This is a genomic window from Streptomyces violaceusniger Tu 4113 (genome assembly GCF_000147815.2).
Taxonomy (GTDB): domain Bacteria; phylum Actinomycetota; class Actinomycetes; order Streptomycetales; family Streptomycetaceae; genus Streptomyces; species Streptomyces violaceusniger_A.
This window is the reverse complement of sequence record NC_015957.1, coordinates 5,837,542-6,068,227: the sequence shown is the minus strand read 5'-3', so window position 1 is coordinate 6,068,227 and position 230,686 is coordinate 5,837,542. Positions and strand designations below refer to the sequence as shown.

At 71.5% G+C, this 230,686-nt stretch carries 161 protein-coding genes and 5 pseudogenes (2 of these 166 running past the window's edge); 85 read left to right on the top strand and 81 right to left on the bottom strand.

The annotated features are described in order from the left end of the window. The 9 genes from STRVI_RS54765 to STRVI_RS24895 form a co-directional block, all read left to right on the top strand. Positions 1-6,431, top strand: the end of a protein-coding gene (locus STRVI_RS54765; RefSeq protein WP_014058404.1) for a type I polyketide synthase. Its footprint begins 10,009 nt before the window's first position; only the last 6,431 of its 16,440 coding nucleotides appear in the window; the start codon falls outside the window, past its left edge; the stop codon is at positions 6,429-6,431. 28 nt (positions 6,432-6,459) lie between these two features. After that, the gene (locus STRVI_RS24925; protein WP_014058403.1) at positions 6,460-13,083 is read left to right on the top strand and encodes a type I polyketide synthase; all 6,624 of its coding nucleotides are present in this window, start codon (positions 6,460-6,462) and stop codon (positions 13,081-13,083) included. Between the two features lie 120 nt (positions 13,084-13,203). Beyond that, positions 13,204-18,741 carry a type I polyketide synthase gene (locus STRVI_RS24920; protein WP_435532623.1) on the top strand — a complete coding sequence of 1,846 codons (5,538 nt, stop codon included), beginning with the start codon at positions 13,204-13,206 and terminating at the stop codon, positions 18,739-18,741. Positions 18,742-18,759: 18 nt separating this feature from the next. Continuing rightward, entirely contained in the window at positions 18,760-21,021 is a 2,262-nt protein-coding gene (locus STRVI_RS56445) for a type I polyketide synthase (protein ID WP_014058401.1), read from the top strand. Position 21,022: 1 nt separating this feature from the next. After that, positions 21,023-25,321, top strand: a complete 4,299-nt coding sequence (locus tag STRVI_RS24915; protein WP_435532589.1) for an SDR family NAD(P)-dependent oxidoreductase — start codon at positions 21,023-21,025, stop codon at positions 25,319-25,321. Between the two features lie 26 nt (positions 25,322-25,347). Then, positions 25,348-33,804, top strand: coding sequence for a type I polyketide synthase (locus tag STRVI_RS24910; RefSeq protein ID WP_014058399.1), 8,457 nt, complete (start codon positions 25,348-25,350; stop codon positions 33,802-33,804). Positions 33,805-33,901: 97 nt separating this feature from the next. Then, on the top strand, positions 33,902-34,657 hold the full coding sequence (locus STRVI_RS24905) for an arylamine N-acetyltransferase family protein (RefSeq protein ID WP_014058398.1): 756 nt from the start codon (positions 33,902-33,904) through the stop codon (positions 34,655-34,657). Positions 34,658-34,723: 66 nt separating this feature from the next. Next, the gene (locus STRVI_RS24900) at positions 34,724-35,950 is read left to right on the top strand and encodes an LLM class flavin-dependent oxidoreductase (protein ID WP_014058397.1); all 1,227 of its coding nucleotides are present in this window, start codon (positions 34,724-34,726) and stop codon (positions 35,948-35,950) included. A gap of 29 nt (positions 35,951-35,979) precedes the next feature. Then, positions 35,980-37,176 (top strand): cytochrome P450, encoded by a 1,197-nt coding sequence (locus tag STRVI_RS24895; RefSeq protein ID WP_014058396.1) that lies wholly within the window; start codon positions 35,980-35,982, stop codon positions 37,174-37,176. Here the strand turns inward: STRVI_RS24895 and STRVI_RS24890 are convergent. From STRVI_RS24890 to STRVI_RS24865, 6 genes are all read right to left on the bottom strand, one after another. Then, entirely contained in the window at positions 37,158-37,850 is a 693-nt protein-coding gene (locus tag STRVI_RS24890; RefSeq protein ID WP_014058395.1) for an alpha-ketoglutarate-dependent dioxygenase AlkB family protein, read from the bottom strand. The two genes, STRVI_RS24895 and STRVI_RS24890, sit on opposite strands and share 19 nt — an antisense overlap. Positions 37,851-37,957: 107 nt before the next feature. Beyond that, positions 37,958-38,686 carry a 2OG-Fe(II) oxygenase gene (locus STRVI_RS24885; RefSeq protein ID WP_014058394.1) on the bottom strand — a complete coding sequence of 243 codons (729 nt, stop codon included), beginning with the start codon at positions 38,684-38,686 and terminating at the stop codon, positions 37,958-37,960. 93 nt (positions 38,687-38,779) lie between these two features. Continuing rightward, positions 38,780-39,286, bottom strand: coding sequence for a methylated-DNA--[protein]-cysteine S-methyltransferase (locus STRVI_RS24880; RefSeq protein ID WP_014058393.1), 507 nt, complete (start codon positions 39,284-39,286; stop codon positions 38,780-38,782). Positions 39,287-39,453: 167 nt separating this feature from the next. Next, positions 39,454-43,095: an ATP-binding protein gene (locus STRVI_RS24875; protein WP_014058392.1), complete on the bottom strand. Its 3,642-nt coding sequence runs from the start codon at positions 43,093-43,095 to the stop codon at positions 39,454-39,456. A 135-nt stretch (positions 43,096-43,230) separates the two neighbouring features. Continuing rightward, positions 43,231-43,851, bottom strand: coding sequence for a hypothetical protein (locus STRVI_RS46535; protein ID WP_150112914.1), 621 nt, complete (start codon positions 43,849-43,851; stop codon positions 43,231-43,233). Between the two features lie 96 nt (positions 43,852-43,947). After that, the gene (locus tag STRVI_RS24865; RefSeq protein ID WP_014058390.1) at positions 43,948-46,629 is read right to left on the bottom strand and encodes a SpoIIE family protein phosphatase; all 2,682 of its coding nucleotides are present in this window, start codon (positions 46,627-46,629) and stop codon (positions 43,948-43,950) included. 181 nt (positions 46,630-46,810) lie between these two features. Between STRVI_RS24865 and STRVI_RS24860 the strand changes: the two genes are divergently transcribed. After that, a complete protein-coding gene (locus STRVI_RS24860; protein WP_014058389.1) occupies positions 46,811-47,734 on the top strand; it encodes a S1 family peptidase in 924 nt (307 codons plus the stop codon). A gap of 137 nt (positions 47,735-47,871) precedes the next feature. On the opposite strand, the gene STRVI_RS24855 is transcribed toward STRVI_RS24860, so the two are convergent. Both STRVI_RS24855 and STRVI_RS24850 read right to left on the bottom strand, forming a co-directional pair. Continuing rightward, positions 47,872-48,924: an NAD(P)/FAD-dependent oxidoreductase gene (locus STRVI_RS24855; RefSeq protein WP_014058388.1), complete on the bottom strand. Its 1,053-nt coding sequence runs from the start codon at positions 48,922-48,924 to the stop codon at positions 47,872-47,874. Positions 48,925-48,975: 51 nt separating this feature from the next. Further along, positions 48,976-50,511 (bottom strand): PepSY-associated TM helix domain-containing protein, encoded by a 1,536-nt coding sequence (locus STRVI_RS24850; RefSeq protein ID WP_014058387.1) that lies wholly within the window; start codon positions 50,509-50,511, stop codon positions 48,976-48,978. A 215-nt stretch (positions 50,512-50,726) separates the two neighbouring features. Here STRVI_RS24850 and STRVI_RS24845 point away from each other — a divergent pair, with 215 nt between their 5' ends. Both STRVI_RS24845 and STRVI_RS24840 read left to right on the top strand, forming a co-directional pair. After that, positions 50,727-51,422 (top strand): hypothetical protein, encoded by a 696-nt coding sequence (locus STRVI_RS24845; RefSeq protein ID WP_063644408.1) that lies wholly within the window; start codon positions 50,727-50,729, stop codon positions 51,420-51,422. A gap of 183 nt (positions 51,423-51,605) precedes the next feature. After that, entirely contained in the window at positions 51,606-52,238 is a 633-nt protein-coding gene (locus STRVI_RS24840; protein WP_014058385.1) for a sigma-70 family RNA polymerase sigma factor, read from the top strand. Between the two features lie 301 nt (positions 52,239-52,539). On the opposite strand, the gene STRVI_RS24835 is transcribed toward STRVI_RS24840, so the two are convergent. The 3 genes from STRVI_RS24835 to STRVI_RS24825 all read right to left on the bottom strand — a co-directional run bounded on the left by STRVI_RS24835 (position 52,540) and on the right by STRVI_RS24825 (position 55,719). Next, entirely contained in the window at positions 52,540-53,235 is a 696-nt protein-coding gene (locus STRVI_RS24835) for an HAD-IA family hydrolase (protein WP_014058384.1), read from the bottom strand. Positions 53,236-53,431: 196 nt separating this feature from the next. Then, positions 53,432-54,556, bottom strand: coding sequence for a Gfo/Idh/MocA family protein (locus tag STRVI_RS24830; protein WP_014058383.1), 1,125 nt, complete (start codon positions 54,554-54,556; stop codon positions 53,432-53,434). Next, a complete protein-coding gene (locus STRVI_RS24825; protein WP_014058382.1) occupies positions 54,553-55,719 on the bottom strand; it encodes a DegT/DnrJ/EryC1/StrS family aminotransferase in 1,167 nt (388 codons plus the stop codon). The genes STRVI_RS24830 and STRVI_RS24825 overlap by 4 nt, the downstream gene beginning before the upstream one ends. 211 nt (positions 55,720-55,930) lie before the next feature. Between STRVI_RS24825 and STRVI_RS24820 the strand changes: the two genes are divergently transcribed. Continuing rightward, entirely contained in the window at positions 55,931-56,380 is a 450-nt protein-coding gene (locus STRVI_RS24820; RefSeq protein ID WP_014058381.1) for a type II 3-dehydroquinate dehydratase, read from the top strand. Positions 56,381-56,435: 55 nt separating this feature from the next. Continuing rightward, on the top strand, positions 56,436-57,350 hold the full coding sequence (locus STRVI_RS24815) for an ROK family protein (RefSeq protein WP_050993744.1): 915 nt from the start codon (positions 56,436-56,438) through the stop codon (positions 57,348-57,350). 13 nt (positions 57,351-57,363) lie between these two features. Here the strand turns inward: STRVI_RS24815 and STRVI_RS24810 are convergent, their stop codons facing one another. From STRVI_RS24810 to STRVI_RS24790, 5 genes are all read right to left on the bottom strand, one after another. Next, positions 57,364-58,413, bottom strand: a complete 1,050-nt coding sequence (locus tag STRVI_RS24810; protein ID WP_014058379.1) for a 3-dehydroquinate synthase family protein — start codon at positions 58,411-58,413, stop codon at positions 57,364-57,366. 154 nt (positions 58,414-58,567) lie between these two features. Then, positions 58,568-59,983 (bottom strand): hypothetical protein, encoded by a 1,416-nt coding sequence (locus STRVI_RS24805; protein WP_014058378.1) that lies wholly within the window; start codon positions 59,981-59,983, stop codon positions 58,568-58,570. Between the two features lie 46 nt (positions 59,984-60,029). Beyond that, a complete protein-coding gene (locus tag STRVI_RS24800; RefSeq protein WP_014058377.1) occupies positions 60,030-61,556 on the bottom strand; it encodes a hypothetical protein in 1,527 nt (508 codons plus the stop codon). After that, a complete protein-coding gene (locus STRVI_RS24795; RefSeq protein WP_014058376.1) occupies positions 61,531-62,313 on the bottom strand; it encodes a hypothetical protein in 783 nt (260 codons plus the stop codon). Before STRVI_RS24795 ends, STRVI_RS24800 begins: the two co-directional genes overlap by 26 nt. After that, a complete protein-coding gene (locus STRVI_RS24790; RefSeq protein ID WP_014058375.1) occupies positions 62,310-62,993 on the bottom strand; it encodes a hypothetical protein in 684 nt (227 codons plus the stop codon). Before STRVI_RS24790 ends, STRVI_RS24795 begins: the two co-directional genes overlap by 4 nt. 322 nt (positions 62,994-63,315) lie before the next feature. Between STRVI_RS24790 and STRVI_RS24785 the strand changes: the two genes are divergently transcribed. Beyond that, the gene (locus tag STRVI_RS24785) at positions 63,316-64,023 is read left to right on the top strand and encodes a 4Fe-4S single cluster domain-containing protein (RefSeq protein ID WP_014058374.1); all 708 of its coding nucleotides are present in this window, start codon (positions 63,316-63,318) and stop codon (positions 64,021-64,023) included. Positions 64,024-64,338: 315 nt separating this feature from the next. On the opposite strand, the gene STRVI_RS24780 is transcribed toward STRVI_RS24785, so the two are convergent. Then, positions 64,339-65,532, bottom strand: a complete 1,194-nt coding sequence (locus STRVI_RS24780; protein WP_050993996.1) for an Appr-1-p processing protein — start codon at positions 65,530-65,532, stop codon at positions 64,339-64,341. Positions 65,533-65,746: 214 nt separating this feature from the next. Between STRVI_RS24780 and STRVI_RS24775 the strand changes: the two genes are divergently transcribed. From STRVI_RS24775 to STRVI_RS24760, 4 genes are read left to right on the top strand one after another with little or no spacing between them, the layout of a single operon-like run. Beyond that, the gene (locus tag STRVI_RS24775) at positions 65,747-68,377 is read left to right on the top strand and encodes a protein kinase domain-containing protein (RefSeq protein ID WP_014058373.1); all 2,631 of its coding nucleotides are present in this window, start codon (positions 65,747-65,749) and stop codon (positions 68,375-68,377) included. Beyond that, positions 68,374-70,035, top strand: a complete 1,662-nt coding sequence (locus STRVI_RS24770) for a hypothetical protein (protein ID WP_014058372.1) — start codon at positions 68,374-68,376, stop codon at positions 70,033-70,035. Before STRVI_RS24775 ends, STRVI_RS24770 begins: the two co-directional genes overlap by 4 nt. Further along, positions 70,032-72,107, top strand: a complete 2,076-nt coding sequence (locus tag STRVI_RS24765) for an AAA family ATPase (protein WP_014058371.1) — start codon at positions 70,032-70,034, stop codon at positions 72,105-72,107. The genes STRVI_RS24770 and STRVI_RS24765 overlap by 4 nt, the downstream gene beginning before the upstream one ends. Positions 72,108-72,139: 32 nt before the next feature. After that, positions 72,140-72,688: an FHA domain-containing protein gene (locus STRVI_RS24760; protein ID WP_050993743.1), complete on the top strand. Its 549-nt coding sequence runs from the start codon at positions 72,140-72,142 to the stop codon at positions 72,686-72,688. A gap of 52 nt (positions 72,689-72,740) precedes the next feature. On the opposite strand, the gene STRVI_RS24755 is transcribed toward STRVI_RS24760, so the two are convergent. Genes STRVI_RS24755 through STRVI_RS55630 form a run of 3 tightly spaced genes read right to left on the bottom strand, consistent with a single transcriptional unit; the run spans position 72,741 to position 77,799 of the window. After that, a complete protein-coding gene (locus STRVI_RS24755; protein ID WP_043239691.1) occupies positions 72,741-73,367 on the bottom strand; it encodes an RES family NAD+ phosphorylase in 627 nt (208 codons plus the stop codon). A gap of 26 nt (positions 73,368-73,393) precedes the next feature. Continuing rightward, positions 73,394-74,074, bottom strand: coding sequence for a hypothetical protein (locus STRVI_RS24750; protein WP_014058368.1), 681 nt, complete (start codon positions 74,072-74,074; stop codon positions 73,394-73,396). Then, positions 74,071-77,799, bottom strand: coding sequence for a CHAT domain-containing protein (locus STRVI_RS55630; protein ID WP_014058367.1), 3,729 nt, complete (start codon positions 77,797-77,799; stop codon positions 74,071-74,073). Before STRVI_RS55630 ends, STRVI_RS24750 begins: the two co-directional genes overlap by 4 nt. A 330-nt stretch (positions 77,800-78,129) precedes the next feature. Between STRVI_RS55630 and STRVI_RS24740 the strand changes: the two genes are divergently transcribed. Further along, the gene (locus STRVI_RS24740; RefSeq protein ID WP_014058366.1) at positions 78,130-79,020 is read left to right on the top strand and encodes an MHYT domain-containing protein; all 891 of its coding nucleotides are present in this window, start codon (positions 78,130-78,132) and stop codon (positions 79,018-79,020) included. A 106-nt stretch (positions 79,021-79,126) separates the two neighbouring features. On the opposite strand, the gene STRVI_RS24735 is transcribed toward STRVI_RS24740, so the two are convergent. Both STRVI_RS24735 and STRVI_RS24730 read right to left on the bottom strand, forming a co-directional pair. Next, entirely contained in the window at positions 79,127-80,263 is a 1,137-nt protein-coding gene (locus STRVI_RS24735) for a carboxylesterase family protein (RefSeq protein ID WP_014058365.1), read from the bottom strand. After that, positions 80,254-81,150, bottom strand: a complete 897-nt coding sequence (locus STRVI_RS24730; RefSeq protein ID WP_014058364.1) for an MBL fold metallo-hydrolase — start codon at positions 81,148-81,150, stop codon at positions 80,254-80,256. Before STRVI_RS24730 ends, STRVI_RS24735 begins: the two co-directional genes overlap by 10 nt. A 93-nt stretch (positions 81,151-81,243) precedes the next feature. On the opposite strand from STRVI_RS24730, the gene STRVI_RS24725 reads away from it, so the two are divergent. Next, the gene (locus tag STRVI_RS24725; protein WP_014058363.1) at positions 81,244-83,970 is read left to right on the top strand and encodes a helix-turn-helix transcriptional regulator; all 2,727 of its coding nucleotides are present in this window, start codon (positions 81,244-81,246) and stop codon (positions 83,968-83,970) included. Here the strand turns inward: STRVI_RS24725 and STRVI_RS24720 are convergent. Further along, complete coding sequence (locus STRVI_RS24720; protein ID WP_435532588.1) at positions 83,918-84,859, bottom strand: sensor histidine kinase; 942 nt, start codon at positions 84,857-84,859, stop codon at positions 83,918-83,920. The genes STRVI_RS24725 and STRVI_RS24720 overlap by 53 nt on opposite strands. Before the next feature lie 204 nt (positions 84,860-85,063). Between STRVI_RS24720 and STRVI_RS24715 the strand changes: the two genes are divergently transcribed. Together STRVI_RS24715 and ligD are read left to right on the top strand one after the other, a co-directional pair. Next, positions 85,064-85,501 (top strand): TIGR03618 family F420-dependent PPOX class oxidoreductase, encoded by a 438-nt coding sequence (locus tag STRVI_RS24715; RefSeq protein ID WP_043236487.1) that lies wholly within the window; start codon positions 85,064-85,066, stop codon positions 85,499-85,501. Positions 85,502-85,591: 90 nt separating this feature from the next. After that, on the top strand, positions 85,592-86,605 hold the full coding sequence (ligD, locus tag STRVI_RS24710) for a non-homologous end-joining DNA ligase (protein ID WP_014058361.1): 1,014 nt from the start codon (positions 85,592-85,594) through the stop codon (positions 86,603-86,605). 127 nt (positions 86,606-86,732) lie between these two features. Here the strand turns inward: ligD and STRVI_RS24705 are convergent, their stop codons facing one another. From STRVI_RS24705 to STRVI_RS24690, 4 genes are all read right to left on the bottom strand, one after another. After that, positions 86,733-87,788, bottom strand: coding sequence for a lipoate--protein ligase family protein (locus tag STRVI_RS24705; RefSeq protein ID WP_014058360.1), 1,056 nt, complete (start codon positions 87,786-87,788; stop codon positions 86,733-86,735). A 90-nt stretch (positions 87,789-87,878) separates the two neighbouring features. Further along, on the bottom strand, positions 87,879-88,352 hold the full coding sequence (locus STRVI_RS24700; protein WP_014058359.1) for a membrane protein: 474 nt from the start codon (positions 88,350-88,352) through the stop codon (positions 87,879-87,881). A 190-nt stretch (positions 88,353-88,542) separates the two neighbouring features. After that, positions 88,543-88,929, bottom strand: coding sequence for a tautomerase family protein (locus STRVI_RS24695; protein WP_014058358.1), 387 nt, complete (start codon positions 88,927-88,929; stop codon positions 88,543-88,545). Positions 88,930-88,990: 61 nt separating this feature from the next. After that, on the bottom strand, positions 88,991-89,554 hold the full coding sequence (locus STRVI_RS24690) for a TetR/AcrR family transcriptional regulator (RefSeq protein WP_014058357.1): 564 nt from the start codon (positions 89,552-89,554) through the stop codon (positions 88,991-88,993). A gap of 109 nt (positions 89,555-89,663) precedes the next feature. On the opposite strand from STRVI_RS24690, the gene STRVI_RS24685 reads away from it, so the two are divergent. Continuing rightward, positions 89,664-90,224: a GNAT family N-acetyltransferase gene (locus tag STRVI_RS24685; protein WP_043239685.1), complete on the top strand. Its 561-nt coding sequence runs from the start codon at positions 89,664-89,666 to the stop codon at positions 90,222-90,224. A 66-nt stretch (positions 90,225-90,290) separates the two neighbouring features. Here the strand turns inward: STRVI_RS24685 and STRVI_RS24680 are convergent, their stop codons facing one another. Then, the gene (locus tag STRVI_RS24680; protein ID WP_043239684.1) at positions 90,291-91,049 is read right to left on the bottom strand and encodes a class I SAM-dependent methyltransferase; all 759 of its coding nucleotides are present in this window, start codon (positions 91,047-91,049) and stop codon (positions 90,291-90,293) included. Positions 91,050-91,164: 115 nt separating this feature from the next. On the opposite strand from STRVI_RS24680, the gene STRVI_RS24675 reads away from it, so the two are divergent. Beyond that, complete coding sequence (locus tag STRVI_RS24675) at positions 91,165-91,608, top strand: DUF4186 domain-containing protein (RefSeq protein WP_014058354.1); 444 nt, start codon at positions 91,165-91,167, stop codon at positions 91,606-91,608. A 4-nt stretch (positions 91,609-91,612) separates the two neighbouring features. On the opposite strand, the gene hglS is transcribed toward STRVI_RS24675, so the two are convergent. After that, positions 91,613-93,004 (bottom strand): 2-oxoadipate dioxygenase/decarboxylase, encoded by a 1,392-nt coding sequence (gene hglS, locus STRVI_RS24670; RefSeq protein WP_014058353.1) that lies wholly within the window; start codon positions 93,002-93,004, stop codon positions 91,613-91,615. 280 nt (positions 93,005-93,284) lie between these two features. Here hglS and STRVI_RS24665 point away from each other — a divergent pair, with 280 nt between their 5' ends. The 3 genes from STRVI_RS24665 (at position 93,285) to STRVI_RS24655 (ending at position 96,699) form a co-directional block, all read left to right on the top strand. Further along, a complete protein-coding gene (locus tag STRVI_RS24665) occupies positions 93,285-94,331 on the top strand; it encodes a tetratricopeptide repeat protein (protein WP_014058352.1) in 1,047 nt (348 codons plus the stop codon). Continuing rightward, positions 94,328-95,464 (top strand): polyprenyl synthetase family protein, encoded by a 1,137-nt coding sequence (locus STRVI_RS24660; RefSeq protein ID WP_014058351.1) that lies wholly within the window; start codon positions 94,328-94,330, stop codon positions 95,462-95,464. The genes STRVI_RS24665 and STRVI_RS24660 overlap by 4 nt, the downstream gene beginning before the upstream one ends. Before the next feature lie 299 nt (positions 95,465-95,763). Further along, complete coding sequence (locus tag STRVI_RS24655; RefSeq protein WP_014058350.1) at positions 95,764-96,699, top strand: fumarylacetoacetate hydrolase family protein; 936 nt, start codon at positions 95,764-95,766, stop codon at positions 96,697-96,699. Positions 96,700-96,758: 59 nt separating this feature from the next. Here the strand turns inward: STRVI_RS24655 and STRVI_RS54745 are convergent. After that, positions 96,759-97,405 (bottom strand): annotated as a pseudogene (locus STRVI_RS54745) (hypothetical protein); the annotation flags it as partial. 197 nt (positions 97,406-97,602) lie between these two features. On the opposite strand from STRVI_RS54745, the gene STRVI_RS24650 reads away from it, so the two are divergent. From STRVI_RS24650 to STRVI_RS24620, 7 genes are all read left to right on the top strand, one after another. Further along, positions 97,603-98,229 carry an alpha-ketoglutarate-dependent dioxygenase AlkB gene (locus STRVI_RS24650; protein ID WP_014058348.1) on the top strand — a complete coding sequence of 209 codons (627 nt, stop codon included), beginning with the start codon at positions 97,603-97,605 and terminating at the stop codon, positions 98,227-98,229. Positions 98,230-98,290: 61 nt separating this feature from the next. After that, on the top strand, positions 98,291-98,887 hold the full coding sequence (locus STRVI_RS24645) for an HD domain-containing protein (protein WP_014058347.1): 597 nt from the start codon (positions 98,291-98,293) through the stop codon (positions 98,885-98,887). Between the two features lie 209 nt (positions 98,888-99,096). Then, entirely contained in the window at positions 99,097-99,891 is a 795-nt protein-coding gene (locus tag STRVI_RS24640) for a thaumatin family protein (protein WP_014058346.1), read from the top strand. A 61-nt stretch (positions 99,892-99,952) separates the two neighbouring features. Then, a complete protein-coding gene (locus tag STRVI_RS24635) occupies positions 99,953-100,777 on the top strand; it encodes a glycoside hydrolase family protein (protein ID WP_043236484.1) in 825 nt (274 codons plus the stop codon). 58 nt (positions 100,778-100,835) lie between these two features. Continuing rightward, positions 100,836-101,270 carry a septal ring lytic transglycosylase RlpA family protein gene (locus tag STRVI_RS24630; RefSeq protein ID WP_014058344.1) on the top strand — a complete coding sequence of 145 codons (435 nt, stop codon included), beginning with the start codon at positions 100,836-100,838 and terminating at the stop codon, positions 101,268-101,270. A gap of 187 nt (positions 101,271-101,457) precedes the next feature. Next, a complete protein-coding gene (locus tag STRVI_RS24625) occupies positions 101,458-103,401 on the top strand; it encodes a serine/threonine-protein kinase (RefSeq protein ID WP_014058343.1) in 1,944 nt (647 codons plus the stop codon). After that, positions 103,398-104,249, top strand: a complete 852-nt coding sequence (locus STRVI_RS24620) for a hypothetical protein (RefSeq protein ID WP_014058342.1) — start codon at positions 103,398-103,400, stop codon at positions 104,247-104,249. Before STRVI_RS24625 ends, STRVI_RS24620 begins: the two co-directional genes overlap by 4 nt. 102 nt (positions 104,250-104,351) lie before the next feature. On the opposite strand, the gene STRVI_RS24615 is transcribed toward STRVI_RS24620, so the two are convergent. After that, a complete protein-coding gene (locus STRVI_RS24615) occupies positions 104,352-106,877 on the bottom strand; it encodes an ABC transporter permease (protein WP_014058341.1) in 2,526 nt (841 codons plus the stop codon). Between the two features lie 203 nt (positions 106,878-107,080). Between STRVI_RS24615 and STRVI_RS24610 the strand changes: the two genes are divergently transcribed. Continuing rightward, a complete protein-coding gene (locus STRVI_RS24610) occupies positions 107,081-108,394 on the top strand; it encodes a sensor histidine kinase (RefSeq protein ID WP_014058340.1) in 1,314 nt (437 codons plus the stop codon). Positions 108,395-108,415: 21 nt separating this feature from the next. Beyond that, positions 108,416-109,141, top strand: coding sequence for a response regulator transcription factor (locus STRVI_RS24605; RefSeq protein ID WP_014058339.1), 726 nt, complete (start codon positions 108,416-108,418; stop codon positions 109,139-109,141). A gap of 32 nt (positions 109,142-109,173) precedes the next feature. On the opposite strand, the gene STRVI_RS24600 is transcribed toward STRVI_RS24605, so the two are convergent. Further along, positions 109,174-110,130: a LysR family transcriptional regulator gene (locus STRVI_RS24600; protein ID WP_251982730.1), complete on the bottom strand. Its 957-nt coding sequence runs from the start codon at positions 110,128-110,130 to the stop codon at positions 109,174-109,176. A 203-nt stretch (positions 110,131-110,333) separates the two neighbouring features. Here STRVI_RS24600 and STRVI_RS24595 point away from each other — a divergent pair, with 203 nt between their 5' ends. Continuing rightward, positions 110,334-111,029, top strand: a complete 696-nt coding sequence (locus tag STRVI_RS24595; protein ID WP_014058337.1) for a type 1 glutamine amidotransferase domain-containing protein — start codon at positions 110,334-110,336, stop codon at positions 111,027-111,029. Between the two features lie 107 nt (positions 111,030-111,136). Here the strand turns inward: STRVI_RS24595 and STRVI_RS24590 are convergent, their stop codons facing one another. Then, a complete protein-coding gene (locus tag STRVI_RS24590) occupies positions 111,137-111,739 on the bottom strand; it encodes a TetR/AcrR family transcriptional regulator (protein WP_014058336.1) in 603 nt (200 codons plus the stop codon). A 151-nt stretch (positions 111,740-111,890) separates the two neighbouring features. On the opposite strand from STRVI_RS24590, the gene STRVI_RS24585 reads away from it, so the two are divergent. Then, complete coding sequence (locus STRVI_RS24585) at positions 111,891-113,036, top strand: FAD-dependent oxidoreductase (RefSeq protein ID WP_014058335.1); 1,146 nt, start codon at positions 111,891-111,893, stop codon at positions 113,034-113,036. Positions 113,037-113,109: 73 nt separating this feature from the next. On the opposite strand, the gene STRVI_RS24580 is transcribed toward STRVI_RS24585, so the two are convergent. Then, positions 113,110-114,135: a LacI family DNA-binding transcriptional regulator gene (locus STRVI_RS24580; RefSeq protein WP_014058334.1), complete on the bottom strand. Its 1,026-nt coding sequence runs from the start codon at positions 114,133-114,135 to the stop codon at positions 113,110-113,112. Between the two features lie 245 nt (positions 114,136-114,380). Between STRVI_RS24580 and STRVI_RS24575 the strand changes: the two genes are divergently transcribed. Together STRVI_RS24575 and STRVI_RS24570 are read left to right on the top strand one after the other, a co-directional pair. Continuing rightward, positions 114,381-115,163: a TIM barrel protein gene (locus STRVI_RS24575; RefSeq protein WP_014058333.1), complete on the top strand. Its 783-nt coding sequence runs from the start codon at positions 114,381-114,383 to the stop codon at positions 115,161-115,163. Positions 115,164-115,363: 200 nt separating this feature from the next. Continuing rightward, positions 115,364-116,386 carry a Gfo/Idh/MocA family oxidoreductase gene (locus tag STRVI_RS24570; protein WP_014058332.1) on the top strand — a complete coding sequence of 341 codons (1,023 nt, stop codon included), beginning with the start codon at positions 115,364-115,366 and terminating at the stop codon, positions 116,384-116,386. 3 nt (positions 116,387-116,389) lie between these two features. Here the strand turns inward: STRVI_RS24570 and STRVI_RS24565 are convergent, their stop codons facing one another. From STRVI_RS24565 to STRVI_RS24540, 7 genes and pseudogenes are all read right to left on the bottom strand, one after another. Continuing rightward, positions 116,390-117,133: a class I SAM-dependent methyltransferase gene (locus tag STRVI_RS24565; protein WP_014058331.1), complete on the bottom strand. Its 744-nt coding sequence runs from the start codon at positions 117,131-117,133 to the stop codon at positions 116,390-116,392. Between the two features lie 16 nt (positions 117,134-117,149). After that, the gene (locus tag STRVI_RS24560) at positions 117,150-118,403 is read right to left on the bottom strand and encodes an MFS transporter (RefSeq protein WP_014058330.1); all 1,254 of its coding nucleotides are present in this window, start codon (positions 118,401-118,403) and stop codon (positions 117,150-117,152) included. Continuing rightward, positions 118,400-118,891: a pyridoxamine 5'-phosphate oxidase family protein gene (locus STRVI_RS24555; RefSeq protein WP_014058329.1), complete on the bottom strand. Its 492-nt coding sequence runs from the start codon at positions 118,889-118,891 to the stop codon at positions 118,400-118,402. The genes STRVI_RS24560 and STRVI_RS24555 overlap by 4 nt, the downstream gene beginning before the upstream one ends. Beyond that, positions 118,888-120,108: a PLP-dependent aminotransferase family protein gene (locus STRVI_RS24550; protein ID WP_014058328.1), complete on the bottom strand. Its 1,221-nt coding sequence runs from the start codon at positions 120,106-120,108 to the stop codon at positions 118,888-118,890. Before STRVI_RS24550 ends, STRVI_RS24555 begins: the two co-directional genes overlap by 4 nt. After that, positions 120,105-120,368: an acyl carrier protein gene (locus STRVI_RS54740; RefSeq protein WP_286012081.1), complete on the bottom strand. Its 264-nt coding sequence runs from the start codon at positions 120,366-120,368 to the stop codon at positions 120,105-120,107. Before STRVI_RS54740 ends, STRVI_RS24550 begins: the two co-directional genes overlap by 4 nt. Positions 120,369-120,419: 51 nt before the next feature. Then, a pseudogene (locus STRVI_RS54735) lies at positions 120,420-121,861 on the bottom strand (amino acid adenylation domain-containing protein); the annotation flags it as partial. Continuing rightward, complete coding sequence (locus STRVI_RS24540) at positions 121,845-122,273, bottom strand: hypothetical protein (protein WP_167543185.1); 429 nt, start codon at positions 122,271-122,273, stop codon at positions 121,845-121,847. The pseudogene STRVI_RS54735 and the gene STRVI_RS24540, both read right to left, overlap by 17 nt. Positions 122,274-122,977: 704 nt before the next feature. Between STRVI_RS24540 and STRVI_RS24535 the strand changes: the two genes are divergently transcribed. Next, on the top strand, positions 122,978-124,075 hold the full coding sequence (locus tag STRVI_RS24535; protein WP_014058325.1) for a LacI family DNA-binding transcriptional regulator: 1,098 nt from the start codon (positions 122,978-122,980) through the stop codon (positions 124,073-124,075). On the opposite strand, the gene STRVI_RS24530 is transcribed toward STRVI_RS24535, so the two are convergent. From STRVI_RS24530 to STRVI_RS24480, 10 genes are all read right to left on the bottom strand, one after another. Continuing rightward, on the bottom strand, positions 124,069-125,010 hold the full coding sequence (locus STRVI_RS24530; RefSeq protein WP_014058324.1) for a carbohydrate ABC transporter permease: 942 nt from the start codon (positions 125,008-125,010) through the stop codon (positions 124,069-124,071). The two genes, STRVI_RS24535 and STRVI_RS24530, sit on opposite strands and share 7 nt — an antisense overlap. A 7-nt stretch (positions 125,011-125,017) precedes the next feature. Continuing rightward, positions 125,018-125,968, bottom strand: coding sequence for a carbohydrate ABC transporter permease (locus tag STRVI_RS24525; protein ID WP_014058323.1), 951 nt, complete (start codon positions 125,966-125,968; stop codon positions 125,018-125,020). A 31-nt stretch (positions 125,969-125,999) separates the two neighbouring features. Then, positions 126,000-127,307: an extracellular solute-binding protein gene (locus STRVI_RS24520; RefSeq protein WP_014058322.1), complete on the bottom strand. Its 1,308-nt coding sequence runs from the start codon at positions 127,305-127,307 to the stop codon at positions 126,000-126,002. Then, on the bottom strand, positions 127,304-129,199 hold the full coding sequence (locus STRVI_RS24515; RefSeq protein ID WP_014058321.1) for a glycoside hydrolase family 2 protein: 1,896 nt from the start codon (positions 129,197-129,199) through the stop codon (positions 127,304-127,306). Before STRVI_RS24515 ends, STRVI_RS24520 begins: the two co-directional genes overlap by 4 nt. 161 nt (positions 129,200-129,360) lie before the next feature. Then, positions 129,361-132,003, bottom strand: coding sequence for a family 43 glycosylhydrolase (locus STRVI_RS24505; RefSeq protein ID WP_014058320.1), 2,643 nt, complete (start codon positions 132,001-132,003; stop codon positions 129,361-129,363). Next, entirely contained in the window at positions 132,004-133,470 is a 1,467-nt protein-coding gene (locus STRVI_RS24500; RefSeq protein ID WP_014058319.1) for a sulfatase-like hydrolase/transferase, read from the bottom strand. Continuing rightward, positions 133,467-134,447 (bottom strand): aliphatic sulfonate ABC transporter substrate-binding protein, encoded by a 981-nt coding sequence (locus STRVI_RS24495; protein ID WP_014058318.1) that lies wholly within the window; start codon positions 134,445-134,447, stop codon positions 133,467-133,469. Before STRVI_RS24495 ends, STRVI_RS24500 begins: the two co-directional genes overlap by 4 nt. A 56-nt stretch (positions 134,448-134,503) precedes the next feature. Beyond that, positions 134,504-135,283, bottom strand: coding sequence for an ABC transporter ATP-binding protein (locus STRVI_RS24490; protein ID WP_014058317.1), 780 nt, complete (start codon positions 135,281-135,283; stop codon positions 134,504-134,506). Further along, positions 135,280-136,089: an ABC transporter permease gene (locus STRVI_RS24485; RefSeq protein ID WP_014058316.1), complete on the bottom strand. Its 810-nt coding sequence runs from the start codon at positions 136,087-136,089 to the stop codon at positions 135,280-135,282. Before STRVI_RS24485 ends, STRVI_RS24490 begins: the two co-directional genes overlap by 4 nt. 52 nt (positions 136,090-136,141) lie before the next feature. After that, on the bottom strand, positions 136,142-137,332 hold the full coding sequence (locus STRVI_RS24480; RefSeq protein WP_014058315.1) for an ROK family transcriptional regulator: 1,191 nt from the start codon (positions 137,330-137,332) through the stop codon (positions 136,142-136,144). Positions 137,333-137,659: 327 nt separating this feature from the next. On the opposite strand from STRVI_RS24480, the gene STRVI_RS24475 reads away from it, so the two are divergent. Beyond that, a complete protein-coding gene (locus tag STRVI_RS24475; RefSeq protein WP_014058314.1) occupies positions 137,660-138,427 on the top strand; it encodes an NPP1 family protein in 768 nt (255 codons plus the stop codon). A gap of 70 nt (positions 138,428-138,497) precedes the next feature. On the opposite strand, the gene STRVI_RS24470 is transcribed toward STRVI_RS24475, so the two are convergent. The 4 genes from STRVI_RS24470 to STRVI_RS24455 all read right to left on the bottom strand — a co-directional run bounded on the left by STRVI_RS24470 (position 138,498) and on the right by STRVI_RS24455 (position 141,665). Beyond that, the gene (locus tag STRVI_RS24470; RefSeq protein WP_014058313.1) at positions 138,498-138,968 is read right to left on the bottom strand and encodes a hypothetical protein; all 471 of its coding nucleotides are present in this window, start codon (positions 138,966-138,968) and stop codon (positions 138,498-138,500) included. Positions 138,969-139,014: 46 nt separating this feature from the next. After that, complete coding sequence (locus tag STRVI_RS24465; RefSeq protein ID WP_014058312.1) at positions 139,015-140,067, bottom strand: alpha/beta fold hydrolase; 1,053 nt, start codon at positions 140,065-140,067, stop codon at positions 139,015-139,017. 128 nt (positions 140,068-140,195) lie between these two features. Beyond that, the gene (locus tag STRVI_RS24460; protein WP_014058311.1) at positions 140,196-140,750 is read right to left on the bottom strand and encodes a DoxX family protein; all 555 of its coding nucleotides are present in this window, start codon (positions 140,748-140,750) and stop codon (positions 140,196-140,198) included. Positions 140,751-140,801: 51 nt separating this feature from the next. After that, positions 140,802-141,665 (bottom strand): polysaccharide deacetylase family protein, encoded by an 864-nt coding sequence (locus STRVI_RS24455; RefSeq protein ID WP_050993742.1) that lies wholly within the window; start codon positions 141,663-141,665, stop codon positions 140,802-140,804. 150 nt (positions 141,666-141,815) lie between these two features. Between STRVI_RS24455 and STRVI_RS24450 the strand changes: the two genes are divergently transcribed. Beyond that, the gene (locus STRVI_RS24450; RefSeq protein WP_078505369.1) at positions 141,816-143,477 is read left to right on the top strand and encodes an APC family permease; all 1,662 of its coding nucleotides are present in this window, start codon (positions 141,816-141,818) and stop codon (positions 143,475-143,477) included. Here STRVI_RS24450 and STRVI_RS24445 read toward each other — a convergent pair. Beyond that, positions 143,458-146,034 carry a polysaccharide lyase family 8 super-sandwich domain-containing protein gene (locus tag STRVI_RS24445; RefSeq protein WP_014058308.1) on the bottom strand — a complete coding sequence of 859 codons (2,577 nt, stop codon included), beginning with the start codon at positions 146,032-146,034 and terminating at the stop codon, positions 143,458-143,460. The two genes, STRVI_RS24450 and STRVI_RS24445, sit on opposite strands and share 20 nt — an antisense overlap. Before the next feature lie 195 nt (positions 146,035-146,229). Here STRVI_RS24445 and STRVI_RS24440 point away from each other — a divergent pair, with 195 nt between their 5' ends. The 6 genes from STRVI_RS24440 to STRVI_RS24415 all read left to right on the top strand — a co-directional run bounded on the left by STRVI_RS24440 (position 146,230) and on the right by STRVI_RS24415 (position 152,323). Beyond that, positions 146,230-146,898, top strand: coding sequence for a GntR family transcriptional regulator (locus STRVI_RS24440; protein ID WP_014058307.1), 669 nt, complete (start codon positions 146,230-146,232; stop codon positions 146,896-146,898). Between the two features lie 65 nt (positions 146,899-146,963). After that, entirely contained in the window at positions 146,964-147,725 is a 762-nt protein-coding gene (locus STRVI_RS24435) for a 4-carboxy-4-hydroxy-2-oxoadipate aldolase/oxaloacetate decarboxylase (RefSeq protein WP_014058306.1), read from the top strand. Then, positions 147,722-148,783: a 4-oxalomesaconate tautomerase gene (locus STRVI_RS24430; RefSeq protein WP_014058305.1), complete on the top strand. Its 1,062-nt coding sequence runs from the start codon at positions 147,722-147,724 to the stop codon at positions 148,781-148,783. The genes STRVI_RS24435 and STRVI_RS24430 overlap by 4 nt, the downstream gene beginning before the upstream one ends. Positions 148,784-148,934: 151 nt before the next feature. Further along, positions 148,935-149,885 (top strand): catechol 2,3-dioxygenase, encoded by a 951-nt coding sequence (locus STRVI_RS24425; RefSeq protein ID WP_014058304.1) that lies wholly within the window; start codon positions 148,935-148,937, stop codon positions 149,883-149,885. An 81-nt stretch (positions 149,886-149,966) separates the two neighbouring features. Further along, entirely contained in the window at positions 149,967-151,376 is a 1,410-nt protein-coding gene (locus tag STRVI_RS24420) for an MFS transporter (protein WP_014058303.1), read from the top strand. A gap of 74 nt (positions 151,377-151,450) precedes the next feature. Then, a complete protein-coding gene (locus STRVI_RS24415) occupies positions 151,451-152,323 on the top strand; it encodes a triphosphoribosyl-dephospho-CoA synthase (RefSeq protein WP_014058302.1) in 873 nt (290 codons plus the stop codon). A gap of 27 nt (positions 152,324-152,350) precedes the next feature. On the opposite strand, the gene STRVI_RS24410 is transcribed toward STRVI_RS24415, so the two are convergent. Together STRVI_RS24410 and STRVI_RS52850 are read right to left on the bottom strand one after the other, a co-directional pair. Then, positions 152,351-153,001, bottom strand: coding sequence for a TetR/AcrR family transcriptional regulator (locus STRVI_RS24410; RefSeq protein ID WP_014058301.1), 651 nt, complete (start codon positions 152,999-153,001; stop codon positions 152,351-152,353). Between the two features lie 119 nt (positions 153,002-153,120). Then, positions 153,121-153,294: a hypothetical protein gene (locus STRVI_RS52850; RefSeq protein ID WP_014058300.1), complete on the bottom strand. Its 174-nt coding sequence runs from the start codon at positions 153,292-153,294 to the stop codon at positions 153,121-153,123. Between the two features lie 249 nt (positions 153,295-153,543). Between STRVI_RS52850 and STRVI_RS24405 the strand changes: the two genes are divergently transcribed. Further along, positions 153,544-154,752, top strand: coding sequence for a glycoside hydrolase family 64 protein (locus STRVI_RS24405; protein ID WP_014058299.1), 1,209 nt, complete (start codon positions 153,544-153,546; stop codon positions 154,750-154,752). Positions 154,753-154,770: 18 nt separating this feature from the next. Then, positions 154,771-156,237 carry a glycoside hydrolase family 76 protein gene (locus STRVI_RS24400; RefSeq protein ID WP_014058298.1) on the top strand — a complete coding sequence of 489 codons (1,467 nt, stop codon included), beginning with the start codon at positions 154,771-154,773 and terminating at the stop codon, positions 156,235-156,237. Positions 156,238-156,253: 16 nt separating this feature from the next. Here STRVI_RS24400 and STRVI_RS24395 read toward each other — a convergent pair whose 3' ends face one another. Continuing rightward, on the bottom strand, positions 156,254-157,162 hold the full coding sequence (locus tag STRVI_RS24395; protein ID WP_014058297.1) for an NADP-dependent oxidoreductase: 909 nt from the start codon (positions 157,160-157,162) through the stop codon (positions 156,254-156,256). Between the two features lie 154 nt (positions 157,163-157,316). Between STRVI_RS24395 and STRVI_RS55625 the strand changes: the two genes are divergently transcribed. The 3 genes from STRVI_RS55625 (at position 157,317) to STRVI_RS24380 (ending at position 161,051) form a co-directional block, all read left to right on the top strand. Next, the gene (locus STRVI_RS55625) at positions 157,317-158,609 is read left to right on the top strand and encodes a helix-turn-helix transcriptional regulator (protein WP_014058296.1); all 1,293 of its coding nucleotides are present in this window, start codon (positions 157,317-157,319) and stop codon (positions 158,607-158,609) included. Between the two features lie 95 nt (positions 158,610-158,704). After that, the gene (locus tag STRVI_RS24385) at positions 158,705-159,310 is read left to right on the top strand and encodes a GOLPH3/VPS74 family protein (protein WP_014058295.1); all 606 of its coding nucleotides are present in this window, start codon (positions 158,705-158,707) and stop codon (positions 159,308-159,310) included. Positions 159,311-159,473: 163 nt separating this feature from the next. Beyond that, positions 159,474-161,051, top strand: a complete 1,578-nt coding sequence (locus STRVI_RS24380; protein ID WP_014058294.1) for a class I adenylate-forming enzyme family protein — start codon at positions 159,474-159,476, stop codon at positions 161,049-161,051. Between the two features lie 136 nt (positions 161,052-161,187). Here STRVI_RS24380 and STRVI_RS24375 read toward each other — a convergent pair whose 3' ends face one another. From STRVI_RS24375 to STRVI_RS24335, 9 genes are all read right to left on the bottom strand, one after another. Beyond that, positions 161,188-162,465 carry a cation:proton antiporter gene (locus STRVI_RS24375; RefSeq protein WP_014058293.1) on the bottom strand — a complete coding sequence of 426 codons (1,278 nt, stop codon included), beginning with the start codon at positions 162,463-162,465 and terminating at the stop codon, positions 161,188-161,190. Positions 162,466-162,469: 4 nt separating this feature from the next. After that, a complete protein-coding gene (locus STRVI_RS24370; RefSeq protein ID WP_014058292.1) occupies positions 162,470-163,912 on the bottom strand; it encodes a cytochrome P450 in 1,443 nt (480 codons plus the stop codon). Next, positions 163,909-165,042, bottom strand: coding sequence for an alpha-hydroxy acid oxidase (locus STRVI_RS24365; RefSeq protein WP_014058291.1), 1,134 nt, complete (start codon positions 165,040-165,042; stop codon positions 163,909-163,911). Before STRVI_RS24365 ends, STRVI_RS24370 begins: the two co-directional genes overlap by 4 nt. 9 nt (positions 165,043-165,051) lie before the next feature. Beyond that, a complete protein-coding gene (locus tag STRVI_RS24360; RefSeq protein ID WP_014058290.1) occupies positions 165,052-166,656 on the bottom strand; it encodes an NAD(P)-binding domain-containing protein in 1,605 nt (534 codons plus the stop codon). Positions 166,657-166,838: 182 nt separating this feature from the next. Beyond that, positions 166,839-167,033, bottom strand: a complete 195-nt coding sequence (locus STRVI_RS24355) for a ferredoxin (protein ID WP_014058289.1) — start codon at positions 167,031-167,033, stop codon at positions 166,839-166,841. Positions 167,034-167,047: 14 nt separating this feature from the next. Continuing rightward, a complete protein-coding gene (locus tag STRVI_RS24350) occupies positions 167,048-168,277 on the bottom strand; it encodes a cytochrome P450 (RefSeq protein WP_014058288.1) in 1,230 nt (409 codons plus the stop codon). Between the two features lie 89 nt (positions 168,278-168,366). Beyond that, positions 168,367-169,011, bottom strand: a complete 645-nt coding sequence (locus STRVI_RS24345; RefSeq protein ID WP_014058287.1) for a TetR family transcriptional regulator — start codon at positions 169,009-169,011, stop codon at positions 168,367-168,369. A gap of 192 nt (positions 169,012-169,203) precedes the next feature. Further along, on the bottom strand, positions 169,204-169,863 hold the full coding sequence (locus STRVI_RS24340; RefSeq protein ID WP_014058286.1) for a response regulator transcription factor: 660 nt from the start codon (positions 169,861-169,863) through the stop codon (positions 169,204-169,206). Between the two features lie 15 nt (positions 169,864-169,878). Then, the gene (locus STRVI_RS24335) at positions 169,879-171,063 is read right to left on the bottom strand and encodes a sensor histidine kinase (protein ID WP_014058285.1); all 1,185 of its coding nucleotides are present in this window, start codon (positions 171,061-171,063) and stop codon (positions 169,879-169,881) included. 158 nt (positions 171,064-171,221) lie between these two features. Between STRVI_RS24335 and STRVI_RS24330 the strand changes: the two genes are divergently transcribed. Then, a complete protein-coding gene (locus STRVI_RS24330; RefSeq protein ID WP_014058284.1) occupies positions 171,222-171,461 on the top strand; it encodes a hypothetical protein in 240 nt (79 codons plus the stop codon). Positions 171,462-171,645: 184 nt separating this feature from the next. Here STRVI_RS24330 and STRVI_RS24325 read toward each other — a convergent pair whose 3' ends face one another. Both STRVI_RS24325 and STRVI_RS24320 read right to left on the bottom strand, forming a co-directional pair. After that, a complete protein-coding gene (locus STRVI_RS24325) occupies positions 171,646-174,225 on the bottom strand; it encodes an alpha-L-arabinofuranosidase C-terminal domain-containing protein (RefSeq protein ID WP_014058283.1) in 2,580 nt (859 codons plus the stop codon). A 106-nt stretch (positions 174,226-174,331) separates the two neighbouring features. Further along, entirely contained in the window at positions 174,332-175,339 is a 1,008-nt protein-coding gene (locus STRVI_RS24320) for a LacI family DNA-binding transcriptional regulator (RefSeq protein WP_014058282.1), read from the bottom strand. A gap of 112 nt (positions 175,340-175,451) precedes the next feature. Here STRVI_RS24320 and STRVI_RS24315 point away from each other — a divergent pair, with 112 nt between their 5' ends. The 4 genes from STRVI_RS24315 (at position 175,452) to STRVI_RS24300 (ending at position 179,642) form a co-directional block, all read left to right on the top strand. After that, a complete protein-coding gene (locus tag STRVI_RS24315; RefSeq protein ID WP_014058281.1) occupies positions 175,452-176,606 on the top strand; it encodes a Gfo/Idh/MocA family protein in 1,155 nt (384 codons plus the stop codon). Between the two features lie 146 nt (positions 176,607-176,752). Then, complete coding sequence (locus STRVI_RS24310) at positions 176,753-177,766, top strand: permease (protein ID WP_014058280.1); 1,014 nt, start codon at positions 176,753-176,755, stop codon at positions 177,764-177,766. Continuing rightward, positions 177,763-178,497, top strand: a complete 735-nt coding sequence (locus tag STRVI_RS24305; protein WP_014058279.1) for a TIGR03943 family putative permease subunit — start codon at positions 177,763-177,765, stop codon at positions 178,495-178,497. Before STRVI_RS24310 ends, STRVI_RS24305 begins: the two co-directional genes overlap by 4 nt. Before the next feature lie 134 nt (positions 178,498-178,631). Then, complete coding sequence (locus STRVI_RS24300; protein ID WP_014058278.1) at positions 178,632-179,642, top strand: alpha/beta hydrolase; 1,011 nt, start codon at positions 178,632-178,634, stop codon at positions 179,640-179,642. Between the two features lie 103 nt (positions 179,643-179,745). On the opposite strand, the gene STRVI_RS24295 is transcribed toward STRVI_RS24300, so the two are convergent. Beyond that, positions 179,746-181,479 (bottom strand): IlvD/Edd family dehydratase, encoded by a 1,734-nt coding sequence (locus STRVI_RS24295; protein WP_014058277.1) that lies wholly within the window; start codon positions 181,477-181,479, stop codon positions 179,746-179,748. 66 nt (positions 181,480-181,545) lie between these two features. Next, positions 181,546-182,361 carry an SDR family oxidoreductase gene (locus tag STRVI_RS24290; RefSeq protein WP_043236474.1) on the bottom strand — a complete coding sequence of 272 codons (816 nt, stop codon included), beginning with the start codon at positions 182,359-182,361 and terminating at the stop codon, positions 181,546-181,548. A gap of 232 nt (positions 182,362-182,593) precedes the next feature. Here STRVI_RS24290 and STRVI_RS24285 point away from each other — a divergent pair, with 232 nt between their 5' ends. From STRVI_RS24285 to STRVI_RS24275, 3 genes are all read left to right on the top strand, one after another. Beyond that, entirely contained in the window at positions 182,594-183,334 is a 741-nt protein-coding gene (locus STRVI_RS24285; protein WP_014058275.1) for an SDR family NAD(P)-dependent oxidoreductase, read from the top strand. Between the two features lie 798 nt (positions 183,335-184,132). Next, positions 184,133-185,329 (top strand): acyl-CoA dehydrogenase family protein, encoded by a 1,197-nt coding sequence (locus tag STRVI_RS24280; RefSeq protein WP_014058274.1) that lies wholly within the window; start codon positions 184,133-184,135, stop codon positions 185,327-185,329. Positions 185,330-185,362: 33 nt separating this feature from the next. Then, the gene (locus STRVI_RS24275) at positions 185,363-185,821 is read left to right on the top strand and encodes an RrF2 family transcriptional regulator (RefSeq protein WP_014058273.1); all 459 of its coding nucleotides are present in this window, start codon (positions 185,363-185,365) and stop codon (positions 185,819-185,821) included. An 18-nt stretch (positions 185,822-185,839) separates the two neighbouring features. Here the strand turns inward: STRVI_RS24275 and STRVI_RS24270 are convergent, their stop codons facing one another. Then, the gene (locus STRVI_RS24270; protein ID WP_014058272.1) at positions 185,840-186,562 is read right to left on the bottom strand and encodes a TetR/AcrR family transcriptional regulator C-terminal domain-containing protein; all 723 of its coding nucleotides are present in this window, start codon (positions 186,560-186,562) and stop codon (positions 185,840-185,842) included. A 200-nt stretch (positions 186,563-186,762) separates the two neighbouring features. On the opposite strand from STRVI_RS24270, the gene STRVI_RS24265 reads away from it, so the two are divergent. The 3 genes and pseudogenes from STRVI_RS24265 to STRVI_RS24260 all read left to right on the top strand — a co-directional run bounded on the left by STRVI_RS24265 (position 186,763) and on the right by STRVI_RS24260 (position 190,166). Continuing rightward, entirely contained in the window at positions 186,763-188,367 is a 1,605-nt protein-coding gene (locus STRVI_RS24265; RefSeq protein WP_106685950.1) for a CocE/NonD family hydrolase, read from the top strand. A 185-nt stretch (positions 188,368-188,552) separates the two neighbouring features. Then, positions 188,553-189,272: pseudogene (locus STRVI_RS48425) on the top strand (RNA-guided endonuclease InsQ/TnpB family protein); the annotation flags it as partial. A gap of 87 nt (positions 189,273-189,359) precedes the next feature. Beyond that, positions 189,360-190,166, top strand: coding sequence for a class I SAM-dependent methyltransferase (locus tag STRVI_RS24260; RefSeq protein WP_043239654.1), 807 nt, complete (start codon positions 189,360-189,362; stop codon positions 190,164-190,166). 50 nt (positions 190,167-190,216) lie between these two features. On the opposite strand, the gene STRVI_RS24255 is transcribed toward STRVI_RS24260, so the two are convergent. Then, the gene (locus tag STRVI_RS24255) at positions 190,217-191,677 is read right to left on the bottom strand and encodes a PucR family transcriptional regulator (protein WP_014058269.1); all 1,461 of its coding nucleotides are present in this window, start codon (positions 191,675-191,677) and stop codon (positions 190,217-190,219) included. 111 nt (positions 191,678-191,788) lie between these two features. Between STRVI_RS24255 and speB the strand changes: the two genes are divergently transcribed. The 9 genes and pseudogenes from speB to STRVI_RS24210 all read left to right on the top strand — a co-directional run bounded on the left by speB (position 191,789) and on the right by STRVI_RS24210 (position 200,492). Next, a complete protein-coding gene (speB, locus tag STRVI_RS24250; protein ID WP_014058268.1) occupies positions 191,789-192,751 on the top strand; it encodes an agmatinase in 963 nt (320 codons plus the stop codon). Then, a complete protein-coding gene (locus tag STRVI_RS24245) occupies positions 192,744-194,285 on the top strand; it encodes a purine-cytosine permease family protein (RefSeq protein ID WP_014058267.1) in 1,542 nt (513 codons plus the stop codon). The genes speB and STRVI_RS24245 overlap by 8 nt, the downstream gene beginning before the upstream one ends. A gap of 7 nt (positions 194,286-194,292) precedes the next feature. Next, entirely contained in the window at positions 194,293-194,952 is a 660-nt protein-coding gene (locus tag STRVI_RS24240; RefSeq protein ID WP_014058266.1) for a cyclase family protein, read from the top strand. A gap of 26 nt (positions 194,953-194,978) precedes the next feature. Beyond that, the gene (locus tag STRVI_RS24235; RefSeq protein ID WP_014058265.1) at positions 194,979-195,386 is read left to right on the top strand and encodes a YybH family protein; all 408 of its coding nucleotides are present in this window, start codon (positions 194,979-194,981) and stop codon (positions 195,384-195,386) included. Beyond that, the gene (locus STRVI_RS24230; protein WP_014058264.1) at positions 195,383-196,831 is read left to right on the top strand and encodes a gamma-aminobutyraldehyde dehydrogenase; all 1,449 of its coding nucleotides are present in this window, start codon (positions 195,383-195,385) and stop codon (positions 196,829-196,831) included. The genes STRVI_RS24235 and STRVI_RS24230 overlap by 4 nt, the downstream gene beginning before the upstream one ends. A gap of 148 nt (positions 196,832-196,979) precedes the next feature. Further along, positions 196,980-197,492 carry a GNAT family N-acetyltransferase gene (locus tag STRVI_RS24225; protein WP_014058263.1) on the top strand — a complete coding sequence of 171 codons (513 nt, stop codon included), beginning with the start codon at positions 196,980-196,982 and terminating at the stop codon, positions 197,490-197,492. Between the two features lie 138 nt (positions 197,493-197,630). Next, positions 197,631-198,443 carry an SGNH/GDSL hydrolase family protein gene (locus STRVI_RS24220; RefSeq protein WP_014058262.1) on the top strand — a complete coding sequence of 271 codons (813 nt, stop codon included), beginning with the start codon at positions 197,631-197,633 and terminating at the stop codon, positions 198,441-198,443. 154 nt (positions 198,444-198,597) lie between these two features. Further along, positions 198,598-199,509, top strand: a pseudogene (locus STRVI_RS24215) (extracellular catalytic domain type 1 short-chain-length polyhydroxyalkanoate depolymerase); the annotation flags it as partial. A 233-nt stretch (positions 199,510-199,742) separates the two neighbouring features. Then, positions 199,743-200,492, top strand: coding sequence for a class I SAM-dependent methyltransferase (locus STRVI_RS24210; RefSeq protein ID WP_014058260.1), 750 nt, complete (start codon positions 199,743-199,745; stop codon positions 200,490-200,492). A gap of 49 nt (positions 200,493-200,541) precedes the next feature. On the opposite strand, the gene STRVI_RS46520 is transcribed toward STRVI_RS24210, so the two are convergent. Both STRVI_RS46520 and STRVI_RS54725 read right to left on the bottom strand, forming a co-directional pair. Further along, the gene (locus tag STRVI_RS46520) at positions 200,542-202,398 is read right to left on the bottom strand and encodes an RICIN domain-containing protein (RefSeq protein WP_014058259.1); all 1,857 of its coding nucleotides are present in this window, start codon (positions 202,396-202,398) and stop codon (positions 200,542-200,544) included. Positions 202,399-202,645: 247 nt separating this feature from the next. After that, positions 202,646-203,428 carry a hypothetical protein gene (locus tag STRVI_RS54725; RefSeq protein ID WP_014058258.1) on the bottom strand — a complete coding sequence of 261 codons (783 nt, stop codon included), beginning with the start codon at positions 203,426-203,428 and terminating at the stop codon, positions 202,646-202,648. 222 nt (positions 203,429-203,650) lie between these two features. Between STRVI_RS54725 and STRVI_RS24195 the strand changes: the two genes are divergently transcribed. Further along, positions 203,651-204,496, top strand: a complete 846-nt coding sequence (locus STRVI_RS24195) for an aldo/keto reductase (RefSeq protein ID WP_014058257.1) — start codon at positions 203,651-203,653, stop codon at positions 204,494-204,496. A gap of 86 nt (positions 204,497-204,582) precedes the next feature. Here the strand turns inward: STRVI_RS24195 and STRVI_RS24190 are convergent, their stop codons facing one another. After that, complete coding sequence (locus STRVI_RS24190) at positions 204,583-205,686, bottom strand: hypothetical protein (RefSeq protein ID WP_014058256.1); 1,104 nt, start codon at positions 205,684-205,686, stop codon at positions 204,583-204,585. A gap of 327 nt (positions 205,687-206,013) precedes the next feature. Between STRVI_RS24190 and STRVI_RS24185 the strand changes: the two genes are divergently transcribed. Continuing rightward, positions 206,014-206,715: an alpha/beta fold hydrolase gene (locus STRVI_RS24185; RefSeq protein ID WP_014058255.1), complete on the top strand. Its 702-nt coding sequence runs from the start codon at positions 206,014-206,016 to the stop codon at positions 206,713-206,715. Positions 206,716-206,822: 107 nt separating this feature from the next. Here the strand turns inward: STRVI_RS24185 and STRVI_RS24180 are convergent, their stop codons facing one another. After that, complete coding sequence (locus tag STRVI_RS24180) at positions 206,823-207,467, bottom strand: hypothetical protein (RefSeq protein WP_251982728.1); 645 nt, start codon at positions 207,465-207,467, stop codon at positions 206,823-206,825. A gap of 336 nt (positions 207,468-207,803) precedes the next feature. On the opposite strand from STRVI_RS24180, the pseudogene STRVI_RS56440 reads away from it, so the two are divergent. Both STRVI_RS56440 and STRVI_RS56435 read left to right on the top strand, forming a co-directional pair. After that, positions 207,804-208,547: pseudogene (locus STRVI_RS56440) on the top strand (ATP-binding cassette domain-containing protein); the annotation flags it as partial. A 123-nt stretch (positions 208,548-208,670) separates the two neighbouring features. Beyond that, positions 208,671-209,618, top strand: coding sequence for an ATP-binding cassette domain-containing protein (locus STRVI_RS56435; RefSeq protein ID WP_435532622.1), 948 nt, complete (start codon positions 208,671-208,673; stop codon positions 209,616-209,618). 100 nt (positions 209,619-209,718) lie between these two features. On the opposite strand, the gene STRVI_RS24170 is transcribed toward STRVI_RS56435, so the two are convergent. Beyond that, positions 209,719-211,725: an erythromycin esterase family protein gene (locus tag STRVI_RS24170; RefSeq protein WP_014058252.1), complete on the bottom strand. Its 2,007-nt coding sequence runs from the start codon at positions 211,723-211,725 to the stop codon at positions 209,719-209,721. A 482-nt stretch (positions 211,726-212,207) separates the two neighbouring features. Between STRVI_RS24170 and STRVI_RS24165 the strand changes: the two genes are divergently transcribed. The 6 genes from STRVI_RS24165 to STRVI_RS24140 are packed head-to-tail and all read left to right on the top strand — an operon-like array spanning position 212,208 to position 227,884. Then, complete coding sequence (locus STRVI_RS24165; RefSeq protein WP_014058251.1) at positions 212,208-219,602, top strand: type I polyketide synthase; 7,395 nt, start codon at positions 212,208-212,210, stop codon at positions 219,600-219,602. Further along, positions 219,599-224,242, top strand: coding sequence for a type I polyketide synthase (locus STRVI_RS24160; RefSeq protein ID WP_014058250.1), 4,644 nt, complete (start codon positions 219,599-219,601; stop codon positions 224,240-224,242). The genes STRVI_RS24165 and STRVI_RS24160 overlap by 4 nt, the downstream gene beginning before the upstream one ends. Beyond that, complete coding sequence (locus STRVI_RS24155; RefSeq protein WP_014058249.1) at positions 224,239-224,565, top strand: acyl carrier protein; 327 nt, start codon at positions 224,239-224,241, stop codon at positions 224,563-224,565. Before STRVI_RS24160 ends, STRVI_RS24155 begins: the two co-directional genes overlap by 4 nt. Before the next feature lie 3 nt (positions 224,566-224,568). Continuing rightward, a complete protein-coding gene (locus tag STRVI_RS24150; protein ID WP_014058248.1) occupies positions 224,569-225,519 on the top strand; it encodes an alpha/beta fold hydrolase in 951 nt (316 codons plus the stop codon). Continuing rightward, complete coding sequence (locus STRVI_RS24145; protein ID WP_014058247.1) at positions 225,516-226,781, top strand: glycosyltransferase; 1,266 nt, start codon at positions 225,516-225,518, stop codon at positions 226,779-226,781. Before STRVI_RS24150 ends, STRVI_RS24145 begins: the two co-directional genes overlap by 4 nt. Beyond that, positions 226,778-227,884 (top strand): class I SAM-dependent methyltransferase, encoded by a 1,107-nt coding sequence (locus tag STRVI_RS24140; RefSeq protein WP_014058246.1) that lies wholly within the window; start codon positions 226,778-226,780, stop codon positions 227,882-227,884. The genes STRVI_RS24145 and STRVI_RS24140 overlap by 4 nt, the downstream gene beginning before the upstream one ends. A gap of 95 nt (positions 227,885-227,979) precedes the next feature. On the opposite strand, the gene STRVI_RS24135 is transcribed toward STRVI_RS24140, so the two are convergent. After that, a complete protein-coding gene (locus tag STRVI_RS24135) occupies positions 227,980-228,774 on the bottom strand; it encodes an SDR family NAD(P)-dependent oxidoreductase (RefSeq protein ID WP_014058245.1) in 795 nt (264 codons plus the stop codon). A gap of 141 nt (positions 228,775-228,915) precedes the next feature. After that, positions 228,916-230,686: the 3' portion of a beta-glucosidase gene (locus tag STRVI_RS24130; protein ID WP_043236464.1), read on the bottom strand. The gene runs 737 nt beyond the window's last position; only the last 1,771 of its 2,508 coding nucleotides appear in the window; the start codon falls outside the window, past its right edge — the gene reads right to left on this strand; it ends in the stop codon at positions 228,916-228,918.

Genomic DNA, 230,686 nt, shown 5'->3' with positions numbered 1-230,686 from the left:
GGCCGAGCGATGGCCCGGTCGCGCGAGGTGTGCGGAGCCCCGGCAGGCTCGCGGTGCTGTTCACCGGACAGGGCAGCCAGCACGCGGGCATGGGCCGGGAACTGCATGCGCGCTATCCCGCGTTCCGCGATGCCTTCGACGCGGCCTGTGCGCAATTGGACCGGCATCTGGTCGACGCCGGGCATGTCGCGCACCCCGTCCGGGACGTCGTGTTCGCCCGGCCCGGATCCCCCGAAGCGGAACTGCTCGACCGGACGGTGTACGCCCAGGCGGGGCTGTTCGCACTGGGGACCGCGCTGTTCCGGCTGTACGAGTCCTGGGGAGTGCGCCCCGACGCCCTCGCCGGCCACTCCGTAGGCGAGCTGACCGCGGCCCATGTGGCGGGCGTGCTGTCCCTCGAGGACGCCGCCGCGCTGCTGGCCGCGCGCGGGCGGCTGATGCAGGCCCTGCCCGGTGGCGCGATGGTCGCGCTCAACGTCCCCGAGTCCGTGGTGCGGTCTCTGCTGGCCGATCAACCGGGCACCGTGGATATCGCCGCGGTCAACGGACCCGCCTCCGTCGTCGTCTCCGGCGACCAGGACGCCGTGGTGGCCGTCGAGCGGAAATGCGCGGCCGAGGGGTACCGGACCAAGCGGCTGCGGGTCAGCCATGCCTTCCACTCCGCGCATATGGACCGCATGCTGGAGGCGTTCCGCGCTGTCGCCGCCGGGCTGTCGTACGCGCCTCCCACGGTGCCCATCGTCTCCAACGTCACGGGCGAGTGGGCCACCTCCGACCAGCAGTGCTCCCCGGACTACTGGGTCGAGCACGCCCGCAGGACCGTCCGTTTCCTCGATGCCGTCAGCACACTCCACGCCGGGGACGTCACGACCTTCCTGGAACTGGGACCCGATGGTGTCCTCACCGCCATGGCGCAGGAAGCGCTGGGCGACGGCGCCGACCCGGCCATGTTCGTGGCCACGGTGCACGGTGAACAGGCCGATCCCGTCGCCGCCGTGGCCGCGCTCGCCCGGCTGCACGTCCGTGGCATACCGGTCGACTGGACCGCGCTGCTCTCAGGGTCCTCGCGGCGCAGGGTCGACCTGCCGACCTACGCCTTCCAGCACCGGCGGTACTGGCCGGACGCCGTCCCCGTATCGGACCGGCCCGCAACGGACGCCACTACGGCAGGTGAGCTGCGTCCCGCACGCCGGTTGCCGCCGGAGGCGGCAGCGCTCGCGGGCGGCGGCACCACGGACTTCGCCGAGCGGCTGATGGCCGGTACGGAGGCCGAGCGCCACCGGCTGGTCCTGGATGTGGTGTTGAGCAGCGCGGCCGCGGTGCTTGGACACGACGATGCGTCGGCGATCGACGGCGAACGGGCCTTTCAGGACCTCGGCTTCGACTCCTTGAACGTGGTCCGGCTCCGTAACCGCCTGCGCGAGCTGACCGGCGCCGAGCTGCCGACCACGCTCGCCTTCGACTATCCGACACCAGCCGCGCTCGCGTCGTTCCTGCACGCCCGGCTTCTCGGACGGGACATCGGATGGACCGGATCGGCGTGGGCGGCGGCCGATCCGACGGAGCCGATCGCGATCGTGGGAATGGCATGCCGATTGCCGGGCGGCGTGGCCTCGCCGGAGGACCTGTGGGAGCTGGTCACGGCAGGGGGCGAGGGCATCGGGGATTTCCCCGTGGACCGTGGCTGGGATCTGGAGAACCTGTTCGACCCGGACCCGGACCATCCCGGGACCAGTTACACGCGGCGAGGTGGTTTCCTCTACGACGCGGGCGAGTTCGACGCCGACTTCTTCGGGATCTCGCCGCGTGAGGCGCTGGCGATGGATCCGCAGCAGAGGTTGCTGCTGGAGACGTCGTGGGAGGCGTTGGAGCGGGCCGGAATCGACCCGGCCTCGCTCCGCGGCCAGGACATCGGTGTCTTCGCCGGAATGGTCAACCACGACTACGCCAGCCGCCTCGACACGGCTCCCGACGGCTCCGAGGGCTACCTCATGACCGGCGGTGCGGGCAGTGTGCTGTCGGGTCGGGTGTCGTATGTGTTGGGGTTCGAGGGGCCTGCGGTGACGGTGGATACGGCGTGTTCGTCGTCGTTGGTGGCGTTGCATTTGGCGGCGCAGGCGTTGCGGTCGGGGGAGTGCTCGATGGCGCTGGCCGGTGGGGTGACGGTGATGGCCGGGCCGGACGCCTTCGTGGAGTTCTCCCGTCAGCGCGGGCTCGCCCCGGACGGCCGATCCAAGTCGTTCGCGGCGTCGGCGGATGGTACAGGGTGGGCCGAGGGCGCGGGCGTGGTGCTGGTGGAACGGCTGTCGGATGCGGAGCGGCGTGGTCATCGGGTGTTGGCGGTGGTGCGTGGCAGTGCGGTGAATCAGGATGGTGCGTCGAATGGGTTGACGGCGCCGAATGGTCCGTCGCAGCAGCGGGTAATTCGGCGGGCGTTGGCCGGGGCGGGGCTGGTGGCGTCGGATGTGGATGCGGTCGAGGCCCATGGGACAGGCACGCCGTTGGGAGATCCGATCGAGGCGCAGGCGGTGTTGGCCACGTATGGCCAGGATCGTGATCGGCCTTTGTGGATGGGGTCGTTGAAGTCGAATATCGGTCATGCTCAGGCGGCCGCGGGTGTGGCTGGTGTGATCAAGATGGTGTTGGCGTTGCGGTATGGGGTGTTGCCGAGGACGTTGCATGTGGATGAGCCGACGCCGCAGGTGGATTGGTCGGCGGGTGCGGTGGAGCTGTTGACCGAGGAGCGGGTGTGGCCGGAGGTGGGGCGTCCGCGTCGGGCCGGGGTGTCGGCGTTCGGTGTCAGCGGCACCAACGCCCACGTCATCCTGGAACAGCCCACGGACGTACCTGAGCCCGCCCCACCTACTCCGCAGTTGCCGGGCGGTCTGGCGCTTCTTGCGGTGTCCGCGCGAGGCGAGGGCGCGCTGCGCGCTCAGGCGCAGCGGCTGCTGTCCTTCCTGGATCAGCGACCGGACCAGGATCTTGGTGAGTTCGCCCTCGCGTTGGGTTGTGGTCGGGCGGGGTTGTCGGATCGTGCGGTGGTGGTGGCGGGGGATCGGGAGGAGGTGTTGGCGGGGCTGGCAACGGTGTCGCGGGGTGAGTCGGTGGGGGGTGTGGTGTCGGGTTCGGTGGTGCGTGGTCGGTTGGGGGTGTTGTTCGCTGGTCAGGGGTGTCAGCGGGTGGGGATGGGTCGTGGGTTGTATGAGGTGTTCCCGGTGTTCCGGGAGGCTTTTGACGTGGTGTGTGAGGCGTTGGACCGGGAGTTGGGTGCGGGTGGGGTGGTGGGTTCGGTGCGGGAGGTGGTGTTCGGGGATGGGGGGTTGTTGGAGCGGACGGTGTTTGCTCAGGCGGGGTTGTTCGCGGTGGAGACGGCGTTGTTCCGGTTGGTGGAGTCGTGGGGTGTGGTGGTGGATGTGGTGGGTGGGCATTCGGTGGGTGAGGTGGCGGCGGCGCATGTGGCGGGTGTGTTGTCGTTGGAGGATGCGGTGGTGTTGGTGGCGGCGCGGGGTCGGTTGATGGAGGCGTTGCCGGAGGGTGGGGTGATGGTGGCGGTGGCCGCGGGTGAGGAGGAGGTGCGGTCGTTGCTGGTTGCGGGGGTGGGTATCGCTGCGGTGAATGGTCCTGCGGCGGTGGTGCTGTCGGGTGATGAGGAGCCGGTGTTGCGGGTGGCGGAGGAGTTGTCGGGGCGGGGGTGTCGGACGAGGCGGTTGGCGGTTTCGCATGCGTTTCATTCTGTGCGGATGGAGCCGATGCTGGAGGAGTTCCGGGAGGCGATTGCCGATGTGTCGTTCGCGGCGCCGGTGATCCCCCTGGTGTCGAACGTGACCGGGGGGTTGGCGGACGCGGCCATGGTGTGTTCGCCGGAGTACTGGGTGGAGCATGTGCGCTCCGCCGTGCGGTTTGCGGATGGTGTGCGGGCGTTTGCGGAGTACGGGGTGGGCACCTACCTCGAGTTGGCGCCGGATGCGGTGTTGTCGGCGATGGTCGGTGACTGTCTTTCGGAGGAGTCGGCCGAAGAGTCCGTGGTGGTGCCGTCCTTGCGGCGGGAGGGCGACGAGGTCCGTGCGCTGTTGTCCGCCGTGGCGCGACTGCATGTGGCAGGCGTACGCGTCGACTTCGGCGCCCTGTTCGGCGGCGCCGTTCCGCCCGTTCACCTCCCTGATCTGCCCACATACGCCTTCCAGCGCGCGCACTACTGGCTCCATGACACCCGGCCCGCCGCTCACCAGAGCCCCGGCGGCGCCTCCGACGACACCGACGACGCCCGGTTCTGGGCCGCCGTGGAACGTGAAGACCTGGGCTCGGTGGCCGAGGCGCTGGACCTGGCCGACGGCGAGGACGACCGTGCCGCTCTGGACGCCGTGGGCGGCGCGCTGGGCGTGCTCTCGGACTGGCGACGCAAGCGCGGTGAGAAGTCCGCGGCCGACCGGCTGCGCTACCAGGTCACCTGGAAGCCGCTTCCCGGTGCCGCCTCCGGCGTGCCCACCGGCACCTGGCTGGTCGTCCTGCCATACGGCTGCCGGGACGAGGAGTACGCGGCCCAGGTGGTCCCGGCGCTGAATCGCCAGGGTCTGCGCACCACGACCCTGCGGCTCGACGGAGCCGAATCGGCGGACCGCGCCGCTCTCGCCGAGACGCTGCGCGGCGCGCTGGCGGACCATGAGGACATCGGCGGAATACTGTCCCTGCTCGCGCTCGACCAGCGCATCCGTCCCGGCTCCGCGACGCTCACCGAGGGTGCCGCGGCCACGTTGGCCCTGGTGCAGGCCCTGGGTGATCTGGGCTCCGGCCACCGTCTGTACTGCGCCACCAGGGGTGCGGTGAGCGTTGGCGCGGCGGACCGGCTCAGCGCCCCGGAACAGGCGGCGGTGTGGGGACTCGGCCTGGCCGTGGCGCTGGAGCAGCCGGACCGATGGGGATCGCTGGTGGACCTCCCGGACGTGTTCGACGACCGGGCCGCCCGGACCCTGCTCGGCGCGCTGGCCGATCCGGGCGATGAGGACCAGCTCGCGATCCGCGCCACCGGCGCGTTCCTGCGCAGGATGCGGAGCCGACCACTGCCCACCGCCGTGGCGAAGCCGGAGTGGCGGCCGCGTGGCACCGTCCTGGTCACCGGCGGTACGGAGGGTCTCGGCCGGCACGCCGCGCGCTGGCTGGCCGGTGCCGGTGCCGAACATCTGGTGCTGACCGTCGGGACGGATCCGGGGGCGCCGGATGTGGAGGCGCCGGATGTGGTGGCCTTGCGGGACGAGCTGAGCGGTCAGGGCGCGAAGGTGACGGTGTGCCCGGCGGACCTTACCGACCGGGACGCGGTCGAGCGGCTGCTCACCGGGCCCGCCGCGTATCCCGAGCTCACCGGCGTCGTGCACACCGCCGACCTCGCACGGATCGCCCAGACCGATGCCACCAGCGCCGATGAACTGGCCCGGACGCTGGCGGCCAAGGTGGACGGTCTGCTCCATCTCGACACGCTCCTGGCCGATCGGGAACTGGACCTGTTCGTGGTCTTCTCCTCGGTCGCCAGCGTCTGGGGCGGTGGCGGCCAGGGACTGATCGGCGCGGCGAACGCACAGCTCGACGCCCTGATCGAGCGTCGCCGCGCCCGGGGGCTGGTGGCCACCTCGGTGGCCTGGGGTGTGATCGACGGCTTCGGTGTGGCCGCCGACGCCACGGCCCAGGAGCAGTTGCGCCGCCGTGGTGTGCTGCCCATGGCGCCCGAGACGGCCATGGCGGCACTGACACACGCAGTCCGCCATGACGACACGCTCGTGGCCGTGGCGGACATCGACTGGTCGGCGTTCGTCCCGGCGTTCACCTCGCTGCGGCCCAGCCCGTTGATCGGTGACCTGCCGGGCGTTCAGGAGATCGTCGACAGCCTTCGGCCGGACGAGGCCACCGACGAGTCCGCCTCGGAGTTCCTGCGCGAACTGGCCGCGGGCTCCGACGCCGAGCGGGAACGCGCGCTGATGAAGGTGGTGCGCGAGAACGCGGCCATCGCGTTGGGGCACAGCGGCGTCGAGGCCGTCAAACCGCAACGCGCCTTCCAGGAGATGGGGTTCGACTCCCTCGCGGCGGTGAACCTGCGCAACACCCTCGGCGCCGCTCTGGGCACCCGGCTGCCGGCCACCCTCGTCTTCGACTACCCCACGCCCACCGCGCTGGTGGAGTACCTGCGCACCGAACTCCTGGGAGACCAGGGCGACGAGGAGGTCACCGAGGCCGATGAGGAGGAGATCCGCCGCGTCCTGGCCTCCCTACCGTTCAGCCGGTTCCGCGAGGCCGGAGTGCTCGACGCGCTGCGGTCGCTGGCCAGGACGGATGCGACCGCGGGGAACGGGAGTCGGCCGTCCGCCGACGAAGAGCTCGACCTGATCGATGGAATGGATATCGCCGGACTCGTCCAACGGGCATTCGACGGAACCCAGTTGTGATCGCGCACTCGAAGCGGTGGGAGCAGCCATGAGCAGCAGCAGCCAGAGTGAACAGATCGTCGAAGCCCTGCGCGCCTCGCTGAAGGACAACGCCCGGCTGAAGCACGAGTACGACAAGGCGGTCGCGGCCACCTCCGCTCCCATCGCCATCGTCGGGATGGCCTGCCGGCTGCCGGGCGGGGTGAGCACACCGGAGGAGCTGTGGGAGCTGGTGTCCACCGGCGGTGACGGCATCTCCGGCTTTCCGGTGAACCGCGGCTGGGACCTGGACAACCTCTTCCACCCCGATCCGGACCACCCCGGCACCAGCTATGCCACGGAAGGGGGTTTCCTGCACGACGCCGGTGAGTTCGACGCGGGCTTCTTCGGCATCTCGCCCCGGGAGGCCATCGCGATGGACCCCCAGCAGCGGATCATGCTGGAGCTGTCCTGGGAGGTGTTCGAGCGCGCCGGGATCGACCCGACCACCAAGCGGGGCAAGGACGTCGGTGTCTACTCCGGTATCGCGTTCCACGACTACGGCGCCGGTCTCGCCGAGGTCCCCGAAGGGCTGGAGGGCTTCATCCTCACCGGTGGCGCGGGAAGCGTGCTGTCGGGACGGGTCTCCTACGCCCTCGGCCTCGAAGGCCCCGCCGTGACCATCGACACGGCGTGCTCCTCGTCGCTGGTGGCGTTGCATCTCGCGGCGCAGGCGCTGCGCGCGGGGGAGTGCTCGATGGCGCTGGCCGGTGGGGTCACCGTGATGGCCGCCTCCGACGCCTTCGTGGGCTTCTCCCGGCAGCGCGGACTGGCCCCCGACGGCCGGTGCAAGGCATTCGCGGCCTCGGCGGACGGCACCGGGTTCTCCGAGGGCGCCGGTGTGCTTCTGCTGGAGCGCCTGTCCGACGCCGTCAGCGCGGGACACCCGGTGCTGGCGGTGGTGCGCGGCTCGGCGGTGAACCAGGACGGTGCGTCCAACGGTCTCACGGCACCGAACGGCCCCTCACAGCGGCGCGTCATCCGCCGGGCGCTGACCAGCGCGCGGTTGTCGGCCTGCGAGGTGGACGTGGTGGAGGCACACGGCACGGGTACGGCGCTGGGCGACCCCATCGAGGCACAGGCCCTGCTCGCCACGTACGGCCGGGACCGCGACCGCCCGCTGTGGCTGGGATCGGTGAAGTCGAACATCGGCCACACCCAGGCCGCCGCCGGTGCGGCGGGTGTGATCAAGATGGTGATGGCGATGCGGCACGGCCTGCTTCCGCGCACCCTGCATGTGGACGCGCCCACGCCGCAGGTGGACTGGTCGGCCGGCGCCGTGGAGCTCCTGACCAGCGAACGGCCATGGCCGGAGACGGAACGGCCGCGCCGGGCCGCCGTATCGGGCTTCGGCATCAGCGGCACCAACGCCCATGTGATCCTCGAAGAGGCCCCGGCTGCCCAGCCCACCGAGCCCGGCTCGGCTGCCGAAAACGTCACGGCCACCGCCGCCACCGATTCGGTGCCGTCCTCGCCGACACCGCCGGTGTTCGACGATGGCCACGATGCCCCGGTCCCGCTTCTGGTGTCCGGGCGGGGCGAGTCGGGACTGCGCGCTCAGGCCCAGCGCCTGCTGTCGTTCCTGGACGTACGCCCCGCGGTGGCCCTGCCGGACCTCGGCTGGTCGCTTGCCTCCGGGCGCGCGGCCCTGGAGCAGCGTGGCGTGGTGCTGGCCGCGGACCGGGACGGCGCGCTGCGCGGCCTGACCGCGCTGGCCCAGAACACCCCCGCATCCGATGTGATCCGCGGTACCGGACCGGCCACCGGACACATCGCCTTCGTCTTCCCCGGCCAGGGCTCGCAGTGGCAGGGCATGGCGGCCGAACTGCTCTCCTCCTCACCGGCGTTCGCCGCCCGGTTCGCCGAATGCGACGACGCGTTGGGCCGCCACCTGGATTGGTCCGTCACCGATGTGATCCGGGGGGCCGACGGAGCGCCCTCCCTGGACCGGATCGAGATCCTGCAACCCGCGCTGTTCGCGGTGCATGTGTCCTTGGCGGCGACGTGGGCGGCGGCCGGGGCCGAACCTGCGGCGGTGGTCGGCCACAGCCAAGGCGAGATCGCGGCGGCGTATGTGGCCGGGGCGCTGTCGCTGGAGGACGCGGCCGGGATCGTGGTCCTGCGCAGCGCCCTGTTCGCCGAGGAACTGGTGGGCAAGGGCGCGGTGGCCTCCGTGGCGCTGTCGGCCGACGCCGTGGAGAAGCGGCTGGCGGCCTGGGGCGAGCGGCTGGTGATATCGGGACGCAACGGGCCCTCGGCGGTGACCGTCGCGGGCGAGGTGGCCGCGCTGGAGGAATTCGTGGCCGGCTGCAAGGCCGACGGGATCCGGGCGCAGGTCGTGGGCTCGACGGTGGCCTCGCACTGCGCCCAGGTCGACCCGTTGCGGGACCGCATCCTCGCCATGTTCGCCGACATCACCCCGCGCCGCGGACACATCCCGTTCTACTCGACGGTCACCGGCGGTGTGCTCGACACCGGCGAACTGGATGCCGAGTACTGGTTCCGCAACGCACGCCGGCCGGTGAACTTCGAGGGCGCCGTCCGTGAACTGCTCGCCGACGGATTCGGCTTCTTCGTCGAGTCCAGCGCCCATCCCGTGCTGGTGACGGCGCTGCAGCAGATGTTCGAGGACGCCGGGGCCGACGCGGTGGCCGTGGGCTCCCTGCGGCGCGACGAAGGCGGTGCGCGGCGGTTCCTGGCCTCCCTCGCCGAGGGCCATGTGGGTGGGCTGCCGGTGGATTGGTCGACGGTGTTCGCCGGTTCGGACCCGCGCCGGGTCGATCTGCCCACGTACGCCTTCCAACACCAGCACTACTGGCTGGAGTCGACCGAGACCTTCGGCGACGCGGCCGGGCTCGGCCTCGAACCGGCCCAGCACCCCCTGCTGGGCGCGGTCACCGAATTCCCCGAGTCCGGCGGTGTGCTGTTCACCTCCCGGCTGTCGCCGCGGTCGCATCCGTGGCTCGCCGACCACGCGGCGGCGGGCACCGTGCTGCTGCCCGGGGCGGCGTTCGTGGAGCTGGCGGTGCGCGCCGGTGACGAGGTCGGCTGTGGTGTGGTGGAAGAGCTCGTCATCGAGGCACCGCTCACCCTGGGCGAGGGCGACGGCGTCCGCCTGCAGGTGTTCGTGGGCGAGGCGGGCGACGCCGGGCGGCGCCCGCTCTCCGTGCGCTCCCGCCCGGAGGGAAGCGGACCGGGGGCGGCCTGGACGCGCCACGCCACCGGTGTCCTGGCCCCGGCCGCCGTCACCACCCCGCCGGACACCGGCCTCACCCAGTGGCCACCGGCCGGAGCGGCCCCGGTGGACCCGGAGCGGGTGTCGGAGGCGTACGAGGACATGGCCGCCGCCGGGTACGGCTACGGACCGGCCTTCCGGGGACTGCGCGCGGTGTGGACCCGGGGCGAGGAGGTGTTCGCCGAGGTCGCACTGGCCGAGGACCAGGGGCTCTCGGCGGACGGCTTCGGTCTGCACCCGGTGCTGCTCGACTCCGCCATGCACGCCATCGCCTTCCGCGACCTCGGCGCCGAGCAGGCCACGCTGGCGCTGCCCTTCGCCTACCGTGACGTCGCCCTGCACGCCGCCGGAGCGTCGGCCCTGCGCGTCCGCATCACGCCGAACGGCCCCGAAGAGGTGGCGCTTCAACTGGCGGACTCCGGCGGCGCGGCCGTCGCCGCCGTGGGATCGGTGGTGTCCCGGCCGGTGGCCACCGAACTGCTGGACACCGGCGCCTCCCCCACCCGGGAGCGGATGTTCCGCGTCGGCTGGGACGAGCTTCCGGCGGCCGTGGCCGACACCACAGCGGACACACCGCACCCCGTACCGGTGGCGACCGCCGAGGACATCCGGGAACTGGCCGAGACCGCCGACCTGGGCGTGCCCGAGGCACTGCTCCTGGACCTGACACGCGAGGCGCTACTCCTGGACATGACGCCCGAGGCGTTGCTCCCGGACCTGGCCGACGACGACCAGGAGCCGAGCGCGAGCGGCGTACGAGAGGCCACCGGCCGGGTGCTGGAACTGCTGCAGACCTGGCTGGCCGCACCCGAACTGGAGGACACCCGGCTGCTCGTGCTCACCCACGGCGCGGTGGCCGTGCACCACGACCGGGAGCTGACCGACCCCACCGCCGCCGCCGTATGCGGTCTGCTCAGGTCCGCCCAGGCCGAGAACCCCGGACGCATCACCCTGGTCGACACCGACCGGGCCCAGGCGTCCCTGGCCCTGCTGTCCAGCGTGTTCACCGTGGAAGAGCCGCAACTGGCCCTGCGCGACGGCATCCGCTACGCCCGTCGGCTGACCCGCGCGGACACCACCGGCGCGCCGGCCGTACCCGCCGGCACGGCGGCCTGGCGGCTGGAGCCCGGCACCGACGGCACCCTCGAAGGTCTGGCCCTGCGCCCCGCACCAGCCGCGCTGGAGCCGCTGGCAGCCGGTCAGGTCCGGATCGAGGTCCGGGCGGCGGGGCTGAACTTCCTGGACGTGCTGGTCGCCCTCGACATGAGCAGGGTCGACGCCACCATCGGCAACGAGGGTTCCGGAGTGGTCACCGAAATCGGCCCCGGGGTGGACGGACTCAGCGTCGGCGACCGGGTGATGGGGCTGTTCCCCGACGCCGTCGGTCCGCTGGCCGTGGCCGACCACCGCACCGTGGCCAGGATCCCGCACGGCTGGTCCTTCCAGCAGGCCGCCACCGTGCCGATGGCGTTCCTCACCGCCTACTACGGGCTCCGGGACCTCGCCGGTCTCCGATCCGGTGAGTCCGTACTGATCCACGCCGCCGCCGGCGGGGTCGGCATGGCCGCCGTACAGCTCGCCCGGCACTGGGGCGCCGAGGTGTTCGCCACCGCCGCTCCCGCCAAATGGGACGCCGTACGCGCCACCGGAATCGGCGAACACCGGCTCGGCAACTCGCGCACGGTGGACTTCGCACCGCGCTTCCTGGACGCCACCCAGGGCCGGGGCGTCGATGTGGTGTTGGACAGCCTGGCCGGGGAGTTCGTGGACGCCTCGCTGCGGCTGCTGCCCCGAGGAGGCCGGTTCCTGGAGATGGGCAAAGCCGATCTGCGGCGCCCCGAGGAGGTGGCAGCCACCCATCCCGGCGTCTCCTACCAGGCGTTCTCCCTCTACGAGGCGGGTAACGACCGCATCGGGGAGATGCTCCGCGAACTGGCCGAGCTGTTCGACCGGGGAGCGCTGCGCCCACTGCCGCTGAACACCTGGGACGTACGAAACGCCCCGGCCGCCTTCCGGTACATGAGCCAGGGACGGCATATCGGCAAGAACGTGTTCACCTTGCCCCGCGCTCTCGACACCACCGGCACCGTCCTGGTCACCGGCGGCACCGGCTCCCTCGGCCGCCTGGTGGCCCGGCGCATGGTCGCCGAGCACGGGATGCGCAACGTCGTCCTGGCCGGACGGCGCGGCAGGGCCGCCGCGGGGATGCCGGAGCTGGAGGACGAGCTCAGCGCGCTGGGGGCCACCGTGCACACGGTGGCCTGCGACCTCGCAGACCGGGAAGCGGTGGCCGCACTGCTCGGCTCGATCCCCCAGGACGCCCCGCTGACCGCCGTGGTGCACACCGCCGGGCTGCTGGACGACGGCGTGATCACCACCTTGACCCCGGAACGGCTGGACGCCGTGTTCCGGCCCAAGGTGGACGCGGTGCTCAACCTGCACGAGCTGACCCGCGACCTCGACCTCGCCACGTTCCTCCTCTTCTCCTCCGGCGCGGGCACCTTCGACTCTCCCGGCCAGGGCAACTACTCCGCCGCCAACGCCTTCCTCGACGCACTGGCCCGCTACCGCCTCGCCAGGGGGCTGCCCGCCACCTCGCTCGCCTGGGGCCTGTGGGGGGAGGTCACCGACATGAGCGCACACCTGGACGACTCCGACCAGCGGCGCATGGCCAAGGGCGGCATGCTCGGCCTCTCCGTACCCGAGGGCATGGAGCTGTTCGACACCGCGCTGCGCGGCCCCGACACCGTGCTGGTTCCCGCCCACATGGACTTCGCCGCACTGCGCGCCCTGGCCGAATCCGGCTCGCTGCCCGCACTGCTGCGCGCCCTCGTCCGCGCCCCGCGCCGGGCCGTCGACAACGCGGCGGCGGACACGGACGACCTGGTGAGCAGGCTGGCCCGGGCAACCGCCGGCCAGCAGGAGAAGATCCTGCTCGACCTGGTCCAGCAGGAGGCCGCCGCCGTCCTCGGCCACGCCTCGGCCGACCTCATCGAACCGAACCAGCCCTTCAAGGAGATCGGCTTCGACTCGCTCACCGCCGTCGAACTGCGCAACCGGCTCTCCCACCGCGCCGGGGTACGACTGCCCGCCACGCTCATCTTCGACCACCCCGCCCCCGCGCCACTCGCCCGCTATCTGCTGGCCGAACTGGGCCAGGAGGTCGACACCTCCGAGGTGCTGATGGCCGAGCTCGACACCGTGGCCGCGACCCTGGCCGAGGTGACCCCCGACGCCACGACCCACGCCACGGTGCTGGCCCGCCTCCAACTGCTGGTCGAGCAGTGGGAAACCACGGAAGGCGCCACAACCGCCGATGAAGACGAGGAGTTCGACGTGGACACCGCGACCGACGAAGCCATGTTCGAGCTCATCGACCGGGAATTCGGCACATCGTGACCGCCCGGCCCCCCGCGACCGCACCCCGCACCCCGCCGACCCTCCAGCACACGCCACCGTTTCCTTCAGGAGTGACCACTCATGGCAGATGACGGGAAGCTGCGCGAATACCTCAAGCGCGTGCTGGCGGACGCCCGACGTTCCCAGAAGCGGGTCCGCGAGCTGGAGGCCGAGAAGTCGGAACCGATCGCGATCGTCGCGATGGCCTGCCGGCTTCCGGGCGGAGTGTCCTCGCCGGAGGAGCTGTGGGACCTGGTGCAGCACGGACGGGACGGAATCACCGGCTTCCCGGTGAACCGCGGCTGGGATCTGGCGCATCTGTTCCATCCGGACCCCGACCACCGGGGCACCAGCTACGTACACGAGGGCGGATTTCTGCACGACGCCGGGGAGTTCGACGCGGGCTTCTTCGGGATCTCCCCGCGCGAGGCGGTCACGATGGATCCGCAGCAGCGCATCATGCTCGAGCTCTCCTGGGAGGCGTTCGAACGGGCCGGAATCGACCCGACCGCGTGGCGCGGCAAGGACGTCGGTGTCTTCTCCGGGTTCGCGGGCAGCGACTACGGCGCCGGGCTGCCGGAGCTGCCCGAGGCCCTGGAGAGCTATCTGATGACCTCCGACGCCGGAAGTGTGCTGTCCGGCCGGATCTCCTACACCTTCGGGTTCGAGGGCCCGGCTGTCACGGTCGACACCGCGTGCTCCGCGTCCCTGGTGGCCCTCCATCTGGCGGCGCGGGCCCTGCGGGCGGGAGACTGCTCGATGGCGCTGGCCGGTGGCGTCACCGTCCTGGGCACCCCCCGGGCGTTCATCGGCTTCTCGCGCCAGCGCGGGCTCGCCGCCGACGCGCGCTGCAAGGCATTTGCCGCGGCCGCGGACGGCACCGGCTTCTCCGAGGGCGCCGGCGTGCTGCTGCTGGAGCGGCTGTCGGACGCGGAGCGGAATGGTCACCAGGTGCTGGCGGTGGTGCGGGGCAGCGCGGTGAACCAGGACGGTGCGTCGAACGGTCTGACGGCGCCGAACGGCCCCTCGCAGCAGCGTGTCATCCGTCAGGCGCTGGCCCATGCGCGCCTCACCGCCGCCGAGGTGGACGCGGTGGAGGCCCATGGGACGGGTACGGCGCTGGGCGACCCGATCGAGGCGCAGGCGCTGCTGGCCACATACGGCCAGGGGCGGCCGGAGGACCGTCCGCTGTGGCTCGGCTCGCTCAAGTCCAACATCGGCCACACGCAGGGAGCGGCGGGCGTGGCCGGTGTCATCAAGATGGTGATGGCACTGCGGCAAGGGGTGTTGCCGAGGACTTTGCATGTGGATGAGCCGTCGCCGCAGGTGGATTGGTCGGCGGGTGCGGTGGAGCTGTTGACCGAGCGGCGGGTGTGGCCGGAGGTGGGGCGTCCGCGTCGGGCCGGGGTATCGGGGTTCGGGGTGAGCGGGACAAACGCCCACGTGATTCTGGAGCAGGCTCCGGAAGCGGCGATCGAGGCGGCGATCGAGGTGGCGCCGGAGGTGGAGATGTCTGTGGCGGAGGTGCCTGTGGTGGAGGCGCCGGGTGGAGTGGTGCCGTTGGTGGTGTCCGGGCGGGGTGAGGCGGCGTTGCGGGCCCAGGCGCGGCGGCTGCTGGACTTCGTCGATGCCCACCCGGAGGTGGGGGTGGCGGAGCTGGGTGTCGCGTTGGGTTGTGGTCGGGCGGGGTTGTCGGATCGTGCGGTGGTGGTGGCGGGGGATCGGGGTGAGGTGTTGTCGGGGTTGGGTGCGGTGGTGCGGGGTGAGTCGGTGGGAGGTGTGGTGTCGGGTTCGGTGGTGCGTGGTCGGTTGGGGGTGTTGTTCGCTGGTCAGGGGTGTCAGCGGGTGGGGATGGGTCGTGGGTTGTATGGGGTGTTCCCGGTGTTCCGGGAGGCTTTTGACGTGGTGTGTGTGGCGTTGGATCGGGAGTTGGGTGCGGGTGGGGTGGTGGGTTCGGTGCGGGAGGTGGTGTTCGGGGATGGGGGGTTGTTGGAGCGGACGGTGTTTGCTCAGGCGGGGTTGTTCGCGGTGGAGACGGCGTTGTTCCGGTTGGTGGAGTCCTGGGGTGTGGTGGTGGATGTGGTGGGTGGGCATTCGGTGGGTGAGGTGACGGCGGCGCATGTGGCGGGTGTGTTGTCGTTGGAGGATGCGGTGGTGTTGGTGGCGGCGCGGGGTCGGTTGATGGAGGCGTTGCCGGAGGGTGGGGTGATGGTGGCGGTGGCCGCGGGTGAGGAGGAGGTGCGGTCGTTGTTGGTTGCGGGGGTGTGTATCGCTGCGGTGAATGGTCCTGCGGCGGTGGTGCTCTCGGGTGATGAGGAGCCGGTGTTGCGGGTGGCGGAGGAGTTGTCGGGGCGGGGGTGTCGGACGAGGCGGTTGGCGGTTTCGCATGCGTTTCATTCTGTGCGGATGGAGCCGATGCTGGAGGAGTTCCGGGAGGCGATTGCCGATGTGTCGTTCGCGGCGCCGGTGATCCCCCTGGTGTCGAACGTGACCGGGCAGTTGGCGGAGGCGGAGGTGGTGTGTTCGCCGGAGTATTGGGTGGAGCATGTGCGTTCGGCGGTGCGGTTCGCGGATGGTGTGCGGGCGATGGCGGAGTACGGGGTGAGTACGTATCTGGAGCTGGGTCCCGATGGCACGCTGTCCGCGATGGGCCGCGAGTGCTTGGACGACGGGCACGCCGCTTTCGTACCGGCCCTCCGTCGGGAGGGGGACGAGACCCGTTCCCTGGTCACGGCTCTGGCCACTTGCTACACGCGTGGTGTGCACGTGGACTGGGCGACCGTGCTGGGCGGATCGCGTACCGCTTCAGTTGACCTGCCGACGTATGCGTTCCAGCGGGAGCATTACTGGTTGGTGGGGGAGCGGCGGGGCGTGGGCGATGTGGCGTCCGCGGGGTTGGTGGGTGTCGGCCATCCGTTGTTGGGGGCGGTGACGGAGGTGCCGGGGTCGGGTGAGGTGTTGTTCGCCTCGCGGTTGTCGTTGGGGTCGCATCGGTGGCTGGCTGATCATGTGGCTGCGGGTGCGGTGCTGTTGCCGGGGGCGGCGTTCGTGGAGTTGGTGGTGCGGGCTGGGGATGAGATCGGGTCCGGTGGGGTGGAGGAGTTGGTGATGGAGTCTCCGCTGGTGTTGGCGGAGGACGAAGCGGTGCAGGTGCGGGTGAGTGTGGGGGAGGCCGACGAGGATGGTCGGCGCGGGGTGCGGGTGTATTCGCGTGTGGAGGACGCGGGTGTAGGTGCTGCGTGGGTGCGGCATGCCACGGGGACGTTGCGTTCTGTGGAGGGGATCACCGCCCCCGATGTGGGGTTGTCGGTGTGGCCTCCGGTGGGTGCGGTGGCGGTGGACCCGGTGGAGGTGGAGGGCTTGTACGAGGGTTTGGAGCGGGCTGGGTATCGGTATGGGCCGGTGTTTCAGGGGGTGCGGGCGGCGTGGCGGTTGGAGGGTGCGGTGTATGCGGAGGTGGCGCTGCCGGAGGAGCATCGGGTCCAGGCGGCGGGGTTCGGACTGCATCCGGCACTGCTCGACGCGGCCATGCACGCGGCCGCGTTCCAGCACCGTGCGGAACGCGCCGACCGGCGGACAGCCCTTCCGTTCGTCTGGCGCGATGTGGCGCTGTACGCCACGGGCGCCACGGCCTTGCGGGTACGGGTGGTCCCCACCGGAGAGGACACCCTGACCCTGGACCTGGCCGATGAGTCGGGTGCCCCGGTGGCTTCGGTGGGCTCGATGGTGTCCCGCCCGGTCGAGCCCGGGCAGTTCAAGACCGCCTCGACACACGACCGTCTGCTCCGCCCGACATGGGAGGAGACGGCGTTGACGCCGGATGGCACCCCCCTGAACACGGCGCGGGTCGCCACGGCCGAGGACGTACGCGCACTGGCCGAGCGAGGCGGACCGTTCGACGCCGTGACGGTCGAGGTGACCGAGGCCGGAAGCGTACGTGAGCTGACCAGCCGCGTACTGGAGGTCGTCCAGGCGTGGGCGACCGAACCCGCGCTGGACAGCACGCGGATGGTCGTGCTGACCACGGGCGCGGTCACCGTCGACCCGGGTGAGCCCGTCGACCCTGCCATCGCCGCCGTATGGGGGCTGATCGGCACCGCGCAGTCGGAGAACACCGGACGCATCCTGCTGGTGGACGTCGACAACGAGCCGTCCTCGTACGCGACGCTGAGCGCCCTCGTCCCCGCCCTGTTCGCCGCCGATGAGACCCAGGCAGCGGTCCGCTCGGGAGCGTGTTTCCTGCGGCGGCTCAACCGTGTTGTGGAGGTGCCCGAGGCCGGGCCGGTCGGTGTGGGTTCTGGTGGGACGGTGTTGGTGACGGGTGGTACGGGCGCGTTGGGTGGGGTGGTGGCGCGGCATCTGGTGGCGGTGCATGGGGTGCGGAGTTTGGTGTTGGCGAGTCGGAGTGGGCCTGGGGCCGCTGGTGCCGCCGAGTTGGAGGCGGAGCTGGTGAAGGCGGGTGCGTGCGTACGTATCGTGGCGTGTGATGTGGCGGATCGGGACGCGGTGGCCGGGCTGCTGGATGTGGTTCCGGGGGATGCTCCGTTGTCGGCGGTGGTGCATACGGCCGGTGTTCTGGACGACGGTGTGCTGACGGCGTTGACGCCGGAGCGTATGGACGCGGTCTTCCGGTCGAAGGTGGACGGGGCGCTCCATCTGCATGAGCTGACCCGGCACCTGGACCTGTCGGCCTTCGTTCTGTTCTCCTCCGCCGCCGGCACCTTCGGCAGTTCGGGGCAGGGCAACTACGCCGCCGCCAACGCCTATCTCGACGCGCTGGCACAGCACCGGGCCGCCCAAGGGCTTCCCGCGATCTCCCTCGGCTGGGGTATGTGGGCCCAGGACGAGGGCATGACCGCCCAACTGGGCGACACCGACCACCGTCGAATGGCACGCGACGGACTCGCCGCGCTGTCCCCGGCCGAGGGCATGGAACTGTTCGACACCGCGCTGCGTACGGCCGAACCCACGGTCCTCCCCATCAAGCTGGACCTCGGTGCACTCCGGGCTCAGGCCGCCACCGGGGCGGTGCCGCCGCTGCTGCGCGGGCTGGTCCCCCAGCCTCGGCGGATCCGGCAGAAGGCCCAGTCGGCGCATGCGCACGACGCCGACGCGCTCACCGTACGACTGGCCGGGGCGGGCTCCACGGACCGGCAGGCGATCCTTCTCGACCTGGTCCGGCAGGAGGCGGCGTATGTGCTCGGCTACGCCTCGGTCGGTCGCATCGGCCCCGATGCCGCCTTCACCGACGTCGGCTTCGACTCGCTCACGGTGATAGAGCTACGGGACCGGCTCCTCGCTCGTACCGGGCTGCGACTCCCCGCCACGTTCGCCTTCGACTTCCCCACCCCCCTGACCCTGGCGGACCACCTGACCACCCGCCTGGTCGCCGACACCACCCAGGACCCGATGCTGGCCGAAGTGGCGAGGCTCGAAGAGCTGGTGGCCGCCCGGCCACCGGGCGGCGCCAAGGACACCGGCGCCGCAGCCCGGCTCCGGGCTCTGGCGGCCAAGCTCAGCACCGATGCCCCCGGTCCGGCCGGAGGCACCGACATCGAAGCGACGCTCGAAGCGGCGTCGGTCGACGACGTACTGGCCTTCATCGACGACGAGTTCGGAATCGTGGACCCGTCGGATTCCGACCGCGCCTACGAGTGAAGGGGAAGGTGACCTCCGATGGACAACGACGAGAAGTTGGTCCGGTACCTCAAGCGGGTGACCGCCGACCTGCACCAGGCGCGGCATCGGCTCACCGAGATCGAGGCCGGCCTGTCGGAGCCGATCGCGATCGTGGGGATGGCGTGCCGGTTGCCGGGTGGAGTGACCACGCCGGAGGAGCTGTGGGACCTGGTGGCGTCCGGCGGTGACGCGGTCGGTGGGTTTCCGGAGGACCGTGGCTGGGATCTGGAGAACCTTTTCGACCCGGATCCGGATCACCCGGGCACCAGTTATGTCCGCGAGGGTGGCTTTCTGCGCGACGCGGGGGAGTTCGACGCTGGCTTCTTCGGGATCTCGCCGCGTGAGGCGCTGGCGATGGATCCGCAGCAGCGGTTGCTGCTGGAGACGTCGTGGGAGGCGTTGGAGCGCGCCGGAATCGACCCGACGGGCCTGCGCGGTAAGGACGTCGGTGTCTACTTCGGCACTCTCAATCAGGACTACGCCACGGATGTGGACACGGTCCCCGAGGGTGTCGAGGGCTACTTGATGACGGGCAGCTCGGCGAGCGTGCTCACCGGCCGGGTCGCCTATGAGCTGGGGTTCGAAGGCCCGGCGATGACGATCGACACGGCATGCTCCTCCTCACTGGTGGGCTTGCATCTGGCCGCGCAGGCGCTGCGGTCGGGGGAGTGCTCGATGGCGCTGGCCGGAGGCGCCACCGTCATGTCCACCCCCAGCGCCTTCGTCGGCTTCTCGCGGCAGCGCGGCATGGCCCAAGACGGCCGCTGCAAGTCCTTCGCGGCGTCGGCGGATGGTACGGGGTGGGCCGAGGGTGTGGGTGTGTTGGTGGTGGAGCGGTTGTCGGATGCGGAGCGGTGTGGTCATCGGGTGTTGGCGGTGGTGCGGGGCAGCGCGGTGAATCAGGATGGTGCGTCGAATGGGTTGACGGCGCCGAACGGTCCTTCGCAGCAGCGTGTCATCCGGCAGGCGTTGGCCGGGGCGGGGCTGGTGGCGACGGATGTGGATGCGGTCGAGGGGCACGGCACGGGCACCACGCTGGGTGATCCGATCGAGGTTCAGGCATTGATGGCGACCTATGGCCAGGATCGGGCTGAGGGGCGTCCGTTGTGGTTGGGGTCGTTGAAGTCGAATATTGGTCATGCGCAGGCGGCTGCGGGTGTGGCTGGTGTGATCAAGATGGTGTTGGCGTTGCGGCGTGGGGTGTTGCCGAGGACGTTGCATGTGGATGAGCCGTCGTCGCAGGTGGATTGGTCGGCGGGTGCGGTGGAGTTGTTGGCTGAGGGGCGGGTGTGGCCGGAGGTGGGGCGTCCGCGTCGGGCTGGGGTGTCGGGGTTCGGGGTGAGTGGGACGAATGCGCATGTGATTTTGGAGCAGGCTCCGGACCGGTCGGGGGATGGTGTTCCGACGCCGGAGGTGCCGGGTGGTGTGGTGCCGTTGGTGGTGTCGGGGCGTGGCGATGCGGGGTTGCGGGCCCAGGCTCGGCGGTTGCTGGACATCGTCGAGCAACGGCCGGAGGCGGATCTGGACCATCTGGCACGGTCATTGGCGGCGTCGAGGGCGGCGTTGTCGGAACGCGCGGTGGTGCTGGCGGGGGACAGGAATGAGGCCATGGCGGGGTTGGAGGCCGTGGCGGGGGGTGAGGTGGCCGGTGGTGATGTAGTGGGAAGGGTGGATGTTCTGGGTCGGGTGGTGTTTGTTTTTCCTGGTCAGGGGGCGCAGTGGGTGGGTATGGGTGCGGAGTTGTTGGAGTCGTGTGGGGTGTTTGCGGAGGCTTTGGGGGAGTGTGCGGGGGTGTTGGATCCGTTGACGGGGTGGTCGTTGGTGGATGTGGTGCGGGGTGTGGGGGGTGGGGTGTCGTTGGGGCGGGTGGATGTGGTGCAGCCGGTGTCGTTTGCGGTGATGGTGTCGTTGGCGCGGGTGTGGCGGTCTTTTGGGGTGGAGCCTGCGGCGGTGGTGGGTCATTCGCAGGGGGAGATTGCGGCGGTGTGTGTGGCGGGTGGGTTGTCGTTGGAGGATGCGGCGCGGGTGGTGGTGTTGCGGAGTCGGGTGGTTGCGGCGGGGTTGTCGGGTCGGGGTGGGATGGTGTCGCTGGGTGTGGGGGTGGAGGAGGCTGGGCGGCTGGTTGAGGGCTGGTCGGGTCGGGTGGAGGTGGCGGCGGTGAATGGGCCGTTGTCGGTGTTGGTGGCCGGTGAGGTGGGGGCGCTGCGGGGGCTGGTGGAGGAGTGCGGGGGTGTGGGGGTGCGGGGCGCGGTGGGTTGATGTGGATTACGCGTCGCATTCGGCGCAGGTGGAGGCGGTGGAGGAGGAGCTTGCCTGCTCGTTGTCGCAGATCCGACCGGTGTCGTCCCGTATTCCGTTTTTCTCGACCGTGGAGGCGGGGTGGGTGGATACGGTGGAGTTGGATGCCGGGTACTGGTACCGGAATCTGCGGAGCATGGTGCGGTTCGCCCCGTCGATCGATCGGTTGATTGAGGAAGGCTTTGCGGCGTTTGTTGAGGTGAGTGCGCATCCGGTGCTGACGATGAGCATTGAGGCGGCGGCCGAGCAGGCGGACGCCGGACCGGTTGTGGTGACCGGGACCCTCCGCCGGGACGAGGGTGGCATGCGCCGCGTGCTCACCTCCCTGGGCGAGGCGTACGTACGTGGTGTCCCCGTCGACTGGACAGCGCTGCTCGGCGATATCCCGGCGCATGCCGCGTTGGATCTGCCCACCTACGCCTTCCAACACCAGCACTACTGGCTGGGACGGCGAGGCGAAACGGTGGACGCGACCGCGCTGGGACTCGCGCGGGCCGACCACCCGCTGTTGGGCGCCGTCACCGAGCTGCCGGAGTCGGGGGGCCTGCTGTTCACCTCTCGACTGTCGCTGCGTACGCATCCATGGCTGGCGGACCATGCGGCGGCGGGCACCGTGCTGCTGCCCGGGGCGGCGTTCGTGGAGCTGGCGGTGCGCGCCGGTGACGAGGTCGGCTGTGGTGTCGTGGAAGAGCTGGTCGTCGAAGCGCCGCTCACCCTGCCCGAGCGCGACGGTGTGCAGGTGCGGGTGAGCGTCGGCGCACCGGACGATGCCGGCCGTCGCCCGGTGACGGTGCACTCACGTGGCCAGGACGATGCCGCAGACACGCCCTGGACCCGCCACATCAGTGGCACGCTTGCCCAGGACACCCCCGATGAGCTGGACGCGGACCTGACGCAATGGCCCCCCACCGGGGCGATGGCGGTCCCGGAGGAGCGGGTGCGCGGCGTCTATGAGGAGCTGGAGGCCGGCGGTTACGGATACGGCCCGGCCTTCCGTGGTCTGCGGGCCGCGTGGACGCGGGGCGACGAGATCTACGCCGAGGTCACCCTGCCCGAGGAGCTGTCGGCAGACGCCACCGCGTTCGGGCTGCATCCCGCCCTGCTCGACGCGGCCCTGCATGCCACCGCGTTCCGCGACCGTGCCGAGGCCCAGGCAGGGCCCACACTGCCGTTCGCCTATCGCGGAGTCTCCCTATACGCCTCCGGCGCTTCGGCACTGCGCGTACGTATCACGCCCAACGGCAAGGAAGGGGTGGGCCTTCGACTGGCCGATCCGAGCGGGGCTGCGGTCGCGGTGGTCGAGTCGTTGGTGTCACGGCCCATGCCGACGGCACTGCTGGACCCCGCCACACGGAGGTCGACGGACCAGATGTTCCTCGTGGGGTGGGAGGAGCTGCGGGTCGCCGCCGCCGACGCACCACTGGAAACCGTCTCCGTGCACACCGCGCAGGATGTACGGCAGTTGGCCTCGCGAGCCGACGCACCGTCTGCATCTGACGAGACTGAGTCGGCCGAGGCGCCGCCAGTCCTGCTGTACGGGATCGGTCCCGGCGATGCCGTACGTGACGACACCGGCGCGGCCCGCACGCGTGAGCTGACCGGCCAGGTGCTTGACGTGTTGCAGACGTGGCTGACCGAGCCCTCGCTGGAGGACTCTCGCCTGGTGGTGCTGACGCGGGGCGCCGTAGGGGTGCGGGACGCCGATCCGGTGGACCCTGCGGTCGCCGCGGCCTGGGGGCTGGTCGGCACCGCGCAGTCGGAGAACCCCGGGCGGATTCTGCTGCTCGACCTGGACGACGCACCGGCCTCCACGAAGGCCCTGCCCACGCTGCTGCCCGCCCTGCTCACCGGAGACGAACCACAGCTCGCGCTGCGCGGAGGCGTCTGTCATCTGCGCCGCCTGACCCGGGCGACGGCCGACGAGGCACTCGTGGCGCCGGAGGGAGAGCCCGCGTGGCAACTGGGCACCCGCGGTCCGGGAACGCTGGAGGGCCTGGCGCTGCTGCCGTCGCCGCAGGCGCTGACGCCACTTCCCCTGGGCCATGTCCGGATCGAGACACGTGCCGCGGGACTCAACTTCCGCGATGTGCTGATGGCGCTGGGCATGTACCCCGGCGAGATCAGCATCGGCAACGAGGGCGCCGGTGTGGTGACGGAGGTCGGCCCTGGCGTCACCCGCTTCGCTCCGGGTGACTGGGTCATGGGGCTCTTCGAGGGGGCGGGCGGACCCATCGCCGTCGCCGACTGCCTCACCCTCGTCCACATCCCAGAGGGGTGGTCCTTCGAGCAGGCCGCCGCGGTCCCGTGTGTGTTCCTCACCGCCTACTTCGGGCTGCGGGACCTGGCCCGGCTGGAGCCCGGGGAGTCGGTCCTGATCCATGCCGCCGCCGGTGGCGTCGGCATGGCCGCGGTGCAGCTCGCCCGGCACTGGGGCGCTGAGGTCTACGGCACGGCCGGGCCGGCCAAATGGGACGCGGCACACGCCGCCGGTGTCCCGGAGGGACGACTGGCCAACTCCCGGACGCTGGCATTCGAGCAGGCGTTTCTCGAGATGACCGGGGGCCGTGGCTTCGATGTGGTGCTGGACGCCCTCGCCGGCGACTTCGTCGATGCCTCACTCCGACTGCTGCCCAAGGGCGGCCGGTTCATCGAGATGGGCAAGAGCGATATCCGGGACGCCGAAGAGGTGGGCACCCAGCACCCCGGCGTGGCCTATCGGGCGTTCGACCTGGCCGAAGCGGGTGGCGAGCGTATCCAGCGGATGCTGACCGAGCTGGTCGACCTCTTCGAGAAGGGGGTGCTGACCCCGCCGCCGGTGACCGTATGGGACATCCGGCGCGCTCCGGCCGCCTTCCGCTTCATGAGCCAGGCACAGCACATCGGCAAGAACGTGTTCACCCTGCCGCGCCGACTGGATCCGGCGGGCACCGTGCTCATCACGGGTGGCACCGGATCGCTGGGCAAGGTGGCCGCCCGGCGCCTCGTGACCGAGCATGGTGTACGGAATCTGGTGCTGACCAGCCGGAGCGGACCCCAGGCCACCGGCGCGGCCGAGCTGCAGCGGGAACTGACCTCACGCGGCGCACGGGTACGGATCGCCGCCTGCGATGTGGCAGACCGCGACGCCCTGGCCGAGCTGCTGTCGTCGCTGCCGAGCGACGCGCCGCTGACCGCCGTGGTGCACAGCGCCGGCGCGCTGGACGACGGTGTGATCACCGCATTGACCAGGGAGCGACTGGACACGGTCTTCGCCCCGAAGGCGGATGCCGCACACCACCTGCATGAGCTGACCCGGCACCTGGACCTGGCGGCCTTCGTCTTGTTCTCCTCGGCCGCGGGCACGCTGGGCAGCTCGGGGCAGGGCAGCTATGCGGCGGCCAACGCCTTCCTGGATGCGCTGGCACATCGGCGCCGCGCCCAGGGTCTCCCGGCCATCTCCCTGGCCTGGGGGCTGTGGGCACAGGGTGCGGGGGTCGGGCTGACCGGCCACCTCACCGATGCCGACCAGCAGCGGATGGTGCGCGGGGGAGTGGCCGGACTGTCGGAGAGCGAAGGCGGGGAACTGTTCGACATCGCACTGCACATGCCCCAGCCGGTGGTGCTCCCCATGAAACTGGACCCCGGCGCACTGCGGGCCCAGGCCGCCACCGGACCGGTGCCGCCGTTGCTCCGTGGCCTCGTCCGGCAGCATCGCCGCACGGCTCGGACCGCCGCCGACATGGACGCCTTCACCCAGCGCCTGACCAGGGCGGAGCCCGAGGAGCAGGAGCAGATCCTGCTCGGTCTGGTCTGCCGGGAAGCCGCTCGGGTACTGGGCCACGCCTCCGCTCACGCCATCGGGCCGGACCTGGCGTTCAACGAAATCGGCTTCGACTCCCTCACAGCGGTGGAACTGCGCAACCGTCTGGCCAACCACACCGGGATACGTCTCCCGGCCACGCTGGTCTTCGACTATCCGACGCCCACCGCCCTGATGCGCCACCTGCGGATGAAGCTCTGCCCGGACGCTCCACCCGCGCAAACCCACACCGGCAGCGAGGACGACCTGCGCCGCGCGCTGGCCAGTACACCGCTGAGCCGCTTCCAGGAGCTGGGCATCCTGGACACCCTCATGACGCTGGTCCGGGAATCGGAAGCGGAGCAGCCGGCGGACGGGCAGCGGGTGGAAGAGCAATCGGCGGACGGGGAGTCGGCCGCCACGATCGCCGATATGGACGTCGCCAGTCTGGTGCAACGAGCCATGAACAAGGCCGGGAAGTAATGTCGGGTCGGAATGCGGAGGCCGGGATGACCACTCCCGAAGCGCAGGTCGTCGAAGCGCTGCGTGTCACGCTCATGGAGAACGAGCGGCTCGAGCAGGAGAACGCCGACATACGCCGCGGCCTGTCGGAACCGATCGCGATCGTGGGGATGGCGTGCCGGTTGCCGGGTGGGGTGACCACGCCGGAGGAGCTGTGGGACCTGGTGGTGTCCGGCGGTGACGCGATCGGCGGGTTTCCGGAGGACCGTGGGTGGGATCTGGAGAACCTCTTCGATCCCGATCCGGATCACCCGGGTACCAGCTATGTCCGCGAGGGTGGCTTTCTCCATGACGCGGGGGAGTTCGATGCGGGCTTCTTCGGGATCTCGCCGCGCGAAGCGCTGGCGATGGATCCACAGCAGCGCATCATGCTCGAGACCTCCTGGGAGGCATTTGAGCGCGCCGGGATCGACCCGACCGCGCTGCGTGGCAAGGACATCGGTGTCTTCTCCGGGGTGACGTATCACAGCTACGGCTCCGGAGCGCGGGTCCCCGAGGAGCTCGAGGCGGTCATGGGCACGGGCACCTCGGCGAGCGTGCTGTCGGGGCGGGTGTCCTATGCGCTGGGCTTCGAGGGTCCGTCGGTCGCGGTGGACACGGCGTGCTCGTCGTCGCTGGTTGCCTTGCATCTGGCCGTACAGGCGCTGCGGTTGGGCGAGTGCTCGATGGCGCTGGCCGGAGGGGTGACCGTCATGGCCAACCCCGGTATCTTCGTCGGCTTCTCGCGTCAGCGCGGGATGTCCAAGGACGGCCGTTGCAGGGCGTTCGCGGCTGCGGCGGACGGCACCGGCTTCTCCGAGGGCGCGGGCGTGCTGTTGGTGGAGCGGCTGTCGGACGCGGAGCGGTGTGGTCATCGGGTGTTGGCGGTGGTGCGGGGCAGTGCGGTGAATCAGGATGGTGCGTCGAATGGGTTGACGGCGCCGAACGGTCCGTCGCAACAGCGTGTCATCCGGCAGGCATTGACCAGTGCCGGGCTGGTGGCGTCGGATGTGGATGCGGTGGAGGCCCATGGGACGGGCACGGCCCTGGGCGACCCCATCGAAGCGCAGGCGGTGTTGGCCACGTATGGCCAGGATCGGGCTGAGGGGCGTCCGTTGTGGTTGGGGTCGTTGAAGTCGAATATTGGTCATGCGCAGGCGGCTGCGGGTGTGGCTGGTGTGATCAAGATGGTGTTGGCGTTGGGGCGTGGGGTGTTGCCGAGGACGTTGCATGTGGATGAGCCGTCGCCGCAGGTGGATTGGTCGGCGGGTGCGGTGGAGTTGTTGGCTGAGGGGCGGGTGTGGCCGGAGGTGGGGCGTCCGCGTCGGGCTGGGGTGTCGGGGTTCGGGGTGAGTGGGACGAATGCGCATGTGATCTTGGAGCAGGCTCCGGAGGTGGCCATTGAGGTGGCGCCGGTGGTGGGGGCTCCGGGTGGTGTGGTGCCGTTGGTGGTGTCGGGGCGTGGTGGTGCGGGGTTGCGGGGGCAGGCACGACGGTTGCTGGAGTACGTGCAGGCTCATCCGCATGTGAACGTCGGGGAGTTGGGCGCGGGGTTGGCTGTTGGCAGGGCGGCCTTGTCGGACCGTGCGGTGGTGGTGGCTGGGGATCGGGTTGAGGCGTTGGCGGGGCTGGCGGCGGTTGCGGAGGGTGGCGGGGTGGGAAGGGCGGATGTTCTGGGTCGGGTGGTGTTTGTTTTTCCTGGTCAGGGGGCGCAGTGGGTGGGTATGGGTGCGGAGTTGTTGGAGTCGTGTGGGGTGTTTGCGGAGGCTTTGGGGGAGTGTGCGGGGGTGTTGGATCCGTTGACGGGGTGGTCGTTGGTGGATGTGGTGCGGGGTGTGGGGGGTGGGGTGTCGTTGGGGCGGGTGGATGTGGTGCAGCCGGTGTCGTTTGCGGTGATGGTGTCGTTGGCGCGGGTGTGGCGGTCTTTTGGGGTGGAGCCTGCGGCGGTGGTGGGTCATTCGCAGGGGGAGATTGCGGCGGCGTGTGTGGCGGGTGGGTTGTCGTTGGAGGATGCGGCGCGGGTGGTGGTGTTGCGGAGTCGGGCGGTTGCGGCGGGGTTGTCGGGTCGGGGTGGGATGGTGTCGCTGGGTGTGGGGGTGGAGGAGGCTGGGCGGCTGGTTGAGGGCTGGTCGGGTCGGGTGGAGGTGGCGGCGGTGAATGGGCCGTCGTCGGTGGTGGTGGCCGGTGAGGTGGGGGCGCTGCGGGGGCTGGTGGAGGAGTGCGGGGGTGTGGGGGTGCGGGCGCGGTGGGTTGATGTGGATTACGCGTCGCATTCGGCGCAGGTGGAGGCGGTGGAGGAGGAGCTTGCCTGCTCGTTGTCGCAGATCCGACCGGTGTCGTCCCGTATTCCGTTTTTCTCGACGGTGGAGGCGGGGTGGGTGGATACGGTGGAGTTGGATGCCGGGTACTGGTACCGGAATCTGCGGAGCACCGTACGGTTCGCGTCGTCCGTCGAGCGTCTGCTGGAGGAGGACTTCCGGGCGTTTGTTGAGGTGAGTGCGCATCCGGTGCTGACGATGAGCATTGAGGCGTTGGCAGAGCAGGCGGACGCCGGACCGGTTGTGGTGACCGGGACCCTCCGCCGGGACGAGGGTGGCATGCGCCGCGTGCTCACCTCCCTGGGCGAGGCGTACGTACGTGGTGTCCCCATCGACTGGACCACGCTGCTCGGCGATATCCCGGCGCATGCCGCGTTGGATCTGCCCACCTACGCCTTCCAACACCAGCACTACTGGCTTAAGAACGCCGCTCCCGCCGACACGGGATCCATCGACGATCAGCTCCCGGGCTTGGCCGAACTGCCCACCGAAATAGGCACATTGACCGCTCGCCTTCTTGGGGAGTCCGCGCCGGAGCAGGAACGCATCCTGCTGGAGACCGTCCGTCAGGAGACCGCAAGCGTCTTGGGGCACCCCTCGCTGGATGCCATTGAACCGGACATGGTGTTCAACCAGATCGGGTTCGACTCGGCCACCGCCGTGCAGTTGCGAAACCGCCTGAACGCACTCACCGACCGGACTCTGCCGACCACCCTGCTCTTTGACTACCCCACGCCCCTGATTCTGGCCGCCTTTCTCCGTGACGAGCTCATCGGGGACACGACGGCCCCGGAGGAGGTACCGGCTCCGCCACCAGCGCCCGCGGCCGTGTCGACTGAGCCGGTGGCGATCGTGGGCATGGCGTGTCGGCTGCCGGGTGGAGTCTCCACTCCGGAAGAGCTATGGGACCTGGTGCTTCATGGGCGGGACGGGGTCAGCGACTTCCCGGTGAACCGTGGCTGGGATCTGGAGAATCTGTTCCATCCGGACCCCGACCACCCCGGCACCAGCTATGCGCACCAGGGCGGGTTTCTGCACGATGCCGGGGAGTTCGATGCGGGCTTCTTCGGGATCTCGCCACGTGAGGCGCTGGCCGTGGACCCGCAACAGCGCCTGATGCTGGAGACCTCGTGGGAAGCGCTGGAACGGGCCGGGATCGACCCGACCACCCTGCGGGGTAAGGACGTCGGTGTCTTCTCCGGTGTGACGTACCACAACTACGGGTCGGGCGTAGAGCCGGTGCCCGCCGAGTTGGAGGGCATGCTGGGCCTCGGTGCATCGGCGAGCGTGCTCTCAGGGCGGGTGTCCTATGCGCTGGGCTTCGAGGGTCCGTCGGTCGCGGTGGACACGGCGTGCTCCTCGTCCCTGGTGGCGTTGCATCTGGCGGCCCAGGCGTTGCGAGCGGGCGAGTGTTCGATCGCGCTGGCCGGCGGCGTCACGGTGATGCCCACTCCCGGCATCTTCATCGCCTTCTCGCGGCAGCGCGGTATGTCGGTCGATGGCCGGTGCAAGTCCTTCGCCGCTTCGGCCGACGGCACCGGGTGGGCCGAGGGTGTGGGTGTGCTGGCGCTGGAGCGGCTGTCGGACGCGGAGCGGAATGGTCACCAGGTGCTGGCGGTGGTGCGGGGCAGCGCGGTGAACCAGGATGGTGCGTCGAACGGTCTGACGGCGCCGAACGGCCCCTCGCAGCAGCGTGTCATCCGTCAGGCGCTGGCCAGCGCGGGTGTGTCGGCCGTCGAGGTGGATGTGGTCGAGGCGCATGGCACGGGAACGGCGCTGGGTGATCCGATCGAGGCGCAGGCGGTGTTGGCCACGTACGGTCAGGATCGTGATCGGCCTTTGCTGATGGGGTCGTTGAAGTCGAATATCGGTCATGCTCAGGCGGCCGCGGGTGTGGCTGGTGTGATCAAGATGGTGTTGGCGTTGCGGCACGGCATCGCCCCTCGGACATTGCATGTGGATGAGCCGACGCCGCAGGTGGATTGGTCGGCGGGTGCGGTGGAGCTGTTGACCGAGGAGCGGGTGTGGCCGGAGGTGGGGCGTCCGCGCCGGGCCGGGGTGTCGGCGTTCGGGGTCAGCGGCACCAACGCCCACGTCATCCTGGAACAGGCGGCTCCGACGGCGACCGAGCCGACCGATCCGGTGATGTCCTGGCCGAAGGGCGTCCCTGTGCCACTGGTGGTATCCGGCCGAGGTGCCGCGGGGCTTGCCGCCCAGGCCCGACGGCTACGGTCCTTCGTCGCGGCTGAGCCGCAGCTGGACTTGAGTGAACTCGGCTTCGCGTTGGGTTGTGGTCGGGCGGGGTTGTCGGATCGTGCGGTGGTGGTGGCGGGGGATCGGGAGGAGGTGTTGGCGGGGCTGGCAACGGTGTCGCGGGGTGAGTCGGTGGGGGGTGTGGTGTCGGGTTCGGTGGTGCGTGGTCGGTTGGGGGTGTTGTTCGCTGGTCAGGGGTGTCAGCGGGTGGGGATGGGTCGTGGGTTGTATGAGGTGTTCCCGGTGTTCCGGGAGGCTTTTGACGTGGTGTGTGAGGCGTTGGACCGGGAGTTGGGTGCGGGTGGGGTGGTGGGTTCGGTGCGGGAGGTGGTGTTCGGGGATGGGGGGTTGTTGGAGCGGACGGTGTTTGCTCAGGCGGGGTTGTTCGCGGTGGAGACGGCGTTGTTCCGGTTGGTGGAGTCCTGGGGTGTGGTGGTGGATGTGGTGGGTGGGCATTCGGTGGGTGAGGTGACGGCGGCGCATGTGGCGGGTGTGTTGTCGTTGGAGGATGCGGTGGTGTTGGTGGCGGCGCGGGGTCGGTTGATGGAGGCGTTGCCGGAGGGTGGGGTGATGGTGGCGGTGGCCGCGGGTGAGGAGGAGGTGCGGTCGTTGCTGGTATCTGGGGTGGATATCGCTGCGGTGAATGGTCCTGCGGCGGTGGTGCTCTCGGGTGATGAGGAGCCGGTGTTACGGGTGGCGGAGGAGTTGTCGGGGCGGGGGTGTCGGACGAGGCGGTTGGCGGTTTCGCATGCGTTTCATTCTGTGCGGATGGAGCCGATGCTGGAGGAGTTCCGGGAGGCGATTGCCGATGTGTCGTTCGCGGCGCCGGTGATCCCCCTGGTGTCGAACGTGACCGGGGGGTTGGCGGACGCGGCCATGGTGTGTTCGCCGGAGTACTGGGTGGAGCATGTGCGCTCCGCCGTGCGGTTTGCGGATGGTGTGCGGGCGTTTGCGGAGTACGGGGTGGGCACCTACCTCGAGTTGGCGCCGGATGCGGTGTTGTCGGCGATGGTCGGTGACTGTCTTTCGGAGGAGTCGGCCGAAGAGTCCGTGGTGGTGCCGTCCTTGCGGCGGGAGGGCGACGAGGTCCGTGCGCTGTTGTCCGCCGTGGCGCAACTGCACGTGACAGGCGTACGCGTCGACTTCGGCGCCCTGTTCGGTGCCACGGCTCTGCCCTCCCACGTTTCGGATCTGCCGACGTATGCGTTCCAGCGGGAGCATTACTGGTTGGTCGGGGACGGCCGTGGCGTCGGTGACGTGGCGTCTGCCGGGTTGACGGGCGTCGGCCATCCGCTATTGGGCGCGGTGACGGAGGTCCCGGGCTCGGGTGAGGTGTTGTTCACGTCGCGGTTGTCGTTGGGGTCGCATCCGTGGCTGGCTGATCATGTGGCTGCGGGCGCGGTGCTGTTGCCGGGGGCGGCGTTTGTGGAGTTGGTGGTGCGGGCTGGAGATGAGATCGGGTCCGGTGGGCTGGAGGAGTTGGTGATGGAGTCTCCGCTGGTCTTGGCGGAGGACGAAGCGGTGCAGGTGCGGGTGAGTGTGGGGGAGGCCGACGAGGATGGTCGGCGCGGGGTGCGGGTGTATTCGCGGGCGGAGGACGCGGCTGTAGGCGCTGCGTGGGTGCGGCATGCCACCGGGACGATGCGTTCTGCGGAGGGGATCTCCGCACCTGACGTGGGGTTGTCGGTGTGGCCCCCGGCGGGTGCGGTGGCGGTGGATCGGGCGGAGGTGGAGGGCTTGTACGAGGGTTTGGAGCGGGCTGGGTATCGGTATGGGCCGGTGTTTCAGGGGGTGCGGGCGGCGTGGCGGTTGGAGGGTGCGGTGTATGCGGAGGTGGCGCTGCCGGAGGAGCATCGGGTCCAGGCGGCGGGGTTCGGACTCCATCCGGCACTCCTCGACGCTGCCATGCACACCATCGCCTTCCACGACCGTGACGAAGCCGATGCGGAGCTTGTGCTGCCGTTCGCCTATCGAGAGGTGGCGCTGCATGCCTCCGGGGCTTCAGCGCTGCGGGTACGTGTGACACCGTCCGGCCCGAACACCATGACCCTCGATCTGGCCGATGAGTCCGGTGCCCCGGTGGCTTCGGTGGGCTCGGTGGTGTCCCGTCCGGTCAGCCCCGAGCAGTTCGGCACGGCGGCGACGGCGGACCGGATGTTCCGCGCCGCCTGGGAGGAACTGCCGGTTCGGCCGGACGGCACGACCGTGGAACCCGTACCGGTGGGGGACGCCGAGGACGTACACCGCCTGGCCACCACGCCGAAGGCTTCGCTACCCGAGGTGCTGTTGCTGGACCTCGGCGGTGGCGTCGACAGTGGCACCGGCGACGATCCGGCCGAGGTGCGGGAGCTGACCGGGCGGGCGCTGCGGGTCGTACAGGCGTGGCTGGCCGAGCCCTCGTTGGCGTCGAGCCGGCTGGTCGTGGTGACGCGTGGTGCCGTCGCCGTCCGGGAGGCCGAGCCGGTCGATCCGGTGATGGCCGCGGTATGGGGCCTGATGGGGTCCGCACAAGCGGAGAACCCCGGGCGGATCCTCCTCCTCGACATTGAACAAGGGACGATCCCCACCGCGCTCCTGCCCGCGATGCTTGCCGGTGACCAGCGCCAACTGGCCTTACGCGACGCCATCTGCTTCACCCGGCACCTCACCCGTGTCGTGGAGGTGCCCGAGGCCGGGCCGGTCGGTGTGGGTTCTGGCGGGACGGTGTTGGTGACAGGTGGTACGGGCGCGTTGGGTGGGGTGGTGGCGCGGCATCTGGTGGCGGTGCATGGGGTGCGGAGTTTGGTGTTGGCGAGTCGGAGTGGGCCTGGGGCCGCTGGTGCCGCCGAGTTGGAGGCGGAGCTGGTGAAGGCGGGTGCGTGCGTACGTATCGTGGCGTGTGATGTGGCGGATCGGGACGCGGTGGCCGGGCTGCTGGATGTGGTTCCGGGGGATGCTCCGTTGTCGGCGGTGGTGCATACGGCCGGTGTTCTGGACGACGGTGTGCTGACGGCGTTGACGCCGGAGCGTATGGACGCGGTCTTCCGGCCGAAGGTGGACGGGGCGCTCCATCTGCATGAGCTGACCCGGCACCTGGACCTGTCGGCCTTCGTTCTGTTCTCCTCCGCCGCCGGTACCCTGGGCAACGCGGGGCAGGGCAACTACGCCGCCGCCAACGCCTACCTCGACGCGCTCGCCCGTCAGCGCCGGGCGGAGGGACTTCCCGCCGTGTCCCTGGCCTGGGGCATGTGGCAGCAGGCCGCGGGAACGGGCATGACCGGCCGTCTCGGCGATGCCGACCAGCGCCGGATGACACGCGGCGGTGTGGCTCCCTTGTCCCCTGCCGAGGGCATGGAACTCTTCGACGCCGCGCTGCGTACGGCCGAACCCACGGTCCTCCCCATCAAGCTGGACCTCGGCGCGCTCCGGACCCAGGCCGCCGACGGGGCCGTTCAGCCACTGCTGCACAAACTGGTGCCACCGGCCCGGCGAGCCGCTCGGGCCACTACGGACGAGGAACTGGTGACCGGCAGGCTGGCCGGGGCCACCCCCGAGGAGCAGGAGCGGATTCTCCTCGACATGGTCCAGCAGGAGGCCGCCCGGGTCCTGGGCCACTCGGCGGCCGCCACGCTCGACCCCGATGTGCTGTTCACCGAGATCGGCCTGGACTCCCTGATGGCGGTGGAACTCCGCGACCGCCTGGCCAAGCGCACCGCGCTGCGGCTGCCTCCCAGCTTTGTCTTCGACCACCCGACTCTCCGGATGCTGGCCCGGCAACTGCGGGATGAGCTGGAGAAAGCCGATGCGGACGCTTCTCCCGAGGCCACCCCCGCCCCCGAGGCTGCCCGCGCACCCGGAGTCGCCCGGGACCCCGCCCCCGCCCTCGAATCCGCCCCCGCCCCCGCCCGGGAGTGAGTCCGACACACCCCGCCCGGTTCAGCCGAGCCCGCACTGACCGAAGCGGCAAGCAGCGGCAAAAAGCGGCAAGCAGCGGCAAGAAAGGGATCGCAACATGTTCAGCACGGACAGATACCTGGCGCGTCTGGGGTTTCCCCAGCCGCCCGCCCCCACCCTGCCGAACCTGCGGCAGTTGCACCGCAGCCATCTGATGGCGGTCCCCTACGACACCAACCACACGCACCGCCTCAGCGCGGAGAACATGGCCGACATCGATATCGACAAGGCATTCGAGGCCATCGTGCCGACCGGCGCCGGTGGCATGTGCCTGGAGCTGAACACCCTGTTCGCCCGGCTGCTCCGCGAGCTGGGCTATGACCTGGACGTCATCAGCGGTGGCACGTATCTGCCCGGTGACATCTTCGCCCCCGACCCCGAGCACATGCTGATGCTCGTCCGTATCGACGGGCAGGAGTGGCTGGCCGACGTGGGGCATGCCGGTCTCTGCTTCATCGAGCCGCTGCGCCTGTCCGAGGAGGTGCAGTGGCAGTACGGCTGCGCGTTCCGGCTGATCCGGCGGGACGGCTATCTCGTACTGCAGGCCAAGACCCTGGAGCACGACTGGCGCACCACCTACCGCTTCACCACCGAGCCCAGGACGTATGACGCCTGGGCCGGGGTCGGTGACGGCGACGGCCCGGCCATCCTGGCGTCGATGCGCAGGCGCCGACGCGTCATCGACAAGGGGCAGGTCTTTCTCACCAACAACATGTTCACGATCGTGGAGGACGGCCATGAGAAGGTCACCCTCCTCGTCGATCCGGAACAGCGCGCCCAGGTGCTCGACACGTACTGGGACGGTCGCGACTGACCGAGCCGGTGCCGCCATCCCCGTCCCGGCCCGCGGCCGACGACCAGCAGATGAGAGTGATGCGCCATGAAATTCGGTTTGCTGTACGGGGCGCAGCTGCCCCGACCCTGGGCCCAGGACTCCGAACACCGCCTGTTCAACGACATGTTGGACGAGATCGAGCTGGCCGACCGGCTGGGCTTCGACCAGGTGTGGTGTCCTGAGCACCACTTCCTGGAGGAGTACTCGCACATGTCCGCGCCCGAGGTGTTTCTCGGCGCGGTCAGCCAGCGCACCAGCCGCATCCGCATCGGCCACGCGGTCGCTCTGATGCCCCCGGCCTTCAACCCGACGGCCCGGGTCGCCGAGCGGATCGCCACGCTGGACCTGCTCTCCGACGGGCGGGTGGATTTCGGCACGGGCGAGTCCACCACCCCCACCGAGCTGGGCGGGTTCGGTGTGGAGCGCTCCGGCAAACGGGACCAGTGGGCGGAGGCGGTGGACGCCGTGGCCCGCATGTTCGTCGAGGAGCCCTTCGCCGGATGCGAGGGCAAGTACGTTTCCGCTCCGGTCCGCAATGTGCTGCCCAAGTCCCGGCAGAAGCCACATCCGCCGATGTGGATGGCCTGCGGAAACCGGGACGCGATCCGCATCGCGGCCGCCAAGGGGCTCGGCGCGCTGAACTTCTCCTTCTTCGGACCGGCCGAGACCAAGACGTGGGTCGACGCCTACTACTCGGGCATCGAGTCGGCGGACTGCGTACCCGCGGGGTTCGCGGTCAACGCGCAGATCGCCGCGACCATTCCGATGTTCTGCCACCAGGACGAGACCACCGCGGTCGAACGCGCCGTCGACGGCGTCCAGTTCTTCAACTTCGGCCTCGGCTTCTACGCGGGCTTCGGCACCGCCGCACCGGGCCGCACCCGGCTGTGGGAGGAGTTCCAGCGCGACCGTGACAAGCACGGCATGGGCCGCTCCTCCTTCGGCAGGCCCGGCATGCCGCTGGGCAATCCGGCCCGGGGCGCGGTGGGCACTCCGCGCCAGATACGCGACTTCCTGCGGCTGCACGAGGAGGCCGGACTGGACCAGGCGATCTTCCTCGTCCAGGGCGGTGGCACCCGGCACGAGCACATCTGCGAGTCGCTGGAGCTCTTCGCCAACGAGGTGATGCCCGAGTTCAAGGAGCGCGATGAGACCGCCGAACGGCTGAAGGCGGCCCGGCTCCGGCCCGCCATCGATGCCGCCATGGCCCGGCGCGAGCCGCCACGGACGGCCGACCCCGACTACATCATCCCCGCCCGTAGCCAGAGCTGACACCCACAGAAGGAGAACGCGATACCGCCATGGCTGACACCTCCGAAGAAGAACTTCGCATCCTCGACCCGAAGACCGTCGCGGACGAACTGCGCAAGCACGGCCCGCCGCGGCAGATCACGATGCACGGCACCACGGCATGGCTCGTCTCCCGATACGACGAGGTCCGGGACTGTCTCGGACACCCCGGCATGAGCCCGGCCGCCGCCTACGCCGCCTCCCAGGGCCAGACCACTCCGGTAAGCGGGCTGTTCGAGGACACGCTGCCCGGCACCAATCCGCCCCAGCACACCCGGCTGCGCAGGCTGCTGGCCAAGGCGTTCACCACCCGCAGGGTGGAGAGCCTGCGGCCACGGGTGCAGGAGATCACCGACACCCTGCTGGACCGGATCGCCGTCGACGGCCAGGCCGATCTCGTCACCGCGCTGGCCATCCCGCTGCCCATGCAGGTGATCTGTGAACTCCTCGGCGTGCCCATCGCCGACCGCACCGAATTCCACCAGTGGGCCGACCTGATGCTCACGCCCCCACTGGACCCGGACACCGCCGCACGCTCCCAGGACGCCGCCACCAAGCTGTGGACGTATATGGAGGACCTCGCCGAGGCCAGGCGGAAGGCCCCGGAGGACGACCTGATCAGCGATCTGATGTCCGCACACGAGGACGACCGGCTCAGCCACCGCGAAGTGGTCGCCACCGCCCGGATGATGCTGATCGCCGGATACGAGCTGACCGGCAGCTTCATCAGCAACGCGGTCCTCTCCCTGCTGTCCCAGCCGGATCAGCTTGAGCTGCTGCGCAAGGACCCCGAACTGGCCGGGCGCGGCCTGGAGGAACTGCTCCGGCACGCCGGGCCGGGCATCCTCGTCGTGCGCTTCGCCAACGAGGACGTGGAGATCGGCCCCGTACAGATCCGCGCCGGCGACCAGGTGCTTCTGGACATGGACGCGGCACACTCCGACCCGGCACACTTCACCGACGGCGAGCGGCTGGACCTGACGAGGGACTCCGGCATGCATCTCCAGTTCGGCCACGGCATCCACTACTGCATCGGTGCGCCACTGGCCAGGGCGGAGGGGCAGATCGCCCTGGAGAGCCTCGTCCGGCGGTTCCCCGGCCTGCGGCTGAGCGTTCCCGCCTCCGAGATCAGCCACAGCAAGAACCCGTTCATCCGCTCGCTGACCGCGCTCCCCGTCGAGTTCGAGGCTCAGCGGCCCGCGGGCTGATCGCTGGACGACGTCGGATCGGCCAGGCCGGTGACCCGCATGGTGATGTTCAGCCGTCCGGACTTCAGTCCGGTGGCCGGGTCGCCGGTTCCGGGCAGGATCTTGGGCACGGCATGGTAGGCGTAGCGGGAGGGGCCTCCGAAGACGAACAGATCCCCGGAGCCGAGTTCGAGATCGGTGTACGGCTTGGTACGGGTCTCGGTGTTGCCGAAGCGGAAGACGCAGCCGTCGCCGATGGTGAGCGAGACCACCGGGGCGGATGACCTCTCGTCCTTGTCCTGGTGCATGCCGAGTTTCGCCTGGGCGTCGTAGAAGTTGATGAGCGCGGTGTCGGGGGCGTACCCCTCACCGGCCGTCTCGTCGTCGTAGGCGTCGGCCAGGGCACGACGGCCCAACTCGACCATCCAGTGCGGGAATTCGGCGACCCGGGCGCCGTTCACATCGTCGGCGGTGCGGGTGTACGCATAGGGCTGCCAGTGCCAGCCGATGCACACCGTCCGCACCGACATGACGCCCCCGCGCGGCAGCTTCGTGTGCCGGATCGGGACCGGGCCGGTGGCCCAGCCCCGGCAGGCGATGACCAGCTCCCGCTGCTGTTCGAGGGTGAGCCAGCCCGGCACATGGACGGCGCCGGGGGCCACCTCGAGGCGTGGGCGGGGGATCAGGGCGTTCATACGGGGTTCTCCGCGGGCGGGTTGGCGATGTCGGGCCGCGATATGGGGCAGTCGTGTCGGGCGGTGGGTTCGGCCGCGATAGCGGCGGCGGTGTTCCGGTCGCGGCGTCAGGACGCGTCATGGAAGACCAGGCCCAGTGCGTGGCGGCGCCCGGAGCGCACCGTGCTGACCCCGTGCCGCATGACACCGGCCGACCAGCCGCGCTTGGTGGCCACGGGGCGGTCACGGGTGGTGAAGATCAGCCCGTGGCCCTGCTGGAGTACGGCCGTGGTGCCCCGGGACTGGGCGCGGGGCCGCTGCTCGACCAGCAGGAACTCCCCGCCCGTGTAGTCCGTGCCGTACGCGTCCAGCCCGATCACCACCTGAAGCGGAAAGAGCATGTCGCCGAACACGTCCCGGTGCAGGGCGTTCCAGTCGCCGGGGCCGTATCGCAGCAGGATCTGGGCGGAGCGGTCCTGTCCGGCCTCATGGCACATGGCCAGCCACTTCTCCAGGCTGTCCGGCCAGGGCGCCGGACGGCCGAGCCGCTCCGCCCAGTCACGGGCGACGGTCAGCAGCCGCGGGTAGAGCGCGGCGCGCAGCTCGGCGACCGGCTCGGGCAGGTCATGGGTGAAGTAGCGGTACTGACCCGAGCCGAAGCGGTGGCGGGCCATGTCGATCGTGCTCCTGAACCGCTCCTCCCGCTCATAGAGCCCGGCGATACGGGCGCACTGGGCGGGGGTCAGCAGCCGTGGAGTGAGCGCGCACCCGTGGGTGTCCAGCTCTTCGGCCAACTGCGTCCAGTCGGCCGCGGCCACGCGCTGGTGGAGGCGTGCGGTGTCGGTCGTGGTGCTCATCGGTGTGTCTCTCCGGGATCGTGCTCGTCGGTGTTCTCCGGGATCCGGGAAGGGTGCGGTGCGGGCCCCGACCGGTGGGTGCGAGGCCCGCGCTCAGGCGCTCTGGAGGGCGCCTTCGTGGACGAGGAGTCGCTGCTTGCGCTCCAGCCCGCCCGCGTAGCCGGTCAGTGCCCCAGTGGCGCCGATGACACGGTGGCAGGGCCGTACGACCAGCAGCGGATTGCGGCCGATCGCGGTGCCGACGGAGCGAACCGCGGTGCGCGGGGCGCCGATCTGCCGGGCGATGTCGCCGTAGCTGACCGTCGTGCCGTACGGAATGGTCTCCAGCGCCTGCCACACCCTGCGCTGGAAGTCCGTACCGCCCTCGACGCACTGGATGTCGAACCGGATGCGCTCGCCGTCGAAGTACGCGCGCAACTGGGAGATGATCTCGGTGAATGCCTCGGCATCCTCGTTCCAGCCGTCCTGGACGACGGCCCCGCCCTTCTGGCCGGGCACGGACAGGGAAACCAGCGCGGTGCCCCCGGGCGCGGTGGCGGAGCTCTCGCCCACCAGCAGCAGCTCGCCGAGCGGGCTGTCGATCGTCGTGTGGACCGTCATGGCTGTGGTCCCTCTCTTCTTCTTCTCGCTGTTCTGTCGTGCGCTGCTCCCAGCTTGCGTCTTTGGACAGCGGAAAGCTGGCGGGATTCGGACATGGTGTTTCCGGCGCCCCTCCGTGGGCTCCCGCCGGCCGGGCGACGCGGGCGGCCGCCTCGATCAGCCGGCGCTCAGAAGACGTGTGGTTCCTGACCAGCGGACTTGCGGTTGCGGTTGGCCATTTTTTCCCAGAAACCGTGCAGCTCTCTGATGGGAATGCTCACCCACGGAGCTGTGTGGCGGCTGACAGCTGGGGGGCGCCAGCGGAAGCGGCTGTGGAGTAGCGCCTGCTGCTGTCGGCAGAAGGGCTCCTCCATCTCCGTTTGGGTCCTACCGCCCTTGGGAGGGTAGGGGCACAGGCGGAAGTGGCAGGTGGGCAGGCAGGTGGCCCCGGGCTCGGTTCCATCCGCCCGGCCGATGCTGTGCTCGGGGTGGAGAGGGCTGCGATCATGCGTGAGACAGGGCGGGAGCGTTTCCTTGGTGGCCCGCCTCAGACGTTCTTCGACCTCGTCCGGGTTACCGTTGCGCTCCGTGAGATTGAGCATGACGAGGACATCGGCGACGAGTCGCTGGGCTCGCGGATGCAGGGTGCTCCAGCCCACCGATGGGGCGATCCACAGGTTGTGCTTGCGGTAGCGCTCGGGGTCGGCCGGGGTGGAACCGACGTTGTAGATGGCCCGGTTCTCATCGATCCACAGGAATCGCTCGGGATGTCCGGTCTCGAGGGCCAGTGTCACCAGGTCACCGGCCTCGGCGACGAACGGGTGCAGAAGCCTGTCGGCATGGTGTTCGTAGTGGGCACTGGTGGGAGTGGGCGTGTCGTATGCGGTGCCCGCTGTGGAAAGCCAACGGGTCACCGATCGCACGGGGTCGTCCCCTTGGGACTGTGACCTCGTATCGCCGTCCAGGACATGATCTGTGGGCGCTGTCCGCACATGGCCCCGCCGACGCCGCTCGGGCGTGCCTGGCCCGGGTGGGCGTCCGATGGTGTCGGGAAGCGCCCATAGGCACAAGGCATGCAACAAGGTGACTTGTGCGTACCAGCAGCGGCTGTACGTCAACATCTTCTCGGCCTGCTTGACGAGATAGGGCAGGGTCTCATCGCAGACGTCGGGGTGCCGTCGCCTGCGGTTGGCGGCGTTCTTGAAGCCCCGGGCGAGAGCGTTCTCCAGCGAGAGGGGCAGGTCCGGCTCTCCGTGCGGAGCACGAGGCATCAACGGGTTGCGGAGGTGGGTCCTGGGCGCGAGGTGCTGCAACCAGATTTCCAGCCGTTCCTTCGCCTCGTCGCGGTACTTCTCGGAGACTGAACCGACCATCATGGGAAGGAGCCAGGCTCTCAGGGCGAAGTGCCGCCACGATGTGGCCCTGTCGTTCTCGTAGCCCGCCACGAATCGGGCGTGCTCCTGTTCTCGTCTTCCCGCTTCATCGGGGCCGGCGGCGTCGTGAGCTCCCCTTTCCAGCCACTTTGTGTATTCGTCGTTCAATGTCCGTTTGGCCTGGCGTGTTTTCCTCAGGTACTGCAGTACGGGATCGGCCCCCAAGGGGAAGTGTTTCCGCAGGGCGCTGAAGGCTGAGTCGCCGCCCGAGCTTATCTCCTGCGTGATGGCGATCCGGACCGGATGGGAGGGCTCGTGAGTGCCGATGTCGAAGAATTGACTGTACGGCAAAGATGGGAGTGCACCCGGCCTTTGGGTGGAGCGTCGGGCCGACCTGCGGCGGTCCACTTCGCGGAGAGCCGCTCCGAAGTGGCGCACCAACGTGAGCTTCGCCTCCTCGACGGTTCGCTGGTCACCTCTGATGGCCAGTTGGGGCCATGCGGAAGCGAGCTCATCGGCGATGTGGGTCTGCTCGGATTCGGGATCCACACTGTCGATGTCCAGGGCCGCGGAATAGAGATCGAAGAACTTGGAATCCTGTCGCCCTTTGGCGGCTTCGCGAAGAACAGCCGAAAGTTTCGTTTGCCTTTCGGGTGAGTTCGGGGAGGCGGGGGCGGGTCGCGATGCGGCAGTCGGCTGGGTGCGGCCGGTCGCCGCCCGATGACGAGAAAGCAGTACCAGTGCGATAAGCAATTCGCGGGCAGGACCCGGGCTGCTGAGGGCGGACTCGACGACCTGACGTAGCTGACCGTCGTTCATATGATGCAGCAGGCGATATCCTAGATATGCCTGGATGATGCTGTGCGGGAAACGCACCTTGTTCTCGTGGGCCATCACCAGCCCGAGCAGCTGTCCATTATTGGCGTAGCGGGAAAATTCGGTCTTGCAAGCGTTCGGATGCTCTGCGGGCTTCAGCCAATGTGCCGTTTCATCGAACTCGTTGACGAGAGCTTCCCAGATGGAGGCACGCTGCCTCTCGGAGACCGCCAGACGCTCATCCGTCGGCTCCTCACCACCGTCGAGGTCATCCGTGTCCGTCTCGACCAAGTCGTCGAACGTCACCTCCAGGCTGTCCCGCACTAGCCCTAGGCAGGCGAGGGCCGAGATCACGCATATCGTCTCCTGGCGCTCCTGGCGGTCCATCGCCAACTTGTCGAACAAAAGGCCGTTTTCGATTGCCTTCCGGTAGGTGTCCAGGAGCCACAGTCTGAGGGTGGCGCAGTCATGGCTGCGGGTGTCCAGGCGGTCGGGTTCCTCGCGCAGGGCCATGTGTTCCAGCAGACCGCGTTCCTGAAGGAGGCGGGCGATCTGCAGATAGCTCGGCGAGTCGGAGACATTGGCCGTCTCCACGATCCAGTCCAGACGGCGTTCATCGACCCCGGAGGAGTCCCTCACCAGGTACTCCAGTGCCGCTTCCTCGCTCAGCGGTTCCAGGTCGGCGATCACCGCCCGCGTGCCCTCCAGGGGCGGATGCGGGCGGGAGGCGATGACCAGGGGCAGCTTCTGGCGGGCCGCCCGGTCTATGGCCCGGCGGATGATGTTGTCGCGGTCGTCCTGGTGTTCCTTGTCGAGAAGGGCCTCCTCCAGCCCGTCCGCGATGACGACGGCCTTGTCATCGAGACGCAATTGCCGCCAGGTCTTGTCGAACTGGCCGCTGGCCAGTACCCCCTGGTCCGCTTCCTCCGCCAAGCGGCGCCGGGCCATTTTCTCGAAGTCCAGATCTCCGTCTTCGTCCATGTCGCGAAGGCGTATGGGCACGGGAACGGCGGCCTGCTGGGCCAGCATGTGAGTGAGCTCGACCAGTACCGCGGTCTTGCCCACCCCCACCCCGCCGACCAGTAGATATGGCCGACGCGTTCTACGGTTGCGGAGTGTCTGGGCGATGACCTGGGAGAGCTCCCGGCGCCCGACGATCCGGTCGATGAGCGTTCCCGCGGTAGGGACCAGATCGTGCGGTGTCGATCTCGCCTTGTCGACGATCGGCTTCTTGGTCTTGTGATACCAGTAGATCAGGAAGAGCGTCAGGACGAAGGACGCCGCCAGTGGCGGTCCGACGATGCGGGTGGTGGTGGCGAACCACGTGCTCCGCTGCATGGTCTGGAACCACGTTTTCTCCCCGTTGACCGAGTCGTAGATGACCGCTGCCAGCCACAGGGCGAGGAGGGCCGTCCCGGCATAGGCGTAGACGCGCACGAGACGGCCGAAGGAGGGCCGCCATCCGCGCCAACTTCGGTTCGGAAGGATACTGCGGCTCGCCTCGCGGTTGGTCCTGAAGGTTCGCCAGCGTCTGCCCAGTGCCCCTCCGACGTGAGAGAAGGCCCGTCGGGGATACAGCGTGTACCAAGGAGCGTTGCGCGGACGTTTCTTCCCTTCGAGGTTTCGGACGACCTTGGTCATGAGGTTGAGGTCCGTTCCCAGGTCAGGAGGTTGAGGTCCGTTCCCAGCAGATACTCGCCGTACGGATCTCTCTCATTCCATGAAACCACCCCCGGAACAGCACGCAACGTGGCCCCGTGTGCCCAGAGCCCCGCGTCAGCGGATACCGATCCGTCCGTTCGAGAAGTGGCCGAGCGCCTGGTCGATTTCGCTGATCGGCTGGCGGAGGGCGTAGACGGCGAAGCGCAGCCGCGCCCCACCCTTCCAGGTGCGCCGCATGCGCATCCGGGCCTCGGGCTGGTGCAGTCCGCTGACTCCGGGGGTGGTGGCGGATACGCCGGGGGTGAGATCCACCCGCACCGCGCTGAGGCCCTGGCCCGTCACCCGCACCCGGGCGATCGCGGACCAGGGGAGGAAGACGGGTTCGGGGGCGGAGTCGATGGCGCAGAGCAGGCCCTCGGCGGAAAGGTGCATCGCCACCGGGGACACCTCCTTCACCGCCCAAGTCCTCTTCAGCCGCCGTATGGCGGCGAACCGGCACCTGGCGTCGTAGAAGAGGAAGGCCGCCGGCCAGGCGAACGCCAGGACCCACAGCTGGGAGGCGCTGGAACCGAGGGACAAGAGGAGGAGAACCACGACCGAGGCGATGAGCACGGCGCCGGCCACTCCGGCCCATGCGGCCACCGGCAGAGTGCGCAGCAAGGAGGCCCGCACGCGGGCCACCGCCTCGGGGTCGGACGTCACGATGTACTCCCGGCGGCCCTGTCCTTCGTGCATGATCACAGTCTCGATCACCCGGCCGGGAAAGCCAAGCCATGCCGCATACCGGCCCAGGCCCCGCGACGTCAACGGGCTGTGCACGGTGTGCATCGCTCAGCGGCCGTCCAGGGCCGTCTCGGCCCAGATGACCTTGCCGTCCGGGGTGTGGCGGGTACCCCATCGTCGGGCGAACTGGGCGATGAGGAACAGCCCGCGCCCGCCCTCGTCGGTGGTCGCGGCCCGCCGCAGATGGGGTGAGGTGCTGCTGCCGTCGGAGACCTCGCAGATCAGGTCGCGGTCGCGCAGCAGGCGTATGCGCACGGGAGGTGTGCCGTACCGCAGGGCATTGGTGATCAGTTCACTGATGACCAGCTCGGCCGGGTACACGGCGTCCTCCAGGCCCCACGCCCGTAGTGTCCGGGCGCAGGTGGCGCGGGCCGGGGCGACCGCCGCCGGGTCGAACGGCACATCCCACTCGGCCACGTTCTCCGGGTCCAGCAGGCGGGTGCGGGCCACCAGCAGTGCGACATCATCGCTCGGACGGTCCGGAAGCACGGTGTGGAACAGGCTGCGGCAGGTCTCGTCCGGGCCGAGGTCCGGCTCGGCCTTGAGGGTGTGGCGCAGCAGGTCCAGGCCGGTGCCGGCGGTTCGGCCGTGGCTTTGGAGGAGACCGTTGGTGTACAGCACCAGGCGGCTCGCGATGGGCAGCGAGAGGCTGACCGCATCGAAGGGCTCTCCGCTCCGGCCCAGGGGTGGGGAGGCGGGCATCGCGGGGATGTCCACGGTGCCGTCCGGGCGGGTCAGGACGATGCCCGGATCGCCGGCCCTTGCCATGGTGCAACGACCCGACACCGAGTCATGGATCGCGTACAGGCACCCGGCGCCGGTGATCCGGCCGCCGTGCGAGTCGGCGTCATGCTCCAGGTCGAGACGGGTGACCAGCTCGTCCAAATGGGAGATGAGCTCGTCCGGGGGGAGGTCCAGGGCCGAGAAGTTCTGCACGGCGGTGCGCAGTCGGCCCATGGTGGCCGCGGCGTGCACGCCCTGCCCGGGCACCTTCCCGACGACCAGCGCGACCCGCGCGCCGGGGAGGGGGATCACATCGAACCAGCTTCCGCCCACCGCGCCCTGCGCGGGCAGATAGCGGGACGCCACCTCCACGGCGTCCTGATCGGGCAGACCGCTGGGCAGCAGGGTGCGCTGCAGGGCGGCGACCATGGCATGTTCGTGGGCGTAGCGGCGGGCGTTGTCGACACACACGGCCGTGCGCACGGCCAGCTCCCCGGCGATCGCCAGATCCGCTTCGTCGAACGGCTCGGCGCGCCGGGCCCGCCAGAAGGTGGCCAGGCCGAGGGTGACGCCGCGGAAACGCAGCGGGACGGTGATCAGCGAGTGGACCCCGCGGTCGAGGAGGTGCCGGGCCTCGGCACCGTATCCGGCCGGCCACTCGGGGGTGCCGGTCAGATCGGCCTGGAGGACGGCGGCTCCGGCCTGCACGGCGCGGCTCTGCGGTGTGGCGGATGCGTAGACGGCCCGCTCGCCCACGCGGAAGGCGGCGGCTTCGGGGGGAACCCCGCCGACGGCGGTCCGGTGCGGTGCCAGGGGCTCGTACGGCGGCTCGGGCTCCTCGCCGCGCAGGACGGGCTCCAGCAGCTCCACGGTGACGATGTCCGCGAACCGCGGGACGGCCACGTCCACCAGCTGCTCGGCGGTGCCCGTCAGCTCCAGGGAGGAGCTGATCCGCACCCCGGCGTCGGACAGCAGCTTCAGCCGCTCACGGGCCTCCTCGGCCCGGCCGGACAGCACCCGCAGGGCGGTGGTGTCCCTCAGCGTCACCACGCTTCCGGCGGGATCGCCCGCACGGTCCGTGGACCGCATATTGACCACCAGTAGCCGGTCCGCACAGGGGTGCACCTCGTCCGTGACGCGCCGTCCCGACGTCAGCAGCTCGGTCAGGTGTGGTTCCAGGCCGAGCTCGCCGATGTGCCGCCCCTCCGCGTCCGGAGCCAGCCGGAGCAGCCCCCGGGCCTCGTCATTGACCAGCAGCAGCCGCCCGTCCTCCGCCAGGACCAGCACCCCTTCGCGGACCGAGTGCAACACCGCGTCATGGTGCTCGTACATCCGCCGCATTTCCACCGTGCCCAGGCCATGGGTCTGCCGCCGCACCCGCCCGCTCATCAGCGCCGTCCCGCCCGTGGCCAGGGCCAGCGCCCCGGCGCCACTGCCGAGCAGCAGCGGCAGCCGGTGGTCCACCGCGCTGTTCACGCTCTGGACCCTGACCCCGACCGACACTCCGCCGATGAAGGTCCCGTCGGCCCTGGTGACGGGGACCGCCGAAACGACGGACGGGCCCTGGCTGGCCCGGAAGGTCGCCGAGATCGTCTTTCCGCTCAGCTCGTCCCGCACCAGCCCGGCCGGTCCGACGATCCGCTTGCCGATCATGGGCGTCTCGGGGTGGGTGAGGCGGATGCCATGAGTGTTGAACACCACGACGCTGTCGACGCCGGAGCCCTTACGTGTCGCCTCCGCATGGGACTCGAGCTGCGCCGTCGGCTTGTCGTTGCTGATGGTCCGCGCCATTCCGGGGGAGTGCGCGAGCGTCTCGGCCACCGCGAGGGATCGTCGGCGAGCATCGACTGAGCTGTGTTTATGGGCATCCGCCGCGACGGCCACCACTGCGGCGGCCACCAGAACCAGGGTCAGCAGAAGCTGCAGGATGAACGCCTGCCCGGCGACGCTCCGCACCTTCGACCGGGGCCCCAGCCGACTCCGGGTCGCACGAGCGTATCGGCTCATATCGGCATTTATAACATCCTCCTCATCGTAGGCGAGAAGCAGAGCGCGACATCGTTTTGATCGATCAATGCGCTGATCAAGGGCGGTTTTCGACGACCCGGGAAGGTGGGTTACGCGTCCGCCCGGACGCGGGCACAATGAGGCGGCTGGACCAACTGACGGCCCTTTCAAGGAGGTTCGGGTGAGAACAGCACGCCGTACCAGGAGACGTGGTCGGCTGATCGCCGCGATGTCCGGTCTGTTCACCACGGCAGCCCTCGCGACAGTCGGCACGAGTGCGGCCGCTTCCTCCGCGTCCACCGCCCCGTCCACGCCCCCACCCCCGTCCACTTCTGTGTCGACGACCGCGTCCGCTGCCGCCTCGGCCGTGGAAGCCCTGGATGTCCCGGGCACGGCCTGGACCGTGGACGAGCGCACGGCAACGCTGCGTGTCCTCGTCGGCTCCACGGTCCCGGGAGCCGACCTGGCCAGGCTCGACCGCACCGCCGAGCGTTTCCGCGGCGCCGTCACCGTCGAGCGGCTCGACGGTCCGCTGCGGACCCTCCTCTCGGGCGGCGACGGGATCTACTCCTCCATGGGGATCCGCTGCTCCGCGGGGGTCAACGTGCAGAGTGGCGCCACGTATTACCTCATCACGGCCGGCCACTGCACCGATGGCAACCCCACTTGGTACGCCGACTCCGGTGCGACCACTCCGGTCGGCCCGACGACCGGGACCAGCTTCCCGGGCAATGACTACGGTGTCGTCCGGTACACCAACACGGCCGTTCCGCACCCCGGGACCGTGGGAACGGTCGATGTCACCGGGACCGCCACCGCCCACGTCGGCCAGCAGGTCTGCCGCCGGGGGGCCACGACCGGTGTCCGCTGCGGTCAGGTCACCGCCCTCAACGCGACCGTCAACTACGGCGGCGGTGACATCGTCTCCGGCCTGATCCAGACCAATATCTGCGCCGAGCCGGGCGACAGCGGCGGTCCGCTCTACGCGGGCGACAAGATCATCGGCATTCTCTCGGGCGGCTCCGGGGACTGCTCCTCCGGTGGCACCACCTTCTATCAGCCGATTCAGGAAGTGCTGAGCGCCTACGGCCTCACCGTCTACTGACACCGCCTACCGGCCACCGCCTCCCGCCACCGTCTCCCGGCCGCGGCGGCCCTGTGGCGCGTCGATGGGCCGGGACCGCCCGCCGAAGGCCCCGGCCCGGGCGACGGAGGTAGCCGGTGGCCCGTGCGGAGCCGCCGTCACAGGCCGTGGCGGCGGTCACCCAACACCGCTTCGCAGACCCGCGATTCCATCTCCGGAGAGAACGGCACCTCGCCGCGCGCCCGTGCGGCGACGGCCTGCCGGGTCTCCTCGGCGATCAGCTCCGCGTTGATCTGGGCCGCCGCGACCGCGCCCGCCGCCGCGGCGCCACCGACCTGGGCGGCCAGATCGGTGACATTGCCCGCGACCCACACCCCGGGCACCTCGGTGCGGCCGGTCGCGTCGGACGGGATGTGCTCACCGCCACCACTCGGATGTTCCACCGCCCGCAGCCCGAGCGCCGACAGGAGGCCGGTGCGCGCCACCATCCGCGACGCGACGGCCACTGCCTCGCGCTTGACCACGCTGCCGTCGGTCAGCCGCACGCCGACGAGGCGGTCATCGACGATCTCCAGGGACGCCACCTCACCGTCCACCACACGAATGCCACGGGCGGCCAGTTGCTCGGCCTCCTCACCGGCCGGCGACGGCAGGGTGTGGGAGAAGAAGGTGACATCGTCGCTCCACTGACGGAACAGCAGCGCCTGGTGCACGGACAGCGGCCCACTCCCCAGGACGCCGATGGCCTGGTCACGGATCTCCCAGCCGTGGCAGTACGGACAGTGCACGACGTCCCGGCCCCACCGGGACCGCAGCCCCGGGACGTCCGGCAACTCGTCGACCAGCCCGGTGGCCAGCAGCAGCCGGCGCGCACGGACGCTCCGGCCGTCGGCCAGGGCCACCTGGAACCCGGTCTCCTCCCGGGCGACGGTGCCGACCTCGCCGGACACCACGTGACCGCCATAGCCGCGGACCTCGGCCCGGCCCCGCTCCACCAGCTCGGCCGGCCCGATCCCTTCCCGGGCCAGCAGCCCGTGCACCCCCGAAGCCGGGGCGTTGCGCGGGGCGCCCGCGTCGATCACCACGACCGACCGCCGCGCCCGGGCCAGCATCAGCGCCCCGCTCAGCCCCGCGGCGCCACCGCCGATCACCACCACGTCATAGGTGTTCTTCAGCTCATCGGTCACGTCGACCACCTCCACGGCAACCATGCGACCCCGTCCGCCATGGACGCAAAGGTTGTTGCCGAGGTGGCAAACCAGTCAGATGGCGGGCGTGGCGCCGCGCCTGCGGGCGATCTCGCCCGCGACGATGTCGACGGCCAGGAAGGTGGCGAGCGGGATGCCGAGGAGGGGCAGGTAGTAGCCGATCACGGCGGTGGCCGCGGCCAGGGGGACGAGGATGTACAGCGGTACCCGCCGCCACGCGCCGCGGGGGATCGGGCGGCCGAAGGCGGAGGCGCGGCCGCGCTGCCACCACATGCGGTAGCCCCAGACGATCAGAAGGATCAGCGCGAGCGCGAGAGCGGCCAGGGCGATCTGGTTGACGAGGCCGAAGAGGTTTCCGGTGTGGAGGTCGATGCCCCAGCGGGTGAGCTTGGCGAGCACCGGGTAGTCGGCGAACCGCTGGACGTCGGTCACCTCGCCCGTGGCCGGGTCGACGGCCACCGAGTCCTGCTTCTCGGGCCAGCTCCGCTGGATCTGGCTGAGGACATACGCACTGCCCGGCTCGGCGGGCGGGACGATCTCGACGGGGTTGTCCAGGTCCTTGGCGCGGGCGGCCGCCAGCACGGTGTCCAGGCCCACATCGGCGCTGTGCCCGGCCGCCTCGTCCGTACCGCCCATGTCCATGCCCGGCATGGAACCGGAGCCCGTATGGTGTCCGGCGTGTTCGCCGCCGCCGACGGTGGCCGAGACGGTCGGGGTGGTCTGGCCGAGTGCGGTGCGCAGGTCCTCCACGTTGGCCCCCGCGTAGGTGGACCAGGTCAAGCCGGTGGCGGACAGAAACAGCAGCCCCAGCGCCACCCACAGCCCCACCGCGCCATGGAAGGACATGGTGCGCTTACGGCCGGTGGCGGCGCGGTCGGGCAGCGCGACCGCCCGCAGCGTGCGCTTCTTACGGCGACGGCTGAGCCAGAGCACCACACCGCCGAGGGCGATGACCCACAGCCAGCTGGCGGCGAGTTCGCTGTAGAGGCGGCCGGTCTGCCCGAGGTGCAGATCGCGGTGGAACTCATCGATCCAGGTGCGCAGCGGGAGAGCGCCGGTGGAGCCGTACTGCTCCAGCGCCCCGCGCACTTTCCCGGTGTACGGGTCGACGAACACGGCCAACGTGTGGTCGGGATCGACGCCCCTGACGCCGGAGAGCAGCACCCGGGTGGTGGCGCCGTCCTCGGGGGAGGGCCGTACGGCGCTGATCTCACCCTCGGGGTGGGCCTTGCGCGCGGCTGCCACTTGCTGGGAGATCGGCAGTTCACGGTCGCCGACCGGGACGCGCAGCTCGTGGGCGTAGACCAGCTTCTCGGCCTGGAACGATCCGGCGTACAGCAGTCCGGTCACGGCCGCGACCAGCAGAAACGGCGCGACCAAGACCCCCGCGTAGAAGTGCAGCCGCAGCACCAGCGGCCGCAGGCCCGCCCATACGGACCCGCCGGGCCCCGACCCCCCGGACCCGGCGCCGCCGGACGTGGACCCGGCCCCGGCGCCGCCGGACTCGGCCTCGGCGGGGGAGTGTGGCTGCCTGTCGGCGGCATCATCCGGGGAATCGCCCGTGGCCGGGGCGAGCGGTTCAGCGGACATGGACGACTCCTGGCTCGCGGCAACGGCGGGAGGCGGACGCGTATCGGGCCGCCGGTTGAGTTGTCGGCCGCACACACGGCTGAGTTCCGGGCATCATCTGTGAACTGGCTCACATGGGTTCATTCAGGGGCGGCCCACCCGCCACGCTTGTCACCGGCGTGATGAAGATTGAGCCGTCGTCACGCACTCCGGCGACGGCTGGCACCATGGCTGCCATGTCCGCCGGGCCACCCTTCCGTCTCGCACGAGCCGCCGTGTTCGCGGCGGTGTGCGTCGTGGTGACCGCGCTCGGGCACACGCTGATGTCCAGCGACGCCCTGCCGGTGTGGGCCGTGGCCGCCGCGTTCGCCGGGACGACGGCCGCCGCGTGGTGGGTCGCCGGGCGCGAACGCGGAGCGCTGGTCGTGACCGGTGCGACGGTGGTCGCGCAACTCGGCCTGCACATGGCGTTCCGATTCGCGGAGATGACCGTCGCTCCCGCCGCGGGCAGCGCCATGGGCGACCGGATGCCCGGTATGCGGGACATGGGCGCCGCCCCGATGAGCGGTGGCGCCATGGGCCATATGCACCATGGCACGGACGCGATGTCCTCCGCCGCGCCGTCGATGAGCCATCTGCCGTGGCCCTGGGCGGGCCCCGGCGGGGCGGGCATGGCCACGGCCCACCTGCTCGCCGCGCTGATCTGCGGACTGTGGCTGTGGCGCGGCGAGCGCGCCGCCTTCCGGCTCGGCCGCGCGCTCGCGGCCCTGCTGTTCGTCCCGCTCGTCCTCGCCCTGCGCATCCTGGGCGCGGGCGCCACTCCGCTGCCCGCATGGCCGTCCGCACCGGCCTTCGCCCGTCGGTCGCGCGAAGTCCTGCTACGGCACGCCATTCTCCGCAGAGGGCCACCGAGGCGGTTCGCCGTCCGCTGAACCGTCCGTCCTTCCCCCGCCCCGACCTGGGGTGAGTGCCGGTTGACGGGCGGAGTACCGGCGCCTGCCCGGCGTCGGCCCCATCCGTCGGCACCGCCGGCTCCTCGCCGCCCCGCCGCGCTCACGCGCGGCCGGTGGCGCATGCCGGTGTGCCGTTCACCGCCACCCGAAGGACGTGTGACGATGCCTTCCGCCACGCTGCCCGCCGCACCGATGAGAGCCGTGCACGGCTTCACCACCGCGGCGAACGACCGTCAGGTCACCGCATGGGCGCTGGCCGCCCGTGACGGCGACCGCGACGCGGTCGACCACTTCATCCGCGCCACCTACCGCGATGTGCGCCGCTTCGTACTCCATCTCAGCGCCGACCCCCACGGCTGTGAGGACCTCGCGCAGGAGACGTATCTGCGGGCGCTGACCGGGCTCTCGCGCTTCGCCGGCCGCTCATCGGCCCGGACGTGGCTGCTGTCGATCGCCCGCCGGGTGGTCGTCGACCGCTACCGCATGGCCGCCGCCCGCCCCCGCACCCTGGAGGCGGACGACTGGCAGGAGGTGGCCGAACGGGCGCAGCCCGTCGGGCTTCCCGGGTTCGACGAGGGGGTGGCGCTGATGGACCTGCTGGCGGCGCTCGCCCCGGCGCGCCGCGAGATGTTCCTCCTCACCACGGTGCTCGGCCTGCCGTACGCGGACGTCGCCACCGCGACCGGTTGCCCCATCGGCACCGTGCGCTCCCGTGTGGCCCGCGCCCGTGAGGAGATCACCGCACTGCTGGCCGCGGCCGAGAAGGCCGCGGAACCCGTGCGGTTGGCGGGCTGAGCCCAACGACGATGCGGGACGCGGCGGGTGGCGGGCCATCGGCGACCGCCACCTGCTGCGTCCCGTACGTCACCACCGTCACCCCCGCCGGGGTCTTCAACCTCCTCTGGGCGATCGTCGTCGTGCTGATGACCGTCCGGCCCGGCTCGACCACCGGAGCACGACGTTCGCCCTCGCCCGACGCACACCAGGCAGTCGTTCCCGAAAGCAGCCCGATTTCCGGCACAAAGGCGGCCTCGGGCCCGGGTCCGGTGCGGACCCGGGCCCGGGCGGAGTATCGGTACGGACGTGGCGCGCGGACCTACGGAGCCGTCACCTCGGGGCAGAGCGCCAGCAGTTCGGCGGGCTTGTGCAGGATCACATCGGGCTCCGCCGCGAGCAGGGTCTTCTCGTCGGTCTCACCCCACATCGCCGCCACGGCGGTGATCCCGGCCCCCCGCGCGCTGGCCAGGTCGGTCACCGCGTCCCCGACCATCACGGTCCGGTAGGGGTCGGCGTCCATCAGGTCCATCGCCTTCAGCACGATGTCCGGCGCGGGCTTGGGCCGCGCCACTTCGTCGGAGCCGAGGACCACGTGGAACTGGCCACGGATGCCCAGCGTGTCGAGCAGCGAACGCGCCCGGGGGCCGCTCTTCCCGGTGGCCACGGCGAGTCGCAGCCCGCGGTGGCGCAACTCCGACAGCAGCTCGGGCACACCGTCGAACATCTCCACCAGGTGGGCGAGACGGTAGCTCTCTCGGACGAACGGGGCTTCCATCTCCAGCGGAAGACCCATGATCCGCATGATGTCGGGGAAGTAGCGGCCCAGATGCCGGTTGTACTCCTCGAAGGGTGGCTCACCCTCGCCGACGACCTCGGCGTAGGCGAGCGTGAACGCCTCGCGCATCACCGCGAAGCTGTTGACGAGGACACCGTCGAGGTCGAAGACCACCGAGGTGACCGGGGCGGTACCCGCGCCGGAGAGCGGGTCGCCGTGACTGATCGGATGGCTGGTCATTGAAGACTCCCGTGGTACGGGCCGGTTCGGCGGACCGCCGGTCCGGGTCTCGGGGGCGGTCCGGGTCTCAAGGGCGGTCCGGAGAAGGGGTTGACGACGGCGAGCAGAGTGAGGCGGCAGGGGATAACGACGACGAGCGGGTGAGGTGACAGCGGATGCCGACGGCGGCGGGTGAGGCGGCAGCCGCCCGGTGCGGTCACACCGGCGCCGACACCGACTCCCGGACCTCCTGGGGGATCCGGGCCGAGGTGTAGACCCGTTCGATGGCGCCGATGGTCCGTCGGACCTCCTCGATCACCCGGCCCCGCCCCGCCGGGTCGCGCAACTGCGCGGGAACCATGTCGAGCTGCCGGTCGTACTCGGTGCCGATCGGTTCGGTGGGTACGGCCACCGGACGGGTCGTACCGTCGACGGTGCGGGTCAGGGTGGACTTCTCGAGGCGGTTCGGGCTGAATCCGAAGGTGCAGCGCAAGGTCGCGCTGCCCGCGCTGCCGTCGATCGTGACCCGCGTCGTGTCCAGCGCCTCGTGCGAGGCCCAACTCGCGTGCAGCACGACCGAACGGCCGTCGTCGGTGATGAGGAATCCGCGCGCGGTGTCCTCCACATCGGTGCCGCCCGAGAGCGCCGGGCCGCCGTCGTCGCCCCGCCACGCGGCCCGCGAGGACCGCTGGGTGATGAAGTCGGACGACACCGTTCCGATGGCGTGCCGGAACGCGGCGGTGCCCAGCAGCGGAACCGCGATGTCGAACAGATGCCAGCCCAGGTCGACCAGCGCCCCGCCGCCCGCGAGCGACCGCTGGGTGAACCAGCCGCCCCGGTCGGGTACGCCGCGCGCCCGCACCCAGGCGAGTTCGACATGGCGGATACGGCCCAGCCGGGCGGCGATCCGGTACAGCCCGCGCACATCGGCGCGGTAGCGCGCCGCGCTTCCGGCCAGCAGCACCGCGCCACCGGAGCGCTCCGCGGCGGCCAGCCGCTCGGCCTCCTCGGAGGTCAGGCACACCGGTTTCTCCAGGAATACCGGAATGCCCTTGGCCAGCAGCTCGGTGGCGACCGCGCAGTGCAGATGGTTGGGCACCGCGACCACCGCCAGGTCCACCTCCACGGGATCGAGGTCGTGGACCGCCGCCAGCACCGGCAGCCGGTTCGCGCCCGCCGTCTCGGTGACGGCCGCGCGGCCGCGCTCGTCGGGATCCACCGCGGCGATCACGGTGAAGGCGGGGTTGCGGAGGAGCCGGGGCAGCCAGATCGAGCGGGCCGCCCACCCCAGCCCCACCACGGCGGTCCGGATCGGCGTCCCGCCGGCGGACGGGGTGCTCATGAGCTCGCGAGCACGTCGGCGACGACGGCGGCCACTTCGTGCATCTGCTCCTCGCTGCCCAGCAGCACCCGGTGGTGCAGCCATACGCAGTCGCGGGTGAGCGCCTCGGAGTGCGGGCAGCGGCGGGCGAGCTCGTCCACCGTCAGATCCGGCGCCGCGATCTCCCAGAAGGCGTCCGTACGGTAGACCGCGCGGAAGGCGACGAACGCCGGCACCCCGCGTTCGATGAGCACGTCGACGATCTTCGCCCGGCGCTCCTCGGTGAGGCCCGGCACCCGGAACATCGCCATGTAGTGCGGGTTGCGGTCACCGCGGTCGTCGCGCGACTGCGGTACGACACCGGGGATCTCGGCGAGCAGTCGGCTCAGCACCGGCCAGCGCTGCTCACGCGTGGTGATCTGGTCCTCCAGACGCCCGAGTTGGGCGCGCAGCACCGAGGCGGAGAACTCGTTCAGCCGGAAGTTGGAGCCCGAGGTGCGGTGGAAGTAGCCGCGGTCGGTGGGCGGACGTCCGCAGCTGTGCCGGACGAAGCCCCGCTCGTACATCTCGGCGTCGGGGAAGAGCACGGCGCCGCCCTCACCGGCGGTCATCAGCTTCCCGTTCTGAAAACTGAACGCGGCGACCGAGCCCAGCTCACCGACCTTCTTGCCGCGCCACTGCGCTCCGTGGGCGTGGGCCGCGTCCTGGATCAGCGGCACCCCGGAGTCGGCGGACAGCTTGTCCAGCGCGTCCATGTCGCACATCTGACCCGCCATGTGCACCGGCATGATGGCGCGGGTCCTCGGGCCGATGGCCGCCTCGACCGCCGACGGATCGATGCAGTAGGTGTCCGGGTCGACGTCCACGGGAACGGCCACCGCGCCCAGTCGCTGCGCGGCCTGCGAGGACGAGATGAAGGTGAACGCGGGAACGATCACCTCGGTGCCGGCGCCGATGCCGAGCACCTCGAGGGCGAGTTCCAGCGCGTGCGTTCCGTTGGTGACGGCGAGGGCGTGCTCGCTGCCATGGGCCGCGGCGAACTCCGCCTCGAAGGCGTCGACCTCACCGCCCCCGATGCGCCACCACTGCCCCTGATCCAGGGCCCGAATGAGGCCCTCGCGCTCCTCGTCACCATACTGAGGCCATGCGGGCAGCTCGGATCCCAGGCGCACATCATTGCTCATGATTTCCCTACTCCCTTAATGCGTTATGGAGGCAGGTCCGCGGCGGACGCATTAGCACGCTAACCGGCCGACGGGGCAAACGTCATTCCCCCTCAGGGCCCCCCTATAGCCCCCTTAAAAACGGAGTTGACCATGCTCTCGGGCCGAGGCCAAGGGCGCCGTGCTATAAATGCACTTCCGTGATGAGCCGCTGTAATTCAGCCGACCCCACATGGCGAGGTGCGCATTGAGCAGGCTGTTGTTGGTGAACGGACCGAATCTCGGCATACTCGGGAAGCGACAGCCCGAGATCTACGGCACGGATACGCTGCAGGACATCGAGCGCTGGGTCGGAGAAGAGGTCGCGGAGCGCGGCTGGAAAGTGGATTCCTACCAGTTCGACGGCGAAGCGGAGATCATCCGCACCATTCAGGGGAACTACGACACGGTCGGCGCCATCATCAATCCGGCCGCGCTCATGATGGCCGGCTGGGGTCTTCGGGACGCACTGGCCAACTATCCGCGGCCCTGGATAGAAGTGCATCTGTCGAATGTCTGGGCCCGTGAGCAGTTCCGCCATGAGTCGGTGACGGGGCCGCTGGCCGCGGGCGTCATCTTCGGGCTCGGCGCCCTGGGGTACCGGCTCGCCGCACGCGCCCTGCTCGAGAAGGTGCCGGACTGAGCGGCCACCCCGCCGTCACTCCACACCGCCAAGGCCGACGAGCCGGGAGGCGACCATCAGTCATCTGGGAATCGACGTCGGCGGCACCAAAGTGGCGCTGCGCCTCGAACACGACGACCTGAGCATCAGCGAATCCTCCTTCCGCTGGGCCGAGCCGGACGGTACGGACGTCATGACGTCCGGCGACCCCACCCGCGACCTGGACCTGCTGGCGCATCACGTCACGGAGTTATGCACCGGCGCCCCCGAGCGGCTCACCGGTGTCGGGGTCGCGATGCCCGCCACCCTCGACGCCACCGGCACGGTCACCGCCTGGCCCGGCCGCCCCGGCTGGGCCGGAGTGGACCTGGGCCGCGCGCTGTCCGCGCTCTTCGGCGACGCCGAGGTGCGCTGCGCCGACGACGGCGATCTGGCCGCCCTCGCCGAAGCACACGAGGCCGGCTGCCCCGATCTGCTCTACCTCGGCGTCGGCACCGGGATCGGCGGTGGCATCGTGCTGAACGGAATACCCGTCCCCGGCGTGGGCCGCGGCTCCTGCGAAGTCGGCCACCTGGTCGTGGACCGCGACGGACCGCTGTGCGACTGCGGTCGGCGCGGCTGCGTCCAGGCGGCGGCCTCGGGCCCGGCGACCCTGCGCCGGGCGGCGCGGCGGCGGGGCGAGGAGGTGACCTTCGCCGCGCTGCGCCAGGCCGTGGCCGACGGGAAGCCATGGGCCGTGGCGTCGCTGCGGGAGAGCGGCAGGGCCCTGGCCGCTGCCGTGACCGGCGTATGCGAACTGGTCCATCCCGCGCTCGTGTTGATCGGCGGAGGGTTCGCCGCGGCGATGCCGGAGCTCGGGGCGATGGTGGCCGAGCGGACGGCGGCGCTGGGGCGCCCGGGGCATCCGCTGCCACCGGTCCGGCCCGCGCAACTGGGCGGGCTGTCCTCACTGCACGGCGCCGTTCTGCTGGCCAGGGGGCTGCCGGACTGAGCCGCGTCCGGTTCTACGGGCGGTTGTACGGGGCGGCCCGGTCCATCCCGGCCAGCGCCGTGGCGACCGTCTCCTCCGCGAGGCCCGAGACCAGCTCGGGACCGCCGGGACCGTCAAGGACGAAGGTGAGCCCGTCCGTCGCCTTCTTGTCCAGCCGCATCACCTCGATCAGACGGCCCGGGTCGGCATCGGCGGGCAGCGCGAACGGCAGCCCGTAACCCCGCACCACCTCCAGATGCTCCGCCGCCCGCGCCTCGTCGATCCGGCCCAGGGCCAGCGCCAGACGGCCGGCGAAAACCGTGCCGATCGCCACCCCTTCACCATGCCGCAGCCGGAAATCGGTCACGATTTCCAGCGCATGGCCCAAGGTGTGGCCGTAATTGAGCACATGACGCAGCCCGGAGTCCCGCTCATCCGCGGAAACCACCGACGCCTTCAGGGCCACGCTCGCCGCGATCTGCTCCGGCAGCGGCAGCCCGCGCAGATCACCGGCGCCGATGAAGTGGCAGCGGGCGATCTCCCCGTATCCATTGAGCATTTCCGCCGCGGGCAGCGTCTGCAGATAGTCGGTGTCGCACAACACGGCGGACGGCTGCCAGAAAGCACCCACCAGATTCTTCCCCTCGGGGAGATTCACCGCCGTCTTCCCGCCCACGCTGGCGTCCACCTGGGCCAGCAGCGAGGTCGGCAGATGCACCACGGGCACACCCCGGTGATACAGCGCCGCCGCGAGACCCACGACATCGGTGGTGGTCCCGCCGCCGCAGGAGACGACCACGTCCGACCGGGTCAGCCCGAAACGGACGAACTCCCGGCACAGCTCCTCCACCGTGGCCAGCGACTTGTCCGCCTCCCCGTCACGGGCCCGCAGCACCACGGAGGGCACGCCCGGGTCGGGCAGCCAGCCGTCCGGCCGGGCGGAGACCATCGCCACCCGCTGAGCACCGAGCCCCGCGATGACCCCCGACAGCGCATGCCGGACACCCGGCCCGATGTCGACGGGATAGGAACGGTCGCCGAGTTCCACCATGACCCGGGTATGCGGATGAGCCGACGCCGTCATGCGCTGTCCGTCCCTCCATGGGCGATGACCGGGAATTCTCTCTCGTCGAATGTAGTGCCTGAATCGGGGGTCGACGGGACGGCGAGCCCCCCTCGCGCGGCAGGGGGCCACCCGGCGGCCACCCCGCAGGTGGCCGCTCGGCAGCACCAGGTGTTCAGGGAGCCTGCGCGCGGCTCCTTCTGGGGGACCGGCCGGACCCGGGTGGTTCAACGCGCGGGGTCACCCCCAGTTGTTTGAGCCGTTCGAAGTCGGCTGTGTCGATCTTCTCCAGGATCTCCAACTGCCGTGCCAGCGCGTCGGATTGCCCGTCGACATCGTCATGCCGCCGGAGCGAGGTCGCCGTGGTGATGTGGAATCGGGCCAGCGCCACCTTCAGACTGCGGCTCTCCAGGATCATCCGGTAGATGGTCTCCTCCGCCAGCGCGTCCTGCACGGATCTGACCGGCCGGGTGAAGAACAACGTGACGATCTGCCCCACACCGAGTGCGCCGAGCACGGCGGGGCTCTGCCACCCGATACGGCCCGGGAGGAAGACACCGACGAGCGACAGCACAAGCGCGGTGAGCAGCAGACACGTGCCCAACCCCAGCAGGAACTTGCTGGCGAAGCCGACCGTGTGCTGCGCCCGCCGGAGGCGTTCGGAGGTCTGGATGCGGTAGTCCCGCAGCCTGGCGTCCTCGTACGACAGGATGCCCTGCTTGTCCTGGATGTACGAGGAATAGCCCGCGAACTCCGCGTCCCCGCCACGGGACAGCCGCCGGTCGTCGTCCGGCCGGGAACCCAGGAAACGGGCCAGCTCCGCCAGACCGGTCATCACCTCGGTACGCAGCACACGCTGGCAGAAGTCCAGGGCCGTCAGATGGCGCTCCAGGGTTCTGCTGGCGGTGAGCGCGTCGGAGACCATGAGCTGCCGGACGTCGTAGCGGGAGCGGATACCGGTCAGCAGCAGTTGGACCTTGATGTCGGTGAGGATACCGATCACCACGACATGCGCCGTCTCCTGCCGTCCCTCGCCCAGCAGACCGTCCAGCAGCGTCGTCAGCGGCGCCGGTTCGCCGAGGTCGGGACGTCCGCCGGAGCTGTGCTGGAAGTCGAAGAGGGTGTTGGACCGCACATGGTGGACACGGAGTCTGCCGCCCCAGCCGTCCTCGCCGTCCGCCGGGGCGGACCGATCCGGAGCCAGCAGATCCGTGAGCCCGTCGACGTACGCCGCTCCCCAGGTGCCGGCCTCGCAGTGTGCCCCGTACTGCCTGCGCTCCAGGTCGTATGCCTCTCCCGGGACATGCCAGTCACGGATGTTGATCAGATGCAGGACCCCGTCCCCGTGTCCGCGCGTCCGGGAGCCGACGGTGGCGTCCAGGAAACGGGCCAGCGGCGAACGGTGCAGCTCCGCCTCGGGCAGGACCCTGCGGTGGCCCTCCGTGCGGAGGGCCGCACCGCTCTCGCTGTCCAGCAGCAGCTTGGAGACCGCGCTGTCCGGCAGGGACAACTGGCAGTCCAGGTTGAGGAAGAAGTCGTTCTGCAGACACTGCGTGATGAGTATGTACTGCGCCGGTGCCGTCGGATCCATCGCCACCCCCGTGGGTTTCCACCTGCCTTGGGTATGCCGTACGCGCTCAGTGCGGCAGCAGCGGCCACTGCCGGGACAGCCGCATGGCGGCCTCGGTCACCGCCGGATCGCCGGACTCCATGGCCACCCCGTCCAGATAGGCGTGTGCCGCGGCTTCGTACAGGTCGTCGACCGCGTACAGCCGCGCCTCATGGGCCGCGCGGCGGGCGCCCCCGCGGGCGCCCATGGTGGCCTCGGCCTCCTTGGCGCGCTCGGAGCCGGCCAGATCCGTCTCGATCTCCTGCTCCAGCTCCCGCAGCCGCTCGGCCGTGGTCCGGTACGCCGCGAGATACGGGTGCTCCTCGCCCAGCCCGATGAGGAAGGCGATACCGCCGGAGAGCAGCAGCAGCGCGACGAACATCCAGGTCACGCTCTGCGGGTCCAGATGCAGCGACTCGATGAGGCTCGGCGGATTGCGCACGCTTTCCCCCACGTCCGCGGCCACATCGGGCGGCAGATCCAGCGGAGGCTCCTCCCGGAACGCCACCTTGGCCCGCAGATCGCCCAACGCCCAGGCGCCGTACGCCCACACGCCCAGCAGGGCGAGGGCGGGCACGGCCGACAGCCGGACCGCGCCGGTGGCGGAGCGCCGCCGCAGTATCCAGCCCGCGATGTGCGGGGCGAGGATCATCGCCACCGCCACGGCCACCATGAGGCTGTAGGAGAGCAGATCGGCGAAGCGCCCGACGCCGTGCAGATTCTCGAACACCGAGTAGTAGACGGGCAGTTCCACCACGATCAGCGCGGCCAGCACTCCGAGCTTCATCCAGCGCGGCATACCGGGGCGCGCCGCCGCGCCCTCCCACGCCGCTCTGGTGGACAGCGCCCGGTCGGCCGCGTCCGCCTCCGCCACCGGATCGTGCTCGGACACCGCCTGCCAGCCGGCGTGGCCGCCGGCGGTCTCCGGCTCGTCCTCGCGCCGCGTGGCGCCCGGCCGCCCGGGGTCGGCACCGTCGCTCCAGCCGGCGGGCATACGGGCGCGCAGCCACCGGCGCTCGAAACCGCCCCGTACCGTGTCGCGGAAGGTCTGCCACCGGTCGGCCCGTCGCGCCAGCCGGTCCAACTGGGCGGTGGTGACCATCTGCTGCTGCTCCAGGACGGCCCGCCGTCGGCCCGCCCGCTCCAGCCGCTCACCGGCGGCGGTGGCGGCCGCCCTGACCCGGCTCGCCTCCAGCGCGCCGTCCTCCTCGGCCCGCGCCTGTTCCTCGGCGAGCCGGTGCCTGACCTGGTCGCGCAGGCTGGCCAGCTCGGCGAAGTAGGACACCCGGTCAGGGGTGGCCAGGACCCAGGGGTCGAAGACCTTCCGGCCGGCCGCCGACGCGCCGTGCTTGCGCGCCCGGTCCAGGAGCCAGGCGCTGTCCCCGGCCCGGATGAGATCCGATGCGACGGGGTCGGGCTGGGGCAGCGCGCCGTCGGGGAACCGCCGTGCGGTTGCCCGCCCTCCCCGGCGCCCGCGGTCGGCGTCGGCCCTGCGGCGGCGCAGCCTCAGCCGACGCGGCGCCTGGTCGTCACCGGCGGTAGGTGGTGTCGACATGTGCCTTCACCCTCCCCTCCAGAAGCTCCGTCCAGAAGGCGTTGAACTGCTCGTAGTGGGAGGTGTCGGTGTGGTACTTCATGCCGTAGCCCACCGGGTAGATGTCGGCGCCGGACAGCTTCGGCGCACCGTGCGACTTGAGGAAACCGTCGATGACGGTCCGGCGGCTCGCCGCGGTGGACAGGTCCTGCCGCCCCAGCCGGAAGTCGGTGTCGCCCTGGTCGAAGTCGCTCACCACGAGGACGTCGAACGACGCGTCGTCGCCGGACGGCTTGGACAGCGCGATGCGCGACAGCCCCCCGAGCACATCGGAGCCGGGCTCCTCCTTCTGGGCGCAGCGCAGCAGCTTCAGGGCGTTGGAGAGGGCGACCGCCCGCATGGCGGTGCGGGCCCGCTCGCGGTCGGCGGTCTTCGAGGTGTCCGGGTCCAGGTCGAGCGGGCTGACCTGGCACTTGGACGCCTCGGACACCTTGGTGATGGGGGCGAAGGACGTCCTGCGGCACTTGTGGTCCGACAGGAACTTCTCCAGGGTCGCCTTGAGCTTGGCCTCCGCGTCGAAGCCGGTCCGGGAGGCGGCGGCCGAGCCCGAGCCGTCGACCACGACGCCGCATGTCCGGGAGTAGCGTGACGGTTCGTCGGAGCCGCAGGCCGTGATGGCGGCCGCCAGGGCGAGCACCAGCGCGGCGGGCAGCGCGCGCCGTCGGTTCCGGCGCCGCCGGGCGCCCGGGTGCTCCGGAGCGGGACTGTGGACGGTCATCGCGCGGTCCTCCCGTCGACGCGGTCGGTGTTCTGCCGTTCGAGTATCTGCAGCGCCCGGGAGGTGGCCGTCCGGGCGCTGTCGTCGTCGGCCAGCAGCCAGACGTCGGGCTGCTGCCAGGACCGGTCCAGCTCCACCCGGCCCGGCAGCCAGTCCCCGGGCGGGCGCCGGGGGAGGCGGGAGAGCTGGGGGTGGGTCTCGCGCACCGCGTCCCAGTAGCAGGCGAGTCGCTGATTGGCCTGGTCGACGACGGCCTGGGCATGCGACCGGCAGCGGTCCACGCTGGTGCGCCACTGGCCCACCCAGTGGCCGTACCGCGCGAGCGCGGCGGGCCGGGGGTCCTCGCGGACGTCGTACTGGGTGACGACGCGCACCGACTCGGCGCGCACCCGGCTGAGCAGGGCGTGCTCCCGTCCGATGAGGGCGGAGCGCATCTGCTCGGTGGCCCGGCGGACGCCGGTCCGCACCTCCATCACATACGGCGTGATGAGCAGCTCGGGAGCCGGTGGCTCGATGGGCGGCGGTAGCTCGGCCCGCTGCTCCTCGGGCGGCTCCGGGAGCGGGATGCGCGGTACGCCGCGGGCGCCGTCGCGCTTGCCTCGCAGGCGGGCCGCGAAGCGGGCGGTACGGCCGAGCCGGCCCCGGCGCACCACCCCGTTGACACTGTCAGATGTGATCATGGAAATGGATCCCCCGTTTTCCCCGGTGCGCAATTCCCGCACCGGACAGCCGCATTGCGGACAGTGGAATTCCGCTTTCTCCCGCAAACGGCTCGCAGTCGCTGCCGATGACGTTGTCGATTCGATTCCTTGTCAGACCGTATCGGTGAGGTCGTACCCGGGAATGCTCCCCATAGGGCCCGCTCCCGAAAACGCCCGGAAGTCGACCGGAGAACGCCCTCGTCGATGCCTGACGCCGGGTCATACTGGAACGGTTCCGGGGCCACGCCTTTTTGATCATGGGTCTCGGAAACACGACCTCGGGGGAATAGGAGACGGGTCGGTGGAGAACGTCCCAGAGTGCGCGGAGCCCACGCTCCGGATCAGTCAGACCCACTTCCCGGTGGAGACCCTGGGCCCGGGGCGGCGCCTGGGCATCTGGACCCAGGGCTGCGGCCTGGCCTGCGCCGGCTGTATGTCACGGCACACCTGGGATCCGCTGGGTGGCGCCTTCCGTACGGTGTCGTCCCTGCTCGGGCTGTGGCGCGAGGCGTTGGCGCGGGGCGCCGACGGGCTGACGGTCAGCGGTGGCGAGCCGCTCGACCAGCCCGCCGCGCTGGAGGCCCTGCTGGCCGGGGCGGTGCGGACCCGTGCGGAGGCGACGGCACCGGGCGGCCCGGCGGCGGGCCGCGAGATCGACATCCTCCTCTACACGGGATACGAGCAGGAGGAAGTGGACGGGGACGCGGCGCGCTCAGCCGCCGTCCGCCATGCCGATGTGCTGGTGACCGGGCGCTTCCGGGCGGCCGAGCCCACCGCCCTGGTGTGGCGCGGCTCGGCGAACCAGCGCATGCGGCCGCGTACGGCGCGGGGGTGGGCGCGCTACCAGGAACATCTGGCCCGGACGGAGAGCGGGCCGCGTCTGCAGATGGTCGAGGGGGAGGGCGATGTGCGGCTCTACGGAGTGCCGGGGCGGGGCGAACTGGCCGCGCTGGAGCGTCGGTTGCGGCGGGCGGGGATCGCCCTCACCGGTGCGAGCTGGCGCCCCTGAGCGGGCGCGCCCGCCCGGACGGCACGGCGCGCCGTGGCCCCGGCGGGCGTGGTCACAGACGGCCCGCGGCCCCGGTCGGCTGTGGTCACCGAGGGCCGACGGCCTCGGCCGGTGGTGGTTGCACAGCCCGGACGGCCTCGGCCGGTGGTGGTTGCACGGCCCGGACGGTCTTGGTCGGTGGTGGTTGCACGGCCCGGCGGTCTTGGTCGGTGGTGGTTGCACGGCCCGGGCGGTCTTGGTCGGTGGTGGTTGCACGGCCCGGACGGTCTCGGTCGGTGGTGGTTGCACGGCCCGGACGGCCTCGGCCGGTGGTGGTCACAGCGCCCCGACGGCCTCGGCTATCTCCCGGCTGCGGACCACCAGGTGCACCCGCCAGCGGAAGTCCCGGGCGAGTTCGTCGCGGATCGCCCAGCGCAGCCAGGTGGCGCTGACCGCCGGTGCCAGACCGCCCCGGCCGGCGCCGAGCAGCGGAAAGCAGATGGAGGACAGGGCGGGCTCGTACCGGTCACGCTCCGCCCGGGCGAGCGCGAAGCACGCGCTGACCGCGCGGGCGATGCTCTCCGGGCGGACCTCGTACGTGTCGTCCCGCGGGGTGGCGACCGCGGCGTGGTAGATCCGCCGGACGCCGCGCGCGGCGAGCGCTCCCGGTGCGGTGGGCACCACCGTGCCCGGCCGGATCGGCAGCCCCGGGCGGCCGTGGGCGCGCAGCCATCCGGCCAGTTCACGGGCCAGCACATCGTCGACGATCTCCCCGGCGGGGTCGCGTACGGCCGCGGCCAGGCGCAGCGCGCCGGACACGGTGGGGCGGAAGGTCTTGGACATCTCCAGGTAGACGTTCTCCGAGGAGACCAGCACCTCGATGTCCCGCAGCAGTTCGATGGGCGAGACATGCAGGGTGAACGTGCTCCGCGCGTCCACCGGCACGCTGTCGACCCGCAGCGGGGGCTCCTGGTCGGCCCGGCCGCTCCGCGCGATGGTGCTCTGCCCGGTCGGGCTCGGTCCGCCGGGGGTCTGTGGCCCGGCGCCCGGCCCGGGGGTCTGTGGCCCGGCGCCCGGCCCGGGGGTCTGTCCCGCCGAACCCGGTTTCCCAGGGGAGGACGGCGGCTCCCGCAGAATGGTCAGCACGGCCTCGGCGAGTTGCTGGATCACCTGCGGTTCCTGCTGCTTGCGGAACCGCTCGGGGGTGACTCCGTACACGGCGGCGGCCATCTTACGGCGGTCATGGGCGGGTGCGCCCCGGCGGTCGGGGAGCAGCCCGAAGGTGTGGGCCGCCGCCTGGCCGAGCAGATCCCGTTCGCCGAGCCGCCGTACCGCCTCCCTGAGCAGCGCCTCGATACCGGCCGGGGCGTCGTCGGAGCCATCGCAGAAGCCGCCCGCCACGGCCGCGGCACGCAGCGCCGGCCGATCGGTCCTGCGCAGATCCGGCAGTCCGGGCCTGCGTATGCCTTTCAGTTCTTCCAGGAGTTGATCGTATGTGGGCGAATTTGACGCAAATGGCTCCTGACTCATGGTCACCAGGCTAGCGACCGGCCGGGAAAGAGGAAATCGTTCTCTCGACGGCCGTACCGCGCCGGGCTTTGCACCGCCGGTAATTCACGCCGTGCTGGAACAGATTTCCGATTTCCGAGGTTCCGCTTTCTTGATCCATGGTCCGGCGGTCACCGGCCGCCGCTGTCGCCGCCATTGAATCCGACACCGCCCACCCGTTCACGAGGTGACCTTTGTGACCCATCCGCACGAGCAGCCGCCCCCCACGGAATCCGAGGACGACGAGGACTACGGGGCTTACGGGGACGACGAGCAATACGCAGCCCACGGGGACCACGGATACCACCGGGACCAAGGGGAGCCCGAAGAGCAGCGCGCGCACGACGCCGGGCCGCCGCCCACCGAACATGAGGAGCCACCTCCGTCTGCGGCAACCACGGGGGTCGGGCTCACCGAACGCGAGGAGCCGCCCCCATCGGTCGGCGCCTCGGCGGCCGGGCTCACCGAACAAGAGGAGCCGCTCCCGGCGGCAGCCGCCACGATGGCCGGGCCCACCGAGGACGAGATCCCCTCGGCGGCGCCCGCGCAGGTCGCGCACGGGGGTCGCGACCTGCGCGGGGACACCGGAGCGCTGCCGGTCTCGCTGCGCCGCCGGTTCCGCCTGAGGGCCGTGCTGCGCCGCCCCGACCATCCGCACCAGGCGGCCGTCTACCGCGTCGAGGACGAGCGCGGCAGCCACATCCTCAAGTGGTACCACCTCGGCCACGCCCCGGACCGCCGGGTGTGGGAGCCGCTGCGGGACCGGCCGCGCCGGCACCTCACCCACTTCACCGAGACCGGCGACACCGGGGCCGACGGCCATCCGTACGACCTGGCACCCTCCTACGGCGAGACCGACCTGGCCGGATATCTGAGGGACAACCCCGGCCCGGCCGACCCCGTGCTCATCCACAGCGTCGTACGGCAGCTCCACGAGGCCCTCACCACCCTGCACGAACTGAACATCGTCCACCGGGACATCAGCCCGGCCAACATCGTGCTCGGCAGCCTCGACCCGGCCGCCCCGGACCTCGTCCTCGTCGACTTCGCCGTCTCCGCCCACGAACCCGCCGAGCGCTACACCCGCGACGAGCGCTGGGTCGGCACCGCCCTCTACATGTCCCCACAGGCGTCGCTGCGCCACCAGTTGATCCACCCGCCCGCCGACTGGTGGTCGCTCGGCATGATCGTCGCCGAGATGGCCGGCGGACGCCACCCCGTCCGGTTCACCGACAACGACTTCGTCCGCGAGGAGATCAGCTCCCGCGCCCCGGATCTGTCCCTGGTCACCGGCCACCGGCTGCGGCTGCTCTGCATGGGGCTGCTCACCCGCGACCCCGACCACCGCTGGGGAACCGACGAGGTGGCGCAGTGGCTGGTGGGCGGCTCGCCGCCGATCGCCCCCTGGGAGGCGGGGACGGCCCCCGGCGCCTCCGATCCTGAAGACGCCCCGGACATCGAGCCGTTCGCCTTCCTCGATGAGCGCTACACCAGGCCGAAGCAGCTCGCCAGGGCGTTCAGCGAGAACTGGCGGCCCGCCCGGCAGGTCCTCTCCCGACGGGGTGGCCGGGGCGAATTCACCCGCTGGCTACGGCAGTTCGAGGGCGCCCCGGACCGCGACGCCGGTGAACTGGCGGCGCTGCTCGGCCTCCTGGAGCCCCAGCACCCCGCGGCTCCGCCACGTCAGCCGAAGCCGATCACGATGGTGCGGCTGATCTCCTGGCTCGGCCCCACCCTCGACGCGTCCTACCGCGGGGTGCCGCTGGACCACGCGGGGCTGGGGGAGTTGCTGCGGGAGGCCGGGCGCGGCGATGAGTTCGCCCTCTCCGTCGTGGCGGACCTGCGGGATCACACCATCCTGCCGCTGCTGGACTCACGGCCCGGCGGCGATGGGCTCGCCGAGGTGCAGCAGCGCTGGCTGACGGCCCGCTCCCGCTGGCAGCACACCGTCGAGGAAGTGCTCCACGAGTCGCCGTGGCTGCGCGACCGCCGTGCCGAGGTGCGCGCCGCCACCCGGCTCGACCGCTCCCGGCTCGCCGCTCTCCTCTCGCTCGCCGCCGCCCCCACCGCGCACCGGCGCAGGCTCCAGGAGCGGACCGCCGGCATCCAGGCCGCGTTGCCGCAGCCGGTGGCCTGGTACGGGCGGCTGGTGCGCGACCCCGAGGATCTGGTGCGGCTGCAACTGGCCGAGTGGCTGGCCGGATTCGCCGAGCAGGAGTCCTCGGAGACGCAGGGGCGGCTCGACGGCGAGCGGGCCCTCCTCCGCCAGGAGCGCGATCTGGACGTGGCCACGCTGTGGGTGCGCAGACAGGACATGCTGCCCACACTCGGCTGGGCCCTCGGCGGAGCCGTCGCCTTCGTCTTCCCGTGGATCTTCGTGATCGGCCTGGGCGATCTGGTGGGATGGCCCGCCCAGCGCGCGGTCGTGACGGCGTGGATGCTGGCCGTCCCGGCGGCCGCCGCCGTCCTGGCCCTGGAGCTGTGGACGGCGTACCGCATCGGCAGCCCCGGCTACCACCCGGACCGGTCCCTGGCCGGGCTGCTGATCGACCGTACGCTGCCCGTGGCCCGGTTCATCCGCCGCCCCGGCTCCCGCTTCCCCGTCCAGGGCCTGCTGATCCTCCCGGTCATCGCCCTGTTGTGGGCCACCGTGGCCTACGCCCCCTGGGTGTGGCCGCTGGCCACCGTGGCCGTCCTCATCTGGTGGACCTGGCACCGGCTGCGGTGCTGGCGCCGCTATGTCGCGGAGCTGCGCGGCCGGGACGAACGGCACCGCCCCGGCCGCCCGAGGGCGGCCGCCCCGCCGACGTCAGGGAGGCTCACATGAGTTCGGGACAGGCGATTGCCAGCATCGGCGATGTGATGCCGGATGTGTACTTCCCCCAGCCGCCGGTCGCCGAGACCATCCAGCACACGGTCCCCGACACTGTCACCAACACCATCCCGAACACCGGAGTGCCGCACCACGCGGTCCAGGGCACCGGGCTGTCGGACCACTTCGGCACCCAAGCCGGGCAGCACTTCGTCGACGCCGTACACCACACCACCGGCCATGCGCTGAACGCCGCCATGGACCAGGTGCACGACCTGATGGTGCCCGCCCTGATCGGCCTCGGCTCGCTCAGCGGGGCGCTGCTCGTCGGCCGCGCCACCATGGCCGGGGCGCAGGTGCTCGCGGCAGCCGCCATCCGCGCCGCCGAGGACCAGGCCGAGCTGCGCCGACGGCAGATGAACGCCCGGCAGGCCGCCGCGTGCTGGCGGGCCGCCGCCTTCGCCGCCGTCCGGGCCAACGCCCGCATCGACACACTGCGCGCGCGGATACGGCGGGGGGGCCCCGACGGGCCACCGGAACCGCCCGACCTGCCACCGCCGCTGGCACTGACGGGCAAGAAACTGGACGAGGCATGGCGACAACTGGCCGACACCGACCGCCGGTTGCGCCGCGCGGAGGCCGCCTACGCACGGGCCACGATGGAGGCAGCCGCTCGTCCGGTGGCCGGAGCGCATCCCGAGGACACCGGCTGGCACGCCACCCTGCGCGCCCGCCGCCGCCAGGCGCTGGAGGCGTACGAGGAGGCCGCCACCGAAACCGAGGCGCGCGGTTCGCTGCCGCAGCAGCAGCCGCCCGCCGTCACCGAGGCCCCCACCGATGAGGAGGTGCTTCGGCTGGGCGCGGACCTGCTGGCCAGGCTTCCGCAGAACGTGTCGGTGTCCGACTACCGGCTGGTTGAGGAGCGGGTCACCGTTGCCGCGGAGGTCGCCGCCCGGCGGCCCGCCGCGGCCAAGCGCCATCTGCGGGAGGCCGCCGGGTTCGCCGAGCGGATGACCCGCGACGCCGAGCGGCGGCAGGAGACCGAGGAGTGGGCCGCCCAGCAGCTCGCCTTCCTCCGCGACGACCACCCCGGCACACCCGGTGACGGCCACTTCGGCACACCCGTTCCGCTGCCCGATGTCAGGGCGGAGATCGCGGTCCTGGAGCGCTTTCTGTACCAGGGCGGGACGCTGGCGGAGGCCGAGCGCGTGCGCGTCGCGGCCCGCGTCGGCGAGCGGGTCGACGCGTATCAGCGGATGTACGCCACGGAGGTGATCCGCGCGGCGGTCCGGCGGTCGGGACCCGAGTCGGCCGGATGCACGACCTCCGGCGCGGCGCAGATCATCGACTGGACCCCGCCGGGCTGGGGGGAGGAGCACTGGCTCCGCGTCAGCGTGGACGCCGGGGGCACCGCCCGGGTCGCCACCATGCACCGCGAGCGCGACCCCGCCGAGGAGACCGACGACGATCTGGACCTCGACGGGCAGCGGTGCCGCGAGGCCCCCGAGCATCTGCGGGAGCTGCGCGAGATGGCCGAACGGGCCGGGCTCAGCGTGCCGTTCGACTTCGGCAAGCCACCCGCGCGGCCCGTCCGGCGTACGGCGGACCGGTCCGCTGACGACCGCCGCCCCGGGCCCAAGGTCCGCCACCGTGACCAGGAGAGGCAGTCATGACCGAGCCAGTGACGTCCCCGGGCCGCGACGACCGCAGGCTTCCGGCCTTCGCCGAGGAGCTGGTCGGCACGCTCAGCGTCCAGTCCCAGTACGTACTGCACGGCAGCATCCGGGACATCCACCTCGTCCGCCACGACAAGGACCCCGACGAGGGCGGCCCCGAGGCGACCTACGACGACCACCACACCCTCACCGAGGTCCTGTGGAACGCCCTGTGGCAGGAGGGGTACGAGGCGCTGATCCGCTTCGACATCGCGGACGGCTTCACCGTCGTCGTGGGCCCGGCGGCCCAGGAGATCCGCGAGCTGCTGCACGGGCGGGACGCCACCAGGCCCGGGCGCGCCCGGCGTGCCGAGGCCCCCGTCCACCTGGCCGATGCGGAGCGGACGCTGCGCGACATCGTCACCGGCTGGAAGCAGCAGGGGCGGCAGCAGAAGACACCGGACGGCCGGCCCCGTCCGGACCCGGCACCGCGCCAACAGCCCTACCGAGTGGTGTTGTTGATCGACTACGCGGCCCGGATCCCCACCGATGTCACCCGGCTCAGCGATCCGGAGCGGGACTTCTTCCTCAACTGCCTCAAGCTGGCCGAGGACGCCCGGCCGATCTCCTCCCCGGGAAGCGGACGGCTGCTGTTCAACCCCGTGATCTGGCTCGCCGACGGGGAGCGCGATCTGCCCACCTGGCTGGTCGCGGGCAGCGAACGGGTCCGTACCATCGGCATCCCGCTGCCCGACCTGGGCAGCAGGCGGCGCATGGCCGAGCTGCTGGCCGAGGAGCACACCGCCGCGTCCGCGTCCGCGTCCGAGGGCGAAGAGGACGGCGGGCCGGTCCGGCTCGACAAGCGACGGCCGCTGGACGAGCACGAGATCGACACCTTCGCCCGGGCCACCGCCGGGCTGACCTTGCGCGCGATGCGGGAGAGCGCCCGTATGGCGCTCGACCGTGGGCTGTCGTTCGCCGAGATGCGGGACGCGGTCCGCGTCTACCAGCTCGGCGTCAAGGACAACCCGTGGCAGGCGGACTACATCCGCAAGCAGATCAAGAAGGGCGAGGCGGACCTGCGGGCGCGGGTGAAGGGCCAGGAGAAGGCGGTCGGCAAGACCCTCGACATCCTCAAGCGTGCCGCGCTCAGCCTCTCCGGCGCCCAGGCCTCCCACCCCGGCAGCCGGCCACGCGGTGTGCTGTTCTTCGCCGGGCCGACCGGCACCGGCAAGACCGAGCTGGCCAAGTCGGTGGCCAAGCTGCTCTTCGGCACCGAGGACGCCTGTCTGCGCTTCGATATGAGCGAGTTCTCCGCGCCGCATTCGGTGGACCGGCTGCTCGGCGCACCACCGGGATATGTGGGCTACGAGGCCGGTGGCGAGCTGACCACGGCGGTGCGCAACGACCCCTTCCGGGTGGTGCTGTTCGACGAGATCGACAAGGCCGACAAGGGTGTGCTCGACAAGTTCCTCCAGGTGCTCGAGGACGGCCGGCTCACCGACGGGCAGGGCGTCACCACGTACTTCAGCGAATGCGTGCTGATCTTCACCTCCAACCTCGGGGTCAGGAAACGGACCGGCGAGGGCGGACGCGGACACGAAGGGCGGGTGGCCGAGCCCGGGATGCCGTACCACCAGTTGGAGGAGATCATCCTGGCCAATGTGAAGGAACACTTCGTCGAGGAGATCGGCCGCCCGGAGCTGATGAACCGGCTCGGCGGCAATGTGGTGGTCTTCGACTACATCGACCGCAAGGTGGCCGCCGAGATCTTCGACTCGCAGGTGGGCAACATCCAGCGGGTGCTGCGGGAGGAGCAGGGGGTGCATCTGCGCCTCTCCGACGAGGCGCATCAGGCGCTGTCCGCCTACTGCACGGCGGATGTCGACAACGGCGGCCGGGGGATCGGCATGCTGCTGGAGACGCATCTGATCAACCCGCTGGCACGGGCGCTGTTCGACCAGGAGCGGCTGGCCGGCACGGCGGTCACCGTCACCGGTGTGCGGCCCGCCGGGGACGGAACGGTGGCCCTGGACCTGCGGGTGGTGCACACGGCGGACGCGGATCCCGGTCCCGGGGGCGGCCGATGAGCGAGAGGGCCACTCCCCCGGGGTGGGCTCGCGTGCCGGACGGCCAGGAACTGGAAGCACTGGAGGAAGCGGAGACAGGGCAGAAGCCGGGCCAGGCGCCGGAGCCGGACCCGACGGCAGAGCCCGCACCCCGGCCCGCGCCGGGCACGGCCGGTGTCGAGGTGTCCGCGCCCTGCTGGAACTGCCGTGCGCCGGTGGCCCCCCGCGACGCCCGCTGCGCGTCCTGCGACCGTACGCGCACCCATGTGCTGCTGGTCTGCGCCGAACCCTGTCTGGAGCTCCGCCACGGCCCGGGCCCTCCGTTGCACATCGGCCGCCACCCGGACTGGGCGCCGCGGACCGCCGCCGCGTTCGTCGGCTGGAACAAGGTCTCCCGGCGTCATGCGTCGCTCACCGTGGAGCCGGACGGCAGCGCCTGGGTCGAGGAGCCCGCCGAGGGCTCCCGCAATGGCACGTATCTGAACCGCGCCCGGATCGCGGCGGGCGTGCGCACCCCCGTCCGCGACGGCGACCAGCTCCGGCTCGGGATGCGGGTCAGCTTCGCCGTACGGCTGTACGGAACGGGGCCCGGCACCGACTGAGCCGGTGCCGGGCGGCGTCGCGGGGCGGCCACCCCCGGGCCGCCGCGCGTGCTCATGCCCGCGTTCCGGGCGGAATGACGACCGCCCGCAGCGGCGCCAGCAGCCGGTTGGCCTCGCCCGCCCCCTCGAACGTGCCCAGGTTGTGGGCCTGGCCGGGCACCGCCTTCAGCGGCTCCTCGCCGCAGCGGTCGCCGAACAGCACCATGGCGCGGTGCGGGCGGTGCCGACGCGACTGCCACACCAGCCCTTGGGCGTCCGGCACCTGGCGCCGGATCTCCCGCGCCCAGGCGCGGGTCTGCGCGTACTCGTCGGACTCCAGCAGCCAGGAGGTCTGGAACACCGCGGCCAGATCCTCCTCCCGGACCAGCCGCACCAGGACCAGATCCTCGGTCACCCGCACCTTGGACAGCGAGCGGGTGGCCGCCAGCGCCCACGGCACCTGACGCCGTGCTTCCGGCCCGGTGAACTCCGTGTCCCGCAGCATCACTTCGGCAAGGGTGGTGGCCGGTTCCACGGCCGCGTACAGATACGGATACCGGTCCTCGGCGGTGGCGTCGAAACGATTGCCACCGAAGAAGGAGTGCGCGGGCTTCGGGTTGAACTCGGTGCAGGCGTAGGCGGTTTCATGGCACCTCCACAGCTCGGTGCCCGCGCTCAGGGTGAACAGATTCGGGCTCATGCGCGCGCCCTCGGGGGGCGCCTGCCTCACCATCCGCCGTCTCCCAACAGCGCGGCGGCGGCCTCGGTCAGCCGCGCGTCCGGCACCTGCCCCACCAGGGCGGCCGGCGCGTCGCGCAGCCAGGTGTTGCCGCCGAGCCACCAGTCCGCGGCGCCCCAGGGGTCCTGGTCCGACAGCAGCATTCTGTTGATCCGCTGCACCACCGGCCGTGGCTCACCGGTGTCCGGGTCGAACTGGAAATCCGGGTAGCGATCGCCGCGCTCCGGGTCGGCCAGGCGGATGAGCCCGGCCCCGGCGGGATTCTCGGCGGCGGCCCCGGTGAGCTGCTCCGGGCCCCGCGCGGGAGCGGTCAGCAGCCGGTCCCGTACGGCCCGGGCGATCTCGGCGCTCGCGGGGTCCAGCGTCGGCCAGTCCACGGACTCCAGCAGCCGGATCAGGTCGGCCAGCCGGTCGGCGTCCGGCAGGACCGCGGAGGGAGCCGGGCCCCGGAACTGGTCCAGTTTTCTGCGCAGTTCGTTCTCGCGGGGGAGAGGCCGCAGCGCCAGCCGCACCCCCCGCAGCGCGGCGCGCACGGCCCTGGCGTCGTCTCCGGCGGCCCGCAGCCGCAGCACGCTGTCCTGGAATCCGCTGAACTGTGCGGGGGTCAGCGAGGCGCGGATCTCCGGCAGATGCCGGCGCAGCAGCTCCAGGAGATCGTCGGTGGTCATGGCTGTCGTCCTTCCGCGGGTGCGTGGGGAGCGGGGTTGCCCTGGTGGATGAATCCGGCCCAGGAGACGATCCGCGCCAGGCCCCCCGTATCGCTCTGCGTCTCGGCCAGCAGAAGGCCGGTCAGCCCGGGGACGGGGTGGCGGTCGTGGTCGAGCATCCACAGTTGGGCGGCGCGCAGAGCGTCCGGCGGGGCCAGTCCGGCGACGGTCAGATGGTGGTGGAAGACCACCATCAGCGCGGCGGACGCGCTGTCCGAGACCTTCCATCGCGAGCCGACCACATCCGTGGCGCCACGCGCCAGCAGTGCGGTGGTCGGGGTCAGCGCCTCGTCGTGGTCGCGGCTGCTGAGGTCCGTCTCGCAGGCGCTGAGCACGATCAGCGGCCCGGTGGCGGCCCGCTCCCCGGCGGGCACGTCGAGAATGCGCGTCACCGTCAGCCTGCCCGGGTCCGCGATGTCCGCGGGGCCCGGGGCGCTTTCGGGCCCCGGGGCGTCTTCGGGGTCCGGGCCGGCCAGGTGGAGGGCCGAGTCGGTGGGCCGCAGCCCGGCCAGGCCGTGCACCGCCAGATGCAGCAGCGAGGCGGCGGGCGCGGCCGGGCCTCCGGGGAGGTGGGAGAGCACATCCTCGGGGGTGCCCAGCGCGTTCTCGGGCGCGTCCTCGTGCCAGCCGTAGAGCAGGGCCGTGGTGTAGTACGCGGTGCGAAGGGCCGACACCTCGTCCTGCGCCCACGTCAGATCCCCGCTCGGGTCGGCCACCAGCACCGCGCGCTCGCTCGCCGGCACCCGGCCGCGCCGGGCGGCCCGCAGGAACTCACCGCCGGACGCGGCATACGAGACGACCGCGTCTTCGCAGGCGTAGGTGTACGGACGCCGCGCACCGGCCCGTGGCCCGGGGAGGCGGGCGGCGTGCCAGGGAACGGCACCGAGGTTGCCGCATGGCACGAGGACCAGCCGGACCGGTGCGTCGCGCTGCTGGGACCCGTCCTCCGCCGGGGCGCCCAGAGCGTCCAGTACGGGGGCGAGGACGGCCGGCCCGGCCCAGTCGCACAGCCCCTCCAGCGCCGCCTCCCAGTGCCGATGGGCCTCGGCGGAGGCGTCCATGCCGTCCGCGGACACGGCGGACCGCCGGGCACCCGCGTCCAGATAGCGCTCCAGCGGCTCCCGGCCGGGCGCGCCGAGCCCCGGCAGCGCCAGCGTCGTCGGCTCACCGGCGCTCCGCACCAGGACGGCCACGCCGTCGGCGGTGTCCTGCCCGGGCACCAGATACACCAGGGCGTCGGTGCCGGTGACGCGCAGCCCCTCCCGCAACTCCCCGATGCCGGGGGCGCCGAGCAGCCCGCGCAGCGGCGCCTCGCCGCTGTCCCGCCGCAGCACGTCCAGCGCGCGGCGGCGCAGCCTGCTGGGGATCTCGACGCCGGGGGCGGCCCCGGCCGACATGACCCGCGCGAGCGCGCTGCGGACCTCGTCCGGGGTACCGCCACCGCCGGGCGCGAGTCCGCCGCCGGTCGGCGCGGCCTGGGGCGGGAGGTCCCGTACGGCGGTCCGCCACTGCTCGGCCAGCTCCGCCTCGCCCCGGGCGGCCAGTTGCTCGGGGACCCCGGCGGCCGCGGCCGCGGCCCGCAGCACCAGGCCACGCCCGTTCTCCAGCGACGCCACGGCCTCCTCGATCCGGCCGTCCACGGCGGCCCAGTGGGCGGCGAGCAGCCCGCGGCTGGCCCCCGCCCTGGCCACCTCCAGCCCGTGCTCGGCACCCAGTTGCAGCAGCACATCCTCGGCCAGCACCCACAGCGAGGCATGGGCGGTGGCGACGGCCGCCCCCGAGTCGTCGCGCTCGCGGTCGTCACGCAGCCGGTACGCCTCGGCCAGCTCCCACAGCAGCTTCTGCCGGATGGCCGGGCTGGTGCGCTCGGTCAGTTCCCGCCTGGCCTGTTCCAGCTCCCCGACCGCCTCTTCCAGGCCGGAGTGGTCGCCGGTCGACTGGTGGACGGTGAGCAGCGCCATCCCGATGCCTTGCCGGATCCATACCCGCTGGTCGGGGGTGGAGGCGGGGCCGTCCAGGGCCCGCCGGGCCCTGGCCACGGCCTCGGAGACCCGTACGGGATCCGGTTCGATCATGGAGAAGAGGGCCAGCAGGGGCGCGCATTGCGCGTCCATGAGGGGCTGTGCGAAGGCCGGGAGCCTCGGATGGTTCGCCGCCTCCTCGAAGTAGGCCACGCCGGCCCGCAGCGCGGGGATCCCGCCGTCCAGCGTGGCCAGGCTCAACTGCGCCTGGCCCAGCAGGAAGAGCACCAGGAACTGCCATTCGCTGTTCTCGCCCGCCTCTTCCAACAGGTCGAGCAGCTCGTCCAGCAGCTCCTCCAGCGTTTCGGCGTCGCGCTCGTCCAGCGCTTCGTTGAGGCGCAGTAGGAGGTGCATGCTCCGGGAGCACAGCCTTAGCCCCTCCGCGCCGGGCCCGGTCGCGTGTGCGGAGTCGAACACGGCGGAGGCGGGGCCGAAGAGCGCGTCGAGGCGGGCACGCGCCTGGTCGCGGTCGGTGAGGTTGCCGCCCAGGATGTTGGCCGCGGTGAGCAGTCCGGGCGAGATGACCCCGGCCATCCAGTCCACCCGTCCGGATCCCGTACCGGCGGCTGTGCCGATCAGCTCCGCCGCCTCGGCCAGCCGGTCGGCGTCACCCGTGCGTACGCCATGGGCCATGCGGCTCATCGCGGCGCGCATCGCGGTCTCCGCCTCTTCACCGGCCGGCCCCTTGCTCACCTCATCGACCAGGGCCTCCAGATCCTCGGTCCGGACGGTGCCGGGCACTTCGAGCTCCAGCATGAGGGCGGCCTGTGCGAAGGTGAGGGCGGTCTCCTCCGCGGTGAGCTCCTCCAGCAGATCCGTCTCATCGCCTCCGCCCGCCCCGGCCGTGGCGAACTCGGTGACCAGCCCGCTCAGGGCCCGCATCAGCCGGGAGTCGCCGTCCGGCATACGCTCCGCCAGTTGCGCGGCCAGCTCGGCCATCTGCTCGAAGTCCCCGGAGCGGGCGGCGGCGGGCACCAGCTCCAGGGCCTCGGCCGCCCACGACAGGGGTTCGGCCAGGCCCTCGGGCAGGGTCGGAACCAGGTCGGTCAGCAGCCCGCGCAGCTCGGTCAGATCGGCGGTGAGTTCGGGCTCGCCCACCATCACCTGGCGGCCCACATCGAAGGATTCGAGGAGGCGGGGCAGCGTGCCGTCCCATCCGGCCATCATGCCGGGCGTCAGCAGCAACCGCACCAGATGGACGGCGGAGGCCCGCTCGTCCGGTGGGTCGAGCGTCCCAGGGGCGCGCGCCGCCCTCAGCACCCGCAGGCCCCGACTCCGGCCGTCGTCCGTGGGGTTGCGCCGGTAGCGCTCGGCGTACAGGCCGCCGAGCCGGGCGCGCAGGGTGCACAGTGGAGCGTCCCCGTCCGGCACGGCCGCCGCCAACGCGGCTTCCAGCTCGTCCAGTTCGGCGATGAAGCGGTCGAGCGACGCGGGGTCGGCGTCGGCGGGTGATTGCGTGCCGTCGGGAGCTCGCCCGGCCGCCGGGCCGTCCGGTGGGCCCTGCGAACCGGCGCCGCCGGAGGGGTCCTTGGCCGCCGGGCCGTCGGACGGTCCCTCGGCCGCCGGGCCGTCCGGTGGGGGCGGGGGCGGGGCGATCCACGCCAGCGCGTCGGCCGCGCCTCGTTCGGCTCGGCCGCGTAATGCCGCGAGGTCCCTGCTGTGCATGAAACGTCCCCCTTCGTCATGCCCCACTCATCATCCGCCCGTCCGCGCGAGCACAGGAGCCCTTTGATCGCTCTTTCCGGAAACCGCCCGGAAGACGTCCGCGAATCGCCCAGTCGGATACGCGCGTTCGGGGCCGCGCGGGAACTCCCGCCCCGTTACCAAGGCGAAAACGGACATGAGGTGAATGATGCGACATCCTGTCACGCCCGGTGAGACACCTTTATCGATGCGTGACCAAATGTGTGGGCGGCGTGATTGCGCGCGCCCTACCCTCGCCGGTGGCTCAACGTTTCTGCACAGAACCCCCGCGGCGAGAAGGACGGAACGTACATGTACGGCACGATCGACGGGTTCAACTACGGGGCCACCACCCCGCTGGCGGCCTACCTGATGGCCTGTCTCGGGGGAGCCCTCGGCTTACGCTGCACCGCCCGGTCGGTGCGTACTCAGCGTTCCTGGAAGCCGGGCTGGCTCGCGCTCGGATCCGCGTCGATCGGCTCGGGCATCTGGACGATGCACTTCATCGCCATGATGGGGTTCCATGTGAAGGAAACCCCGGTCGGCTTCGACATACCGATCACCCTGCTCAGCCTTCTGGTGGCGATCGTCGTCGTCGGCATCGGTGTCTTCATGGTCGGCTACCGGGGCGTTTCCCGACGGGTGCTGCTCTCGGCCGGTGTGTTCACCGGACTCGGCGTCGCGGGCATGCACTACATCGGGATGTCCGCGATGCGCATGCAGGGGCATCTGGAGTACTCCGTGCCGACCGTCCTGCTCTCCGTCCTGATCGCGGTCGTGGCCGCGACCGCCGCCCTCTGGGCCGCCGTGACCATCCACGGTTTCCGCGCCAGCCTGGGGTCGAGCATGGTGATGGGGGTCGCGGTGACCGGCATGCACTACACGGGCATGGCCGCGGTCAGTGTGCGGCTGGACGATGTGCTCGACGCCTCCGTGGGCGGTAATGCGCCGGCTTCGCTGATCCTCCCCATGCTGATCGGCCCGGTGATCTTTCTGGTGGTCGCGGGGACCATCATCATGTTCGATCCGCTGCTGGTCCTGGGCGAGGGGGAGTGGAACGAAAAGAAGGCGGACAGCTCGCGCCTGCCCCCGCCGCCACCGCCTCGGCCGGTCTGGCCGGCCCGGCCGCCGGAGGACCCCGTTCAGGCCCCGGCGAGCCGCCCGGCTCCGCCTCACAGCGGTCAGGAATACGGCGGTTGGTGAACCCGCGGCCGACCGGTCCGGTGCGCGACGAGGCGGGCCGTGACCGTGGGCGCCGGAGCGGACACCGACCCGCCGCCGACGGCCACCCCGCCGCACCCCGTGGGCCTTAGCGGAACCTGCGCGCCCCCGACCAGCCGGGATCCCCGGTGGTGGCGAACCGGACCCACGCGCCGTGCATCTCCGTGGCCAGCGACGGCGGGATGTCCGGTCCGAGCAGTCCGTTCGCCGTACGGAGCGCGGGCAGAGCGGTGTTGTCGAACACGAACGGGAGCTCCGCGGTGTGACACGCGCCGAACGGCCCGCCCCGCCAGTCGAAGTCGTAGCTGAACACCTTGTCGTAGCGGGACACCAGCCGCTCACGGGCGTCGCGGAACATGGCGTCGATGCCCGCGCTGTGTTCCGGCCGCTGGTAGAGCAGCGACTCCTGGGTGTTCGTGCCCACCAGCAGATCCACCGGATGCGGCGGGGCCACCTCGTCGGGCTCATCGAGCACCACACCGAGCGGCGAGAGCCTCGGGCCCGATCCGGGCAGGCCGGCGAGCGCGGACATCAGGCGCTCGTCGGGGATGGCGGCGAACGCCTCGGCCGTGGCCGCAACGCCCAGCCGGTCGGCCAGGGCCCGGGTCGTCCTCGCAGCCTCCGCGCCGGTCAGGGTGTGCAGCCCACCGCTCTGGCTGATCGCACCCCGGAACAGCCCGGCGGCCTCGGGCGTCACCAGCAGCGCGCTGATGATCATCCCTCCCGCCGACTGCCCGAACACCGTGACCCGGTCCGGGTCCCCGCCGTAGTCCGCGATGTGCTCGCGCACCCACCGCAGCGCCGCGAGCACGTCCAGCAGACCCCGGTTGCGCGGGGCGCCCGGCAGGTCGAGCCAACCCGGCGCGCCGAGGCGGTAGTTGAGGGTGACCAGGACCACGCCGTCGCGGGCGAAGGACGTCCCGTCGTACAGCGGCGCCTGGCCGGTGCCGGAGAGGAAGCCGCCGCCGTGCACGAAGACCATCACCGGGGCGTTGCCATCAGTGCGGGGCGTCCAGACGTTGACCGTCAGATAGTCCTCGCCACGCACCCAGCCGTGCCCCAGCACCGGGCTGAGGTCGGCCGCGAACGGCCGCTCGGGCACCGGAGCCGTCGGCCCCGGCCCGTCGGCGCCGGGTGCACCGTGCACGGGGATCGGCGCGGCGAACCGCGCGGCGCCGGTGAGGGCGGCCGCGTACGGGATGTTCCGGAACACGCTCACCGCCATGCCGCCCACTCCTTCACCGCGAACCGCTCGCCGTCCCGCCGCACTTCGGCCGCGCCCGCGCCGGGGAGGTGCGCGGGGAAGAGCAGCGCGCCCTCGTCCGCGGCCTCCCCCAGCACCCGGCGCCGGGCGACCCGGGCCCGGGGCTCGTCCTCGTCGAAGCAGGGGCAGAGGTCCGGCTCCACGATCTGCAGCGGGCTGTGCAGCAGATCGCCCGCGAAGATCGCCCGATCCGTACCGGACCGCAGCCGCACCACGCAGGAGCCGGGAGTGTGGCCGGGGGCGGGCTCGAGGCGAAGCTGGGCGTCGATGTCGTAGTGGTCGCCCTCCCAGAGCACGGTCTGCCCGGCCCGGTGGACGGGGGCGACGCTGTCCTCGAACACGTTCGCCATCCGGGGGCCGGAGCGGGTCCGGTGTCCGTTCTCCGGGTTCCAGTAGTCGAAGTCGGTCCGGGGAAGGACATACTCCGCGTTGGGGAAGGTCGGCTGCCACTCACCGTCCGTCCACGAGGTGTTCCATCCGACGTGGTCCCCGTGCAGATGGGTGCAGATCACCAGGTCCACGTCGGCCGGGCGCACCCCGGCCGCGGCCAGTTTCCCGAGGTAGTCCGTGTGCAGATGATGGAAGTGCGGCACATCCGGCCGCTCCCGGTCGTTGCCGATGCCGGTATCGATCAGGATCGTCCGGCCCTCGCTGCGGAGCAACCAGGTCTGGATCATCGTGCGTACCTCATCGGCGGCCGGATCCAGGAATTCGGGGGCCAGCCAGCCCTCGTGCGCGCGCCAGTGCCCCATGGCCACGTCGGGAAAGATGAAGTCGCGCGGCAGCCCCCTTGGGGCCACCTCTACCACGCGGGTGATCTCGACGTTGCCAAGCGTGATGGTGTCCATGACTCCAGCCTGCGCTTCGGCGGGCGCCGGCGGTATCCGTCATATGACTGCACCGCGGGCTACTGCACCACGGGCTAGAGTCGAGGGATGACCATGGTCGGGCGGGAGAGTGAGAGCGCGGCCGTACTCGGTCTGACCAGCGGTGTGCTGATCCTTACGGGTGAACCGGGTGCGGGCAAGAGCACCCTGCTCGCCCTCGCGGCGGATCGTCACCCGGGCCGGGTGCTGCGGATGACGGGCAGCGAGAGCGAGACGAACCTGACGTTCGCGGGGCTGCACCAGTTGCTGCGGCCGGTGCTGGGCGAGACCGCCGGGCTGTCGGCGCGGCAGCGGTCGGCCCTGCTCGGCGCCATCGGCCTGGGGGAGCCCAAGCCCCACGACAGCGGCCTCGCGGAGACCAATCCCCACGACACCGGCCTCTCGGAGGCCGAGCCCGGCGGTGTCGACAGCGGACAGAGTGGCCCGCCCGACCGGCTGCTGCTCGGCGTCGCGCTGCTCACCCTGCTCTCCGACCTCACCCGGCGATCGCCCGTCCTGGTGGTCGCCGACGATCTGCAGTGGATCGACGCCGGCTCGCTGGAGCTGCTGGCCTTCGCCGCCCGGCGCATCGACGACGAACCCCTCGCCGTGCTGGCCGCGGCCAGGGACACGGCGGGCGAGGGTACCCGGGGCCGGGCCACGGCGCCGTTCTCCGGCTTTCCCCTGCGCACGCTGGGCCCGCTGGACGCGACCGCCGCGGGCCTCCTGCTGGACCGGCAGCCGCATCCCCCGACCGGCCGCGGCCGGCTCCGCATCCTCGACCAGGCCGCCGGGAATCCCCTTGCGCTGGTCGAACTGGCCCGGGCGAACGGCGCCTGCGGCGCGGACTCGGCCGACTCCGCCGAAGGGGAACTCCTGCCGCCCACCGACCGCCTGATGCGGGTCTTCGCCGCCGACCTCGACGTCCTGCCCGAGGCCACCCGGCAGGCGCTGCTCCTGGTCGCGACGGACGACCGGGCGGTGGCGGGCCGGGTCGAGGCGCTGGCCCCGGCCGAGGCCGCCGGACTGCTGCGGCTCACCGGTGGCGGCCACGACGGCCGGCGGGCCCGTTTCCGGCATCCGCTGATCAGGTCCGCGATCTACCACTCCGCACCGCTGGCCGCCCGCCGTCAGATCCACCGGGACCTCGCCGCGCTGCTCAGCGCCGAACCCGACCGCCGCGCCTGGCATCTGGCCGCCGCCGCGGAGGGGCCGGACGAGGAGATCGCCGCCGCCCTGGAGGAGTCGGCGGCCAGGGCCCGGGAGCGTGGCGGATACACCGCCGCCACCACCGCGCTGGAACGTGCCGCCGAGCTGAGCCCCGGGCGCCGCGACCGCGCCCGCCGCCTGGTGGCCGCGGCGGGTGCGGCGGTGTCCACCGGACAGCCGCACTGGGTGCGCCGGCTCGCCGCGCGGGCCGCGGGGCTCACCGACGACCCGGCGCTGTCGGCCGAGGCATCGCTGCGGGTGGGCCAGGTGCTCACGCTGAGCACCGAGCACGACACCGCGCTGTCCCTGCTGCTGAGGGCGGCGGAGGATCCCGGACTGCGCCGGATCGCGCTCGCCTCCGCGTCGGTGGCGGGCTTCTATTCGGGCGACGAGGAATACCGCCTCGCCGTACGGGCCCGGGCACAGGACGACCCCTGGACACTCGCGGTGACCGACCCCACCGCGCACCGGTCCGAGCGGGTGGCGGCGATCCCGGCGCTGGTCGAGCGGGCGGACGGCGACCCCGCCCGGCTCATCTCGCTCGGCGCCATGGCCTGGCTGCTCGACGAGACCGCACTCGCGGTACGGATCTTCGACGACGCCCTCCACCGCTGGCGGCTCGGCGGCACCCTGCCCATCGGGCTCGGCTGCTCGGCCGGGTGGGCGTATCTGGACCACGGGCTGTGGGCGCAGGCCCGTACCGCCGCGGTGAACAGCAACTCCGCGGGCGCCGGGCTGCCCCACCTCGACGCCGCCGCACGGTCGCTCGAAGCCGCCGCCCTGGCGCTGACCGGCCGGACCGACGAGGCCCGCACCGCGGGCTCCGCCGCGCTGTCCCTCGTCGACCCGCACCGCAGCCGCGCCGTCGCCGTCCGGGCCCGGTGGGCACTGGGCATGGCCGCGGTGGCCGACGGCGACCACGTCGGCGCGTACGAACAGTTCCGCCTGCTGTTCACCGCCGACGGCGAGCCCGTCCACTACGCGTGCTCCTTCCCCGCGGTCGCCGAACTGGCCGCCGCGGCCGTCCGCACCGGCCACGGGGCCGAGGCCGCCGCCATCGTGGAGCGCACCGCCGACCGGCTCGCCGAAGACCCCTCGCCCCGGATCCGCATCCTGATCCACCGCGCCCGTGCGCTGCTCGACCCGTCACATGCCGAGCCGCACTTCGCCGCGGCCGTTGCCGAACCCACGGGCGGCCAATGGCCCTTCGAACGCGCGCAGCTCCTGCTGGACCACGCCGAATGGCTGCGCCGCCGCCACCGCATCACCGAGGCCCGCCACCGGCTGAACACCGCGCTGGAGACCTTCCGCCGCCTCGGCGCCCGCCCCTGGATCGACCGCACCCAGGCCGAACTGCGCGCCGCCGGGATCGAATCCGCCCCCGCCGGCCCCGACGCCCTCACCTCCCTGTCCCCCCAGCAGCAGCACATCATCCGCCTGGCGGCGCAGGGCCTGAGCAACCGTGAGATCGGCGAACGGCTCTTCCTCTCCCCCCGCACCGTCGGCTCGCACCTCTACCGCAGCTTCCCCAAACTCGGCGTCACCGCCCGCTCCCAGCTTCGCGACCTGATCGAGGCGTCCTGCCCGTCGTAGTGGCGGTGGCCGCACGGGGTCCCGGCGATCGCCACCGGCAGGGCAGCTCCACGGCGACGACCGTCGGCCCGCCCCGCGGGCTCGTCACCGTCACCGTTCCATCGAGCGCGGCGACGCGGCGACGTATCCCGAGCAGTCCGGCGCCACCTTCGGCGCCACCTCCGGAGCCGAGCCCGTGGGAGCCACCTCCGGAACCACCCGTCTCCCTGGCACCCGACACGCCCTCGACCGTCTCGGCGCCACCTCGTCCCTCGTCGCGCACCGAGACCCACAATCCGCTCGGTGTGCGGGCCAGCCGGGCCTCGGCCCGGTCGGCACCACTGTGCCTCGCCACGTTCGCCAGCGCCTCCGCCACGACGAAGTACGCGGCCGCCTCGACCGCCGCCGGGGCCCGTGTCCCGTCCTCCAGACCGTCCACCCGCACGGTGACATCGAGCCCGCTGCTCGCGGCGAGCGCCCGTACCGCCTCGGCCGGACCACGGTCGGTGAGGACCGGCGGATGCATGCCACGCACCACCTGGCGCAGCTCGGTCAGCGCCTCTTCGGCCAGGTCCTGCGCGTCGTCCAGCATCCTGCGCGCCGCCGTCGGATCCCGGTCGTACGCCCGCTTCGCCAGGCCGATCCGCAGGGACAGGGAGAGCAGCCGCGCCTGTGTGCCGTCATGCAGCTCCTGTTCGATCCGCCGTAGTTCGGCACCGTGCGCGGCGACGACGCCCGCCCGGGTTTCCGCCAGCTCCGCCACCCGCTCGGTCAGCCGCGCCGTGGCCGTGGCCGTTGCCGTGGCCGTCGGGCCGGGCCGCCGACGGCGCAGGTACGAGCCGAACGCCAAGGCGAGCGTGGACACCAGCAGGGCCGTGGCCCGCACCGCGTGCCGCATCGTTCTCCCCATGCCGACGAGGCTAGAAGACCGGCCGGACACACGCGGGAGAGCGAGCCGCCCCATCGACGGTGGAGCCCGCTACACCCCTCCGGCGCGGCGGCGAGCCCGAGCCCGCTCGCGCGGTCCGGGATTCACCGGCATGGACGCATCAGGGTGCGGTAGCGTGCCGAGGAAGCCATGGTGGAAGGACCGGTCCGCCGAGAAAGGCACCCGATGACGGATCTTCAGGAAGTGGACCGCATCGCCACGGCCGACCACCACTTGGCGGTCGTGACGACGACGCGCGCCGACTGCTCGGTCCAGGCATCAGTGGTCAACGCCGGGGTCATCGGCCACCCGGTGTCCGGTGAGCCGGTGGTCGCCTTCGTCACCTACGGCCGCGCCAAACTCGCCCATCTGCGGGCACGACCACGGGCCACCGTGGTCTTCCGCGCCGGATGGAACTGGGCCGCCGTCGAGGGCCGCACCGAGATCGCGGGGCCCGACGACCCGTTCCCCGGGGTCGACCAGGAGCGTCTGCGGCTGCTGCTGCGCGAGATCTTCACCGCCGCGGGCGGCGCGCACGACGACTGGGGCGCCTACGACCGGGTGATGGCCGAGCAGCGCCGCGCCGCGATCTTCGTCCACCCCGAGCGCGTCTACAGCAACTGACCCCCGGGGCGCATGACCGGGCGGGGCCGATCACGTCGTGACGGTCCGGAGATGGGGCGAGAGCGGACAGCACGGAGGGAACCCGGCGACGTGAGCGATCCACTGTGGGCCCTGACCCCCGCTGAGCGCCGACTGCTCAGGCCCGTCACCCACGGCCATGGGCTCGAAGGCCGCGAGCCGATGCTCGCGACCCTCACCCACGAACGCTTCTCCGACGAGCGCTGGCTGTACGAACGCAAGCTGGACGGCGAGCGCTGCGTCGCCGTCCGCGAAGGCGGCCGCGTCGACCTGTTCAGCCGCAACGGCCTCTCCGCCGCCTCCGCCTATCCCGAACTCATCGACGCCCTCACGGAGCGAGCCACGGTCGACTGGGTCCTCGACGGCGAGGTGGTGGCCTTCGAACGCGGACGCACCAGCTTCGCCCGCCTCCAGCCGCGGATGCACATCAGCTCCCCCGAGCAGGCCCGGCGCACCGGCGTCACCGTGTACTACTACCTCTTCGACGTCCAGGCCATCGGCGACCACGACGTCACCGCGCTGCCACTGCGCCGCCGCAAGACCCTGCTGCGCTCCCTGCTCACCTGGAGCGATCCGCTGCGTCTGACCGCGTACCGCTACCGCGACGGCGAGACCTACTACCGCCATGCCTGCGCACACGGATGGGAGGGGCTGATCGCCAAGCGCGTCGATTCCTCCTACCAGCACGGCCGCTCCCGCGACTGGCTCAAGTTCAAGTGTGAGCGGCGGCAGGAGCTGGTCATCGGCGGATGGACCGATCCCCGGCGCACCCGCCCCGGGCTCGGCGCCCTGCTCCTCGGCTACTACAGCGACGGCGACCTCGTCTACGCGGGCAAGGTCGGCACCGGCTTCGACACCCGCACCCTGGAAGCCCTCGCCCGACGGCTGACCGAGCTGCGCACCCCCACCTGCCCGTTCACCCGTGGCGCCCCGCCCACCGGGCCCGGGGTCAACTGGGCGCGCCCCGAACTCGTCGCCGAGATCGCCTTCACCGAGTGGACAGCCGAAGGCCGTCTGCGCCACCCCCGTTTCCTGGGGCTGCGCCGTGACAAACCGGCCCGCGAGGTCGTTCGCGAGGAGCCGTGAGCGCGGCTGCCACCGGACGGTTGCCCAAGCCGATTCCAGGGAAGCTCGTTCGGCGCGCCGCTGATGGGTTCGTCGGCCAAGGTGCCCGCGAGCCGGCACCCGACGTGTCCACCGCGGGTGGCCCGAGTCACGGCACCCGCGATGTCCACTCCGGTGAGCCGAACTTCCCGGCCGCCAGCAGCCGCGCCGCGGCCGACTCCTCGTCCGTCACCTTGCCATCCGTGAGCCCGTACCGCCCGCGGAACGAGGCCACCATGCGGTCGATGACGGCCGGGCGCGGCAGCCCGGTCTGGCGGCGCAGCGGGTCCACCCGCTTGTCGGCGCTCGCGATGCCCTTGCCGGACAGCTTCTCCCGCCCGATGCGCAGCACCTCCACCATCTTGGCGGCGTCGATGTCGTACGACATGGTCACGTGGTGCAGCACGGCACCGCCGTGTGCCGCGATCCGCTTCTGGGCGGCCCCGCCGACCTTCCCGGCCTCCGTCGCGATGTCGTTCAGCGGCTGGTACCACGCCTTGACGCCCATCTCGCCCAGCGCGCCGAGCACCCAGTCGTCCAGATATGCGTAGCTGTCGGCGAAGGACAGGCCGGAGACGAGCGACTGGGGTACGTACAGCGAGTACGTGATGGTGTTGCCCGGTTCGACGAACATCGCTCCGCCGCCGCTGATCCGCCGGACGACCGTCACCCCGTGCCGCCCGGCGCCCGCCGGGTCGACCTCGTTGCGCAGCGACTGGAAGCTGCCGATGATGACGGCCGGACGGTCCCACTCCCACACCCGCAGCGTCGGGGGCCGCAGCCCGGCGGCCACCTCACCGGTCAGCACCTCGTCCAGGGCCATATGCAGCGCCGGATCCTGTGGCCCCTCATGGATGAGCTGCCAGTCGTAGTCCGTCCAGTCGGTGGCACGGGCCACCGCCCGCCGCACCGCGATGCCCACGGCCTCGGCGGAGAAACCGAACATCACGGTGTCGGCGGGCAGTCCCGCCTCGACGCGGGCGGCGAGCGCCTGGGTGTCGGCGTCGGCGGGCGCGCCCTCCAGGGCTTGGTCGATGGCGTGCAGCGCCTCGTCCGGTTCCAGGAAGAAGTCGCCCGCGACCCGCACCCCGCGCAGCGCGCCGTCGTGGACATCCAGATCCACGACGACCAGCTTGCCGCCCGGCACCTTGTACTCACCGTGCATGCCTGCACCGCCTCCTGTTTCCGCCCCGGCGCTCTCGATCATTATCCCGCGCCGGGGGCGGCTTCGGTCGGCACCGGTGATCGGGCGGGGTCAGGCTCCCGTGGTCGAGCCCGGGCGGACGATCATGAGAATGGTCACCGTCGCCCACAGCAGGTTGAACGCGCCCGTGAACATGGCCAGTTGGGCGGTATCGGTCCGCTCCAGGGCCTTGCCCCCACCGAGGCTGTCGATGAGCTCGTCCTGACGGGGCAGGACGAAGGCGATCAGGACGCCGGCGGCAGCGGCCGTCAGGGCGATGGAGGCGGTGAGCCAGCCACTGCCGAGGACGCCCATCACGGCGGCCGTGGCGAATCCGAAGACGGGCACGGCCAGGCCCATCTTGGCGTAGACGCGGCAGATGCGGTGCAGCAGCCGGACCGTGCCCAGGTCGGCCGCACCCTCGGCGGCGGCAGAGGCAGCGTGGGCGTTGCGGGCCGCGGGCGGGAACATGCTGGCCGCGACGGTGACGGGGCCGATCGCGACGATGGCGGCCAGGACATGCAGGGAGAGCAGGATCTTGGTCATCGGATGGTGTCCGGCTCCCTTTCGAACGTGGCAGGCACCGCGTCTCCTTCCGAGCGTGGGGCGGCTGGTGCACGCCCCACGCTAGGGAGCCGCGAGAAGATCACCCAGGGGCTGGAACGACAGAAGTCAACGGATTCTCGCCATGCCGGGCCCCAGTGGCTCAGTGGTACGGCGAGAGGGGGTGACCTGGTCATCCGTCGATGTACTGCGCCACCCCGTGGCCGAACGACCAGTCGGCCGACTCGTTCTCGGTCAGGGTGATGAACACGTTCCGCGGCTCGGTCCCCGCGTACTCCTGGGCGAGCTCGGCGATCCGCCGGTAGAGCGCCTGCTTCTGTGCCGGTGTGCGTCCCGAGCGCATCGTGAGCGCGATGTAGACGATGCCGTCGTCGCGGCGCACACCGAGGTAGTCGTCGTAGCGCAGCATGCCGCTGACGCCGTCGTGGCTGGTCAGGACCTGGAACCGGTCGTTGGGCGGGAATCCGATGGTTTCCACCAGGGCGTCATGCACGGCACGGCCGAGCGCGTCGAGCCGGTCGGGGTCGGCCCGCAGTGCGTCGATACGGACGAAGGGCATGCCGGGGCTCTCTTTCGGGTGAGTCGGTCGGCGGAAGGTCACGGGCTCAGCGGACGTCGGCTCACCGAACATGGGCGGTGAGCAGGCCGAGCGCTCCGTCCATGGCCCGGGCATACACGTCGGCCGAGTCGGCGGCACGGGCCAGCACATAGCCGCCCTGCAACACCGCGACCAGCGCGGTGGCCGTGCTCGCCGGGTCGAGCCCGGTGTCGAGCTCACCGTTGGCCCGGCCCTCCGCCAGCAGCCCGGCCAGCCGGTCGGTGAGCCACGCGAAGGTCTCCTCGACCGGTCGGCGCAGGTCAGGATCCGCCATCACATCGGGGTCCTGGGTGAGGCGGCCGACCGGGCAGCCCTTCAGGGCGTCCCGCTCCCGCCGCAGATAGGCGCTGATCCGCTCGACCGTGGTGCCGGGACCGCCGAACTCGGCCTCCGCCCTGCCCCTCAGCTCCTCGGCGCTGCGGCTGATCGCGGCGAGCGCCAGATCGGGCTTGCCGCGGAAGTGGTGGTACATGCTGCCCTGGCCCGCGCCGGATCGCTCCTGGATCGCCTTCGGGCTCGTGCCCACATAGCCGCGCTCCCACAGCAGCTCGCGGGTGCTTGCGATGAGTCGTTCCCGGGTGTCCATGGTCAAGATCATACATACTAGTAGGTACAAATTGAAGCGCGCGGACGGCCCCCTCGGTGAGAGGATCCCGCCGTACCGTGTGGGCTGGTCCGGACGCTGGAAGGTGACGATGTACGCGATACCCCTGGGCGAGGACGGCGCGGAGCTGCGCCCGCTCGAGCCGTGGCAGGCCGAGGAGTTCCTTACGCACATGGACCGGGGACGGGAATCCATCGGGCGGTACATCGCGCTGGCGGACGCCGTCTCCGACCTGGAATCGGCCCGGGCCTTCCTCCAGGGATACGCGGCCAAGGCGGCGGCCGACACCGGGCGGATCTATGGCATCTGGACGGACGGCAAGCTGGTCGGTGGAGTCCTCTTCCGGACGATGGACATCAACCAGGGCACCGCGGAGGCGGGTTGCTGGCTGGAGCCCTCGGCGGTGGGCAAGGGGCTGGTGACCCGGGCCTGCCGCGTGATCATCGACTGGGCCGTCGAGGAGCGGGGCATCCACCGCGTGGAGTGGATTGCCGCCGCCGCGAACGAGGCCAGCATCGCCGTGGCCCGGCGGCTGGGGATGACGAAGGACGGTGTGCTGCGGGAGAGCAATCTGCACCGGGGCGAGTGGCAGGACAGGGAGATCTGGTCGGTGCTGGCACCGGAGTGGCGGGCGAACCGGAAGCCGTCCTGAACCGCGTGTCCATCACGCTGACGGCGAGGGCCGCGCGTCAATCAGGCTGACAGCGAGGGCCGCGCGTCAATCACGCTGACGGCGAGGGCGGCGGGCGACGGTGATGATCTCCGGGCCGGTGTCGGTCAGCGGCCCGCGGTCCCAGTCCCCGAACTGCTCCGCCACGACCAGCCCCGCCTCGGTGAGGAACCCCGCCAGCGCGTCCGGGCCGAGAAACCGCAGCGTGCTGCGGCTCAGCAGGGGCCGCTCCCAGCCCGCGCCGGTGTAGGTGTGCGTGGCCGAGACCAGATCGCCCCGCACCGGCGTCTCCACCTCGCACACGCACCGCACCACGGCGCCGGTGGAGTCCACCACCTCGCCCGAGTACCGCACGTCCCAGTCCTCCCACTCCCGCACCAGCGGATTGCGGGTCTCGAACACAAAGCGGCCGTCGTCGGTCAGCGCCGTGGTGATCGCGGCCAGCGCATCGCGCAACTCGTCGTCGCCGAGAAGCCCCTGGAAGGCGTGGCCGGTCATCACCACCAGATCGAACGCACGGCTCCACCCCGGCACCGAGGCCAGGTCACCGAGCACCCACTCCACATCAGGGCACGTCCGCGCCACCTCCAGCATCCCCACCCCGGGGTCCAGCCCGCACAGCCGCCCCTCGTGCCCGTCCTCCCGCGCCCTGCGCAGTAGCGCGCCCGTTCCGCACCCCACGTCCAGAACGGAGCGGGCGGACATCACCAGGGGCAGGTAGAACGTGAAATCGCCGCGCTCGTCCCAGGGGCAGAACAGGTCGTACAGCGCGGCCAGCCGGCGATCGGAGAACTGTGTGTCCACCATGGCCATCACAGTGCCCCTGGCCCGGCGGGGCCGCAAGGTCCGGCACCCGTCCACGGCATCGCGTGCGGGCCGTCTTAGGATCGAAAGGGGCTTTTGCCGTCTCCGGGAGCTTTCGATGTCCGACCCGACGCCCGACCCGTCCGACCCCACGCCCGACCTGTCCGACCCGACGCCCGACCCGTCCAGTCCGACACCCGACTCGCTTGACCAACGGCTGGAGACCATCGCGCGCCATCCCTTCCGTGCGAAGTTCCATCTGCGCGGTCGTGATCGGGCCACGGCCGAGCTGAGTGGCCCGTCGACGATGCGCTGGCACGCGTACGACCTGATCGCCAAGCGGCTGGCCCCCGCCGAGCCGTACAAGGACGGCAAGCAGACGCCCTACCGCGGCCACCCCGTGTTCGTCGCCCAGCACGCGACCGCCACCTGCTGCCGTACCTGCCTCGAGCGCTGGCACCGGATCCCCAAGGGGCGGGAGCTGAGCCGCGCGGAGCGGGCGTACGTGGTGGGGGTGATCTGCCGTTGGATCGAACGCGAGGTGGCGGCAGGCGGACGGTGAGGGATCACCCCAGGACGCCGTCGAGCCCCAGTTCGCGGGCGACCTGCGCGAGGGAGCCGTTCTGCTGCCGCGCGTAGAGCGCGAAGGGGTCCAGGACATCGCGGCCGATGGCGCCGGAGAGCCATGCGGTGTCGTGGGCGGTGCCCTCCTGGCCGTTGTCGCGTACGCCCTCCCCGCTGAGGTTGGACTGGAAGATTCCGGCGGCGGAGCGGGGCAGGAAGTCCTCGTAGACGATGGGCTCGGCCCGCACCCAGCCCCGCTCCAGCAGTTCGCCGATGGTGGCGGGCGGACGGCTGCCGTCACGCGGGCGGTCCGGTGCCACGTGGTAGGTGAACCAGCCCAACCCCTGGGCGGCCAGCTCCCGTTCGGTGTGGGGCAGATGTTCCTCCCATACGCCGCGGGCCAGTTCGCCCCGGTCCACCCCCGGGTGGCGGGCCACTTCATGGTCGACGAGGGTGAGCGCCCGGTCGTACAGGGCGCGGCCGTCGTGGGTGAGGGCGATACCGCGGGCCTCGACCTCGCCGAAGCGCACCCGCAGGGCGCCGGTGGTGACGCTGCCGTCCGCGAGGCGCATCGCGCGGGGTTCGTCGAGGGCGCGGAAGGAGGTCTGGCGCAGCAGGACGTCGGGGCCCTTCCAGGCCGGTGGCCCCTGGATGGTGTCGATCATCTGGATGCCGCGGTCGGTCATCCGCCGGTAGAGCTCGTCGATGTCCAGGACACGCGGGGTGAGGTGGTTGATGTGGGTGCTGTGGACGCCGCCGATGTCCGCGGCGACGGCGGAGATCCGCTCCAGGGTCTCGTACCAGACCTTGTCCACCGGCTCGGGTGACAACTCGAAGGCGGACACGGCGAGGCTGAGGAAGCGTTCGGCGTCCTCCTCGGGCAGTCCGTGCTCGGCCGCCGCGCGGTCGGCCAGGGCGAGCAGCTCCGGCGGGAAGAGCTCGCGGCCGGCCAGGAAGGTCTCCAGCCGGGAGCGCAGGTCGGCGTCGAAGAACCGCGGGTCGGCGGTGGTGAGCAGGGAGGTGAAGACGCGGAAGGGGTTGCGCGCCAGCTCCTCCCCGTCCACCGGGCGGAAGGCGGTCGAGACCACGGGGACCGCGCTGGCGGCGGCCTCGCGCAGATCGTAGAAGCCGACCGGGTGCATGCCCAGCGCGCCGAAGACGCGGGCCACCTGCCCCAGCTCCTGAGGTGTTCCGACCCGGATGGCGCCGTGGCGTTCGGCGGTCACCCGGCCGATGGACCCCAGACGCTCGGCGTCGGAGCCCCGCGCCCGCAGCACGTCCTCGTTGACCTCGCGCGAGACGTCCACGAGCGTGGTGTACGCGGGGACTTCCCGGCCGTACATGTCGGAGAGCCGTGCCGCGAAGGCGGCGCGTAGCTGCCACTGGCTGATCATGGGTGGTTTCTGCCTTTCCATCGGGGATGTGCCGGATCGGGGCGGGAGTGCCGAGCCCGGTCCATAAGTTTTTTGCCACCCGCGGAGCCGGTTGGTAAACCTCCCCGGCCCCGATCGCGTCTTGATCGGCAACGGACGCACAGCACCGGTGACCTTGGCAGGGCCGGTTTCCTGTCATCTATACACAGCGTGTATACATGACGTGCATACTCGCGATGTATGCATTCGGTGTATAGCGGACAGCCGCGTGCTCCTGGGAACAACAGACGGAAAGGCATCCATGTACGGCAAAGCATTCGCTCCTGAGTACCAGGGCTCCCTCACCACCCTGTCCGTGAACTCCTCGCTGGTCGACGTGCTGGCCGCGGGCACCGAGCAGTTGCGGGCGGCCGAGCGGGGCGGCTCCCCGGGCGAGGCGGCCCGCGCGGGGCTCGCGGTCGCCGAGGCGCACCGGAGGCTGGGGCAGGTGGGCGAGGCCGACCGCGAGTGGAAGGCCAGTTACCGGGCGGCCCGAGCGGCGATGGACGTCGGAGCGATGGCGTGGGCGCTGTGGAGCGGAGGCACGCTCGCCCGGCAGCGGGGCGCGCTGGCGCTGGCGTGGCGGCTGCTCGGACTCGCGGCCGAATTCGGCGAACGCGGCGGGGACATCGTCGTCCGTGGCTACTCGCTGGCCGGGATGGCCGAGACCGGCCGCATCCAGGGCGACTACGAGGCCGTGGGCGCGCTGCACGAGCGGCTCCTCGCCGAGGCACGGAAGCGCGGCGAGGCGCGGCACACCGTATGGGCGCTGGAGGGCATCGCCCAGATGCACCGCAACACCGGGTCGTACGACTCGGCCTACGCGATGTTCCAGGAGGCCGCGGAGATAGCCGCGGGCGCCGATGACCGGCGCGGACACGCATGGGCGCTGCGGGGCATGGCCGACATCGTCTCCGTACGCGACGGGGACGTGGAGCGTGCGCTGGAACTGCTCTCCGGGGCCGAACTGACCTGCCGCGAGATGAACCTGGTGAGCGCGCTCGCGTACAACCACAAGATGCGCGGCAATGTGTTCTATCGCGTGGGCCGTTACGAGGAGGCCCGTGCGATGTACGAGCAGGCACTGGAGGAGTTCCGCGACATGAGCGAGCCGCGCGGCGAGGGTCTCGCCCGGCTGGGGCTCATCAAGTCCCTGGCGCGGCTGGGCCGCGACCGGGCCCGGACCGACGAGGACCTGTCCGAACTGGCCGGTGTGCTGGAGCGGATCGGGCTGCGGCACGCCCGCCGGATGGTGGACCGTGCCCGGGAGGAGTTCGGCCTCACGGAGGTCATGGAGGTGACACTGTGACGACGGCGTTTCCCGTGCTCCTCGGGGCATACGCGACCACCGCGACCGCGCACCAGACCGCGGGCGAGACCACCGCGACCGCGGCCGAGACCACCGCGACCGCAGGCGAAATCCTGGGCCGCTGCCGGGAGTTGGTGCGCCCGGCACTGGCCGAGACGGTCGGCCGGCTGCACCCATGGGTCGGCGAGATGGCCGCGTACTCCTTCGGCTGGTGCGATGTGGGCGGTACGCCCGCCGAGGGGGCGGGCGGAAAGGGCGTGCGGCAGGCCCTGGCCGTGCTGTGCGCGGAGGCGGCCGGGGCATCCGGCGAGGCGGCGGTGGCCGGAGCGGTGGCGGTGGAGCTGGTGCACACCTTCTCGCTGCTGCACGACGACATCATGGACGGCGACCAGACCCGCCGCACCCGCCCCACCGTGTGGAAGGCGTACGGGACCGGCCCGGCCGTGCTCGCCGGTGACGCCCTGTTCGCGCTGGCCGTGGAGGCGCTGGCCGCCGTGCCCGGCGCCGGAGCCGCGGCCGCGGTGCGGCGGCTGAGCGTGGCTCTCGGCGACCTCGTCCGCGGCCAGGCGGACGACCTGCTCTTCGAGTCGCGCCCCTGGACGGGAGCTACGGCGGTGGGGCCGGAGGAGTACCGCAGGATGGCCGAGCACAAGACCGGCGCGCTGCTCGGCTGCGCCGCCGCCCTGGGCGCCGCGCTCGCCGGGGCGCCGGAGAGCACCGCGGCCGCCCTGGACCGGGCCGGACGGCATATGGGCGTGGCCTTCCAGGTGGCGGACGACCTGCTGGGCATCTGGGGCGACCCCGCGGTCACCGGCAAACCCGTCCACCGCGATCTGCGGCAGCGCAAGAAGACCTTCCCCGTGCTCGCCGCCCTGAGCGCCCGCGGCCCCGGCGCCTCGGCCGCCGGGCAGTTGGCCACGCTCCTGGAGGAGTCCCCGGACACCCCGGACGACGCCACCACGCGCCGGGCGGCCGATCTGATCGAGCAGGCCGGTGGCCGCTCCGCGGCCCTGGCGGAGGCCGACCGTCACATCGCCGCCGTGGAGAGGTGCCTGGACGGACTGCCGCTGAAGCCTCGGGCCAGCGCCGAGCTGCGCACCCTGCTGGGCTTCCTCGCGCGGCGCGACATCTGACCCGGCGGGGGATGGTGTGCCCCCTTGCGGCGGGTGCCCATGCACTCGGGCCCGCCGGTCGGCGGTGGTCGCGCACCACGTCCAGCCGGTCAGCGGCGGTCGCGCACCATGTCCAGCCGGTCGCGGACCCACAGCTCCACAGCGCCCACATGCCGGCTGGCCGCGGTGAACGCGGCCGGGGGGCTGTCATGGGCCCGGAGCGCGGCTCGCCGCCATCGTGACGGCCGGCGTATGCGCGGCTACCACCCTCAGTTGGGTAGGAGGACCGACTACACCGTCACGAGAGGAGAGGACGACAGATGACACGCATCGTGCGCTTCGCCGACGACGCCGGGACCGTCCGGACCGGAGTGGCCGACGACACCGGCGGGGTACGGGCCTTCCCCGGAGCGCCGCTCATCGCCGAGCTGCTGCGGCTGTCCGTGGCGGAGCTGCGGGCCCTGGTGGAGAACACCGCCGCCGGACCGGCGGCCGTCCATGAGCCGGACGTCCTGCCGCTGCCACCGCTGGACGGGCTGATGGAGCTGTGGGCCGCGGGGGTGACGTATGAACGCTCGCGCGAGGCCAGGGTGGAGGAGAGCACCGAACAGTCGGTGTACGAGCGGATCTACGACGCCGAGCGCCCCGAGCTGTTCTTTAAATCGCCGCCCTGGCGGGTGGTGACCGACGGCGAGCCGATCGCCGTACGGGACGACTCCGAGCTGAACGTCCCCGAGCCCGAACTGGCGCTGGTGCTCAACCGGTACGGCGAGACCGTCGGCTATCTCGTCGCCGACGACGTCAGCTCACGGTCCATCGAGGGCGAGAACCCGCTCTACCTCCCCCAGGCCAAGATCTACGCCGGAAGCGCCGCCGTGTCCTCGGCCATCGTGCCCGCGTGGGAGATCGACGTGCCCGACGCGCTGGACATCACCATGGCGGTATGGCGCGACGGCGAGGCGGTCTACCGGGCGTCCACCTCCACCGCCGCGTTCCACCGCACCCCGCAGGGGCTGGTGGACCACTTGTGGCGCTCCCAGCCCTTCCCCGACGGAGCCGTGCTGTCCACCGGCACTGGCATCGTGCCCGCGCTCGACTTCACACTCCATGCCGGGGACGTCGTGGAGATCTCCATCGAAGGGGTCGGCACCCTGCGCAACCCGGTACGGGCCCAGCAGTCCGAGCTGGACTGGCTGGTGGAGGCCATCAACCATCCGCTGACCCGCCGTGCCCACCGCAGCGGCTTCCCGGAGTGATCCGCCGCCGGGACGGCGGCCACCGCACCGGTGCTCCGCCGTGCACGGCCCGGCGCGCAGCGTTCCAGTGACGCCGCGTCCCCCATGACGACGACGGGCCCACGGGCCGGGTCCAGCGCCCGGAGCAGCTCCTTCACGGGGCCCTTCCCGAGGCTGACGCACCCGCGCGTGGGTCCGCCGTGGTCGACGTGCAGCCAGATGCCGCCGCCCCGGTCCGGGCCGAGGGGGCGGGTCCGGTCCAGGGAGGTGCCGGGCCCGCGGTTGTAGTCGATGGCGGCCACGTAGTCGAACGAGCCGGACAGGGGTTCGCCTTCGCAGCCCGTGCCGCCCGCGGTGAAGCCGGCCGACCGGTCGTAGGGCAGCCGTGTTCCGGGGTCGGGGAGCTGTCCGCCGGCGTCCGTGAGGGTGTATACGCCGATGGGGGAGCGCAGATCGCTTCCCGGTGGTGGTCGGTCCAGCCGTTGAGCGCGTTGTGCGCCGGCCGGCTCGCCCCGGCCCGCCGGCCGGCCCCGGCGCGCTCGTACAGCACCGCCGTGGCCACCGGCGCATTCCGGTCGCGGCCCGTCACCACCAGGAGTTGCCCGCACCGGCGCGGCACCCCGGCCCAGGTCCGGGGCCCCAGCCCCGGAGGTGGCGGCGCCGGGGCGAGCGGACGCGGTGTGCATCGTGGTGTGCGCATGGTCATGGGCCGGCCCCCGGGCGACACGGAAGGAAACGCGTCAGGGTCCCAGTGTCCCGCGACGGCTCGGACGAGGGCGACGACGTCGGGGGCGTCGTGCGGCGGGCCGGTGCCCGGCGGCGACCGGCCGCTGACCTGCGGTGTCACCGCCGAAGCAGCCACGGCCGGGTCCTCCGCGGCGAACCTGTAGAACGTTTGCTCGATTACGCGAGTACGCTGCGCATATGGGTACGTACCTCCAGGGCTCGCTCTTCGACCAGACCGAGGACATCGGTCTCGGCTCGCTGCGCGGGATGCGCAGGACCGAGCTCGGGTCCGGGGTCTGGATCGATCTGCTGCCCGGGTGGCTGAGGGGAGCGGACGACCTGTTCTCCCGCCTCGTCGCCGAGGTCCCCTGGAAGGCCGAGCGGCGGCACATGTACGAGCAGGTGGTGGACGTCCCGCGGCTGCTCGCGTTCTACGGCGCCGAGGACCCGCTGCCGCACCCCGTCCTGTCCGAGGCCCGGGAGGCGCTCTCCACGTACTACGCCACCGAGCTGGGGGAGCCGTTCACCACGGCCGGGCTGTGCTACTACCGCGACGGCCGGGACAGCGTGGCCTGGCACGGCGACCGCATCGGCCGCGGCAGAACCGAGGACACCCTGGTCGCCATCCTCTCCGTGGGCGCGCCCCGGGACCTGCTGCTCCGCCCGCGTGGTGGCGGCAGCGCCATGCGACGGCCGCTCGGCCACGGCGATCTGCTGGTGATGGGCGGCTCCTGCCAGCGGACCTGGGAACACGCGATCCCCAAATCCTCCCGCGCCACCGGCCCACGGATCAGCATCCAGTTCCGCCCCAGCGGCGTGGGGTGAAGCCGACTGCCTGGCCACGGCCGTCCGCCGTGTGCCCCCCCGTGGTTGTTACGCTGCGGCGGTGATTCTGCCGACCGTCGACGAGGTGCGTGCGCTGCACGAGAAGTACGCGCCGACGCGTGGGGCCCTGGATCTCGTGTACACCCACTGCGAGATCGTCTGCCACATCGCGGAGCAGCTCATGGCGCGCGCCGGGCTACGGCTCGACGCCTCCCTCGTCCGCGCCGGGGCGCTGCTCCACGACATCGGTGTGTACCGGCTCTACGACCCCACGGGCCGGCTCGACGAGGGCAACTACATCCGCCACGGAGTCCTCGGCCACGAGATTCTCCGCCAGGAAGGCTTTCCGGAGCCCCTGTGCCGCTTCTGCTCCCGCCACACGGGCGTCGGCATCACCCGGGACGACATCCGCGCGCAGAAACTGGATCTCCCTCCGGCCGACTACACGGCCGACACCACCGAGGAGCAACTGGTGATGTACGCGGACAAGTTCCACAGCAAGACCTCGCCACCGAAGTTCCTCACCGCCGACTCCTACGCCACCTATGTACGGAGATTCGGCAGCGACAAGGTCGATGCGTTCCAGCTCCTGCGTGAGCGGTTCGGCGAGCCCGACCTCACGTCCCTCCAGGCGCGGTACGGCCACCCGCTGGCCTGAGCCGGTGCCGGGTGCGGCTGGTTTTGGTCCAGACCATTGACATATATGGCTCGGGGCGCTGTCATGGGGGACCGTCAGCTCTGGAGCGGCCCTCAGGTGGACGTCCTCGGGCGGATGCCCTCACGTGGATGTCCTCATCTGAGGCCGGACCTCGGAGAGCTCTCGTGCGTCAAAATTGTCATGATCGTGACAACGGCGAAAGAGACAGCATGCGGAAAATCATGACCGCCCTGGCCGCCGCTGCCGTCGCGGTCCTGGTGGCACTGAGCCCCCAGTCCGGGACCAGCGCGGCCGCCACCCCCGGCACCGGCGGGGACCTGCCGTCCCGCGCCGCACCGGCCGCGGCGGTCGATCACACGGTCACATTCGTCAACGACACCGGGAAGACCGTATGGATCGGCAGTGATGTCAACAACGACGCATCCAAGCCACTCGCCACGTTACCCACCCTGGAGCCCGGACAGTCGGGCACGGTGACGATTCCCGAAACGGCGGAACCCGGCCACTGGCGTGGCAAGTTCTTCGCCCGTCAAGGGTGCACCGGGACATCGGGCAGCACTTTCCACTGCCTGGTGGGGGACTGCGGCACGTTCGCCGACCACTGCGAGCGGAGCGAGCAGCCCACCAGCCTCGCGGAGTTCAACTTCGACACCAAGGACACGCTCGCTCCCTGGTACAACGTCAGCTACGTCAACGCCTTTTCGCAGCCGGTCACCATCGCCCCGAAGAACGCCACGGGCGGCGGCGGATGCGGCACCATGGGCTGCTCGGAGAACCTGCTCCCGCTGTGTCCCCCCGACAATCTGACGCGCGGGCCGGACGGCAAGCCGATGCTGTGCACCAGCCCCGACCGGGACGCCAAGACGCCCTACAGCGACATGATCGCCGCCCATTGCCCCAAGGCTTACGGCTGGTCCAAGCAGGACCAGGAGCCGGGCAACCAGGTGATGCAGCAGTGCGCCCAGTGCAGCGGTTTCACCGTCACCTTCCACAGCGCCGCCTGACCGGCCGGTCCACCGCTTCACCCCAAGACCGGACGAGGAAGGGAGAGACGACGTGCACAGGATGCGCGGGATACGCGCTCTGGCCGTACTGCTGGCGGTGCTGACCCTGCTGACCGCGGGCAGTCAGGCGGGCGCCACCGGCGCGGCCACCGCCGCGGCGAAGAAGAAGGGCGTCAGCGCCTGGAACTTCAACGGGGTCACCGCCGCGATGTCCGACGCCAAGGTGGGCTGGTTCTACACCTGGGCCTCCGGCCGGGAACAGATCAACGCCCCGGCCGGTGTCGAGTTCGTGCCGATGATCTGGGGTCCGGGCTCGGTGACCGACGCGGAGCTGGACCGGGCGAAAAGCGAGGGCACGACCCTGCTCGGATTCAATGAGCCGGACATGGCCGGCCAGGCGAACATGACCGTGGAGCAGGCCCTCGACCTGTGGCCCCGGCTGCAGTCGACCGGTATGCGGCTCGGCGCCCCCGCCGTGGCCTACGGCGGCGACGTCGCCGGTGGCTGGCTCGACCGCTTCATGAAGGGCGCCGCGGACCGCGGCCACACAGTCGACTTCATCCCGTTGCACTGGTACGGCGCGGACTTCGACCCCACCCGCGCGACCGACCAGCTACGGAGCTATCTCCAGGCGACGTACGACCGCTACAAGAAGCCGATCTGGCTCACCGAATACGCGCTGATCGACTTCTCGACCGGTACGCCGAGGTATCCGACCCCGGACCAGCAGGCCGCCTTCGTGACCAAGTCCACCGCCATGCTCCAGGGGCTGTCCTTCGTCGAGCGGTACGCGTGGTTCACGCTGTCCGCCGATCGCGGCGGCACCGGTCTCTACAACGGCGCGACGCCCAACCAGGCGGGCGTCGCCTACCGCGCGGCCGGCTGACGAACGGCCCACCCGCGCCCACACCACACCACGACAACCCGAAGTGAGGTTCTCCGCCATGCGCAAGGGAACGCTGATCGGCCGGGTGGCGGCCGCCGCCGTCGCACTGACCGCCGTGCTGGGTGTCGCCCCGGCGAGCACCGCCGCGACCAGCGACACCCCGCCGGCCGGTGAGAACTGCTGGGCGACGCACTACGGCTACATACCCCCCGGCGCCTACACCGCCAGCGGCGAGCTCTTCGACAACAACGCGGACACCGCGGCGACTTCTCTGAGCCGCGATCCGCAGTTGCCGTTCGGGACCAGGGTGAAGGTCACCAACGTCGCGAACAACGCGTCGCTGGTCGTGCGCGTCAACGACCGTGGCACCTTCGCGTGGACCCCGTCGGTGCCCAAGTGTCTCGACCTGACCGACGGGGCGTACGCCCGGCTCGGCGGCGTGCTCAACCCGGATTCCGGCCACATTGTGGTCAAGGAGGAAATCGTGCCGTAAGCCGAATGAGACCGCCCTCCGACACCGGCTGTCCGCCCGGGGAACCGACCGTCGTGCGCCGGAGGCTTCCCTCTTTCCGGGGGCTATCGACCGGAAGCGCTACCCACCGACGTCAGGGCCAAGTACTCTCCGTGGCGAAACGGGAACGTGATGGGTGCGATGAAACGGGGTAGCGGGGGTGCGGGTGATGGCGGAGGCCGGTGACAAGGTCGCCGACCGATATCTCCTCCAGGAGCCCATCGGGAGAGGCGGAATGGGCATCGTCTGGCGGGCCCACGATGAGCTGCTGGACCGCCAGGTCGCGGTGAAGTGTGCCCGTCCGGACGACGACCGCGCGGCGCTGCGACTCACCAACGAGGCACGCAACGCCGCACGGCTGCACCATCCGCATATCGTCTCGGTGTTCGACTTCGTGGAAGAGGCCGAGGTCTGCTGGATCGTCATGGAATACGTGTCCGGGGGCAGCCTCGCGGACCTGGTGCGCGACCGTGGTGCGCTCACCCCGGAGGAAGCGGGCGCCATCGGCTGCCAGATCGCCACCGGGCTGGCGAAGTCGCATGCCGAGGGCGTGGTGCACGGCGATGTCACGCCGGAGAACGTTCTGATCACCGAGGACGGGGTCGCCAAGCTCACCGACTTCGGCATCTCCCGGGCGCTGTGGAGCGAGGCCACCATGACCCGGACGGGCGGGGTGCGCGGCAAACCGCCGTATCTGCCGCCCGAGGTGGCCAGGGGAGACGCGGCCGACCGGAAGTCCGATGTCTTCTCCCTGGGCGCGACGCTCTACGCGGCGATCGAGGGACGGTCCCCGTACGGCGAGGCATCGCACCCCATGGCCTATGTGGCGCGGGCCATCGAGGGCTATATCGAGACCCCGCACCGGGCCGGTCCGCTGCTGGACCCGCTCACCGCGCTGCTGAACGTGGAGCCGAAGCGGCGCCCCGCCGCCGATCAGGCCGCACGGCTGCTGCGGCGGGTCGCCCCGTCGTCCCCCCACCTCGAACACATCGAGGACACTTACGAGGACCCGCACGACGGCGACACGCTCGACCGCACCCCTTTCACGATGCGGCTGCTGCCGCCATCGGCCCGAGGGGCGTGGCGCCGCCCGAGCCGCCGGGTGGTGATCACCGCGACCGCGGTGGGCACCGCCGCGGCCCTGGTCGCCTGGGCCGCCCTCTTCGGCCCCTGGGACGGCGGGCACTCCGACGAGAGCGGACGGTCCGGGCAGGACGGCGGGCGTGGCGCCTCCGGTACGGGCGACTCGCTGTCACAGGCGGGACGGGCCGGCACCGTGGGCGACGCGCGGACGGCCGACCCCTGCAAGCTGCTCAACGCCGCATCGCTCAGCCGCTTCGGCGAGACCGTCATCGACCCGGACTACGGCGAGGTCGATCGATGCGATGTCCTGCTGCACGGCGAAAGCGGCGATGACATCGCCGACGTCCAGCTCAACTTCGACGCCGACCCGCCGGAGCCGGGCGGCGACGCGCCCACCCGAAGGATCGGCAACGTCACCGTCGGCGCGTTCCAGCGCGAGGGGGACGAGTGCGTGCGGAACATCGCCTCCGCCGACCGGAAGCAGATCTGGATCATCACCGAGCGGCTGGACACCCCGGCGCCCGACCCGTGCCAACTGGGTGACGCCGCCACCGACTACGCGATCAGCGTGCTGGACCGCGGCCAGGTCCCTCGGCGCTCGGGGCAGCCGGTCGCGAGCTCCCTGGTCCGCGAACACGCATGCCGGCTGCTGGACGGCGACGAGCTCCAGCGGATCGCCGGTGTGCGGGTGAAGAACCGCGACCCGGGCTTCGGGGACTGGCGGTGCGAGTGGGCGGACGGCTCGGACGACTCCGGAGTGGAGCTGGAGTTCACCCGGGACAATGATTTCTCCCCGGAAGACGGGCAGCGGGCGGAGATCGACGGGAAGTCCAGCTCCGTGTCCCCGGAGGAGTGGGACGACGACTCATGCCTCGTCCGGATGCTGCACCGCTCGTACCGCAACTACCTCGGTGACGACACCGTCGAGTTGATGTCGGTGAACGTCTACGGGCCGAAGCCCACCAAAAAGCTCTGCCAGACCGCCAAGGCGCTCGCCGCCACGGCCGCGAAGAAACTCCCGAGCTCATGACCACACCTCCAGGCAGCGACCGCCGCGCCACCGGCCGGGCCCCCGCCGCCCGCCACCCCGCCACCGGCCGTCCCGCCGCGGGCGGCCGCCTCCTGCCCGCCGCACACGGCAGCCTGGCCCGCGGTGTGACCGCGCCGGTGCCGGGCACCGCCTTCGCCCTCGCGCTGACCGGTGGCATGACGCTGGGCCCCGGCGACGGCCGTGAGCTGCTCTTCGGGCGGAACCGCCCCGAGGTGCACGTCTGCGTGGGCGAGGACGACCCCCAGGTCAGCCGCTGCCAGGGCAGACTGACCCACCGCCACGGCCGCTGGTGGGTCGCCAACAGCGGCCGGCTGCCCCTGCGCTTCCCGACCCGGCTGCTCTTCACGGGCGAGGAGCCACTGCCCCTCGAAAGCGGCTACACCCCGCTGTTCGTCCGGGGCTCGCGCGACCGTGAGCATCTGCTGGAGATCTTCGTCAGCGGCCCCGAGGCCGAGCGGCCCGTAGCCCTGCCCGGGGAGGTCACCCGCCCGCCTCGGGTATGGGTGCTCACCGACGAGGAGAAGCTCGCGCTCGTCGTCCTCGGCCAGCGGTATCTGCTCCACGAACCCCGGCCGCAGCCCCTCACCTGGAAGCAGACGGCCGCCCAGCTCGCGGAGTTGCGCCCCGACGAGGGCTGGCGGGAAAAGCGCGTCGAGCACCTGGTCAACCGGGTCCGCATGATGCTGTCCCGGGACGGAGTGCCCTGGCTGACCCGCGAGGAGGTCGGTGAGCCGGTCGGCAACGCGCTCAACGACCACCTCATCCGCGCCCTGATGATGTCGACCACGCTCGTCCCGCCGGACCTGGCCCTGATGGACGCCGCCTGACCGCTCACCCGCGTCCTCGGCGCCCGCCTGACCGCTCACCCGCGTCCTCGGCGCCCGCCTGACCATTCAGCCCGCGTCCTCGGCGCCCGCCGCCGCGCCGATTCATTCGGTGTCCGCGCCGATGGCCTCCAGCATCGGGAGGCGGGCGGCCTGGCGCCCCGGCCAGAGCGAGGCGAGAACACCGATCGCGGCGCTCGCGACGAAGAAGAGGGATGCCCGGTCCCAGGGGATGACGAGTGGAACGGCCTCCTGGCCGAGGACGGCCGCCGCGCCGATGGCCGTACCGGCGACGACACCGAGCGCGGAGCCGAAGAGCGAGATGGTCACCGACTCCAGGCGCAGCACCGATCCCACACCGGCGCGGTCCAGCCCGATGGCCCGCAGAAGTCCGATCTCCCGCACCCGCTCGAAGACGGCCATGCCCATCGTGTTGACCACTCCGAGGGCGCCGATCAGCACGGTGACGCTGAGCATGGCGTACATGATCTTGAGGAACGGCGCGGTCCGCGCGGTGGCGGCGGCCAGCGCGTCGGCGCGGTCCTGGACGAGCAGCGCCGGGTTGTCCAGGGTGTGCCGGATCTCCTCCCGGAGCGCGGCGGTACGGCCGGGGGCGGCCTTGACCAGGACCGAAGCGATGCTCGGCCGGTCCTCGGCGCCGGCCGGACGCGGCAGGGCGCGGTCGGAGACGAGGGCGGGGCTCAGGTCGTCCGGGCCGTCGTAGATCGCCACGACGGGCAGGCTCGTCGGGGTGCCCGGCGTACGCGTGCTCGAGCCGGTGAAGGTGCCGCTGACGCGGGAGCCGAGCCGCCAGCCGCGGGCGGCGGCGAGCTTCTCGGTGACGGCGATGCCATGGCCGAGGCGGTGCAGCGACCCCTCGCGGACGGACAGCGACGCCGCGCGTTCCACCGCGGCGGGGTTGACCGCGGTGACGTCCAGGGACGTCTTGCGGGGGATGTCGAGGTAGGTGTGGATGACGGGTGTGACGGCCTCGGCGTCGGCGAGCCGCCCCACCCGGGCCGCCGTGTCCTCGCCGATCTCCCCGAAGTCGACGGCCGTGATCCGCAGGTCCGAGGTCATGGAGCTGTCCACCTCCTGCTCGTCGAAGCGGTTCACGGAGGCGACAGTCACGGTGACGGCGGTGACCATCGTCAGACCGATCATCAGGGTGGTCGCCGTGGCCGCCGTACGCCGTGGATTGCGGCGGGCGTTCTCCACCGCCAGCTTGCCCCGGATGCCCGCGAGCCGGGTCAGCGGGGAGCGCAGCAGTCCGGTGACCCCCAGGGCGAGCAGCGGGGTGAGGGCGATCAGGCCGACCAGCAGCAGGGGCGCGGCGCCGAAGAGGAGGTTCGGCTCGCCGACGGCGGCGGCGACCAGCAGCGCTCCACACGCGGTGACGATCAGCCCGATGGTGTTGCGGCGGCGCAGTGAGGCGGCGGTGGACGGCTGGACGGTCCGCAGCGCCGCCACGGGCGGTACGGCCGCCGCCCGGCGGGCCGGGACGTAGGCGGCGAGGACGGTGACGCCGATGCCGACGGCGAAGGCCGCGAGAAGCGGCTTGGCGGACCACGCCTGCACGGTGGCGCTCCCCGTACCGGAGGCGTCGAACAGGCTGCCCAGCAGGTTCGCGGCACCGATGCCCAGCCCGTAACCGATGGCCGAGGCGGCCGTGCCGACCAGGGCGGCCTCGGCCAGGACCATCCGCAGCACATGGTTCCTGGTGGCGCCGACCGCCCGCAGCAGCGCGTGTTCCCGGGCACGGGCCGCGCTGAGCATGGTGAAGGTGTTGGCGACCAGGAAGGTGGAGACGAACAGGGCGATACCGGCGAAGCTCAGCAGCAGTGTGGTGAGCTTGTCCGAGTCCCCCTCGGAGGCGGATCCGGCCTCCAGATCCGCGCGGGTGACCGCCCGCAGCCCGGACGGCAGCAACTTCTGTGCCTGCTGGGCGAGTTGCGCATCCGAGGTGCCGTCGGCGGCGGTCAGGGTGACCGCCGAGTAGCCGTTCGGCGCGGGGGCGAAGTGCCGTTGTGCGGTGGCGGTGTCGAAGGCGGTGAGCGTACCTCCGGAGTCCACACGGCTGTCATGGGCGGTGAAGACGCCGACCAGCCGCGCGTCGCGGGCCGTCCCGCCCACGACGATGCGCACCCTGGCACCCACCCGGTACCCGCCGCGCTCGGCGGTCCGCCGGTCGACGGCGATCTCGGTGGCGCCACGGGGGCCGTGGCCCGCGGTGAGCGGATAGCGGACGTCCTTGCCGCCGTTGTCGGGCACATAGTTGACGCCGGCGGCCTGGTACAGATCGCCCACCAGAGTGCCGTCGGAGCCGACGAGGAACGAGCGGCCCTCCACCACACCGCGCGCCGCGGCCGCCGACGGCAGCGCCCGCAGCCGCCGCAGAAGCGTGTCATCGAGCGGGTGTACTTCAGCGGGGTCCGCGGCAGAAGCGTCCGCGGTGATCGAGACGGACGCATCCGGCTGGGAGTTGGAGTGTGCGCGGCTTACGGCCGCTTGGACGGAGTCGCCGTAGAGCAGCGACCCGGTCACGAAGGCCACGCCGAGCACGACGGCGAGGGCGGGCATCGCGAAACGGAGCCGATGGGATCGGAGGGTGCGCAGGGCGGTGCGGAACATCGACGGCCTTCGGAAGGGGGAACGGTCGGAAGGGGCGTGGCGCATCGCGCTCGAGCGCTCTCCGGCCGCCCCGGATGCCATCCTTCGCGAGGGCGCGGCGCGGCGGATCCACCGGAATGCCGAAGCGATGCGGGCCCCTTCCTCAGCTTCCTCGGCCGAAAGTCTGATGTGGCGACGGCGGCCGGGCCGTAGCGTGACCTGCCATGATCTCCGAGTTCCGGTCCCGCTTCCGGTCCCGATTCCGTTTCCGGCACCTGTGGCTGGGCCTGGTCGGCGTCAGTCTGGTCGTCCTCGTGGTCCTGGAGGGGCTGAACGCGCCGTATCCGCCGATGGCCGCGGCGACGATGGTGTCCGGGGTGCTGTGCCTGGCCGCGTTCGCCGTGCCGGAACGCCTCTTCGTGCGCTACGCCATCGGCGCGGCGGCCGTCTCCTGCGTGCTGACCTTGGTGGAGGCGCAACTGCCCCAGCGTCCCGAGAACACACCGGGCATGGTGGAGCTGGGTGTGCTGCTGCTGCTCATCACCCGCGCCGTGCGGCGCTGCCGGCCCCTGCGAGCGGCCGGGCCGGTCGCAGGATCCGCACTCGCCGCCGTGGTTCTTCCCCTGCGGATCGCGGTGTGGGACGGCGACCTCCTGAATCTGATCGCCGTCATGGCGGTCTGCACCGTGCCGTTCATGGTGATGGTGGGGCTGTGCCTGCGCCTGTACGACACGCTGCGGGAGCGGGATCGCGAGGCCGTCCGGCAGGGCCAACGCCTGGAGCACGCACGGGAGTTGCACGATTTCGTGGCCCACCACGTCACGGCGATCGTCGCGCAGACCAAGGCCGCGCGCTTCACGGCCGCGGCCGGTCACACCCAGTCCACGGAGGACCTGGACCGGATGCTCGCCCAGATCGAGCGGGCCGGATCCCAGGCGCTGGGGTCGATGCGCGCCATGGTCTCCAGCCTGCGGGACCACACCACCGCCTCCGCCACGACCCGGCCCACGGGCGATCCGGCGGGGCTGCCCGGTCTGCGCGGTCTGCGCGACCTCACCGAGGAGTTCTCCGAGGTGGGGCCGCCCGCCGAGCTGACCCTCGCCCCGCAACTCGCCGACCGGCCGCTACCGCCCGGCATCCTCACCACCGTCCACCGCGTGGTGCAGGAGTCGCTGACCAACGTGCGCAAGCACGCCACCGGGGTCGGCCGGGTCGAGGTGCGGATCGGTGTGCGGCCCGGCGCCACGGAGCGACTGGAGGTGTCGGTCGTCGACGATGGGGAGGGTGGCGCCTCGCCCGCCGCCGAGCGGTCGGTCGAGGGGAGCGGCTACGGTCTGGTCGGTCTGGCCGAGCGGGTCGAGAAGGTCGACGGGCGTATCACGGCCGGGCCGCGCGACGGTGGCGGCTGGCACGTCGTGGCGGTCCTCCCGCTGAACAAGGCAGACAAGGCAGACAAGGCATACAAGGCGAACACGGTGGACAGCACGGACGCGGCGACCCTGGGCAAGGCGGCCCCGAACGTGACCTCCCCCGGCTGACGGCCCCGCGCGCCTGCGATCATGCGTGACATGACGATCCAGGTGCTCATCGCCGACGACCAGGAGATGGTCCGGGCCGCCTTCCGCATGATTCTCGACTCCCAGCCGGATATGCGGGTGGTCGCCCAGGCGGCGACCGGTGTCGAGGCGGTCGAGCAGGCCCGCCGGCTGCGGCCCGACGTCTGCCTCCTGGACATCCGCATGCCCGAGCTGGACGGTCTGGAGGCCACCCGGCTCCTCGCCGGGCCCGAAGTGCCGGACCCCCTCAACGTCCTCATCGCCACCACCTTCGACCTCGATGAGTACGTCTACCGGGCGCTGCGCAACGGCGCGTGCGGCTTTCTGCTCAAGGACGGCGCGCCCGGCCTGCTCACCGAAGCGGTGCGGGCCGCGGCCTCGGGCAACTCGCTGATCTCCCCGTCGGTGACCGTCCGCCTGCTCGCGCACATGGGACCCCACCGCGACCGGTCGGCCCCCTCCGATGCCCGTCCGGTCAGCCGGCGGAGGGGCCGGCCGGAGGATCTGATCGAGCCGCTGACCCAGCGTGAACGCGAGGTGGTCCGGCGGGTCGCCCGCGGCCGTACCAATGAGGAAGTGGCCGTCGATCTGCATGTCACCCTGTCCACGGTCAAGACCCACCTCGGCAACGTCCAGCGCAAACTGGCCGCCCGCAACCGCGTCGAGATCGCGGCCTGGGCCTGGGAGCACGGCATGGTGGACCAGTCCTCGCCGAGTGGCGGAGGGTGACCCGCCCGGCGGCATTCCCTGATGTGTGTGCGTTACCAGGTGCGGGCGGCGCGCTGAAGCCGCTCGCGGACCCGGGTCACGTCCGGGTTGGCGTCGGCTCCCGGCCGCTGTACGAGGAAGAGGGTGTTGAGCGGCGGCTCATCGGGCTCATGGAGCAGAACGAGCCCGCCGGACGTGAGTTCGTCCTGGCAGAGGTATCGGGGGAGCACGCTGTAGCCCGCGCCCGCGACGACGGCCGACACGGCCCCGCGCAGATCCGGCACGGTCACCGCGGCCTGGGCGGTGAGCCGCTTGCCGAAGACGTTGCGCCAGTACCGGCGGGCGATGGGGAGGTCCTCCGCGTAGGTGATCAGCGGTACGTCACGGACGGCGGCACACGGCCCGTCGGCCGCCGGCCGCTCCCTGATGCGCCGGGCCCAGTCGGGCGAGGCGACCAGCACATAGTCCTCGTCCGCCAGTGGCAGCGAGGTCAGCGAGCGGCCACCGGGGCGTCTGGTGGCGATCACGAGATCGTGGCGTCCCGCACGCAGCGCGTCCAGCAGCGGATCGGTCAGCCCCATGGTGATCCGCAGCCGCAGCCCCTCGGCGACCAGCGAGGCGAGTGCGGGCAGGGCGCGGGCGCACAGCAACTCGGCCGGCCCGGCCAGATGGACCGGGATGGCGTGTCCGGTGAGTATGGTGCTCCGGCCGCCGAGGGAGGCGAGGGCGTCGAGTGGCCCGGCGATCTGCCCGGCCAGATCATGGGCGAGGTGGGTGGGTTCGGCACCGCGCGGCAGCCGGGTGAACAACTCGCGCCCGGTCTGCTGCTCCAGGGTGCGGATCTGGGCCGTGACGGTCGGCTGGGAGAGCCCGAGCAGTGGCGCCGCGGCGGTGAACGAGCCGGAGCGGTAGACGGCCAGAAAGGTACGCAGCAGATTCAGATCGGCATGCGGCGGCGTCCGCCCGCCGCCGATGACGAAGTCGCCGTCCTGGTGTGTCCCGTCCTCCATGCCGCCCAGCATAGAGAGGCGTACGGCTCTTCCTTCCATCGGAATCCCGATGCCGACGATCGACTCACCTATTGGCATTTCGATGCCCGGTGGATCTACCTTCGAGCACGCCGCCAGGACGGCGGCGACACATGGGGGGCGGCAACGCCCCAGGAGATCCCAGCGATCACCCGTACAGCGGGTGATCGCAACGAGGAGTGAGCATGGCGAAGATCCTGTTCGTGATGACCGGTGCCGACCAGTGGACGCTGGCCGACGGTACCAAGCACCCCACCGGCTACTGGGCCGATGAGGCCGTTGCCCCCTATGAGGCGTTCAAGGCCGCGGGCCACGAGATCACCGTGGCCACCCCCGGCGGCGTCGTTCCGCCCGTCGACGCCGCCAGCCTCAGCCCCGAGGCCAACGGCGGCCCGGAGAACGCCGCCAGGATCAGGAGCGTCGCCGAGACCGCCGCCGAATTCCACGCCCCCATCGCACTGAGCGAGGTGCGCCTGGACGAGTACGACGCCGTCCACGTCCCCGGTGGCCACGGCCCCATGGAGGACCTCGCGGTCGACGCCGACTCGGGCCGGATCCTCACCCTGGCCGTACGGAGCGGTATGCCGGTGAGCGTGGTCTGCCACGGCCCGGCGGCACTGCTGGCGGCGGTCACCGAGGACGGCACCCACGCCTACGCCGGCTACCGGATCACCGCCTTCACCAATGAGGAGGAGACGATGGCCGGCAACGCCGACAAGGCCAAGTGGCTTCTGCAGGACCGCCTGACCGAGGCGGGCCTGACGGTGCTGGTCGGCGAGCCCTTCGCACCGCATGTGGAAGTCGACCGCAATGTGATCACCGGCCAGAACCCGGCCTCCTCCGGCCCGCTCGCGGACGAACTGCTCAAGAAGCTCGGCTGACCGCTCATCCCTCGTCCCCGTCCACCGCACCGGTGGACGGGCCGTGGGATCACACCGGGAGGTGATTACCTCCACGTTCCGAACCGGGATGTGGCTCGAACAACTGCCTAGGAGCTAGCGGGCGCGGACGACCTGGTCGGCGGTTGCCAGCCCTGTGTGAGGATGTCGAAGATGGCGTCGACGGCGGCTCGGCGGTCCTGCCGGCCGCGGGCAAGGGCCGGGATCTCAAGGATGAATCGGGCAAGAGCCACACATGAGAGGTCGTCGTGGTCGACGCCGAGCTCGTCGGCGATGGCTGCGCCGAGGCTGTCGGTGTGCCGGGTCCACATGCGTTCGGCGTATGAGCGGAGTGTCGGCGTGGTGTCCACCAGGTTGGTGAACTCGGCCATCCGCGGATGCGCCGTGATCGGCAGCCAGGTGTCCAGGACGTGCTGTCGGAGGGCGTCGAGGATGCTCTGACCGGCGGCTCGCTGCCGCACCGCCGCGATCACTTCCGACTCCCGGTCCTGCTCCCGGTCGAATACCAGCGCTTCCTTGCCGGTGAAGTGTTTGAACACCGTGGTGGTCGACACATCGGCCGCGTCGGCGATGTCACGGATGCTCACCTGGTCGTAGCCGCGTTCCAGGAAGAGCTGCAGCGCGGCGTCGGCGATGGCTTGGCGGGTGGCCGCCTTCTTGCGTTCGCGGCGGCCGACGGGGGGCTCGGTCATGGCTTGAGCATATCCGATAGTTGCATCGAGAGCTAAGTGGACTCATTGCACTTTTTTACTGGGTCTGCTTTTCTGGGGTCTGCGAGAACCCGAGCGGCACCTCTTCCTCGGCATGCTCCTCGCCCCCTCTTCGCCGGTGAAAGGAACCACCATGACCTCCCCCGAACCTGCCCACGCCCGCATCAGCATCATCGGCGCCGGGCCCGGCGGTCTGACCTGCGCCCGCATCCTCCAGCAGCGCGGCATAGCGGTCACCGTCTACGACCGCGACTCGGGCCCGGGCGCGCGCAACCAGGGCGGCACCCTCGACCTGCACGCGGACAACGGCCAGATCGCCCTGCGCGAAGCCGGCCTGCTCGACGAGTTCTTCAAGCTGGCCCGCCCCGAAGGGCAGGAAATGCGCAAGCTGGACACGGCCGGCACGATGACGTTTCATCATGTCCCGGAGGCCGACGAGCTGTTCAAGCCGGAAATCGACCGCGGCCAGTTGCGCACCCTGCTGCTGGACTCCCTGCAGCCCGGAACCGTGCAGTGGGGCCGCGCCCTCGACAGGGTCGGCGGGCCCGCCGATGGGCCGCGGCAGTTGTCCTTCGCCGACGGCACGGCCATCGAGACCGATCTGGTCATCGGCGCCGACGGCGCCTCCTCCCGGGTGCGCCCGGCGGTGTCCCCGGCCGTCCCCGAGTACACCGGGGTGAGCTTCGTGGAGGCATGGTTCTCCGACGTGGAGAACCGGCACCCCGACATCGCCGAGCTGGTCGGCTCGGGCAGCGCCGGCGCGGCCGACGGCGAGCGTGGCCTGTTCGCCCAGCGCAACAGCGGAGACCACATCCGCGTCTACATCATCCGACGAGCCCCGGTCGACTGGCTCGCCATGAGCGGCCTGACCGCCGACGACACCGACTGCATCCGCGCCCTGCTCGTCGACGAGTATGCCCACTGGTCGCCCCGCATGCGCCAGATGATCACCACCAACGACGGCCCCTACGTCGACCGCCCGCTCTTCGCCCTCCCGGTCCCGCACACCTGGGAGCACAACCCGACGGTGACCCTGCTGGGCGACGCCGCCCACCTCATGCCCCCGCTAGGTGTCGGCGTCAACCTCGCCATGCTCGACGCGAGCGAAATCGCCCTCGCCCTCGCGAACGCGGCCACCGTCGATGACGCCATTCGCGTCTACGAGAAGACCATGCTCCCCCGCTCCATCGAGATGGCCAAGGCCCTCGAAGGCGCCGCCGAGCACCTGCTGTCCGCCGACGTACCCGACTTCGGCAACGACAACGACCCCCGGTCCTGAGCGCCCCGTCCCGCGAGGACGGCACCACCGAAACCTTGTCGAGCGACCGCGTCCGGGACGCTGTCGTCGCGTCTCAGGCAGGCCCGGCCGTCGTGCCCCGGATGACGAGGTGGGGGGCGACCACGGCCTCGCCGGTGGGTGTCCGCTCGCCCTCGAGGCGGGCGATGGCCCGGCCGACGGCGAGTTCGGCGAGGCGGGGGATGTCCTGGCCGACGGTGGTGAGGTCGATATGGGCCAGGCGCGCCAGATGGCTGTCGTCGAAGCCGATGACGGAGACCTCGTCGGGGACGGAGACCCGGGCGCGGAGGAAGGTGTCCAGGACACCGGTGGCGGAGCGGTCGTTGAAGGCGAGGACGGCCGTGGGCAGGGGAGTGGCATCGAGGAGGGCATGGGCGCCCGTGGCGCCGTCCTCCTCGGTGAGCCCGCCGGGCAGGACGTGGACGCGGTCGGCGAGGTCGTGGCGGCTCATGGCGGTGCGGTAGCCACGGCGCCGGTCGGCGGCGCCCGGTGCCCTGCCGCCGTCGATATGGGCGATGTCGCGGTGGCCGAGGGCCACCAGGTGGTCCACGGCCCGGCGGGCGCCCTCGTCATCGGCGGTCCGCACCACCTCCACGCCCGGGGCGGTCCCGCGCAGCCGGCGGGCCACGGAGACGACCGGGAGCTGTCCGGCGAGTTCGGCCAGCCGCGCGGCCGGGGCCTGTGGGCCGAGCAGGATCAGGGCCTCGCAGCGGTCGGCGAGCAGGGCGTCGGTCGCCCGCTGCTCGCCACGGCCGGCGGCCACGGCGCTCAGCGCGATCTGGTACCCGGCCGGCTCGGCCACCGCGTAGATGCCCTCCAACAGGTCCGAGTGGAAGGGGTGCTGGAGGCCGAACTGCACCCCGAGGAGATGGGACCGGTGGCTGCGCAGCAGCCGGGCCCGGGCGTCCGGCCGGTATCCGATCTCCTGTGCCGCCTCGAGGACCCGCTCACGGGTGGCGGCGCCGGCGCCCTTGGCGTCCCGCATCACGATGGACACCAGCGCCGTGGACACGCCTGCCCGTGCCGCCACGTCCGCGAGGGTGGGGCGCTTTCCGTGGGGGACGGCCGGCGTCGGTGGCACCACTGGTCTCCCTGGTCGAGGTGTCGTCTTCGGGTGGGGGCGGGCGGGGTTTCGCCTTCCGGGCGACGATCGTAGCCCAGGGCGCGATGCGCGGCGCCCGGGTTCTATAACGTTCTAGTGATTCAGTCGCCGGCCCTTGACAGGGGTGGCCGGTGGCTGGCGTACTGCTGCTCGTTCTCTAGAACGTTCTAGTGACTGGAACGTTCTAGTTGGTGACGGGATCGTCGTAGAGAGGGCGAGCAGCGATGTACACGTTGGCGGTCTGCGCCGAGATGGTCTTCCGGGATCGGCCGGTCCAGGAACGGGCACGGCGCATCCACGACGCCGGCTTCCAGGTCGAGATCTGGGACTGGAGTCGACACGATCTGGCCGCCCTGGAGCGGACCGGCGCGGTATTCTCCTCGATGACCGGCTATCTCCGCGGCAGCCTGACGGACGAGGACGGGGCGGCCGAACTCCTGCGCACCGCCGAGGAGTCGGTCAAAGTGGCCGAACGGCTCGGCTGTCCCCGGCTGAATCTGCACGGCACCGGGCTGGACGGCGACGGCCTGCCGGTGGCGCCGGTGGCGGGCCCGGCCACCGGCCCGATGTGGATCGCCGCCCATCGCACCCTCACCCGCCTCGCCGAGCTGGGCGAGCGCACCGGGGTCACCTTCACCCTGGAGAACCTCAACACCGCCGTCGACCACCCCGGTGTGCCGTTCGCGACGGCCGCCGACACCCTGGCCCTGGTCGAGGCCGTGGACCGGCCGGGACTGCGGATGAATCTGGACCTCTACCACGCACAGATCGGCGAGGGAAACCTGATCGAGCTGGTCCGCCGGGCCCACGGTCGGGGCCTGATCGGCGAGATCCAGGTGGCCGACGTACCGGGCCGTTGCGAACCGGGAACCGGGGAGATCAACTACCCGGCTCTCGCCCAAACCCTCGTCGACCTCGGCTACGAGGACACCGTGGCCATGGAGGCGTGGGCCTCCGCCGACAGCGACCTCGCCCTGGAGCGCTTCCGCTCGGCCTTCACCCGCTGACCGACCTCGCGGCCGGGACGCCGTACCGCCCTGACCGCGCCCGTTCTCGCCTACGGAACTACGGAACCCACGGAACTACGGAACCTACGGAACTACGGAACCCACGGAACAACGGAACAACGGAACCCACGGAACAACGGAACCCACGGAACAACCGAACCCACGGAACAACGGACTCACGGAATCTACGGAGCATCCGCATGACCACGCGACACCCTCTCCCCGTCGGTCTCATCGGCGCCGGCCGCATGGGCTCCTTCCACGCCGCGACCCTCGCCCGCCGCCTCCCCGGCGCCCGTCTCGCGGCCATCGCCGACCCGGCCCCGGGCGCCGCCCAGGAGCTCGGCGACCGCCTGGGCGGCACCACGGCGTACACCGAGATGGACGAGCTGCTCGCCGACCCCGGGATCGAGGCGGTGGTCATCGCCACCCCGGCCCGCACCCACGCCGGGCTGGTCGAGGCCGCGGCCCGGGCGGGCAAGGCCGTCTACTGCGAGAAGCCCATGGCCGTCACCCTCGATGAGGCGGACCGTGCCATCGCGGCCGCCGCCCACGCGGGCGTCCCCCTCCAGGTGGGCTTCAACCGCCGCTACGACACCGGTTTCCGCACCGCCCACGAGAAGATCCGAGCGGGCGCCATCGGCACCCCGCAGCTACTGCGTTCGCTCACCCGCGACCCCGAGCTGGCCGACCCGGGCCGCATCCCGCCGTGGACCATCTTCCTGGAGACCCTCATCCACGACTTCGACACCCTGCGCTACCTCAACCCCGGCGCCGCGCCCGTCGAGGTCTTCGCCTTCGCCGACGCCCTCGTCCGCCCCGACTTCAAGGACCGCGGACTGCTCGACACCGCCGTGGTCACCATCCGCTTCGACAACGGCGCCCTCGCCACCGCCGAGGCGAACTTCCAGGCGGTGTACGGATACGACGTCCGCGGTGAGGTCTTCGGCTCGGCCGGCATGCTCACCATGGGCGACATCCGCCGCAGCCATCTGACCGCCTACGGCCCGGACGGCATCGCCGCCGCATGCGTGGCCTACGACCAGGACCTCTTCCACGACGCCTACGTCGCCGAACTCGCCGACTTCGCCGAGTGCGTGCGCACCGGACGTGCCCCCTCCGTCACCGGACAGGACGCCCGCGCCGCCCTGTCCGTCGCCCTCGCCGCCATCCAGTCGGTCACCACCAACGGACCCGTCCGGGTCGGCGACACCGTGGCGTAGGCCTCACACCGCCTCGGCGGGCTTCCGGTAGACCACGACATACCCGCCCTCCGCGGTGAAGGGCGCCCGCGACCAGCCGTCCCAGCGCCCTTCCAGCCGGAGGCCCGCCAGCCGTGCCATCAGGTCCAGCTCGGTGGGCCATGCGTAGCGGAACACCATGGGGTACAGCTTCGTCCCGCCCTCGGTGATGGCGACGTACTGCCGATTGACCGTCTGCGTCACCCGGTCGAACTTCGAGACCCGCAGGACCACCTGGTCGAGTGCCACCTGAAGGGCGTCGCTGGCCTGCGGCTGGATCAGGCGGTGCGGATCGGGGACGAACACCTGGAGGACGAAGGCGCCACCGGGGGCCAGCCGCGCGGCCACGTTCTGGAAGCAGCGGATCTGGGTCTCCTGGTCGCGCAGCAGGAAGAACGTGTGCTGGACGGCGTAGACGAGGTCGAAGGTCCCGTCGACGGCGGCCTCCGCGAAGTCGCCCTGGACGGCCCGCACCTGTGCGCTGCCCGGCTTGTCGGCCATCTGCCGGAGCATGACGGGGGAGGCGTCGATGCCGGTGACGCGCACCCCCCGCTCCGCAAGCGGCAGGGCGACCCGCCCGGTGCCCACCCCGAGCTCCAGCGCATGGCCGGGCTTGGCCACGTCCACGAGGAACCCCACCGCCGCGTCCTCGTCCTTCGCGGCCGGCCAGCCGATGGCGTCGTGGTCGGTCATGTGGTCGCCGTAGGTCGACGATTCGTATCCCTGCACGTGCGCACTCCTCTGGCTATGCGACTCGGCGCGGGCCCAGCAGGCCCTTGGCGGCGAACGGAACGAGAACGAGGGTGAATGCCGCGGAGAGCAGCAGTCCGCCGCGCGCACCGAGCGCGCTCACCAGCGGGCCGCTGAGCGGCAGGCCGATCGGGGCCGCCAGCGTCGAGCCGGTGGTCCAGAGCGTGATCACCGGCTGCTGCTCATGGGGCGGGAGCTCCGACTGCACAAAGGTGTAGGCGATGGGTGTGAACGGGGCGTAGATGAGTCCGCCCAGGGCGAAGGCGCACATCGCGACCGGCCCGGAGGGGGCCAGGGCGAGAAGTACCACCGAACCGCCCCACAGCGCGATGACCGCCACCAGGACGGCCTGCTGGTGCAGTTTCCGCAGGAAACCGGTGAGCGCCCCGCCGATCAGCGCCCCGGCGCCGAAGGCGGTCCAGATGATGCCCAGTGTGTTTCCGTCCCCGTGGAGATCTCCGTTGACCAGTACGGGAAGCGCCACTTCCACCGGCATATAGGACAGATTGAAGAAGAAGACCACGAAGAACAGGCGGGCGGCCACGGGACGCAGCCGCAGGATCCGCCACCCGGACTCCGTCGACCGCTCCGCCCGGGGCGCTCTCGGCTGTGGCGGCACGACGAGCGCGACGGCCCCGAACAGCAAGAGGAAGCTGAGCGCTTCGAGGAGGACGGCCACGTCCGCTCCGAACGCGACCGTGACCGCGCCACCGACCGCCGGCCCTACGACGTAGAGCGCCAGGCTGTTGGCGAAGCCCAGCAGTCCGTTGACGGTGAAGAGCTCGCCCTTCCCGGCCATACCGGTGGCGACGAGGCGCCGGCTGCTGGACGCCGTCTGATGCAGGACGGACCCGAGGAGCAGCGCCACCACCAGGAACCGGATGTCGATCCGGTCGGCCATGGCGGCGAGGCCCACCACCGTGAACAGAACGGTGCGCAGCGCGCTGTCGGTGATGACCACGGCCCGGGTGGGCAGTCGCAGCCGTCCCAGGCCGATGCTGAGGGCGAGCACGGTCGACAGCACATACGGTGCGGTCATCACCAGGCCGACCGCCACGGGAGCGGAGAGCTGCCCGTGGTGGCGTATGGCCAGCAGCGGCAGGGCGATCAGCAGGATGCCATCGCCCACGCTGGAGATCACATAACCGGCGAGCAGTACGGCCAGGCGCGGGTTCCCCGTCAGCACCTGGCGGTAGGACCGGTGGCCGGCGGCCCCGCCCGCCGTCTCGTCCGTGGTGTCCGTGCTCATGGGCGGTCCGTTCGCGCTTCGCGGGGCGGGCGGAAGGACAGGTCCGCGATCCACAGGGTGTCGGGCACCAGCAGGGCCCAGCGGGTGCCCCGGGCGGACGGGTCGCCGCGCAGGCTGAACCGGGCGTCCCACAGCTCCTCCCGCTCGCCCAGGTACCGGGTGAGCTTGCGGCGGCCCCGGCCCGTGTCGAAGGTCACCACCCGGCCGTGGCCACGGGCGATGACCTGGTGAACGGTGCCGGTCGCCAGGTCGCACGAGTCCACCACGAGTTCGAAGACCGGGGCGCGCGTCAGCCGCTCCTCCAGTCGGGACCAGGGGCCCGTGAGCACCCAGAAGGCGTGGTCCTCCCACAGAAACCACACGGGCCGCACCCGTGGGCCCTCGGTGGCAAGCCGGGCCACCAGGGGCCGGGCCAGGAACGCGTCCACGTCGAACGGGGCCTTGTCGAGGCCCGGGAAGGTTCCGTCGGCGTCCCTGGTGAGCTTCATGAGCGGGGTCCCTTGCACAGGGTCCGCCACGCCCGTTCCAGCCGGGCGACGCCCTCGACGATGTCCTCGGCACGAGTGCAGGAGAAGGACAGCCGCAGGGTGGACGGGTCGGGCCCGGTCGCGTAGAAATCGGTCCCCGGTACGAAGGAGACACCTTCCTCGACCGCGGCGGCCAGCAGTTCGGTGGCGTCGGCGCCCCCGGGAAGCCTCGCCCAGACGAAGAAGCCACCGTGGGGCACCTCGAACTCCAAAGCCCCCTCGAAGGAGCCGGCCAAGGCGCTCACCAGTGCGTCGCGGCGCCTGCGATAGAGATGACGGGCGAGCTCCAGCCGGGTGGCCAGAAAGCCGGGCTCCTTGACGAGCTCATGCACCACCTGCTGCATCAGAAGCGAATTCCCCAGGTCGGCCGCCTGTTTGAACTTCATCAGCACATCGGTGAGAAACGGTGGGACGACCAGATGGCCCAGGCGCGCCGCGGGGAAGAGCACCTTGGAGAAGGTACCCATCCGCACGGCGCCGGCCACGGCGGAGGCCACGGCGGCCGGCCGGGGCGCGACGGTGTCGTAGCCGAGATCCCGGTAGGGGTCGTCCTCGACGAGGACGCAGCCGTACCGCTGGGCGAGGGCGGCCAGACGGCGCCGGTGCGCGGTGTCCAGGGTGGCGCCCGTCGGATTGGCGAAGGTGGGCACCACATAGATGATTTTGGCTCGTTCCTCCACCGACAGCGCCGCTTCGAGCCGGTCGAGACCCTCGTCCGACCCCAGGGATATGTCCACCACCCGGGCCTGGAAGAGACGGAAGACCTGCAGCGCTCCCACATAGCTGGGCCGGTCCACGAAGACCACGTCCCCGGGATCGAGCAGCGCCTTGCACAGCAGGTCCAGGCCCTGTTGCGAGCCATGGGTGACAAGCACCTGCCCCGCGTCGACCGGACGGCCGAGCTCGGCGGACTCCCGGGCCGCGATCCACGACCGGAGCTCGGGCAGCCCGCTCGCGTCGCCGTACCGCAGCGGCAGGCCGCCCTGGCTCAGCAGGCGGGTGGTGGCGTCGGCGAACTCCTGGTGGCAGTAGGTCTCCGGCGCCGGGCTGCCGGCCGCCAGAGCGATCACATCGTGGCCGTCGGTCAGCCGGAGCACGGCGGCGACGGCGGAGTCCGCGAGCTGGTCCGTACGGCTCGCCAGAGCCGGAAGCCTGCTGGGCGCGTCCGTGAAGGTCACCGGGGCTCCTCCCCGCCGTCGCTCGCCGCCGTACAGATCCGGCGTGGGGTCCGCTGACGGAAGATGAGGGTGTAGGGGACGTCGATGCCGTGTCGTTCCAGGAGGGACTGCCGCACCCGGGCGACGCCCATGGAGTCCCCGCCCAAGCCGAAGAAGTCGTCGTGGGCGCCGATGTCCGCGCGGCCGAGGACTTCCCGGAAGATGTCGATGACCTGCTGCTCGGTCTCGTCCCGCGCGGTGGCCAGGCGGCCGCGGAACACGATGTCCGCCGTGGGTTCCGGGAGCCGGCCGCGGTCCACCTTCCCGCTGGACAGCAGCGGCAGGGAGGTGAGGCGCACCAGGACGCCGGGCACCATCTGAGGGGGCAGCCGCCGGGCGACCGCGTCGATCACCTCATCGGGGGCCAGCCGGTCGTCGTCCGCGACCAGATACCCCACCAGCCGTGGCCGTTCCCCGTCGCGGACCCGGATCGCGGCCGCGGCCCCGGTGACCTCGGGCGAGGCGAGCAGCGCGGCCTCGACAGCCGCGAGGTCGACGCGGACACCGCCGACCTTCGGGTCGTCGTTCAGCCGTCGGACGAATTCCACCCGCCCCTTCTCGTCGACGCGCACCAGATCACCGGTGCGGTACAGGCGCCGCCCGCCGCCGTGGAACGGATCGGGTACGAAGCGCCGTGCGGTCTGTTCCGGGTGGCCGAGGTAGCCGCGGGCCAGTCCGACACCGCCGATGAACAGCTCCCCGACCTCCCCGTCGGGCACCGGGGCCAGTGCGTCGTCGAGCACATGGACCCGGGTACCGCGGATCGGACGGCCCACCGAGGGGAGACGTCCGGTGGAACCCGCAAAGGGGCCGAGCCGGGCCGCGAGGCGGACGCTGGACGCCTCGGTGACACCGTAGGAGTTGACGACCTCGAAGGGCAGCCCGCGGGGCCAGACCCGTAGCTGCTCACCGCCCGTCACCAGCAGGCGCAGCGGGCAGCCCGCCGGCCAGGGGACGCCGAAGAGCCGTTCCGCGAGCCCGGTCACCACGATGCTCCAGGTCACCCCCTGGTCCAGCAGCCAGTCACGGAGCGCCCCCGGCTCGCGGACGCGCCCTCCTCGGAGACGGTGATGGCGGCGCCCGCGGTCAGCGGAGTCCACAACTCCCACCGTGAGATGGCGAATCCGGGGTAGGCCAGCCAACCGCTGCGGTCCTCGGGGCGGATCGAGAAGGCGTCATGGGACCACAGCGCCTCGTTCACGATGCCCGCGTGCGTGAGGGCCACCGCCTTGGGACTGCCGGTCGAGCCCGAGGTGAAGTAGACGCAGGCGACGGCGCCGTCCTCGCCCTCCGGAGCCGGGGGCAGACCGGCGAGTGGCTGGTCCACGGGGGGATCCACGATCTCGCTGATGGTCAGTCCCGGACCCACTGTCAGTCGCACGCCGGCGATCCGCAGCATGTCCGCGATCCGGGCCGGGGGCAGATCCGTCGCCAGTGGCACATAGACGCCACCGGCCTTCCACACGGCGAGCGCGGCGATCACGTGCTCGGCGGAGCGTGGCGCGCCGACCCCGATGGTCATGTCGCGGGCCGCGCCCCGCGCCACCAGGGCTTGGGCCAAGTCCTGTGCACGCAGGTCGAGTTGGCGGTGGCTGAGGACGGTGTCGCCCTCGATCAGCGCCGGCCGGTCCGGCCACCGTAGTGCGGCGTCGCGCACCAGGTCGTGGGTGCGGGCCGGACGGCCGGGTCCGGGCGGGTCAGCGGCCGCTGTCATGCCACACCTCCCCGATCCGCGTCCGGGGGTCCTTGAGCATGTGTTCCAGGTTCCGGCAGTGGCGGTCGACGTAGCGCTGTGCGCCGCTCGGGGTGAAGGCCGCGCGGTTGTACGTCATCTCGCCCTCCAGCCCGGTCGGGCCGGCGTAGAGGGTGGGCACCACGTTCTGGCCGTAGACATGCGCGTACCGATCGCCGATCGCCGCCCGTGCCTCGGGCGCGTCGACGAACCGGGCGGCGAGGGTCTCCACGGCGAGGCGCCTGACGTTCCAGTCCCGGTGCCCGACCGCCCACTCGGACAGTTCCTTCAGTGCGAGGTCGCCGTCGGCGGCATCGGTCAGCGCCTTTTCTATCCGCTGGATCTGATCGCGATACTCCTGGCCCTGGAGGGAGTTTATCGATTCCTCGTTCAAGAGTCCGTGCAACATTGTCCCACCCACCCTCGTGCACACTGCCCCGACAGGGTGCCGGGCGAATACGGAGATCCGCCCGGCGCCCCTTACCTATCGGTCGCGACGATTACCACTTCGTCGCGGCCTCGCCCGCCTCGCGGGAAGCCAGAAAGTCCTCGGCTGTCATCCTCAGTCACCTCTACTCGCCCACCGGTCGGAGTTTTCCAAGCCACGCGCACAGCGTGGCCACTCATGGGCGCCCGAGGGCGCGATGACGTGAAGGTCTCCCGTTTCGGAGATTCCTGAGAGAGATGCGTACCGGCCGCGATGGCACCGGGCCGGGATCTTGTCACTGACGGGCGCTGTGGATCAGCAGCGCACCATGCTCATCTGCATCTTCGAAAGAGTCCGAGAGGGTCGGACCCCCAGGAAATCAGCGGCACTACACTTCCTCCGTTGCGTGACGTCCAGCATCCGCTCGGGGAGTCGCATGTACACCTCACGGCACTATAGGCATGCGTCATCTCTGCCACAACGGATGCGCGCCAAAAAGCTTTTCGACTTTATGTAATCTTGGTACTCAAGCTGAATTGAGTATTCTATTCCGGTTGTGTTTCGATCTTCGCGTCACCCGTCTCCCGAGGGGGCGGCCGTCTTCCGAGGGGACGGGGCCCGGGTGGTGCCCGCCGGTGCGGCCCACCACCGTCACGCTCTAGGATCGGTCGGTGACCGCCGTGAAACAGCAGACCACCAGGGATCAAGCGGCACCGGGGCGGAAGCGCTCGGACGGTGCCGGCCGGAGCGCCACCGTCAAGGACGTGGCGACGCTCGCCGGGGTCTCCCCGAAGACCGTGTCGAATGTGATCAACGGCTTTGTGCATGTGTCCCCGGCGACCCGGGAGCGGGTCCAGCGGGCCATCCGGGAGCTCGGCTACCGGCCCAACCGCGTGGCCCGCAACCTCCGCCGCGGCAGCACCGGCATGATCGGGCTGGTCCTGCCCGAGCTGGACGTCCCGTACTTCGCCGAGCTGGGACGCCACTTCCTCACCACGGCCGAGGAGCACGGCCGCACCCTGCTGATCGAGCAGACTCTCGGTGACCGCGAGCGGGAGGCGGCGGTGATCCACGGGCTGGGCGACCAGGTCGTGGACGGCATGGTGGTGAGCCCGCTCGCGCTGCACGGCAGCGCGCTCGCGAACCACCTCGGCACCGTGCCGCTCGTGCTCATCGGCGAACGCCCCAGCGGCGGCCTCGCCGACCATGTGGTGATCGACAACGTCGCCGCCGCGCAGCAGGCCGTGAACCATCTGGTGGCTGGCGGGCGCCGCCGGATCGCCGCCATCGGGGTGCAGCCCGAGCCGTACATCGGCACACCGCTGCTGCGCAGGACCGGCTACCGCCAGGCGCTGGAGGAGGCCGGGCTGCCGCTGGACCCCCGGCTGGAGCGGGAGACGCCCCGCTACCACCTGGCCGAGGGCGCCCGGGCGATGGCGGCGCTGCTCGACCAGGCGGAACCGCCGGACGCCGTGTTCTGCTTCAACGACGCGCTCGCCCTCGGCGCCCTGCGCACCCTGTACGAGCGCGGACTACGGGTGCCGGACGACATGGCCGTGATGGGCTTCGACGATATCGAGGCCGCGCGGTACAGCACCCCGAGCCTGAGCAGCGTGGCACCGGACAAGACCGCCATCGCCCGGTACGCCATCGATCTGCTGCTGGAGCGGATCGAGGCACCGGACCGCCCGGCCCAGGAGGTCGTCGTCGGGCATACCCTCCGCGCCCGTGAGTCCACCGAGGGCGGTGTCGCCCGGATCGCTCACTGACCTCCCAGACCCGTGGTGGCCACGGACCTCACGATCTGACGCTGGAACAGCATGAAGACGATCAGCAGCGGGATGGAGCCGAGGATCGAGGCGGCAGACTCCTGGGCGTTCCGCAGCCCCGTGGAGTCCTTCACGGTCGACAGCCCTACCGGCAGCGTCATGAGCTGCGGATCGCTGGTGCTGATGAACGGCCAGAGGAAGTTGTTCCAGGTGTTGATGAAGACGAATATCCCCACGGCCGCCAGGATCGGCCGGGACAGCGGCAGCACCACACTCCAGAACACCCGGAAGCTGCCCGCCCCATCGATCCGGGCCGCCTCCTCCAGCTCACGCGGAATGCCGTCGAAGAACTTCTTCAGGATGAACACCATCGCGGGCGCCACCACCTGCGGCAGGATCACCGCCGCGTAGGTGTCGACGAGGTTCATCGCGAGCATCTGCCGGAAGAGCGGCACGATCAGGATCTGCGGCGGCACCATGATCGAGGCGATGGTGACGGCGAAAAACACGCGGCGACCGCGGAAGAGCGTACGCGAGAAGGCGTACGCCGCCATCGCCGAGATCGTCACGGTGATCGCCGTGACGCAGACGGCGATCACAACGCTGTTCACCGCCCACACCGGGAGATTGCCCTGACCGAGGATGGTCCGGTAGGCGTCGAGGGTGAAGCCCGCCTTGGGGATCCAGTCGGCGCCCGACGCGCTCGCGTCGACCTCCGACTTGAACGAGGTGTCCACGCCCCAGCCGAACGGCACCAGCCAGATCACCGTCATCAGCGCCAGCGCCAGCAGCGTCAGCACACGGGGGAGGGGACCCGTTCCGAGCGTGGGGTGCCAGGCATGGCCGCCGCCGTAGCGACGCCGCCGCACCACCTCCCGGGGCATGGTCGAGCGGGGTTTTCCGGGGGTACGGGGGGAGAGTGTCTCGGTGGTCATGGCGCGATCAGTCCTCCCTGCGCGAGAAGATCTTGAGCTGGGCGAGCGAGAGGATGATGATGATCCCGAAGAACACGTACGACACCGCCGAGGCGTAGCCGAGCCGGTAGTTGGTGAAGCCGGTGTCGTAGATGTACTCCAGGATCGGCCGGGTGGCCCCGTTCGGGCCGCCTTTGGTCAGCAGATAGATCTGGTCGAACACCTTCAGCGACGCCATCACCTGCAACACCGCGATCAGCGCGGTGGTCCGGCGAAGCTGGGGCAGCGTGACCGACCACAGCCGGCGCCACGCACCGGCGCCGTCGAGTGCCGCCGCCTCGTAGAGGTGGTCGGGGATCGCCTGCAACGCGGCCAGGTAGAGCAGGAAGTTGAATCCCACCGTCCACCACAGGGTCACCAGCCCGATGGACCACATCGCGTACTTCTCGTCCGTCAGCCAGGCGATCCCGTCCATCCCGAACGTCTGGAGCACGCTGTTGAGCATCCCCCGGTCCGGCTGGAACAGCATGCTCCAGATCTGGTAGACCACCGCCACCGGCAGCAGATGCGAGGCGAAGAAGGCCAGCCGCCACAGCCACTGACCCGGCATCCCCGTGTACACCAGCAGGGCCATCACCAGGGCGACGATCACGAGCGGAACGGTGGTCAGGACGGTGAACCAGACCGTGTTGCCGAGGGTCTGCCACACCTGGCTGTCGCCGAACGCCTCGGTGTAGTTGTCCAGGCCGACGAAGACACCGTCACCGTGTCCGGTCAGGCTGGCGTCGGTGAAGCTCATCCACAGGCCGATGCCGATCGGCACAAGGAGGAAGAGCGTGAAGAACACCAGGAAGGGGGTGGCGAAGAGCCACCCGGCGCCGCCCGGGGACCGTCGCCGGTCCATGGCAGCGGCCCATCGGGATCCGGCGCGCCGGGATCCGGCCGCGGCCTGCCGCGAGGGCGTGGAGACGGAAGCCATCACATCGCTCCTTTCTGCGATTCCGTCGCGATCAGGCCGGATTCGGCTGGGCCATCAGGGTGTTGATCTGGGAGACCATCGTGCGCACCGCACTCGCCGGGGACGACGAGCCGCCGAGCGCGGGATCGAGCGCCTGGCACATCCGTGTCTGGAAGTCCGAGCCGGAGCCCGCGAACCACACCGGCGGGTCGAGCACGAGCTGCTTCGCGGCGCCCGCGTACTCGGACTGCGGACGCAACTTGGCGTAGCCCGCGGACGAGACGGCCGGTGTGTACGCGGGGATGTGCCCCGCCGACGCCCACGTCAGCCCGGACTTGACCAGCTCGGCCACGAACCGGTGGGTGCGCCGCCGGTGCTCCGGATCCGGGTTGTCCTGATGCGGCAGCACCAGCGCATGGCTGTCGGAGGCCCCGGCCGGACGGTCGTAGAAGGTGGGGATGGGGGAGCCGCCCAGCCTGTCCTTCAGCGCCGTCTTGTACGTGGCCATGTCCCACTCGCCGGAGAAGATCATCGGGGAGCGGCCGTTGGCGAAGGCGGCGATCGCCGTCTGGACGTCCATGGTGCGGCTGTCGCGTGCCAGATCGGTCATGAAGCGCACCACCTCGACGGCGGTGTCCTCGTCGATCTCGGCCCGCTCGCCCGTGAGGTCGAAGGTGGCGCCGGTCTGGCTGAACAGCGTCCAGAACATCCGCCAGCCCATCGCCGCGTCGTTCGCATGGCCGAAGACGGGCCCGAGCTTGCCGGTGTCCTTGCGGAGCTTGTCCATCAGCTCCAGGGCGTGCTTCGGCGATTCGAAGGGCACGAGCCGCCCGTCGCCCGTGAGGAGACCCGCCTTGTCCATGACGTCCCGGTCGAAGAAGACGACGAAGGGGTGGGTGTCCAGCGGAATCGCGTACGGGGTGCCCTCGTACAGACTCCGCTTGACCAGCGTCTTGTTGAGGTCGTCCTGCTTCAGGCCGAACTCGGCCAGCAGATCCGTGTCCCAGGGGTCGAGCAGACCGCCGGGGGCGTAGCCCGCCAGCCGGGTCAGGTGCATGATCGCCACATCCGGCGAGCGGCCGCCCGCCGAGGCCATCGCCAGCTTGGTGTAGTACGGCGGGCCCCAGTCCAGCACCGTCGTCCTGACCTTGAGATCCGGGACGCGCTTCTCCACGTTCCGGGTCATCGTCTTCATCAGTTCGCCGTCGGGGCCGGTGAACAGGGTCCAGTACTGGATCTCGTCGGCGCTCGCCACGCTCCCGGCGATCGATCCGCAGCCGCTGAGCGCGGACGCCGACACGGCGGCTCCCGCCCCGTACACCGCGCCTCTCAGCAGACCGCGCCGTGACAGACCGCTCATCGCCCCTCCTCACCGGCGGGGCGCTCGAAGGCGGCGGGGCGCTGCTGGGCCGCGCGCACCCGCGCCACGTCGAGCTTGCTGCTCCGGTCGAAGCGGTAGACGCCGTTCTGCTCCTGGAAGACGTCGGTGAGCTGGGTGTAGCAGTAGCCGAACATCAGGGGGTCGTCGAGCAGCGCCGCGGTCAGCCCCGCGAAGCGCGTCTGGAACTCCTCCTCGGTCCGCGGCCGCTCCCCGTAGCCCCAGGACACCTCGCGGTCGTCACCGGCCGCGGCCTCCGCCTCCTCCGGATTCCACCAGATGCCGCCGAACTCGCTGCAGAAGTAGGGCTGGCCGCGATACGGCAGCGACCACACCGCGTCGGTGTCCCGCTTGCCGGGGTTTCCCCGGTTGTCGGGGTTGAGGAACGGCTCGTCCTTGTCCAGCCCCGCCATCTGGCGGCGGAACGCCTCCGGGTCCTGTTCATAGCTGTGCGAGTCGTACACGTCGGTCTCGGCCACGCGATGGGAGTAGCCGGAGGCGTCCAGGACCGGACGGGAGGTGTCAGCGGCCTTCGTGGCCAGGAACATGCCCCGGGTGACATCGTCCAGGACGCTCTGCCGGTCGTGGAGTTCCTGGTGTGTCTCGTTCAGCGGGCACCAGCCCACGATCGACGGATGGGAGTAGTCCCGCTCCACGGCCTCCAGCCACTGCGCGACGAATCCGGCGGTGGGCTGCTGGTTGTCCCGGGTGGTGCGCCCGCTGCCGGCTCCCCAGTCGCCGAACTCGCCCCAGACGAGATAGCCGAGCCGGTCGGCGTGGTGCAGGAACCGCTCCTCGAACACCTTCTGGTGCAGCCGCGCCCCGTTGAACCCCGCGGCCAGCGACAGCTCGATGTCCCGGACGAGCGCGGCATCGTCGGGCGCGGTCATCAGCCCGTCGGGGTACCAGCCCTGGTCCAGGACGAGCCGCTGGAAGACGGGGCGGCCGTTGAGCAGCAGCCGCTTGCCGTCGACGGCCACCGACCGCAGCCCGGCGGTGCACTCGGCGCGGTCCACGGCCTCGCCATCGGCGTCCAGCAGCTCGATCCGCACCCGGTACAGATGGGGGTCCTCCGGAGACCATGGGCGGCGCCGGTCCTCCGGTAGCGCGAGCACCATACGGGGTGCCATGTCGAGGTCGGCGCGCACGGTCGCCTCGGCCACCGTCTCGCCGTCCGCGTCGCTCACCCGGGCCGTGATCCGGTGGCCCGGGCGGTTGGCGCTGAGCGGGAGTTCGAGGTGGAAGGCCCCGGACGCGAGGTCGGGGGTGATCCGGGGCCTGCGCAGATGGACCTCGGACACCGGCTCCATCCAGACCGTCTGCCAGATGCCGGTGGTGCGGGTGTAGTGGCAGTCGCTGTTGGCGTACTCGGTGGCCTGCTTGCCGCGCGCCTGAGGGCCGTGCCGGGCGTCCCGGGCCCGTACCACGATCACCACCTCAGCCCCTTCGCCGGCCGGGTCCGCCACCTCGCCGAGGTCGGCGGTGAAGGAGGTGAAGCCGCCGCTGTGCCGGGCCACTTCGCGGTCGTCGGCCCAGACGGTGGCGTCGTGGTCGACGGCCCCGAAGTGCAGCAGCACCCGCCGCCCGGCCCAGTCCGCAGGGATCCGGACCGTGCGCCGGTACCAGACCGCGGGGTGGAAGTCGGTGTCACCGATCCCCGACAGCTCGGACTCGGGGCAGAACGGGACCAGGATCCGCCCGTCCAGCTCCTGGTGCACCAGACCGCGTTCGAGTCCACTGTCACCGGGGTCGAAGGCGAACTGCCAGCTACCGTTGAGATTGAGCCAGTTCTCACGGACGAAGCTGGGACGGGGATATTCGGGTCGCGGAACGGCGTTCGACACGTCGGGCGAGGGGATGTCGGTATGAGCCATGGGGTCTCCGGGACGGGGCGGGGATTCGGCCGGGCAGGGGTATGCCATCACCCGTTTACATCGTTGTAAAGATCCCGCGCACCATCTTTTACCGCGACCTCGGGCGGCTGTCAGGTGGGCGTGGCTAGATCTCGCCCTTCTTCACCTTGTACAGCTCGATGTCAGTGTTGGCGAAAAGGTGCACATAGCCACAGTTCCAGCAGATCAGCCCGGTGGCCGATTCGTTGGCCCAGCCGAACTTGAACAGCTCCATGCCGGTGCTGTTGAGCTTCACCTCGCGGTCCCGGAAAAGGTCGCCCTTGCAGAACACACATGTGATCCACACGTCTCCGATCGCCGCACGTACAGGCTTGGCCACGCTCGCTCACCTTCTCCGGCCGCCGAAGCGGCCCCCGTCGCTCATCAACAAAGGTGATCAGCATAGGAGAGGGGCTCGCCCGGAACGTCAGTGGCGGTAGGTGTGCATGTAGTCGAAGCGCGCGACCGCGCCCGCGGTGTTCTGCGCGACCAGCCCGATCCTGAGCTTTCGACGTCGGCAGGGTCCAGACGCCGGTGTGGACCCAGTGCACACCGTCCGTGCTGGTGGCGGCGCGCACCTCGGTCTCCTCCCGCGCGGTGTCGGCGTGGTACGACAGCCGCATCCACAGCGTGTCCGCGGGCGGACCGCCGAACATCGGCCCGTAGGCCACCGGCGTCGGCGGTGTGGTGGTGGGACGCTCGCCCTCCTTCGCGAACTCCGTGACGTGTGTGACCTTCCCGTCGGTGTGGCTCACCGGAAGCACCGCGTGCACCAGCTTCAGATAGTGGTCGTCGTTCCCGTAGAGCACCAGCCCGGCCTGCTGATTGCTCCGCCCCGGAGCGAAGCGGAGCCTGGTCTCCACGGTGTAGTCGCCCGGGGGAGCGTCGCGGGTCAGCACCGAGGCCGTATGGGTGCCGAGATACAGCTCGCCACCCTGAGTCGGCCAGGACAGGGCGCCATCGGCCATCGTGGCCCCGGACGCCGGTCCGCGCACCCATGACCACGGCGAATCCGTGGTGGTGCCGGGGACGGTGGCGGTGTCGAAGTCGTCGCTGTAGGCGGGCAGCAGCGGGCCCGGCGCACGCTCGGGGATGCGCGTGGTGACCGGTGTGTGGAGCGCCGCGGCCCCCACGTTGTCGGCGGCCGCCCCCGCGCCGCGGGCGGCGACGCCGACCTTGCCGGAGCGGGCCGCCGCCGCGGGCAGCGTCCGCTCCTGGGTGGCCACCGCGTCCCGCAGCCGGTCCGCGCTCACCTCCACGGTCATCCGGGTGCCGCGGACCTCGGCCGCCACGTTGTGCCAGGTGTCCCAGGCGAAGTCCGCCGGGAGCGGGGTCGTCCGAGCGCCGCGGCTCCGGCCGTCCACCCGCACGTCCGTCACCAGCGCGTTGCGCGCCCTGTCCAGCCACGCCACCACGACGTCGTCCGGGCCGGTGTAGCGGACCAGCAGCCCGGCCGCGCCGGTGGCCGAGGTGACCCGCAGATCGGCCTCGGCGCGCCGGGCCGCCGGGGCGGAGCGATCCGAGACGAGAGCGGCGGGGCCGGCGGGATTCCCGCGCGGTGTGACGAATCCCCGCACGTCCTGCTCATGTCCGACACGCCAGCCGTCGGTGCCGGAGCCGCCACCGCCGTGCCACCCTTTCAGTGAGCCGTCGTTGAAGGTGCCGCCCGCGGCCCAGGAGCCCACCGGGGCCCGCTGCGCGCCCTGGGAGGCGCCGGCCCCGGCCCGTACGACCGGCCAGCCGTCGATCCAGTCCAGCCGGTCCATCAGCATCGGCCGCTTGGACAGCTTCAGCGTGCCGCCCGCTGCCGGTTTCAGGTCCGGGTCGTCGGAGGAGATGGCGTGGTAGACGAGCCAGTCCTGGCCGGACAGATCGGTCTGCAGGGCGTTGTGCCCGGGGCCGATCCAGCCGTTGCCGTTCGCGGTCAGCGCCACGCCGCCCTTGCTGGTGGCGGCCGTCAGCGGAACGCCCTCGTCGTCCACGAAGGGCCCGGTCGGGCTGGTCGCCCGGCCGACCTTGACCTGATAGCCACTGAAGGCGCCGTCGCAGCATCCGGCGTCGGAGTAGAAGAGGTAGTAGTGGCCACCGCGCCGGACGACGAACCCGCCCTCCATCCGGCGGCCCTGCGCCACTTCGGTCACCGCGCCCTCGATGCGGGTGCGGGCAGCGTTCATCTTCGCCACGCAGATCGTGTCGTAGCTCCCCCAGTACAGATAGGGCTGCCCGCCCTCGTCCGTGAACTGGGCCTGGTCGATGTTGCCGGTGGCGCAGCCGCTCGGGGAGGGCAGCACGGCTCCCTGATCGGTCCACGGGCCGGTGGGGGTGGGCGCGGTCGCCACTCCGACGGTGTTCTCCGAGGACACCGAGTAGTACAGGTTGTAGTGGCCGTTCACATAGCGGATGTCGGGGGCCCACAGCCGTGCGCCCTTGTGCCAGGCGGGTTTGGTCTCCGGAGTGAAGACCTCTCCGGCGTACTCCCAGTGCGCCAGGTCGGCCGAGCGGAGGATGGGCAGCATCCGCTCACCGTCCTCGCCCTTGCTCTGGAACACCGGGTTCTGGGTGCCGTACGCGTACCACAGGCCGTCCTTGCCCCGGATCATCACCGGGTCGGGGAAGGTGTCGACCACTCCGGCCGTCAGGGGGTTGCGGTACGTCGGCGCCTCGCGGGCCGTCGGGGTGTCCTCCGTCGCCGGGCGCGCGGCGGCCGTCGCCCGGGCCGTCGGCAGCAGCCCGGCCAGCAGCGCGCACAGCAGCGTGGCGACGAGGGTGCCAGGACTTCGTCTCATCTACGCGGTCCCTTCCGGCTCGAAGGCGCTCAGGCTCGGGTCGTAGTCAAGGTCCCCGATGTCGAACATCGGGGTCATCCAGTGGTAGAAGTTGTCGCCGCGCTCCCGCAGCAGGTCGTACAGGCGGCGCATCAGGCGGCGGCGCACGGGCAGCAGCTCGGGGTGCTCGTAGCGGTTGGTCAGCTCATGGGGGTCGGTGTCCAGGTCGTAGAGCTCGTTGACCGACTCGGGGTTGACGATGAGCTTGTAACGCTCGTCGCGGATCATCCGCTGTGGATACGGGAAGTGGTGGCCGTGGAACTCGGCGAGCAACTCGGTGGGCCACCGCGGATGTTCGCCCCGCACCAGCGGCACCAGACTTCGGCTGTCCACGGCCGGTGAGGTGTCGCAGCCCGCGAGGTCCAGGATGGTGGCCGTGCAGTCGGTGAGGCTGACGAACTCCTGGCGGACCTGCGGGGCCTCCCCGGGGACGCGGATGATGCCGGGGATGCGGTAGATGTCCTCGTACATCGCCGGGCCCTTGTCGTGCAGTCGGTGGGCGCCGGTGAACTCGCCGTGGTCGGCGGTGAAGAACACCGAGGTGTCATCGGCCAGCCCGAGCTCGTCGAGGCGGGTGAGGATGCGCCCGATCTGCTCGTCGATCAGCGTGACATAGCCCCAGTAGACCGCGATCAGCTTGCGGGTCACCTCGATCGGGATGGTGTCGAAGGTCCAGTGGGCGCTGTAGTTGCGCTGCACCGGTGGCTTTCCCTCGAAGGTTTCGGCGATCGAGGCGGGCAGTTCCACCAGGCCGGGGTCGTAGGCGTCGAAGTACGCGTCGGGCAGCAGATACGGCAGATGCGGCCCGAAGAAGTGGGTGGCCAGGAAGAACGGCCGCCCGTCCGCGGCGTATCGCTCCAACTGCTCGATGGCGCGGGTGGCCAGATAGTGCTCGAATGTGGCCTCCACCGGCTGGTGCAGCCGCGCCGCCAGCAGATTGCCCGGATTGCCGTTGGGTGTGGTGCCGCGGACGGAATCGGATATCCGGTACGGCGGCAGGCCCCGCTCCTTCAGATACGCCGCGTAGTCCGGATGGTCCACGGGGTTGTGCCAGCCGGGCAGATCGGGCCCGTCGAAGCCGTACGAGGCGGCGTTGCGGTGGGTGCCGACATGCCACTTGCCGACCAGGCCGAGCTGGTAGTCGCGCTCGGCCAGGGCGGTGGGGAAGGTGAAGGCGTCCTCGCGCAGATCCTCCAGATAGCCGACGTTGCGCTCGTAGTTGGCCAGCAGCCGGTGGCGGAACGGCGCCTGGCCGGTGAGCAGACTGGCGCGGGCCGGGGTACAGATGGCGGTGGGGGTGTAGAAGCGGTCGAAGCGGGTGCCGCTCGCCGCCAGCCGGTCCAGGTTCGGCGTGGCCACATGCGGATTGCCGTAACAGCCGAGGGTGTCGACGCGATGCTGATCGGTCATCAGGAACAGCAGGTTCATCGGGCGGCCGCCTTCGTGTAGAGGTCACCGGCGTAGAACGAGGACGGGGCGGGCGACTTCTGTAGTTGCCCGGTCCGGACGAAGAAGCGGCTCATGCCGTCCAGCCACTTGTCGACGGTGCCGTCCTTGGTTCTGGCGACGAGCTCGGCAGTCGTCATCGTCTTCACATGCTCCGCGTCCGCCGCGACCTTCGCCTCATCGGCCTTGAGCAGCTTGGCCGCCAGCGCGATGGACTCCTTGGGGTGGGCGGCCCGCCAGTCGTTGGCCTCCTGCAGCACCTGGACGACCTTGCGGTCGCGCTCCGGCTTCGCCTTGCCGCCGGAGACGAAGGCGGTGGGGAAGGCGGAGCCGGGGATGTCCTCGGTGCTCGCCACCTCCTTCATGCCCGGCACCTTCTCCTTGATGGTGTCGATGAGGGGGTACCAGATCCCGGCGCCGTCGATCTGCCCGGAGGCGAACGCGGAGACGACGGTGGGCGCGTCCATCACCACCTTGGAGATGTCCTTCATGGTCATCCCGGCTTGCTGGAGGGCGAGATTGAGCGCCATCTCACCGGATGTGCCCTCGGGGACGCCGACCTTCTTGCCCTTCAGCTCCCGGATCGAGGTGATGCCGGGCCTGGCGATGACCCGGTCGGCGTAGGTGAGCGTATTGACGGCCACGATGGTGGCCTTGCCGGATGCGGGCAGCCACAGGGCGCCCGGCCCGATATAGCCGTAGTCCAGGTTGCCGGTGCGCAGGGCCTGGATCTGGACCGGGCCGTTGACGAACACCTTGGGCTCGGCGGTCAGGCCGTGTTTCTTCCACAGGCCCCGGTCCTCGGCGATGGCCAGCAGGCTCGCACCGTTGTAGTCGGCGATATAGCCGAACCTGACCGCGGAGCCGCCGCCGTTGCCGGAGGACGAACACGCGGCTACCGAAAGTGCCGCCCCTGTCGCGGAGAGTGTGCGTATGAAGTCGCGTCGGCTCATCCTCATCTGGGGTGAGTCCCTTCGGAAGTGGGGTGGGGAGGGGTGTGGAGGGAGGAGGGAGGTCAGGCGGCGGAACCGGCCGGTGACTGGTGGTAGACCTGCGTCCAGACGTCGTTGCGGATCCGGGCGAACTCCGTGGAGAGCCGTATCTCCTCGGTCCGCGGATAGGGCAGGTCCACGTCGATGATCCGGTGGACGCGGCCCGGCCGGGCGGCCATCACGACCACCCGCCCGGCCAGATAGACCGCCTCGTCGACGTCATGCGTGATGAACAGGACGGTGCGCCGCTCCTGAGTCCAGGTGTCCAGGAGTTGGTCCTGCAACTGCACCCGGGTCAGCGCGTCCAGCGCCCCGAACGGCTCGTCCATCAGCAGCACTTCGGGGTCCACGGCGTACGCCCGGGCGATGGCGCAGCGCTGCTTCATCCCTCCGGAGAGGGTCTTGGGCAGGGCGTCCGCGAAGTCGGCGAGCCCGACCAGCTCGATGGCGTGTTCGGCACGCCGCCTGCGCTCCGCGGCGGGGACGTGGGCCAGCTTCAGCCCGAACTCGACATTGCCGCGCACCGTCAGCCACGGGAACAGCGCGTACTGCTGGAAGATCACCCCACGGTCCGGCCCCGGCCCGGCGACGGGCGCGCCGTCCACCGTGACCGTGCCGGAGGTGGGTTCCACCAGTCCGGCCACCATGCTCAGCAAGGTGGACTTGCCGCAGCCGGACGGCCCGACCACCGCGACGAACTCCCGGTCCCCGATGTCCAGTGAGACCTGGCCGAGCGCGGTGAAGGTGGTGTTCTTCATCGGGTAGGTCTTGACCACGTCCCGGAAAGAGATCTTGGGGCTCATCGGCGCTCCTGCCACGCGGTGAGACGGCGTTCGGCCACCAGCAGCAGCCGGTCCATGACCAGGCCGATGACGCCGATGCTGATCAGGCCCACGAAGATCGTGGGCACGTCGTAGTAGGTCTGGGCGTGGACCATCTCGAAGCCCAGGCCCTTCTGGGCGCCGATCATCTCGGCCGCCACCACGGTCGCCCAGGCCGCGCCGAGCCCGATGCGCATGCCGACCAGGATGAACGGCGTGGACGCCGGGATGACCACCTTGAGGAAGACGGTCCGGTCCGAGGCGCCGAGCACCCGCGCCGCGTCGATCAGCGTCCGGTCCACGCCGGTCACCCCCTGGAAGGCGGCCACCACACAGGACATGAACGCGGCCAGGAAGATGACGAAGATCTTCGGTGTCTCGCCGATGCCCATCAGGACGATGACCAGGGGGATCAGCGCCAGCGGCGGGATCGTACGGAAGAACTGGACGTACGGCTCCAACAGGCCCCGGGCGACCGGGTACCAGCCCATCAGAAAGCCCACGGGCACGGCGACCAGAGTGCCGAGCGCGAACCCGAGGAGCACGCGCTGCAGGCTGGCCAGCGCGTCCTGGGTGAGGGTTCCGTCGGCGAGCAGTTCACGTGCCCTGGAGCTCACCGAGAGTGGACCGGGGATGTCCGCGAGCCCCGCGGCGGCGGTCAGGGCCCAGATGGCGACGCCCAGGACGAGGGCGATCAGATGGAACACGAGGGGGTGGACGGTGCGTCGTGCGCCGCGTGGCGCTTCCGGTGTCGTGGGGGTCTTCTCGGGCGCGGTGACCACCGTCATGGACGCCTCGCGGGGTTCATGGGTCCTCCTCTTCAGCCCGGGGCGGGCCGGTTCAGCCCGGACGGGCCGGGTAATGGCTGAGCAGGGGGGATTCATGCAGGACAAGGGCGATGGCGCCCAGGGCGCCACCGGCCTCGCCGAGCGTCGCCGGCCTCAGGTCCACACGGTCCCGTGAGATCGGCATGATGTGTGCGCGCAGCGCCTGTTCGACCGGCTCGAAGAGCGGTGTGCCGGCCGCGGCGAGTTCGCCACCGAGCACGATCACTCCGGGGCCGACCGCGTTGCACACCGCCGCCAGCACGGTGCCGATGTGGACGGCGGCCGCCTCCAGCGTGCGGAGCGCCACCGGATCGCCGGCCTCCAGCGCCCCCAGGAGCGCGGCCAGGCCGTCCGCGTGTCCGCCCGCGCGGCGGTAGGCGGCGAGCACGGCGCCCACCGAGGCCACCGTCTCCAGGCAGCCGGTGGCGCCGCACGAACATCGCCCGTCGCCCGACTCGACCGCGATATGCCCGAACTCGCCGGACAGGCCGTACGCCCCCCGGTGCAGGGAGCCGCCCACGACCAGCCCGCCGCCCACACCGTGCGACAGCCGCAGATAGAGCACGTCCTGACCGCCTGCCGCCGCGCCCCAGGTGGCCTCGGCGAGCGCGGCGAGCCGGGTGTTGTTGTCCACCAGCACCGGGGCCTCGAAACGCTTGCGCAGCAGGGCGGGCAGATCGGCGGAGGGACAGGGTTCCGGCGGCCCGGAGTCGGGATCTCCGACCGGGCCGACCACACCCACCCCGATGGCGTTCAGCGCGCCCAGCCGCAGGGCGCCGTCGGCGAGTGTGCCGACCAGCCGCTCGGCCAGGGCGATCCGCTCCTCCCAGGGCAAGCCCGGATCGTGCGGTTCACTGGCCGACCCGATCACCTCGTGTGCGACGTTGACCGCGGAGACATGCACCGCCCGGCGCGCGAAGTCGATGCCGATGGCCTGGCCCGCGCTGGGGTTGAGCGTCAGCGCCTCCACCGGCCGTCCTCGCCTGCGCGGGGCCGTTTCCGGCGCCGTGGCGACCACGGCGCCGCTCTCGATCAGCTCGGTGACGATGTCGCTGAGGGTGGTCCGGGAGAGGCCGCTGTGCTGTCCCAGTTCGGCCCGGCTGAGCGGGCCGTGTTTGCGCAACAGCTCCAGTACCAAGTCTTCGTGGCCCCGCCGCAGCCGGGCCAGCGGGCCGTCCTGATGGGGGTGCATGCCGAACAGCATGGGCACGCCACGCTATTTCGTCAACATCCCGGAATAAAAGAAGGCTCAGGTGTCGCGGACGGTGCGGAAGCCGAGGTCGCCACTGGAGCCGTCGGCGGCGTCGGAAGCGCGGACGGCCACGCGGCAGCGGTTTCGCCGGAAACCGGCCGCGGACCCGCCACCGCCACCCCTCCTGGGCGTCACTCCACTTCACCTGCTATAGCTGTTGGCTGACTCTTCATCACGGCGACATCTCCCGCCGCCGCTCAAGGAATGCGATCATGCTGACCTGAGCATGCCAACCACCCCCCCTCGTGGTGCCACGCCGCGGTCGTTCAGGAGGACGCAGTGAAGAAGAGTTCGCGGATCCGTAGGGGATCCGCCATCCTCGGCAGCGCCATCGCGCTCGTCGTGGCCTTTCCGGGCAGTGCGCTCGCGGACCCGCCCACGGCTCTGCCCGCCAACGCGGATGGCACGGAGCAGACGTTCCAGCCGGCGTTCGACTACGACACCGACGGCTGCTACCCCACCCCCGCCATCGGGCCCGACGGGACGATCGCGGGCGGGCTCAACCCGAGCGGTGCCCTCAACGGCCAGTGCCGCGACTCCTGGGACCTCGACAACACCAACGGATACTCCCGCTCCAAGTGCAACAACGGCTGGTGCGCGATCATCTACGGCCTGTACTTCGAGAAGGACCAGGCCGTGGTCGGGAGCGGTCTCGGCGGACACCGCCACGACTGGGAACACGTCGTGGTGTGGGTGCAGGACAACGAGGCCAAGTACGTCGCCACCTCGGCCCACGGCAACTTCAACATCTACAACCGGGACCAGATCCGCTGGGACGGCACCCACCCCAAGGTCGTGTACCACAAGGACGGCGTGAGCACCCACTGCTTCCGCCCGGCGAACTCCAACGACGAGCCGCCGGAGAACCACAAGCACACCTGGCAGTACCCCACGCTGGTCGGCTGGAACGGCTACCCCGCCGGGCTGCGCGACAAGCTGAGCCAGGCCGACTTCGGCAGCGCCACCCTGGGCCTGAAGGACAGCACCCTCGCCTCGCACCTCGCGAAGGCCAAGCCGTCCGAGATCCCCTTCGACCCCAACGCGTGAGCGGCACCGCCCCGGGAGGCGACGTGGCATCACAGCCCGCGTCTCCCGGGCCGGTTCGGCCCAGGGCAGGTCAGCGCCGGGGAGGCCCGACCGGCGGCGGCTCGACCTCGAGGTAACGGTGGCGGCGCGGGCCCCGGTACTCCAGCGCCTCCCAGCCCAGCCGCCGCAGCACGGCCGCACAGTTCCGCAGCGCGTCCTCCGCCGCGTACCCGGCCCCACTTCCCGGCGGCCCCAGCCACTCGACCCGCACCACCCCGGTCCGCTCCGCCGCGCCGAGGCAGTATCCGGTCGCCGTGCGGCGGCCCTCCGCGTCGGTGGCCGACGGCGGAACACCGGCGGCCTCCAGGGCGAGGGCCACGGCCCGCACCGGCTGTCGCCGCTCCCACTCGGCGGGCACCCCTTCGGGGTCGGCGGCGTCCGCGTTCATCAGCCGGCGGATCTGCAGCAGCCCCTCGAACGCGGTCCGCACCGCGGCCCGGCGGCCCCGGTCGTCGCCGTCGGGAACCCCCGCGGCGCCGGTGGCCACCTCGAACTCCGCCATCCCCTGCCCCCTTCGGACGTGGCGGCCCGTGGCCCGGCGGCGGTGTTCAGCGCCGTCGCAGACCGTCGGCCTCGACCACGGCATCGGCGAAGGCTCCGGGAGCCTCCTGGGGCACATTGTGGCCGATGTCCTTCAGTGTCCGGTGGGCGTACGGACCCGAGAACCTGTCCCGGTAGGAGGCACCGCCCCCGGCGGGGGTGAAGGGATCGCGCCCGCCGTCCAGCGTGACCGTGGGGACGCCGATGACGGGGCCCTTGGCGAGGCGCCGCTCCAAACCGTCGTACCGGGGATCACCCGCCGCGAGCCCCAGCCGCCAGCGATAGTTGTGGATCACGATGCGGACATAGTCCGGATTCCGGAAGGCGGCGGCGGTGCGCGCGAAGGTGGCCTCGTCGAAATGCCATGTCGGCGAGTTGAACCGCCAGACGAGCCGCGCCAGTTCACGCCGGTATTCCGGGTTCTCCAGCCCGAGCACACCCCGCCGCGTGGCGAAGTAGTACTGATACCACCAGGCCCATTCGACCTTCGGTGGCTGCGGCTGCTTGTTCTTCTCGCGATTGGTGATCAGATAGCCGCTCACCGAGACCAGGGCCTTGCAGCGCTTCGGCCACAGCGCCGCGACGATGTCGGCCGTCCGCGAGCCCCAGTCGTATCCGGCGAGGATCGCCCGTTCGATCCCGAGGGCGTCCATCAGGGCGAGGAGGTCGAGGGCGAACACCGACTGCTGGCCGTCGCGGAACGTCCGGGCTGACCGGAAGCGCGTCGTCCCATAGCCGCGCAGATACGGGACCACCACCCGATAGCCCTCGGCGGCCAGCAAGGGCGCCACCTCGACATAGCTGTGGATGTCATAGGGCCAGCCGTGCAGCAGGACGACCGCGGGGCCATGGGCCGGCCCGGCCTCGGCGTAGCCGACGTTCAGCTCCCCGGCCTTGATCTGCCGCAGGGCGGCGAAGGACGTATGCGGCCGCGCGGGCAGTGTCCGCCGCTCCTCCGGGGAGTCCCCCGCGGCCTTGGCCGAGCCGGTGGTGCGGATGGCGAACGGCGCGCCGACCGCACTCGCGCCGACGATCTTCCCGAAGCTGCGCCTGTCGAACATCCGCACCCTCCACCCGTGCGACCGCTCCCGGGCCCTGGCATCCACCATGGCGCACGGGTGCGACCCTCGCACGCCGTGCGACACCTGCCGGACAGGTGATACACGAGGGCGAGGGGGAGGGGCGCGCCCTACTCGGCGAGCTCCTGTTCGTCGATGACCCCCTGCTCCTCGGCCAGCTCCCGCTCCGCGGTCACCGCGATCCGGCGTCTGATCACCGCGGCCGCCGTCAGCGCGCTCATGGTGAACGCCGTCGCGATCAGCCACGGCTGGTCCAGCACATGGCGGGTGAGGTGATCGAGCGAGTAGCGGCCGGGCCCCGAGATCCCGAGCGCCGCCGCCGAGCACCCCAGCAGGGCCGCGAACTCATAGCCCCCGGACTGGGCGAAGAACCCGGCCGGCGCGTGCACCGACACCGCGCCCGCCATCGTCCCCGCGGCCGCCGCCCCGGCCACGGGAGTGGCGAAGCCGAGCGCGAGCAGCAGCCCGCCGCCCGCCTCGCCCAGCCCGGCCGCCAAGGCATTGGCCCGCCCCGGACGGAAGCCCATCGCCTCCATGGCCTGGCCGGTACGTTCCAGGCCATCGCCGCCGCACCAGCCGAAGAGCTTCTGCGTGCCGTGCGCGACCAGGACCCCGCCCACACCGAGGCGCAGTGCGAGCAGTCCGAGATCCTTGCGGTGGTGCATGGGGTCTCCTCCGCTCCCGTACGGGCACACCACGGGTGGCCGCCCGGCGTCTCACCCAGTCTCGGTACGCATCCCGGGGCCCGCTGTCGCTGCTACGCCATCGGAGTGCATCAGCTCCGTCGCGGTGACCGCGCGCAGACCGCGCCCGCGCAGACCTTCGAGGACCGCGGGCAGCGCGGTCAGGGTCCCGGTGTGGGCGAGGTGCAGACTGACCACGGAACCGGCGCGGACCTGGCCGAGGACGGTGTCCCGCACCGCGTCCGGCCCCGGGTCCTGGAAGTCCTGGGAATCCACGTCGTAGGAGAGGACGTGCGGGTACCCGGCGCGGGCCGCCAGACGGGTCACGAGGTCCGTGGCGGTACGGGCCTGCGACGGCCGGAACCAGCTTCCGATGGTCCCGGTGAGGCGGCGCAGCCGGTCGGCGCATTCGGTGATCTCCGCGGACGCCTCGTCGGCGGGCAGCGCGCAGACGGCGCGGTGCCGCATGGTGTGGTTGCCCAGTTCATGGCCGCCGTCCAGGACCCGGTGGGCCAGCTCCGGGTGCTCGTCGAGCCAGGTGCCGACGGCGAGGACGGTGACCCGGGCCCCGGCCCGCTCGGCCTCGGACAGCAGTGAGCGGGCGAGCTCCGCGTCCCCCTGGCCGTGGAAGGTGAGGGCCACCGCGCTTCCGCCGCCTGGCCCGTGGGCGATCTGGGGTGGCAGTCCGGGGAAGCGCACCGGTCCGCGCGGTGCGTGTCCGGCGGGCGTGGCCCGGTCCGAGGCCGCACCGGAGGAGGGGGTCTCGGTGAGACCGGCCGGTCTGGACGACGAGGACATGGCGTGGTGGCCGCAGCCGACGCCGCACGTCGTGGCTGCCACGGCACCGCTCGCGGACCGCAGGACATCACGGCGGGAGGGAGAGGACACCTGAAGCATGAGAACACGCCCCAGGCCGATATGCTGCGATTTCTCGCTGATGAGGCGTGTTTTTCCGTCGATCGCCGGGCATGGTCATGAGCTTCACGTGTGCGTGGCCATGGGCTCGCACCGAGCTCCGGGGCGCGCCGGGGGCGCCCGTCGGCCCGCATGGCACGCTGGGCCTTTGTATGTTCGTGCACCACCGAGGAGACGAGCCACGTGCCGCAGAACCACCCACCGGAGTCCATCGCCGCCCCGGCGGTGCTCGCCGAGGAGCGACGACTCCATAAGGACCTCGGATTCTGGGGCCTGACCGCGATCGGGTTCTCCAACATCCTGGGGTCCGGGTGGCTGTTCGCGGCCATGTACGCCGCTCAGACCGCCGGCCCCGCCGCCCTGCTGTCCTGGATCGGGGCGGGGGCGCTGTGCGCACTGATCGCCCTGGTCATGGTGGAACTCGGCGCCACCCGCCCCGAGGGCGGCGGCACCGTGCGCTGGCCGCTGTACGCCAGCGGACGGCTGGTCGGCACGATGATCGGCTGGTCCGTGCTGCTCTCGGTGGGCGGTACGGCGGCCGAGATCAGCGCGATCATGCAGTACGCCGCGCACTATCTGCCGGGGCTCTACAGCGGCGGCACACTCACCGTCTCGGGCCTCGCCGTGGCCGTCGCGCTCAGCGTCGTGCTGACGGTGTGCAACTGGTTCGCCGTGCGAATATTCGCCCGGCTGAACAACCTCATCTCGGTGTTCAAGGTTGTCGTCCCCGTCCTCACCATCGTCGCGCTGTTCCTGTCCGGCACCCACTCCGGACGCCTCACGGATCACGGCGGTTTCGCGCCGTACGGCTACGCGGCCTGCCTGACCGCGCTCGCCGGTGGCGGCATCGTGTACTCCGTCAACGGCTTCCAGGCCCCGCTCGACTTCTCCGGGGAGGCGCGCAATCCGCGCCGTACCGTACCGGCCGCGGTGCTCACCGGCATCGGCCTCGCCGTGCTGGTCTACCTCGGGCTCCAACTGGCCTTCCTGTTCACGGTGCCCGAGTCGCTGCTGGGCCACGGCTGGAAGGGAGTCAACTTCGAATCGCCCTTCGGGCAGCTCGCCCTGGTGCTCAATCTCCACTGGCTGGCCACGCTGCTCTACGCCGACGCGGTGATCTCACCGGGCGGATCGGCCTATGTGGGCGTGGCCATCGACGCCCGCCATACCTATGCCCTGGCCAAGAACGGGCTGCTGCCCCGCTTCTTCATGCGCATCCACCCCCGGTCCGGGGTGGCGCGCCGGGCGCTGCTGCTCAACCTGGCGGTCATCGTCGTCTTCATGCTGCCGTTCGGCGGCTGGCAGGACATCGTGAGCGTGATGGGGGACATGTATCTGCTGATCTACGCGGCCTCTGCGGTCGCCGTCGCGGCCTTCCGGGCACACGACCGCGAGCGGGGAGTGACCCGGGCCGAGGGGCGGGTGCCGGGGGTGCGCTGGATCGCACCGGTGAGCTTCGTGGTGGCCAGCGAGTTCGTCTACTGGTCGGGCTGGCACGATCTGCGGCTCGCGCTGCCCTTCGTGCTGGTCGGCGCGGTGTTGTTCCTGTTGCAGCGTCGTGAGGACGGCGGCGCGTCCCTGGGGGAGGAGCTGCGGCGCGGCGCCTGGCTGGTCTTCCATCTGGCCGCGCTGACCGTGCTGTCGTGGCTCGGCACCTTCGGCGGTTCCGCCCGCCTCCCCGCGCCGTACGACACCGTGGCGGTGGGCGTCCTCGCTCTCGCCGTATTCGTGTGGGCGGTCCGCGCGGGCGCCCGGCACCTGCGCGCCTCGCAGGTCAGCGCAGCGTCGCCGTGAAGCTCCGGCCGTAGGCGTGGCGGGTGGTGACGACGAGCCGGGTGCCGCCGGGCACCCGGCCCACCCGGACACCGTCGTCCGCCGCCACGGCCCTCATCCTCCGGCCTCGGATGACGACCGACACCGTGTCGCGCTCGGTGGTCGGATCGGACACCGCGATCGTCAAGGCGCCGTCCCGGGCTTCCCGCAGGAGCACCGAGCCGGGTCCGCGCACCGACAGCCGCCCGGCGCGATGGGTGCCGGGGGTGAAGGCGTTGAGCGCGATGATCCGCAGACCCCGGTGGGCCACGGCCTGCAGCCGGGTGGTGTTGGCCAGGACGGTGAGCGGCCGACGGGCGTAGGTGCCCAGTTGGCGTTCGGTGGCGCCCGGGACGAGGGCGTACGCCATCGAGGTGTGCGGCGCCCCGGCCGGCCGCTCCACCGTGACGGCGAAGAGCTGTTTGGTCACCGGGAGGTCGGGGTTGGCCAGACGGACGGCGCGGCGGCTGCGGGTGACGGTGTCGAGCGTGACCGTGGGCGGTGGCCCGTCGAGGAAGACATAACCGACCGAGGCGGCCCGGGTGGCATTGGCGTACCGCAGCCAGGCGAGCGGGGCTGTGCCGGTGCCGGACCAGGGCGCACCGCCGCGGAGCCGCCCGGTGAGGGCGAGGGTGTCCGAGGGGGCGGCGATCCGGGTGTCGAGGGTCGTCGTCACCGCGCGCCCGGCGGCGTCACCGACGCCCGCGGCCAGCACCACGATCTCGTCGTCGAACAGGAACCACGACTTGGTGGCATCGGCGTTGCGGTAGACCACGAAGTCGTCGGGGAGGTCGCCCGCCTGCTTCGCGGCGTACGCCACGTCGTCGGACTGGACGAGCCCCGCCACACCGTACGCGCCCAGGGCGGCGCCACCGGAGAACGGGTGGGTGCCGCGCGGGAAGTAGACATAGGTGTTCTGCGCCTCCGACGAGGAGGTGAAGCCACGCTCGGGGTTGTCGTACCAGAGCGTGCCGTACAGCTCGGGGATGGTGCGGCGGGTCTCCACGGGAGCGGTGACACCGGCGAGGCGGTGGGGCGGGACGGTGGTGAGGTAGTCGATGCCGAACGCCTGGGTCTGGTCCTGGCCGGAGAGATACAGATGGTGGGCGCCGTCCCCTTGGAACCAGGGCATCAGGTTCTCGCCGCTCATGTACTCGTATCGGCTGATCCTGGACGAGCTGCGGGACAGGGCGAAGGCGTAACCGGGGCGCCGGTGGACGGTTTTGTCCATCGCGTTGAACGCGACATGGCGCTCGGCGGGGCCGAGGTCCCGCGCCGGGATCGAGGAGTCGGCGAGGATGTCGGCGTAGCGGGCGATGCTCACCGGGGACACGAACGCCGAAGGGTCGAGTGTGGCCTTGGAGGTCTGCCGCAGATACGAGACATAGCCCTTCAGTGCCGTGGCGTCGGCGCCGGTGGCGTGGGCGGACAGGCCCACCACGGCCTCCACCACCTCGGCCGCGTCGGCGTATCCCGTCGCCGGGCGGGACACCCCACGCCCCTTGACGATCTCCATCAGCCAGCCCTCGAAGATCAGCGGCGCGAAGCCGTCCACCACCCACCCCTGGGCGACGCGGACCAGCCGGTCGTCGGTGGTGTAGCCGGTGCCGTCGAGCATCTTGAGGGTCTGCACGACGCGGGTGAGCAGCCCCTTGCCGTAGGAGCCCGTGTAGGCCACGGACGCGTGCTGGATGAAGGAGCCGTCGGCGTAGAAGCCGTCGGTGACACCGTGCCGCAGCGCGTACGGGTCGATCGTGGCCAGGACGGTCAACTGGTCGGCGATGGCCTTGGTGATCCGGGCGTCGTCGCCGAGTACGGCACCCTGGAGGATGCGGTTGGTGGTGATGTCGGCGAGGTTGGCGCCGGTGTGGAAGCGTGAGTCGAGGTCGACGTCACCGGCCTTGCCATTGCGCAGATACGCGTCCATCGAGGTGACGTAGGTGGCGGCCAGTTCGGGTTGGTATGCGGCGAGTTGGTCCACGAGCAGCGCCAGGATCTTGCTGACGTGGGTGGAGATGCCGATCTCCCAGGTGAACCAGTTGCCGTAGTAGCCCTTCGACTGGTCGCCGTAGTAGTGCTCGTGGAGCCATATCAGGCTGTCGATGACGCGCCGCTGGACACCGGTGTCGCCATACAGTCCGGAACGTGTGCCGCCTTCCGGTGTGCGGGTGGCGAGGGCGATCTCGTAGAGGTACTGGAACGAGGTGATCAGGTTGGGATCGCTCGTGCCCAGCGCGAGGCCCTCGAAGAGCTCGCCCTGCCCGGCGCGGTCCATCGCGTTGAGCCGGGAGCGGGCGGTCGCGGCGATGGCGGCGAGTTTGGCGCGCACGTCGGGGCGGGCGCCCACCTCCCGCGTTCCGGCGAAGACGGCCACGGTGTTGTCGATCAGCCGGGTGTGAGCGGCGCCGGACGTTTCGCCGTCCGCCGTTTCGCCGTACGTGGCCGGACGTCCCGCCGCCCGTGCGTGCAGCGGCAGGGCCATGGCCGACAGCGTGGCGGCCGGGAGCGTGGAGACGAGGGCACGACGCGAGAGAGGCACGGGCACGCTCCAACGGTCGACAGGGTCCGATGGGGAACCGCCGCACCATTCAAGCAACCCCGGCTTCCCCTGTCACGAGACCGGAATCGGGGGAATGCGGGCGGGTCTATGTCGCCAATATGGGTAACAGAATCGTTGACAATCTTGTTGGCCTAGATTTACCTTCGACAGGCACTCACTCAGGGAGGGCACACGATGCCGAAGGAAGCTCGTCCAGGCACCGGAGAGCAGGCCAAGCAGCATGCGATGGAGCGGCTGCGGCAGGCGATTTTGCGCGGGGAGATGGCACCGGCCCAGCGGCTGGTGGAGAACGAGCTCGCCGAGCAATTCGAGGTGACACGGGCGAGCATCCGCGCGGCGCTGATCGATCTGGCGTCCGAGGGGCTGGTCGAGCGGATCCGCAACCGTGGCTCACGGGTGCGGGTGGTGAGCGTGGAGGAGGCCGTGGCGATCACCGAATGCCGCATGGTCCTGGAAGGGCTGTGCGCCGCCAAGGCGGCTGTCGAGGCCGGCGAGGAGCAGCTCACCGAGCTGGCCGACTTGGGCACGGCGATGTCCAAGGCGGTCGCCGACGGCGAACCGCTGACCTACTCCGACCTCAACCACCAACTGCACGCCCGCATCCGGGAGTTCTCCGGTCAGCAGGTGGCGGTGGAACTGCTGGAGCGGCTCAACGCACAGCTGGTGCGCCATCGCTTCCAGCTCGCGCTGCGGCCGGGGCGTGCTCAGCGGTCCCTGGGTGAACACCTGGCCGTGATCGAAGCGATCAGGGCCAGGGACCCACAGGCGGCCGAAGCGGCCGTCCGTGCCCACCTCGCCAGTGTCATCGACGCCTTGAGTGAATCGTCGGCGTCGACGCCTTGACCGCATGACGCGGGGCTCGCGTCGCGGGGTGGGTCACTGACCTGTCCAGCAAGGAGATATCAGCAATGACGCACGGTAACGCGGGTGACGCGCCCGCTGCCGCACGGCCGGCCGGTGTGATCGTCACCGATCCGCCACGCGCCGGGGCCGACCATGTGGACGCCCTGGGGGCGTATGGCGTGGCCACGGTGCACGAGGCCATGGGCCGCACCGGATGCCTCGGTCCCGGGCTGCGCCCCGTCCAGCAGGACGTGCGCATCGCGGGCACCGCGGTCACGGCGCTGTGCTGGCCCGGCGACAACCTGATGATCCACGCAGCGGTCGAGCAGTGCGCCGAGGGTGACGTCCTCGTCGTCGCCACCACATCGCCGTCCACGGACGGCATGTTCGGCGAGCTCTTCGCCACCGCGCTCCACCACCGCGGCGTCCGCGGTCTGGTCATCGACGCCGGGGTGCGCGACACCGCCGAACTGCGCGCGATGGGCTTCCCCGTGTGGTCGGCGGCCGTGTGCGCGCAGGGCACCGTCAAGGCCACGGCCGGATCCGTCAATGTGCCCGTGGTGGTGGGCGGGCAGTGCATACGCCCCGGCGATGTGATCCTCGCCGACGACGACGGGGTGATGTGCGTACCGCGCGAGTCCGCCGCCACGGCCGTCGAGGCGGCGAAGGCCCGCACCGCGAAGGAGGAGGCCGCCCGGGCCGCCTTCGCCGAGGGGCAACTGGGCCTGGACCGCTACGGGTTGCGGGAGACCCTCGACCGGCTCGGGGTGCGGTACCAGCCGTACGCCGAGCATGCCGCGCACGCCCGCGGCGGGGCCGTCTCATGAGCGGGCCGGAGGGGGTGCGCTGCATGCTGATGCGCGGCGGCACCTCCAAGGGCGCCTATTTCCTCGCGGAGGACCTGCCGTCCGACCCCGGTGCCCGTGACGATCTGCTGCTGCGGATCATGGGCAGCCCCGATCCACGGCAGGTCGACGGCCTCGGCGGAGCTCATCCCCTCACCAGCAAGGTGGCCGTCGTCTCCGCCTCCCGGGACCCGGACGCCGATGTCGACTATCTGTTTCTGCAGATCGGTGTGGACCGGGCGGAGGTCTCCGACCGGCAGAACTGTGGCAACCTCCTGGCCGGGGTCGGCCCCTTCGCCGTGGAACGTGGCCTGGCCGCCGCCCGGGACGGGCGGACACCGGTGCGGATCAGGATGGTCAACAGCGGTGACCACGCCACCGTGACCGTGCCCACCCCTGACGGGCGCGTCGACTACACCGGCTCGGCCGAGATCTCGGGCGTACCGGGATCCGCTGCCCCGCTGGTGATCGGCTTCCAGCAGGGCAGCGGCCCGCTGCTGCCCACCGGCCACGCCCGTGACCTCGTCGACGGCACCGCGGTGACCTGCGTGGACAACGGCATGCCGACCGTACTGATCGCCGCGTCCGCCCTGAACGTCACCGGCTATGAGGACCCCGGGGAGCTGGAGGCGGACACGGTGCTCGGCGCCCGGCTCCAGGAGATCCGGCGGGAGGCGGGCCGGTTGATGGGCCTGGGCGATGTCAGCGCCACGACCGTGCCCAAGCTCAGCCTGCTGGCCCCGCCCGCCCACGGTGGCACCGTGATGACCCGCACCTTCATCCCGGTCCGCTGCCACACGGCGATCGGCGTCCTGGGAGCCGCCAGTGTCGCCGCCGGGCTGTGCGTCGAGGGAAACGTCGGCGAGGACGTGGCCCGGCTCCCGGCAAGGGGGGAGCGGCTGCGCATCGAACACCCCACCGGCTTCCTGGACATCGACACGGCCGTGGACAACGGAGCCACTCCCGTGGCACGGGGTACGGCGGTTGTGCGCACCGCGCGGAAGATCTTCGACGGCACGGTGTTTCCCCGGCCCGCCTGATCCGGCGGCGTGTGGCGCCCACACCGGCGCCCGGTCGCGCCCCACCCTGGCGCCCGGTCGCGCCCACATTCACCTCTCCTCTTCGGCACCACCATGCCTTCCCCCGTTACCCCCCATTCCCCAACCACCCGCGCTTCTCAAGGAGTTGCCGATGACCCCGCCGCTCGGGGACATCGCCCACCTCGGGCATGTCGAACTGCTCACCCCCGACCCCGACCGCAGTCTGTGGTTCTTCACCACCATCCTCGGCCTGACCGAGAACGGCCGCTCCGGCGACTCGGTCCACCTGCGGACCTGGGACGACTACGAACACCACAGCCTGACCCTCACCGCCCACCCGACGCCGGGCATCCGCCGCACCGCCCTGCGCGCGGCCGGTGCGGAAGCCCTCCACCGCCGGGTGAAGGAGGCCGAGGCCGCCGGCTTCCCCGGGCGCTGGGTCGAGGACGAACCCGGTATCGGCCCGCTCTATGTCACCAGCGACCCCGACGGCCATGAACTCGCCCTGTACTGGGAGACCGAGTGGTACGAGGCGCCGCCCGAGCTCAAGCCGGGACTGAAGAACCAGCCCCAGGCCAAACCCGCCCACGGCGTGGGGGTGCGCCGCCTGGACCACGTCAACTTCCTGGCCTCCGACGTCGCGCCCAACGCCGCCTTCACCCGCGATGTGCTCGGTGCCCGCCCCACCGAGCAGATCGTCCTCGACAGCGGACGGCTCGCCGCCCAGTGGCTGACGTTCACCAACAAGTCCTACGACATCGTCTACACCGAGGACTGGTCGGGCTCGCGGGGCCGGTTGCACCACATCGCGTTCGCCACCGACACCCGTGAGGACATCCTGCGCGCGGCCGATCTGTGCCTGGACAACGGCGTTCACATCGAGACCGGCCCCCACAAGCACGCCATCCAGCAGACGTTCTTCCTCTACGTCTACGAGCCGGGCGGCAACCGCGTCGAACTGTGCAACCCGCTCACCCGCCTGATCCTGGCCCCCGACTGGCCTCTGATCACCTGGACCCAGGCCGAGCGCGCCAAGGGCCAGGCGTGGGGTCTGAAGACCATCGAGTCCTTCCACACCCACGGCACCCCGCCGGTCGACTGACCGGTCACCCCCGAACCCGCCCGCAGGACGCGCACAAAGGACCCCGCCCGCAGGACACGCCTCCACGACGAGAGGAATGCCATGTCCTCCTCACTCACCCCCGCCGCCCGTTCGCGCGGCATGGCACTCGCCGCCCTCGTGGTCGCGCTGTGCTGGACGGTCGTCCTCTTCGACGGCCTCGATCTGTTCGTCTACGGCGCCGTGCTGCCCGGCATGCTCGACGACCCCGACCTCGGGCTGAGCCCCGGCCGGGCCGGTGACCTCGGCAGCTACGCCACCTTCGGCATGCTCCTGGGTGCCCTGTCGGCGGGCACCGTCACCGACTGGATCGGACGCAAGAAGGTGATCATCGGCTGTACCACGGTGTTCTCCCTGGCTTCCGCCGTGTGTGCGATGGCCCCCACCCTCGGTGTCTTCGGCGTCGCCCGGTTCGTCGCCGGGCTGGGACTCGGCGGCCTGCTGCCCACCACCATCACCCTGGTCGCCGAATACGCCCCGCGCGGCCGCGGCAACCTCATGATCGGGCTGTTGATGACCGCCCATCAGGCGGGCGGCATCCTGGCGGCGTTGCTGGGCTTGTGGCTGGTGGAGCCGTTCGGCTGGCGCTCCGCCTTCTGGGTCGGGCTGGCCCCGCTGGTCATTGCCGTACCGCTGGTGGCGATGTTCCTCCCCGAATCCCTCGGCTTCCTCATCGCCTGCGGCCGCACCGACGAGGCCTGCCGGCTCGCCGACCGCTACCGAGTCGAGCTGCCCACCACCGAACCGGCCCCCACCACCGCACCGGCTCCCGCCACCGAACCGGCCCCCACCACCGCACCGGCTCCCGCCACCGCACCGGCTCCCGCGACCCCGCACGACCGCCGCCACGCCCTGACCGCGCTGTTCCGCGACGGCCAGTGGAGGAGGACCGTGCTGTTCTGGTGCGCCTCCTTCGGCGGGCTGCTCCTCGTCTACGGCGTCAGCACCTGGCTGCCGACCATGATGCGGGGCCAGGGGTATGAACTCGGTTCCGCCCTGTCCTTCCTCATCGTCATCAACCTCGGTGGCATCGTCGGCATGCTGGTGGCCGGACGCATCGCCGACCGCTTCGGCGCCGCCCGTGTCGCGGCCGTCTGGTTCGGCTGCACCGCCATCGGCATCTATCTGCTCGGCATCCATATGCCGCCGGCGCTCACCTACCTCGTGGTCTTCCTGACCGGTCTGTGGCTCTTCAGCGCCCAGACCATGGTCTACGCGACCGTCGCGGGACGCTCCACCGCCGAGAACCGCGCCACCGCCGTCGGCTGGACCTCCGGTATGGGCCGCTTCGGCGCCGTCTTCGGGCCCTGGCTCGGCGGCCGGCTCGTCGCTGACGAGGCGCAGGACTGGGGCTTCACCGTGTTCGCCGCCACCGCACTGTTCGCCACCGTCATGATCGGCCTCACCGGCCTGCGTACCGCGCGGCGCACCCCGCGGAGCGGCACCGCGCGGCCCGTGTCCACCACGGGCTGACCACGCCGCACAGCCGGGCCACAGGAACGTCCCATCTCTCTGAAAGGTTCGCCGTCTAGCCTCCGGGCATGCCCATGACGCGCTCCACGGATGAGGCACTGGCACGGGCCGCCGTGCTCGCCCTGATCGCCCAGGCGGAGCTGACGCCCAAACCGGGCCTCGCCGACACCCGCGATCTGCAGGCCCGCGCCACCGGTGCGGATCTGCTCGCACTGCGCTGGTCGGCCAAGGCGCTGGCGCCCGGGTTCGCGGCCATGGCCGCCGCCGCCCGCCGTCCCGGGGAGCCGTCCCGGGCGCTGCGCGAGGAGCTGGGTGCCATCGGCCGCTGCGCCGAGTGGACGATGGCACGGGCCGGTGGCGGCGCGGCCACCGGCCCCCTTCACCATGGCGCGCTGTGGGTGATGGGCCTGCTGGTGGCGGCCGCCGCGCTGCGGCCCGGCGCCGGGCCCGGTGAGGTGACCGCCACCGCCAAGCGGATCGCGGACCACCCCGACCGTGGCGCACCGCGCCGGCCCTCACCGGGCTCGCATGTCTCGGCCACCTACGGAGCGCCGGGGGTGCGCGGTGAGGGCCGGGCCGCCTTTCCCCATGTGCGCCGCGCCCTGGACGCCCTGTCCCGGGCGCGTGCGGCGGGGGCCACCGAGACCCAGGCGCGCCTGGACGCGCTGCTCACCGTGATGAGCACCCTCCAGGACACCGGCCCGCTGTACCGGGCGGGTCCGCCGGGCCTCCGACGGGTCAAGGAGGGGGCGCATGCCGTGCTCGAGGCGGGCGGCGCCGCAACGCCCGAGGGAGCCGCCGCCCTGGCGGCGCTGGACGCGGACCTGCGTGAGCTGGGCATCGCGCCGCGCGGAAGCGCCGCACTGCTCGCGGGGGCCCTGTTCCTGGACGGTCTCCCGGTGCACGGCCTCCCGGCACCGGCGGTCACGGCCTCGCCCGTGCGGTGACTCCGTCCGGACGGGTGTTTCGCGCGGTCAGCCGTTCGCCGGTGGCGTCAGTCCGTGGCGGTGGAGGAAGGCGTCCACGAGCCGGTCGGTGAAGTCCTGGCCGATAGGTTCGTCGGTCACCAGCACCCGGTAGTAGAGGGGGCCCATGAGCTGGTCGGTCTCGGCGGTCAGGTCCAGGCCGGGCGGCAACTCCCCGCGCTCCATGGCCCGTTCCAGCGGGAGGCGGTCGCGGCGGCGCTGGTCGTCGAGGTACCGGGACCGGAAGTCCCGGGCGAACGCCGGATCGTGCTGCGCCTGGGCGACCAGGGCCTTGAATACGGCGCCGGCGTCGGACGCGCTGAGGAACCCGGCCAGGTCGCACAGATAACTGCGCAGGTCCAGGGCGAGATCACCGCGGTCGCGCACGGGCAGGTCCTCGGCCACATCCTGGAGAAGGGCGTCCATGAGGATGTCGGTCTTGGCGCTCCACCAGCGGTAGATCGTCTGCTTGGCGACCCCGGCCCGGGTGGCGATGCCCTCCATGGTGACGCCCGCGAAACCCTTCTCGGCCAGCAGATCGTCCGCCGCGTTCAGCACCGCCAGCCGGGCCTGCTCGCTGCGCCCGTGGCGGTTGCCGTGGTGGCGTGGTGCCGGTCGGTCGGTGCCGCTCGTCCCGGCGGTCTGTGTCGCGCGTGCCATCTCGCCTCCCCGGTCAGGATAGTCGCCGCCCAGGTCCGCTCCGCCCGCCCGCATGGCTGGGCCCGCCGACCGGTGGGAGATCACCGGCAGGCGGGCCCGGGTGCCGAGAGGGGTGGTGGCTAATCCCACCGTTCCCCTTCGGCCTGTGAGGGAGTCGTCCTCTGTACGTCGGGGTGGCCGGTGTCCCGCTCGTCGTCGCGCTCGCCCTCGGCCTGCGAGGGGGTCGTCCACGGCACGTCCGGGTGGCCGGTTTCCCGTTTGTGTTCGGTGTGGGAGGGGGCTGGCTCGGTCATGTGATGCCTCCGCTCCTAGTGCGGACGATGTCGATTTTACGCCTGGATGTCCAGGTTGGCGCAGTGCGGCCGAGTCGGCGGGCGGCCATGCGCCGATGTCGGTCGTGATGTTGGCCGTGATGTCGGTATGTACATGAGTATGTCTAGACCAGTGTCATGTTCACTGCCATGATGACCCCGCACCCTCAGCACCATGAGCCCCCCGTTCCCCCCGCTGACGCGGCCGTGCCGCCGCGCGAGAGGTGATGTATGTCCAGACGCGTCTCCACCCGATTCCGGACCCTGCCCTGCTGGGCATCAGCCCTGCTGCTCGCCCTGGGCATGACCGCGCTGGCCCCCGAGGCGTCCGCCCGGACGGCCGTGCCGAGCACGATCCCGCTGAAGTTCACCAACAACTCCGGGCGCGGCGACCAGATCTACGTCTACACGATCGGCACCCTGCTCTCGACCGGGCAGCAGGGCTGGGCCGACGCCTCCGGGACCTTCCACCCCTGGCCCGCCGGCGGCAACCCGCCGACCCCGGCCCCCGACGCGTCGATCGCCGGTCCGGCGGGCGGCCAGGCCCTGACGATCCGCATCCCGAAGCTTTCCGGCCGGGTCTACTTCTCCTACGGCCAGAAGCTGGACTTCCGGCTCACCACCGGCGGCCTGGTGCAGCCCGCCGTGCAGAACCCCTCCGATCCCAACAGGAACATCCTGTTCAACTGGAGCGAGTTCACCCTCGACGACTCCGGCCTGTACATCAACAGCACCCAGGTCGACATGTTCTCCGCGCCGTACGTGGTGGGCGTGCAGGGCGGCGACGGCGGCGTGAAGAGCGCCGGCCATCTCAAGCCCGGCGGCTACAACGGCGTCTTCAACGCACTGCGCGCCCAGCCGGGCGGCTGGGCGGGCCTCATCCAGACCCGCCCGGACGGCACCCTCCTGCGGGCCCTCGCGCCAGGGCACGGCATCGAGGCGGGCGGCCTGCCCGCGAACACGATGGACAACTACATCAACCGGGTGTGGCAGAAGTACACCAGCTCCACCCTGACGGTCACGCCCTTCGCCGACCGGCCGAACACCAAGTACTTCGGTCGGGTCTCCGGCGACGTCATGAACTTCACCAACGGCGCCGGAGCCGTGGTCACCAGCTTCCAGAAGCCGGACTCCGACTCCGTCTTCGGCTGCTACAAGCGCCTGGACGCACCCAACGACGAGGTGCGCGGCCCGATTTCGCGGACCCTGTGCGCCGGCTACAACCGCACGACCCTGCTCACCAACTCCAACCAGCCCGACACCAGTGACGCCGGGTTCTACACCGACGCCGTGACCAATCACTACGCCCGTGCGATCCACGCCCAGATGGCCGACGGCAAGGCGTACGCCTTCGCCTTCGACGACGTCGGCCAGCACGAGTCGCTCGTCCACGACGGCAATCCGCAGCAGGCGTCCATCACCCTGGACCCCTTCAACTAGACCGGCAGGAGGCACGGCATGAGACGCACCAGACCGCTGCGCACCCGCCTGGCCGCCCTCGCCACCGGAGCACTCGCCCTGCTGGCCCCTCAGTTGCTCCCGGCCACGGCCGAGGCGGCGCCGTCCGCCACCATCTGCAACAAGTACTGCGACGCCCGTGACCCGGCGCTCGCCCCGCAGAGCCGCAACCCCGTCACCGCCACCCTCTTCTCCCGGTCCATCGCCCTGCACTTCGACGACGCCGACGCGATGGGCTGGGCCTCCATCGACAACGGCAGCCCCGGCGACGAGGTATGGCTGGACCGCTCGTTCGACGGCGGCCGGAGCTGGTCCTCGGGCAGCCGCCTCGGAAACACCGCCGTCCCGTCCGGGCAGCGGGGCTGGCGCACCCTCATGTACAACGTGGACGACTGGGGCGCCCATGGCGTCGGCGCGCTGCGGGCCTGCGGCAAGGCCGGTGACCGCCCCGACATCGCCTGTACGCCCTGGGCCCGTACGACCTGGAACGCGTGGGACCGCCGTACGGCCGCCGCCACCGCGCAGATGGCGTTCTACTCCTACGGGACCGGGCTGTTCTCCACCACCGGCTGGTGGAACTCGGCCAACGCCCTCACGGCCGTCATCGACAACATCCGCGTCACGGGCATGCACAGCTATGAATACGCCATCGCCCGCACCTATGACCTCAACCTCGGTGCGCAGGGCGGGCAGTTCCGCAACGACTACATCGACGACACCGGCTGGTGGGGCCTGGCCTGGGTGGCGGCCTACGACCTCACCGGGGACTCCCGCTATCTCGCCACCGCCCGCGCCGACGCCGACTACATGGCCTCCTACTGGGACTCCACCTGTGGCGGCGGCGTGTGGTGGAGCACCGCGAAGACCTACAAGAACGCCATCGCCAACTCCCTCTACCTCCAACTGAACGCCGCCCTGCACAACCGGATCCCCGGCGACACCGCCTATCTCCAGCGGGCGAAGGCGGAGTGGAGCTGGTTCCAGGGCACCGGCATGGTGAACGGCTCGAACCTGGTCAACGACGGCATCGACCTGGGCACCTGCAAGAACAACGGCCAAGCGGTCTGGTCCTACAACCAGGGCGTTCTGCTCGGGGGCCTCACCGAGCTGCACAAGGCCACGGGTGATGGTGCCGTGCTGGATGCGGCCCGCCGTATCGGCACCGCCGCCACCACGTCGTCCCAGCTCAACACGGCCGACGGCATCCTCAGGGACCCCTGCGAGACCGGCGACTGCGGCGCCGACGGCCCGTCGTTCAAGGGCGCCCATGTGCGGGGGCTGGCCAAGCTGGACGCGGCCCTGCCCGACCACCCCTTCACGGCGTATCTGAAACGGCAGGCGGACCGCGCCTACGCCGCCGACCGCAACGCCCTGGACCAGTACGGACTGCGCTGGTCAGGACCGCTGGACAAGACCGACGCGGCGCGACAGCACAGCGCACTCGACCTGCTGAACGCGGCCCCCTAGATGCGGGCAGCGCCCATCAGGGCCGCAGAACGAGCTTGCCGCGGCTGTGGCCGGTCTCGCTCTGCTCATGGGCCTCGGCGGCGTCCGCGAGCGGGAGGCTCCGCACGACGGGCACCCGCAGCCCGCCCTCCGCGGCGAGCCGGGCGTAGCCGGCGATGGCCTCCAGGGGGCGGTTGCCGCCGCCTCCGGAGAACGTGACACCGAGATCGGCGGCCGTGGGGTCGGCGATGGTGACGATGCGGTCGGTCGTGCCGCCCCGCAGCTCGATCGAGACGGGCAGGGCGCCCTGGCCGGCCGCGTCGTAGACGGCGTCGACACCACCCGGGGCCACCGCGCGCACCCGCTCGGCCAGACCCTCGCCGTACGCCACGGGGATCGCGCCGAGCGAGCGCAGATAGTCGTGGTTGGCGGGGGAGGCGGTGCCGATGACGGTGGCGCCCCGGGCCACCGCGAGCTGGACGCCGACCCCGCCGACCGCACCGGCGGCCCCGTGCAGCAGCAGCGTCTCGCCCTCCGCGAGCCGCAGCAGGTCGAGGACGCGTGCCGAGGTCTCGGTGGCCACCGGCAGCGCGGCGGCCGTCTCCCAGTCGAGCCCGGCGGGCTTGGGCGCGACATCGGTGGCCAGGGCGTACGGGGCGTAGGCGCCGGTGTCCGTCCAGCCCAGCACCTCGTCGCCCACCGACCAACCGGTGACCCCCTCGCCGACCTCGTCGACGATCCCGGCCGCCTCCGTACCGGGGATCGCGGGGAACGCGGCGGGACCCATCTGCGGCATCCAGCCACGGCGGATCTTGTAGTCGATCGGGTTCACGCCGGCGGCCATGACCTTCAGCCGCACCTGCCCGGGACCCGGATGGGGCTCCTCCGTCTCCTTCAGCCCCAGCACCTCGGGGCCGCCGTACTCCGCGTAGACGATCGCCTTCATCTCTCTCACTCCCGTCAGCCCCGTCAAGGGGGCGTTTGTAGCGACAACGCCATCCTCGGCCGGGACATGCCCCTCCCCGGCCGTTCCTTCGGCCAGTTCCGCCTGGCCGAAGGAACGGCCGGGGCCGCGAGGAGGGCCCATTACGCTGACGGACATGGACCTCACGGCCGCAGTCGATGTGATCCGGGCGCCCCTGGGCGAGATCCTGCCGCGCCTGTCGGATGCCCTCTCCGAGGCGATTCCGCACCGGGCGCTGGCCGAGCTCTCCGGCAACTGCCCGCATTCACCGTTCAAGACCCATGGACACCCGCCCGGCGACCCCGGATCGGCCATCACCACCGTCGAGATGGCCGCCCTCTCCCCGGCGGCGCGCGCCGAGGGAAGCTGGCAGGGCCGGGCGCGGATGGCGGGGGCCGAGGTGCCCGTTCTGGCCCTGTACAGCGACGCCACCGAACGGGGCGCGCTGCTCGTCCTCGTCATCACCGAGGAGACCCCCGTCCCGGCCGGGTCCGTGGCGGCCGCCCGAACCCTGTGGGACCTGGTGACCGCGCACCGCGACCGGATGGCGGTGGAGGCGGTCCCCGGGACGCTGGCCCAGTCGCGGGCCGCGGCCGCGGCCCGGGCCACGGCCATCGCCGAGCTCGTGGACGCCCACGGTGCCGCCCTGTCCGCCCTGCTCGGCGTGTTGCGCCGACGCGATCTGGACGACCCGACCGCCCGGGCCCGCGCGGTGGACCTCGCCGTCACCGCCCTGGCCGAACTGCGTGACCGGACCGACCGGGATCAGGCGCTGGTGGAGGAGTCGGCCGGCGATGCCTTCGCCCGGCTCGCCGAGTCACTCCGCCCGGTGCTGCGCGGCCTGGCCGTACGGCTCGACCTGGGCCCGCCCGGCACGGAGGAGGGCGCCGACCGGCTGCTCCCCGCCGATGTGGCCAATACGGCCCGCGCGGTGGTGCGGGCCGTGGTGCACGCCATGCTCGACGAGCAGGGACCGGGCCAGGACGGTGCGCCGCACCCGGTGCGCCGCGTCCACGTCGGCTGGAAGGTCGGCGACGGCGAGCTGCGTGCCACCGTACGGGACGACGGCCCCGGCGTCCTGAGGCGGACCGCGCTGGACGCCCGCCGGGTCGGGGAGCGGCTGTCCGCGCTGGGCGGGCGGCTGGACGTGGACGCGGTCCCGGAGTGGGGCACCCTGGTGACGGCCACCGTGCCGCTGGGCCCGCCGCAGCCGGCCCGCAAGGATCCGCTGTACGTCCTGGGGGCGCGCGAGCTGGAGGTGCTGGAGCGGCTGGCCCGCGGGCGGCGCAACCGGCAGATCGCCCAGGAGCTGCACATCAGCGAGTCGACCGTGAAGTTCCACGTGGCGAACATCCTGGAGAAGCTGGGGGTCACCTCGCGTGGCGAGGCCGCCGCGCTGGCCCACACGTGGGGTGCGACCGGCTCCTGAGCGGCCGGTGACAGGGCGGACACCGCAGGACACGTCGGCGGACAGCCCCGCGCTTGGGACGTATCGTTGCTGAGGGACGGCGAGCGGAGCGCTTCATGACCACACCGCGGGACCTGTTGATCGTCACCCTGGACGTGGCGCCCATGCGCCCTCTGGAGCGGGGCGATCTGTCGCTCGCGCTCGCGGGAGCCGAGCTGATCGACCTCCTCGACGCCGAGGCGCTCGGGATCGAGGACGACCGCATCGTGCCGGGCCTGTGCCCGCCGACCGGGGACCGCCTGCTGGACGAGGCCGCGTCGTCGTTCGTCGGCCGGCCGCCGTACGAGCCGGTGGGCGATTGGCTGTGGCGCAGAGGCCGCGGTCTGTCCCCGGCCTATCTGGACGCCCTGGAGTCCGCGGGACAGATCACCCGGCGACGCCACGGCTGGCTGCCGCTCCGCGCCGGTGAGGCGGTGCCGGTGGACTCGGCCGCCCGCCGCCACGCGATGGACCGCTGGGCCTCGGACGAGCCCGTCCTCGCCTCCCTCGCGGCGGCCATCGGCGTCCGTGAGCAGCCCGCCGGAGACGCCGCGGGTGCGGCCGGCGACGCGGCCGTGACCGTGCTCGCCGCCGTCAACGACGCCGTGATGGAGCTGGAAGCCGAACGGCAGCGGCGGGCCATCGAGGAAGCGGCCTTCGACAACGTCTGGCGTGGTGAATGACCGCGTGACGGGGTACGGGCGCCGGGAGGAGCGGCGGACGCCGCCGGGTGTGCCACGCCGCCGCCTATGATCCCGAACTCCGGCTCGGGCGGGCCCGCGCCGCCGTATCGTGTCGGGTGATCCACCCCGTCCCAGTGGGCACACCCCCCGAACGGAGCCGCACATGGACACGTTAACCGGAGCGTCCGGTCACAGAGCCCCCCACGGCGACGCCGAGCCCATCCCGGCGCCCTTCCCCCAGGCCCTCATCGACGCCTTCCGCGCACGGCCGGAGCTGCCAGCCTTCGAACACCGGTCGCGCGTCCTCTCCCGCGGCGAGGTTCTGGAGCTGATCGGCCGGTGCGCCGACGGGCTGCGGGCGGCCGGACTCGGCCCGGGGCGGTCGGTCGCGGTGGCCACCGATGTGACGCCCGAGGGGTTCGCGGTGCTCATGGCGGCCTACCTGCTGGGCTGCCGGGTGACCGGGCTGCGGCCCGGCATGACCCCGGCCCATCTCGTGTACGTCCTCTCCGATGGAATCGACGCCCTGGTGGCCGACGAGACCGGTGCGACCCCCGAGCTGCTGGACGCGGCGGGCGGGGTGACCGTGCTGCGGCTGGGGCCGGACCTCCTGGACGCCCACCCGAAGGCCACCGGGGAGCTGACCGCCCAGGGCCGTCCCGACGACATCGCCATGGTGACACTGACCAGCGGCAGCACCGGACGCCCCAAGGGCTGTACGCAGACCTACCGTTCGCTCGCCCTCAACTGGGGGTGGCAGCCCGCGCGTTGGACCGAGCGGACCGCGCGGCTCGCGGCGGGCTATGAGCGATACCTGCTTTTCGGCACCCTGACCAGCGCGGTGATCTTCGAGCATCTCGGGGTCTGCCTGCTGGGTGGCGGCACCGCCGTCATCCCCGATCCGCCGCTCGTCTTCCCTCAGGTCTTCGAGCGCCACCGGATCACCGCGTGTCTGATGACCGTGCCCCGGCTGCACCATGTGCTGGACGTCCTGCGCACCGACCGCGTCGACACCGGCAGCCTCCGGGTGCTGCTCGTGGCCGGGTCCCCGCTCGCCCCGCACCGGCTCGCGGAGGCGGCCCGGCGGCTGGGCCCGGTGGTCCACCAGGGGTACGGGCAGACGGAGACCGGCATGCTCACCCTGCTCACCCCGGACGACATGACCGAGTGGCCGGACCAGGTGTACGACTCGGTGGGCCGGGCGTGGTCCGGGGTGGAGATCGGTGTCCGCGACCCCGAGGGGCGGCCGGTGCCCGCCGGGACCACCGGCGAGATATGGGTGCGCACCGACTCCGCGATGGCGGGCTACTGGAAGGACGAGGAGCAGACCCGGGAGATCCTGCGGGCGGGGTGGGTGCGCACCCGCGATGTCGGACACCTGGACGACCACGGCTTTCTGCGGCTCACCGGGCGCGCGCGGGACGTGGTCATCGTGAACGCGATCGTGCACTACGCCGGGGCGATCGAACGGGCGCTGGCGGCCCATCCCGATGTCGACCAGGCATATGTGGTGGGCGCGCCCGACGAGCGCACCGGCGAGGCCGCGCACGCCTTCGTCGTCCCGGCGGGGGGCCGTGAACCGGACCTCGACGCCGTGCGCGCCCTCGTCGCGGCGGAGTTGGGGGAGGCGAGTGTCCCCGCCACCGTCACCGTCGTGGCCGAGGTGCCCGTGGCGCCGAGCGGAAAGCCGGACAAGCGGGCGCTGCTGTCGCGGGTCACCGGCCCGCCGGAGACGGCGTGACGGTACGGGGCCGCCCGTTCGGCGGGGGAGCACTGGTCCCCGCCGAGCCGGGTCGGGCCGTCCACCCCGTCTGACGCGCCACGACGTCCCGGCATGCACGTGGCATGCCGGGACGTCTCCCGTGCGGAGGCGGCGCTCAGCTCCCGGCCGGCACCGCCGCCGCGGCGCCGCTCGGTTCCCCGGCCGCCGGGGACTTGGCGTCCCGGCGGTCCAGCCAGCTGAGCACCGGCACCGCCATCACCGTGGTCACCAGGGCCACCAGGACCAGCGCCGCGAACAGCTCATCACCGACGATCCCGGCCGACAGCCCCATGTTGAGCGCGATGAGCTGCATCAGCCCGCGCGCGTTCATCAGGGCGCCGATCCTGACCGCCACCGCACTCGGCTCCCCGCACAGTTTGGCGGCCGCCCAGCAGCCGCCGAACTTTCCGGCCGACGCGACCACGACGCAGGCCGCGCCGAAGGCCATCACGGCCGGGTCGGCGAACACGTCGAAGCGCGTGTTGAGACCGGAGTAGGTGAAGAACATCGGCACGAAGATGACCTGGGTCGCTCCCTGGACGGTCCGCACCACCCGCTCCGACGCCTCGTGGCGGGGCATGGCAAGACCGACGGAGAACGCCCCGAAGACGGCGTAGAGCTGGATGATGTCGGTGAACCAGGCGCCGCAGAACAGCACCGCGACCGTGAACATCAGCCGGGTCTCGTCGCTCAGCCCCGGCCTGGTGACGATCCATGCCAGCAGACGCCGCCCCACCAGGAGCAGGACGGCTACGAAGACCAGCGAACCGCCCAGCGCCTTCACGATCGGCCCGGACTCCTCCGAGGCCACGCTCAGCACCCCGGCGAGCAGGAGCCAGGCGACCGCGTCATCGGTGGCCCCCGAGGCGAGGGACAGTGAGCCGAAGCGGGTCCCGGACAGCCCCCGCTCGGTGATGATGCGGGCCAGCATCGGGAAGGCGGTGATGGCGAGGGCGACCCCGACGAAGGCCGCGGTCACCCAGACCGAGACCCCGTCGATGAAGATGGGGACGTGGTCGTGGGACGCGAGGGTCAGCCCCACGCCCAGCAGCAGCGGGATCACCACCCCGGCGGAGGAGATCACCACCGCGGTTCCGGCCAGCCCCTTCCCGGCGTGGGCCCGGAACTCGTAGCCCGCGTGGAACATCAGGGCCACCAGGCCGATCTGCCCGGCCACGTACAGCACCGGCTTGAGCTCCGGCGGGAAGACCGCGTCCGACGCGCCCGGCGCCACCAGCCCGAAGAGCGACGGGCCGAGCACCACGCCGGCGATCATCTCCCCGACCACCGGCGGCTGGCCGAACCGGCCCGTCACCAGCACCACCAGACGGCAGGTCAGCAGGATCACCACGGCGGCGATGAAGAAGGCGGGGGCGAGCTCTGTGGGAGTCATCGTCTCACCCTCCTCGTCGACTGCCGGCGACGGCGGGTGCGGCGGAGTCGGCGGACGCCGTGGCGAAGTGGTTCCGGCAGAGCCCCTGGCGCCGGGCGTCCCACACCATGTAGCCACCGAGCACGAGCTGGGTGAGGCTGCGGGGGATCGCCCCCCACCGGTCGCCCAGCCGCATCCCCGCGAGCCGCGCCGCCCGCCTGGCCGGTCCCCAGGCCACCGGGGTCCGCCGGGTGGCATGCGGGATCAGCAGACAGGGGCCGCGGCTGGGCAGCGACCGGGTGTGCTCGGCCGTGGACGCCAGCCGGAAGCGCCGCAGGACCTCCTCGGCCGCGACCCGCATGGTCAGTACGGCGAAACCACGGGCCGGGCAGGGCCGGTTGGCGGTCACGCCGAACGGGATGAAGGCGGCGGGCCGGGTGTCCGCGGACAGCCAGCGGCCGGGGTCGAACCGGTGAGGGGAGGTGGCTCCCGACCGCTGATACTCGGGGTAGTTGAACAGCAGGACCGAGCCCGTCGGTATCGGGGGTCTCCCGGCCCGGGGGATCTCCCCGGTGGTGATGCGGTGGGCGACGCCGAACAGCGGGAAGTGCTGGAGCGTCTCGTTGATGACATGGTCCAGGTAGTCGGCGTCCTTCTCGCCGGACAGCAGCCGCTCCTGGACCGGCTGGTGCGTGGCCAGGGCCAGCAGCAGATGGGCCATCGCCTCCGACGTCTGTACCACGGCGGTGTTGAAGAAGGTGCCCTGCAGGTAGTACGCCCGCTCCCGCTCGGTGAGCAGCGACGGCAGCGGCACCGGCGGGGGAGCGCTCGCCAGCCGCTTGCGCAGATACGCGGTGAGCCGCTCCCGCCGGTCCATATGGCGCAGGCTGGTGCACTTCAGGGCGCTGACCACGTCCTCGGCGTTGCCGACGATGAGGTCCCGGACGTGGCGTGGGCACGGTTCGCGGAAGACCACCTCGTAGTAGACCTCGGCCCACACCGGCATCATCAGATCGCGCAGTCTCACCCGGTGCTCCCGGGCGCCGTACCCGCCGGTCCCTTCGTCGAGTTCATCCAGCACCCGCCGGGTGCAGCGGCCGACCAGTTCGGTCCACCGCTCCCGGGAGAGCCCGGCGAGGATCTGCCGGGTCGTCCTGGCCACGTCGTCGTACCGGGGGCCGGGTTCCAGATGCTCCTGGTGGACCTCGGGACCGGGGGCGAGCCAGTACCAGAAGAGATCGGACAGGGCGGCGCCGCGGCTGCGGCCGTTCGCGGCCGGATGCCCGTAGACCCGCTTGAACTCCTCGACGGGCACCTCACGGCCGGGCGCCGCAATGCCCTCCTCGCCATTGACCCGGGCGAAGAGGCGCACCCGCAGGGCGATCACCAGCCGGGGCAGCCAGTACGGCAGGCTGGCCGTCAGCGCCACGGCCGCCGCGCCGGCGACCGGCCGTCCGACGCGGCTCATGAGACCACTCCACCGGGCCGGCCGGCGTCCGCGCCGACGCCTGGGAGCGGCGGCGGTCCCCAGGCCGGGGCGCGCACCAGGTCGGGGGTAAGGTCCTGGACACCGGAGGCGCCGCACAGCGCCAGGGCGTGGTCGAACTCCTCGCGCAGCAGCTCCAGCAGCCGCCGCACGCCCTTCTCCCCGCCCTCGGCCAGGGCCCACATCACGGGCCGGCCGATGCCCACGGCGGACGCGCCGAGCGCCAGCGCCTTGACCACATCGGTGCCCCGCCGCACACCGCCGTCCAGCACGATCGGGATCCGTCCGGCGACCGCCGCGTGGATATCGGGAAGGAGCTCGATCGTGGCGGGCACGGTGTCCAGCTGACGGCCCCCGTGGTTGGACAGCAGCAGCCCGTCGACACCGTGGCGCACCGCCAGCCGGGCGTCCTCGGGGTGCAGGGCGCCCTTGAGCAGGATCGGCAGCGAGGTGATGCCGCGCAGCCAGTCGATATGATCCCAGGAAATCTCCGGTGACATGGCGATCGGGCGCACCCGGCCGCCCTCGCGCGGATCGACCATGTGCTCGCAGCGCAGCCCGTCCGGCAGGTCGAGGAAGCCGTTGCGCAGGTCGCGCTCGTGTGCGCCGCGCACCGGGGAATCCACGGTGACCACCAGCGCGGTGCACCCGGCGTCGGTGGCCCGCCGCACCAGGGCCCGGGTGAACTCCAGGTCGGGCTGGAGGTAGAGCTGGAACCACAGGGGCGCCGGATCGCCGTCCTCTCCGGCGCCACGGGTGGCGTCCGCGATGTCGTCCACGGCCACCGTGGACGCCATGCTCACGATCATGATCGCGCCGGCGGCCGCGGCGGCGCGTGCGGTGGCCAACTCCCCGTCCTCGTGCAGGAGTTTGTGGAAGGCGGTCGGTGAGAGCAGGATCGGTGTCCGCGCATGGCTGCCCAGCACGGTGATGTCCCACGCCCGCTCGGTGTTGCCGCGCAGCACCCTGGGCAGCAGCCGCAGCCGCCGGAACGCCTCTTCATTGGCCCGTACGGTGATCTCGTCCCCCGCGCCACCGGCGATGAAGTCGGCGTGCACGGGATCGAGTCTCGTCCGGGCGGCGGTTTCGAAGTCCTGGACGGTCATCAGCATGACGCGGTGTCACCGCCCCGCGCCGGTGGGTTGCGGATCCAGCTCACGGGCGAAGAACTCGACCAGCGGGGCGTGGTGGACCTTCGGGTGGTTCCACTCGTTCTCCAGGTTCTCGGCCATGTGGTGGGTGCCGAGGAGTTCACCGCTCCGGAAGTGGCGGAGCACTGGATGCAGATAGGAGGCGTCGAGGGCGTCCCCGACCGAGTTCTGCGCCGCCCGGCGCACCGTGATGTCGAAAGGGTCGACCTGGTCGTGGTCGGGGCCGTACTCCAGAGTGATGAGGAAGTAGTCGGCGCCCGCCGTCAGAGGGCCTTCGTGGGCGTAGGCGACCGGCACCTCCTCGTGGTATTGGGTCTGGCCGCCGTCTACCGTGACCAGCAGGTCGCCGATCACGCCGAACTGCTGCCACAGCGCGGAACTCCGGTTGACCCGCGCCACCACGGCGTCCGCCAGCTCGGACGGATCCGTGGGCAGCGGCTCGTGCGGCCAGGGCCGGTCATGGTGGCGTTCGTCCAGGATGCGGCTCAACGCGCGTACGGCATAACGGAATCCATGGATGAAGCCGCTGGTGGACTTCTTGAAGTCGCGCTGCTGGGTGAGGGTGCCGGCGAAGTACAGGCCGGGTATGTTGACCGACTCGTACGCCGGTGTGAGGGCCGCGAAGCGGTCGTTGATGACCAGCTCGGGGCGGCACTCGGGGTCGAACGGCGAGGCGTCGAAGCGGAAGCCGGTGCACACGATGACCCGGTCGTAGGTCAGTTCCTTCACGACCTCGTTTGCCCGGGAGAAGCCGAACCGCACACGGTACCGGCCGCCGTCCCCCGGCTCCTTCTCGACCGACAGCACATTGCCGTCCAGCAGGGCGTTCTGCGATTTGAGCTGGTAGGTGTCGAGGAAGTTGTTGTTGACGGCGCGCAGATGGCCCACGTAGTGGGTCTTCCACGCCAGCCGCAGGGAGTGCGGGCCGGCCACATGGATGACGGCGGCCGTCTCGATGAGGTTGTCGGCCGTCTCCAGCGCGGAGTTGCCCTTGCCGAGGATCAGGACCCGCTGGTCGATGAAGTCGTCGGGATCCACCGAGACCATGGAGTAGTTCTCGGCGGTCTCGATACCGGGCACATCGGGGATGTAGGGAAGGCTCACTCCAGTGGCCATCACCAGCCGGCGGCCGTGGTGGTCGCCGCCGTGCTGGTCGGTGACGGTGAAGCCGTCGTCGTCACGGCGGATCCGTACCGCCCGGGTGTCATAGGCGATGTCGAGGTCGAACGTCTCGGCGAAGTCGGCCAGATAGCGCACGAAATCGTCGGCCTGAGGGAAGTAGCGCTTGCTGTAACGCGTGAAGAGCAGCTCGGGATCCGGGGACAGCAGGGAGTTCCAGTCCATCCGGAGGTTGAACTCGGCGTCGTCGATGCCGGTGTGCACCTTGTTGCTCGAGATGAGCTGGCGGTGGCGGGGGAACGTGTGAAAGAAGGTGCCCGGTCTGCTTCCGGCTTCCAGGATCCGGTAGCGATGACCCGCCGCCCCCAACAGGTGCCCGAGCTGAAGCCCGGCGGGCCCGGCGCCGATCACAAGGTAGTCAAGAGCGTCGGAAAAGTGGAGAGATTGGCTGTGCACAGTGCCTTCCTTCCAGGAACGCGATGCCGTGGGGAAGCCGTGACAATTTTCCTTTAAGTCTCAACAACCACTTTAGTGAGCCGCCGTCAACTTCAGCAACATCGAAAACAGGCCAGTGCGATCGCCGGCGGAGGCGGGTGGGTCCGCCTCCGCCGCGACATCACGGGTCCCGAGGGCGGTCGTCAGTCCTGGATCTCGATGGCCAGGGCCGGACAGACGGCCGCGGCGTGCCGGACGTCCTCGGCCTGCCCGGCCGGGGGCTCGGCGTCGAGCAGCACCACGATGCCGTCCTCGTCGCGCTGGTCGAAGACCTCCATCGCGGCGACCACACACTGGCCGGAAGCGACGCACTTGTCCTGGTCGACGGTCACCTTCATGAGCTTCTCCTTTGTCACCAGGTCACGGGCAGTTCGTAGACGCCGTAGACGGATCCGTCGTGTTTGAACGGGATCCGCTCCAGCTCGGTGGCCGGCCGCAGGGTGGGGATGCGGCGGTAGAGGGTGTTGTAGACGACCTGGAGCTCCATCCGGGCCAGTGGCTGGCCCAGGCACTGGTGGACCCCGAAGCCGAAGGCCACATGGCGGCGGGCGTCACGCCGCAGGTCCAGCCGGTCGGGCTCGGCGAACACCCCGGGGTCCCGGTTGGCGATGTCATTGGCCAGGATCAGCCCCTCGCCCGCGCGGATGACCTCCCCGCCGATCTCGATGTCCGCCACCGCCACCCGGCGCCGCCCGCTGTGGGTGATGTGGAGATAGCGCAGCAGCTCCTCCACCGCCGAGGAGATCAGCCTGGGGTCGTCGGTCTCGCGCAGCAGGGCGAGCTGATCGGGGTGCTCGAAGAGGGCGAGGGTGCCGAGCGCGATCATGTTCGCGGTGGTCTCATGTCCCGCGATCAGCAGCAGCACACCCATCTGCGCCGCCTCGTCGCGGGCCAGCTCGCCCGCCGTGACCCGCCCGGCCAGCCCGGACAGCAGGTCGTCGAGGGGATGGGCGATCTTCTCGCCCATCAGGTCGTCCAGATAGCCGATCAGGTTCCCATGGGCGGTCGACCGCTGCTCGGGCGTGACGTTCCGATTGATGATGACCTTGCTGTTTTCCTGGAAGAAGTCGTGGTCGGCGTAGGGCACTCCGAGCAACTGGCAGATCACCAGCGACGGCACCGGGAGGGCGAACGCCTCCACCAGGTCCACCGGGTTCGGACCGGCCAGCAGCTCGTCGATCAGATCGTCCACGATCTTCTGTACGCCGGGCCGCATCGCCTCCACCCGCTTGATGGCGAACGGCGCGGTCACCATCCGCCGCAGCCGGGCGTGCTCAGGGTCGTCCTTCAGGATGAAGCTGACCCCTGTGCCTCCGGGCGGCATCGGGGCCTGCCGGGGATAGCCGGGCCGGTTGATGTCGGCGCTGACCCTGGCGTCGCCCAGCAGGGCCCGCTGATCGGCGTACCGGGTCACCAGCCACGGAGTGCTGCCGTCCCACAGGCTGACCCTCGCCAGCGGGCCCTCCTGCTGCATGTCCCGCAGCCCCGGGGGCGGGTCGAACGGGCAGCCCGCCGCCCTGGCCATCGGAAACTCCGGGGCCTGCGCGGCGCGTTCGTCCAACGGGTTCACTGTGCTGGTCATCGCTCCCTCAATTCGTTTGAGGCGTGTGGTGGAACCCCCGTTGTTGTCCCCCGACGGCCCTCACGGACCGCTGGTGTGCGGAGCCGCGCTCAGCGGGTGACGGGCGCCGGCCACAGTCCGACGATTCCGTCGATCAGGCCGGTGGCGGCGTCGTGCCAACTGGACCGGGGCGTGGCGGTGTTCTCGGCGAGCGCGCGCTCCCGCTCGGCGCACATGTGCAGGATCAGGTTGCGCGCCATGGCGCCGCGCTCCAGGCGCACCTCGAGCGGCAGCTCGGGAAGGCACCGGTTGAACCCTTCGAGGGTGTGCCGCAGCGCCGGAGAGGCCAGGGACTCCTCGGTCATGATCTCGTGGAGCGCGGGATCGGTCATCACCTGGGCGCAGAACCGTGCGTACCAGGTCGGGCCGGACAGCTCCGCCAAATGCTCGAGGACCGGGCGCACCAGACACGCCACCCAGTCCCGTACGTCGGTGGAGTCGCCGATCTCGCTCAGCAGCCGCTTGCGCAACCGCTCCACCTGCTCGGCATGTTGCCGGGCGATCGCCCGTACCAGGTCGGCCTTGGTGCCGAAGTGGTAGCCGACCGCCGCGTTGTTGCCCTGTCCGGCGGCCTCGCTCACCTGGCGGTTGGAGACCGCGTACACCCCGCGCTCGGCGAACAGCCGCTCTGCGGCGGCCAGGATCGCCTCGCGCGTGGCATCGGCCCGTTCGTGCCGTACGGCCCTGCCCGCCACGGTCACCACCTCACCGGCAGGAGCAACGGCTCGCCGTTCCCTCGATCCACGACGCTCTCCCTCGGTTCCGGGGTGGTCATCGACATGATCAGGCAACCTCATGGGCCACGTTAAGTCAACCGACTGATTTAAGTCAGGGTCATCGGAACCGCGCGCACCAGCGCCAAGACCCCGGGGCGTGCGGAGCGCCGGTCAGCCGCCGTACGACTCGCCGGCGTCGTGGACCAGCAGGGCGATCTGGACGCGGTTGTTGAGGTCCAGCCGGGTCAGGATGCGCGACACATGGGCCTTCACCGTCGGCAGCGCCAGATGCAGCCCCCGGGCGATCTCAGCATTGGAGCGGCCACCCCCGACCGCCCGGGCCACCTCCCGCTCCCGCTCGCCCAGCAGCGCCAGCCGGGCCCGGGCGGCGGTGGCCCGGTCCTCCTGCCCGCCGCCCGCCACCTGCTCGATGAGGCGGCGGGTGACGGCGGGGGAGAGCACCGGATCCCCGGCGGCCACCGTCCGGATGGCCGCGACGATGTCCCGTGGCGGGGTGTCCTTGAGGAGGAACCCGGCCGCCCCGCCGCGCAGCGCCCGCAGCACATGCGCGTCGGTGTGGAAGGTGGTCAGCACCAGCACCTCGGGGGCGCCGGGCCGGGCCCGGACCTCGGCGGTGGCGGTCAGCCCGTCCACGCCGGGCATCCGGATGTCCATCAGCACCACATCGGGCCGGTGCGCGGCGACCAGCGCCGCCACCTCCGCCCCGTCGGCGGCCTCCGCGACGACCTCGATGTCCGGGGCGCCGCCCAGCATCAGGCGCAGCCCGGCCCGTACGATCGCGTCGTCGTCCACCAGCAGGACATGGATCACCCGCGCCGTCCTCCCTCACCCCTGGCCCGCGGCGGACACCGGGTCCGCCGCAGGCCAGGGTAGCCAGGCACGGACCCGGAAACCGTCATGGGCCGCACCCGCCCTCAGCTCGCCACCCGCCAGCCGGGCCCGTTCGGCCAGCCCGATCAGCCCCTGGCCGGCGCCTCCCCCTCCACCGCCGGTGTCCGCGGCCGCCCCGGGCGGCGGCGCGTTGTGGACCTCCACCGTCAGCCGGTCGGCCGGGCCCCCGGCCACCCGTATGGTGACCGCCGCGCCGGGCGCGTGTTTGCGCGCGTTGGTCAGCGCCTCCTGGACGATGCGGTACGCCGTCCGCCCCACCATGGGCGGCGGGGCCGGCCCGTCGGGCGGCCCGGTCAGTTCGATCCGGCCGCCCGCCGCCCGTGCCTCCGTCACCAGCCGGGCCAGGTCGGCCAGTTCGGGCTGGGGCCGCTCGTCCTCCGCCGGTCCCGCGCGCAGCACCCCGATCACCTCGCGCAGATCGCGCAGCGCCAGATGGGCACTCTCCCGGATCACCCCGGCGGCCTTTCCGATCTCCTCCCGGGGCGCTTTCGTATGGAACTCCAGTGCCCCCGCGTGCACGCTCAGCAGCGTCAGCCGGTGCCCCAGCACATCGTGCATCTCCCGCGCGATCTCCTCCCGTGCCTCCCGGCGAGCCCGCTCGGCCCGCAACTCCGCGTCCGCCTCGGCCAGTTCGGCGCGCTCCCGCAGTGAGTCGATCAGCTGCTGCCGGGACCGCCGGAACAACCCCCAGCCGATGGCCCCGGCGATCAGCGCGAAGTACGTCAGCGCCGAGCTCTTCCGGTCCCCGGACACCTCCGGTAGCTGCCACAGGAAGGCTGGAAGCGGTACGAAGGCCACCGCCGCCAGCCATGCCGTGGCCCGCCATGGCCGGGTCGCGGCCACCGTGAACACCGCCACCATCGCCGGACCGGTCAGATAGTGCGACACCTCGCTGCCCGCCAGCAGCAGCGCCACCGCCAGCGCCACCGGCCACCGCCGCCGCAGCAGGACCGTCGCACACCCCAGCCCGCCGATCACCTGGTCGACGGTCCGCCACAGCGGATCGAGGCCGTCCTCGATCGGTATGGAATCCGAGCTGGCGGCGGCGAAGCAGGCGGCGAAGAGCATCAGCCCCAGATCGGCTGCCCAGTCCCGGCGGGTGCGGTGGATGCGGCGCATGTCCCGGCAATCTACGCGGACCCGGCGGGCGAGCGGGGATGGTGGCCGCGAGCGGATACTTAAGTACGACTCGCCGGTGGCGGGCGGTGTTCTTTGGTCACCGTCTCGCCGCCTTGTGCCCGATCCGCCGCCCGGGGCGGCCCGCCTAGGTTCGGGCCATGACATCCACCAAGTCCACCTCCCCGCTCGCCGCCGTGTCGCATCTGCTCTGCTTCGTCCTCGTGGTCGGTGGCGGAAGCGGCCTGCTGCACGAATGGTGGGGCTGGCTCCACTTCATGGGTTTCGTCCGCTTCGTCGTCCCCGACGGCTACGCGGTCTACAGCTATGTGGTGATGGTCGTCCTCGGCCTGGCGGTGGGCGCGGCGGGCGATGCGATCGGCGGTCGAAGCCGCGGATGACGCCGTCGACTCCGGCAAGGCCGACCGCTGCGCGGGCGTCGGCGACGCCTCCGTCTCCCGCGGCGGCGCCGGTCAGACGGAGGTCCGGAGAAGTTTCCGAGCGTGTCGCCGAGATGGCCGGCGGCCGCCGCGGCGAGGGCGGGGGATCACATCGCGCCCCCCGCCCTCCACCTCGACGGTCACCTCACTTCCGCGCCGCGATCCGCAGACACGTGATGGAGTTCGCGGGGAAGGTGTGACTGAAGGTGGTGTCCACACCGTCGAGTGTGGAACTGCTCGGCTTGATGGGCTGATCGGTGGCGGTGTTCACCGCGTCCGGGTCGCCCTGGAGCGTGGTCAGCCGCGCGGTGCGCCGGACCTTGACCCCTTGGCCGAGGTCGATACGGGTGCGGGCGGCCGCGTCCTGGGCGTTGACGACCTTGATGATGAGCTCACCGGTGGCCTTGTCGCGCGTCACCACCTGGCGGAACGGCTCGGCGACCTTGTCATCGGTGAACGCGCCCCACTTCTTCCCGTCCAGGTACAGGGTCACCTGCCGGCCGCGGACCTCGATCCGCACGTCGTACGCCCGGCCCGTCTCGATCTTGGTGCCGTCCTCGGCCATCGTCTGCTTGGCGCCGTCCGTGGCCTTCTCCACGGCGGATCGGGTGTTGCCCCAGCCGCCGAGGTTCCACCAGTAGTAGTTGCCGGTGTCCTTGACCCCGAAGGCGATGAGGAAGCCCTCGCTGCCCGCGCGCTTGGTGGCCTTCAGGTTCAGGTCGTAGTTCTGCCAGCCGCGGTCGCCCGCGGTGACCATGGTGTTCTCGGCACCGGTGTCGGACTGCACATACGCGCCGTCCCGCACCTGCCAGGAGCCGGTCCCGGTGGCCTTCGTCCACTTGCCGTCGCCGCCGGAGAAGTCGTCGCCGAGCAGCGTGGCCCCGTCCGCCGAGGTGACCTGGACGTCGTCGTACGCGACGCTGGTGGCCCAGGTGGACAGGCCGACGGCGCCGGTGATCGGGCCGGAGGGGAGGGACGGGGTGGCGGACGCCTCGCTCGGCACGACCTGGTCGCCGACGTTGTTCATGAACAGTTTCTGGGTCTCATAACTGGTCGAGCCCCAGGCGGCGGCGTTGTCGTACCAGATCAGATCCGGCCGCCACTGGACGTAGTCCTTGTTGGCCAGCAGCGGGGCGTAGGAGGCCATCCTCACCACATCCGCGTTGCGCTCCAGGCCGGTCATGTACGCGGCCTCGGCGAGGGAGTTGCCGAAGCGGTTGTCCTGCGAGGCGTATTCACCGAGGAACACCTTCGGGCCCTGGCGGTCGTACGAGTCGTAGCGCTTGTTGTTCTCCAGGAACCACTGCGGGCTGTTGTAGTAGTGCTCGTCGACCATCTTCACCTTGGCCGCGCGGTTCAGCTCCCACGCGCGGTCGAAGGTGACGCCGCTGTCGTCGGGCCCGGAGTTGCTGATCACCGTGATCTCCGGGTGCTTCGCCTCGATGGCCTCGCGGAATTCGGTGAAGCGCTCGAAGAAGGCGTCGGGGAGGTTCTCCTCGTTGCCGACCTCCAGACGGTTCAGCCCGAAGGGCTTCGGATGTCCCATCTGCGCGCGCTTCCTGCCCCAGGTGGAGGTCACCGGACCATTGGCGAACTCGATCAGGTCGAGGGTGTCCTGGATGTGGCGCTTCAGCAGCTCGGGGTCGTCGGTGGCCTTGTTCTGGCCGCAGCCGGTGACGAGGGCGGGCACCACGGGCAGCGGTGTCGCGCCGATGTCCTCGGCGAACTGGAAGTACTCGTAGTAGCCGAGGCCGTAGGACTGGTTGTAGCCCCAGGGGTTGGCGTTGGTGGGCCGCTCCTCGACCGGGCCGACGGTGTCCTTCCACTGGTAGGACCGCTTGCGCTCCCAGTCCGGTGCCTCGTACGCCCGGTGGCTGCCGGTGTTCACCAGACAGCCGCCGGGGAAGCGCAGAAAGCCCGGCTTCAGCGCGGCGATCTTCTCCGCGAGGTCCTTGCGGAGCCCGTTCGGATGGCCCTTGTAGGTGTCCCGGGGGAAGAGGGAGGCCATGTCCAGCCGGACGGTGCCGCCACCTCCGGCGGTCACCGCGAGCCGTCCGGTGGTGTCCGTGGCGCGCGCGGTGAGCGTCCCGGTGTACTTCGTCCAGTGGTCCCCGCGCACGGTGGCGCGCAGCGGCGAGGCGAGCGCGGTGGCGCCCGAGGCGGTGTGCAGCCCGATCGTCAGCGGGGTGCCCGAGGGGTTGTCGGTGCGGGCCCACACCGAGAAGTCGTACGTCTTTCCGGCCTGGACCGCGATGCCGGTGTTGTATCCGGCGTTGGTGACGCCGTATCCCGCCCCGGCGCCGCCGCCGTCCCCGCGCAGATCCAGCCGCAGATAGTTGCGGTTCTTCTCGCCCAGCCGCGCCGCGTCGTTCACCACCCGCGCCGTGCCGGTGGCGCCGCCGGTCGTGGTCTCGGTCCACGAGGTGAGCGGTGTGTACGAGGCGTGGTCGGCGGTGTCGTACTCGAAGGACCGGTTCTGGACCAGCTCGGCGTACAGCCCGCCGTCCGCGGCGCGGTTGATGTCCTCGTAGAAGATGCCGTACATCGCGTCGTCGATCTCCGGGCCCGCGCGGTCCGGATCGACGGTGATCGAGTAGTCGGTCACGGCCGCGGAGGAGGCTCCGGCGGCCGTGGGGTCGGTGAGCGAGGCGGCGGCGAGCGAGGTGGTGAGCAGAGCGCTCAGGGTGAGGCCGAGGCCCGGTCTGATGCGTCCCATTGATCGCATGGCGACTCCTGTACCGCAGAATGTTCGAAATATCGGACACTGCTCAGTACTTCGGACGGACGATAGGCAAGGGACCGATGGGGCGTCAATGGGCGGTGCGCGACGGTCAGTCGGCCGATCGCGGTGGCGCGGTCGTGCCGCGGACCTCGAGGGCCGGAGCGGTGAGGGCGACTTCGCCGGGGCGGGCGGGGTCGGCGATCCGGTCGAGCAGGCGGCGTGCGGCGCGACGGCCGATGTCGTGGTTGGCGTTGTCCACGGTGGTGAGCCACAGATGGCGCAGCCGCGCGAGATAGGTGTTGTCGTAGCCGACGAGGGAGAGGTCGTCCGGCACCCGGAGGCCGAGCTCCTCGGCGGCCGACAGGGCGCCGACCCCGGCCATGTCGTTGAACGCGAAGACGGCGGTGGGCCGGTGCGGCGCGCCCAGCAGCCGGACCGTGGCCCGGTAGCCGCCCTCCTCGGTCAGATCGCCCTGCTCCACGGCCGCCGACCCGGACAGGCCGTGCTCGCGCATGACCGCCTCGAATCCGCGGCGGCGCAGCTCGCCGACCACTCCCTGCCCGGCGATATGGGCGACGCGCCGGTGGCCGAGACCGATGAGGTGCTCGGTGGCGAGGCGGGCGCCCAGCTCGTCGTCGCCCGCGACGATGTCCACGTGGGGCAGCACGGGCTCGCGGGTGCCCGCGACCACCGTGGGCACCCGCGCGGCCGCCGTGCGCACCGCCGCCGGGTCCGGGAGCGTGCCGACCGCGATCAGGCCGTCGACCCGCAGCTCGGTGAAGGTGTGGGTGAGGTCCTCGCCGAGCCGCCGGTTGAGCCGGCCGTCGGCCAGCAGCGTCCGCAGACCGCTCGCGTACAACTGGGAGTTGAGGCCGTCGAGCAGCTCCACGAACCAGGGGTTGCGCAGATCGTTCAGGAGTACCCCGACGGTCCGGGTGCGCCGCTCGCTGAGGCTGCGCGCGGCGGCGTTGGGCCGGTAGCCGAGCTCCTCGACGGCGGCCAGGACGGCCTGCCGCTTCTCGGGGCGCACCTGCTCGGAGCCGCGCAGCACCAGGGAGACCAGCGACTTCGACACTCCGGCCCGTTCGGCGACATCGCGGATCGTCGGTGGTCTCATGTTCTGGACCGTTCCACAGGGCGGACGTGGTTGTCAAAGGGGTTGACACCCTGCGGACAGGGCTTCCAGTGTGGGCCGGGAAGGTTCTGGAACGGTCCAAAGAAGGGCAGTCATGGTGAGTACGCTCGGGGTCGCCGTCGTGGGATTCGGCTGGATGGGACGGGTGCACACCCAGGCGTACGTCCGGCTGCCGCACCACTTCCCGCAGCAGTCCGTACGGCCCGAACTGGTCGCTGTCGCCGACGAGGTGCCCGGACGGGCCGAGGAGGCCGCCGGGCGGTACGGCTTCGCCACCGCCGTCCGGGACTGGCAGGAGGTCGCCGCCGACCCCCGCGTCCAGGCGGTGAGCATCGCCGCGCCGAACTTTCTGCACCGCGAGATCGGCATCGCCATGGCCCGGGCGGGCAAGCACATCTGGATCGAGAAGCCGGTCGGGCTCACCGCCGACGACGCCCGCGCGGTCGCCGCCGCCGTGGCCGAGGCCGGGGTCCAGGGCGCGGTCGGCTTCAACTACCGCAACGCGCCCGCCGTCCAGACCGCACGCGCCATGATCGCCGCGGGTGAGATCGGCACCGTCACCCATGCCCGCGTCCGCCTCTTCAGTGACTACGCCGCCCACCCCGAGTCCGCTCTGACCTGGCGGTACGAACGCGCGCGGGGCGGCAGCGGAGTGCTGGGCGACCTCGCCTCACACGGGGTGGACCTGGCCCGTTTCCTGCTCGGCGAGATCGACGCCCTGACCGCCGACACCGCCGTTTTCGTGCCCGAGCGGGCCCGCCCCACCGGCGCCACCGCCGGCCACACCCGGTCCACCGGCGGCGAGCTGGGCCCGGTGGAGAACGAGGACTACGTCTCCTGCCTGCTGCGCTTCGCCTCCGGCGCCCGCGGGGTGCTGGAGGCGTGCCGGGTCTCGGTCGGCGAGCAGAACACCTACGGCTTCGAGATCCACGGCACCAAGGGCGCGCTCTTCTGGGACTTCCGGCGCATGGGCGAACTCGGCGTCAGCCACGGCACCGCCTACCAGGACCAGCCCGTCTCCACCGTGTACATCGGCCCCGGACACGGCGAGTACGCCGCCTTCCAGCCCGGCGCGGCCAACAGCATGGGCTATGACGATCTGAAGGTGATCGAGGCGTACCACTTCGTGCGCTCCATCGCCGAGGGCACCGCCTACGGCGCCACCCTGGACGACGCCGTGCACAGCGCCACCGTGCTGGACGCCATGGCCCGCTCCGCCGAGCGGGGCACCTGGGTGAGCCCCGGCTGAGCGGAGCGGCTCAAGGACATCCGGATCGTGGTGGGCACAGGACTTCCGGATCGTGGGTGGCCGCGGTGAGCACTCGGGGCCGAACCGGCGTACTGGAGGGGGCGGGGAACCGCGCACGCACCCTCGACGCCGGAGGTACCTCACCCGTGAGCACCACGACCAAAGCGGCCCCGACCCGGGCCGGCCGCCGCGACGCGGGCGATCCGCGGGGCGGGCGGTTCGATTCGTCCCTCGGTCTGATCATGCTGCTGGTCGTGGTGGTCACGGTGCAGGGGCCGATCCGCCGGGCGCTGTCGGCTCCGGTGACGCAGAGCTGGATGACCGTGTTCGTCGCGGTGGTCCTCCAGGCCCTGCCCTTCCTCGTGCTCGGGGTGGTGCTGTCGGCGCTCATCGCGGTGTTCGTCCCGCCGTCGTTCTTCGCCCGCGCGCTGCCGCGGCGGCCCGCCCTCGCGGTGCCGGTGGCGGGGGTGGCCGGGGCGGTGCTGCCCGGCTGTGAATGCGCCTCGGTGCCGGTGGCCGGGGCGCTGGTGCGCCGGGGCGTCACCCCCGCGGCGGCGCTGGCGTTTCTGCTGTCCGCCCCGGCGATCAACCCGATCGTGCTGACCGCCACCGCCGTCGCGTTCCCCCGCGACCCGGAGATGGTGCTCGCCCGGTTCGTGGCCAGTCTGCTCGTGGCGTGTGCGATGGGCTGGCTGTGGCAGCGGCTGGGGCGGGCCGACTGGCTGCGCCCACCGGCCCGCCCGTCCTTCCACGGCCACGGCAGGGGCGCCGCGTTCTGGGCGTCCGTACGCCACGATGTGATGCACGCCGGTGGCTTCCTCGTCGTCGGCGCGATGGCCGCGGCCACCCTCAAGGCCGTGGTTCCGGCGAGCTGGCTGCGCGGCGCGGCCGATGACCCGGTGGTGTCGATCCTCGCCCTGGCGGTCCTCGCGGTGCTGCTGTCGATCTGCTCCGAGGCCGACGCCTTCGTGGCCGCGTCCCTGTCGCAGTTCTCGCTCACCGCCCGGCTGGCGTTCCTCGTCGTCGGGCCGATGATCGACCTGAAGCTGTTCGCCATGCAGACCGGAACCTTCGGCCGCGGGTTCGCGCTGCGGTTCGCGCCCGCCACCTTCGTCCTCGCCGTGCTGATGTCGGTCCTGGTCGGGGCGGTGCTGCTGTGAACCGGAAGGCTCAGGCGATCGTGCTGTTCCTCATCGGCGGGGCGGTGCTGCGGGCCGGTTTCACCGGCCTGTATCTGCGCTATGTGAAGGCGGGGCTGCGCCCGTTGCTCCTCGCGGCCGGTGTCGTCCTGATCGCGGCCGCCGTGGCCACCCTCTGGTACGAGCGGCCGCGCACGGCCGATGGCGACCCGCACGCGGAGGAGGGCGACGGCGGCCACGCCCACCGGGAACCACGGGTCTCCTGGCTCCTCGTGCTCCCGCTGTTCGCCCTCATCCTGGTGGCGCCGCCCGCGCTGGGCTCGTACACCGCCATGCACACCGGCACGGCGCTGCAACGCCCCTGGGGCTTCCCCGCGCTCCCCGACGGTGACCCGCTGCCGCTCAACGTGGCCGATTACGCGGGCCGCGCGGTGTACGACCACGGGCACTCCCTGGAACATCGGAGGGTCGAGGTCACCGGCTTCATCGCCCTCGACGGCCACGGCGCCCCCTACCTCGTCCGCATGGCCCTCAACTGCTGCGCCGCCGACGCCCAGCCCGTGAAGATCGGGCTGACCGGACGGATCCCCCCGGTGCTGCAACCCGACACCTGGCTCCAGGTCATCGGCACCTACACCCGTAAGCGGACCAAGGACCCCGTGGGCGGTGGAACCATCCCGTACCTCGAGGTCAGCAGCTCCCGGCCGGTCCCGGCCCCGCACGATCCGTACGACGAGAGCTGGAACGGCTGACCGCCCGGTGGCTCCGTCGAACCGGCCGCCGTCCCGCCACCCGGCCGCTAAGATCGTCCGCGCGGCGGCTGCTCTTCGAGCGGTGGGCGGTCGGCGACGGGGGATGCACGTCACCACGACCCTGGGAGCCGACCATGGCGAACACCTCCCCCGATCCGGCGGCCACGGCGCCGCTCGGGCCACCGCCGCCGTTCGACCCGGAGCTCATCGCGCCACTCGCGGCAATCGGCGAGATACTGCGGCCCGGCGGGTCCGGGGCGGATCCGGAGGCGGGGGACGGTCAGGGCGTGCCCGGTATGGAGACGCTGACGAACGAGGACCTGGAGCGCGACGGAGCCTTCCTGGTCGAGGAGCGGTCCGTCCCCGGCCCGGCGGACGCGCCGGAGGTCTCGCTGCTGATCTGCCGGTTGGCGGACGCGGCCACTCCCACACCGGCGCTGTATCACATCCACGGCGGCGGCATGACGGTCGGCCACAACCGTCTGGGTATGCCGGAGTTGCTCGACCTCGCCCAGGAACTGCGGCTCGCCGTGGTGTCCGTCGAATACCGCCTGGCGCCGGGGACCCGGCATCCGGGGCCGGTCGAGGACTGCTACGCCGGGCTGCGCTGGACCGCCGAACACGCCGAAGAGCTGGGCATCGACCCGGGGCGCATCGTGGTCGTGGGCGGCAGCGCCGGTGGCGGCCTCGGCGCGGCCGTCACACTGCTGGCCCGGGACCGCGGCGGCCCGGCCCTGTTCGGGCAGTTGCTGATGTGTCCCATGCTCGACGACCGCAACGACACACCGTCCGCCCGGCAGATGACGGGGATCGGGGTGTGGGACCGCGCCGCCAACGAGGCCGGATGGACCGCGCTGCTCGGCGACGCACGCGGGGGCGACGACGTCTCGCCGTATGCCGCACCCGCCCGTGCCACGGATCTGTCCGGACTGCCGCCCGCGTTCATCGACGTCGGCTCGGCGGAGACCTTCCGCGACGAGGACGTGGACTACGCCGGCCGCATCTGGCGGGCCGGGGGATCGGCCGAACTGCACGTCTGGTCAGGGGCCTTCCACGGCTTCGGCGGCATGGCACCGCAGGCCGCCGTCTCGCGGGACGCACGGGAGGCGCGGCGGCGGTGGCTGCGCAGGCTCCTGGCCCGCTGACGGCGCCCGTGCGCGGGCCGTACGTACGGCCCGCGCACGCCCGCCGCGGGAAGGCCGCCGCGGGAACGATCCGACCGCCGGCGGCGGTGGCCGCGCGAGAGGGTCAGTGGGACTCGTGGGGCACCTCGTGTCCGCTGGAGCCGACCAGGAAGTCCAGGTCCAGCCCCTGGTCCGCCTGGAGCACATGCTCGGTGTAGAGCCTGCTCCAGCCCCGGGCGGCGACCGGCGGCGGGGGCTGCCAGGCGGCCCGCCGGCGCTCCAGCTCCGCTTCGCCCACCTCCAGGGTGAGCGCACGGGCCGGGACGTCCAGGGTGATCCAGTCGTCGTCGCGCACCAGCGCCAGCGGGCCGCCGACGGCGGACTCGGGGGCCACATGGAGCACTACGGTGCCGAAGCCGGTGCCGGACATCCGGCCGTCACAGATCCGCACCATGTCCTCGACGCCCTTGCGCAGCAACTTGGGCGGCAGCACCACATTGGAGACCTCGGGCATGCCCGGGTAGCCACGAGGGCCGCTGCCCCGGATCACCAGCACGGTGTTCTCGTCCACCGGCAGGTCCTCATCGGCGTGAACGGCGATGTAGTCCTCCGGTGTGTCGAACACCAGGGCCCGGCCGCGGTGCCGGAGCAGGTGGCGCGATGCGGCGGACTGTTTGATCACCGCGCCGTCGGGTGCGAGATTGCCGCGCAGCACCGCGGTACCGGTGCCCGCTTCCTGGAACGGATCGTCCAGTGTCCGGATCACCTGACGGTTCCAGCACTCGGCGTCGGCGACGTTCTCCGCCACCGTGCGCCCGTTCACCGTGGCCGCACCGGTGTGCAGCAGCGCGCCCAGCTCGCGCATCACCGCCGGCAGGCCCCCGGCGTAGCAGAAGTCCTCCATCAGGAACCGTCCGGAGGGCTGCAGATCGACCAGTGTGGGCACCTCCCGGGCCAGCGCGTCGAAGTCGTCGAGACTCAGCGGCACCCCCAGCCGCCCCGCGATGGCCAGCAGATGGATCACCGCGTTGGTGGAGCCGCCGATGGCCGCGTTGACCCGTATCGCGTTCTCGAACGCCGCCCGGGTCATGATCTGCGACGGCCGCAGATCCTCCTCCACCATGGCCACGATCCGCTGCCCGGCGCGCTGCGCCGTCTCGTACCGCCGCGAGTCCACCGCCGGCCAGCTCGCCGAATAGGGCAGTTGCATGCCGAGCGCCTCGGCCATCGACGCCATGGTGGACGCGGTGCCCATGGTCATGCAGTGCCCGTTGGACCGGGCCATGCAGCCCTCGGCGAAGAAACACTCCTCCTCGGTCATCCGCCCGGCCGCGAGCTCGGCCTCGAACCGCCACACCTGCGTGCCCGAGCCCACATCCCCGCCCCGGTACTTGCCGTTGAGCATCGGTCCGCCGGTGACCATGATGGCCGGCAGATCGACGCTGGAGGCGGCCATCAGCAGACCGGGGGTGGTCTTGTCGCAGCCGGACAGCAGCACCACACCGTCCAGCGGATTGGCCCGTATCAGCTCCTCGGCCTCCATGGCCAGCAGATTGCGGTACAGCATCGCGGTGGGCCGCATCAGCGTCTCGCCCAGCGCCATCGCCGGGAACTCCAGCGGAAAGCCACCGGCCTGCCAGACCCCGCGCTTCACCGACTCCGCCACCCGCTGCAGATGGCTGTTGCAGGGCGCCAGCTCCGACCACGTCGTGGCGATGCCGATCACCGGACGGCCGTCGAACACCTCCCCGGAATAGCCCTGGTTGCGCATCCAGGACCGATAGACCATGCCGGACCGGCCCTCCGCGCCGAACCAGGCCGCGCTGCGCCGCCGACCGTGTGTTCCCGTGTCAGTCACTTCTGCACTCCTTCTGGCGAACGGTGATGGCGTCTGGACGAAGGGCGGTCTCGGCGAAGCGCCTTCTCAGCGAAGGGTGATGACGTTTCCGGTGATGAGTGCGGCCTCGTCCGAGGCGAGGAAGACGATGGTCTTCGCGACCTCGTCCGGATCGGCGACATGGAAGTGGGTGGTGCTCGAGGCGACGAACCGCCGGACCTCGTTCGTAACCCACCCGGTGTCGGTCACGGGCGGCTGCACCACATTGGCCGTGATGCCGAGGGCGGCCAGCTCCGCGGCCGCCGAGAGGGTGTAGTCGGTCTGCGCGGCTTTCGCCGCCCCGTAGGACACCTCGCCGGGGAAACCGAGCTCCCCTCCCGACGTCAGGCCCACGATCCGCCCCCAGTCGGCACCGCGTGCCCGGTGGCGGCGGGCCAGCTCACCGATCAGCAGCGCCGGCGCCATCGCGTCCACCGCGAACTGCCGGGACCAGGTCTGTGCGGTGACGGGGCGCAGCGGCCGGTCGAACCGGTCGGCCGGATCGGAGGTGAAGGTGTCCTGGATCCATCCCGAGGCGTTGTTGACCAGGATGTCGACCGGGCCCAGTCGGTCCTCGGCGAGGTCGAAGAGCCGCCCCGGAACAGCGGGGTCGCTGAGGTCCGCTTCGTATGCCTCGGCCCGTCCTCCGGCCCGGCGGATCTCCGCCGCGACCTCTTCGCCGTCGATGGACCGCGCGGCGTGGTACGGATCGGGGGCGTCCCCCTCACCGGGGCCGCGGGGGCGCAGACAGGTGCAGAGCACCGCGGCGCCGCGGGCCGCCAGCGCTCGTGCCGTCGCCGCGCCGATTCCCTGGTTCGCCCCCGTCACCAGGGCGACATGGCTGGTTGACGATGTTTCCCGCACCCCCGCAGTACAGCAAAGACCAGCGCCACGCGGAAGATCGTGTCAGCCGCTGAGCCGGGGCCGTCGTCGTCCGGCATCGGGCGGATCAGCCGATATGACGTGCTGTCACCGGGCCGCCGCGCCCGTTCAGCCTCAGGGACGGCGTGCCGTCCGGCCCGGGGTGGGCGGGTGCGGTAATCATCCGGTGCGTGCGGGGTGGATCGGTGTCCGGCACACGGTGAGGAGTGTCCGCATGAGTGGTGAGCTGTCCGGAGCCACGGCCCTGGTCACGGGCGCCACGGCGGGGATCGGCCGCGCCGTGGCGCTGGGCCTGGCGGCGATGGGGGCCGAGGTCGTCGTGCACGGCCGGGACGCGCGGCGGGGTGCGGAAGTGGTCCAGGAGGTGTCCGCGGCGGGGGCCACGGCCCGGTTCGTGGCGGCGGATCTCGCCGAGGCCGACGATGTGCGGCGGCTGGCCGCCGAGGCGGGGGAGGTGGACGTCCTGGTCAACAACGCCGGCGTCTACCGGTTCGCGGACACCGCCGGGACCTCGTCCGAGATGTTCGACGTCCATATGGCCATCAACGCCCGCGCACCGCTTCTGCTGGTCGGGCGGATCGCACCGGGTATGGCCGCTCGGGGCCACGGGGCCATCGTCAACCTCAGCACCATCGCCGCCGGCGCCCCCGCCCGCAACGCCGGGGCGTACGGCGCCTCGAAGGCCGCGCTGGAGCTGCTGACCCGGGTGTGGGCCGATGAGTTCGGCGGCCGGGGAGTACGGGTCAACGCCGTCCGGTCGGGCCCGGTCCGTACGCCGGGCACCTCCGAGATGGGGGAGGAGGCCCTCCGGACCGTGGCGCGGGCCACGGTCCTGGACCGGCCCGCGGCGCCCGAGGAAATCGCCGAAGCCGTTCTGTTCCTGGTCTCCTCGCGGGCGAGCTACATCACCGGCGCCGTCCTGGAGGCCCGGGGCGGTGAACTCGCCATCGGCTGACGAAGGGTGCCGCATTCCTGGACCGCGCCGCCGCAGGCGATGGGCTGTTCCGTCCAGATGCACTTGCTCCGCCCAGCGCCCCACCGCCTCGAGGAAGGCGGCCTGTTCCGGGGTCGGCTCCCGCGGGCCGGTGAGGACGGACAGCGCGCCCACCGGCCCGTCCGGCCCGGTCAGCGGAACGGATGCCACCGTGGTCGCCGTCGGCAGGGCCCCGGAGGAGGCGCGGCCGGTCGCCCCGGGCCCGAGGGTCTCGCCGGGTCCGAGGGTCTGGCCGGGTCCGAGGGTCTGGCCGGGTCCGACGGTCTCGCCTATGGCCGCCGGCAGCCAGACGAAGCAGCCGTCCCGCACGGCCCGGGCGGGGGCGAGCGGGGCCTCGTCCTGGCGGATCTCCTCCCAGCCCCCGAGGGCGGGCAGCGGCAGCCCGCTGGCCAGGACCAGGCGCAGCGTACGGCTGCCGGCCGGGCCGCAGGACCAGTGCATCAGCCCCGCGAGTCCGCCCAGCTCGGAGACCGCCTGGTCCAGGGCGTGCTGCAGTGCCTCACGGTCGTTGAGCGCGGCGCCCACCGTCGAGAGCAGGGAAAGCCGTTCATCGCCCCATGAGTGGGAGCGCCCCACCGCGTCTGTTTCGCGCCGCTCCTCCATCCCCGGACCTCACCTCATGGAATAGTGCATTCTCGGACAAACGTAGCACTGGCATATGCCGCACATCGGTCAGTGGGCATCCGCGGCCAACTTCCCTATTTTCCCTACTGGAAAAATAGGGAATGATGAAGTCCGGCCGGATGGAGGGGAGCGGGCGTGACGGTGGTGGATGCGGTGGCCGAGGCGCCCGACCGCGCGTGGTGGCTGCAGATCGCCGGCGAGGCGGCGGACGACCTCGCCACGGACGCGGTCATCCGCGACCAGGCCGGCAAGACGCCGTACGACGAGGTCGCCCGGTTGCGCGAGGCGGGGCTGTTGGCGCTGCTGATCCCCGTCGAGCATGGGGGCGGGGGAGCGGGCTGGTCCACGGCCTGCGCCGTGGTGCGGAAGATCGCCGCGGCCGATGGCGCGATCGGCCAGGTGCTCGGCTGCCACTACCTGCTGTCCTTCAGTGCCCGCTTCTTCGGCGGGGCCGATCTGGCCGCCCGGCTGGAGCGGGAGTCGGCGGCGGGGCAGTGGTGCTGGGGCGGCGGGCTGACCGCCCGCGAGCCACGGCTGACGCTCACCTCCGGGAGGGACGGCCGGGTGGTGAACGGACGCCAGGGGTACGCCACCGGCGTCCTGGTCGCCGACCGGCTGGCCGTCCGCGCCACCCACGCCGACACCGGCGAGCCACTGGCCGTGCTCGTCGACACCGCCGATCCCGGTGTGGTGTGCGGCGGCGACGACGGGGACACCTTCGGGCAGCGGCTGGCGGCCGGCGGAAGCGTGGAGTTCGACGCGGCGCCGGTTGAGGACGGTGCGGTGCTCGGCCCGCTCTCCTGGGACGAGGACACCCCGTCGCCCTTCAGCGGTCTGGCCGCGCCGACCGGGCGTCTGGTCTCGGCGCAGATCTGTCTCGGGATCGCGCAGGGAGTGCTCGCCGAGGCCCGCGAGTACACCAGGGCCGTGCACGCGCCCTGGCCGCACACCTCCCCGCGCGATCCGTACGCGCTGACCACTTACGGGGAGCTCACCGTCGCCACGCTCTCCGCCGCCGCCCTCGCCGATCAGGCGCTGGAGGCCCTGGACAGCGGGCTGACGCGGGGCGAGGACCTGACCGACGACGAATGCGCCGAGATCACCGTGCTCGCCGCGGCGGCCGAGGCCGCCGCCTCCCGGGCCGCCCACGACGCCACCGCCCGCGCCCTGGACGTCGTCGGCGCGCGCTCCGCCTCCTCCGCCTACGGATTCGACCGCTTCTGGCGCAACGCGCGCACCCATACCCTCTATGACCCCGTCGCCCACCGGCTCCACGAGGTCGGGGACTACTTCCTCAACGGTGAGCACCCCCCGTTCACCCTGCCCTTCTGACGGCCCGCCGCGCCGGTGGCGGATAATCACGGTATGCGGATCTCGGCGAAGGCGGACTATGCGGTGCGGGCGGCGTTGGAACTGGCCGCGGCGGGGGCGGACACCTCCGTAAAGGCCGAGGTGATCGCCGGTGCGCAGGGCATCCCGCACAAGTTCCTCGAAGGGATTCTGGGCGATCTGCGCCGGGGCGGGCTGGTGGCCAGCCAGCGCGGGGGCAATGGCGGCTACCGGCTGGCCCGCCCGGCGGACACCATCAGCATCGCCGAGGTGATCCGGGTGGTCGACGGACCCCTGGTGTCGGTGCGCGGAGTACGCCCGCCCGAGCTGTCGTACTGCGGACCGGCGGAGTCGCTGCTGCCGCTGTGGATCGCGGTGCGGGCCAATGTGCGCAAGATCCTCGGCGAGGTGACCCTCGCGGAGGTGGCCGCGGCCCGGCTGCCCGGCGATGTCCTGGGCCTCGCCGAGGACCCCGAGGCGTGGACCAATCCCTAGCGGCCTCCCGCCGCCGCGTTACGACCCGGCGTCCAGGCCGTCGACCATGCGGTCCAGCAGACGGGCGAACGTGGCGTCGGGGGTGAGCGGGCGGGTGGGGGCGGAGAGCGCCTCGGCGAGCTCCGGGTGGTGTCCGTCGGCGGCCACCGAGGCGAGGTACCGGGCATCGGCGGCGGCCCGGTCGGGTGAGTCGGCGAGCGCGGCCTGAGCGATCTCATCGGCGACGAGTCCGGCGACGAACCCCGTGATCAGGCTGAACACCTCCAGCTTCGCACCGCCGTCCAGCGCGGTGGGCCGCAGGGCGGCGAGCGCGTGTTCCACGAAGGCCAGGGTGTTGGGTCCGAGGGACCAGCGGCGGTTGAACAGCGCGGCGGGGAGCCATGGGTGGCGCAGCATCAGGGCGCGCTGGGCGTGGGCGATGGCCTTCAGATCGGCGCGCCAGTCGCCGGTCAGCGGGGCCGGTGGTGACAGCTCGCCGTTGACCTGGTCGACCATCAGTCGCAGCAGCGTCTCCTTGTCGGGAGCGTAGCTGTAGAGCGACATGACCCCGGCGCCGACCTGCGACGCCACCCGCCTCATCGTGACCGCGTCGGTTCCCTCGGCGTCCGCCAGGGCGACGGCTGCGGCGGTGATCGCCTCACGGCTGAAGGCGGGTTTACGCCCCTTGCGGGGCTGCTGGGGGCTCTGCCAAAGCTGCTGGGGGTCGACGCCTCCGGCGCCGGATCCGTCACCGCGAACCACGACCTGATCGCTCCTTCCCGCCATGGCGACTTGCGGAATCCATCCAAGCACCTACTATTCTCGTACGTAGTACGGGAATGCGGAGAGGGGAACGCGGGATGACGTCACCTACGCGTGATGGTGGGTCCGGGACCACCGACGGAGTGGCCGCGGCCGCCTGGGTCGCGCCTTCGGGCAGGCCGCCGCTCGCGGCGCGGATGATGAGGGCGACCTGGCGCGGCCTTCCGGCCAAGCGGTACGAGGCCGGACGGGAGCCGGACCTCGAGATGCCGGCCGCCGACGGCAGCACCCTCCGCGCGGACCACTACTTCCCCCGCGCCGAGGGCGACTTCCCCACCCTGCTGGTGCGTTCCCCCTACGGCAGGGGAGTGCCCTGGTCGCCCATGTACGGAATGCTCTTCGCCGAACAGGGCTTCCACGTCGTCCTGCAGAGCTGCCGCGGCACCGGTGGCTCGGGCGGCGCGTTCGACCTGTGGCGCAACGAGGCGGCCGACGGCCGGGCCACCGTGGCGTGGCTGCGGGACCAGCCCTGGTTCAACGGCGCGCTGGGCACCATCGGCCCCAGCTATCTCGGCTATGTGCAGTGGGCGCTCGCCCTGGACCCGCCGCCGGAGCTGCGGGCGATGGTGGTGCAGGTCGGGCTGCACGACCCCCATGCCCTGTTCCACCGCGGCGGCGCGCTCCAACTGGAGAACTCCCTGCTCGTCGGCTCCGGCATGACCGCCCAGCACCGGGGGTTCGGCCCCTTCGTACGGGCCACGCTGCGCCTCCGGCGCCATCTGAAGCACATCACCCGGGCGCTGCCGCTGCGCGGATCGTATGTGCGTGGCCTCGGGGGTGAACTGCCCTGGCTGGACGGCGTGATGTCCCATCCGGACGCCGGTGACCCGTTCTGGAAGGGCGCGTCCACCGGTGGTGCCGCCGACGGCCTGCACATCCCGACCTGCCTGATCAGCGGCTGGCAGGACGCGCTGGTGGACCAGACCTTCGAGCAGTACGGCAGGCTGCGCCGGTCCGGCTGCGACACCTCCCTGCTCATCGGACCGTGGACCCACACCTCCGCGCTCCAGCGGGGCTGGCCGGAGGTCTTCGCGGAAAGCCTCGCCTGGCTGCGCGCCCATCTGTGCGGCGACCCCTCGGGGCTGCGCCCGGCCCGGGTACGGGTGCACATCGGCGGCCAGGGGCACTGGCGGGACCTCGACGACTGGCCGCCGTCCCCCGACACCGCCCCGTGGTACCCCGTGGAGGGCGGGCGGCTCACCCGGCGGCCGCCCGAGACGTCCGCGTCACTGGCCTCCTTCCGCTACGACCCGGCCGACCCCACCCCGTCCATCGGCGGGCCGCTGCTCTCGCCCACCTCCGGGAGCCGTGACAACGGCGATCTCGAGAAGCGCCCCGATGTGCTGACGTTCACCGGCGAGCCGATGGACGAGCCCATGGACGTCCTCGGCCCGGTCGCGGCGCGGCTGCGGATCTCCACCGACACCGGGTACGCCGATGTCTTCGCCCGCCTGTGCGACGTCGACGAACAGGGCCGTTCGGTCAATGTGTGCGACGGGCTGGTGCGGTTGCCGACCGGGCCGGGGCAGCCCGTGGAGGTCACCGTGCCGATGAGCTCCACCGCCCACCGCTTCCTGCCCGGCCACCGGGTCCGGCTGCAGATCAGCGGCGGCGCCCACCCCCGTTACGCCCGCAACACCGGAAGTGGCGAGCCGGCGCTCGACGCGACCACCCTCACGCCCGTGCGCATCACCGTGCACGGGGCCTCGGTGCTGGACCTCCCGGTGGTCCGCATCGAGCGGTGAGCCGGTGACTGGCGCGCGCGGGGGGCGCGCCAGCCGCCGGTGCACCTCTCCGCCCGGTGCCGGGTATCCGCCCGGCACCGGCCATCCGGCACCGGCCACCCGGCCGCGGTCAGGAGCCCCGCCACAGCGGGCCTCCTACCGTGGCCGGGCCGGGTCGTCCACCACATAGCCGAGGGCCTTGTCGGCGGGCATGCGACCCGGAGCGTCAGGGGCGCTGGTCCTTCTCCTCGCAGTAGGCGACGCTGCGTCGTCTCGACGAAGCGTTCGCGGCGTTCTTCCGGCGGGTCACGTCCCGCTACCCGCGCTTTCGCGGGGTCAACTGGTTCGACACGGTGGAATTTCCCAGGGACGGCGACGGCTGCCGCTGGGACTCCACCCCGCACGCCCCCGTTACCCGCGTCCGATTTCAGTGCGTCGGGCACGTCAAGGTGCACCAGCACCGGGCAGTTGTCGGCAACGTCAAGACCGTGTCTGTCAAGCGCGAGGGCGGTAAGTGGTTCGTCGTGCTGACCGCCGAGCGGGCCCAGCCCGAGCGGCTTGCGCCGACCGGCTCGGTGGTCGGCATCGATCTGGGGATCGCCAACTTCCTCGCCGACTCGGGCGGCTCCTTCGTCGCCAGGCCGCGCTACGGGCGGAAGGCCGCCGAGAAGCTCGAAGCCGCTCAACGGGCGCTGTCACGGTACCCGCGCCGCAAGGCTCACGATCGGACGGCCAACCACCAGCGTGCCGTGGAGAAGGTCGCCGAGCTGCACGGCAAGATCCGGCGCCAGAGCCTCGGCCACGCGCACAAGACCGCCCTCAGCCTGTTCCGTGAGCACGACTTCATCGCGTACGAAGACCTCAAGATCCGCAACATCGGCAAGGCCCCTGCTGCACACCATCGAACGGCTCCTCGGCCGCGACCTGGAGTCCGGTGTGCAGCGCACCCAGCTCCATGTCGCCGTCACCGCCCTGGATACGCTGACGGCGGCCGGCGCGGGAGGATGGGACGCATGACATCCGAGACCGGCTATCTGCTGGACAACCGGCAACGCGAGGCCGGGCGGCGCTTCGACGCGCTGGCCGAGCTCTTCGACCCGTGGACCCTCGACCACCTCGACCACCTCGGCCCGGCCGCCGGTTGGCGCTGCTGGGAAGTGGGAGCGGGCGGCCCCTCGGTGCCCACCGCCCTCGCGGAGCGGGCCGGGCCCACCGGACAGGTGCTGGTGACCGACATCGACACCTCCTGGCTGACGGAGCTGTCCGGCCCGGCCGCCGCTCCGATCGAGGTGCGGCGCCATGACGTGGCCCGCGATGAGCCACCGGGCGGCGGCTTCGACCTCGTCCACGCCCGGCTGGTGCTGGTGCATCTGCCCGACCGGGCCGAGGCGCTGCGACGGATGGCCGAGGCGGTGCGGCCGGGCGGATGGCTGGTGGTGGAGGACGCCGACCCGGCGCTCCAGCCCCTGGCCTGTCCCGATGAGCGTGGCCCGGCCGAGGAGCTGGCCAACCGGATCCGCCGCGGATTCCGCGCGCTGCTCGCCGAGCGCGGTGTGGACCTAGCCTTCGGCCGCACCCTGCCCGCCCTGCTGCGCGGCGCCGGGCTGCACGACGTCCGCGCCGAGGGCTGCTTCCCGCTGACCTCCCCGGCATGCCGGGAGCTGGAGGCGGCCACCGTGCGCCAGCTACGCGGGCGGCTGGTGGCGGGCGAGCTGGCCACCGAGGAGGAGATCGAGCGCCATCTGGACCATCTGCGCGGCGAGGCGATGGACGTCACCACCGCCCCGCTCATCACCTGCTGGGGCCGGCGCCCCCACTGAGCGGGCGGCAGGGCCGGGGTGCTCAGCCCCCACTGAGCGGATGGGGGTGCTCAGTCGAGCAGGCCGAGCTGTCCCGCGGCCCGGATCGCCAGCCAGACCTCGGCGAACGCGCCGGTGCTGGACAGATCGCGGCCGGTCAGCTCGCTGAAGCGGCGCAGCCGGTAGGCGAGGGTATTGGGGTGCACATGGAGCGCCGCGGCCGCCTCGTCCGTACGGCGGTCGCGCTCCATCCAGGTGCGCACCGATGGCAGCAGCCGTGAACCATGCCCCGCGTCGTAGCGCTGCGCCTCGCCCAGCACATGCTCGACCAGGTCGGTGAGGGCTGCCGGGTCGTCGGGCAGCCAGCGGCCGGTGACATCGTCGCCGTACCGTACGAGGGCCCGGCCGGACGCGACGGCGTGGGAGGCCGCCCACAGCGCCTCGCGCTGGGCGATCCGCAGCGGCGTGCCCGGGCTGAACGGGCGGCTCATCCCGGCGGCCACGCCGGACAGCGACTCGACCGCGTCACCCAGGCCCGGTGAGCCGAGCAGATAGCGGTCCTCGCCGCGCTTGAGCAGCAGACACGGCTGATCCTCCAACGCCCGCAGCACGGCGTCCTCGGTGACGCCCCGGACCACCGCCAGCACGGTCTCGCCCTCGATGGAGTGGCGCAGCAGATGGCGCCGCGCCACCGCGGGTTCGAGCGCGCCCTGCAGCAGCTCGGCGAGGATCTCCGCGCCCTCGCGGCGCAGCGTCTCCCGTTCGGTGCGGACCATGGCCACCTGGAGGGCGGCCACCGTGGCGATGTGCTGCACCACGGCGAGCCCCGCCGGGCGGGCGCCCTCCCGTTCGAAGGCGATGAGGAAACCCGCCGGGCCACCGGGGGAGGGGACCGGGAGGGCAAAGCCGCCGGGGATGGTCGGCGGGGCGTCCGCCGAGCCGGGAATCACCGAGGTGTCGGGCGCGGGCACACCGGGCAGCAGCGGCCGGCCCTGGGGTGTGCACAGGTAGATGTCGTAACCGGACAGCTTCTCCAGCCGGCTGAAGAGCGTCGCGGTGTCCAGATTCTCCGAGGTCAGCCAGCGCAGCGCGCCGAACACCTGCAGCTGGGCGCCCAGCCGGTGGCGGGCGTCCTCCTGGACGGCGGCGGCCACTTCCTGCGCCACCGCCATGAACGGCACGGCCAGCGGGATCTCCAGGACCGGCATGCCCCGCTCCTCGGCGGCGTCGAAGAACGCCCGGCGCAGCGGGGGCATCCGCAACTGGGCGGAGACGGCCAGGGCGGCCACCCCGGCGTCGTCGAGGCGCTCCAGATAGCCGCGCTGTCCGGCCGCCGAGCGGGGCATCGCTATCCCCGTCGTCATGATCATTTCGGAGCCGAGCAGCCACGGCGTGGGGTCGTCCAACTCGCTCACATGCGCCCAGGACACCGAGCGGTGCAGCCCGGCGCCACCCGCGATCAGACGTAGCTGGAGGGCCGGATACGACAGCAGATCGTCGACCGTCACACCCTGCTCTTTGTTGTTCACCACAAATTGAGCCTAACTCTTTGTCTCAGCAACGATTGTCGCGCGGTTCCTCCGCTGTGCAGACTCGCCCGACCGGACCCCACCGGCGCACGTGAAGAAGGGACTGCGAGAACCATGACCGAACCCCGAGGACCCGTCGACTCCTCCCGGGTCCCGCGCTTCGCAGGCCCGGCCACCTTCGCCAGGCTGCCCCGCCTCGACGAGGTGTCCGGCGCCGACGTGGCCGTGGTGGGTGTCCCGTTCGACGGCGGTGTCTCCTACCGCCCCGGTGCCCGCTTCGGGCCCGCCGCGGTGCGCGAGGCCAGCCGGCTGCTGCGCCCCTACCACCCGGGCCTCGATGTGTCGCCGTTCGCCACCCAGCAGGTGGCCGACGCCGGTGACATCGCCGTCAACCCCTTCGACATCGGCGAGGCCATCGAGACCATCCAGGACGCCGCGAACGGCCTGCAGGCCGACGGCACCCGCCTGGTCACCATCGGCGGCGACCACACCATCGCGCTCCCGCTGCTGCGCGCCGCCGCACAGCGGCACGGCCCGGTCGCGGTGCTCCACTTCGACGCGCACCTGGACACCTGGGACACCTACTTCGGCGCCGAGCACACCCACGGCACCCCGTTCCGCCGGGCCGTGGAGGAGGGCGTCGTCGACACCTCCGCCCTCTCGCACGTCGGCACCCGCGGCCCGCTGTACGGCAAGCAGGACCTCACCGAGGACGAGAAGCTGGGCTTCGGCATCGTCACCTCCGCCGATGTCTACCGGCGCGGCGCCGACGAGGTGGCCGACCAACTGCGCCAGCGCATCGGTGACCGGCCGCTGTACATCTCCATCGACATCGACTGCCTGGACCCGGCCCACGCCCCCGGCACCGGCACCCCGGAGGCGGGCGGCCTGACCTCGCGCGAACTCCTGGAGATCCTGCGCGGACTGGCCGGCTGCCGACTGGTGGGCGCCGATGTGGTGGAGGTGGCGCCCGCCTACGACCACGCCGAGATCACCTCGGTCGCGGCCTCCCACGTCGCCTACGACCTGATCAGCCTGCTCGCACTCCAGGGGAAGCGGGAGACCACGGATGAGTGATTCCCCGGCACTGACCGAGGTCGAGAGCTACGGGGTCGAGCGCATCCCCGACGCGGACCGCAGCGCGACCCCCTTCGACCTGTTCCGCGTCGCGTTCGGTGGCGCCAACACCTTCGCCACCTGTGTGCTCGGCGCCTTTCCGATCCTCTTCGGGCTCTCCTTCTGGCAGGGCCTGGCGGCGACCGTGCTCGGCGTGGTGGGCGGCTCCCTGATCCTCGCCCCGCTCGCGGTGTTCGGCCCGCGCAACGGCACCAACAACGCGGTCTCCTCCTCGGCACACCTGGGGGTGCACGGACGGATCGTCGGCTCCTTCCTGTCGCTGCTCACCGCCATCGCGTTCTTCTCCATCTCGGTGTGGTCCTCCGGAGACGCCCTGGTCGGCGGCGCCCACCGGCTGATGGGCGTGGAGCAGAACGACGGCGTGTTCGCCCTCGCGTACGGCATCTTCGGGCTGCTGGTGCTGACGGTGTGCGTATACGGCTTCCGGTTCATGCTCTTCGTCAACAAGATCGCGGTGGTGGCGGCCTCGACGCTGTTCGTCCTCGGATTCTTCGCCTTCGTGGGGGACTTCGACCCCGGCTACCAGGGCTCGTTCGCCTCGGTGTCCACGGCCGGATTCTGGCCCGCGTTCATCGGCTCGGCGCTGATCGTGCTGTCCAACCCGGTGTCCTTCGGGGCCTTCCTCGGCGACTGGGCGCGCTACATCCCCGCCGACACCCCCCGCCGGAAGGTCGTCACGGCGGCGTTCGCCTCGCAGATCGCCACCATCCTGCCGTTCTTCTTCGGCCTGGCCACCGCCTCGATCATCGCCAAGAAGGCCGCACCGTACATGGACGCGGACGCGCCGAACTACGTCGGCGGACTGCTGGCCATCTCGCCCGGCTGGTACTTCCTTCCGGTGTGCCTGCTCGCGCTCATCGGCGGCCTGTCCACCGGCACCACCTCGCTCTACGGCACCGGCCTGGACTTCTCCAGCGTGTTCACCCGCTTCAGCCGGGTGCAGGCTACGCTGTTCGTCGGGGTGCTCTCGATCGGGTTCATCTTCCTCGGCCGGTTCGCCGCCAATCTGTCCCAGTCCATCTCCACCTTCGCCACCCTGATCATCACCTGCACCGCCCCATGGATGATCATCATGGTGCTCGGCTATGTGACCCGGCGCGGCTGGTACGACCCCGATTCGCTCCAGGTGTTCAACCGGCGCCAGCGCGGCGGCCGTTACTGGTTCCACCACGGCTGGAACTGGCGTGGCATGGGCGCATGGCTGACCGCGGCGGTGCTCGCCCTGATGTTCGTCAACGTCCCCGGGCAGTACGTCGGCCCGCTCGGCGATCTGGCCGACGGCGCGGACATCTCGCTGCCGGTCGGTCTCGCCACCGCCGCGCTCCTCTACCTGACACTGCTGTGGATCTTCCCTGAGCCGCGCGAGGTGTACGGGCCCGAGGGGCCGCGGCTGGTCCGCGCCTCGGACGCGCCCGTGCCGCCGATCACCACGGAGACCGGCGCGCCCGTGACCGCGGTGACGGAAGGGGCATGAGGCCACCGTGCGCCTGATCGACCTGTCCGTACCCGTAGCCACGGGAATGCCGGTCTACCCCGGCGATCCGCGGGTGGCCATCGCCCCGGCGCTGAGCGCCGCCGCCGACGGGGTGAACGTGCTGCACCTGGACATGGGGTCGCAGTCCGGCACCCATGTCGACGCGCCGTTCCACATCGACGACACGCTGCCCACCCTGGATGAGCTGCCGCTGGAGCGCTTCTGGGGCCGGGCCGTGGTGGTGGACGCCCGTGGCGCGGAGCCCCGGACTCCGCTCGGACCGTCCCTGTTCGAGGGGTGCCTGTCCGAGGGCCGCCCGCGGGCCGGAGACATCGTGCTCGTGGCCACCGGCTGGTCGCGGCACTGGGGCGGCGACGACTACCTCGCCCATCCGTATCTGACCCGGGAGGCCGCCGAACTCCTGGTGGCCGCCGGGATCCGCACCGTCGGCATCGACGCGCTGAGCGTCGACCCCACCCCCGCCGACGACTTTCCCGCCCACCGGATCCTGTGCGGCGCCCACGCCGTCATCGCCGAGAACCTCACCGGTCTCGACCCCCTGCTCGACGCGCAGACGGCGGGAGAACCCATCGAGGTCTCCCTGCTGCCGCTGCGGCTCCCCGCGGCCGACGGCGCCCCCGTGCGGGCCGTGGCCCGCGTCGGCTGAACCACCCACGCAAGGAGCACCACCCCATGAACGACGAGGTTCTGCAGGCCGCCGACGCCGTGGTGGCGGCGTTCGGCGAAGGCCGCCTCGACGACTACTTCGCGGCGTTCGCGCCCGATGCCACGTTCGTCTTCCACACCACCTCCGAACGGCTCAACTCCACCGCGGAGTACCGGGCGCTGTGGGGCCGCTGGGTCGCGGAGGACGGCTTCCGCGTCCTGACCTGCGCCTCCACCGACCGGCTGGTCCAACTCCTCGGCGACACAGCGGTGTTCACCCATCTGGTGAAGACCACGGTGAGCACCACGGCCGGTGAGGAGACCACCCACGAGCGCGAGACCATCGTCTTCCGCCGTCAGACCCACGGCCACTGGCTGGCCGTACACGAACATCTCTCCGCAGCACCCGGCACGATCATGGAGACGGAACGATGAGCGAGCTTCTCGTCCTGCCCAACCACATCGACGGCGCGTACACCGACGCGGCCGACGGCCGCCGCCTGGAGGTCACCGACCCCGTCACGGGCGAGGTGTACGCGTCCTCGCCCCGGTCGGGCGCCGCCGACGTGGACGCCGCGATGGCCGCCGCCGCGGCGGCCTTCCCCGTCTGGCGCGACGCCACCCCGTCCACCCGGCAGAGGCTGCTGCTGAGGATCGCGGACGCGGTCGAGGCCCGGGCGGAGGAGATCGCGGACGCGGAGTGCCGCAACACCGGTAAGCCGCGCGCCCTCACCCTCACCGAGGAGATCGCCCCGATCGTCGACCAGATCCGGTTCTTCGCCGGTGCCGCACGGCTGCTGGAGGGCCGCTCGGCCGGTGAGTACATGGAGGGCCTGACCTCGATCATCCGGCGCGAGCCGATCGGGGTGTGCGCGCAGGTCGCGCCGTGGAACTACCCGCTGATGATGGGCGTGTGGAAGTTCGCCCCGGCCCTCGCCGCGGGCAACACCGTCGTTCTCAAGCCGTCGGACACCACCCCCGCCTCCACCGTGCTGCTCGCGGGCATCATCGGCGACATCCTCAAGGAGATGGGCCTTCCGGCCGGCATCTTCAACGTGGTGTGCGGCGACCGCGAGACCGGCCGGCTGATGGTCGAGCACCCCACCCCGGCGATGGCGGCCATCACCGGCTCGGTGCGCGCGGGCATGCAGGTCGCCGCGTCGGCCTCGAAGGACATCAAGCGGGTCCATCTCGAACTGGGCGGCAAGGCCCCGGCGGTGGTCTTCGAGGACGCCGATATCGCGGAGGCCGTGGAGGGCATCTCCCTCGCCGGATTCTTCAACGCCGGACAGGACTGCACCGCGGCCACCCGGGTCCTGGTCCACGAGTCGGTCCATGACGCCTTCGTGAGCGCGCTGGCCAAGGCCGCCGCCGCGACCAGGACGGGCGGTGGCATCGACGACGAGGAGGTGCTGTACGGGCCGTTGAACAACGCGGGCCAACTCGCCCAGGTCTCCGGCTTCATCGAGCGGCTCCCCGCACACGCCACCGTTGAGACGGGCGGCCACCGGGTCGGCGACAAGGGCTTCTTCTACGCGCCCACCGTGGTCTCCGGGCTCAGGCAGGACGACGAGATCATCCAGAACGAGGTCTTCGGCCCGGTCATCACCGTCCAGCCGTTCCGCGACGAGGCCCAGGCCGTCGCGTACGCCAACGGCGTGGAGTACGCCCTCGCCTCGTCGGTGTGGACCAAGGACCACGCCCGCGCGATGCGGATGTCCAAGGCCCTGGACTTCGGCTGCGTATGGATCAACACCCATATGATCCTCGCCGCCGAGATGCCGCACGGCGGCTACAAGAAGTCCGGCTACGGCAAGGACCTCTCCGCCTACGGCTTCGAGGACTACACCCGCGTCAAGCACGTCATGACGGCCCTCTGAGGTCCGCCGCTCTTCCGGCCCTCAGCACCGCGCCGCACCGATCCGGCGCGGTGCTGAGGGGAAGGCGGCCGCTCGTCTGTGAACGAGCCGTCGCGGAAGCCTTGTTCAGCCGCTCCGGGCCTGCCCTGCCCGACTAGCCTGGTGCGATATGAGCGAGATGACACTGCGCCGGGCCCATGTCTCCGACCACGGGACCATCGTCCAGTGCGTGCGGAGCTGGTGGGGCGACTCACGCACCCCCGAGCAGGCGCGCGAGCTGTCGCGGCTGGTGCCCAGGCTGTTTCTGCAGTTCTTCTCCGGCACCAGCCTGGTGCTGGAGGACGAGGACGGGATCAAGGCGTTCCTCGTGGGCTTCCACGCCGCGGACAACGACGACGAGGCGTACATCCACTTCGTCGGGGTCGACCCCCAACTGCGCGGGCAGGGCGTGGGCGGCAGGCTCTACACGGCCTTCTTCCAGCGCGCCGCCGAGGCGGGCCGCCGGGAGGTGCGCGCCATCACCTCGCCCGCGAACACCGGATCCGTGGCCTTCCACCGAGCCATGGGGTTCACCGTCGAACCGGGCGATCAGGAGGTCGGTGGCGTTCCCGTGCACAGCGACTACGACGGCCCCGGGCAGCACCGGGTCTGCTTCCACCGGCGGATCGCCCTTCAGCCGTAGCGGACGCGAGGGCTGGGCGGACGCGAGGGGTTGACGGTGGGGGAGTGGTGCCCTACACCGATATGGGAGCGCTCCCATGGCTCCGATGGCTCCCATGACTCATGGACCGCACCTCATGGACCGCCGAAAGGAAAGCCCATGACACGCACCAGACATCCGCTCGCCGCCCTGATCCCGTTACTCGTGTTCCTCGCCGTCTTCGCCGTCCTCGTCCCGCTCGGCGCCGGTACGGCCCGCGCCGAGTCCAACGGCGGGATGAAGGTCATGCCGCTGGGCGACTCGATCACCGACGGGTTCAACGTTCCGGGCGGCTACCGCGTCGGCCTGTGGCAGAAATTCACGGCGGGCCGCTACAAGGTCGATCTCGTCGGCTCGCTCTTCAACGGCCCGTCGGGTCTGGGCGATCACGACCATGAGGGGCACTCGGGCTGGACGATCCAGCAGGTCGACGACAACGTCGTCAACTGGCTGCGCGCCCAGAACCCGCACACCATCCTGCTGCACATCGGCACCAACGACATCTACGGCAGCGACCCTGCCGGGGCGCCCGCCCGACTGTCCCGCCTGATCGACCACGTCACCGCCCAGACGCCGAACGCGGAACTCTTCGTCGCCACCATCACCCCGCTGGGCTTCCTGGACTCGACCGTGCGGGCCTACAACGCGGCGATCCCGGGCATCGTGCAGAGCAAGGTCAACGCGGGCAAGCGCGTCCATCTGGTTGACATGTATAGGGCATTGACGCCCGCGGATCTGGCCGACGGGGTGCACCCGAACGCCGGTGGCTACGACAAGATGGCCGACGTCTGGTGGAGGGCACTGCTGTCGGTGCCGGGCAGCATCGGCACCCCCTCGTCCGCCACCCCCTCGTCCGCCACCCCCTCGTCCGCCACCGCCGGTTCCACGGCGTATGGCTACGGGTCGGCCGCACGGGCGGCATGGGCCGCATGAGCCGCATGAGCCGCATGAGCCGCACGGGCGGCATGGGCCGTATGGGCCGCCCCCTTCACCGTCACAGTCCAGGAAGGACAGCCGCATGAACCACACCCCCGCGTCCGCGGGCACCACGCGCATACCCGGACGGCGCCGGAGGACACCGAGGTCGATGGCCGCGGCATTACTCGGCGGCGTACTGCCGCTGCTCGCCTCACTGTTCCTGCTGGCCCCGACCCCCGCGGCGGCGGCCTCGCTCACCGAGGTCACCGGCTTCGGCACCAACCCCAGCAACCTCCGCATGTACGAGTACGTGCCGGACAACGTCGCGGCACGGCCCGCCGTCCTCGTGGCGGTGCACTACTGCACGGGTTCGGGGCCCGCGTTCTACTCCGGCACCGAGTTCGCCTCCCTGGCGGACCGTTACGGCTTCATTGTCATCTACCCCTCCGCCACCAGAAGCGGCGCCTGCTTCGACGTGTCCTCCCCGCAGGCACTGCGCCACGACGGCGGCAGTGACCCGGTGGGCATCGTGTCGATGGTCCGCTACGCCCAGCAGCGCCACAACGCCGACCCCAACCGGGTCTATGTCACCGGCGCCTCATCGGGCGCCATGATGACCAACGTCCTGCTGGGCGACTACCCGGATGTGTTCAAGGCGGGCGCGGCGTTTGCGGGCGTGCCCTTCGGCTGCTTCGCCACCACCGATGGATCCGGCTGGAACTCCGCCTGCGCCAACGGCACCATCACCAAGACACCGCAGGCGTGGGGCGATCTCGCGCGCGGGGCCTACCCCGGATACCAGGGCGCCCGGCCGAGGATGCAACTGTGGCACGGCACCGATGACGGCACCCTGCGCTATCCGAACTTCGGCGAAGAGATCAAGCAGTGGACCAACGTCCTCGGGGTGAGCCAGACCCCCGTCCTCACCGACCGTCCACAGCCCACCTGGACCCGCACCCGCTACGGCGCCACGGGCAACCAGGCCCCCGTCGAGGCGATCAGCGTTCAGGGCACGGGACACTCCCTTCCGGCCGCCGGCATGGCCGCACGGGCCATCACCTTCTTCGGCCTGGACGCCGGCTGATCTACTGACGGCCGGGGCGACGATGAGAAAGGCGCCAAGGGGCCGGTTTCGCCAGCCCCTTGGCGGCCTTCGGCGGGCGTGTGGACGGCCGGTGCCCACGGCCACGGAGAACACTTCCGCCCCCTCGCCCGCCATCCCTCCGGCGGCCACCAGTGCCCTTGCGGTGTGGAGCCTGACCTGGCGCTACGCCGGGTGCGCGCCTATGTTTTCCCCCTCGGGAAGGGGAGCGCGTGGACCGGAACATCCGCACGGTGGACGACGTCATGAGACTCCTGGACGGCCTCTTCGCACCGGAGGCCGACCGCTGGACGGCCGACGGTGCCTCGTGGTGGGACGGTTTCTACGCGGACCGCTCCAAGCCCGTGCCGTTCTTCGTGGCGAAGCCCGACGAGCATCTGGTGTCGTATCTCGACCGTGGCCTGGTCACCCCGGGCCGGGCGCTCGACCTGGGGTGCGGCCCCGGCCGCAACGGCCTCCACCTCGCCTCCCGGGGCTTCACGGTGGACGCCGTCGACCTCTCGCCCACGGCCATCTCCTGGGCCACGGAACGCGCCCGTGAGGCCGGAGCCGAGATCCGGTTCCACTGCGGCGACGCCTTCGCGCTCACCGCGGGTGAGCTTGCCGGGCCGTATGACCTGATCTGCGATTCAGGCTGTTTCCACCATCTGCCACCGCATCGCCGGGTCAGTTACCTCGCTCTCCTCGAGCGGGCCCTGGCCCCCGGTGGCCATCTCGCCCTCAGTTGCTTCGCGGCGGGCGCGATGGGCTCCGAACTCCCCGACGCGGCCTTCTACCGCCAGTCCGCTCTCCACGGTGGCCTCGCCTACACACCCGAGTCCCTGCGCTGGATCTTCTCCGAGCTGACCGAGATCGAGCTGCGCCGCATGCACGACGAGCCATCCGACTCCCCGCTCTTCGGGGAGCCGTTTTTATGGGCAGCCCTCTTCCGCCGCGCCACGGAGGCTGGGAGCGCGGTCTGAGGGCCGGTCGGGTTCCCCGGCCGGATCGCCATGCGGGGGCCGTCGGCGGTCACCGCGCCGGGGCGGGCCCGGACACCGACACATCGGCCGAGGCGTCGGCGTGGCCGGCGGTCCACCGCTGGTCGTTCCGGTCGTCGGCCGAGCGCAGCTCGACCTGGCTGTCGGGGTCGTCGTCGTCCGGGGTGATGGCGAAGTCCGGTGCGATATGAGGGCGTATCAACCCCTGGCGGTCGACCACGAACCGCAGGTTCTCGCCGTTGTCGCCCTCGGCGGAGGAGCACGGCCAGATGCCGACACCCCGGTCGGTGTCCCCACGCGAGTCCAGGCAGAAGTCGGGGTCGGCCTCGGTGTGCAGCAGCCCCTCGGAGTCCAGCCGCCACCGCTGGGTGTCGGTCCCGGCGCACTGGGCCAGGACGGCGTCCGTGCGCTTCTCCAGCCGCTGGTCGCGGATGTCCAGACAGAGCCCGGAATCGGCGTTGATCACCGCCGTGTAGGTGTCGCTGGGAATCGGGGCGGCCGGCGGCGGGGCGCTGCTCGGGGGAGGTGTGGCGGGGGCGGTCGTGGGCGGTTCGGTCATGCCACCGGGGTTCGGCGGGCGCTGTGGCCGCTTCGTCGGAGCCGGCGGATCCGTCGTCGGCTGAGCCGAAGGGGCCGAAGGGGTGGCGGTGGCGGACGCGGGCGGAGGTGTGTTCGTGCGACCGGCCGGGGTCATGTCGTCCCCGCCGGACACCAGCACGGCGACCGTGGCGGCCACCGCCGCCACGGCCGCCACCGCGATCAGCGCGGTCATCGCGGGCGGCCGGGAGCCCGTCCAGGCCGGTCGGCGCCACCGGCCCGCCGATCCACCGTCGTCCGGCACGTCCGGCACGTCCGGCACGTTCGGCACGTCCGGCACGATGCCGGCGCCCCCGGCGACCCCCGTGACTCCGGCGACGCCCGCGACCGTCGCGCCCTCCGCGGTCTCGGCGGGGGGATACGGCGGCGGGGGAGCGGGGACCAAGGGCGGGTCCGGCTGCCGCGGCTCCGCATACGACGGTGTCGCCGATCCGACCGAGGGCAGACCGTTGACCGGCCCCGCCGTGACATAGGCCGCCCCGCCCCACCCCAGGAGCCCGTCGGCGATCACGGTCCGGGGATCCTCGTCCATCCGTATCAGGTCGGTGTACACCCCGGCACACGACGGGCAGGTGGACAGATGGCGGTCCAGGTCGTCGCAGCGCCGGGGGTTGTCCGGCCGTACCGCCGCCTCGATGAGGCCCCGGAACCCCTGACAGGTCTGCTCGCCGCCACGCTCCAGATGGGTCCGCAGCCACGCCTCGCGCAGAGCGCCCCGTGCCGTCTCCCGGAGCGTGGGGACAGTGTGCGGCGCCAGCCCCGCGAAGGTGGCCACCGCCGTGTCGGGATCCTCGTCCACCACGCTGTACCACAGGACATCACGGGTGCGCGCCGAGAGGCTGAGGAAGCCATCCAGCATGGCCGAACGCTCCCGCGGCCTCCGCTGTCCGGCCTCGCGATCCGCGGTGATACCGGAGCGGCCGAGCCACTCGGCGAACGTGGGGTCCAGCCTCTCCGCCCGGTTGCCCTCCGCCCAGGTGGCGGCCACCCGCTGGACGAGCAGCAGCAGATGATGCCGCCACGGTCCCCAGGGGTCGATACCGTGACAGGTCTCCTGCGCGGCGAGGCCGAAGGACAGGTCGGCGAGCTGGTCGGCGTCGGTCCGGGTCCTGGCGCAGAGCCGGGCGTAGGACAGCACCGCCGGCAGGTGGCGCTCCCGCAGTTGCTGCGTGGCCGGGAGGGCGGTGGGCGCCCCGGAGTGGATGCGCTCGGTGAGTTCCGCGTCGGACAGTTGGGCGTACGGCCGCTCCCCGGCGGTGGCATCGGGCTCGGTTCCGTGCTGGTCGGTCACCCTCGCGACTCCTCGCGTCACCGGCAGTGAGACGAGTGCCCATAGTGGTGGAGCGCACGGGTGCGGGTAAAGGTATCCGGCAGGAACTCCCCCCAGACGACAATTAATTACGGTCAGTGGTGAAGCGGCTGGCGAAGCGCACCTCCGCAGTCAGCCGGCCGGCGGTCCGGCGCAGCTCGGGGTCGAAGTGGTCCGGCGGGGTGAGCACGCTGGTACCGCTGCCGCGATCCGCCCCTCAGCGCCGCTCTCACGCACCGCGCCACGCGATGCTCTTGTCCAGCCATCCCGTGTACGTGCCGTCCGGCTGCAGCCGGTTGAACGCGATGCGGTTGTCGTCGAGCCGTGCGAACACGAACACCGAATCGGCCTGGGAACCCACCCCCACGGCGCCGTCGGTCGTGATGTCGCCGGGCACCTCCTCCCAACCGGTGAACGCCCCGTTCGCGCCGACCCGGTTGGAATGCACGCGTCCTTCCGTGTCGGTGGCGAACACCAGCACCTCGTCTCCGCTGCTGACCGCCGCGGGCTGAGTGCCGCTCACGAGCTCACCGGGCACCTCTTCCCAGCCCGAGAACCCCTCGTCGGCGCCGCTCCGGTTGTACAGGACACGGCCGTCGTCGTCCCTGGCGAACACATAGAGGTCGTCCCCGACAGCCGCCCCCGTCGGAGCGGTCGGGCTGCGCATGGAGAACGTCTCCGCCATGGAGACGGACCGCACCGTGCTGGGAAGGGGCCTGACGGCCTCGACCTCCCAGAGGCCGTCGGACAGCGCGGACGGGGGGAACACGACCTCGACGCCCTCCCCCTCGTCGGTCTCCACGAGGTCCGCCATCCGGTCGGCGATGGCCTCCGCGATCGCCTCGGCGGACTCGGTCATGATGGGGCCGGCGAGTGGGACGTTGAGCGCGGTCGGCAAGATCAGGTCGTGGATGGTGGCCGCGGCGTCATCGGATTCCCTGATCTCCTGTATCTCGTCGTGCAGGAACTGAATGGCTATACCGGGGTCCTCGGTCGCTCTGATCGCAGTCATACAACGCCTCATCGCAGGTCGAAGTCCGCCCGGAGTCAATGCACCGAGCCCGTTCGGGACTGTCGGTCGACGGCTGTTCCCAGCATGGACTCGATGCCGCTCCCGCTCGCGGTGGGCTCCGCCTTCCGGGTGGTGCCGCCACCGCCGTGGCCACCCGGTGCGGCGTCGGATGGCGTGGCCTCGCCTACCGTTGGAGGCGGCCGGAGAACCAGGGAGGCGGGCATGATGACCACCACACCGGACACCGTCCCACTGCCCTCGGGGGAGTGGATGCCGCTGCTCGGCCAGGGCACCTGGCACATCGGTGACGACCCCCGGCGCCGCGCCGACGAGATCGCGGCGCTGCGGCATGGTCTCGACCTCGGGATGACGCTCGTGGACACGGCCGAGATGTACGGCAGCGGCGCTTCCGAGGAACTCGTCGGAGAGGCGATCGCCGACCGCCGTGACGAGGTCTTCCTGGTCAGCAAGGTGCTCCCCGGCCACGCCGACCGCAGTGGCACCATTACGGCCTGTGAGGACAGCCTGCGGCGGCTCGGCACGGACCGGCTGGATCTGTACCTGCTGCACTGGCGGGGGCGGATCCCGCTGGAGGAGACCCTCGAAGCCTTCGCCGAACTGACCGACAGCGGCAAGATCCGCCACTGGGGTGTGAGCAACTTCGACGTCTCCGATATGACGGACCTCGTCTCCACCCCCGGTGGCGACGGTGTCGCCGTCGATCAGGTGCTCTACAACCTGACCAGGCGCGGTGTCGAGTACGACCTCATGCCCTGGTGCCACCGGCGCGACATCCCCCTGATGGCCTATTCGCCCATTGAGCAGGGACGTCTGCCGCGCTCCGGTGCGCTGCGGGAGGTCGCACGGGCCCATGGCGCGACGCCCGCGCAGGTGGCGCTGGCGTGGGTGCTCAGGCAGGGGGTGGCGGCGATCCCCAAGGCCGGGCGGGTCGACCACGTCGAGGAGAACCGCGCCGCGCTGGATCTCGAGCTCACCCCGGAGGACCTGGACGCGCTGGACCGCGCCTTCCCTCCGCCCACGGGGCCCGTGCCACTCGAGGTCCTTTGAGCCCGGGATCCTCGGAGGCTTTGGGCGCTGCGGCTCCACGTACGCGGGTCTTACGCGTCTGGGCCGTGATGCGGGCGCGGCGGACCTCACGTATACGGGTCGTGGTAGCGCAGCAGCACCCCGACCCCGTCCTGCAGCGACAGTTCCTCACGCGGGACCGTGATCAGCTCGGCGCCGGTGCCCACCAGGGCCCGTACCATCACGGCCCCGGCGGGCTCCTGCCGTCCGGTGTGCACGCCGAAGGTGTGGAGGTCCGGCTCCGTCAGCGTGACGTGGGTGGGCTCGGGCCCCGCCCACAGCGACTCCGGAAGGTTCACCGGGCGGGTGAGCAGCAGGCAGTGGGCCTGGCCACGCTGTAGGGCGGTGATGGCGGCGGACAGCCCTTCGGAGGTGTCCGGGTGCCGGGCGCGCTGCGCCATGTAGCGGTGCGTCAAGGTCCGGTCCCGTTCGTTCACCGTGGCACGCAGCGTGTCAGTCAGCTCCGCCTCCAACAGGGCCCGGCCGGGTCCGGCCACCGGTCGTCCGCTGTCGGGCACGGTGACGACGCGATGTTGGGTGGACTTGGGCAAATGGTTGACCAGCACGCCGCGCAACCACACGTCCTCCGCCGCGCACCGCAACACGATCGTCTCGGCATCGGTCCAGCGGCGCAGATTCTCCAGCTCGTGGGCGACCGCGAAGGCGTTCGCCGGCCAGTCCCGGGCCGCGCCGATGTGGTTGTAGCGGGGCTCCGGTGCCACCCGGCTCATGGGCCACCGCCCGGCTTGGTAGTGCACCACCACATCCTCTTCCAGGTCGGTCTCCGCGAAGGCCCGGGAGAGCGCCACGGCCACATAGGGGATGTCCGGGGCGTGTTGCAGCGCCAGGGGCAGCACATCGGGGATCGAGGTGAAGCGGGCCGAATCGGCTGCCGGCGGCTCGGGGAGCTCCTCGGCCAGTCCGAGCCGTCCATGGGCGGCGAACAGGGCCTGGCCGTGCCGTCCGGACACCTCCCGGTCGCTGCCCACGGCGGTGTGCAGGGCGGAGAGGGTGACGTTGTCCACGCCCTGGCCGGACAGCGCGTCGCGCAGGTGCCGCCAGCGCAGCTCGATCGCCTTTTCCGGATCCTCGATGTCACGGGAGGTGTCCAGGTAGACGGCGGCCCATGGGCCGGGCCGCGCGTAGAGCGGATCGAGAAACGACAACTTCATATGCGCTCCGTACCTTGTCGGGCGACCTGACGGGGCGGCCCGACACGAGCGGGTTTCCTTCTCAGGCCGGATGAAACCGCTCGAAATCGCCGGTTCCGGTCAGTGCCGGGGCGGGGGTCGATCTACCCCGCGGCGGGCGGCGACGCACGCGTCCGGCAGGTCCTTCCCCTGCGGCCACGCCCCCCTCCGCGATCGCCGCGGGCCTGCTCGTCGGCGCGGTACTGCTGCGCGCTCCGCGCGCCGGACGAACGGTGGCCGCCGGGCACAGCGCCGGGAGGAGAGTGATGCGGCGGTCCATTGTCGGACCCCCGCGCTACCTTGCCCCCCATGACGGAATTCGTATTGGTGGCGGGTGCGTGGCTGGGATCGTGGGCATGGGACGGGGTGGTGTCGGAGCTGCGCGCGGCCGGACACGGCGTCCATGCCCTCACGCTGTCCGGACTCGCCGAGAAGCAGGGTGTGCAGGCCGGGCAGCAGACCCACGTCCAGGACATTGTCGGCGAGATCGAGCGCCTCGATCTGCGCGATGTGGTCCTGGTGGGGCACAGCTATTCGGGCATCCCGGTCGGTCAGGCCGCCGAGCGCATCGGCGACCGGCTGGCCCACGTGGTGTTCGTGGACTCCAACGTTCCGGCGGACGATGAGTCGTTCCTGTCGGGCTGGCCCGGCGGCCGGGCCATGGTGGAGGCGTCGATGGCCGCGAACGGCGGCTTCTGGGCGCCCCTGACCGAGGCCGACTGCCACGGTCAGGGGCTCACCGACGAGCAGATCGCGCGGATCGTGGGCGGCTGCACACCGCATCCGGGCGCCACCCTGTCCGAGCCGGCCGTCCTGGCGCGCCCGCTCGGCGGGCTGCCCGCCACGTACATCAAGTGTCTGCTCGACGGCGCCGAGCCGACGGACGACGTGGCCGAGCTGCTGAAGAGCGAGCACTGGGAGCTGGTCGAGATGGACACCGGCCATTGGCCGATGATCTCCCAGCCCCGTGAGCTGGCCCGGATACTGCTCCGGTGTGCTGGGGCATCGTGACGTCGCACCCCGCCTGACCGGTCCCGGGCGGTGCTCGCCCGGGACCCCGGCCCCCCGCATCGTGCGAGGCGGGGGCTACGTCGTGGGCTATCCCGGCGCCGGTGCCGTCATTCGCAGCCGTACCGCCAGTTCCACCCCACGAAGGTGTGCCGCAGCTCCACATCGAAGCGGCAGCTCGCCGTCCCGTCGGCCTTCAACTGGACGTAGGAGTGGTGGGTGTTGTCGTACCAGTCGCCGGTCGGATCGAAGACCCCCTGGTACGCGAAGTCGGCGTGCGCCTCGGAATTGACCTCGGCGCAGTCGGTGACACAGTCGTCCTTCGCGGTCTGCGAGGTGAGCGACCAACCGGCGTCCCACGGCTCGCGGTTCCACTCCTGGGTGGCCGTGGTGCCGGCCGTGGTGACGCGGCCGTTCGCCGTGTCCCACGAGGAGGCGGTGTACAGCCCCGTCATCCGGATGTTGCAGCAGTCGTACATCTCGTTCCAGCCACGTAGCTGATGCCCGGCGGTGGCGGTACGGGCCGAGCGCTCCGATGCCGGTCCGTGCTGGACGGAGACCGGTTCCGGCTTGCAGTCGGCGCCTATGGTGATCTGTCCCGAGACGGCCTGGCCGGGCGCCGGAACGGGAAGCTCACCGGTCAGCCGGACACCGTCACAGGACTTCGGCGCCGGGTCGGACTCCTGGGCCGTCGCCACCGTCGTACCACCCAGGAACGCCACCAGGGAGACGGCCGACACGGCCGCGATGCTCAACCGGCTATTCACTTCTCACGCCCTTTGATCCGATGCGATCCGAAACGGGCAGCGCGCCTCGGAACCGGTGCGCCGCCAGGTCACGCGGGTGATCGTAACGGCGGTCGTCCGCGGAAACGGGGGGCGCGGGAAAGGTTGGCAGGAAGGTGGCATCGCGGCCCCGCCCGGCCGCGCACACGACATCACGCACCTCGGCTGCGCTACACTTTCCGGGTCCTGTTGTCTCTGATAGAGGTGGACGTTGCGTATCTGAGGTTCGCGATCATCGCGCGGTACGGCACAAGCCGTAGCCCGTCACGTCGTAGTCGGCCTTCTCGCCGCCCGTGACCCGTGTGAATGCGACCTCGGCGCGTCAGCCGTCCCTCACCCTTCGGAGGGCCGCACCCGTTTTCCCGGCTTGGTCGCCGCGTGGTGCTCGCATACGTAGCCCCTTTTCACAGCGCTTGCGAATGCGAGAACACCATGGCAGCAACCCCCACCCCCACCCCCAGCGCCTCCGTGACCTGCTCGGCCATGTCCTTCCAGTGGCCGGACGGCACGACCGTCTTCGACGGGCTCTCGCTCGGCATCGGACGGGGCCGCACCGGTCTCGTCGGCACCAACGGCAGTGGCAAGTCCGCCCTGCTGGGGCTGATCGCCGGCCGGCTGCGTCCCGTGCAGGGCTCGGTGACCGTCGGCGGCAGCCTCGCCTACCTTCCGCAGAACATCACCCTCGACACCACCCTCCGCGTCGACCAGGCCCTGGGCATCGCCGAGCGGCGCGCCGCCCTGAGCGCCATCGAGGCCGGAGACGTCGACGAGGCCCACTTCGAGACGATCGGCGACGACTGGGACGTCGAGGAGCGGGCTCTGGCGACACTGGGCTCACTCGGGCTCGGCGATGTCGAACTGGACCGCACCGTCGGTCATCTCTCCGGCGGGGAGACCGTACTGCTGCGGCTGGCCGCCCTGCTCCTGGAGCGCCCCGATGTCCTGCTGCTCGACGAACCCACCAACAACCTCGACCTGTTCGCACGGCGGCGGCTCTACGACGCCGTCGACTCCTGGCGCTCCGGTGTGCTGGTCGTGGTCAGCCACGACCGTGAGCTGCTGGAGCGGGTGGACCGCATCGCCGAACTGCGGTCCGGGTCGGTGACCTGGTACGGCGGCGGCTGGTCCGCCTACCGGGAGGCGCTGGCCACCCAGCAGGAGTCGGCCGCGCGGATGCTGCGGGTCGCCGAGGCGGATGTGCGTCGGCAAAAGCGCGAACTGGAGGAGACCCACATCAAACTGGCACGCAGGCAGCGGAACAGCAAGAAGATGGACGTCGAGCGGCGGGCCCCGAGAATCGTCGCCGGTGCCCGTAAGAGGTCCGCGCAGGAGTCGGCCGGAAAGCTTCGTGACCTGCAGGAAGACCGCCTCCACGAGGCGCGTGAGCGGCGTGAGGAGGCCGCCGAGGCGGTCCGCGACGACGCCGAGATCCGGGTGAGCCTGCCGCACACCGCCGTGCCCGCGGGCCGCACCGTGCTCAGCCTGAGTGAGCTGCGCCCCCGGTACGGCGCCCTGCACGACGCCACCCTCCATGTGCAGGGGCCCGAACGTATCGCGCTGGTGGGACGCAACGGAGCGGGCAAGACCACACTGCTGCGCACCCTCACCGGCCAGCTCTCCCCGCTGTCCGGGGAGGCCAGGGCGTTCGTGCCGCTGCGGTTCCTCCCTCAGCGGCTGGATGTGCTGGACGACGAGCTGAGCGTGGCGGCGAACGTGGCGCGCCGGGCGCCCGGGATCACCGACAACCAGATCCGCTCCCAGCTCGCGCGCTTCCTGTTCAAGGGGGCGCGTGCGGAACAGCCGGCGGGCACCCTCTCGGGTGGCGAACGTTTCCGGGCCGCCCTCGCGGCCACCATGCTCGCCGCACCGGCCCCGCAACTGCTGCTGCTCGACGAGCCGACCAACAACCTGGACATGGCCAGTGTGCGGCAGCTCACGAGCGCGCTGGACTCCTACGAGGGTGCGCTCGTGGTCTCCAGCCACGATCTGCCGTTCCTGGATTCGATCGGCATCACCCGGTGGCTGCTGGTCGGCGAGGAGTTGCGGGAGACCGGTGCCGACGAGGTCCGGGATCTGCTCGAGGCGTCATCCGCGGCCGAGGGAGTGGCTGAGAGGAACTGAGACGAGCTGAGACCGACTGGCCACCCGCGGCATCACACGGCGAAGGTCACACGGCGAAGGTCACACGGCGAAGGTCACACGGCGGACGTCACGGCGGACGTCATACGGTGAACGGGTAGGTCTCGGGAGCCTCGCCCCGCTCCCAGCCGGCGGTGCGCTCCAGCGGTTCTAGGGCGCGTGTCTCATCGATGTGGATGACCGCGTCGAACTGGTCCGCCACCCGTGCGAGGAAGTAGTGGCTCTGCCGCTCGGTGTCCGGGCGGTAGATCACTCCGATCGCGCGCTCCAGCAGCGCCGACGTCAGCCGCCCCCGGGCGAGTGGAGCGCGGCCGAAGTCGAGCAGGAACTCCTTCTCCCCGGCTCCGTGGAAGAGCTCTTCGACGCTCTCCGCGAGGGCGGGGCGCACCCGCTTCCGTGCCGCGGGCGATCCCCAGTCGTCCGCCGCCGTCACGGTGCCCGTGTAGGTGGTGAAACCGAGCAGCCGGCAGTCGTCTGCGTGGCCTTCGCGCACCAGCTGGCCGACGTTGAGCTCGCCGCGCATGGCGGACTCGGTGGCGCGGGCATCGCCCAGATGCGAGTTGTGCTCCCAGACCACGATCTTCGCCGGTTCCCCACGTTGCTTGCCCAGGTGCTCGGCGAGCGCGTCGAGGGTGTCCACCATGTGCCGGTCCCGCAGATTCCACGAGGAGACCCGTCCGCCGAACATCGAGCGGTAGTACTCGGCGGCGTTCCGCACGACGATCGCGTTCCGCTGGGCGTAGAACAGGTCGTCCTCGGCCAGTAGCCCGTCCCGCCGCGCGTACTCCAGCGCATGGCGCTGCATGTCCCGCAGCTGCTCCACGATCTCGTCCTCGCAGGTCGGGCCCGCGCCGAACGCCGCCTGGAAACCGTAGACCTGACCGTCGTCCCCGTCGTGGCGCTCCAGACACGCATAGCGTTCGCGGGCGCGCGCCGCGGCGGTCGGGTCGACCCGCTCCAGGTAGCCGATCACCTCATCGATCGACCGGTACATGCTGTAGACGTCCAGCCCGTAGAACCCGGCCTTCGCCCCGTCGCTGAGCGGGTCGTTGTGGTCACGCAGCCATCCGACGAAGTCGAGCACGGCCGTGTTGCGCCACATCCAGGTCGGGAAACGCTCGAAGCCCCGCAGGGACTCCTCGGCGGTGGCGTCGTCACCGCGCCCCCGGACGTAGCGGTTCACACGGTAGGCATCGGGCCAGTCCGCCTCCGCGGCCACGGCGCAGAAGCCCTTCTCCTCGATGAGCCGCCGGGTCATCCGCGCCCGCGCGGCGTAGAACTCGTGGGTGCCGTGCGACGCCTCGCCGATGAGCACGAAGTGCGCGTCCCCCACCAGGTTCAGCAGCGCGTCGCCCTGAGGTACGCCGTCCTCGACGGCGAGGGCCTCGCCCCGGATGAGGACCGCGTCCGTCGCGGCCTCCGCGGCGGGCGGGACCGGCGGGACCCGCGAGGCCGCGCGCAGCAGGTCGCGCACCTCCTCGTCGGTGGTCTGGGTGAAGTCCCAGTAGGAGGCGCCGACCGCGTAGAACGGGGTGGGGGTGGTCGCGCAGATCACCTCGTCGACCATCGTCGACAGCTCCTGGCAGGTGGACTCGGGCGCGGCGGGCACCGCCACCACGATCCTGCCGGGCCGCATGCGCCGCAGCGCCTGGAGGGCGGCGCGGACGCTCGCGCCCGTGGCGAGGCCGTCGTCGACGAGGATGACCGTCCTGTCCTCGATGTCCGGCATGGGGCGGTCGCCGCGGTACATCCGCTGCCGGCGCAGCAGTTCCCGGCCTTCCCGCTCCGCCACCTGCCGGACCGCTTCCGGCGAGATGTTCAGTCCGCGGATGACGTCCTCGTTGAGTACCACCACCCCGCCACTGGCGATCGCCCCCATCGCCACTTCGTCCCGGCCCGGGACACCCAGCTTGCGCACGAGCAGGACATCGAGTTCGGCGTCCAGTGCGGTGGCCACCTCGTACGCCACCGGAACGCCGCCACGGGGCAACGCGAGCACCAGCACATCGGGGCGGCCTCGGTAGTGTTCCAGACGGCCGGCCAGGACTCGGCCGGCGTCCCTTCGATCGCGGAACAGACGCTCGGACATCCCCAGTCCTCCTCCTTCGGCCAGGTGCGTACAGTGCGGACCCGTCGAACGATGCCGTCCTTCTTCCAGGGTGCACCTTGGGGAACCCATCGCGGGAGGCGTGGCCGCCCGCCCGGGCCACCCCGCCTCTTCTGCCTGTACACGAAATTCGCGACAGCGAAATCGGGATCTGGAGTCCGCGCAGGTTAAGGCGCAATCAAGGTTCACTCATGCGCCCCGGCATACCTTCGGCAGTGATCTCTTTCACCTGAGATATATGAAGATTTAACAGAGGGGAGGAGGTTGCAACGCCACCGATGTCTTCGCGTCTGGCGAGAATCAGCCCGTCGCGCCGCGGGCTTGCGACTGCTTGTTGACTCTTCAGTAATGAAGTGGCTAATTTCAGCCCCGCGCCGTTTCGCGAGATTCCCGTGCCATACGTTCGACATGCGTTGCCCGAATTATCTCCCTTTCCTGCTGCGCTAGCGATTTTCGGAGAAAACATGTCATCCGCCGTGGACGCCGGCGATCTTGTCATCGGCATCACTCCCTTCGGGGAACCGGACGCCAGACTCGCCGCAGCGGTCAGCCGCGCGGGCGGTCTCGGCGTTCTCGACCTGGGAACAACGGGCCGTGAGGCCCTCCAGGCGTGGGAGGACATCGGCGAGTGGGTGGCCGACGGGCGGTACGGCGTGCGGGTCGCGGCAGGCTGCCGCCTGACCCCCGCGGACCTGCCGGACGCCCGGGCCACCGGCGGCCCAGTGGGTGGCGCGCCCGGTCCGCATACGGTGGTGCTCGGGGTGGACTCGCCCTGGCCGGTGGAGGCCGTCTCCGACCGCTGCCGAGTGCTGGCCGAGGTCACCGACCCGGACGAGGCGCTCGAGGCCGTCCGCGCCGGAGCGCATGGGCTGATCGCCCGGGGCAGTGAGAGCGGCGGGCGGATCGGGGCGTTGGGCACCTTCGTCCTGCTGCAGCGGCTCCTCGCCGACCCCCGGGTGCCCTTACCTGTGTGGGCCTGCGGCGGCATCGGCCCACACACTGCCGCGGCGTCCGTACTCGGCGGCGCGGCCGGGGTCGTGCTCGACACTCAGCTCGCCCTGCTCGCCGAATCGGGGCTCCCGGAGGACCGGGCCGCCGCCATCCGCTCCATGGACGGCTCCGAGACCACCGTGCTGGACGGGCGCCGCGTCCTGCGGCGCCGGGGGCGCGCCACGCAGCACATCGAGCCAAATCTGACGGTGGGTCAGGATGGCTTTCTGGCAGCCCGGTTCGCCGAGCGATGGCGGGATGCGGGCCGCACCGTCCGGGGCATCACCGACGCCATCCGGGAGGCCGCGCACGAGGCCGTACGGAACGGCTCCGCCGTCTCGGCGCTGCGCCCCGGCGCCCCGCTGAGCACCCGCCTCGGCACCCGGCTGCCCATCGCGCAGGGCCCGATGACCAGGGTCAGCGACCAGGGCGCGTTCGCCTCCGCCGTCGCCGCCGGGGGAGCGCTGCCGTTCATCGCGCTCGCCCTGGCCGGACGCGAGCAGGCGCGCACCATGCTGGAGGAGGCCGCGGCCGCGCTGGACGGACGCCCCTGGGGCGTCGGCGTCCTCGGCTTCTCACCCGAGGAGATCAGGAACGCCCAGCTCGAGGCCGTACGGGAGATCCGCCCCAGCCACGCCATCATCGCGGGCGGACGGCCGTCCCAGGCCAAGGCGCTGGAGCGGGACGGCATCGCCACCTTTCTGCATGTGCCCTCGCCGGGGCTGCTGCGCCAGTTCCTCCAGGCCGGGGCCCGGCGGTTCGTCTTCGAGGGCTCCGAATGCGGCGGCCACGTGGGGCCGCGCAACAGCTTCCCGTTATGGGAGGCCCAGATCGCCGTCGTCGAGGACTTCCTCGACGACACCGCGCACGACCCGCGTCATACGGCGAACACTCACGACACCGACGGGACCGCCGGGGCTGACGACACCGACGGCGCGGGTATCGAGATCTTCTTCGCCGGGGGAGTGCACGACGAACGCTCCGCCGCGATGGTGGCCGCGCTCGCCGCCCCGCTCACCCGGCGCGGCGTCGCCGTCGGCTCGCTGATGGGCACCGCGTATCTCTTCACCGAGGAGGCCGTGGCACACGGCGCCGTACAGCCGCTTTTCCAGCGCCACGTGGTGGCCGCCGAGCACACCGTGCTGCTGGAGACCGCCCCCGGCCATGCCACACGCTGCGTGCCCAGCCCCTTCACCGAGAGCTTCGACACCGTCAAGGAACGGCTGCGGGACGAGGGCCTGCCGGACCGGGAGGTCTGGGAGCGGCTGGAGCGGCTGAATGTGGGACGGCTGAGGATCGCCAGCAAGGGCATGGACCGCGGGCCCGACGGCGCGTTGACTTCGGTCGACGAGGAACACCAGCTCGGCGGCGGGATGTTCATGGCCGGGCAGGTCGCCGTGCTGCGCTCGGCCACCACCACGATCGGCGCCCTGCACCATGCGGTGGGCCCCGGCGCCGCCGACTTCCTCACCGCACGCGCCGAGGCGGTGTGCGAGCGCCTGGGCGTGGCCTCGGCCCCAGCGGAGGCCGAGGCGCCCGCGCCGCTGGAGGTGGCCGTGGTCGGCATGGCGTGCATGTTTCCGCAGGCGCCCGACCTCGCCTCGTTCTGGGCCAATGTGGTGGGCGGTGTGGACGCCGTCACCGAAGTGCCCGCCGAGCGCTGGGACCCGGCCGTCCACTACACGGGCGACAAGGACGGCGCCTCCGCCTCCAAATGGGGCGGCTTCCTGCCACCCGTCCCCTTCGACCCACTGCGCTACGGCATCCCCCCGGCCTCGCTCGGCAGCATCGAACCCGTTCAACTGCTGGCCCTGGAGGCCGCCCGCCGGGCCCTGGACGACGCCGGATACGGTGCCCCCGGGGACGGTGGCCGGACCTTCGACCGCTCCCGCACCTCCGTGGTGTTCGGCGCCGAGGCGGGCAGCGATCTGTCCAACGCCCAGACGCTGCGCGCCGTCCTGCCGCGCTACGTCCACGAGGTGCCGCGGGACCTCGTGGACCAGCTCCCGCGGCTCACCGAGGACTCCTTCCCCGGCATGCTCGCCAACGTCATCTCCGGGCGGATCGCCAACCGGCTCGACCTCGGCGGCGCCAACTACACCGTGGACGCCGCATGCGCGTCATCGCTGGCCGCCGTGGACGTGGCCTGCAAAGAGCTGACCGCCGGCACCAGCGACCTCGTACTGTGCGGCGGCGCCGATCTGCACAACGGCATCAACGACTATGTGCTCTTCTCCTCGGTGCACGCCCTCTCCCCGACGGGCCGCTCCCGCACCTTCGACAGCTCGGCCGACGGAATCGCGCTCGGCGAGGGCGTCGCCTGCGTCGTCCTCAAACGGCTGGCCGACGCCGAACGGGACGGCGACCGCGTCTACGGCGTCATCAAGGGCGTCGGCTCCTCCAGCGACGGCCGCTCGCTCGGGCTGACCGCCCCGCGCCCCGAGGGACAGCGGGCCGCCCTGGAGCGCGCGTACGCCAATGCCCACCTCTCGCCCGCCGACGTCGGCCTGATCGAGGCACACGGCACCGGCACGGTCGTCGGCGACCGCACCGAACTCACCGTCCTGGGCGAGGTGTTCACCGCCGCCGGGGCCGCACCGGGCGGGTGTGCGCTGGGCTCGGTGAAGTCCCAGATCGGGCACACCAAATGCGCCGCGGGGCTCGCCGGACTGGTGAAGGCCACGATGGCGCTGTACACGGGCATCACACCGCCGACACTGCATCTGACCCGGCCCAACGAGGCATGGGACGCGGACCGCAGCCCCTTCGCCTTCCACACCCGGGCCCGGCCATGGGCCGCCGCGCCCGCCGAACGGGTCGCCGGTGTCAGTGCGTTCGGCTTCGGCGGGACCAACTTCCATGTGGTGCTGGCGGCACACGGCCGGGGAGCGCCACCCGCACAGGGCCTGGACGCCTGGCCCGCCGAGCTGTTCCTCTTCCGCGGGGCCGACCGGGCGGCGGCGCTGCGGGTGGTCCAGGAGACACTCGACCAGCTCATGGCCAATGACACGGCCGGACGGCCATGGCGGCTGCGCGACGTCGCGCTGACCGCCTCCCGGCGGGCCGACGCCGGGCAGGAGCCGGCCCGGGTGGCCGTGGTGGCCTCGGACCTGGACGACCTGGCCGCACGATTACGGCAGGTGCTCGCGGGCGATCCGCCGGGCCCGGGGCCACGCGGAACGGACGGGCTGCACATCGCCCCGGACGCGGCCCAAGAGGCTGGGGGCGAGCCGGAGCGCGGCAAGGTCGCCTTCCTCTTCCCCGGGCAGGGCAGCCAGCGGCCCGGGATGTTCGCCGACGCCTTCGTCACCTTCCCCGAACTCCAGCGCCAGTTGCGCCACGGACGCGCCTACACCGACGCGCTGTATCCCCCGGCCGCCTTCGACGAGGCCGGGCAGGCGGTGCAGCGCACCGCCATCACCGACACCCGGGTGGCCCAGCCCGCACTGGGCATGGTCGGGCTCGCCGCGTACACCCTGCTGACTTCGGCCGGAGTCCGGCCCGACATGGCGGCCGGACACAGCTACGGCGAGCTGGTCGCACTGTGCGCCGCGGGCGCCCTCGACCCCCGCACGCTGCCACAGTTGAGCGCCGAGCGGGCGGCCGCCATCCTCGGCGCCGCCGAGACCGCCGGGGACGAGCCCGGCACCATGGCGGCCGTGACCGCGCCCCCCGGCGAGGTCGAGCCGGTGCTGCGAGCGGCCGGGCTCGCCGAGCGCGTGGTGACCGCCAACCACAACGCGCCACGGCAGACCGTGATCTCCGGGCCCGAGCGGGACATCCAGGAGGCGGTACGGCTGCTGCGGGCGGCCGGGCACTCGGTCAAACGGGTCCCGGTGGCCTGCGCCTTCCACAGCCCACTGGTGGCCGGGGCCGGTGCGCGGTTCGCCGAGGCACTGGCCCGCCATCCGGTGCGTGCGGCCGAGTTCCCCGTCTGGGCGAACCGCACCGCCGCCCCGCACGGCGCGGAGCCGGACGCCATCCGCGCCGAACTCGCCGCCCAGATCGGCGCGCCCGTCCGCTTCGTGGCGCAGATCGAGGCCATGTACGAGGCGGGCGCGCGGATCTTCGTGGAGGCCGGTCCGGGGACGGTGCTCACCCGGCTGGTGGGGGAGATCCTCGACGGCCGTCCGCACCTCGCCCTCGCCTGCGAGGGACGGCGTACCGGCTCCGCCGGACCGCGGGGATTTCTCGACACTCTCGCCCGGCTGGCCGTCGCCGGTGTTCCGGTGCGTACGGCCTGGCTGTTCCACGGCCGGGACGCGGTGGCGGCGGGATCCGCCCCGCCACCGAAACGGCCCGGCTGGACGGTCGACGGACACCTGGTCCGCACCGCGGACGGTGAGCTCCTTCCCGGTGCGCTGGCACCGGCCCGACGTGTCATGGAGGCGACCGTGAGCCAGACCGATCGGACGGGTGGCGGCGAGTACGGGGGCAGGGACGCCCTGATCTCGGAGTTCCTGAGGACCAGCCGGGAGATGATCGCCGCCCAGCGCGATGTGCTTCTCACCTACTTCGGCGGCGCGCCGGGCGAACGGCACGCGTCGCCACCGGCTCCGGTCGCCACGGCCGCACCCTTACCCGCCGAGCTCGGCCCGGTGGCCGCCGCGCCGGTGGCCACTGCCGCGGTGGCCGTCACCTCAGGGGCCGTCACCCCAGGGGCCGCCGTGCCGGTCGCCGCCGTGTCTCCCACATCTGCTTCGCCCGCACCCGCCACCGGGCCCGATGTGCTGCGCGCGGTCTCCGAGATCATCAGCGAACGCACCGGCTATCCGGTCGACATGATCGAACCCGACCTCGACCTCGAAGCCGATCTCAGCATCGACTCCATCAAACGCGCCGAGATCGCGGGCGAGTTGGCGCGGCGCCTCGGTGTCGCGGGCGCGGACACCGCCGCCCTGGGCGATGAGGAGCTGGAGGAGCTGGCCAAGGCCCGTACCACCACCGCCGTCACCGACTGGCTCACCGCCCGCCTTTCCCCCGCCCCCGCGGCCTCCGCCACACCGCCCGACGAACGGGCGGCGGTGGTCGAGGACGTGGCGGCCGAGCCCGTTGCCGTGGTCGAGCCGGAGCCCGAGCCCGTGGCCGTGTCCGGTGTGGCGCCCAAACGGCTGCGGCTGGTGCCCGTGCCCCTCGGCGCACCCGACGACGGTGCCACCGCACCGCCCGATCTGACCGGCCGGCGTTTCGCCCTGCTCGGCGGGAGGGGTGACGGGGTGGCCGAGGCGGTGGCCGCCCGTCTCGGCGAGCGCGGTGCCGAGGCCGTCCACCTCGCCGCCGGGCATCCGCTCACCGAGGACGACGGCCGGGTGGACGGTGTGCTGCTGCTCGACCCGCTGGCCACTTCCGGCGCGCCGGTGCTGCCGGAGGCGTTCACAGCCCTCCAGTCGGCCCTGCGGCGCGCCCCGCACTGGCTGCTGGCGCTTCGCCGCACCGACCCGCTCGCCGCACGCACGGCCGGGCTGCGCGGGGTCTTCCGCACGGTGGCCAGGGAGTACCCGGACATGGTCACCAGGCTGGTGGAGTTCCCCGCCGAGGTGGCTGGGCCCGCACACATGGCCGGTGCCGCTGACGCACCTGGTGCGGTCGAGGTGGCCGGTGCGGTCGAGGTGGCTGGGTCCGCCGACGTACCTGGTGCGGTCGAGGTGGCCGGTGCGGTCGAGGTGGCTGGGTCCACCGACGCAGCCGGTTCCGCCGAAGCACCTGGTGCCGCCGAAGCGGCCGGTTCCACCGACGTGGCCCATTCCACCGACGCGATCGGGTCCGCACGCGTGGCCAGTTCCGGCGACACGCCCGGTTCCCCCGCAGCGCCCGATCCCACCGACGCGCCCCGCTTTGCCGACGCCGTGGCCGACGGTCTGCTCGATGAGCTGCTTGCCCCGGACCGTACGCCCGTCGTGCTGCGCACCGCGGAAGGGCGGCGCCACCGGCTGGACCTCGTGGAGACCCCGCTGGGCGCGCTCGCCGGTTCGGGCGCCGGGCCCGCCGGGGACGGCGCGGCGGAGGCCGCCGCGCTCGGCCTGGACCGGGACGCGGTGGTGGTGCTGGTCGGCGGGGCGCGGGGCATCACCGCGCGGTGCGCCGCCACCTTCGCGTCCGCCGCCCGCTGCCGGATCGAGCTGCTCGGCCGTACGCCGGAGCCCGTCGGCTCCGAGGACCCGGCCACCGCAGGGGCCCGCGATGAGACGGCCCTGCGCACGGCGCTCGCGGCCCGGGGCGGTCTGGGGCCCGCCGAGATCCAGCGGGAGGCCGCCCGGATCCTGGCGCGGCGGGAGGTCGCCGCCACCATCGAAGAGCTGACCGCCGTGGGCGGCCGGGTCCGCTATCGCTCGGTGGACTTCCGCGACGCCGAAGCGGTGCTCCAGGCGGTGAAGCAGATCCACGCCGACCACGGACGGCTGGACGGTGTCGTCTACGGGGCCGGTGTGATCGAGGACCGGCTGATCGCGGAGAAGTCCGCCGAGTCCTTCCAACGGGTGTACGGCACCAAGGTGGAGGGGGCCCGGACGCTGCTGGACGCGCTGGCGGAGCTGTCCGAACCCCCGGCGTTCGCCGTGTTGTTCGGCAGCATCGCCGCCGCCCTCGGCAACCGTGGCCAGGTGGACTACGCGGCGGCCAACGACACGCTGGAGACCCTCGGCGCGCGCTGGCGGGACCGCACCGGCCGCCGGGCGCTGACCGTGCACTGGGGCCCCTGGGCACCGACTGGCGCCCATGGCGGGATGGTCACACCGGAGCTGGGCCGCGAGTACGCCCGGCGCGGCATCTCGCTCATCGATCCCGAGGAGGGCACGCTGGCGCTGCTGCGCGAGCTGGCCTGGGGCGGGGAGTCCACCGGATCCGTCGTCTACACCGCCTCGGGCTGGTGAGCGTGACGGACGAGCAGGCGCACCGGCAGCCGCCGGTGGCCATCGTCGGCATGTCCGTGCTGCTGCCCGGCTCCCCGGACCTGGACACCTACTGGCGCAATCTGGTCGGTGGCGTGGACTCCATCAGCGACGTCCCGGCCGGGCGGTGGGACGCCGGTTTCTACGCCCCGGACGGTGGTGGCGACACGCCCGCGGCGCCCGACCGGGTGTACTGCCGACGGGGCGGGTTCGTGGACGAGTTCGCCCGGATCGACGCCGCGCGGTTCGGGATCATGCCGAACTCGGTGTCCGGCACCGAACCCGACCAGCTCATCGCCCTGGGCGTCGCGGCGGCGGCCATCGCCGACGCGGGCGGTGAGGACCGGCTCCCCGACCGGCAGCGGGTGGGCGTGGTGCTGGGCCGGGGCGGCTATCTCACCCCCGGGCTGGTCCGGCTCGACCAGCGGGTGCGCACCGCCCACCAGCTCGTACGGACCCTCGGCGAGCTGCTGCCCGACCTCGGCCCCGGCCAACTCGACCTCGTACGGGCGGCGTTCACCGAGCGGCTCGGCCCGGACCGGCCCGAGGCGGCCATCGGCCTGGTGCCCAACCTCGCCGCCTCGCGCATCGCCAACCGCCTCGATCTGCGTGGCCCCGCGTACACCGTGGACGCCGCCTGCGCCTCCTCGCTCGTCGCCGTCGACCAGGCGGTGGGGGAGCTGGCTTCGGGCCGGTGCGATGTGATGCTCGCGGGCGGGGTGCACCACTGCCACGACATCACTCTGTGGAGCGTGTTCTCGCAACTGCGCGCGCTGTCGCCGAGCCAGCGGATCCGGCCCTTCCACCGCGCGGCCGACGGCCTGCTGATCGGCGAGGGCACCGGTGTGGTCGTCCTCAAGCGGCTCGACGACGCACTCCGCGACGGCGACCGCGTCTACGCGGTGATCCGCGGCACCGGTGTGGCCTCCGACGGCCGTGCCACCGGCCTGGTCAACCCGAACCCGGGCGGTCAGACCCGAGCCGTCCGACAGGCATGGCGGGCCGCGGGCCTCGATCCGCGCGAGCCGGGCGCCATCGGGCTGCTGGAGGCGCACGGCACCGCGACGCCCGCCGGGGACACGGCCGAACTCGCCACGCTGGCAGCGGTGTTCGGCACTGGTGGCACGCCAGGTGAGACGGCCGTCATCGGCTCGGTGAAGTCGATGATCGGCCACACCATGCCCGCCGCCGGTGTGGCCGGTCTGGTGAAGGCCGCCCTCGCGGTCCACCACGCCCGGCTGCTGCCCACCCTGCACTGCGACGATCCCCATCCGGCGCTGGCGGCCACCCGCTTCTCGGTGCTCGGCGCGGCCGAGCCCTGGGAGGCGCCCGTACGGCGCGCCGCCGTCAACGCCTTCGGATTCGGCGGGATCAACGCCCATGTGGTGCTGGAGCAGGTTCCGGTGCCGGTGGCGCAGCGCGCCACGACCGTCGTCATCGAACCGGAGCGGGTGCTGGCGCTGGCCGCGGACACCCCGGAACGGCTTGCCGAGCTGCTGGCGGCGGACGACGCTACCGTACGGACGACGGTGACGGGGCGGGACGCCCGTACCCGGCTGGGCATCGTCGACCCCACCGCCAAACGGCTCGCGCTCGCCCGGCGCATGGTGGCCAAGGGGCGCCCCTGGCGTGGCCGCAACGACATCTGGTTCACCCCCGCGCCGCTGCTCGGCGCGGGCCCGGCGGCCACGGGCGACGCGGCCACGGGAAGGGCGACCACGAGAAGGGCGGCCACGGGAAAGGCGGCCACGGGAAAGCTCGCCTTCGTCTTCCCCGGCCTCGAAGCCGAGTTCGTCCCCCGCGTGGACGGCGTCGCCGAGTACTTCGGGCTCTCCCGCCCCGCCGGGGACCGCTTCGGCGAGGCGGCCCGCGTGGGCGACATCGGCCGCCATGGCGTCGGTGTCTTCGGTGTCGGCCGACTGCTGGACGCGGCGCTGCGGCGCATGGGGGTCGTACCGGACGCGGTGGCCGGGCACAGCGTGGGGGAGTGGACCGCGCTGGCCGTGGGCGGCCTCTACGCGGGCGAGGAGGTCGACGCCTTCCTCGATTCCTTCGACCCCGACGCGCTGCGGGTGCCCGGCCTGGCCTTCGCCGTCCTCGGCGCCGGTGCGCCACGGGTGCTCGCGGAGCTGGAGGCGCGGGCAGACGGCCGGATCGTGCTCTCGCACGACAACGCGCCCAGCCAGTCGATGGTGTGCGGACCGCGCGACGATGTCGAGGAGCTCGTCCGGGCCCTGCGCGCCGAGGGCGTGATCGCGCAGCTCCTGCCTTTCCAGTCCGGTTTCCACACCCCGATGCTGGCGCCCTACCTCGACCCCATCCGAGCCGTGACGGAACGCTTCGAGCTGCTCCTGCCGCCCAGGATCCCCGTCTGGTCCGGGACGACCGCCGCACCGTATCCGGCGACCGCGGCAGAGGTGCGCGAGCTGTTCATCCGCCACCTGCTGGAGCCGGTGCGCTTCCGGCTGTTGACCGAGGCCCTGTACGAGGCGGGCTTCCGCGCGTTCGTCCAGGTCGGCACGGGCCAGTTGGGGTCGCTCATCGGCGACACGCTGCACGGCCGCGACCACCTGGTGGTGGCCGCCAACTCCCCCCACCGCGACGGCATCTCCCAGCTCCGCCGCGTGGCCACGGCCCTGTGGACGGAGGGGGCGGAGGTGGACCCCACGCTGTCGCGTGAAGCCTCGCGCCCCACACCCACGCTTCCTCCGGTACGGCTGGACCTGAACGGCTCACTGATCTCGCTCGACGAGCCGCGCTTGAGCGAGCTGCGCAACGTGGTGGGCAATCGTTCCTCGCCCGGCTACCGCCGGGAGGTGCCCCCCGGGCGGAACGGGTGGGCACCACCCCACCCGCACCCGGCAACGGCGAGCACACCCCATGGCGCGCCCCCGCACCTGCCGTCCGACCCGTGGGAAGCCGAACTACTCGCCCTGCTCGACGAGACCGCCACCACCGCGACCGCGGTCATCGCGGCAAGCCGCCCACCGACCCCGCGCACCCACGATCTGCAGGTCTCCACCGAGACCATGCCCTACCTCCACGACCACTGCTTCTTCCCCCAACACCCCGGCTGGCCCGATGAGTCGGACCGCTGGCCCGTCGTCCCGGCCACCACGATCGTCCAGCACCTCATGGACGCGGCGGAGCACACAGCGGCGGAGCACACGGCGGGCAACCCGGTGGCCGTCGCCGTCCACGGCGCCCGCTTCGACCAGTGGGTGACGGCGGCACCCCCCAGCACCGTACCCGTCACCGCGACCCCCACTTCGGCGGCCCACTACACCGTCACCTTCGGCCGCAGCGCCCGCGCCACCGTGGAAGTCGCCACCCACCACCCCGCGACCCGCCCCACCCCCTGGCCCACCGACCCCGCCACCGAGCGCACCCCCGACCACACCGCACATCTCGTCTACGCCGAGCGCTGGATGTTCCACGGCCCGGCCTTTCAGGGGCTCACCGCCCTCACCGCGATCGGCGAGTCGCACATACGCGGCACGATCACCACGCCTCCCGCGCCCGGAGCGCTGCTGGACAACGTCGGACAGCTCCTCGGCTACTGGATCATGGCGACCCGCACCGAACGGACCGTGGTCTTCCCGGTCGGCATGCGTCTGATGCGCTTCTTCGGCCCGCAACCGCGCCCCGGCACACCGGTGGAGTGCCTGATCAGGATCACCTCGCTGACCGATACCGCGCTGGAGGCCGACGCACAACTGCTGATCGGCGGCGAGGTGTGGGCGGAGCTGTCCGGCTGGCAGGACCGCCGGTTCGACAACCACCCCGACACCCGTCCCGTGGAGCGCTTCCCACAGCACAACACGCTCTCCCGGCCCCAGCCGGGCGGCTGGGTGCTGCTCCATGAGCGCTGGCCCGACCTGGCCTCCCGCGACCTGATCATGCGTAACCACCTGGGCAGCGACGAGCGCATCGCCTATGAACACCAGCCGCCACGTGGCCGCAGACAGTGGCTGCTGGGCAGGATCGCGGCCAAGGACGCCGTACGGCGATGGCTCTGGGACCACGGCGAAGGCCCGGTCTTCCCCGCCGAGATCGGGATACGCGACGACGCCCAGGGGCGCCCGTACGCCATCGGCGTCCACGGCCGGATCCTGCCCGAACTGGCCCTCTCGCTGGCACATCGGGCCGAGGCCGGGGTCGCCCTGGTGGTGCCGCGCGCGCACGGCGCCCCGGGCCCCGGTATCGCCATCGAGGAGGTCGCCGACCGCGACGACCACGCACTCGCGGCCGCCTTCGGACGGGCCGAGCGGGAACTCCTCGCCGCCGCGACGGCCGGTCGCGGTGGCTCGCACGCCCGCTGGGCCACTACCTTCCGGGCCGCGAAGGAGGCGGTCGCCACGGCGGAGGGCACCGGCTCGCGCACCCGGCCACGTGACCTCACCATCGCCGAAATACAGCCGGGAGCCGCTGAAAGCGACGCGGCACCGGCGGCCCGGCTCATCGTCGAGACGGCGGCCACCGCCCCCGGTCAGCGCCCGCGCCGCTACCAGATCCACTGCATCACCATCGCCAACCCTCCCGGACTGCCGGACAGGGACTACGCCGTGGCCTGGACGACCGGCCCGGACCACCAGGAACAGGACGAGGAGAGCGATCAGTGACCACCGTCAATCAGACCGCCTCGGCACCCCCCACCGACGCACCTGCCGTGCTCGCGGAGATATCCGGGATGCTCCGGACCATGCTCGACGAATACGGCCTCGACGAGATCGAGGTCACCATGCAGACCCGCTTCACCCAGGATCTGGAGCTGGAGAGCATCGACCTGGTGGCGCTGGCCGGCAGCCTGGAAGCCCGGTACGGCAGACAGGTCAACTTCGCCGAGTTCGTGGCGGGTCTGGAGCTCGACGAGATCATCGACCTCGCCGTGGGGCAACTCGTCGAGTACGTCGTGCGGAGCCTCAGGGCAGCCGGGGAGAGCTGACCCATGGCGATGATCGACACCGGCCGCGGCACCTGCGACTGCCCGGGCAGCGGCACAGGCAGCGGTACGGGCCACGACGCGGACCACGCCACGGACCACGCCGGTCCGGATACCGGGCCGGACGGCGTCCGACTGCATGTCCAGCGGCTGTCCCCACCCGACGGCCGTCCGCCCACCGCCACCGCCGTACTCATCCACGGTCTGCTCACCGACTCCCTCGCCAGCTGGTACTTCACGGTGGCCCCGGACCTCGCCGCCGCCGGGCTGGAGGTGGTGATGTACGACCAGCGGGGACACGGCCGCAGCGAGCGCCCCGGCTCCGGCTACCGGCTGGACACGTTCGTCACCGATCTGGAGCGGCTGCTCGACCGGCTGGACATCACAGGGCCGGTCCATCTGGTGGGCAACTGCTTCGGCGGAACGGTGGCGTTCGCCTACGCCATGCGCCATCCGGAGCGGGTGGCCGGCATCGCGGTGATCGAGGCGAAACCCGCCACCGAGAGCTGGCTGACCGAGATCAGCGGAATCCTCCGGCGCGTCGTCACCGAACTGGTCGTCCATGAGGCCGAGTCGCTGGCCTGGGTCAGTGCCCACCGGGGCGCCCACACCGCGCGGCTGGCCAAGTCGGCCGCCCGCCTTGTCCGTACGACCACCATCGCCGAGGACGTACCGGAGAGCCGGGTGGTGAGCGAGGAGCAGGTCGGCGCGGTGCGCTGCCCGGTGCTTGCCGTCTACGGCGCCGATTCCGAACTCGCCGGGCAGGAGCGGTGGCTGGAATCGGTACTGCCCGGCACCCGGACCGTCGTCCTGCCGGGACAGGGGCATTCGGTCCTCGCCGAGGCGCCCATACGCATCCGCGAACTGCTGCTGTCCTGGATCCACGGGTGCGAACCGGGCACCGGCGCCCCGGCGGCGGGGGCGTCCCTGGAGGCTTGGGGGGCCGATGCCTCATGAGCGACCCCAGCAGATCGCAGGCAGCCCCACCCCGCATACCCCGCCGCTTTCTCTTCGTCGTGCCCCCGCTGGTCGGCCACGTCAACCCCACCCTCGGCGTCGCGGCCGAACTGACCGCCCGGGGACACCAGGTGGCCTGGGCCGGGATGCCCGAGGTCGTCGGGCGGCTGACCGGGCAGGGGGCGACGGTCTACCGCTGTGCCGGGCCGGTGCTGGGCGAGGGCGGGGCGGGCCGGCCACCGGACGTACGCGGCCCGGCGGCGCTGAGGTTCCTGTGGGAGCGGTTCCTGGTGCCACTCGCCGAGGCCATGGCCCCGGGCGTCGCCAAGGCCATCGAGGAGTTCCGCCCCGATGTGGTGATCGCCGACCAGCAGACCGTGGCGGGTGGACTGGTGGCCGAACGGCTGGGGGTGCGCTGGGCCACATCCGCCACCACCTCGGCGGAGTTCACGGGCGCGCTGGACGGTCTGCCCAAGATCGACGCCTGGCTGGACGGGCAAATGGACGAGGTGCGGGGCCGGATCGGCGATCCGGAGAGCACGGCCGATCCCCGGTTCTCACCCGATCTGGTCCTGGCCTTCACCACCGAGGAACTGGCCGGACGACCGGCCCGGGCGGGCGACCGCATCCGTTACGTGGGCCCGTCGATCGCCGAGCGGCCGGCCACGACGGACTTCCCCTGGGAGTGGCTGGACCCCGCGCGCCTGGCCGTCCTGGTCACGCTCGGCACCGCGAACACCGACGCCGGAGCGCGCTTTCTCACCGAGTGCCGGGAGGCAGTACGCGCCCGGGCCGGTCGTTTCCAGACGGTCATCGTCGACCCGGAGGGCGTACTCACCCCGGGCACCCCGGACACCCCGGACGACAAGAACGTCCTGGTGCGCCGCTACATCCCTCAACTCCCCCTGCTGGAGCGGGTGAGCGCGGTGGTGTGCCACGCGGGCCACAACACGGTCTGCGAAACCCTGTGGCACGGCGTACCGCTCGTCGTGGCCCCCATCCGGGACGATCAGCCGGTGGTGGCCGCGCAGGTGGTGGACGCGGGCGCGGGCGTCCGCGTCAGGTTCGGCCGGGCGAGGGCGGCCGGGCTCGGCGAGGCGCTGGACACCGTCCTGTACGAGCCGGGGTACCGCATCGCCGCTGAGCACGTCGGGGCCTCGTTCCGCGCGGCGGGCGGCGCCGTCGCGGCAGCCGGACATCTGGAAGCGCTGGCCGCGAAGACCGATGGCCATGCCACGCCGACTCCCGAGGGGGACCGATGAGCCGCACGTCCGACGCACCACGTACGCCCGCGAAGCCGTCGCGCGCCGAGACCGTCGCCGCGCTGCGCCCCCGCTACCAGGACGATCTGGCGCGGGGCACCGGGCGGTTCTTCGAACCGCGCCGTACCGACTGCCCGTGGTGCGGCTCGACGCGGCTGAAGCGGCGGCTGCGCACCAGGGACCGCTACCAGAGCAAGCCGGGCCACTTCGCGCTCGAGGCGTGCGCCGAGTGCCGCCACGTCTTCCAGAACCCCAGGCTGAACGGCGACGGCCTGGAGTTCTACTACCGCGACTTCTACGACGGGATGGGGGAGATCGAACTCGGCAACCTCTTCGCCGGGCGGGACAAGGTGTACCGGCGGCGCGCGATGTTCCAGGAGCCCTCCGCAGAGCCCCCGAAGACCTGGCTCGATGTCGGCACGGGACACGGCCACTTCCCCGCGGTGGCCCGTACCGTCTTCCCCGCCACCCGCTTCGACGGACTGGACTTCACCGACGGCGTCGAACTGGCCGAGCGGACAGGGCGCATAGACCGGGGCATCCGTGGCAGTTTCCCCGAACTGGCCGAGGAGAGCCTGGCCGGGAGCTATGACGTGGTGAGCATGTTCCACTATCTGGAGCACAGCGCCGATCCCCGCGCCGAACTGCGGGCGGCCCGGCGGGCGTTGCGCCCCGGTGGCCATCTGCTGATCGAGGTGCCCGATCCGGAGTGCTGGTTCGCCCGGCTCCTCGGCCGTTTCTGGCTGCCCTGGCTCCAGCCCCAGCATCTGCACTTCCTGCCGGTGGCGAACCTCCGGAAGGAACTGGACGCGCTCGGCTTCACCGTCATCGCCGAGGAGCACCGCGAGCCGTCCGACACCGTCGATCTGCTGGGCGCCGTATGGCTGTCACTGAACGCGGTCATCCCGCCCGATGACGCCCCTTCGCTGCCGCGACCGCCCGGCCGCGCGCGCTGGCTGCTGCGCTGTGCGCTGCTGCTCGCGGCCGTCCCCGCGCTGGTCCTCGCGACCACATTGGACCGGCTGTTGCTCAAGCCGCTGGCGGGGTGGGGGAAGGTCTCCAACGCCTACCGGGTGGTGGCCCGGTGTGATGCCCCGATGTGATGCCCCGGCCCGCCCCGGCCCTCGCTGAGGTGCTCCCGTTGAGGTGTCCCCCCCGGGTCCCGCCTCGGGGCCCGGGGGAGCGGGTGACGCCCGCGTCAGGGGAGGATCGAGTCGACGTAGCCGCCGTCGGCACGTACGGCTCCGCCGGTGGTGGCCGAGGCGAGCGGCGAGCTGAGGTAGACCGCCATGTTGGCGATCTCCTCGGGCTCGATCAGCCGCTGGAGCAGCGACTGCGGCCGGTACTTGGCCATGAACTCCCGCTGGGCCTCGTCCCAGGGCAGCTCCGGGTCCACCAGTTCATACACGAAGTCCTCGACACCGCCGGTGTGGGTCGGCCCGGCGATCAGCGAGTTGACGGTGACGCCCGTACCGGCGGCCTCCTTGGCGAAGCCACGGGTGACCGCGAGCAGCGCGGTCTTCGACATCCCGTAGTGGATCATCTCGGCCGGGATGGCGACGGCGGAGTCACTGGCGACGTTCACGATCCGGCCCCATGAGCGTTCCTTCATCCCGGGAAGAAGGCTCCGGATCATCCGGACGGAGGCCAGGACGTTCACCTCGAAATAGCGCCGCCACTCCTCGTCGCTGATCTCCAGCGCCGGAGTGGCCCCGAAGATGCCGAGGTTGTTGATCAGGACATCGGCGTCCGGCACGGCGCCCGTGACCTCGCGGGCGCCATCCTCGGAGGTGATGTCGCCGGGGGCGGGGATGAACGAGCCGCCCTCCGTGTCCTCCTCCAGCTTCTGGATGGCGGCCTCGACGGACTCCTGCCGGCGCCCGTTGACGGCGACACGGGCGCCCGCCCTCGCCAGGCCGGCGGCGATGGCGAATCCGATGCCCTGCGTGGAGCCGGTGACCAGGGCGGTCCTACCGGAAAGGTCGATCTGCACGGCGCTCCTTCGTCGATGCCTTAATACTTGCGTGCGCTATTAGTTGCACACGCGCCATACTAGCGTAGTCCTGGTATGCGAAGGCGGCCACGGCCGACGAGACTTCGGCCACCGCCGACGGGACTTCCGGCCACGACCGGCCTAGGCCCCGTGGCGGACCTCGAACTGCCCGCGCAGCCTCGGATCGTGGGAGGAGGAGCCCACTTCCACGGTCCGGCGCCCGGTGCCCAGCACCCAGCCACGGCGTTCGGTGTCCCAGCAGGACAGCGTCCGGGCGGCCACCCGTACGGTCACCTTTCGCGCCTCACCGGGCCGCAGATGGACCCGCCGGAATCCGGCCAGGGCGCGCTCGGCCTGGTCGAGCGGCAGCTCGGGGGAGGGCCCCACATACACCTGGGCCACTTCCGCCCCGGCCCGCCGCCCGGTGTTGCGCACGGTGAAGACCGCCTCCAACCCGCTTCCGCGTCTTCGCAGCCGCAGCCCCGCATAGCCGAAGGTGGTGTACGACAGGCCGTGGCCGAACGGGAAGAGCGGCCGCACACCCTCGGCGTCGTACCAGCGATAGCCGACCTGGATGCCCTCGGAGTACTCCTCACGGCCGTTGACCCCGGGGTAGCGCCGGAGGTCCTCGGCCATCGGATGGCGCTCGTCGGAGACGGGGAAGGACTGGGTGAGCCGGCCGCCGGGGTTGGCGTCGCCGAAGAGCAGGGCGGTGGTGGCGGCGGCGCCCTCCTGGCCCGGGTAGTACATCTGGAGGACGGCGCCGGTACGGTCCAGCCAGGGCATCGAGGTGCACGAGGAGGTGTTGAGGACCACGGTGGTGCGCGGGTTGGCTTCGGTGACGGCGGCGATCAGCGCGCTCTGATGGCCGGGAAGGGCGATGGTGGCGCGGTCCCTGCCCTCGGTGGCGTCCTCGTGGGCGAAGAGCACCACACTGTGCGCGGCGCGGGCGGCGCGTACGGCCCTGGCGACATCGGCGGCGCGAGTGGCGGAGGTGGTGCGGCGCAGCCGGAAGGTCAGCCCCTTCCCGCCGCCCTTGGCGGTAACCTTCAGCCGGTGCTTCCCCGCCGTCAGCGCGACGGCCGCCCGGCGTACGGCGAGCCCGTCCGGGGCGGTACTCAGGAAGCCACCGGTGAAGTACTCGCCCAGGCCGGGCCGGAACGGGAACAGTTCCTCGCCGTCCAGCAGGACCTTCGGGCGGCCGGTGGGCGGGCCACTGAAGTGCAGAACGAACGTCCACTCATCGGCCTCGGTGACGGTGAGGGTGCCGTCGTAGCTCCAGCTCTTCCCCGCCGCCACTTTCCGCTCCGCCAGCCCGGTGGCCGGGGAGAGCGCGGCGGCGGGGAGCTTCTTGCCGAACACGTCCTCGCCCAGGGCGTAGTCCACCCGGGCCCCATTCCCGGCGCGCTCGCGCATCGCCTCCAGCGGGCTCGCGGCGTGGTCGGGGACCACATGGGCGCTGCCGCCGCCACTGACGAAGGGGATGGAGCCGGCGGTCCCGACGACGGCGATCGACCGGGCGGCGGGCCCGGTCAGTGGCAGTGTGCCGCGCTCATTGCGCAGCAGAATGCCGCCCGCCGTCGCGACCTTCAGCGCGGTGCGCGCCCCGGCCTCGGGGTCCCGGCCGGGCCGCGGCGGGGCGCCGCCGTCCAGCAGGCCGAAGCAGTCCATGACGGTCAGGACGCGACCGGCCGCGCGATCCACCTCGGCCTCGGGTACGGTCCCGTCGGCCACTGCTTCGAGGAGGGTGTCGCCGAAGTACTTGCCGTCGGGCATCTCCATGTCGAGCCCGGAGCCGAGGGCCGCCGCGGTGCTGTGGGCGGCGTGCCAGTCGGTCATCACCCAGCCGTCGAAGCCCCAGTCCTCGCGCAACACGCCCGTCAGCAGCGGCTCGCTCTCGCAGGCGAAGGCC

What these genes read in the sequence shown, in the direction of transcription:
- STRVI_RS24925 (WP_014058403.1), top strand. Translation starts at nt 6,460, where the DNA reads ATGAGCAGCAGCAGCCAGAGTGAACAGATCGTCGAAGCCCTGCGCGCC.
- STRVI_RS56445 (WP_014058401.1), top strand. Translation starts at nt 18,760, where the DNA reads ATGGACAACGACGAGAAGTTGGTCCGGTACCTCAAGCGGGTGACCGCC.
- STRVI_RS24910 (WP_014058399.1), top strand. Translation starts at nt 25,348, where the DNA reads ATGACCACTCCCGAAGCGCAGGTCGTCGAAGCGCTGCGTGTCACGCTC.
- STRVI_RS24905 (WP_014058398.1), top strand. Translation starts at nt 33,902, where the DNA reads ATGTTCAGCACGGACAGATACCTGGCGCGTCTGGGGTTTCCCCAGCCG.
- STRVI_RS24900 (WP_014058397.1), top strand. Translation starts at nt 34,724, where the DNA reads ATGAAATTCGGTTTGCTGTACGGGGCGCAGCTGCCCCGACCCTGGGCC.
- STRVI_RS24895 (WP_014058396.1), top strand. Translation starts at nt 35,980, where the DNA reads ATGGCTGACACCTCCGAAGAAGAACTTCGCATCCTCGACCCGAAGACC.
- STRVI_RS24890 (WP_014058395.1), bottom strand. Translation starts at nt 37,850, where the DNA reads ATGAACGCCCTGATCCCCCGCCCACGCCTCGAGGTGGCCCCCGGCGCC.
- STRVI_RS24885 (WP_014058394.1), bottom strand. Translation starts at nt 38,686, where the DNA reads ATGAGCACCACGACCGACACCGCACGCCTCCACCAGCGCGTGGCCGCG.
- STRVI_RS24880 (WP_014058393.1), bottom strand. Translation starts at nt 39,286, where the DNA reads ATGACGGTCCACACGACGATCGACAGCCCGCTCGGCGAGCTGCTGCTG.
- STRVI_RS24875 (WP_014058392.1), bottom strand. Translation starts at nt 43,095, where the DNA reads ATGACCAAGGTCGTCCGAAACCTCGAAGGGAAGAAACGTCCGCGCAAC.
- STRVI_RS46535 (WP_150112914.1), bottom strand. Translation starts at nt 43,851, where the DNA reads ATGCACGAAGGACAGGGCCGCCGGGAGTACATCGTGACGTCCGACCCC.
- STRVI_RS24865 (WP_014058390.1), bottom strand. Translation starts at nt 46,629, where the DNA reads ATGAGCCGATACGCTCGTGCGACCCGGAGTCGGCTGGGGCCCCGGTCG.
- STRVI_RS24855 (WP_014058388.1), bottom strand. Translation starts at nt 48,924, where the DNA reads ATGGTTGCCGTGGAGGTGGTCGACGTGACCGATGAGCTGAAGAACACC.
- STRVI_RS24850 (WP_014058387.1), bottom strand. Translation starts at nt 50,511, where the DNA reads ATGTCCGCTGAACCGCTCGCCCCGGCCACGGGCGATTCCCCGGATGAT.
- STRVI_RS24845 (WP_063644408.1), top strand. Translation starts at nt 50,727, where the DNA reads ATGTCCGCCGGGCCACCCTTCCGTCTCGCACGAGCCGCCGTGTTCGCG.
- STRVI_RS24840 (WP_014058385.1), top strand. Translation starts at nt 51,606, where the DNA reads ATGCCTTCCGCCACGCTGCCCGCCGCACCGATGAGAGCCGTGCACGGC.
- STRVI_RS24835 (WP_014058384.1), bottom strand. Translation starts at nt 53,235, where the DNA reads ATGACCAGCCATCCGATCAGTCACGGCGACCCGCTCTCCGGCGCGGGT.
- STRVI_RS24830 (WP_014058383.1), bottom strand. Translation starts at nt 54,556, where the DNA reads ATGAGCACCCCGTCCGCCGGCGGGACGCCGATCCGGACCGCCGTGGTG.
- STRVI_RS24825 (WP_014058382.1), bottom strand. Translation starts at nt 55,719, where the DNA reads ATGAGCAATGATGTGCGCCTGGGATCCGAGCTGCCCGCATGGCCTCAG.
- STRVI_RS24820 (WP_014058381.1), top strand. Translation starts at nt 55,931, where the DNA reads ATGGCGAGGTGCGCATTGAGCAGGCTGTTGTTGGTGAACGGACCGAAT.
- STRVI_RS24810 (WP_014058379.1), bottom strand. Translation starts at nt 58,413, where the DNA reads ATGACGGCGTCGGCTCATCCGCATACCCGGGTCATGGTGGAACTCGGC.
- STRVI_RS24805 (WP_014058378.1), bottom strand. Translation starts at nt 59,983, where the DNA reads ATGGATCCGACGGCACCGGCGCAGTACATACTCATCACGCAGTGTCTG.
- STRVI_RS24800 (WP_014058377.1), bottom strand. Translation starts at nt 61,556, where the DNA reads ATGTCGACACCACCTACCGCCGGTGACGACCAGGCGCCGCGTCGGCTG.
- STRVI_RS24795 (WP_014058376.1), bottom strand. Translation starts at nt 62,313, where the DNA reads ATGACCGTCCACAGTCCCGCTCCGGAGCACCCGGGCGCCCGGCGGCGC.
- STRVI_RS24790 (WP_014058375.1), bottom strand. Translation starts at nt 62,993, where the DNA reads ATGATCACATCTGACAGTGTCAACGGGGTGGTGCGCCGGGGCCGGCTC.
- STRVI_RS24780 (WP_050993996.1), bottom strand. Translation starts at nt 65,532, where the DNA reads ATGAGTCAGGAGCCATTTGCGTCAAATTCGCCCACATACGATCAACTC.
- STRVI_RS24770 (WP_014058372.1), top strand. Translation starts at nt 68,374, where the DNA reads ATGAGTTCGGGACAGGCGATTGCCAGCATCGGCGATGTGATGCCGGAT.
- STRVI_RS24765 (WP_014058371.1), top strand. Translation starts at nt 70,032, where the DNA reads ATGACCGAGCCAGTGACGTCCCCGGGCCGCGACGACCGCAGGCTTCCG.
- STRVI_RS24755 (WP_043239691.1), bottom strand. Translation starts at nt 73,367, where the DNA reads ATGAGCCCGAATCTGTTCACCCTGAGCGCGGGCACCGAGCTGTGGAGG.
- STRVI_RS24750 (WP_014058368.1), bottom strand. Translation starts at nt 74,074, where the DNA reads ATGACCACCGACGATCTCCTGGAGCTGCTGCGCCGGCATCTGCCGGAG.
- STRVI_RS55630 (WP_014058367.1), bottom strand. Translation starts at nt 77,799, where the DNA reads ATGCACAGCAGGGACCTCGCGGCATTACGCGGCCGAGCCGAACGAGGC.
- STRVI_RS24740 (WP_014058366.1), top strand. Translation starts at nt 78,130, where the DNA reads ATGTACGGCACGATCGACGGGTTCAACTACGGGGCCACCACCCCGCTG.
- STRVI_RS24735 (WP_014058365.1), bottom strand. Translation starts at nt 80,263, where the DNA reads ATGGCGGTGAGCGTGTTCCGGAACATCCCGTACGCGGCCGCCCTCACC.
- STRVI_RS24730 (WP_014058364.1), bottom strand. Translation starts at nt 81,150, where the DNA reads ATGGACACCATCACGCTTGGCAACGTCGAGATCACCCGCGTGGTAGAG.
- STRVI_RS24725 (WP_014058363.1), top strand. Translation starts at nt 81,244, where the DNA reads ATGGTCGGGCGGGAGAGTGAGAGCGCGGCCGTACTCGGTCTGACCAGC.
- STRVI_RS24720 (WP_435532588.1), bottom strand. Translation starts at nt 84,859, where the DNA reads ATGGGGAGAACGATGCGGCACGCGGTGCGGGCCACGGCCCTGCTGGTG.
- STRVI_RS24715 (WP_043236487.1), top strand. Translation starts at nt 85,064, where the DNA reads ATGACGGATCTTCAGGAAGTGGACCGCATCGCCACGGCCGACCACCAC.
- STRVI_RS24705 (WP_014058360.1), bottom strand. Translation starts at nt 87,788, where the DNA reads ATGCACGGTGAGTACAAGGTGCCGGGCGGCAAGCTGGTCGTCGTGGAT.
- STRVI_RS24700 (WP_014058359.1), bottom strand. Translation starts at nt 88,352, where the DNA reads ATGACCAAGATCCTGCTCTCCCTGCATGTCCTGGCCGCCATCGTCGCG.
- STRVI_RS24695 (WP_014058358.1), bottom strand. Translation starts at nt 88,929, where the DNA reads ATGCCCTTCGTCCGTATCGACGCACTGCGGGCCGACCCCGACCGGCTC.
- STRVI_RS24690 (WP_014058357.1), bottom strand. Translation starts at nt 89,554, where the DNA reads ATGGACACCCGGGAACGACTCATCGCAAGCACCCGCGAGCTGCTGTGG.
- STRVI_RS24685 (WP_043239685.1), top strand. Translation starts at nt 89,664, where the DNA reads ATGTACGCGATACCCCTGGGCGAGGACGGCGCGGAGCTGCGCCCGCTC.
- STRVI_RS24680 (WP_043239684.1), bottom strand. Translation starts at nt 91,049, where the DNA reads ATGGTGGACACACAGTTCTCCGATCGCCGGCTGGCCGCGCTGTACGAC.
- STRVI_RS24675 (WP_014058354.1), top strand. Translation starts at nt 91,165, where the DNA reads ATGTCCGACCCGACGCCCGACCCGTCCGACCCCACGCCCGACCTGTCC.
- hglS (WP_014058353.1), bottom strand. Translation starts at nt 93,004, where the DNA reads ATGATCAGCCAGTGGCAGCTACGCGCCGCCTTCGCGGCACGGCTCTCC.
- STRVI_RS24665 (WP_014058352.1), top strand. Translation starts at nt 93,285, where the DNA reads ATGTACGGCAAAGCATTCGCTCCTGAGTACCAGGGCTCCCTCACCACC.
- STRVI_RS24655 (WP_014058350.1), top strand. Translation starts at nt 95,764, where the DNA reads ATGACACGCATCGTGCGCTTCGCCGACGACGCCGGGACCGTCCGGACC.
- STRVI_RS24650 (WP_014058348.1), top strand. Translation starts at nt 97,603, where the DNA reads ATGGGTACGTACCTCCAGGGCTCGCTCTTCGACCAGACCGAGGACATC.
- STRVI_RS24640 (WP_014058346.1), top strand. Translation starts at nt 99,097, where the DNA reads ATGCGGAAAATCATGACCGCCCTGGCCGCCGCTGCCGTCGCGGTCCTG.
- STRVI_RS24635 (WP_043236484.1), top strand. Translation starts at nt 99,953, where the DNA reads ATGCGCGGGATACGCGCTCTGGCCGTACTGCTGGCGGTGCTGACCCTG.
- STRVI_RS24630 (WP_014058344.1), top strand. Translation starts at nt 100,836, where the DNA reads ATGCGCAAGGGAACGCTGATCGGCCGGGTGGCGGCCGCCGCCGTCGCA.
- STRVI_RS24625 (WP_014058343.1), top strand. Translation starts at nt 101,458, where the DNA reads ATGGCGGAGGCCGGTGACAAGGTCGCCGACCGATATCTCCTCCAGGAG.
- STRVI_RS24620 (WP_014058342.1), top strand. Translation starts at nt 103,398, where the DNA reads ATGACCACACCTCCAGGCAGCGACCGCCGCGCCACCGGCCGGGCCCCC.
- STRVI_RS24615 (WP_014058341.1), bottom strand. Translation starts at nt 106,877, where the DNA reads ATGTTCCGCACCGCCCTGCGCACCCTCCGATCCCATCGGCTCCGTTTC.
- STRVI_RS24610 (WP_014058340.1), top strand. Translation starts at nt 107,081, where the DNA reads ATGATCTCCGAGTTCCGGTCCCGCTTCCGGTCCCGATTCCGTTTCCGG.
- STRVI_RS24605 (WP_014058339.1), top strand. Translation starts at nt 108,416, where the DNA reads ATGCGTGACATGACGATCCAGGTGCTCATCGCCGACGACCAGGAGATG.
- STRVI_RS24600 (WP_251982730.1), bottom strand. Translation starts at nt 110,130, where the DNA reads ATGGAGGACGGGACACACCAGGACGGCGACTTCGTCATCGGCGGCGGG.
- STRVI_RS24595 (WP_014058337.1), top strand. Translation starts at nt 110,334, where the DNA reads ATGGCGAAGATCCTGTTCGTGATGACCGGTGCCGACCAGTGGACGCTG.
- STRVI_RS24590 (WP_014058336.1), bottom strand. Translation starts at nt 111,739, where the DNA reads ATGACCGAGCCCCCCGTCGGCCGCCGCGAACGCAAGAAGGCGGCCACC.
- STRVI_RS24585 (WP_014058335.1), top strand. Translation starts at nt 111,891, where the DNA reads ATGACCTCCCCCGAACCTGCCCACGCCCGCATCAGCATCATCGGCGCC.
- STRVI_RS24575 (WP_014058333.1), top strand. Translation starts at nt 114,381, where the DNA reads ATGTACACGTTGGCGGTCTGCGCCGAGATGGTCTTCCGGGATCGGCCG.
- STRVI_RS24570 (WP_014058332.1), top strand. Translation starts at nt 115,364, where the DNA reads ATGACCACGCGACACCCTCTCCCCGTCGGTCTCATCGGCGCCGGCCGC.
- STRVI_RS24560 (WP_014058330.1), bottom strand. Translation starts at nt 118,403, where the DNA reads ATGAGCACGGACACCACGGACGAGACGGCGGGCGGGGCCGCCGGCCAC.
- STRVI_RS24555 (WP_014058329.1), bottom strand. Translation starts at nt 118,891, where the DNA reads ATGAAGCTCACCAGGGACGCCGACGGAACCTTCCCGGGCCTCGACAAG.
- STRVI_RS24530 (WP_014058324.1), bottom strand. Translation starts at nt 125,010, where the DNA reads ATGACCACCGAGACACTCTCCCCCCGTACCCCCGGAAAACCCCGCTCG.
- STRVI_RS24525 (WP_014058323.1), bottom strand. Translation starts at nt 125,968, where the DNA reads ATGGCTTCCGTCTCCACGCCCTCGCGGCAGGCCGCGGCCGGATCCCGG.
- STRVI_RS24520 (WP_014058322.1), bottom strand. Translation starts at nt 127,307, where the DNA reads ATGAGCGGTCTGTCACGGCGCGGTCTGCTGAGAGGCGCGGTGTACGGG.
- STRVI_RS24515 (WP_014058321.1), bottom strand. Translation starts at nt 129,199, where the DNA reads ATGGCTCATACCGACATCCCCTCGCCCGACGTGTCGAACGCCGTTCCG.
- STRVI_RS24505 (WP_014058320.1), bottom strand. Translation starts at nt 132,003, where the DNA reads ATGAGACGAAGTCCTGGCACCCTCGTCGCCACGCTGCTGTGCGCGCTG.
- STRVI_RS24500 (WP_014058319.1), bottom strand. Translation starts at nt 133,470, where the DNA reads ATGAACCTGCTGTTCCTGATGACCGATCAGCATCGCGTCGACACCCTC.
- STRVI_RS24495 (WP_014058318.1), bottom strand. Translation starts at nt 134,447, where the DNA reads ATGAGGATGAGCCGACGCGACTTCATACGCACACTCTCCGCGACAGGG.
- STRVI_RS24490 (WP_014058317.1), bottom strand. Translation starts at nt 135,283, where the DNA reads ATGAGCCCCAAGATCTCTTTCCGGGACGTGGTCAAGACCTACCCGATG.
- STRVI_RS24485 (WP_014058316.1), bottom strand. Translation starts at nt 136,089, where the DNA reads ATGACGGTGGTCACCGCGCCCGAGAAGACCCCCACGACACCGGAAGCG.
- STRVI_RS24480 (WP_014058315.1), bottom strand. Translation starts at nt 137,332, where the DNA reads ATGCTGTTCGGCATGCACCCCCATCAGGACGGCCCGCTGGCCCGGCTG.
- STRVI_RS24470 (WP_014058313.1), bottom strand. Translation starts at nt 138,968, where the DNA reads ATGGCGGAGTTCGAGGTGGCCACCGGCGCCGCGGGGGTTCCCGACGGC.
- STRVI_RS24465 (WP_014058312.1), bottom strand. Translation starts at nt 140,067, where the DNA reads ATGTTCGACAGGCGCAGCTTCGGGAAGATCGTCGGCGCGAGTGCGGTC.
- STRVI_RS24460 (WP_014058311.1), bottom strand. Translation starts at nt 140,750, where the DNA reads ATGCACCACCGCAAGGATCTCGGACTGCTCGCACTGCGCCTCGGTGTG.
- STRVI_RS24455 (WP_050993742.1), bottom strand. Translation starts at nt 141,665, where the DNA reads ATGCTTCAGGTGTCCTCTCCCTCCCGCCGTGATGTCCTGCGGTCCGCG.
- STRVI_RS24450 (WP_078505369.1), top strand. Translation starts at nt 141,816, where the DNA reads ATGGCACGCTGGGCCTTTGTATGTTCGTGCACCACCGAGGAGACGAGC.
- STRVI_RS24440 (WP_014058307.1), top strand. Translation starts at nt 146,230, where the DNA reads ATGCCGAAGGAAGCTCGTCCAGGCACCGGAGAGCAGGCCAAGCAGCAT.
- STRVI_RS24435 (WP_014058306.1), top strand. Translation starts at nt 146,964, where the DNA reads ATGACGCACGGTAACGCGGGTGACGCGCCCGCTGCCGCACGGCCGGCC.
- STRVI_RS24430 (WP_014058305.1), top strand. Translation starts at nt 147,722, where the DNA reads ATGAGCGGGCCGGAGGGGGTGCGCTGCATGCTGATGCGCGGCGGCACC.
- STRVI_RS24425 (WP_014058304.1), top strand. Translation starts at nt 148,935, where the DNA reads ATGACCCCGCCGCTCGGGGACATCGCCCACCTCGGGCATGTCGAACTG.
- STRVI_RS24420 (WP_014058303.1), top strand. Translation starts at nt 149,967, where the DNA reads ATGTCCTCCTCACTCACCCCCGCCGCCCGTTCGCGCGGCATGGCACTC.
- STRVI_RS24415 (WP_014058302.1), top strand. Translation starts at nt 151,451, where the DNA reads ATGACGCGCTCCACGGATGAGGCACTGGCACGGGCCGCCGTGCTCGCC.
- STRVI_RS24410 (WP_014058301.1), bottom strand. Translation starts at nt 153,001, where the DNA reads ATGGCACGCGCGACACAGACCGCCGGGACGAGCGGCACCGACCGACCG.
- STRVI_RS52850 (WP_014058300.1), bottom strand. Translation starts at nt 153,294, where the DNA reads ATGACCGAGCCAGCCCCCTCCCACACCGAACACAAACGGGAAACCGGC.
- STRVI_RS24405 (WP_014058299.1), top strand. Translation starts at nt 153,544, where the DNA reads ATGTCCAGACGCGTCTCCACCCGATTCCGGACCCTGCCCTGCTGGGCA.
- STRVI_RS24400 (WP_014058298.1), top strand. Translation starts at nt 154,771, where the DNA reads ATGAGACGCACCAGACCGCTGCGCACCCGCCTGGCCGCCCTCGCCACC.
- STRVI_RS24395 (WP_014058297.1), bottom strand. Translation starts at nt 157,162, where the DNA reads ATGAAGGCGATCGTCTACGCGGAGTACGGCGGCCCCGAGGTGCTGGGG.
- STRVI_RS55625 (WP_014058296.1), top strand. Translation starts at nt 157,317, where the DNA reads ATGGACCTCACGGCCGCAGTCGATGTGATCCGGGCGCCCCTGGGCGAG.
- STRVI_RS24385 (WP_014058295.1), top strand. Translation starts at nt 158,705, where the DNA reads ATGACCACACCGCGGGACCTGTTGATCGTCACCCTGGACGTGGCGCCC.
- STRVI_RS24380 (WP_014058294.1), top strand. Translation starts at nt 159,474, where the DNA reads ATGGACACGTTAACCGGAGCGTCCGGTCACAGAGCCCCCCACGGCGAC.
- STRVI_RS24375 (WP_014058293.1), bottom strand. Translation starts at nt 162,465, where the DNA reads ATGACTCCCACAGAGCTCGCCCCCGCCTTCTTCATCGCCGCCGTGGTG.
- STRVI_RS24370 (WP_014058292.1), bottom strand. Translation starts at nt 163,912, where the DNA reads ATGAGCCGCGTCGGACGGCCGGTCGCCGGCGCGGCGGCCGTGGCGCTG.
- STRVI_RS24365 (WP_014058291.1), bottom strand. Translation starts at nt 165,042, where the DNA reads ATGCTGATGACCGTCCAGGACTTCGAAACCGCCGCCCGGACGAGACTC.
- STRVI_RS24355 (WP_014058289.1), bottom strand. Translation starts at nt 167,033, where the DNA reads ATGAAGGTGACCGTCGACCAGGACAAGTGCGTCGCTTCCGGCCAGTGT.
- STRVI_RS24350 (WP_014058288.1), bottom strand. Translation starts at nt 168,277, where the DNA reads ATGACCAGCACAGTGAACCCGTTGGACGAACGCGCCGCGCAGGCCCCG.
- STRVI_RS24335 (WP_014058285.1), bottom strand. Translation starts at nt 171,063, where the DNA reads ATGCGCCGCATCCACCGCACCCGCCGGGACTGGGCAGCCGATCTGGGG.
- STRVI_RS24330 (WP_014058284.1), top strand. Translation starts at nt 171,222, where the DNA reads ATGACATCCACCAAGTCCACCTCCCCGCTCGCCGCCGTGTCGCATCTG.
- STRVI_RS24325 (WP_014058283.1), bottom strand. Translation starts at nt 174,225, where the DNA reads ATGCGATCAATGGGACGCATCAGACCGGGCCTCGGCCTCACCCTGAGC.
- STRVI_RS24320 (WP_014058282.1), bottom strand. Translation starts at nt 175,339, where the DNA reads ATGAGACCACCGACGATCCGCGATGTCGCCGAACGGGCCGGAGTGTCG.
- STRVI_RS24315 (WP_014058281.1), top strand. Translation starts at nt 175,452, where the DNA reads ATGGTGAGTACGCTCGGGGTCGCCGTCGTGGGATTCGGCTGGATGGGA.
- STRVI_RS24300 (WP_014058278.1), top strand. Translation starts at nt 178,632, where the DNA reads ATGGCGAACACCTCCCCCGATCCGGCGGCCACGGCGCCGCTCGGGCCA.
- STRVI_RS24285 (WP_014058275.1), top strand. Translation starts at nt 182,594, where the DNA reads ATGAGTGGTGAGCTGTCCGGAGCCACGGCCCTGGTCACGGGCGCCACG.
- STRVI_RS24275 (WP_014058273.1), top strand. Translation starts at nt 185,363, where the DNA reads ATGCGGATCTCGGCGAAGGCGGACTATGCGGTGCGGGCGGCGTTGGAA.
- STRVI_RS24265 (WP_106685950.1), top strand. Translation starts at nt 186,763, where the DNA reads ATGAGGGCGACCTGGCGCGGCCTTCCGGCCAAGCGGTACGAGGCCGGA.
- STRVI_RS24260 (WP_043239654.1), top strand. Translation starts at nt 189,360, where the DNA reads ATGACATCCGAGACCGGCTATCTGCTGGACAACCGGCAACGCGAGGCC.
- speB (WP_014058268.1), top strand. Translation starts at nt 191,789, where the DNA reads ATGACCGAACCCCGAGGACCCGTCGACTCCTCCCGGGTCCCGCGCTTC.
- STRVI_RS24245 (WP_014058267.1), top strand. Translation starts at nt 192,744, where the DNA reads ATGAGTGATTCCCCGGCACTGACCGAGGTCGAGAGCTACGGGGTCGAG.
- STRVI_RS24235 (WP_014058265.1), top strand. Translation starts at nt 194,979, where the DNA reads ATGAACGACGAGGTTCTGCAGGCCGCCGACGCCGTGGTGGCGGCGTTC.
- STRVI_RS24230 (WP_014058264.1), top strand. Translation starts at nt 195,383, where the DNA reads ATGAGCGAGCTTCTCGTCCTGCCCAACCACATCGACGGCGCGTACACC.
- STRVI_RS24225 (WP_014058263.1), top strand. Translation starts at nt 196,980, where the DNA reads ATGAGCGAGATGACACTGCGCCGGGCCCATGTCTCCGACCACGGGACC.
- STRVI_RS24220 (WP_014058262.1), top strand. Translation starts at nt 197,631, where the DNA reads ATGACACGCACCAGACATCCGCTCGCCGCCCTGATCCCGTTACTCGTG.
- STRVI_RS54725 (WP_014058258.1), bottom strand. Translation starts at nt 203,428, where the DNA reads ATGACTGCGATCAGAGCGACCGAGGACCCCGGTATAGCCATTCAGTTC.
- STRVI_RS24195 (WP_014058257.1), top strand. Translation starts at nt 203,651, where the DNA reads ATGATGACCACCACACCGGACACCGTCCCACTGCCCTCGGGGGAGTGG.
- STRVI_RS24190 (WP_014058256.1), bottom strand. Translation starts at nt 205,686, where the DNA reads ATGAAGTTGTCGTTTCTCGATCCGCTCTACGCGCGGCCCGGCCCATGG.
- STRVI_RS24185 (WP_014058255.1), top strand. Translation starts at nt 206,014, where the DNA reads ATGACGGAATTCGTATTGGTGGCGGGTGCGTGGCTGGGATCGTGGGCA.
- STRVI_RS56435 (WP_435532622.1), top strand. Translation starts at nt 208,671, where the DNA reads ATGCTGCGGGTCGCCGAGGCGGATGTGCGTCGGCAAAAGCGCGAACTG.
- STRVI_RS24170 (WP_014058252.1), bottom strand. Translation starts at nt 211,725, where the DNA reads ATGTCCGAGCGTCTGTTCCGCGATCGAAGGGACGCCGGCCGAGTCCTG.
- STRVI_RS24165 (WP_014058251.1), top strand. Translation starts at nt 212,208, where the DNA reads ATGTCATCCGCCGTGGACGCCGGCGATCTTGTCATCGGCATCACTCCC.
- STRVI_RS24150 (WP_014058248.1), top strand. Translation starts at nt 224,569, where the DNA reads ATGGCGATGATCGACACCGGCCGCGGCACCTGCGACTGCCCGGGCAGC.
- STRVI_RS24145 (WP_014058247.1), top strand. Translation starts at nt 225,516, where the DNA reads ATGAGCGACCCCAGCAGATCGCAGGCAGCCCCACCCCGCATACCCCGC.
- STRVI_RS24140 (WP_014058246.1), top strand. Translation starts at nt 226,778, where the DNA reads ATGAGCCGCACGTCCGACGCACCACGTACGCCCGCGAAGCCGTCGCGC.